199 protein-coding genes, 1 tRNA gene and 4 pseudogenes (2 of these 204 only partly in view) are annotated in these 230,686 nt (G+C 60.2%); 96 read left to right on the forward strand and 108 right to left on the reverse strand.

The window, feature by feature from the left end:
* From LOY52_RS20205 to LOY52_RS20215, 3 genes are all read right to left on the reverse strand, one after another.
* A protein-coding gene (locus LOY52_RS20205) for a GNAT family N-acetyltransferase (RefSeq protein ID WP_225136057.1) crosses the window boundary here: on the reverse strand, positions 1 to 256 show its 5' portion. 233 nt of this gene lie to the left of the window's left edge; 256 of the gene's 489 nt are visible here — the first part of the coding sequence; its start codon is at positions 254 to 256; its stop codon lies beyond the left edge, outside the window.
* 324 nt (positions 257 to 580) lie between these two features.
* Complete coding sequence (locus LOY52_RS20210; RefSeq protein WP_258675749.1) at positions 581 to 1,075, reverse strand: GyrI-like domain-containing protein; 495 nt, start codon at positions 1,073 to 1,075, stop codon at positions 581 to 583.
* 68 nt (positions 1,076 to 1,143) lie between these two features.
* Positions 1,144 to 1,806, reverse strand: coding sequence for a LysE family translocator (locus LOY52_RS20215; protein ID WP_258675751.1), 663 nt, complete (start codon positions 1,804 to 1,806; stop codon positions 1,144 to 1,146).
* A gap of 137 nt (positions 1,807 to 1,943) precedes the next feature.
* Here LOY52_RS20215 and alaC point away from each other — a divergent pair, with 137 nt between their 5' ends.
* Positions 1,944 to 3,161 carry an alanine transaminase gene (gene alaC / locus LOY52_RS20220; protein ID WP_258675752.1) on the forward strand — a complete coding sequence of 406 codons (1,218 nt, stop codon included), beginning with the start codon at positions 1,944 to 1,946 and terminating at the stop codon, positions 3,159 to 3,161.
* Positions 3,162 to 3,321: 160 nt separating this feature from the next.
* On the opposite strand, the gene LOY52_RS20225 is transcribed toward alaC, so the two are convergent.
* Both LOY52_RS20225 and LOY52_RS20230 read right to left on the reverse strand, forming a co-directional pair.
* On the reverse strand, positions 3,322 to 4,677 hold the full coding sequence (locus LOY52_RS20225; RefSeq protein ID WP_097085886.1) for a GntP family permease: 1,356 nt from the start codon (positions 4,675 to 4,677) through the stop codon (positions 3,322 to 3,324).
* 82 nt (positions 4,678 to 4,759) lie between these two features.
* Positions 4,760 to 5,293: a gluconokinase gene (locus LOY52_RS20230; protein ID WP_027612589.1), complete on the reverse strand. Its 534-nt coding sequence runs from the start codon at positions 5,291 to 5,293 to the stop codon at positions 4,760 to 4,762.
* 216 nt (positions 5,294 to 5,509) lie between these two features.
* Between LOY52_RS20230 and LOY52_RS20235 the strand changes: the two genes are divergently transcribed.
* A complete protein-coding gene (locus LOY52_RS20235) occupies positions 5,510 to 6,541 on the forward strand; it encodes a LacI family DNA-binding transcriptional regulator (RefSeq protein ID WP_202368818.1) in 1,032 nt (343 codons plus the stop codon).
* A gap of 54 nt (positions 6,542 to 6,595) precedes the next feature.
* Positions 6,596 to 7,396, forward strand: a complete 801-nt coding sequence (locus LOY52_RS20240; protein ID WP_258675753.1) for a hypothetical protein — start codon at positions 6,596 to 6,598, stop codon at positions 7,394 to 7,396.
* A gap of 6 nt (positions 7,397 to 7,402) precedes the next feature.
* Here LOY52_RS20240 and LOY52_RS20245 read toward each other — a convergent pair whose 3' ends face one another.
* The gene (locus tag LOY52_RS20245) at positions 7,403 to 8,281 is read right to left on the reverse strand and encodes a LysR family transcriptional regulator (RefSeq protein WP_202368820.1); all 879 of its coding nucleotides are present in this window, start codon (positions 8,279 to 8,281) and stop codon (positions 7,403 to 7,405) included.
* A gap of 122 nt (positions 8,282 to 8,403) precedes the next feature.
* Here LOY52_RS20245 and LOY52_RS20250 point away from each other — a divergent pair, with 122 nt between their 5' ends.
* The 3 genes from LOY52_RS20250 (at position 8,404) to LOY52_RS20260 (ending at position 11,110) form a co-directional block, all read left to right on the forward strand.
* Positions 8,404 to 8,844 carry a PACE efflux transporter gene (locus LOY52_RS20250; RefSeq protein ID WP_202368821.1) on the forward strand — a complete coding sequence of 147 codons (441 nt, stop codon included), beginning with the start codon at positions 8,404 to 8,406 and terminating at the stop codon, positions 8,842 to 8,844.
* Positions 8,845 to 8,969: 125 nt separating this feature from the next.
* Positions 8,970 to 10,394 carry an MFS transporter gene (locus tag LOY52_RS20255; protein ID WP_258675754.1) on the forward strand — a complete coding sequence of 475 codons (1,425 nt, stop codon included), beginning with the start codon at positions 8,970 to 8,972 and terminating at the stop codon, positions 10,392 to 10,394.
* A gap of 155 nt (positions 10,395 to 10,549) precedes the next feature.
* Entirely contained in the window at positions 10,550 to 11,110 is a 561-nt protein-coding gene (locus LOY52_RS20260) for a hypothetical protein (RefSeq protein WP_258679951.1), read from the forward strand.
* A gap of 118 nt (positions 11,111 to 11,228) precedes the next feature.
* Here LOY52_RS20260 and LOY52_RS27515 read toward each other — a convergent pair whose 3' ends face one another.
* The 3 genes and pseudogenes from LOY52_RS27515 to LOY52_RS20275 form a co-directional block, all read right to left on the reverse strand.
* Entirely contained in the window at positions 11,229 to 11,768 is a 540-nt protein-coding gene (locus LOY52_RS27515) for a methyl-accepting chemotaxis protein (RefSeq protein WP_256214240.1), read from the reverse strand.
* 51 nt (positions 11,769 to 11,819) lie between these two features.
* A pseudogene (locus LOY52_RS27520) lies at positions 11,820 to 12,605 on the reverse strand (PAS domain-containing protein); the annotation flags it as partial.
* Positions 12,606 to 12,954: 349 nt separating this feature from the next.
* Positions 12,955 to 13,845 carry a LysR family transcriptional regulator gene (locus LOY52_RS20275; RefSeq protein WP_258675756.1) on the reverse strand — a complete coding sequence of 297 codons (891 nt, stop codon included), beginning with the start codon at positions 13,843 to 13,845 and terminating at the stop codon, positions 12,955 to 12,957.
* A gap of 99 nt (positions 13,846 to 13,944) precedes the next feature.
* Here LOY52_RS20275 and gstA point away from each other — a divergent pair, with 99 nt between their 5' ends.
* The gene (gene gstA / locus LOY52_RS20280) at positions 13,945 to 14,538 is read left to right on the forward strand and encodes a glutathione transferase GstA (protein WP_258675757.1); all 594 of its coding nucleotides are present in this window, start codon (positions 13,945 to 13,947) and stop codon (positions 14,536 to 14,538) included.
* Between the two features lie 123 nt (positions 14,539 to 14,661).
* On the opposite strand, the gene LOY52_RS20285 is transcribed toward gstA, so the two are convergent.
* The 4 genes from LOY52_RS20285 to LOY52_RS20300 all read right to left on the reverse strand — a co-directional run bounded on the left by LOY52_RS20285 (position 14,662) and on the right by LOY52_RS20300 (position 18,269).
* On the reverse strand, positions 14,662 to 15,675 hold the full coding sequence (locus tag LOY52_RS20285) for an ABC transporter substrate-binding protein (RefSeq protein WP_258675759.1): 1,014 nt from the start codon (positions 15,673 to 15,675) through the stop codon (positions 14,662 to 14,664).
* Entirely contained in the window at positions 15,672 to 16,199 is a 528-nt protein-coding gene (locus LOY52_RS20290) for a sigma-70 family RNA polymerase sigma factor (RefSeq protein WP_258675760.1), read from the reverse strand. The genes LOY52_RS20285 and LOY52_RS20290 overlap by 4 nt, the downstream gene beginning before the upstream one ends.
* 196 nt (positions 16,200 to 16,395) lie before the next feature.
* Positions 16,396 to 17,187 (reverse strand): phosphate/phosphite/phosphonate ABC transporter substrate-binding protein, encoded by a 792-nt coding sequence (locus LOY52_RS20295; RefSeq protein ID WP_258675761.1) that lies wholly within the window; start codon positions 17,185 to 17,187, stop codon positions 16,396 to 16,398.
* 140 nt (positions 17,188 to 17,327) lie between these two features.
* Positions 17,328 to 18,269, reverse strand: a complete 942-nt coding sequence (locus LOY52_RS20300; protein WP_258675762.1) for a fatty acid desaturase — start codon at positions 18,267 to 18,269, stop codon at positions 17,328 to 17,330.
* A 324-nt stretch (positions 18,270 to 18,593) separates the two neighbouring features.
* Here LOY52_RS20300 and LOY52_RS20305 point away from each other — a divergent pair, with 324 nt between their 5' ends.
* Complete coding sequence (locus LOY52_RS20305; RefSeq protein ID WP_258675763.1) at positions 18,594 to 19,001, forward strand: GNAT family N-acetyltransferase; 408 nt, start codon at positions 18,594 to 18,596, stop codon at positions 18,999 to 19,001.
* A gap of 82 nt (positions 19,002 to 19,083) precedes the next feature.
* Here the strand turns inward: LOY52_RS20305 and def are convergent, their stop codons facing one another.
* From def to LOY52_RS20320, 3 genes are all read right to left on the reverse strand, one after another.
* Entirely contained in the window at positions 19,084 to 19,623 is a 540-nt protein-coding gene (gene def / locus LOY52_RS20310) for a peptide deformylase (RefSeq protein ID WP_258675764.1), read from the reverse strand.
* Positions 19,620 to 20,576 (reverse strand): YihY/virulence factor BrkB family protein, encoded by a 957-nt coding sequence (locus tag LOY52_RS20315; protein WP_096795060.1) that lies wholly within the window; start codon positions 20,574 to 20,576, stop codon positions 19,620 to 19,622. Before LOY52_RS20315 ends, def begins: the two co-directional genes overlap by 4 nt.
* Positions 20,577 to 20,739: 163 nt before the next feature.
* On the reverse strand, positions 20,740 to 20,931 hold the full coding sequence (locus LOY52_RS20320) for a CsbD family protein (RefSeq protein WP_003227408.1): 192 nt from the start codon (positions 20,929 to 20,931) through the stop codon (positions 20,740 to 20,742).
* Between the two features lie 196 nt (positions 20,932 to 21,127).
* Here LOY52_RS20320 and LOY52_RS20325 point away from each other — a divergent pair, with 196 nt between their 5' ends.
* On the forward strand, positions 21,128 to 21,505 hold the full coding sequence (locus LOY52_RS20325) for a hypothetical protein (protein ID WP_041068691.1): 378 nt from the start codon (positions 21,128 to 21,130) through the stop codon (positions 21,503 to 21,505).
* Between the two features lie 75 nt (positions 21,506 to 21,580).
* Here the strand turns inward: LOY52_RS20325 and fadD1 are convergent, their stop codons facing one another.
* Positions 21,581 to 23,278 (reverse strand): long-chain-fatty-acid--CoA ligase FadD1, encoded by a 1,698-nt coding sequence (fadD1, locus tag LOY52_RS20330; protein WP_003227414.1) that lies wholly within the window; start codon positions 23,276 to 23,278, stop codon positions 21,581 to 21,583.
* Between the two features lie 379 nt (positions 23,279 to 23,657).
* Between fadD1 and LOY52_RS20335 the strand changes: the two genes are divergently transcribed.
* Both LOY52_RS20335 and LOY52_RS20340 read left to right on the forward strand, forming a co-directional pair.
* A complete protein-coding gene (locus LOY52_RS20335; RefSeq protein WP_258675765.1) occupies positions 23,658 to 23,954 on the forward strand; it encodes a transposase in 297 nt (98 codons plus the stop codon).
* A gap of 20 nt (positions 23,955 to 23,974) precedes the next feature.
* On the forward strand, positions 23,975 to 24,784 hold the full coding sequence (locus LOY52_RS20340; protein ID WP_256588498.1) for an IS3 family transposase: 810 nt from the start codon (positions 23,975 to 23,977) through the stop codon (positions 24,782 to 24,784).
* 70 nt (positions 24,785 to 24,854) lie between these two features.
* Here LOY52_RS20340 and fadD2 read toward each other — a convergent pair whose 3' ends face one another.
* Positions 24,855 to 26,543: a long-chain-fatty-acid--CoA ligase FadD2 gene (gene fadD2 / locus LOY52_RS20345; RefSeq protein ID WP_258675766.1), complete on the reverse strand. Its 1,689-nt coding sequence runs from the start codon at positions 26,541 to 26,543 to the stop codon at positions 24,855 to 24,857.
* A gap of 241 nt (positions 26,544 to 26,784) precedes the next feature.
* On the opposite strand from fadD2, the gene LOY52_RS20350 reads away from it, so the two are divergent.
* Positions 26,785 to 27,729, forward strand: a complete 945-nt coding sequence (locus tag LOY52_RS20350; protein WP_258675767.1) for an alpha/beta hydrolase — start codon at positions 26,785 to 26,787, stop codon at positions 27,727 to 27,729.
* Positions 27,730 to 27,772: 43 nt separating this feature from the next.
* On the forward strand, positions 27,773 to 28,243 hold the full coding sequence (locus tag LOY52_RS20355; RefSeq protein ID WP_003227420.1) for a MaoC family dehydratase: 471 nt from the start codon (positions 27,773 to 27,775) through the stop codon (positions 28,241 to 28,243).
* Positions 28,244 to 28,383: 140 nt separating this feature from the next.
* On the opposite strand, the gene LOY52_RS20360 is transcribed toward LOY52_RS20355, so the two are convergent.
* Positions 28,384 to 28,851 (reverse strand): PA2169 family four-helix-bundle protein, encoded by a 468-nt coding sequence (locus LOY52_RS20360; protein WP_003227422.1) that lies wholly within the window; start codon positions 28,849 to 28,851, stop codon positions 28,384 to 28,386.
* 205 nt (positions 28,852 to 29,056) lie between these two features.
* Here LOY52_RS20360 and LOY52_RS20365 point away from each other — a divergent pair, with 205 nt between their 5' ends.
* A complete protein-coding gene (locus LOY52_RS20365; RefSeq protein WP_003227425.1) occupies positions 29,057 to 29,293 on the forward strand; it encodes a DUF3820 family protein in 237 nt (78 codons plus the stop codon).
* 27 nt (positions 29,294 to 29,320) lie between these two features.
* Positions 29,321 to 30,502, forward strand: a complete 1,182-nt coding sequence (locus LOY52_RS20370) for an aminotransferase class V-fold PLP-dependent enzyme (protein ID WP_258675769.1) — start codon at positions 29,321 to 29,323, stop codon at positions 30,500 to 30,502.
* Between the two features lie 5 nt (positions 30,503 to 30,507).
* On the opposite strand, the gene LOY52_RS20375 is transcribed toward LOY52_RS20370, so the two are convergent.
* The 4 genes from LOY52_RS20375 to zwf form a co-directional block, all read right to left on the reverse strand.
* Complete coding sequence (locus LOY52_RS20375; protein WP_258675770.1) at positions 30,508 to 31,233, reverse strand: intradiol ring-cleavage dioxygenase; 726 nt, start codon at positions 31,231 to 31,233, stop codon at positions 30,508 to 30,510.
* Positions 31,234 to 31,512: 279 nt separating this feature from the next.
* Positions 31,513 to 32,178: a bifunctional 4-hydroxy-2-oxoglutarate aldolase/2-dehydro-3-deoxy-phosphogluconate aldolase gene (locus LOY52_RS20380; RefSeq protein ID WP_258675771.1), complete on the reverse strand. Its 666-nt coding sequence runs from the start codon at positions 32,176 to 32,178 to the stop codon at positions 31,513 to 31,515.
* A 17-nt stretch (positions 32,179 to 32,195) separates the two neighbouring features.
* Complete coding sequence (pgl, locus tag LOY52_RS20385) at positions 32,196 to 32,909, reverse strand: 6-phosphogluconolactonase (protein WP_027612567.1); 714 nt, start codon at positions 32,907 to 32,909, stop codon at positions 32,196 to 32,198.
* Positions 32,896 to 34,362 (reverse strand): glucose-6-phosphate dehydrogenase, encoded by a 1,467-nt coding sequence (gene zwf / locus LOY52_RS20390; protein WP_258675772.1) that lies wholly within the window; start codon positions 34,360 to 34,362, stop codon positions 32,896 to 32,898. Before zwf ends, pgl begins: the two co-directional genes overlap by 14 nt.
* 226 nt (positions 34,363 to 34,588) lie before the next feature.
* Between zwf and LOY52_RS20395 the strand changes: the two genes are divergently transcribed.
* Entirely contained in the window at positions 34,589 to 35,449 is an 861-nt protein-coding gene (locus tag LOY52_RS20395; protein ID WP_169842436.1) for a MurR/RpiR family transcriptional regulator, read from the forward strand.
* A 96-nt stretch (positions 35,450 to 35,545) separates the two neighbouring features.
* Here LOY52_RS20395 and LOY52_RS20400 read toward each other — a convergent pair whose 3' ends face one another.
* The 11 genes from LOY52_RS20400 to edd all read right to left on the reverse strand — a co-directional run bounded on the left by LOY52_RS20400 (position 35,546) and on the right by edd (position 49,313).
* Positions 35,546 to 36,400 carry a D-hexose-6-phosphate mutarotase gene (locus LOY52_RS20400; protein ID WP_007969321.1) on the reverse strand — a complete coding sequence of 285 codons (855 nt, stop codon included), beginning with the start codon at positions 36,398 to 36,400 and terminating at the stop codon, positions 35,546 to 35,548.
* A 285-nt stretch (positions 36,401 to 36,685) separates the two neighbouring features.
* Positions 36,686 to 38,035: a carbohydrate porin gene (locus LOY52_RS20405; protein ID WP_027612565.1), complete on the reverse strand. Its 1,350-nt coding sequence runs from the start codon at positions 38,033 to 38,035 to the stop codon at positions 36,686 to 36,688.
* A 193-nt stretch (positions 38,036 to 38,228) separates the two neighbouring features.
* On the reverse strand, positions 38,229 to 39,389 hold the full coding sequence (locus LOY52_RS20410) for an ABC transporter ATP-binding protein (RefSeq protein WP_258675774.1): 1,161 nt from the start codon (positions 39,387 to 39,389) through the stop codon (positions 38,229 to 38,231).
* Positions 39,390 to 39,391: 2 nt separating this feature from the next.
* The gene (locus tag LOY52_RS20415; protein WP_007969317.1) at positions 39,392 to 40,237 is read right to left on the reverse strand and encodes a carbohydrate ABC transporter permease; all 846 of its coding nucleotides are present in this window, start codon (positions 40,235 to 40,237) and stop codon (positions 39,392 to 39,394) included.
* Positions 40,230 to 41,138 (reverse strand): carbohydrate ABC transporter permease, encoded by a 909-nt coding sequence (locus LOY52_RS20420; RefSeq protein WP_007917874.1) that lies wholly within the window; start codon positions 41,136 to 41,138, stop codon positions 40,230 to 40,232. Before LOY52_RS20420 ends, LOY52_RS20415 begins: the two co-directional genes overlap by 8 nt.
* Before the next feature lie 153 nt (positions 41,139 to 41,291).
* Complete coding sequence (locus tag LOY52_RS20425) at positions 41,292 to 42,593, reverse strand: ABC transporter substrate-binding protein (RefSeq protein WP_007969316.1); 1,302 nt, start codon at positions 42,591 to 42,593, stop codon at positions 41,292 to 41,294.
* Positions 42,594 to 42,711: 118 nt separating this feature from the next.
* Positions 42,712 to 43,971 carry an AGE family epimerase/isomerase gene (locus LOY52_RS20430; RefSeq protein WP_258675775.1) on the reverse strand — a complete coding sequence of 420 codons (1,260 nt, stop codon included), beginning with the start codon at positions 43,969 to 43,971 and terminating at the stop codon, positions 42,712 to 42,714.
* Positions 43,972 to 44,159: 188 nt separating this feature from the next.
* The gene (locus tag LOY52_RS20435; RefSeq protein ID WP_202368839.1) at positions 44,160 to 45,629 is read right to left on the reverse strand and encodes an ATP-binding protein; all 1,470 of its coding nucleotides are present in this window, start codon (positions 45,627 to 45,629) and stop codon (positions 44,160 to 44,162) included.
* On the reverse strand, positions 45,619 to 46,350 hold the full coding sequence (locus tag LOY52_RS20440) for a response regulator (protein WP_007917879.1): 732 nt from the start codon (positions 46,348 to 46,350) through the stop codon (positions 45,619 to 45,621). Before LOY52_RS20440 ends, LOY52_RS20435 begins: the two co-directional genes overlap by 11 nt.
* Positions 46,351 to 46,530: 180 nt before the next feature.
* Entirely contained in the window at positions 46,531 to 47,490 is a 960-nt protein-coding gene (locus LOY52_RS20445) for a glucokinase (protein ID WP_258675776.1), read from the reverse strand.
* Positions 47,487 to 49,313: a phosphogluconate dehydratase gene (gene edd, locus LOY52_RS20450; protein ID WP_003227464.1), complete on the reverse strand. Its 1,827-nt coding sequence runs from the start codon at positions 49,311 to 49,313 to the stop codon at positions 47,487 to 47,489. The genes LOY52_RS20445 and edd overlap by 4 nt, the downstream gene beginning before the upstream one ends.
* Positions 49,314 to 49,533: 220 nt before the next feature.
* On the opposite strand from edd, the gene gap reads away from it, so the two are divergent.
* The 9 genes and pseudogenes from gap to LOY52_RS20490 all read left to right on the forward strand — a co-directional run bounded on the left by gap (position 49,534) and on the right by LOY52_RS20490 (position 60,338).
* Positions 49,534 to 50,535: a type I glyceraldehyde-3-phosphate dehydrogenase gene (gap, locus tag LOY52_RS20455; RefSeq protein WP_095137054.1), complete on the forward strand. Its 1,002-nt coding sequence runs from the start codon at positions 49,534 to 49,536 to the stop codon at positions 50,533 to 50,535.
* Between the two features lie 180 nt (positions 50,536 to 50,715).
* Positions 50,716 to 51,234 carry an RNA polymerase sigma factor gene (locus tag LOY52_RS20460; RefSeq protein WP_027612557.1) on the forward strand — a complete coding sequence of 173 codons (519 nt, stop codon included), beginning with the start codon at positions 50,716 to 50,718 and terminating at the stop codon, positions 51,232 to 51,234.
* Between the two features lie 124 nt (positions 51,235 to 51,358).
* Complete coding sequence (locus tag LOY52_RS20465; protein ID WP_258675777.1) at positions 51,359 to 52,324, forward strand: FecR domain-containing protein; 966 nt, start codon at positions 51,359 to 51,361, stop codon at positions 52,322 to 52,324.
* A 122-nt stretch (positions 52,325 to 52,446) separates the two neighbouring features.
* Positions 52,447 to 55,032: a TonB-dependent receptor gene (locus tag LOY52_RS20470; RefSeq protein WP_258675778.1), complete on the forward strand. Its 2,586-nt coding sequence runs from the start codon at positions 52,447 to 52,449 to the stop codon at positions 55,030 to 55,032.
* A gap of 112 nt (positions 55,033 to 55,144) precedes the next feature.
* Positions 55,145 to 55,741, forward strand: a complete 597-nt coding sequence (locus LOY52_RS20475; protein ID WP_258675779.1) for a biliverdin-producing heme oxygenase — start codon at positions 55,145 to 55,147, stop codon at positions 55,739 to 55,741.
* Positions 55,742 to 55,904: 163 nt separating this feature from the next.
* Positions 55,905 to 56,297 (forward strand): YbaN family protein, encoded by a 393-nt coding sequence (locus LOY52_RS20480; protein WP_258675780.1) that lies wholly within the window; start codon positions 55,905 to 55,907, stop codon positions 56,295 to 56,297.
* Between the two features lie 630 nt (positions 56,298 to 56,927).
* Positions 56,928 to 57,896: pseudogene (locus LOY52_RS27525) on the forward strand (cache domain-containing protein); the annotation flags it as partial.
* A gap of 378 nt (positions 57,897 to 58,274) precedes the next feature.
* Positions 58,275 to 58,802, forward strand: a pseudogene (locus tag LOY52_RS27530) (methyl-accepting chemotaxis protein); the annotation flags it as partial.
* Between the two features lie 189 nt (positions 58,803 to 58,991).
* Positions 58,992 to 60,338, forward strand: coding sequence for a CoA transferase (locus LOY52_RS20490; protein WP_258675782.1), 1,347 nt, complete (start codon positions 58,992 to 58,994; stop codon positions 60,336 to 60,338).
* A gap of 118 nt (positions 60,339 to 60,456) precedes the next feature.
* Here the strand turns inward: LOY52_RS20490 and arcD (LOY52_RS20495) are convergent, their stop codons facing one another.
* Positions 60,457 to 61,884 (reverse strand): arginine-ornithine antiporter, encoded by a 1,428-nt coding sequence (arcD, locus tag LOY52_RS20495; protein ID WP_258675783.1) that lies wholly within the window; start codon positions 61,882 to 61,884, stop codon positions 60,457 to 60,459.
* A gap of 423 nt (positions 61,885 to 62,307) precedes the next feature.
* On the opposite strand from arcD (LOY52_RS20495), the gene arcD (LOY52_RS20500) reads away from it, so the two are divergent.
* The 12 genes from arcD (LOY52_RS20500) (at position 62,308) to LOY52_RS20555 (ending at position 76,999) form a co-directional block, all read left to right on the forward strand.
* Entirely contained in the window at positions 62,308 to 63,735 is a 1,428-nt protein-coding gene (arcD, locus tag LOY52_RS20500; RefSeq protein ID WP_123588679.1) for an arginine-ornithine antiporter, read from the forward strand.
* Between the two features lie 31 nt (positions 63,736 to 63,766).
* Positions 63,767 to 65,023 carry an arginine deiminase gene (gene arcA / locus LOY52_RS20505; protein ID WP_027612548.1) on the forward strand — a complete coding sequence of 419 codons (1,257 nt, stop codon included), beginning with the start codon at positions 63,767 to 63,769 and terminating at the stop codon, positions 65,021 to 65,023.
* 69 nt (positions 65,024 to 65,092) lie between these two features.
* Positions 65,093 to 66,103 (forward strand): ornithine carbamoyltransferase, encoded by a 1,011-nt coding sequence (locus LOY52_RS20510; protein ID WP_003227481.1) that lies wholly within the window; start codon positions 65,093 to 65,095, stop codon positions 66,101 to 66,103.
* A 154-nt stretch (positions 66,104 to 66,257) separates the two neighbouring features.
* Complete coding sequence (arcC, locus tag LOY52_RS20515; RefSeq protein WP_098965263.1) at positions 66,258 to 67,187, forward strand: carbamate kinase; 930 nt, start codon at positions 66,258 to 66,260, stop codon at positions 67,185 to 67,187.
* A gap of 61 nt (positions 67,188 to 67,248) precedes the next feature.
* Complete coding sequence (locus LOY52_RS20520) at positions 67,249 to 67,611, forward strand: DUF5064 family protein (RefSeq protein WP_108592196.1); 363 nt, start codon at positions 67,249 to 67,251, stop codon at positions 67,609 to 67,611.
* A 158-nt stretch (positions 67,612 to 67,769) separates the two neighbouring features.
* Positions 67,770 to 69,278: a sigma-54-dependent transcriptional regulator gene (locus tag LOY52_RS20525; protein ID WP_258675784.1), complete on the forward strand. Its 1,509-nt coding sequence runs from the start codon at positions 67,770 to 67,772 to the stop codon at positions 69,276 to 69,278.
* Positions 69,279 to 69,715: 437 nt separating this feature from the next.
* On the forward strand, positions 69,716 to 70,099 hold the full coding sequence (gene gcvH / locus LOY52_RS20530) for a glycine cleavage system protein GcvH (RefSeq protein ID WP_027612543.1): 384 nt from the start codon (positions 69,716 to 69,718) through the stop codon (positions 70,097 to 70,099).
* A gap of 11 nt (positions 70,100 to 70,110) precedes the next feature.
* On the forward strand, positions 70,111 to 72,963 hold the full coding sequence (gene gcvP / locus LOY52_RS20535) for an aminomethyl-transferring glycine dehydrogenase (RefSeq protein WP_408980409.1): 2,853 nt from the start codon (positions 70,111 to 70,113) through the stop codon (positions 72,961 to 72,963).
* Positions 72,964 to 73,160: 197 nt separating this feature from the next.
* Positions 73,161 to 74,537, forward strand: coding sequence for an L-serine ammonia-lyase (locus LOY52_RS20540; protein WP_258675785.1), 1,377 nt, complete (start codon positions 73,161 to 73,163; stop codon positions 74,535 to 74,537).
* A gap of 135 nt (positions 74,538 to 74,672) precedes the next feature.
* Positions 74,673 to 75,797: a glycine cleavage system aminomethyltransferase GcvT gene (gene gcvT / locus LOY52_RS20545; RefSeq protein WP_258675786.1), complete on the forward strand. Its 1,125-nt coding sequence runs from the start codon at positions 74,673 to 74,675 to the stop codon at positions 75,795 to 75,797.
* Positions 75,798 to 76,200: 403 nt separating this feature from the next.
* Positions 76,201 to 76,413 (forward strand): cold-shock protein, encoded by a 213-nt coding sequence (locus LOY52_RS20550; protein WP_003175786.1) that lies wholly within the window; start codon positions 76,201 to 76,203, stop codon positions 76,411 to 76,413.
* A gap of 97 nt (positions 76,414 to 76,510) precedes the next feature.
* Positions 76,511 to 76,999 (forward strand): RDD family protein, encoded by a 489-nt coding sequence (locus LOY52_RS20555; RefSeq protein ID WP_098965267.1) that lies wholly within the window; start codon positions 76,511 to 76,513, stop codon positions 76,997 to 76,999.
* A 136-nt stretch (positions 77,000 to 77,135) separates the two neighbouring features.
* Here the strand turns inward: LOY52_RS20555 and nadA are convergent, their stop codons facing one another.
* From nadA to LOY52_RS20650, 19 genes are all read right to left on the reverse strand, one after another.
* Complete coding sequence (gene nadA / locus LOY52_RS20560; protein WP_003227499.1) at positions 77,136 to 78,194, reverse strand: quinolinate synthase NadA; 1,059 nt, start codon at positions 78,192 to 78,194, stop codon at positions 77,136 to 77,138.
* A 271-nt stretch (positions 78,195 to 78,465) separates the two neighbouring features.
* Positions 78,466 to 78,541, reverse strand: a tRNA-Lys gene (locus LOY52_RS20565).
* Between the two features lie 62 nt (positions 78,542 to 78,603).
* Entirely contained in the window at positions 78,604 to 79,296 is a 693-nt protein-coding gene (queC, locus tag LOY52_RS20570; RefSeq protein WP_003227501.1) for a 7-cyano-7-deazaguanine synthase QueC, read from the reverse strand.
* A 1-nt stretch (position 79,297) separates the two neighbouring features.
* The gene (queE, locus tag LOY52_RS20575; protein ID WP_047296033.1) at positions 79,298 to 79,945 is read right to left on the reverse strand and encodes a 7-carboxy-7-deazaguanine synthase QueE; all 648 of its coding nucleotides are present in this window, start codon (positions 79,943 to 79,945) and stop codon (positions 79,298 to 79,300) included.
* 166 nt (positions 79,946 to 80,111) lie between these two features.
* Positions 80,112 to 80,948, reverse strand: a complete 837-nt coding sequence (gene ybgF, locus LOY52_RS20580) for a tol-pal system protein YbgF (protein WP_258675788.1) — start codon at positions 80,946 to 80,948, stop codon at positions 80,112 to 80,114.
* A 6-nt stretch (positions 80,949 to 80,954) separates the two neighbouring features.
* Positions 80,955 to 81,452, reverse strand: coding sequence for a peptidoglycan-associated lipoprotein Pal (gene pal, locus LOY52_RS20585; protein ID WP_003178634.1), 498 nt, complete (start codon positions 81,450 to 81,452; stop codon positions 80,955 to 80,957).
* Positions 81,453 to 81,504: 52 nt separating this feature from the next.
* Positions 81,505 to 82,785 (reverse strand): Tol-Pal system beta propeller repeat protein TolB, encoded by a 1,281-nt coding sequence (gene tolB, locus LOY52_RS20590; protein WP_164747834.1) that lies wholly within the window; start codon positions 82,783 to 82,785, stop codon positions 81,505 to 81,507.
* 17 nt (positions 82,786 to 82,802) lie between these two features.
* The gene (tolA, locus tag LOY52_RS20595) at positions 82,803 to 83,879 is read right to left on the reverse strand and encodes a cell envelope integrity protein TolA (protein WP_041068568.1); all 1,077 of its coding nucleotides are present in this window, start codon (positions 83,877 to 83,879) and stop codon (positions 82,803 to 82,805) included.
* Positions 83,879 to 84,331: a protein TolR gene (gene tolR / locus LOY52_RS20600; protein ID WP_161794900.1), complete on the reverse strand. Its 453-nt coding sequence runs from the start codon at positions 84,329 to 84,331 to the stop codon at positions 83,879 to 83,881. The genes tolA and tolR overlap by 1 nt, the downstream gene beginning before the upstream one ends.
* Positions 84,332 to 84,354: 23 nt before the next feature.
* Positions 84,355 to 85,050, reverse strand: coding sequence for a protein TolQ (gene tolQ / locus LOY52_RS20605; RefSeq protein ID WP_007912733.1), 696 nt, complete (start codon positions 85,048 to 85,050; stop codon positions 84,355 to 84,357).
* Positions 85,040 to 85,507, reverse strand: a complete 468-nt coding sequence (ybgC, locus tag LOY52_RS20610) for a tol-pal system-associated acyl-CoA thioesterase (protein ID WP_027612533.1) — start codon at positions 85,505 to 85,507, stop codon at positions 85,040 to 85,042. Before ybgC ends, tolQ begins: the two co-directional genes overlap by 11 nt.
* 127 nt (positions 85,508 to 85,634) lie before the next feature.
* Complete coding sequence (gene ruvB, locus LOY52_RS20615) at positions 85,635 to 86,696, reverse strand: Holliday junction branch migration DNA helicase RuvB (RefSeq protein WP_007962024.1); 1,062 nt, start codon at positions 86,694 to 86,696, stop codon at positions 85,635 to 85,637.
* Entirely contained in the window at positions 86,697 to 87,305 is a 609-nt protein-coding gene (ruvA, locus tag LOY52_RS20620) for a Holliday junction branch migration protein RuvA (protein WP_003227522.1), read from the reverse strand.
* A gap of 114 nt (positions 87,306 to 87,419) precedes the next feature.
* The gene (gene ruvC, locus LOY52_RS20625) at positions 87,420 to 87,947 is read right to left on the reverse strand and encodes a crossover junction endodeoxyribonuclease RuvC (protein WP_007951206.1); all 528 of its coding nucleotides are present in this window, start codon (positions 87,945 to 87,947) and stop codon (positions 87,420 to 87,422) included.
* A 156-nt stretch (positions 87,948 to 88,103) separates the two neighbouring features.
* The gene (locus LOY52_RS20630) at positions 88,104 to 88,850 is read right to left on the reverse strand and encodes a YebC/PmpR family DNA-binding transcriptional regulator (protein ID WP_003227527.1); all 747 of its coding nucleotides are present in this window, start codon (positions 88,848 to 88,850) and stop codon (positions 88,104 to 88,106) included.
* A gap of 127 nt (positions 88,851 to 88,977) precedes the next feature.
* Entirely contained in the window at positions 88,978 to 90,753 is a 1,776-nt protein-coding gene (aspS, locus tag LOY52_RS20635) for an aspartate--tRNA ligase (protein ID WP_003227530.1), read from the reverse strand.
* 100 nt (positions 90,754 to 90,853) lie between these two features.
* The gene (locus tag LOY52_RS20640; RefSeq protein WP_003227532.1) at positions 90,854 to 91,075 is read right to left on the reverse strand and encodes an FmdB family zinc ribbon protein; all 222 of its coding nucleotides are present in this window, start codon (positions 91,073 to 91,075) and stop codon (positions 90,854 to 90,856) included.
* 133 nt (positions 91,076 to 91,208) lie between these two features.
* Positions 91,209 to 91,544 carry a ribbon-helix-helix domain-containing protein gene (locus LOY52_RS20645; RefSeq protein WP_258675789.1) on the reverse strand — a complete coding sequence of 112 codons (336 nt, stop codon included), beginning with the start codon at positions 91,542 to 91,544 and terminating at the stop codon, positions 91,209 to 91,211.
* Between the two features lie 184 nt (positions 91,545 to 91,728).
* Positions 91,729 to 92,199, reverse strand: a complete 471-nt coding sequence (locus tag LOY52_RS20650) for a Dps family protein (protein WP_007912745.1) — start codon at positions 92,197 to 92,199, stop codon at positions 91,729 to 91,731.
* Positions 92,200 to 92,510: 311 nt separating this feature from the next.
* Here LOY52_RS20650 and LOY52_RS27335 point away from each other — a divergent pair, with 311 nt between their 5' ends.
* Positions 92,511 to 93,113, forward strand: coding sequence for a cold-shock protein (locus LOY52_RS27335; protein WP_003227539.1), 603 nt, complete (start codon positions 92,511 to 92,513; stop codon positions 93,111 to 93,113).
* Positions 93,114 to 93,185: 72 nt separating this feature from the next.
* On the opposite strand, the gene LOY52_RS20660 is transcribed toward LOY52_RS27335, so the two are convergent.
* Together LOY52_RS20660 and LOY52_RS20665 are read right to left on the reverse strand one after the other, a co-directional pair.
* Positions 93,186 to 93,392 carry a SlyX family protein gene (locus tag LOY52_RS20660; RefSeq protein WP_007962092.1) on the reverse strand — a complete coding sequence of 69 codons (207 nt, stop codon included), beginning with the start codon at positions 93,390 to 93,392 and terminating at the stop codon, positions 93,186 to 93,188.
* A gap of 3 nt (positions 93,393 to 93,395) precedes the next feature.
* Complete coding sequence (locus LOY52_RS20665) at positions 93,396 to 93,821, reverse strand: HIT domain-containing protein (RefSeq protein WP_027612530.1); 426 nt, start codon at positions 93,819 to 93,821, stop codon at positions 93,396 to 93,398.
* Positions 93,822 to 94,716: 895 nt separating this feature from the next.
* On the opposite strand from LOY52_RS20665, the gene LOY52_RS20670 reads away from it, so the two are divergent.
* Positions 94,717 to 96,063, forward strand: a complete 1,347-nt coding sequence (locus LOY52_RS20670) for an OprD family porin (RefSeq protein WP_258675790.1) — start codon at positions 94,717 to 94,719, stop codon at positions 96,061 to 96,063.
* Positions 96,064 to 96,180: 117 nt separating this feature from the next.
* Here LOY52_RS20670 and LOY52_RS20675 read toward each other — a convergent pair whose 3' ends face one another.
* Both LOY52_RS20675 and LOY52_RS20680 read right to left on the reverse strand, forming a co-directional pair.
* A complete protein-coding gene (locus LOY52_RS20675; protein ID WP_007912753.1) occupies positions 96,181 to 97,023 on the reverse strand; it encodes a mechanosensitive ion channel family protein in 843 nt (280 codons plus the stop codon).
* Positions 97,024 to 97,207: 184 nt separating this feature from the next.
* On the reverse strand, positions 97,208 to 97,693 hold the full coding sequence (locus tag LOY52_RS20680) for a YajQ family cyclic di-GMP-binding protein (RefSeq protein ID WP_003227548.1): 486 nt from the start codon (positions 97,691 to 97,693) through the stop codon (positions 97,208 to 97,210).
* A gap of 140 nt (positions 97,694 to 97,833) precedes the next feature.
* Between LOY52_RS20680 and LOY52_RS20685 the strand changes: the two genes are divergently transcribed.
* The 3 genes from LOY52_RS20685 to LOY52_RS20695 are packed head-to-tail and all read left to right on the forward strand — an operon-like array spanning position 97,834 to position 101,421.
* Positions 97,834 to 98,751 carry a putative 2-dehydropantoate 2-reductase gene (locus LOY52_RS20685; RefSeq protein WP_258675791.1) on the forward strand — a complete coding sequence of 306 codons (918 nt, stop codon included), beginning with the start codon at positions 97,834 to 97,836 and terminating at the stop codon, positions 98,749 to 98,751.
* A 45-nt stretch (positions 98,752 to 98,796) separates the two neighbouring features.
* Positions 98,797 to 100,833 (forward strand): ATP-binding protein, encoded by a 2,037-nt coding sequence (locus LOY52_RS20690; protein ID WP_258675792.1) that lies wholly within the window; start codon positions 98,797 to 98,799, stop codon positions 100,831 to 100,833.
* 3 nt (positions 100,834 to 100,836) lie between these two features.
* Entirely contained in the window at positions 100,837 to 101,421 is a 585-nt protein-coding gene (locus tag LOY52_RS20695; RefSeq protein WP_258675794.1) for a cob(I)yrinic acid a,c-diamide adenosyltransferase, read from the forward strand.
* 112 nt (positions 101,422 to 101,533) lie between these two features.
* On the opposite strand, the gene LOY52_RS20700 is transcribed toward LOY52_RS20695, so the two are convergent.
* The 4 genes from LOY52_RS20700 to secA all read right to left on the reverse strand — a co-directional run bounded on the left by LOY52_RS20700 (position 101,534) and on the right by secA (position 107,486).
* The gene (locus LOY52_RS20700) at positions 101,534 to 102,481 is read right to left on the reverse strand and encodes a Nudix family hydrolase (RefSeq protein WP_258675795.1); all 948 of its coding nucleotides are present in this window, start codon (positions 102,479 to 102,481) and stop codon (positions 101,534 to 101,536) included.
* Positions 102,478 to 103,110, reverse strand: a complete 633-nt coding sequence (locus tag LOY52_RS20705; RefSeq protein WP_258675797.1) for a glutathione S-transferase family protein — start codon at positions 103,108 to 103,110, stop codon at positions 102,478 to 102,480. Before LOY52_RS20705 ends, LOY52_RS20700 begins: the two co-directional genes overlap by 4 nt.
* Before the next feature lie 286 nt (positions 103,111 to 103,396).
* Positions 103,397 to 104,614, reverse strand: coding sequence for a bifunctional glutamate N-acetyltransferase/amino-acid acetyltransferase ArgJ (gene argJ / locus LOY52_RS20710; RefSeq protein WP_258675798.1), 1,218 nt, complete (start codon positions 104,612 to 104,614; stop codon positions 103,397 to 103,399).
* Positions 104,615 to 104,750: 136 nt separating this feature from the next.
* Positions 104,751 to 107,486, reverse strand: a complete 2,736-nt coding sequence (gene secA / locus LOY52_RS20715) for a preprotein translocase subunit SecA (protein WP_202368859.1) — start codon at positions 107,484 to 107,486, stop codon at positions 104,751 to 104,753.
* Positions 107,487 to 107,793: 307 nt separating this feature from the next.
* Between secA and LOY52_RS20720 the strand changes: the two genes are divergently transcribed.
* Complete coding sequence (locus LOY52_RS20720) at positions 107,794 to 108,249, forward strand: DUF721 domain-containing protein (protein ID WP_045122019.1); 456 nt, start codon at positions 107,794 to 107,796, stop codon at positions 108,247 to 108,249.
* 89 nt (positions 108,250 to 108,338) lie between these two features.
* Here the strand turns inward: LOY52_RS20720 and LOY52_RS20725 are convergent, their stop codons facing one another.
* Positions 108,339 to 109,826, reverse strand: coding sequence for a DUF853 domain-containing protein (locus LOY52_RS20725; protein ID WP_258675799.1), 1,488 nt, complete (start codon positions 109,824 to 109,826; stop codon positions 108,339 to 108,341).
* A 330-nt stretch (positions 109,827 to 110,156) separates the two neighbouring features.
* Here LOY52_RS20725 and LOY52_RS27535 point away from each other — a divergent pair.
* From LOY52_RS27535 to LOY52_RS20745, 5 genes and pseudogenes are all read left to right on the forward strand, one after another.
* Positions 110,157 to 110,996 (forward strand): annotated as a pseudogene (locus LOY52_RS27535) (cache domain-containing protein); the annotation flags it as partial.
* 141 nt (positions 110,997 to 111,137) lie between these two features.
* Positions 111,138 to 111,902 (forward strand): methyl-accepting chemotaxis protein, encoded by a 765-nt coding sequence (locus tag LOY52_RS27540; RefSeq protein ID WP_371859049.1) that lies wholly within the window; start codon positions 111,138 to 111,140, stop codon positions 111,900 to 111,902.
* 195 nt (positions 111,903 to 112,097) lie between these two features.
* Positions 112,098 to 113,189, forward strand: coding sequence for a glycosyltransferase family 1 protein (locus LOY52_RS20735; protein ID WP_258679960.1), 1,092 nt, complete (start codon positions 112,098 to 112,100; stop codon positions 113,187 to 113,189).
* Positions 113,182 to 113,958 (forward strand): polysaccharide deacetylase family protein, encoded by a 777-nt coding sequence (locus LOY52_RS20740; protein ID WP_258675800.1) that lies wholly within the window; start codon positions 113,182 to 113,184, stop codon positions 113,956 to 113,958. The genes LOY52_RS20735 and LOY52_RS20740 overlap by 8 nt, the downstream gene beginning before the upstream one ends.
* Positions 113,955 to 114,950: a lysylphosphatidylglycerol synthase transmembrane domain-containing protein gene (locus tag LOY52_RS20745; RefSeq protein ID WP_258675801.1), complete on the forward strand. Its 996-nt coding sequence runs from the start codon at positions 113,955 to 113,957 to the stop codon at positions 114,948 to 114,950. The genes LOY52_RS20740 and LOY52_RS20745 overlap by 4 nt, the downstream gene beginning before the upstream one ends.
* Before the next feature lie 72 nt (positions 114,951 to 115,022).
* On the opposite strand, the gene LOY52_RS20750 is transcribed toward LOY52_RS20745, so the two are convergent.
* Together LOY52_RS20750 and purU are read right to left on the reverse strand one after the other, a co-directional pair.
* The gene (locus tag LOY52_RS20750) at positions 115,023 to 115,190 is read right to left on the reverse strand and encodes a hypothetical protein (RefSeq protein ID WP_258675802.1); all 168 of its coding nucleotides are present in this window, start codon (positions 115,188 to 115,190) and stop codon (positions 115,023 to 115,025) included.
* Between the two features lie 88 nt (positions 115,191 to 115,278).
* On the reverse strand, positions 115,279 to 116,127 hold the full coding sequence (gene purU / locus LOY52_RS20755; RefSeq protein WP_003227580.1) for a formyltetrahydrofolate deformylase: 849 nt from the start codon (positions 116,125 to 116,127) through the stop codon (positions 115,279 to 115,281).
* Between the two features lie 335 nt (positions 116,128 to 116,462).
* On the opposite strand from purU, the gene mvaT reads away from it, so the two are divergent.
* A complete protein-coding gene (gene mvaT / locus LOY52_RS20760) occupies positions 116,463 to 116,840 on the forward strand; it encodes a histone-like nucleoid-structuring protein MvaT (protein WP_003227581.1) in 378 nt (125 codons plus the stop codon).
* Between the two features lie 103 nt (positions 116,841 to 116,943).
* On the opposite strand, the gene sbcB is transcribed toward mvaT, so the two are convergent.
* A complete protein-coding gene (sbcB, locus tag LOY52_RS20765) occupies positions 116,944 to 118,374 on the reverse strand; it encodes an exodeoxyribonuclease I (RefSeq protein WP_258675803.1) in 1,431 nt (476 codons plus the stop codon).
* Positions 118,375 to 118,555: 181 nt separating this feature from the next.
* Here sbcB and LOY52_RS20770 point away from each other — a divergent pair, with 181 nt between their 5' ends.
* From LOY52_RS20770 to LOY52_RS20795, 6 genes are all read left to right on the forward strand, one after another.
* Positions 118,556 to 119,281 carry an RDD family protein gene (locus LOY52_RS20770; RefSeq protein ID WP_258675804.1) on the forward strand — a complete coding sequence of 242 codons (726 nt, stop codon included), beginning with the start codon at positions 118,556 to 118,558 and terminating at the stop codon, positions 119,279 to 119,281.
* A complete protein-coding gene (locus tag LOY52_RS20775; RefSeq protein ID WP_258675805.1) occupies positions 119,278 to 120,255 on the forward strand; it encodes a stage II sporulation protein M in 978 nt (325 codons plus the stop codon). The genes LOY52_RS20770 and LOY52_RS20775 overlap by 4 nt, the downstream gene beginning before the upstream one ends.
* Complete coding sequence (locus LOY52_RS20780; RefSeq protein ID WP_258675806.1) at positions 120,242 to 121,789, forward strand: DUF4129 domain-containing protein; 1,548 nt, start codon at positions 120,242 to 120,244, stop codon at positions 121,787 to 121,789. The genes LOY52_RS20775 and LOY52_RS20780 overlap by 14 nt, the downstream gene beginning before the upstream one ends.
* The gene (locus tag LOY52_RS20785) at positions 121,786 to 122,949 is read left to right on the forward strand and encodes a DUF4350 domain-containing protein (RefSeq protein ID WP_258675807.1); all 1,164 of its coding nucleotides are present in this window, start codon (positions 121,786 to 121,788) and stop codon (positions 122,947 to 122,949) included. The genes LOY52_RS20780 and LOY52_RS20785 overlap by 4 nt, the downstream gene beginning before the upstream one ends.
* Entirely contained in the window at positions 122,946 to 123,947 is a 1,002-nt protein-coding gene (locus LOY52_RS20790) for a MoxR family ATPase (RefSeq protein WP_007965902.1), read from the forward strand. Before LOY52_RS20785 ends, LOY52_RS20790 begins: the two co-directional genes overlap by 4 nt.
* A 115-nt stretch (positions 123,948 to 124,062) precedes the next feature.
* Positions 124,063 to 125,394: a DUF58 domain-containing protein gene (locus tag LOY52_RS20795; protein WP_258675808.1), complete on the forward strand. Its 1,332-nt coding sequence runs from the start codon at positions 124,063 to 124,065 to the stop codon at positions 125,392 to 125,394.
* Here the strand turns inward: LOY52_RS20795 and LOY52_RS20800 are convergent.
* Genes LOY52_RS20800 through LOY52_RS20815 form a run of 4 tightly spaced genes read right to left on the reverse strand, consistent with a single transcriptional unit; the run spans position 125,391 to position 140,786 of the window.
* On the reverse strand, positions 125,391 to 129,725 hold the full coding sequence (locus tag LOY52_RS20800; RefSeq protein WP_258675809.1) for an Ig-like domain-containing protein: 4,335 nt from the start codon (positions 129,723 to 129,725) through the stop codon (positions 125,391 to 125,393). The genes LOY52_RS20795 and LOY52_RS20800 overlap by 4 nt on opposite strands.
* Complete coding sequence (locus LOY52_RS20805; protein WP_258675810.1) at positions 129,718 to 133,818, reverse strand: neuraminidase-like domain-containing protein; 4,101 nt, start codon at positions 133,816 to 133,818, stop codon at positions 129,718 to 129,720. Before LOY52_RS20805 ends, LOY52_RS20800 begins: the two co-directional genes overlap by 8 nt.
* 48 nt (positions 133,819 to 133,866) lie before the next feature.
* On the reverse strand, positions 133,867 to 137,490 hold the full coding sequence (locus LOY52_RS20810; RefSeq protein WP_258675811.1) for a Tc toxin subunit A: 3,624 nt from the start codon (positions 137,488 to 137,490) through the stop codon (positions 133,867 to 133,869).
* Positions 137,487 to 140,786 carry a hypothetical protein gene (locus LOY52_RS20815; protein WP_258675812.1) on the reverse strand — a complete coding sequence of 1,100 codons (3,300 nt, stop codon included), beginning with the start codon at positions 140,784 to 140,786 and terminating at the stop codon, positions 137,487 to 137,489. Before LOY52_RS20815 ends, LOY52_RS20810 begins: the two co-directional genes overlap by 4 nt.
* Positions 140,787 to 141,256: 470 nt before the next feature.
* Here LOY52_RS20815 and LOY52_RS20820 point away from each other — a divergent pair, with 470 nt between their 5' ends.
* Positions 141,257 to 141,634 carry a DUF6124 family protein gene (locus LOY52_RS20820; RefSeq protein WP_258675813.1) on the forward strand — a complete coding sequence of 126 codons (378 nt, stop codon included), beginning with the start codon at positions 141,257 to 141,259 and terminating at the stop codon, positions 141,632 to 141,634.
* A gap of 163 nt (positions 141,635 to 141,797) precedes the next feature.
* Here LOY52_RS20820 and LOY52_RS20825 read toward each other — a convergent pair whose 3' ends face one another.
* Both LOY52_RS20825 and LOY52_RS20830 read right to left on the reverse strand, forming a co-directional pair.
* On the reverse strand, positions 141,798 to 142,157 hold the full coding sequence (locus LOY52_RS20825; protein ID WP_095137007.1) for a PilZ domain-containing protein: 360 nt from the start codon (positions 142,155 to 142,157) through the stop codon (positions 141,798 to 141,800).
* Positions 142,158 to 142,385: 228 nt separating this feature from the next.
* Positions 142,386 to 142,772, reverse strand: a complete 387-nt coding sequence (locus LOY52_RS20830; RefSeq protein ID WP_115989022.1) for a tol-pal system YbgF family protein — start codon at positions 142,770 to 142,772, stop codon at positions 142,386 to 142,388.
* A 174-nt stretch (positions 142,773 to 142,946) separates the two neighbouring features.
* On the opposite strand from LOY52_RS20830, the gene pyk reads away from it, so the two are divergent.
* Positions 142,947 to 144,398 carry a pyruvate kinase gene (gene pyk, locus LOY52_RS20835; RefSeq protein WP_115984298.1) on the forward strand — a complete coding sequence of 484 codons (1,452 nt, stop codon included), beginning with the start codon at positions 142,947 to 142,949 and terminating at the stop codon, positions 144,396 to 144,398.
* Positions 144,399 to 144,575: 177 nt separating this feature from the next.
* Here the strand turns inward: pyk and LOY52_RS20840 are convergent, their stop codons facing one another.
* From LOY52_RS20840 to LOY52_RS20850, 3 genes are all read right to left on the reverse strand, one after another.
* The gene (locus LOY52_RS20840) at positions 144,576 to 145,325 is read right to left on the reverse strand and encodes an enoyl-CoA hydratase-related protein (RefSeq protein WP_258675815.1); all 750 of its coding nucleotides are present in this window, start codon (positions 145,323 to 145,325) and stop codon (positions 144,576 to 144,578) included.
* A 175-nt stretch (positions 145,326 to 145,500) separates the two neighbouring features.
* Positions 145,501 to 146,436, reverse strand: a complete 936-nt coding sequence (locus tag LOY52_RS20845) for an iron-sulfur-binding ferredoxin reductase (RefSeq protein ID WP_258675816.1) — start codon at positions 146,434 to 146,436, stop codon at positions 145,501 to 145,503.
* On the reverse strand, positions 146,429 to 147,535 hold the full coding sequence (locus LOY52_RS20850) for a GGDEF domain-containing protein (protein ID WP_258675817.1): 1,107 nt from the start codon (positions 147,533 to 147,535) through the stop codon (positions 146,429 to 146,431). The genes LOY52_RS20845 and LOY52_RS20850 overlap by 8 nt, the downstream gene beginning before the upstream one ends.
* A 420-nt stretch (positions 147,536 to 147,955) precedes the next feature.
* Here LOY52_RS20850 and LOY52_RS20855 point away from each other — a divergent pair, with 420 nt between their 5' ends.
* From LOY52_RS20855 to LOY52_RS20880, 6 genes are all read left to right on the forward strand, one after another.
* Positions 147,956 to 149,479 (forward strand): fumarate hydratase, encoded by a 1,524-nt coding sequence (locus LOY52_RS20855; protein ID WP_003227616.1) that lies wholly within the window; start codon positions 147,956 to 147,958, stop codon positions 149,477 to 149,479.
* Between the two features lie 191 nt (positions 149,480 to 149,670).
* Positions 149,671 to 154,185 carry a SpvB/TcaC N-terminal domain-containing protein gene (locus tag LOY52_RS20860; protein ID WP_258675820.1) on the forward strand — a complete coding sequence of 1,505 codons (4,515 nt, stop codon included), beginning with the start codon at positions 149,671 to 149,673 and terminating at the stop codon, positions 154,183 to 154,185.
* A 20-nt stretch (positions 154,186 to 154,205) separates the two neighbouring features.
* Complete coding sequence (locus LOY52_RS20865; protein WP_258675821.1) at positions 154,206 to 156,878, forward strand: RHS repeat domain-containing protein; 2,673 nt, start codon at positions 154,206 to 154,208, stop codon at positions 156,876 to 156,878.
* An 87-nt stretch (positions 156,879 to 156,965) separates the two neighbouring features.
* Entirely contained in the window at positions 156,966 to 158,726 is a 1,761-nt protein-coding gene (locus tag LOY52_RS20870; protein WP_258675822.1) for an ATP-binding protein, read from the forward strand.
* The gene (locus LOY52_RS20875) at positions 158,726 to 160,057 is read left to right on the forward strand and encodes a sigma-54 dependent transcriptional regulator (protein ID WP_258675823.1); all 1,332 of its coding nucleotides are present in this window, start codon (positions 158,726 to 158,728) and stop codon (positions 160,055 to 160,057) included. The genes LOY52_RS20870 and LOY52_RS20875 overlap by 1 nt, the downstream gene beginning before the upstream one ends.
* 304 nt (positions 160,058 to 160,361) lie before the next feature.
* On the forward strand, positions 160,362 to 161,681 hold the full coding sequence (locus LOY52_RS20880) for an MFS transporter (RefSeq protein ID WP_258675824.1): 1,320 nt from the start codon (positions 160,362 to 160,364) through the stop codon (positions 161,679 to 161,681).
* A gap of 132 nt (positions 161,682 to 161,813) precedes the next feature.
* On the opposite strand, the gene LOY52_RS20885 is transcribed toward LOY52_RS20880, so the two are convergent.
* Positions 161,814 to 162,569 (reverse strand): hypothetical protein, encoded by a 756-nt coding sequence (locus LOY52_RS20885; RefSeq protein ID WP_258675825.1) that lies wholly within the window; start codon positions 162,567 to 162,569, stop codon positions 161,814 to 161,816.
* 342 nt (positions 162,570 to 162,911) lie between these two features.
* On the opposite strand from LOY52_RS20885, the gene LOY52_RS20890 reads away from it, so the two are divergent.
* Together LOY52_RS20890 and LOY52_RS20895 are read left to right on the forward strand one after the other, a co-directional pair.
* Positions 162,912 to 163,145 (forward strand): hypothetical protein, encoded by a 234-nt coding sequence (locus tag LOY52_RS20890; RefSeq protein ID WP_258675826.1) that lies wholly within the window; start codon positions 162,912 to 162,914, stop codon positions 163,143 to 163,145.
* Positions 163,146 to 163,397: 252 nt separating this feature from the next.
* Entirely contained in the window at positions 163,398 to 164,027 is a 630-nt protein-coding gene (locus tag LOY52_RS20895; RefSeq protein WP_258675828.1) for a flavin reductase family protein, read from the forward strand.
* A 6-nt stretch (positions 164,028 to 164,033) separates the two neighbouring features.
* On the opposite strand, the gene LOY52_RS20900 is transcribed toward LOY52_RS20895, so the two are convergent.
* Both LOY52_RS20900 and LOY52_RS20905 read right to left on the reverse strand, forming a co-directional pair.
* Positions 164,034 to 164,276, reverse strand: coding sequence for a hypothetical protein (locus LOY52_RS20900; RefSeq protein WP_007965872.1), 243 nt, complete (start codon positions 164,274 to 164,276; stop codon positions 164,034 to 164,036).
* A gap of 43 nt (positions 164,277 to 164,319) precedes the next feature.
* Positions 164,320 to 164,673: an antibiotic biosynthesis monooxygenase family protein gene (locus tag LOY52_RS20905; RefSeq protein WP_027612495.1), complete on the reverse strand. Its 354-nt coding sequence runs from the start codon at positions 164,671 to 164,673 to the stop codon at positions 164,320 to 164,322.
* 430 nt (positions 164,674 to 165,103) lie between these two features.
* Here LOY52_RS20905 and LOY52_RS20910 point away from each other — a divergent pair, with 430 nt between their 5' ends.
* Positions 165,104 to 166,033: an AraC family transcriptional regulator gene (locus tag LOY52_RS20910; RefSeq protein WP_258675829.1), complete on the forward strand. Its 930-nt coding sequence runs from the start codon at positions 165,104 to 165,106 to the stop codon at positions 166,031 to 166,033.
* 126 nt (positions 166,034 to 166,159) lie between these two features.
* Here LOY52_RS20910 and LOY52_RS20915 read toward each other — a convergent pair whose 3' ends face one another.
* The 6 genes from LOY52_RS20915 to LOY52_RS20940 form a co-directional block, all read right to left on the reverse strand.
* On the reverse strand, positions 166,160 to 167,215 hold the full coding sequence (locus tag LOY52_RS20915; RefSeq protein ID WP_258675830.1) for an ABC transporter ATP-binding protein: 1,056 nt from the start codon (positions 167,213 to 167,215) through the stop codon (positions 166,160 to 166,162).
* Positions 167,216 to 167,228: 13 nt separating this feature from the next.
* Positions 167,229 to 168,077, reverse strand: a complete 849-nt coding sequence (locus tag LOY52_RS20920) for an ABC transporter permease (RefSeq protein WP_258675831.1) — start codon at positions 168,075 to 168,077, stop codon at positions 167,229 to 167,231.
* Positions 168,074 to 168,982 carry an ABC transporter permease gene (locus LOY52_RS20925; protein WP_258675832.1) on the reverse strand — a complete coding sequence of 303 codons (909 nt, stop codon included), beginning with the start codon at positions 168,980 to 168,982 and terminating at the stop codon, positions 168,074 to 168,076. The genes LOY52_RS20920 and LOY52_RS20925 overlap by 4 nt, the downstream gene beginning before the upstream one ends.
* Before the next feature lie 201 nt (positions 168,983 to 169,183).
* Positions 169,184 to 170,287, reverse strand: a complete 1,104-nt coding sequence (locus tag LOY52_RS20930) for an ABC transporter substrate-binding protein (RefSeq protein WP_027612490.1) — start codon at positions 170,285 to 170,287, stop codon at positions 169,184 to 169,186.
* A 217-nt stretch (positions 170,288 to 170,504) separates the two neighbouring features.
* On the reverse strand, positions 170,505 to 171,956 hold the full coding sequence (locus LOY52_RS20935) for an aldehyde dehydrogenase family protein (protein ID WP_258675833.1): 1,452 nt from the start codon (positions 171,954 to 171,956) through the stop codon (positions 170,505 to 170,507).
* Positions 171,953 to 173,590 carry a 5-guanidino-2-oxopentanoate decarboxylase gene (locus LOY52_RS20940; RefSeq protein WP_258675834.1) on the reverse strand — a complete coding sequence of 546 codons (1,638 nt, stop codon included), beginning with the start codon at positions 173,588 to 173,590 and terminating at the stop codon, positions 171,953 to 171,955. The genes LOY52_RS20935 and LOY52_RS20940 overlap by 4 nt, the downstream gene beginning before the upstream one ends.
* Before the next feature lie 225 nt (positions 173,591 to 173,815).
* Between LOY52_RS20940 and LOY52_RS20945 the strand changes: the two genes are divergently transcribed.
* Positions 173,816 to 174,697, forward strand: a complete 882-nt coding sequence (locus LOY52_RS20945) for a LysR substrate-binding domain-containing protein (protein WP_258675835.1) — start codon at positions 173,816 to 173,818, stop codon at positions 174,695 to 174,697.
* A 131-nt stretch (positions 174,698 to 174,828) separates the two neighbouring features.
* Here LOY52_RS20945 and LOY52_RS20950 read toward each other — a convergent pair whose 3' ends face one another.
* Together LOY52_RS20950 and LOY52_RS20955 are read right to left on the reverse strand one after the other, a co-directional pair.
* Positions 174,829 to 175,443 (reverse strand): NAD(P)-dependent oxidoreductase, encoded by a 615-nt coding sequence (locus tag LOY52_RS20950; RefSeq protein WP_258675836.1) that lies wholly within the window; start codon positions 175,441 to 175,443, stop codon positions 174,829 to 174,831.
* A gap of 220 nt (positions 175,444 to 175,663) precedes the next feature.
* Positions 175,664 to 176,542 carry an MBL fold metallo-hydrolase gene (locus tag LOY52_RS20955; protein WP_258675837.1) on the reverse strand — a complete coding sequence of 293 codons (879 nt, stop codon included), beginning with the start codon at positions 176,540 to 176,542 and terminating at the stop codon, positions 175,664 to 175,666.
* A gap of 114 nt (positions 176,543 to 176,656) precedes the next feature.
* Between LOY52_RS20955 and LOY52_RS20960 the strand changes: the two genes are divergently transcribed.
* Both LOY52_RS20960 and LOY52_RS20965 read left to right on the forward strand, forming a co-directional pair.
* Entirely contained in the window at positions 176,657 to 177,562 is a 906-nt protein-coding gene (locus LOY52_RS20960; RefSeq protein ID WP_258675838.1) for a LysR family transcriptional regulator, read from the forward strand.
* A gap of 130 nt (positions 177,563 to 177,692) precedes the next feature.
* Entirely contained in the window at positions 177,693 to 177,869 is a 177-nt protein-coding gene (locus LOY52_RS20965; RefSeq protein ID WP_007964044.1) for a hypothetical protein, read from the forward strand.
* 135 nt (positions 177,870 to 178,004) lie between these two features.
* Here LOY52_RS20965 and LOY52_RS20970 read toward each other — a convergent pair whose 3' ends face one another.
* Positions 178,005 to 178,889, reverse strand: a complete 885-nt coding sequence (locus LOY52_RS20970) for a helix-turn-helix domain-containing protein (RefSeq protein WP_258675839.1) — start codon at positions 178,887 to 178,889, stop codon at positions 178,005 to 178,007.
* 177 nt (positions 178,890 to 179,066) lie between these two features.
* Here LOY52_RS20970 and pobA point away from each other — a divergent pair, with 177 nt between their 5' ends.
* Together pobA and LOY52_RS20980 are read left to right on the forward strand one after the other, a co-directional pair.
* The gene (gene pobA / locus LOY52_RS20975) at positions 179,067 to 180,260 is read left to right on the forward strand and encodes a 4-hydroxybenzoate 3-monooxygenase (RefSeq protein WP_258675840.1); all 1,194 of its coding nucleotides are present in this window, start codon (positions 179,067 to 179,069) and stop codon (positions 180,258 to 180,260) included.
* 79 nt (positions 180,261 to 180,339) lie between these two features.
* Entirely contained in the window at positions 180,340 to 181,857 is a 1,518-nt protein-coding gene (locus tag LOY52_RS20980) for an MDR family MFS transporter (protein ID WP_258675841.1), read from the forward strand.
* A 97-nt stretch (positions 181,858 to 181,954) separates the two neighbouring features.
* Here the strand turns inward: LOY52_RS20980 and LOY52_RS20985 are convergent, their stop codons facing one another.
* From LOY52_RS20985 to LOY52_RS21000, 4 genes are all read right to left on the reverse strand, one after another.
* Positions 181,955 to 182,803 (reverse strand): cache domain-containing protein, encoded by an 849-nt coding sequence (locus LOY52_RS20985; RefSeq protein WP_258675842.1) that lies wholly within the window; start codon positions 182,801 to 182,803, stop codon positions 181,955 to 181,957.
* A 234-nt stretch (positions 182,804 to 183,037) separates the two neighbouring features.
* Entirely contained in the window at positions 183,038 to 183,892 is an 855-nt protein-coding gene (locus LOY52_RS20990; RefSeq protein ID WP_258675843.1) for an ATPase, read from the reverse strand.
* A gap of 116 nt (positions 183,893 to 184,008) precedes the next feature.
* Positions 184,009 to 185,001, reverse strand: coding sequence for an NAD(P)-dependent oxidoreductase (locus LOY52_RS20995; RefSeq protein WP_258675844.1), 993 nt, complete (start codon positions 184,999 to 185,001; stop codon positions 184,009 to 184,011).
* A 52-nt stretch (positions 185,002 to 185,053) separates the two neighbouring features.
* Entirely contained in the window at positions 185,054 to 185,947 is an 894-nt protein-coding gene (locus tag LOY52_RS21000) for a LysR family transcriptional regulator ArgP (protein ID WP_103367388.1), read from the reverse strand.
* A 96-nt stretch (positions 185,948 to 186,043) separates the two neighbouring features.
* On the opposite strand from LOY52_RS21000, the gene LOY52_RS21005 reads away from it, so the two are divergent.
* The 10 genes from LOY52_RS21005 (at position 186,044) to LOY52_RS21050 (ending at position 200,243) form a co-directional block, all read left to right on the forward strand.
* On the forward strand, positions 186,044 to 186,445 hold the full coding sequence (locus LOY52_RS21005; protein ID WP_258675845.1) for an ACT domain-containing protein: 402 nt from the start codon (positions 186,044 to 186,046) through the stop codon (positions 186,443 to 186,445).
* 5 nt (positions 186,446 to 186,450) lie between these two features.
* Positions 186,451 to 187,053 carry a LysE/ArgO family amino acid transporter gene (locus LOY52_RS21010; protein ID WP_258675846.1) on the forward strand — a complete coding sequence of 201 codons (603 nt, stop codon included), beginning with the start codon at positions 186,451 to 186,453 and terminating at the stop codon, positions 187,051 to 187,053.
* 176 nt (positions 187,054 to 187,229) lie between these two features.
* Complete coding sequence (locus tag LOY52_RS21015; protein WP_003227660.1) at positions 187,230 to 187,826, forward strand: superoxide dismutase; 597 nt, start codon at positions 187,230 to 187,232, stop codon at positions 187,824 to 187,826.
* A gap of 469 nt (positions 187,827 to 188,295) precedes the next feature.
* A complete protein-coding gene (locus LOY52_RS21020) occupies positions 188,296 to 190,347 on the forward strand; it encodes a bifunctional diguanylate cyclase/phosphodiesterase (protein WP_027612474.1) in 2,052 nt (683 codons plus the stop codon).
* Positions 190,348 to 190,577: 230 nt separating this feature from the next.
* Entirely contained in the window at positions 190,578 to 191,921 is a 1,344-nt protein-coding gene (locus tag LOY52_RS21025) for an imelysin family protein (protein WP_258675847.1), read from the forward strand.
* 317 nt (positions 191,922 to 192,238) lie between these two features.
* Positions 192,239 to 193,666 (forward strand): di-heme oxidoredictase family protein, encoded by a 1,428-nt coding sequence (locus LOY52_RS21030; protein ID WP_258675848.1) that lies wholly within the window; start codon positions 192,239 to 192,241, stop codon positions 193,664 to 193,666.
* 26 nt (positions 193,667 to 193,692) lie between these two features.
* Complete coding sequence (locus tag LOY52_RS21035) at positions 193,693 to 194,757, forward strand: imelysin family protein (protein WP_027612470.1); 1,065 nt, start codon at positions 193,693 to 193,695, stop codon at positions 194,755 to 194,757.
* A gap of 14 nt (positions 194,758 to 194,771) precedes the next feature.
* Positions 194,772 to 195,872: a DUF1513 domain-containing protein gene (locus tag LOY52_RS21040; RefSeq protein WP_258675849.1), complete on the forward strand. Its 1,101-nt coding sequence runs from the start codon at positions 194,772 to 194,774 to the stop codon at positions 195,870 to 195,872.
* A 179-nt stretch (positions 195,873 to 196,051) separates the two neighbouring features.
* A complete protein-coding gene (locus LOY52_RS21045) occupies positions 196,052 to 197,200 on the forward strand; it encodes an efflux RND transporter periplasmic adaptor subunit (RefSeq protein WP_097086027.1) in 1,149 nt (382 codons plus the stop codon).
* A gap of 13 nt (positions 197,201 to 197,213) precedes the next feature.
* A complete protein-coding gene (locus LOY52_RS21050; RefSeq protein WP_258675850.1) occupies positions 197,214 to 200,243 on the forward strand; it encodes a multidrug efflux RND transporter permease subunit in 3,030 nt (1,009 codons plus the stop codon).
* 199 nt (positions 200,244 to 200,442) lie between these two features.
* On the opposite strand, the gene LOY52_RS21055 is transcribed toward LOY52_RS21050, so the two are convergent.
* The 5 genes from LOY52_RS21055 to colR all read right to left on the reverse strand — a co-directional run bounded on the left by LOY52_RS21055 (position 200,443) and on the right by colR (position 204,310).
* A complete protein-coding gene (locus LOY52_RS21055) occupies positions 200,443 to 200,670 on the reverse strand; it encodes a hypothetical protein (RefSeq protein WP_025111684.1) in 228 nt (75 codons plus the stop codon).
* A gap of 2 nt (positions 200,671 to 200,672) precedes the next feature.
* Positions 200,673 to 201,386, reverse strand: a complete 714-nt coding sequence (locus tag LOY52_RS21060) for a lipopolysaccharide kinase InaA family protein (protein ID WP_258675851.1) — start codon at positions 201,384 to 201,386, stop codon at positions 200,673 to 200,675.
* Positions 201,387 to 201,390: 4 nt separating this feature from the next.
* Positions 201,391 to 202,059 carry a class I SAM-dependent methyltransferase gene (locus tag LOY52_RS21065; protein ID WP_258675852.1) on the reverse strand — a complete coding sequence of 223 codons (669 nt, stop codon included), beginning with the start codon at positions 202,057 to 202,059 and terminating at the stop codon, positions 201,391 to 201,393.
* A 303-nt stretch (positions 202,060 to 202,362) separates the two neighbouring features.
* Positions 202,363 to 203,637 carry a HAMP domain-containing sensor histidine kinase gene (locus LOY52_RS21070; protein WP_123588606.1) on the reverse strand — a complete coding sequence of 425 codons (1,275 nt, stop codon included), beginning with the start codon at positions 203,635 to 203,637 and terminating at the stop codon, positions 202,363 to 202,365.
* A complete protein-coding gene (gene colR, locus LOY52_RS21075) occupies positions 203,627 to 204,310 on the reverse strand; it encodes a two-component system response regulator ColR (RefSeq protein ID WP_007964011.1) in 684 nt (227 codons plus the stop codon). Before colR ends, LOY52_RS21070 begins: the two co-directional genes overlap by 11 nt.
* A gap of 203 nt (positions 204,311 to 204,513) precedes the next feature.
* Here colR and LOY52_RS21080 point away from each other — a divergent pair, with 203 nt between their 5' ends.
* Entirely contained in the window at positions 204,514 to 206,463 is a 1,950-nt protein-coding gene (locus LOY52_RS21080; RefSeq protein ID WP_258675853.1) for an LTA synthase family protein, read from the forward strand.
* Between the two features lie 257 nt (positions 206,464 to 206,720).
* Here LOY52_RS21080 and groL read toward each other — a convergent pair whose 3' ends face one another.
* The 4 genes from groL to LOY52_RS21100 all read right to left on the reverse strand — a co-directional run bounded on the left by groL (position 206,721) and on the right by LOY52_RS21100 (position 210,242).
* Complete coding sequence (gene groL / locus LOY52_RS21085; RefSeq protein WP_007964008.1) at positions 206,721 to 208,367, reverse strand: chaperonin GroEL; 1,647 nt, start codon at positions 208,365 to 208,367, stop codon at positions 206,721 to 206,723.
* Between the two features lie 49 nt (positions 208,368 to 208,416).
* Positions 208,417 to 208,710, reverse strand: coding sequence for a co-chaperone GroES (locus tag LOY52_RS21090; protein WP_258675854.1), 294 nt, complete (start codon positions 208,708 to 208,710; stop codon positions 208,417 to 208,419).
* 258 nt (positions 208,711 to 208,968) lie between these two features.
* The gene (locus LOY52_RS21095; RefSeq protein ID WP_003227687.1) at positions 208,969 to 209,445 is read right to left on the reverse strand and encodes an FxsA family protein; all 477 of its coding nucleotides are present in this window, start codon (positions 209,443 to 209,445) and stop codon (positions 208,969 to 208,971) included.
* Between the two features lie 65 nt (positions 209,446 to 209,510).
* A complete protein-coding gene (locus tag LOY52_RS21100) occupies positions 209,511 to 210,242 on the reverse strand; it encodes a HugZ family protein (RefSeq protein ID WP_258675855.1) in 732 nt (243 codons plus the stop codon).
* A 144-nt stretch (positions 210,243 to 210,386) separates the two neighbouring features.
* On the opposite strand from LOY52_RS21100, the gene LOY52_RS21105 reads away from it, so the two are divergent.
* Positions 210,387 to 211,145 (forward strand): SDR family oxidoreductase, encoded by a 759-nt coding sequence (locus LOY52_RS21105; RefSeq protein ID WP_258675856.1) that lies wholly within the window; start codon positions 210,387 to 210,389, stop codon positions 211,143 to 211,145.
* Positions 211,146 to 211,280: 135 nt separating this feature from the next.
* Here LOY52_RS21105 and apbC read toward each other — a convergent pair whose 3' ends face one another.
* On the reverse strand, positions 211,281 to 212,375 hold the full coding sequence (gene apbC / locus LOY52_RS21110) for an iron-sulfur cluster carrier protein ApbC (RefSeq protein WP_258675859.1): 1,095 nt from the start codon (positions 212,373 to 212,375) through the stop codon (positions 211,281 to 211,283).
* A gap of 223 nt (positions 212,376 to 212,598) precedes the next feature.
* Between apbC and metG the strand changes: the two genes are divergently transcribed.
* From metG to LOY52_RS21150, 8 genes are all read left to right on the forward strand, one after another.
* Entirely contained in the window at positions 212,599 to 214,650 is a 2,052-nt protein-coding gene (metG, locus tag LOY52_RS21115) for a methionine--tRNA ligase (protein WP_258675861.1), read from the forward strand.
* Positions 214,651 to 214,782: 132 nt separating this feature from the next.
* Positions 214,783 to 215,352, forward strand: coding sequence for an Rnf-Nqr domain containing protein (locus LOY52_RS21120; protein WP_258675862.1), 570 nt, complete (start codon positions 214,783 to 214,785; stop codon positions 215,350 to 215,352).
* On the forward strand, positions 215,349 to 216,563 hold the full coding sequence (gene rsxB / locus LOY52_RS21125; RefSeq protein WP_258675863.1) for an electron transport complex subunit RsxB: 1,215 nt from the start codon (positions 215,349 to 215,351) through the stop codon (positions 216,561 to 216,563). Before LOY52_RS21120 ends, rsxB begins: the two co-directional genes overlap by 4 nt.
* Entirely contained in the window at positions 216,550 to 217,533 is a 984-nt protein-coding gene (locus tag LOY52_RS21130; protein WP_258675864.1) for an RnfABCDGE type electron transport complex subunit D, read from the forward strand. Before rsxB ends, LOY52_RS21130 begins: the two co-directional genes overlap by 14 nt.
* Complete coding sequence (locus LOY52_RS21135; RefSeq protein WP_258675865.1) at positions 217,530 to 218,135, forward strand: RnfABCDGE type electron transport complex subunit G; 606 nt, start codon at positions 217,530 to 217,532, stop codon at positions 218,133 to 218,135. The genes LOY52_RS21130 and LOY52_RS21135 overlap by 4 nt, the downstream gene beginning before the upstream one ends.
* The gene (locus tag LOY52_RS21140; RefSeq protein ID WP_258675866.1) at positions 218,132 to 218,713 is read left to right on the forward strand and encodes an Rnf-Nqr domain containing protein; all 582 of its coding nucleotides are present in this window, start codon (positions 218,132 to 218,134) and stop codon (positions 218,711 to 218,713) included. Before LOY52_RS21135 ends, LOY52_RS21140 begins: the two co-directional genes overlap by 4 nt.
* Positions 218,710 to 219,348 (forward strand): endonuclease III, encoded by a 639-nt coding sequence (nth, locus tag LOY52_RS21145; protein WP_003227707.1) that lies wholly within the window; start codon positions 218,710 to 218,712, stop codon positions 219,346 to 219,348. The genes LOY52_RS21140 and nth overlap by 4 nt, the downstream gene beginning before the upstream one ends.
* Before the next feature lie 107 nt (positions 219,349 to 219,455).
* A complete protein-coding gene (locus LOY52_RS21150) occupies positions 219,456 to 219,635 on the forward strand; it encodes a PA3496 family putative envelope integrity protein (protein WP_041068377.1) in 180 nt (59 codons plus the stop codon).
* Positions 219,636 to 219,721: 86 nt separating this feature from the next.
* Here the strand turns inward: LOY52_RS21150 and LOY52_RS21155 are convergent, their stop codons facing one another.
* Positions 219,722 to 220,348 carry a response regulator transcription factor gene (locus LOY52_RS21155; protein ID WP_003227711.1) on the reverse strand — a complete coding sequence of 209 codons (627 nt, stop codon included), beginning with the start codon at positions 220,346 to 220,348 and terminating at the stop codon, positions 219,722 to 219,724.
* 501 nt (positions 220,349 to 220,849) lie between these two features.
* Here LOY52_RS21155 and LOY52_RS21160 point away from each other — a divergent pair.
* The gene (locus LOY52_RS21160) at positions 220,850 to 221,554 is read left to right on the forward strand and encodes a hypothetical protein (protein ID WP_258675867.1); all 705 of its coding nucleotides are present in this window, start codon (positions 220,850 to 220,852) and stop codon (positions 221,552 to 221,554) included.
* 152 nt (positions 221,555 to 221,706) lie between these two features.
* Here the strand turns inward: LOY52_RS21160 and LOY52_RS21165 are convergent, their stop codons facing one another.
* On the reverse strand, positions 221,707 to 222,924 hold the full coding sequence (locus LOY52_RS21165) for an argininosuccinate synthase (protein WP_003227714.1): 1,218 nt from the start codon (positions 222,922 to 222,924) through the stop codon (positions 221,707 to 221,709).
* A 129-nt stretch (positions 222,925 to 223,053) separates the two neighbouring features.
* Positions 223,054 to 223,962: an OmpA family protein gene (locus tag LOY52_RS21170; protein ID WP_258675868.1), complete on the reverse strand. Its 909-nt coding sequence runs from the start codon at positions 223,960 to 223,962 to the stop codon at positions 223,054 to 223,056.
* A gap of 160 nt (positions 223,963 to 224,122) precedes the next feature.
* On the opposite strand from LOY52_RS21170, the gene pyrC reads away from it, so the two are divergent.
* On the forward strand, positions 224,123 to 225,169 hold the full coding sequence (gene pyrC, locus LOY52_RS21175; RefSeq protein WP_258675869.1) for a dihydroorotase: 1,047 nt from the start codon (positions 224,123 to 224,125) through the stop codon (positions 225,167 to 225,169).
* Positions 225,166 to 225,843: a ribonuclease T gene (gene rnt, locus LOY52_RS21180; protein WP_007963973.1), complete on the forward strand. Its 678-nt coding sequence runs from the start codon at positions 225,166 to 225,168 to the stop codon at positions 225,841 to 225,843. Before pyrC ends, rnt begins: the two co-directional genes overlap by 4 nt.
* 74 nt (positions 225,844 to 225,917) lie before the next feature.
* On the opposite strand, the gene LOY52_RS21185 is transcribed toward rnt, so the two are convergent.
* Positions 225,918 to 226,520: a peroxiredoxin gene (locus tag LOY52_RS21185; protein WP_007963972.1), complete on the reverse strand. Its 603-nt coding sequence runs from the start codon at positions 226,518 to 226,520 to the stop codon at positions 225,918 to 225,920.
* 313 nt (positions 226,521 to 226,833) lie between these two features.
* Between LOY52_RS21185 and LOY52_RS21190 the strand changes: the two genes are divergently transcribed.
* Positions 226,834 to 227,052 (forward strand): bacterioferritin-associated ferredoxin, encoded by a 219-nt coding sequence (locus LOY52_RS21190; RefSeq protein ID WP_003227725.1) that lies wholly within the window; start codon positions 226,834 to 226,836, stop codon positions 227,050 to 227,052.
* A gap of 201 nt (positions 227,053 to 227,253) precedes the next feature.
* Complete coding sequence (gene bfr, locus LOY52_RS21195) at positions 227,254 to 227,727, forward strand: bacterioferritin (protein ID WP_007963971.1); 474 nt, start codon at positions 227,254 to 227,256, stop codon at positions 227,725 to 227,727.
* A gap of 184 nt (positions 227,728 to 227,911) precedes the next feature.
* On the opposite strand, the gene grxD is transcribed toward bfr, so the two are convergent.
* The 3 genes from grxD to LOY52_RS21210 form a co-directional block, all read right to left on the reverse strand.
* On the reverse strand, positions 227,912 to 228,253 hold the full coding sequence (gene grxD, locus LOY52_RS21200) for a Grx4 family monothiol glutaredoxin (RefSeq protein WP_016773402.1): 342 nt from the start codon (positions 228,251 to 228,253) through the stop codon (positions 227,912 to 227,914).
* A gap of 97 nt (positions 228,254 to 228,350) precedes the next feature.
* Positions 228,351 to 230,456, reverse strand: coding sequence for a molybdopterin oxidoreductase family protein (locus LOY52_RS21205; protein ID WP_258675870.1), 2,106 nt, complete (start codon positions 230,454 to 230,456; stop codon positions 228,351 to 228,353).
* Positions 230,457 to 230,593: 137 nt separating this feature from the next.
* Positions 230,594 to 230,686, reverse strand: partial view of a hypothetical protein gene (locus LOY52_RS21210; protein WP_258675871.1) — the final stretch only. 198 nt of this gene lie beyond the right edge of the window; 93 of the gene's 291 nt are visible here — the last part of the coding sequence; its start codon lies beyond the right edge, outside the window — the gene reads right to left on this strand; its stop codon occupies positions 230,594 to 230,596.

Here is a 230,686-nt window from a genome sequence, read left to right on the forward strand (position 1 = left end):
TCGGCCCTTGCGGGTCGTGGCCGATCAGTTCCTTGAAGGCCTCGTCGGACATCTGCACGTCAAACGCCGCGCCCGAGTTGATGAACCCGGCGACCACACCGTCCACCTCGGCGACGATGAAACCCTCGGGCCAGGTGGCAATGCGCGTGGCGATCTTCTCGCGAGTGGCGGCTTCATCGCCTTCGTAGGCAACGGTTTCGATGGCGTAGCAGCGATCCAGATCGGCGGCGGTGACGTTGCGGATGACGGTGTTCATGGCAGCTCGGAAATCAGCAGAAGAAAGTGCCGAAAGCATAAAGGAATAAGGCGGGCATATCGATCTGCGCGGGGGGCGTAAAGCTTGCGTATAAGCGCTTTTCTTCGGGTTCGGGGCGGGCTATTTCTCAGGGGTATCTCTGATCACCCTTGGGGGAAACCGCTTATGAGCAGCGTTGAAATCGGCTTGTTGATGGTATTGGGCATCAGTACGTTCGGCTTTATCACCTTGGGCATCGACCTGTTGCGGGCGCGACGGCTGGGCAAGGGTAAACGCGGTTGAGCAGCATGAGGCGGATCAGTGATCCGCCTCATCGTCATGGGCTCAGGCTTTGCTGTCGACCGGCACGCAGATTTCCAGTTTGCCGGTGTGCAGTCGTGGATTGAAATCGGCGCTGTAGCGCTCCAGCTCCGGAGCATTCAGTTCCACATAGTGTGAGGTCGGCAGCCAGGTCTTGTAGATGTATTGCAGGGTCTGCGGCAACTGATCGAGCGGGCCCTTGTGCTCGAACACCGCGTACTGCCGGGGCAGCACTTCAACCCACTGGTAGATCTTCTGGTCCAGGTCATCGAGCTTGCTGATTTCCACCCCGGCGATGTAATCAAAGCCACCCTTGCCGTCGAAATTGCTGCAGACGCCGTAGGTCACTTCGTTTTTTTGTCCCTGAATCTTGCCCAGGTGTGGCAAGAACTTTTCCCACAGCGCGGGGATGTCCTTGGCAGTGTCCTGGGTAAATCGACCACGAAATCCTGCGATCAGCAGGAAGTGTCCATGTTCGAAGCGAGGTTCAGCCACTTCGACGCGTTTTTGCTCATCCATGACTCGACTCCTGGCACAAAAGTAGGGGTTCGGCTGCTGAGTATAGAAGCCAAACCCGATTCGCAATGTTACAAGGCGTGCAACTGGTCGGCGGCCCCGGAGCCAACGAACTCGTTATAACCGGATACGATCACGTAAACCGCGAAATAGCAGAAGATCGCCGCCGATGCCATGTAGGAGTAGCGCAGAAGCCTGTCGCCGAGCAACTTGCCGCCGTGGCTCGCGGCAAAGCACAGGCCGGCCGACCACAGCAGACCGGCGCAGAGAAAACCGCCGAGGAACAGCGCCGAACTCAGCGGGCCGCTGCCACCGGAGCGGGCGATCAGGGTACCGCCAACCGCGGCGAACCAGAGGATCGCGCTTGGCGAAGACATGGCGAGGAAAATCCCGCGGAAGAACTCCTTGCGATGCGAGTTCTGCCCCACCTCCGCCGTCGCCGCCAGCTGCGCTTCGTGGTGAATCGCCGAGTAGATCATCTTCGCCGCAAAGTAGATCAGCAGCGCCGACCCGCCGATCCACAACACCCAGCGCACGGTTTCGTATTGCAGCAGCACGGTCATTCCGGCCAGCGCCAGCACAGCGTAGATCAGGTCACCGACGCAGGTGCCGAGGCCTAGCGCGAAGCCCTGAAAGTAACCGCGCTGCATCGCCAGGGTGATCATTGCGATGTTGGCTACGCCGATGTCCAGGCACAGCGAAAGGCTCAGCAAGAAGCCGCTGGTGAATTCCATTAAGCATTTCCTTGGAAAAAATTATTGTCGTGCACGCTGGACAGTCCGCCATCGCTGCCCTTATCTTCCGCCACAGGTCACCGCAGTGACCAGCGTCGCTCGGACGGTTCCGGGCGCTTACGTTATCCGAGGCAACAATGGCTGAACAAGGTTCGCCGCGCCGCTTTGCGCGCATTGATCGACTCCCCCCTTACGTTTTCAACATCACCGCCGAGCTGAAGATGGCCGCGCGGCGTCGTGGTGAAGACATCATCGACTTGAGCATGGGCAACCCCGACGGGGCCACGCCGCCGCACATTGTCGAAAAACTCGTCCAGGTCGCCCAGCGCGAAGACACCCACGGTTACTCCACGTCCAAGGGCATTCCGCGTCTGCGCCGGGCGATTTCCAACTGGTACAAGGAACGCTACGCGGTCGATATCGATCCGGAAAGCGAAGCCATTGTCACCATCGGTTCCAAGGAAGGCCTGGCGCATTTGATGCTGGCGACCCTGGATCAGGGCGACACGGTGCTGGTGCCGAACCCGAGCTACCCGATTCACATCTACGGCGCGGTGATTGCCGGTGCGCAGGTGCGTTCGGTGCCGCTGGTGCCCGGTGTGGACTTCTTCGATGAACTGGAGCGGGCGATTCGCGGTTCGATCCCGAAACCGAAAATGATGATCCTCGGCTTCCCGTCCAACCCCACCGCACAGTGCGTGGAGCTGGATTTCTTCGAACGGGTGATCGCCCTCGCCAAGCAGTACGACGTGCTGGTGGTGCACGACCTGGCTTACGCCGACATCGTCTACGACGGCTGGAAGGCCCCGTCGATCATGCAGGTGCCCGGCGCCAAGGACATCGCGGTGGAGTTTTTCACCCTGTCCAAGAGCTACAACATGGCGGGCTGGCGCATCGGTTTCATGGTCGGCAACCCGGAGCTGGTCAACGCCCTGGCACGGATCAAGAGCTACCACGACTACGGCACCTTCACCCCGTTGCAAGTGGCGGCGATTGCCGCGCTGGAAGGCGACCAACAGTGCGTGCGCGACATCGCCGAGCAGTACCGCCAGCGCCGCAACGTGCTGGTCAAAGGCCTGCATGAGCTGGGCTGGATGGTCGAGAATCCGAAGGCTTCAATGTATGTCTGGGCGAAGATTCCCGAGGCGTACGCGCATCTGGGTTCGCTGGAATTTGCCAAGAAGCTGCTGGCTGAGGCCAAGGTCTGCGTCTCGCCGGGGGTGGGCTTTGGTGAGTATGGCGATGATCACGTGCGCTTCGCGCTGATTGAAAACCTGGACCGGATTCGTCAGGCGGTGCGCGGGATTCGCGGGATGTTCCGGGCGGATGGCCTGGCCCCGAAAACCGCCGGCTGACACATCCCCCTGTAGGAGCTGCCGCAGGCTGCGATCTTTTGATCTTGATCTTTAAAATCAAAAGATCGCAGCCTTCGGCAGCTCCTACAGGGTTAGCACTTTCGCCTGACCCACAAAAAAACCGCATCGCTGCGGTTTTTTTGTGTCTGCAAAGCGCCGCTTACACGAACAGCGACAACAGCAGGATAAAGCCCAGGCCCACCACCGACAGGATGGTTTCCATCGCGGTCCAGGTCTTGAAGGTCTCGGCCACGGTCATGTTGAAGTACTGCTTCACCAGCCAGAAACCGGCGTCGTTCACATGGGACAGGATCAACGACCCGGCACCGGTGGCCAGCACCAGCAGCTCACGGTTGACGCCCGGAATCATCCCCACCACCGGCACCACGATGCCGGCGCCAGTGATGGTCGCCACGGTGGCCGAACCGGTAGCGATACGAATCACCGCCGCCACCAGCCACGCCAGCAGGATCGGCGAGATCTGCGCGCTGACCGCCATGTGGCCGATCACGTCGCCCACGCCGCTGGTCACCAGCATCTGCTTGAAGCCACCACCGGCACCGATGATCAGGATGATCGCGGCGGTTGGCGCCAGGCTCGCGTCCAGCCACTTGAGCATCTGCTGCGAACCGATGCCCTGCTTGTGACCGAAGGTGTACAGCGACAGCAGCAAGGCCAGCAGCAGTGCCGAGATCGGGTGACCGATCATGTCCATCCAGGTGCGGAAGAAGTGACCGTCCGGCAGTGCCACGTCAGCGAAGGTTTTCAGCAGCATCAGGAACACCGGCAGCAGCACGGTGATCAGGGTAATGCTGAAGCTCGGCAATTTGGTTGAGTCGTCGCTTTCACGGGCCAGTTGATCGACCAGCTCCTGATTCGGCGTGCCGGGAATGTGCTTGGCGATGAAGGTACCGAAGATCGGACCGGCGATGATTGCCGTCGGCAGCGCAACGATCAGACCGTAGAGGATGGTCTTGCCAATGTCGGCGCCGAACACCCCGATCGCCAGCAGCGGGCCCGGGTGCGGCGGCACCAGACCGTGTACTGCGGACAGGCCGGCGAGCAGCGGGATACCGATCTTGATGATCGACACACCGGTGCGGCGGGCAACGATGAACACCAGCGGAATCAGCAGCACGAAGCCGATTTCGAAGAACAGCGGGATACCGACCAGGAACGCGGCGAACATCATCGCCCACTGCACTTTGTCCTTGCCGAAGGCGCGGATCAGGGTCTGCGCGATCTGATCGGCACCACCGGATTCGGCCATCATTTTGCCGAGCATGGTGCCCAGCGCGAGGATGATGCCGACGAAACCGAGCACGCCACCGAAGCCGTCCTGGAAGGCCTTGATGATGGTGCCGATCGGCATGCCGGACGTCAGGCCGAGGAACGCGGCCGCGATGGTCAGCGAGATAAAGGGGTGAATCTTGAATTTGGTGATCAGGATAATCAGGCCGATTACCGTGACCACTGCATCGAGCAGCAGGTAGGCGTCGTGGGACATGCCAAACATTGGGGGTGTCTCCTGGCTTGTTGTTGTTATTAAAGCGGGTTAAACAGAATTCGTGAGGACAGCGCTAGCTCTTTCAACACACTCATACCGCCTGTTTCAGACCGTGGGCTTGCCACCAGACGTGCGCCTGGGCAGCCAGCTCTTCAACGCTGTGGATCGAAGCATTCAGCGCCAGGGTCAACGGCTCGCCGACCGGCGATTCGAGGGTGGCGAACTGGCTTTCGATCAACGTCGCCGGCATGAAGTGGCCCGGGCGATGGGAAACGCGGTCGGCAGCCACTTCAGGGGTCAGCTCAAGAAACACGAAGCCCAGGCCCGGCAAGGCACTGCGCAGCACTTCGCGATAACTGTGTTTAAGGGCCGAGCAGGTCAGCACCGGGCGTTTACCCGATGCATCGACGCGACGCAGTTCATCGCACAGGCTGTCGAGCCAGCCGGCACGGTCGTCGTCGTTCAGGGGGATCCCCGCGCTCATCTTTTCGATGTTGGCGGCCGGATGAAAAGTATCGCCTTCAATGGCAGTGGCGCCGCTCAATTGGCACAGGGCCTCGCTGACGCACGTCTTGCCGCAACCGGCAACGCCCATGATGACCAGGGCGGTGATGGGATGACTCATATAACACCTCAGCGCGCAGACAGCGCTACCTTTGCTAGCTATGACTCTAGTGCACAGGCAGAAGTTGCCGACGCCTTCTTGTCGTTTTTTTGGGTTGCAGCAGGTTTGCTCCCAACGCCAAAAAGCGAGGATCAGGCAGGACCTCGCTTACGCATTTGCAGCTGCATCAGGACAGCGCTACCTTAGTGCCTTGATTTTTGTTTGGCAAGCCGCCCGATGACCACCCCTAAAAACGATAAAAACACTCGCACCACCGGCCGTCCCACCCTTAATGAAGTTGCCCGCCTCGCCGGCGTGAGCCCGATTACCGCCTCCCGCGCCCTACGCGGGGTCAGCACCGTGGCCACGGAGCTGGTGGAAAAAGTGCAGAAAGCAGCCAGTGAACTCAACTACGTGGTCAACCCTGCCGCCCGCGCCCTGGCGTCGGCGCAGAGCCATTCGGTGGTGGTGCTGGTGCCGTCGCTATCCAACCTGTTGTTCATCGATACGCTGGAAGCCATTCATCGGGTGCTGACGCCCAAAGGCTTCGAAGTGCTGATCGGCAACTTCCATTATTCGCGCGATGAAGAAGAAAACCTGCTGCGCAACTACATGGCTTATCAGCCGCGTGGTTTGCTGCTGACCGGGTTTGATCGCACGGAAAGTTCGCGGCGGATGATCGAGGCCAGCAATATTCCCTGCGTGTACATGATGGAACTCGACAGCGCTGCCGGAGTGAATTGCGTGGGTTTCTCGCAGCTCAGCGCCGGCGAAACCGCGGCCGAACATTTGCTCTCGCGCGGTCGCAAGCGTCTGGCCTACATCGGTGCGCAACTCGATCAGCGCACCTTGTTGCGCGGTGAAGGTTTCCGCAAAGCCCTGCAGAAGGCCGGGCGCTACGACCCGGATCTGGAAGTGCTGACCCCGCGCTCCTCGTCCGTGGGCCTGGGCGGTGAACTGTTCCTGCAACTGCTGGCGGCGCATCCGGATGTCGATGCGATCTTCTTTGGTAACGACGACCTGGCGCAGGGCGCCCTGCTCGAAGCGCTGCGCAATGGCATCAGGATCCCCGAGCAGGTGGCGATCCTCGGCTTCAATGACTTGCCGATGTCCGAACACATGGTCCCGCGCCTGAGCAGCATCAACACCCCACGCGAGGCGATCGGCCGGCGCGCGGCGGAGCAGATGTTGACGTTAATGGCCGGTAATAGCGTGGCGCGGCCGGTTGAGGATATGGGTTTTGAACTGAAGATTCGCGAAAGTACCTGACCTGTTGCCCCGCAATATTGCGGCCTTTTATATAAAGCTATTAAAGGCCGCCTCTTGTTTGAAACTTCCACAACTTGCCTCTATACAACTTACACACTGCAATCAATTGCGACTTTCGTTAACGCAGCTTGCTCTATAGATTCCTTGCACGCGCTTCCAGATTTCGAAGTCGCGTTTGAACTCATTCAAGGAAGAATTATGTACACCACAATAAAACACCTGATCGCATTGGTTGGCAGCAGCTTGCTGCTCGCCGGATTCTCCACAACCGCACTGGCAGAACCCGCAGGCCTGTGGCGCGCACCAGCCCCCATCGTCAAAGCCGGTAGCAACTACAGCGTGATTCTCGATCGCGGCGAACTGAAGAAAGCCATTGCCGGCAGCAACAATAACTATCTGTTTACCGACACCGGCGCCGGCGTACAGTCATTGGTATTGATCGGCACTTCGACACAACTCATCGAGTTCCTGATCAAACACAAAGACCGTCAGATCGAGAATCGCATCAGTCAACTTCCCGACATTTATATGGGCATCGCGCCCTTTACGCCACAAAGCCGTTTCTCCGGCTTGTTCCCCTTGGGCGATGCTGTGACAGATATCGTCACGCAACTGACCAACTTCATTCCCGGTGGCGGCGCATGGCGCGACATCGCGAGCATTCCCGGCACTCTTACCGGTCTTCAGGCTGGCATCGACAAACTCAGTGAGGTACAGAAAGCGTCCGGCAAGTTGCTCTACGTAAAATTCAGCTACTTGCCCGAAGAGCGCATGGCCAAGCTGGGACGCAATGCGGTCAGCTTCAATCAAGTGCTCAATACGCTGCAGGATAATTACCTGCTGAAAAAGCCTTGATCCGCGCTATTGGTGCTGACTCAGCAGTTGTACAAATGCTGCCGCGCCCTTTTGCAGTGGCTGGCTCTTGAGCCAGACGGCATGCACAGGTAATACCAGGCCGTTCTCGATATTACGGAAACTCAAACGCTTGAGTCTCCCCGTATCGAGCAACGGCTGCACCACCGATAGCGGGAAATTGCCCCAGCCCAGCCCCGCCTCGACCATCTCCAACGCGGTCTCCAGCGTGTCGGTGCGCCAATGCGATTCGGCCACCAGCGGCCGGGTTTCGCTGATCGGCAAGTCGCGGCTGGCAACGAAAATCTGCCGCACATGCACCAGGTCTTCGAGAAACAGATCCTGCCCCTGCAACAACGGACTGTCCGCCGCGAGCGTGGCGATCATCCGTTCGCTGCCGACAAACTGAAAACGCTCCAGCACGTTCATGCTCAACCCGGCAAACGCCAGGCACACGCTGACGCGGCCACTGTGCAGCATCGCCAGCACGTCGTCCTGCGGCGCGGTCAGCACTTCGATGTCGAGCAGCGGATGACGCTCGGCAATCACCTTGATCGCGGCGAGCAAACGCCGACGGTCGATGTCCGCGACCACACCAATCGACAGCTTGCTCTCCAGCCCCAGGGACAACTCCACCGCGTGCACCTGCAGTTGCTTGAGCTGCTCGGCGATCAGCCGCGCGTGGGGCACCAGTGACAGCGCCATGGCCGTCGGCTGCGGTTCGCGGTGGCTGCGATCGAACAAGGCATAGCCAAGCTCCGCCTCAAGGTTGCCGATGCCCATGCTGACCGCCGAAGGCACACGGCCCAAAGCGCGTGCAGCTGCGGAGAACGAGCCACGATCAATCACCGCAAGGAACAGTTCGATGCTGTCGCTGTTGAAATTCACTTCACCTACCTATCAGCAAAACTGAAAGCTACTGACTTTTTCTGTCACGCCTATTGAAGCTATCTTTCGCCGTCTTCGCCAGTCCCGCTGGCCAACACGTTGCAAGAAAGAGGCAAATCCCCATGCAAGGCGTCAAACGCAAACTGGTCTACGTGTCGCTCTACGAAGTGATCGGCATGACCTTCTCCGCCCTCGGCCTGGCGCTGTTGTCCGGCACTTCGCCGGGCAGCACCGGCCCACTGGCGGTGATCATCACCACCATCGCGGTGACCTGGAATTTCATCTACACCTCGCTGTTCGAGCACTGGGAAAGCCGTCAGAAGTCGCGCACGCGCACGGTCAAACGGCGCATCGCCCACGCCGTGGGTTTTCAACTGACGCTGATCGTGTTCCTGATCCCGCTGATCGCCTGGTGGATGAACATCAGTCTGGTGCAGGCGTTCCTGTTGGATCTGGCGCTGATCATCTTCATCCCGTGCTACACGTTTGCCTTCAACTGGCTGTTCGATCGCGTCTTCGGCTTGCCGGCGTCGGCGCTGCCCGATTCGACTGCTGCGGCATAAAACGTTAATTGGTGAGCAGTTATTGCAAAAAATCGGCGGTATTCCCGGGCAAACCGCCGATATTCACAACCCATCAACTCCGATAGCAGGCTAAGCTTTTCCATCAATAAAAAATGGATTCGCCGATGACTGCTCACGCCCCTGCCGCCGCGCAACGCGACGGTATCGACCCGATACGCGCCGCCGAGATTTCCGCCCGCATCGACCGCCTGCCCGCCGTCGCCACGATCTGGCGGCTGGTGGCGTTGTTGTCGATCGGCGGCTTCTTCGAACTCTATGATTTGTTCCAGACCGCCTACATCAGTCCGGGGCTGATCCGTGACGGGATCTTCGCCACCGGTAATCAAGGTGTGTTCGGCTTCTCCGATCAGGCAGCGTTCGCGTCGGCGACCTTCCTCGGCCTGTTCCTCGGCGCCAGCCTGCTCAGCCCGTTGGCCGATCGTTTCGGCCGCCGCGCAATCTTCACCTTTGCGCTGGTCTGGTACACCGTGGCCACGGTGCTGATGGGCATTCAAAGCTCGGCGCTGGGCATTATCTGCATGCGCTTTCTGGTGGGCATCGGCCTCGGTATCGAGTTGGTGACCATCGACGCCTACCTCTCGGAACTGGTGCCCAAACGCATGCGCAGTTCGGCGTTTGCCTTCGCCTTTTTCGTGCAGTTTCTCTCGGTGCCGGCGGTGGCGTTGATGTCGTGGTGGCTGGTGCCGCAGGCGCCGTTCGGCGTGTCCGGCTGGCGTTGGGTGGTGCTGGCGAGCGCGGTGTTTGCGCTGTTCATCTGGTGGTTGCGCAAGCGCCTGCCCGAGTCGCCGCGCTGGCTGGCGCAGCATGGGCGGTTCGATGAGGCTAACAGGATTCTCGACGACATCGAGGTCCGCTGCGAGAAGGATCACCGTCAACCGCTGGACGCTCCGGAAACGGTGCCCGTCGATGTCGAGGGCAAGGGTCGCTTCGCCGATATCTGGCAGCCGCCATATCGGCGCCGGGCATTGATGCTGATCGTGTTTCACGTGTTCCAGGCGATCGGTTTCTTCGGTTTCGGCAACTGGCTGCCGGCGCTGCTGTCCGGCCAGGGCGTGAGCGTCACCCACAGCCTGATGTACGCGTTCATCATCACCCTCGCCTACCCGCTCGGGCCGTTGCTGTTCGTCAAGTTCGCCAACCGTTTCGAGAACAAGTGGCAGATCGTCGGCTCGGCGCTGGGCGCGATGACTTTCGGCACTTTGTTCGCGTTGCAGACCAGCGCCTTCGGCCTGATCTTCTGCGGGGTGATGATCACCTTCTGCAATGCCTGGCTGAGCTTCAGTTATCACTCGTACCAGAGCGAACTGTTCCCGACCAACATCCGTGCCCGAGCGGTGGGTTTCTGCTATTCGTTCAGTCGTTTGTCGACGGTGTTCAGCAGCCTGCTGATCGGGCTGTTCCTCGACAACTTCGGCACGCCCGGGGTGCTCGCGTTCATTGTCAGCAGCATGCTGATCGTGATGCTGACCATCGGCTGGTTCGGCCCGCGCACACTCAATCTGGCGCTGGAAAACATTGCCCATCGCTGAGGCCACACGGTCATCCTCTGCCGCCTGACGGCAAGGGATGACCGCTTTGCTGCGCATGCCACAACAGCAACGCGTTGCAATTGCGGGATTTGCCGCAAAGGCACGCTAATTGCTGCGACAGGCCTGTCAGCAATAACTCAAAGGTCTCCTTCATGATGTTGGTCAGTGCCAAACAGCAGCAGCTCATCCACCTGCCCAAGCGGCTGGCGGATGACGCGACCACGACCGCCGCTGCCGGTCTGCAAAGCGGCCTGCACGGCGCCATGCTGCAATCGCTGCAGAACCAGGCCCAGTCGCAGGCCACCGACGCGACCTCCAGGGTCGAGGATTCGGCCACGCAGATCGCCACCCAGCAAGTGGCTGCCGCTACGCGCATCAGCGATAACGTCGACGAAGCCTTCGCCAAGACCCGCGTGGGTCTGCAAACCACCGATGCCACGGCTGCCGGCAGCACCACCGGCACCTCGGCCACCGACGCGTTCAAGGACTACATGAGCAAGTCGCCGGAACAGCGTCTGCGCGACAGTATCCTTCAGAGCATGGGCATCACCGAAGACGACATCAAAGCCATGCCGCCGGAGAAACAACTGGCCATCGGCAAAGAGATCGCCGAGCGTCTGCAGGACAAGATGAAGCTGGCGCAAGCGGAAAAAGACAACGCCAATGACGTCAAGGACAGCGACAAACTGGCGGACAAGTTTCTCGCGGCGCTGTGATCTGAAAGTTGCGGAGTAACCCTGTAGGAGCTGCGGCACGCTGCGATCTGTTGATCTTGATTTTAAAGATCAACAGATCGCAGCGTGCCGCAACTCCTACAGGTGTTTGGCGTAGTTGCTAGTTCAACTGCAACGTCGCATTGAACTGCCCGATCGCATCCACCACATGACGCGATCCCTGCTGAATCTCCAGAATCACCTCCCCCGCCTCGTTCGCCAGTTCCACACCCAGCCCGGTGCGGCTCAGGCTCGACTGCATGCTCGATACCGCGCTCAGCGACAGGTCATGGTTTTTGCGCACCACCTCGACAATCTCCAGGGTCGCCTGACTGGTCCGCGCCGCGAGGCTGCGCACCTCATCCGCCACTACCGCAAACCCGCGCCCGTGCTCACCGGCCCGGGCCGCTTCGATGGCGGCATTGAGCGCCAGCAGGTTGGTCTGATCGGCGATCCCGCGAATGGTCTGGACGATGGTGCCGATGATGTCCGATTGCTTGCTGACCGCATCGATGCTCAGCGCCGCTTCGTTGAGGTCGCGGGAAATGTCCTGAATGATCTGCACCGTCTGCTGCACGACCTGTGAGCCCTTTTGCGCGCAGGCGTCGTTTTGTACCGAAGTGCTGTGGGCTGATTCCGCGGCGTTCTGCAGCGTAGTCATTTGTTGGGTGATGTCGCTGGCGAACTTCACCACCTTGTACAAACGACCCTTGGTGTCGAACAGCGGGTTGTACGAGGCTTCGAGATAGACCATCTGCCCGGACTTGTTCTTGCGTTCGAAACGGTGCGAGTGATATTCGCCGCGATTGAGCGATGCCCAGAACGCCTTGTACTGCGCCGATTCGGATTCGGAACGGTGACAGAACATGCTGTGGTGATGGCCGACGATTTCGTTGAGCGAGTACTGCATGGTTTTCAGAAAGTTGTCGTTGGCGGTAATCACATTGCCTTCGGGCGTGAACTCGATCACCGCCATCGAACGGCTGATCGCCGCGAGCATGCTTTCTTCTTCGTGTTCTTTGTTGACCCGGGCGGTGATGTCCGACGCCACTTTGATCACACTTTTGACTTGTTTGTCCGGGCCGTACACCGGCATGTAACTGGCTTCAAGCCAGATCTCCTTGCCGGACTTGTTCAAACGCAGAAACGTGCCGCTGATCGCCTCACCCCGGGCCAGGTCGCGCCACAACTTGGCGTACTCCTCGCTGCGGTAAAACGCTTCTTCGCAAAACACCCGGTGATGTTTGCCACGCACTTCCTCGGCGCTGTAACCCATGGTCTTGCAGAAGTTTTCGTTGGCATCCAGAACAATGCCTTCGGGGGTAAATTCGATCATCGCCATGGAACCGCTGATCGCTTCGAGCTTGGCGTTGGCTTCGGTCAAGGCGCAGCTGAAACGCTCGATTTCCTGCAGGTCAGCCTTGTGATGTAGGTTGAACATGGTTGTATCACCTTCCGCGCGGTCTTTTGATTTGATGAAAGTCAGGTCTTTCAGCATCCACCACTACGTTCCACAGAACAGGCACACGCATTCCTCCACGGGAGGAAGTTGTCAGGTGATAAATGATGTTTTAATCCGAGGGTCCATGCAGCAACGCTCTAATCAAGACATCCTTCTCTTGATAGCCCAGCAGCGGGCCAGCCCTAACGTGCAGAAAACTTCCATGTACAACTTGCTCCTTGTTGGTTCAGTGTCCGGTGCCTTGGGTTGCGCACTCTGGCAGCGTTGAAATCACGGCTAACAGATGACGGTCGACATAGTTAGTTACAGCTAGCATAGCCATCGCCATGCCGTGCGCAAGGCCACTAGTCGGCCAGTATCTGGCACTTTTTGCACAAGAAACGGTTCAGCGAGCTGTCGCGACCGCCGTCTCCGCCACCAGATCCAGCAACGCCTGCACCGTCGCTGACGGCGTCTGCCCCGCAGGCAGCACCAGCGAAAACACCCGTTCGATACGTGGCTGCAGGGCAATCACGCGCAAGCCCTGGCGCTCGGCCGGCAAGGTCATTTCCGGCACCAGGGTCACGCCGAGGTTTTCCCGCACCAGAGTGAAGGCGCTGCTCCATTCACGCACTTCGACCCGCACATCCTGCAACTGCAACCCGGCCTCGGCGGAGAGGCTGCGGGCGTTGGTCGAGCAACCGCCGGTGGCCAGCACAAAAGGCAGCGCCGTCAGTTCTTGCAGGCTGACGCCCTGCTCGATCCCCCGCAGCGCCAAAGGGTGCCCTGCCGGCACCACCGCTACCCATTCATCACGGCCCAACGGCCCGGCATTGCGCTCGGGCGCCGGGTTGAGCACCACGCCGACATCCACCAGACCGGCCGCGAGCAGGGTTTCCACCTCGTCATCGCTGACCTCCAGCGCCACCACTTCGATCCCCGGGTACAGCCGATTGAACTGGCGCAACAGCGGCGGCAGAAAACTCGCCAGCACCATGGGGAAACTCGCCAGACGAATCGTCCCGCGCAGCATCGGGCGCACGCTGTCGACGGTCTGGCGAATGGTCTGCAGCGCGCCGAGCATCATCCGCGCCTGCTCGATCACCGGCAGGCCGATGGCGGTGGGCAAGGTCTGTCGGCTCTCGCGGCTGAACAATTGCACGCCGAGGGTTTCTTCCATCAGCGCCAGGGCCTGGCTCGCGCCGGACTGGGTCATGCCGACCCGTTCTGCAGCGCGGGTGATGTTGCCGTGATCGGCGACGGCGACCACCAGCCGCCAATGCATCAGGTTCATCATGGCAGTAGCTGTCCTTATGGCTGCTTTCTGAAAGATTAATTTTACCGAGGGTGCGGCGCACTATGACACTGGCGCCAAATCCTCACCAGAGCACTGCAGATGAAGCTGTATTACGCCCCGCAAGCCTGTTCACTGGCGCCGCACATTGTGTTGCGCGAACTGAAGCTGCCCTTCGTGCTGATCCGCGTCGACAACCGCAGCAAGCGCACGGCCAGCGGCGAAGACTTTCTCGCGATCAACCCCAAGGGCTATGTCGCGGCACTGCAACTGGACAACGGCGCGGTGCTGACCGAAGGCCCGGTGATCCTGCAATATCTGGCGGATCTGCAACCACAGTCAGGGTTGGCCCCGGCAACCGGCAGTTTCGACCGGCTGCGTTTGCAGGAGTGGCTGAATTTCATTTCGAGCGAGATCCACGGCGGCCTTGGTGCACTGTTCGATGAGCGGCTGCCGGCCGAGGTGATCAAGGAGAAGTTGTTCAAGCGTTTTGCGGTGTTGGTCGCGGTGCTGGAACAGCAGGAGTATCTGCTGCCGAGCGGCTTCAGCGTGGCGGATGCGTTGTTGTTTGTGGTGCTGCGCTGGGCCGGGTTGTTCGGGATCGAATTGGCGCAGTGGCCGGCACTGGCGCGGTTTCAGGCGCGGATTGAGCAGCGGCCGACCGTGATAGCGGCGTTGGCGGCGGAAGCGGTGTAAGGCTGCAGATCCTTCGCGAGCAGGCTCGCTCCCACAGGAGGTTGTGCAGGCCAAAATCCCCTATGGGAGCGAGCCTGCTCGCGAAGGCGTCAGTTCAAACAACGCAGATCAACCGGCAGAAACTCACAGCCCCGCCGTCACCTTGCTCGCCACCTCCCCCGGCACCCACGCCCTCCACACCTGCGGCTGATCGCGCAAAAACGCTTCGGCTACCTGCCGTGGCGGCTGGCGTTTTTCGCTCATCCCGGCCAGCGTCTGGTTCAGCAGATCAATCGGCAAATCGACTTTCTCGAAGAACGTCACCAGCTCCGGGTATTGCGCCTTGAACGGCGCCGACACGCCAATCGCCAGGCTGGCCGGCATCGAGCGGGTGCCCTTGGGATTCGGGTTGTTGGCATCGGCCAGGGTTTTCCAGGCTTCGGCATCGAACGGTGGCTCTTCGAGCTTCACCAGTTTGAAGCGACCGAGCAACGGCGTCGGCGACCAGTAGTAGAACAGCACCGGTTTGCCGCGTTTGATCGACGACGCCACCTCGGCATCCAGCGCCGCGCCGGAGCCGGTGCGGAAGTTCACGAAGCTGTCGGTCAGCGCATAAGCCTTGAGCTTCTGGCTGTTGACGATCTCCGAGGTCCAGCCGGTCGGGCTGTTGAGGAAACGCCCACGGCGCGGGTCTTCCGGGTCGCGGAATACGTCCTTGTAGCGCGGCAGGTCGGCCACCGATTTCAGCTCCGGGGCCAACGGTTTGATGCCGCGCTCGGGGTCGCCCTTGATCACGTATTCCGGCACCCACCAGCCCTCGGTCGCGCCTTTCACCGTATCGCCCAGGCCAAACACCTTGCCTTCATTGGCGGCCTTGACCCACGCCGGACTGCGTCCGGCCCATTCCTCGCCGATCACCTGAATATCGTTTTTCGCCAGTGCTGCTTCCAGGCTGACGGTGCTGCCCGGCAGCGTGTCGGTCGGGTAGCCGTAGCCTTTTTCGACGATCAGGCGCAGCACTTCGGTGATGAAACTGCCGCTCTCCCAGGTAATGTCACCGAAGTGGATCGGCGCGGTTTTCTCCGCCGCCGAAACAGCGCCAACGCTCAGGCTCAGCGCCAGCAACGAACGGCCGAGCAGGGTTTTGATCGATCTCATGCGGACCTCTTGTCTGTCAGGATTTGATTGGCGCTGTGGCGATCGCACAGGGCCTGGGAACGGCTCATGTAAGCGCTGACCGAACGCTGGGAAATGCCCAGTTCGGCGGCGATTTGCGGGTAGGTCAGGCCATCGATCCGCGCCAGCAGGAAGGTCGAACGAACCTTGCCGGGCAGGCGTTGCAGGCTGTGGTCGAGGCGTTTGAGGGTCTGGCTCAGTTGCGCGAGTTCTTCAGGCGAAGTGGCAACGTCGACGTCGATCTGCTGCGCATGCCGGCGCTCCAGATCCGCCCGGCGCCAGCGCTGATAGAGCAGGCGCTGGGCAATCGTGGTGAGCATCGCGCGGGGTTCACGGATCGCCGTGACACTGGGTGACTGAAGTAATTGCGCGAAGGTTTCGGCGGCGATGTCTTCCGCGCCTGCGGCGTCGTGCAGATATCGGCGCAAGTAAGTGCACAGCCAGCGGTAGTGGGCGCGGAACAGAGCGTCGAGATGATTGTGGTGAGCGGTGTCGGCGCCGGACATAAGGGCTCCTGGGCAAGGGTCGCTGAATGTCCGGTGATCCGGTGGCGCGATCGTAGCAAGGCGCCTTATGCATTAATAAGATTTATATTTCATTTTTATATTCTTTTTAGAGATATAAGAGCCAAAGATCGCAGCCTTCGGCAGCTCCTACATTGGAATGCATTCAACCTGTAGGAGCTGCCGAAGGCTGCGATCTTTAGCGCAAGCGGCCATAGCCCAACTCTTCAGCCTCACGCTGATAGTCGAGCACAACCTGATAATCGCTTTCACTGGCTGCCAGAACTTCAGGCAATCCAAGGATCTGCGCCACATCCGGCAACTCAAGCAGCGTCAGATTCATCACCTCGCGCAAGTGCTCGATCTGTTTATCCGTAGTAGATACGGCGGTAATAAACGGCAACGTCGGGCTGAACGCACTACGCGCCACAACTCGCAATCCGTTGACCTCCTCAGGTGCGTATTGCGCAAGGCAGGCATAGGTCACGCTGTCGATCGCCGCCAGATCAGCGCGCCCCTCACGCACCCAACGCAGACTCTCGCGGTGCGCGCCACTGATGCCGACCGCGCCGAAGAACTGCCCGTCGCGGTGCAGCGGCGCCAGACAATGGCGCAACAGGTTCATGCCGCTGTTGGAATCTTCACTGTTGATCACCCCGCGACTGCCGCGAAAATCCGCCAGGGTTTTGCGCGCATCGTCTGCACGGCTGAGAATCAGGCTGCAGTGATTGCCGGCAGTGGCATCGGGCAGTTCGTAGCGCGGGCGACCGACGATGCGTACCTGATCGCGCAGCAAGGTCATCAGCGGATAACCACAGGTCTGGGTCAGCAGCAGATCCGGCGACAACCAAAGCTCGGGGAGCGACAGGCTTGCGGCGTTCAGGCGGGAGTGGCCGAGGTGTTCGAGGATGCGGGCGATCCAGCGTTCGTTGGCCGCGCGAATGGGTTCGGGCGCGGTGTACATCAGCAGTTCGAGGTGGTGTTGGGTCATACACTGCCTTTCATAACAATACATAACCTGTGGGAGCCAGCCTGCTGGCGATTGCAGATTATCAGCCGAAGACCATATCGATTAGCCCACCGCTTTCGCTAGCAGGCTAGCTCCCACAGGGGTTATCAGATGGTCCTGAGTCAGTGGAAGGGATGCTGCGGACTGTCGATCGGCCTGAATCCATGCTGCCGCCACAACTGCCCATAACCCTGCACCAGAAACCCGCCACTGCGCGCCACCCACTGCTCGCGGCGCATCCGGTAGGCCGCTGGCAAGTCGTACCACGCCAGCCCCGGCAGGTCGTGATGCACCAGATGAAAATTCAGATTCAGAAAAAGCCAGCGCCACGGCCAACCGGCTTCGTTGATCACGGTGCGCTGCTCCGGCTGTGCGTGCGGGCGGTGTTCATAGTAGGAGCGGATCATCGCGATCGACAGTGCCGGTACACTGATCAGCAGCAGGTAATGCCAGACCGGCAACACGCTGAAGCGCGCGACAAACCACAGCATCAACACGCTGAACGCACCGTGGGTCAGCCACATCAACCAGGCCTGACGCTCGCGGTTTTTCAGGCGTTGCAGTTCTTCGGCGGCCAACGCCAGTAGTCCCAGCGGCGCACCAATCGCAAAACGCCCGAGCACGGTTTTGTTCAGCCAGTGCAGGCCTCGCTCGAACAGCGAACTGCCCTGCCAGTGCGACGTTGTCAGGTAACGGCTTTCCGGATCGATGCCGGGCACGGTCAGGTGTTCATCGCGGTGATGCAGCAGATGGCTGTCGCGATACAAGGTGTACGGGTACCACACCGCAAAGGGTGCATAGCCGAGGATTTTATTGAAAAGCACCGAGCGGGTCGGATGCCCATGCAGCAATTCATGCTGAATCGACAGCCACAGCACCAGCAGCGGAATCAGCAGCAATGTGCTCAAGCCGCGACCGAGCCACTGACTGTTGAGGATGATTGCGAACCAGCCGCCATACACCCCGATCAGCAGCAGCCACGTCGGCCACTCGGTGCGGGCGGTGAAGCGCTGGCGCAGGGTTTCGATCTGCTGGCGATGGTCGGCGTCGAAGTAATTCGGCATGGCGTGGCTCGGAACAGGAATCGTCCCCTTCTGTGCAACGAAGCCGAGCAATCTTGCAGATTATTTTTGCGCTGAAACGGGAGCCCGGGGGACGGGCTCCCGAAGGACGTGATCAATGACCGAAAATATCGACCTTCTTGGCTTTCTTCTCTGCACGTTTTTCAATCGCTGTCTTGGCCGGTTTCTTCTTCGCGGCTTTCTTTGAATCCATACCTTTGGACATGATGCGTACTCCACTCACAGGGATGTAGGCTCAGGTATACACCTATCGCGCGTCGCGCGTTCTTTTATAATCGGCGCTTTGCCCGCCGCCAGTCCGATCCCATGCCCGATACCCGATACAGCCTGCTCGATGAGCCTTTGTGGCCGTTGATGAACAAGTTTTACCGCCGCCACCAATCGTCGATGAAGGCGGTGCGCGATGCGCAGTTGTGGGTGGCGCGGCGCGAGGACATCGTCGCCGCGCTGTGCCTGCGGCCAGTGGCGGGCGGGTATTGGCTGACCGGGCTGTTTGTCGATCCGGATTGCCGTGAGCAAGGGATTGCCGGGCAGTTGATTGCGGCGGCAGTGAAGGATCTGCAGGACCCGGTGTGGCTGTTCTGCCATCCGGATTTGCGCGGGTTTTACGAGCGGCGTGGCTTCAGCTTCGACCCTGCCCTGCCCTACGCGCTGGCCGAACGGTTGAGCAGGTATGCGCGGAGCAAGCCGATGATTGCGATGGGGCTTGTTTGAAGATCAAAAGATCGCAGCCTGCGGCAGCTCCTACAGAGATCGGTGTAGGAGCTGCCGAAGGCTGCGATCTTTTGATTTTTGCTTAATCGCCGGCTGTGGGATCGAGATCCGGGAACATCACCTCGGTAAAGCCGAACTTGCTGAAATCGGTAATCCGCGACGGATACAAGCGGCCGATCAGATGATCGCACTCGTGCTGCACCACCCGCGCATGAAAGCCTGACGCCACACGTACGATCGGCTCGCCCTTGGGATCAAAGCCTTCGTAGCGAATCTGCTGAAACCGATCCACCGCGCCGCGCAGGCCGGGCACCGACAGACAGCCCTCAAAGCCCTCCTCGGTCAGCGGACTCAGCGGCGTGATCAGCGGATTGATCAGGATCGTCTGCGGCACCGCTTCGGCTTCCGGATAACGTTCGCTGTGCTCGAAACCGAAGATCACCAGTTGCAGGTCGACGCCGATCTGCGGCGCAGCCAGGCCCACGCCACCGACACTTTCCATGGTCTGGAACATGTCATCGATCAGTTGCCACAGCTCGGGGCTGTCGAACATTTCCGGCGGCACCGGTGGAGCAATGCGCAGCAGGCGTTCGTCGCCCATTTTGAGGATTTCACGGATCATGGTCGGGCTTCGTCAGTGTCCGGCTTGAGCGAGTGGTCACGCCCCAGGCCAGAGACATGTTGTTTGGGATGTTCATCGAGTTCGCCGGGGACTTTCTCGCCCTCATCCTTGCCCTCGCTGGACATGTGTTCGATCACCGCATTCATCTCCGCACCGAGCAGCAGCACCGCCGAGGAAATGTAGAAATACAGCAACAGCACGATGATCGCCCCGATGCTGCCATACATCGCGTTGTAGTTGGCGAAGGTTTTGACGTAGAAAGCAAAGCCCAGTGAGGCGATGATCCACACCACCACGGCGAGTACCGAGCCGGGGGTGATGAAACGGAATTCCTGTTTGACGTCGGGCATCACGTAATAGATCAGTGCCACGGCGACCATCATCAGGATCACGATCACCGGCCAGCGCGCAATCGTCCACACGGTGACGATGAAGTCTTCCAGGCCCACCTGCGCGGCAATCCAGCCCATCACCTGCGGCCCGAGCACCATCAGCGCGGCTGCCACCAGCAACATGCCGGCAATGCCGACGGTGTAGAACACCGACAGCGGAAAACGCTTCCAGATCGGCCGGCCCTCGACCACGTCGTAAGCGGCGTTCATCGCACTCATCATCAGGCGCACACCGGCAGACGCGGTGTACAGGGCGATGACGATACCGACCGAAAGCAAGCCGCCCTTGGACTGCTGCAACTGATCGATCACCGGGTTGACCTGTTCCAGCGCTTGCGGTGGCAGCACCAGTTCCGACTGCAGGCGCAACCAGGTGAAGAAGTCCGGCAGGTGCAGGAAACCGATCAGGGCAATCAGGAACAGAATGAACGGGAACAGCGAGAACAGCATCTGGTAGGCCAGTGCCGAGGCGTAGGTCGACATCTCGTCGTCGACGAATTCAGTGACCGTGCGCACCATTACCCGGTGCAGTGGCAGACCTTTCATGTCTGGAAAAATCATTCGCGTCTCCTTTCGCCGCATTACAGGTTGAAGTCGTGGCGACTCAGGGGCCGTTTTCTACATCACGGTAGCCTACTTGGCGACCTTCGTGGATGGCTGTCGGGTTTTGACACAAAAACGGCCATCCTTGGATGGCCGCTCATGTGTTTCGTTCAAGGCGGGATTACGCCTTGTCGACACCTTTCTTGATGGCGTCTTTGGCTTTGCCCACTGCTTGTTGAGCTTCGCCTTTTTTCTCTTGAACCTTGCCTTCGGCCTGCAGCTTGGTGTTGTCGGTTGCTTTGCCGACGCCTTGCTTGACGTTGCCGACTGCTTCGTTGGCCATGCCTTTTACTTTATCGCCTGTGCTACTCATGGTGTTTCTCCTTGGTGCATTGAAGGGGAAAAGTCAGTACGTAATGATTGACCGGGCGGGTTTGCCACGAGTTTCATTTATTTTTGCCGTTCATTTCGTCGTGCCATGCAGGTTGGGCTTTATGTTTGCCCCGCAAGCCCCGAGAATGCGCACCTATGGGCGCCGTGCGCCAACGATCAGATCCCGCAGGAATGTTATGAAACTCGATAAAAAGCAGGCCATTGCCCGTCGCAACCAGGAACTGGGCGGCGCTGTGCTCGGCACCAACAACTGCCACTTCGCCGAACTGAACCGCAACCGCAACATCTGGTGGTTCGACCTGCCGGTGTCGCGCCTGGCCGTCGGTCAGTACGAGTGGATTCACTTGCTGATGCACACCCCGGCCACCGACGAACTGCTGCACCTGAAAGTGCCGACCGTATTCCTGCGCGAAAAGCTCGAAGGCCTGGTGATTCGCAACGAAGGCAAGCGCAAGGCGGCGTTGAGCCTGGAATTGAGTGCGGACAAGGATTCGTACCTGCAGGACATGCGTCCGGCGGGCACCAACGTGAATTTCGCGCCGTTCCGGCAGTAACTACCGCATAAAGCAAAAGATCGGACGATCTTTTGATCTTCAATAAAAAGCCCCGCATCTGCGGGGCTTTTGGCTTCAGGCGGCGGACTTGGCCTTGATCTTCTTCAGCTCTTCGTCACGCAATTCGCGGCGCAGGATCTTGCCGACGTTGGTGGTCGGCAACGCATCGCGGAATTCCACCGAACGCGGCACCTTGTAACCGGTGACGTTGGCACGCATGTGTTCCATCACGGTTTCCTTGGTCAGGGTCACGCCCGGCTTGGCCACGATGAAAATCTTGATCGCCTCGCCCGACTTCTCGTCCGGCACGCCGATGGCCGCGCACTGCAACACGCCCGGCAGGGTCGCCAGCACGTCTTCCAGTTCGTTCGGGTAGACGTTGAAACCGGAGACCAGGATCATGTCTTTCTTGCGATCGACAATGCGCATGTAGCCATCGGGCTGGATCAGCGCGATGTCACCGGTCTTCAGCCAGCCTTCGCTGTCGAGGATTTCATCGGTGGCTTCCTGACGCTGCCAGTAGCCCTTCATCACTTGCGGGCCCTTGACGCACAGCTCGCCGATTTCGCCCATAGGCTGCTCGACACCGGCATCGTCGATGACTTTGCACAGGGTCGACGGCACCGGAATGCCGATGGTGCCGATCTGGATGTTCTGGATCGGATTGACCGTGGCCACCGGGCTGGTTTCGGTCATGCCGTAACCTTCGCAGATCGAGCAACCGGTCACCGCTTTCCAGCGCTCGGCGGCCGCCAGTTGCAGGGCCATGCCGCCGGACAGGGTGACTTTCAGGTTGGAGAAGTCCAGCTTGCGGAAACCTTCGTTGTTGCACAGCGCCACGAACAGCGTGTTCAAACCGACAAAGCCGCTGAACTTCCACTTCGACAGTTCCTTGACCATCGCCGGCAGGTCGCGTGGGTTGCTGATCAGGATGTTGTGGTTGCCGATCAGCATCATCGCCATGCAATGAAAGGTGAACGCATAGATGTGGTACAGCGGCAGCGGGGTGATCAGGATCTCGCAACCTTCATTGAGGTTGGAGCCCATCAGCGCCTTGCACTGCAGCATGTTGGCGACGAGGTTGCGATGGGTGAGCATCGCGCCTTTGGCCACGCCGGTGGTGCCGCCGGTGTACTGCAACACCGCGACATCGCTGCTGTGCGGATTGGCTTCGGCCACAGGCTGGCCCTGGCCCTTGCTCAGCACGTCGTTGAACTTGACGGCTTTAGGCAGGTGATAGGCCGGGACCATCTTCTTCACGTACTTGATCACGCTGTTGATCAGCAGGCGCTTGACCGGCGGCAGCAGGTCGGCGACTTCGGTGACGATAACGTGTTTGACCCCGGTTTTCGGCACCACGGCTTCCGCCAGGTGCGCCATGTTGGCCAGGCAGACAAGCGCCTTGGCGCCGGAGTCGTTGAATTGGTGTTCCATTTCCCGCGCGGTGTACAGCGGGTTGGTGTTGACCACGATCAGCCCGGCGCGGATTGCACCAAAGACGGCGACCGGGTACTGCAGAACGTTGGGCAGTTGCACGGCGATTCGATCACCGGGCTGCAAGTCGGTATGCTGTTGCAGATACGCGGCAAACGCACCGGACAATTCGTACAGTTCACCGTAGGTGATTGTCTTGCCCAGGTTGCTGAAAGCCGGCTTGTTGGCGAAGCGTTGGCAGGATTGCTTCAACACTGCCTGAATATTCGGGTACTCGTCTGGATTGATGTCGGCAGCAATTCCAGCCGGGTATTTATCCTTCCAAAAGTCTTCGATCATGGAAGCCCACTCCTCAGCAACGCGAATTCTTCACCGCATTTGATGCGATTATTATTGGTGTGTGTTTTGTATTGGTGAATCTGGCTTTTCTACAGGCCGAGAAGTCACAAAGCGCGCCGAGAGTAGCAGCTTTGCCGAGGGCCGACTAGAGCCAAAAGCGGCCTCCATGGTCACTTTAATGACTCAAGACTTTCTAATAGTCATTTTAGAGCAAAAATCCTATACCGCCCTGAAAGCTCCGGTTTTCCGGGCCTTGAAAGCAAAAGATCGCAGCCTGCGGCAGCTCCTACATTGAATTGAGTACACCCTGTAGGAGCTGCTGTGTTGTGGTCGAATTTTTTTAGACCATGATGTAGGAGCGTCGATTTAAGGAAGCATCATGGGATATCGGGTTGTCACGTCAGAGGAAAAAGCAGAAGCCATTCGCTTGGTCGTGGAGATGAATTACTCCATCCCTAAAGCCTGTGAAGCTACTAATGTGGGCCCTACGGCCCTGCGTCGCTGGGTTTCGCGCTGGCGTCGAGAGCAGGAAGGCATGTCGCAGCCACCGCGATTGCAGGATCAGGAACTGATCGAATCGCTCCAGGCAAAGCTGGCACTGCTTGAAGCCGAGAACCAAGTGCTAAAAAAGCAATTGCCCTCTCATCTAAAGGTTCTGTTCGGTCGAACCAAGTGATTGATGGCGTTCGAGGTGCAATGTCGATTCGGCGCATGTGCTCAGTGCTTGGTGTTGCCCGAAGCAGCTATTACACCAAGCGTAAACCCAAGCGCCTGAAGCCTGAACTGCGCTTGCTGAGGCGTAAACTTCGTGCGATGCATAAAGAACATCGTGAGGCGTTAGGTACTCGTGGGTTTTCCAGAGAGCTAAGAAAAGAGGGGATTTTTATTGGGCGCTGTCGAATGCGCACGCTGATCAACACCTTTGGCCTACACCGACGCAGACCGTGTTATGCCCACTATCGACGCGCTACGAAACCAGCGATTGTTGCACCGAACATACTTGATCGGCGTTTTAATCCGACCCAGCCAGACACCCTTTGGGCCGGCGACATTACCTACATCCGAGTCGGAAATAGCTGGCTTTATCTGGCGGTGGTGATGGATCTGTTTTCACGCAGAATTGTGGGGTGGGCCTGTTCCCGAACTGCCGATGCTGAGCTGTCTGCAAGGGCGCTAAGGTTAGCAGTGTCACTACGCCGTCCGATGCCTGCGTTGCTATTTCACTCAGACCAAGGCTGCCAGTACACCGCTGATCGATTTGTTGGCTGCTTGGCAGAAAACCGGATCGTTCAGAGCATGAGTCGTCGAGGGAACTGCTGGGATAACGCAGTTGTTGAGCGCTATTTCAGGACGTTGAAACACGATTGGATGCCGGAAAACGGCTACCAAAACCATTTCGAAGCGGAGAAGGATGTGATGGATTTTGTTCATCACTACAACCATCGTCGTTGCCACTCTGCCTCGAACCAATTGCCGCCTGCGCTATTTGAGCAGCAGGCGGCCTAATACTCCTACGGAGTGGTTTAATAAAACTGAACCACTACACTGAAGGCTGCGATCTTTTCGCTTCTGCTCTTTAAGCGATGTCGCGCAACTCCCGCCGCAGAATCTTGCCGACCGGCGTCATCGGCAACGACTCGCGCAGCACGATGTGTTTCGGCACCTTGTAAGCGGTGAAATTCTCTTTGCAATAAGCCTTGAGCTCTTCGAGGCTGACCCCGGTTTCCCGCGCCACCACGAACAGCTTCACCGCTTCGCCCGAACGTTCGTCCGGCACGCCGATCACCGCACAGTTGGCGACTTTCGGGTGAGCCATCACCACGTCCTCAATCTCGTTGGGGTACACGTTGAAACCGGAGACGATGATCATGTCCTTCTTGCGATCGACGATGCGCACGAAGCCGTCCGGGTCGATCACCGCGATATCACCGGACTTGAACCAGCCTTCGGCGTCCAGCACTTCGGCGGTGGCTTCGGGTTTGTACCAGTAGCCTTTCATGATCTGCGGGCCCTTGATGCACAACTCGCCGCGCTCGCCCATCGGCTGCTCGACACCCTCGTCATCGATGACCTTCAGCAGCGTACCCGGCACCGGCAGACCGACCGTGCCCAGACGCGACTGGTCGCCATACGGGTTGGTGCAGGCCACCGGCGACGTTTCCGTGAGGCCGTAACCCTCGGTGATGCGGCAACCGGTGATCTGCTCCCAGCGCTCGGCGGTGGCCTTGACCAGCGCGGTACCGCCGGAGTTGGTCAGCTTGAGGCTGGAAAAATCCAGGGTCTTGAAGTCCGGGTGCTCCATCAGCGCGACGAACAACGTATTCAGTCCGAGCAACGCCGAGAAGCGCCAGTTCTTCAGCTCCTTGATGAAGCCTGCGATGTCCCGCGGGTTGGTGATCAGCACGTTGTGGTTGCCGGACACCATCATGCACATGCAATTCGCGGTGAAGGCATAGATGTGGTACAGCGGCAGTGGCGCCACCATCACCTCCTGCCCTTCGCGCAGCAGCGGCTGACCGTCAGGCCCCAATTGCGCAAGACACGCGCGCACCTGCTGCATGTTCGCCACGAGGTTGCCGTGGGTCAGCATCGCGCCCTTGGCCAGGCCGGTGGTGCCGCCGGTGTATTGCAACACGGCGATGTCGTCGAGACCGACTTTCAACGGCTTGATCCCCAGACCACGGCCCAGGCGCAGCGCACTCTTGAACGAGATCGCCTGCGGCAGCGAATAGTCCGGGACCATTTTCTTCACTTTGCTGACCACGGTGTTGATCAGCCAGCCCTTGGCGGTGGGCATCATGTCGCCCATCTTCGCTTCGATCAGGTATTGGATGTCAGTGTCCGGCAGCACTTCCTGGACCTTCTGCCCGAACATGTTCAGGTACACCAGCGCGCGGGCACCGGAGTCCTTGAACTGGTGGCGCATCTCGCGCGCGGTGTACAGCGGGTTGGTGTTGACCACGATCAGCCCGGCGCGCAAGGCACCGAACACGGCAATCGGATATTGCAGCACGTTGGGCATCTGCACCGCGATGCGATCCCCCGGCACCAGATCGGTGTGAGCTTGCAGGTAACCGGCGAACGCCGCGCTGTAGCGTTCGAGTTCAGCGTAGGTCAGGGTCACGCCCATATTGCTGAAGGCCGGACGGTCGGCGAATTTCTTGCAGGAACGCTCAAACACCTCGATCACCGACTTGAACTCGCCCATGTCGATGTCCAGTGGTACGCCGGCGGGGCGTTTGTCATTCCAGAAATCAGGTTGCATTGTTCTTGTCCTCTTTACCTGAATCGATCCGGGAGCCGCTTTTCTGTGGTTTCGCGCTGATCCCTGAGGGCACAAAGCAAAAAGCGGAGCTTCACGGACACTAGCAGTTATGGCCATTGAGGCAAATATGGGCGATGGCGACATTGATCGTATGAATCTTCCTGCCGTGGCGTGAGCTGATCGGACGCGCTATACAATGCTACGACTGCGGGCCGATACCGCTCGATAAAAAGGAATTGCCATGATCCACCGAGGCTTTTGGCTGGACGCGAGTGACCGCAGCCGCCTGTTCGTCAACCAGTGGCTGCCGGCTGCGCCCTTGAAAGCGCTGATCCTGCTGGCCCACGGCATGGCCGAGCACAGCGCTCGCTACGAGCGGCTGGCGAACGCGTTCTGTGCTCAAGGCTACGGTGTGTACGCCCCGGATCTGCGCGGCCATGGCAAAACCGCCGAACACGGGACACTCGGGCATTTCGCCGATGACGACGGCTGGTGCAAGGTGATCGGCGATCTGGCCAATCTCAATCAGCACATCGGCCAGCAGCATCCCGACGTGCCAATCATCCTGCTCGGGCACAGCATGGGCAGCTATCTCGCCCAGGGTTACCTGCTGCATCACAGCGCCAGCCTGCACGGGGCGATTCTCAGCGGTTCGAACTTCCAGCCGGTGGCGCTTTACGGCGCGGCGCGACAAATCGCCCGTTTCGAAAAACTGCGTCAGGGGGGCAAGGGCCGCAGTGCGCTGATCGAGTGGTTGTCGTTCGGCTCGTTCAACAAAAAATTCAAACCGGCGCGCACGCCGTTCGACTGGCTGAGCCGCGACCCGGTCGAGGTCGATCTGTATGCCAACGACCCGTTGTGCGGCTTCCGCTGCACCAATCAATTGTGGATCGACTTGCTCGGCGGCTTGCAGCAGATCAGCAAAGCGTCCAATCTCGCCCAGATCGACCCGGGCCTGCCGCTGCTGGTGATCGGCGGTGAATGTGATCCGGTGAGCGAAGGCAAGCGTCTGACAGATCTGGCCGAGGCGTTGCGCTCGGCCGGCAGCCAGAACCTGCAACTGAAGATCTACCCGCAGGCGCGGCACGAATTGTTCAACGAAACCAATCGCGACGAAGTGATTGCCGATGTGCTGACCTGGATCGACCAGGCGCTGAGCCATCGCCGTCCGCATCGCAGCGAATAATTTTTTGTGGATTCACTTTAATCCGTCACAGGAATCAAGACCGATGACCCAGGTTACCAACATCCCTTACGAAGCCCTCGAAGTCGGCCAGACTGCCAGCTACAGCAAGACTGTCGAAGAGCGCGACATTCAGCTGTTCGCCGCAATGTCGGGCGACCACAACCCGGTGCACCTGGACGCCGAGTTCGCTGCCGCCAGCATGTTCAAGGAACGCATCGCCCACGGCATGTTCAGCGGTGCCCTTATCAGCGCGGCGGTTGCCTGCGAGTTGCCTGGCCCGGGCACCATCTACATCGGTCAGCAGATGAGCTTTCAGAAGCCGGTGAAGATTGGCGACACCCTGACCGTGCGCCTGGAAATCCTCGAAAAGCTGCCGAAGTTTCGCGTGCGCATCGCCACTCGCGTGTTCAACCAGCGCGATGAACTGGTGGTGGATGGCGAGGCTGAGATTCTCGCGCCGCGTAAACAGCAGACCGTAACCTTGCCGACGTTGCCGGCGATCAGCATTGGCTGATTAAAAGATCGCAGCCTTCGGCAGCTCCTACAGGGGAACGCATTCCAATGTAGGAGCTGCGGCAGGCTGCGATCTTTGGCTTTCCCCTCACGCATAAAAAAACGCCAGACCAGCTGGCGTTTTTTTTAACCTGCGAACGCTTACGAACGAGCGCGAGCCTGGTTACGCAGGGCTTTCACCTGGTCGTGGTTGCGTTGTACGCCGTGGTACTGACGCTCAACCAGGTCACGGATGCCGACCAGGCCGTGTTTGTTGATTTTCTCGATGGCTTCACGATAAGCCTTCAGGGCGTGGTCTTCACCGCGCTCGGCTTCGTTCAGCACAGCCTCTTCGTCCTTGCCAGTGAACATGGCTTTGACGTCGACCCAACGACGATGCAGGTCACCGCTGACGCTGGTAGAGGTTTCCGGATCACCGCCCAGTTTACGCACTTCAGCCTGCAGTTCTGCGGCGGCAGTCGCGCAATCGGCAGAACGGGTCACAAACAGAGTCTTGAGTTCCGGGTGCTTGATGTCTTCAGCGCAAGTCTTGAACCCTTCCTGGCCGTCCTTGCAGGTTTCGATCAGGTCGTTGAGTACAGAGATGGCTTCTTTATTCATGTCAGTCATTTTTCAATTCCTTGCGGTTGGTTGAAGATGCAAGGGTTATTGCAGTGTGCGTGCCAGCTTTTCAAAAAGATTATTTTCTTTATTTTTCAATGACTTAAAAATAAATGAACCATCTGTATCACGGTTATTTGCATGATCTGTCATTTGGCCTGCATGCAGAATGCCTGTATTTTCCTGACTGATTGAATCCAGATGATCGCCATTGATGAATCCTGAAAAACTTGAACTGTTGATCACCCGTGAAATGCCCTTCGGCAAGTACAAGGGCCGGATCATTGCCGACCTGCCGGGGCCTTACCTCAACTGGTTTGCTCGCGAAGGCTTTCCTCACGGCGAACTCGGCGGACTGCTGGCGCTGATGCAGGAGATCGACCATAACGGCCTGTCGGACCTGCTCGAACCGCTACGCGCCAAACACGGCAAACCTGCCCCGCGCCACTGAAGCGCCCTCCTCCCTAGAGCCTCGACCATGCCTGACAACACCCGCCGCGCCCGTGACGAAGCTTTCTGGCAAACCTTCGCCGATCGCTACGAAGCGCAAACCGGCCCGCTGAACCTGGAGAACGGTTACTTCGGACGCATGTCGCGCACGGTGATCGAGGACTACCAGCGCAACATCGAGCTGATCAACACCAGCAACTCGGTGTATGTGCGCCAGCGTTTCGAACAGCACGACAGCCTCGACATCCGTGCGCAACTGGCCGAGCTGATCGGCGTGCGCGCGCAGAGCGTGGCGTTCACCCGCAACGCCAGCGATGCGCTGCAGTCGCTGATCCGCAATTACAATCGCCTGCTGCCCGGCGATCAGGTACTGATCAGCGACCTGGAATACGACACGGTCAAGGGCGCGATGCGCTGGCTGTCACGCCATCGCGGCGTCGATGTGATCGAGATCAACCATGCGCATCCGGCCAGTTTCGACAGCCTGCTGGACAGCTATCGCGAAACCTTCATCCGCTATCCGAAACTCAAGCTGATGGCCCTGACCCATGTCACCCACCGTACCGGGCTGGTGATGCCGGTGCAGGCCATCGCCGAACTGGCGAAACAGCATGGCGTGGACATCATCCTCGACGGCGCTCACGCGCTTGGCCAGATCGACTTCAATCTCGAAGCGATGGGCATCGCCTTCGCCGGTTTCAACCTGCACAAGTGGATCGGCGCACCGCTGACCCTGGGCTTTCTGTACATCGCCCCGCAGCGTCTGGCCGACATCGATCCGGACATGGGCGAAATGCACTTCCCCGCCAGCGACATCCGCGCGCGCACGCCGTACAGCACGCCGAACATTCCGGCGCTGATGTCGCTGCCGCTGGTGTTCGAGGAGCACCGTTCGCTCGGTGGTGCCGCAGCCAAAGGTGCACGGCTCAATTACCTGCGCAACCTGTGGGTCAGCGCGGTGCGACACCTGCCAGGAATTGAGGTCATGACTCCGGACGATCCGCGCCTGTATTGCGGGATCACCTCGATGCGTTTCACACGCCACGCCGATCAACAGGCAATGGTCGAGCGCCTGCTCAACGAGTACAACCTGTTCACCGTGGTGCGCAACGGCGCAGCGAGCGGGCCGAGCATCCGCATCACGCCGGGGCTGACCACCACTGCGGCTGACATGCAGTCGCTGACCCGTGCACTCAACGAGCTGCGCTGATCCGCTTACACGGTGAACTTGTCGAAGTCCTCGGGCTTGATCTGTGCCGAGGCGGCGAACGTATCGATGCCGATGGTCAGGTGGCCGAAAAATCCGTCCTCGTGAGAGTCGCGGCCGATCGGCCACACGGTCAGGGTCGAATCTTCGCCGCGCATGTTGCTGTAGTAGCTGTCATCGGCGTTGTTCAACGGTGCCGAGGCACGCCCGCGATAGTCCCGGGCATTGAGCACCGCGCGTGACACCACTTCGGGGAAATACAGCTGACCGACCCAGGCCACATTGCGCTCCTCCAGATATTCACTGCCGCTGACCATGCGCACCGCCACATGAATGTGCAGCGCCCGACCGGCATAGAAACCCGGATAGATCGTGGTGAAGCGCACCCGCCCCTGCTGATCGCAGAACTGGCTGCCGCGCAGGTAAGTGTCATCGTCGGTGCGCGGCACCGAGCCGATGGCATCGGAGTCGACCTCCAGATCCGGATTGATCCGGCTCCACCCCGAATAGGCGCCCCGTGCATTGCAGTGCCAGATGTCCACCAGTGCCCCGCTCACCGGTTGACCGGTCATCGCGTCGACGATGCTCAGGCGCAGCAGCAAGGGCAGCCCCTCGGCGCCATCGCTGATGTTGCGCCGCAGCAATTTGGGATTGCGAAAGTACGGCCCGGCGATCTGCTCGGGGGCCAATTGATAGATCGATGATGAAGGTGCGGTTGAAGTGTCTCGTTCCATGACCCGTTCTCTCTTCCATAAGAGAACGCAGATTAACGGCGCACGAGGTTGTCGGTGCGGTAACTATGTATCGCAGCGTAACGGTGATCCCGCACGCCCCCACTGTAGGAGCTGCCGAAGGCTGCGATCTTTTGATCTTGATTAAAAAACAACATCAAAAGATCGCAGCCTGCGGCAGCTCCTACAGGGGTTTGGTTTTTCTCGGGCAAAAAAAAACGGTGCACCGACCAAGCGCACCGTAAAGCCGTAGAACACACAACGAAGTGTCAGGTAAAACTTTTAGTCGAGCAGCGCCAGGGCCTCGGCGGTGCATTCCTGAATGCGCGCCCAGTCGCCGTTCTTGATCCACTCGGGATCGAGCATCCAGCTGCCGCCCACGCACATGACGTTTTTCAGCGCCATGTAGCTCTTGATGTTGGCCGGGCCGACGCCACCGGTCGGGCAGAATTTCACTTCGCCGAACGGGCCGCCGAGGGCCTTGATCGCTGCCACGCCACCGCTGACTTCCGCCGGGAACAGTTTGAAGCGGCGATAGCCCAGGCCATAGCCTTCCATGATGCCGGAGGCATTGCTGATGCCCGGCAGCAGCGGAATCGGGCTGTCGACACTGGCTTCGAGCAGGTCACGGGTGATGCCCGGGGTGACGATGAATTGCGAACCCGCCGCTTCCGCTGCTGCAAGCATGTTGCGGTCGAGCACGGTGCCGGCACCGGTCACCAGCTCCGGACGCTGCTCACGCAGGATCTGGATCGCCTTGAGACCGAACTGCGAACGCAGGGTCACTTCCAGCGCGGTAAGGCCACCGGCGGCCAGAGCGTCGGCCAGTGGCAGCACGTCCTGTTCACGGGCGATGGTGATCACTGGCAGGATCCGCGCCTTGGCGCAGATGCTGTCGATCAGGGCAACTTTGTCCGCCATGGAAACGGTCGGGGATGGGGTTGTCATAGCGGCTGTTCCTTGGCTCATGGGCACCAGTAAATCTCTAACGTGGGTTGCAGAAACGCGCGCACCGGCATGGCCGCGACGTCGTCGGATGCCAGTGCGGCATTCAGAGTGGTCAGTTTCGACTGACCGGAAATCGACAGAATCTTGTGCTTCGCCGAAGCCAGCAGCGCACGGCTCATGGTCAGGCGTTGACGCGGCACACTCGGCGCCAGCATCGGCCAGCAGCGACGGCTGCCGTCAGCCTGCAAGGCTTCAGTCAGGTTCGGGCTGTCAGGGAACAGCGACGCTGTGTGACCGTCATCGCCCATGCCCAGCACCAGCACGTCAATCGGCGGTAATTCCGCGAGCAGACGGTCGGCCTGTTCCGCAGCCTGCTCGACGTTGGCCGCCGCGCTATAAAGGCTCAGGAACTTTGCTTTCGCCGCCGGCCCTTTGAGCAGGTACTGCTTGAGCAGACCAGCGTTGCTATCGGCGTGTTCGACCGGTACCCAGCGCTCGTCAGCGAGGGTCACGACGACCTTCGACCAATCCAGCTCCTGCTTGGCCAGGTGCTGAAAAAACGCTACCGGGCTGCGACCGCCAGAGACCACCAGCACCGCGTTGCCGCGTGCGGCGATGGCATCGCTCAACTGCTTGGCGACGTTCAGCGCCAGACCTTCGGCCAACAGCACCGGGCTCTTGAATTCGTGGGCATTCACGCCCGCCGGCAGTTTCACATCAGATATCGCCATACCACGACCTCCCGTCCCGCGTGATCAGTGCAATCGAGCTCATCGGCCCCCACGACCCGGCCGCATACGGCTTGGGCGCGTCACCGGACTTCTTCCAGCCGGCGATCAACTGGTCACACCACTTCCACGCGGCTTCGATTTCATCTTTACGGACAAACAGGTTCTGATTGCCGTTCATCACTTCCAGCAACAACCGCTCGTAGGCATCGGGGATCCGCGCGCTGCGCCAGGTGTCGGAGAAATTCAGTTGCAGCGGCCCGCTGCGCAGCTGCATGCCTTTGTCCAGGCCCTGCTCCTTGGTCATCACACGCAAGGAAATGCCTTCGTCGGGTTGCAGACGGATGATCAGTTTGTTGCTGATCTGCAGGCGTTGCTCCGGCGCGAAAATGTAGTGCGACGGTTCCTTGAAGTGGATGACGATCTGCGACAGCTTCTGCGGCATGCGCTTGCCGGTACGCAGGTAGAACGGCACGCCGGCCCAGCGCCAGTTGCGGATGTCGGCACGCAGGGCGACGAAGGTTTCAGTATCGCTCTGGGTGTTGGAATTCGGCTCTTCGAGGTAGCCCGGCACGGACTTGCCTTCGCTGTGCCCTGCGATGTACTGACCGCGCACCACTTGCGTGGTCAGGCCTTCCGGGCTGATCGGTGCCAGCGCCTTGAGCACTTTTACCTTTTCATCACGGATGCTGTCGGCGGACAGGTCGGCTGGCGGGTCCATGGCGATCAGGCACAGCAGCTGCAACAGGTGATTCTGGATCATGTCGCGCAGCTGGCCGGCCTTGTCGAAGTAGCCCCAACGGCCTTCGATGCCGACCTTCTCGGCCACGGTGATTTCCACGTGGGAGATGTAATTCTGGTTCCACTGGGTTTCGAACAGGCTGTTGGCGAAACGCAGGGCGATCAGGTTCTGGACGGTCTCTTTGCCCAGGTAGTGGTCGATGCGGTAGGTGCGGTTCTCCGGGAAGAACTGCGCGACGGCGTCGTTCACTTTGCGCGAGGATTCCAGATCGGAGCCGATCGGCTTTTCCAGGACGACGCGAGTGTTTTCTGCCAAACCGACTTTTGCCAGGTTCTCGCAGATCGCGCCATACACCGCTGCCGGGGTGGCGAAGTAGGCAATCATGCGTTGCGTGCTGCCGGCTGCTTCGGCCAGCGCCACATAATCTTCAGCCTTGAGGAAGTCGACGTGCAGGTAGCTCAGGCGCGCCAGAAAGCGCTCGGCTACGGCCTCGTTCAGCTCTTTGCCGACGTAACGGCGCAGTTCGGCGGCGATGAATGCCAGGTGCTGCTGCTCGGAGCCGGGTTCACGGGCCAGCGCGATGATGCGCGTGTCCTCGTGCAACAGGTCGGCGCCATCGAGGTGATAAAGGGCAGGAAACAGCTTGCGCAGGGCCAGATCGCCCAGAGCGCCGAACAAGGCAAAGGTGCACGGTTCAACCGTAATCGAAGGCATGATGTTTGTTCTTTTATCAAGTTAAGCTACAAATACCTTTTTTCAAGGCATCACTCAAGGGAAAATGTAGTAATAACCACAACATTTTCGCAAAATACAGATTCCGAGTGGTGGTCGGTCGGAGCCACCAGTAGGATAGGCCACCGTTACGGGCCACATCAAAGGCCCAATTTGCATAGCCCGGCGCACCTTTGCGCAGGTGAATTAGGAATTCCATATGGACCGCGTGCGAAATTTACTGGAACAGATCCAGAGTCGCCTTGAAGAGCTGAACAAGGCCGAACGCAAAGTCGCCGAGGTGATCCTGCTCAACCCGCAGCAGGCCACCCGCTTCAGCATCGCCGCCCTCGCCCAGGCCGCATCGGTGAGCGAGCCGACGGTCAACCGCTTCTGCCGTTCGTTCGGCGTCAGCGGCTACCCTGAACTCAAGCTGCAACTGGCGCAGAGCCTGGCCAGCGGCGCGGCGTATGTCAGCCGTGCGGTGGAGGCCGATGACAATCCCGAGGCCTACACGCAGAAGATTTTCGGCAGCGCCATCGCTTCGCTGGACAGTGCTTGTCAGGCGCTGGATCCGAACCTGATCAGCCGCGCCGTCGACCTGTTGATTCAGGCCCGGCAGATCCACTTCTTCGGCCTCGGTGCGTCAGCGCCTGTGGCTTTGGATGCACAGCACAAGTTCTTCCGCTTCAACCTCGCCGTCACCGCGCATGCCGATGTGCTGATGCAGCGGATGATTGCTTCGGTGGCGCACACTGGCGAGCTGTTCGTGATCATTTCCTACACTGGCCGCACCCGCGAGCTGGTGGAAGTGGCGCGCATCGCCCGGGAGAACGGCGCTTCGGTGCTGGGCCTGACCGCCGAGAATTCACCGCTGGCCAAGGCCAGTACACTGAGCCTGAACATTCCGCTGCCGGAAGACACCGACATCTATATGCCGATGACTTCGCGGATCATTCAGTTGACGGTGCTGGATGTGCTGGCGACCGGCATGACGCTGCGTCGCGGAGTGGATTTCCAGCCGCATCTGCGCAAGATCAAAGAGAGCTTGAATGCCAGCCGGTATCCGGTGGGTGATGAGTTCAATTAAGACGCTTCGCGTAAAAGATCGCAGCCTTCGGCAGTTCCTGCAGATGTGTACGCCACCTCAATGTAGGAGCTGCCGGAGGCTGCGATCTTTTGATCTTCAGGCAGCAGCCCACGCCTGCAAACTCAAATGCGCCTTCTCCCCCGGCGCCAGATGCAGGCTGTCGGTGCCCCCCGCCGCCGCTTCGACACAGACAAACTCCGTCACTTCATCCCAGCTCACGCCCAACAGGGGTCGCGAGCCAGGATGCCAGACCACAGTGTCGCCGCTGTCCCCGGTATCGATGCACAACTCGCGCTGCCAGGCGTGATCCTTGAGCTGTAATTCACCGTCGTGCTGGAACACCCGCTGACAACCGCCATCGACCCGCAACTCGCCTTCCTGCTGGCAGGACTGGCGGCTCAACTGGTCGTAACCCTGTGCGCCTTCGAGGCCAGACAGCGCTATCTCACCGACATCGCCAATACGCCAGTAAGCGTGCAAAGCCTGGCTCAACTGGCACGGCATGTCGTCCTGATGCTCGGTGCTCAGGCGTAATTCCATGCGTTCACCGAGGTGCGCATGCAGGTCGACCTGCCAGTCGCACAGCTGCAATTGCCAATGCAGTCGCACGCCATCCTCGGCGCTGCTGCTGTCGAGCAGCTTCCAGTCGAGCAGCCGCGCCCAGCCATGGGACGGCCAGGCGTTTTCGCTCGGATGCCGGCCATACCACGGCCAGCACACCGGCACGCCGCCACGAATGGCGCCAACGTGCGGCCACTTCGCCGCACACCACAACCACGGTTTCTGCCCGCGCGGCTGAAAGTGCAGCAACTGCGCGCCCTGCCGACTGAACACTGCCTGACACAGCGGATGGTCGATCACCAGCACATCGCGCATCTGATAGCGCTCCCAGGCAAACACCGGTCGCTCGCGCAGGGATTTGAAGAAGCGTTGCAGCGGATGCTCATGCATTGGCCACGGTCCTGAAAATCATGGGGGTACTCAACAATCCACATTGCTCTTGTGGCGAGGGAGCTTGCTCCCGCTGGGCTGCGAAGCGGCCCCAAAACCATTCACTGCGGTGTGTCATTTAAACCTCATCATCAGGATTTACGACTGCTGCGCAGCCGAGCGGGAGCGAGCTCCCTCGCCACAAATGGGCACGACACAAACCTTGTATTCAAGTCGCAAAAAAAAGCGGACAGCCTTGGCTGTCCGCAAATATGCGCACATGGAGAGGAGCTTATCGCAACAACGTTAGAACGTAGACTGAATTTTCAGGCCAGCGACCAAAGCGTTGTCCACTTCATCCACACCACCCGGGTGAGTGATGTATTGCAGGTTAGGGCGTACGGTCAGCCAGTTGGTGACGTGGAAGCCGTAGTTGATCTCGTAGTTGTATTCGGTTTCACGAATTGGCGAGAACACCGGGTTGTCGTAGTCCGAAACACCGTTGGAAGCATTCAGGAACTCGGCGTTTTTCTTCACGTCATCGTTGACGTGGATACGCGCCGCACCGATACCCACGTCATCTTTAGGACGCGCGTCGAACGGGCCCTTGTAGACAAACATCACCGACTGATAGTTGTCGATGAAGTTGGTGTCCTTGTCGTGGAACGTGGCGTTGGCCGCGATGTTCAGACCGCGAGAAGCGTCACCGTTGTGGCTGGTGAGTTGCTGCTGTGCGACGAACCAGTAGCCGTGTTTGCTGCTGTGGGTCTTGTACGCGTCACCGGTGGTCGCTGCGTCGAAGCCGTTGACGTCTTCGCGGACGTCATTGGCGTCAGCCGTGCTCTTGTAGTAACCGACGCGGTATTCGCCCGGCAGGCTGTTGACCTTCGGCGACCAGACCAGTTCGACTGGCAGAACGGTGCCCTTGGTGCCACTGCCGCTGAGTTTGAAACCGTTGCCGTGTTCCAGTTGCGACGGGTTCTGGTTATACGCACCGATCTGCGCGTAGAGCTCATCGTTGATGTTGTACTTCACGCGGATCGCGGCCTGGCTGACGGGCCAGTTGTACCAGATGTTGGTTGCCCAGTTACCCACTTGCGAACCGCAGAACGCCAGGTTCTGGAAGTCGCACGGGAAGGTGTTGAAGTCTTCGCCTTCACCGAAGTAACCGGCCTTGACGTCGAGCTTGTTGTCGAAGAACTGGTGCTGAATCCACAACTGGGTCAGACGCACCATGTGGCCACGACCGTAGACTTCCTGCGAGGAAGACAGAGTGCCGGCACGCGGATCGCCAACGCGGTCGTTGGAGATGTTTTGCCCGTTACGGTTGGTCAACTGGATCTTGGCCTGAGTATTGTCCCAGCCCCAGAGTTTTTGCAGATCCAGCGCCACGCCCAGACCGAACTGATCGCTGTAGCGACCGGTCTTGTCGTCGTTGTAGCCGCCATGCAGGTTGGCGCCCATTTCCCCAACGTAGTCAGCCTTGATGTCGATACCCTGCTCGATCAGCTTGGTCCGCTCGCCACCCCAGTCACCGGTCATCCATTTCGAATCGGAGCTGAATGCATCGGCAGCCATTGCATTGCCGGCCAGCACCAATGCCGCCGCAGCTGACACTTGGCAGATCAACCGGGCATTGACGTGTTTCTTTTTCATCCCTACATCCTCGTCTTTATTGTTATTAACTGTTTTTTTCCAGCGCGGTTTACATAAATTGCGCTGGATTACAGGCAATCCAGCGCGTGCTCCTTTGTGGGAGCGAGCCTGCTCGCGAATGCGGTGTATCAGGCGACATCAATGCTGGATGTCAGACCGCTTTCGCGAGCAGGCTCGCTCCCACATTTGTTCCTCAGCGCCCCTTGAACTGGGCGACGTTCGCAGACCGCGCATCGGTCTGTGGTTGGCCGGCAGTGCCCAGACGCTCGCCAGTCTTGGCATCGAACAACAACACTTTCGACGGATCGAATTGCAGGGTCAGGGTCTCGCCCACCTGTGGCGCCACGTCCGGTGCCAGGCGGCAGCAGACCTTGGTTTCATTGAGGTTGACGAACACCAGGGTGTCCGGACCGGTCGGTTCGGTAACCTGCACTTCGGCCTTGATGCTCGGCAGGCCATTGCCATCGCCGTTCGCCAGCACGATCTGTTCCGGGCGCAGGCCGAGGATCACTTCGCGATCTTCCAGCCCTGCATCCTGCATGCTCATCGGCAACTCGCAACGGGCCTGGCCGCTGTCGAGCAGTGCCAGCAGACGACCGTCCTTGCGTTGCAGGCGCAGCGGAATGAAGTTCATCGGCGGCGAACCGATGAAGCTTGCGACAAACAGGTTGGCCGGATCGTTGTAGATCTCTTTCGGCGTGCCGAACTGCTGAATGATCCCGTCCTTCATCACCGCCACCTTGTCGCCCAGGGTCATCGCTTCGATCTGGTCGTGGGTCACGTAAACGGTGGTGGTTTTCAGGCGCTGGTGCATCAGTTTCATTTCGGTGCGCATCTCGACGCGCAGCTTGGCGTCGAGGTTGGACAGCGGTTCGTCGAACAGATAGATCTTCGGCCGACGCGCCAACGCACGGCCCATCGCCACACGCTGTTGCTGACCACCGGAGAGTTGGCCCGGCTTGCGGTTGAGCAGGTGTTCGATCTGCAGCAGCTTGGCCACGCGCGCGACTTCTTCGTCGATCGCCGACTGGCTCATCTTGCGGATCTTCAGACCGAACTCGATGTTCTCGCGCACGCTCATGGTCGGGTACAGCGCGTAGGACTGGAACACCATGGCGATGTCACGATCCTTCGGGCTCATGCCGCTGACGTCCTGATCGCCGATCATGATCGCGCCACCGGTGATGGTTTCAAGGCCGGCGATGCAGTTCATCAGGGTCGATTTGCCGCAGCCCGACGGGCCGACCAGGATCAGGAACTCACCGTCCTTGATCGACAGTTCGATGTTCTTCAGGGTGTCCGGCAGGCCGGCACCGTAGGTCTTGTTGACGTTGCGAAGTTCGAGCGTTGCCATGATTACCCCTTGACTGCGCCGGCCGTCAGCCCGCGCACGAAATACTTGCCTGCGACCACATAGACCAGCAGGGTCGGCAGGCCGGCGATCATCGCCGCTGCCATATCAACGTTGTATTCCTTGGCGCCGGTGCTGGTATTGACCAGGTTGTTCAGCGCCACCGTGATCGGTTGCGAATCACCGCTGGAGAACACCACACCGAACAAAAAGTCGTTCCAGATCTGGGTGAACTGCCAGATCAGGCAGACCATGATGATCGGGGTCGACATCGGCAGAATGATCTGCCGGAAGATCGTGAAGAAACCCGCGCCATCCAGTCGTGCTGCCTTTATCAGCGCATCGGGAATGCTCACGTAGTAGTTACGGAAGAACAGCGTGGTGAACGCCAGACCATAGACCACGTGCACGAACACCAGGCCGGTGGTGGTGCTCGCCAGGCCCATCTTGCCAAGGGTGAACGAGGCCGGCAGCAGCACGGTCTGGAACGGCAGGAAGCAGCCGAACAGCAGCAGACCGAAGAACAGCTGCGAACCGCGGAAGCGCCAGAACGACAACACGTAGCCGTTCAGCGCGCCGATGGCGGTGGAGATGACCACGGCCGGCACGGTGATCTTGATCGAGTTCCAGAAGTAACCGTCAACCGTGGCCCAGGCCTTGACCCAGCCGATGCCGCTGACCACGGTCGGCCAGCTCAGCAGGTTGCCGGTGCTGATGTCTTCCGGGGTCTTGAAACTGGTCAGCAGCATCACCACCAGCGGAATCAGGTACAGCAGGACCGCGAGGATCAGCACCGCGTAGATCGCGACGCGACTCAGGCTGAAAGCGGGTTTGGCAGCGAGACTAGTCATTACGCTTGGTCCTCAGCTCGGAGTACAGGTAAGGCACGATGATCGCGAGAATCGCACCGAGCATCAGAATCGCACTGGCCGAGCCCATGCCCATCTGGCCGCGACTGAACGTGAATGAGTACATGAACATCGCCGGCAGGTCGGAGGAATAACCCGGGCCACCGGCCGTCATCGCCGCGACCAGGTCGAAGCTCTTGATCGCGATGTGCGCCAGGATCATTACCGCACTGAAGAACACCGGACGCAGGCTTGGCAGCACGACTTTCCAGTAGATGGTCGGCATGCTCGCGCCATCGATCTGCGCGGCACGGATGATCGACTGATCGACCCCGCGCAGGCCGGCGAGGAACATCGCCATGATGAAGCCCGAGGCTTGCCACACGGCGGCGATCACCAGGCAGTAGACCACGCGATCCGGGTCGATCAGCCAGTCCAGACGGAAGCCTTCCCAGCCCCAGTCACGCAACAATTTGTCCAGGCCCATGCCCGGGTTGAGCAGCCATTTCCACGCGGTACCGGTGACGATCATCGAGAGCGCCATCGGGTACAGGTAAATGGTGCGGATAAAGCCTTCGCGACGGATGCGCTGGTCGAGGAACACCGCCAGCAGCACGCCGATCACCAGGGTGATGCCGATGAACATGCCACCGAACACCGCGAGGTTCTTGCTCGCCACCCACCAGCGATCGTTGTCGAACAGCCGGGCGTATTGCGCCAGGCCGGCCCACTTGTAGTTGGGCAGGAACGTCGAGGTGGTGAACGACAGCACGAACGTCCACAGGATGTAGCCATAGAAGCCTACCAGCACGATGAACATGCTCGGCGCCAGCACCAGTTTCGGTAGCCAGCGCTGCAGTGCATCGAACGGCGAGGCTTTGCTGAACACAGCAACAGAACTCATGGGGAAATCCAGTACAGGGAATAAAAACTACAGTGAGATCCCTTGTGGGAGCGAGCCTGCTCGCGAAAACGGTGTGTCAGTCGACGGATGTAGCAACTGACATGACGCCTTCGCGAGCAGGCTCGCTCCCACAGGGTTCGAGCCTGCTTTTAGTTATTTGGCCGACTGAACCGCCGCACCCAGTTTCTTGGCCGCATCGGCCGGGTCGGCTTTCGGGTCGTTGATGTAGTTGGTCACGACATCAAAGAACGCGCCCTGCACCGCCAGCGTGGTCGCCATGTTGTGCGCCATGCTCGGCTGCAGGCCACCGGACTTGGCGTCTGCCAGGAAGTCCTTGGCAGCGGTCTGCGCGCAGGAGTCGAAACCGAGTTTGTCCATGTTGTTCAACATGTCGTTACGTACCGGGATCGAGCCTTTGTTGATGCTGAAGACTTTCTGGAAGTTTTCACCCAGCACGACTTTGGCGATGTCCTGCTGACCGGCCGCAGTGCCTTTGTCTTTCTGCTTGAACACCGCGAGGGAGTCGATGTTGTAGGTGAACGCCTTGTCGGTGCCCGGGAACGCTACGCACTCGTAGTCCTTGCCGGCGACTTTCTTGGCGGCGGTCCATTCGGACTTGGCCCAGTCACCCATGATCTGCATGCCGGCCTTGCCGTTGATGACCTTGGCCGCTTCCAGGTTCCAGTCCTGGCCCTTGCCGTCGGCGTCCATGTAGGTCGCGACTTTCTTCAGCTCGGTCAGCGCCTTGACCATTTCCGGGCCGGTCAGCGCCTTGTTGTCCAGATCGACCAGGGCTTTCTTGTAACCATCAACGCCCATGACCGAGAGCACCACGGCTTCGAACACGGTGCTGTCCTGCCAAGGCTGACCGCCGTGAGCCAGCGGGATGAAGCCCGCAGCCTTGAGCTTGTCGCCGGCCGCGTAGAATTCTTCGAGGGTGGTCGGGTTCTTGGTGATACCGGCCTTTTTGAAGACTTCCGGGTTGATCCACAGCCAGTTCACCCGGTGAATGTTCACCGGTACGGCCACGTAATCACCGTCGTACTTCACGGTATCGGAGACTTTCTTGTCGAGCAGGCTGTCCCACTTCTCTTCTTTGGCCACGTCTTTCAGGACGTCGGTGTCGAGCAGACCGGTGGAAGCCCATTCCTGGATGTCCGGGCCCTTGATCTGGGCGACGCCCGGCGGGTTGCCGGCAACGGCGCGGCTTTTCAGCACGGTCATGGCCGTGGCGCCGCCACCGCCGGCGACAGCGCCGTCTTTCCAGGTGAAACCGTCTTTTTCAACTTGCGCCTTGAGCACATCGACAGCGGCTTTTTCGCCACCGGACGTCCACCAGTGCACGACTTCGACCGAACCTTTGGATTCGGCAGCGGAAACACTGAGAGGCAGAATTGCGAGCGGGAACAGGGAGGCGACAGAAATGACAGTAGCGAGGCGAGAAATCGCATTCATCTGAGATGTACCTTTCTTGTTGTTATGCATGCAAGTCTGGTGCTTGCGCTGCACAGGAGTTTAAACAGGGCGATTCCCTTCGCAGGTAACGAAGGGACGCGCAAATGTCACCACATGGTTACACAGGAACAGCCCGGGATATTTGCGCCAGAGCTGTCGCCATACTCGGTGACAAGGGTAGACGAGGGATCAGTACTGCCTGCCAGGCATGATACAGATCGGGTTTGCCCGGCCAGATATCGGCGCTCGGGCGGTTTTGCGGATCGAGTTCGTGATGCCAGCTGCCGTCACAGCGATCGATGAAATGACCTTCACAGAACTCCCAGAACCGCCGGTACCAGGTTTCGTATTGCCCATCACCGGTGCGTTTGAGCAAGGCACTGGCCGCCGCGCTGGCTTCGGCATGGGTCCAATGCAAGCGATGACGCACCACGGCTTTATTGTCCCAGTCGAGGGTGTAAACGATCCCCGGCGCGCCATCGACGTCCCAGCCGTTTCGGCAATTCTGCTCGAAGAGTTTTTGCGCATCGGTCGCCAGCCAACCGGGCGTGAGCATCCCGGCCTGAACCCGCGCGGCTTCGAGGTGCAGCAGCAGCCGCGCCCACTCGAAACCGTGGCCCGGGGTGGTGCCGTAAGGGCGGAAGCCGTCAGCGGGATTGTCGTGGTTGTACTCGCGCAGCGGTTGCCAGTCGCGATCGAAATGCTCGATGACCATGTAGCCGTTGGCGGCGGCGTGACCGTGAATCACCCGCTCGACGATGCGCTGCGCACGCACCAGCCAGCGCGGATCTTCAGTGACATCGGCCAGCGCGAGGAACGCTTCGGTGGCGTGCATGTTGCTGTTGGCGCCGCGATAGGCTTCTTCTTCGCGCCAGTCGCGATTGAAGAATTCGCGCATCGCGCCCTCTTCTTCGCTCCAGAAATACGTGTCGATGATGTCGATCGCATCATCCAGCAGCGCCTGGGCGCCGGGACGTTGCGCGACCACCGCCGAGCTGGCCGCGAGCGCGACGAAGGCATGCAGATAGGCGTTCTTGCCGGTGTTGCCGTCGCGATGTTCGGCGACCGCAAACCAGCCGCCGTGCAGCGCATCCCGCAGCGGCCCGCGCAGCGCCGCGATACCGTGATCGACCAGCTCCGCAAACCCCGGCAGGCCCTGAATATGGGCCATGGCGAAACTGTGGGTCATGCGCGCGGTGTTCATGGTTTCGGCTTGCGCATGCGCCGGCAAACGGCCGCGTTCGTCGAGGTTGCCGAAACCTTCAGGCAGCTTTGCAGCCTTGGCGAATGCCAGCAGGCGCAGACCTTCGTCGGCGAGCCATTGCTGGTGGGCAGGGGCGTTCAGCCAACTGCTGAAGCCTGGGTGGAAGGTGTCCATGAGTGGCCCTTTTTTGTTGTTATGACTGCGGGCAGTCTAAACAACGGGCCGGGGTGGGCTTGTAACGAAGGGGACGGGTTTTGTCACCAAGCAGTGACATTAGAAAAGCAAAGTCAAAAGATCGCAGCCTTCGGCAGCTCCTACAGAGTACGGTGTAGGAGCTGCCGAAGGCTGCGATCTTTTGATCTTCATTCTACTGAACGCGGTAACTGCAACGTCACCCGCAACCCGCCCTCACGCAAATTCTGCAACGTCACCTCACCGCCATGGCTGTGGGCAATGTTGCGCGCAATGCCCAACCCGAGACCATAACCCTGCTGCTGCCCGGCCAAGCGAAAGTGCGGCTCGAACACCTGCTCCAGCCGCTGCTCCGGTACGCCCGGGCCTTCGTCGTCGACGTGCAGGACGAACGCGCGCTCATCGTCGTCGATGTGCAGATGCGCGTTCTGCCCGTACTTCAGCGCATTGTCGATCAGGTTGCCGATGCAGCGCTTCAACGCCAGAGGTTTGCCTGGATACGCCGCCAGCGCCTTGCCTTGCTGGGTCACGCGGCCATTGCCGTTGGGCGCCAGGTACGGCTCCACCAGACAATCGAGCACATGATTGAGATCCACCGGCTCGATGTTCTCGTGGATGTCGGTGTCTTTCACGCACTGCAGCGCGCCTTTGACCAGCAACTCCAGTTCATCCAGATCGCGGCCGAACTTGGCTTGCAGCTTCTCGTCTTCGAGCAGTTCGACGCGCAAGCGCAGACGGGTGATCGGCGTGCGCAGGTCATGGGAAATCGCGCTGAACAACTGGCTGCGTTCGGTCAGGTAACGGCTGATGCGCTCGCGCATGGTGTTGAACGCACGGCCCACTTCCACCACTTCACTGCCGCCGCCCTCGGCCACCGGCTCGACATCGGCACCCAGCGACAGATCCCGCGCCGCCCGCGCCAGACGCTTGAGCGGCCGGCTCTGCCAGTGCACCAGCAGGCCGATGAACAGCAGCAAAAAGCCGCTGGTGAGGACGATGAACCACACCTGCTGCGCCGGCAGGCCTTGCTCTTCGAGACTGGTGTAGGGTTCGGGCAACAACGAGGCGATGTACAGCCATTCGCCCGGCGCCATCTGAATCTGCGTGACCAGCACCGGCGGATTCACCGGTTCCAGGGTCAGCGCGTAATGCGCCCACGAGCGCGGCAGCTCATCGAGTTTCAGCCCCGCATTGAAGATCCGCAGATCCTCGGGGCTGACGAAGGTCACCGAGATATCGGTATCGTGGCCCAGCGACTGGCGCAACACTTCGTCCACCGCCTGAATCACCGCAGCCTTGCGCGGGGTGATCGGCAACACGTCCATACCCAGCGGTTTGTCGTTGAGCGTCACCACGAACCGGGTGCCGCCCATGCTGCGCAACTGGTCGAGCACCAGCGGCCGATACGCCACCGGCAACGAGCGAAAATAACTGACGCTGGCGGTCATCGAATGGGCGAGGCTGCGGGCGCTGGTGACCAGGCCTTCGAGCTGGGTGGCGCGCAGTTGCGAGACCCAGATCACGCTCGACAACGTCTGCGCGAACAGCACCGCCAACAGGGTCAACAGCAGCATCCGCCCGAGCAGCGAACGCGGCACCGGGACTTTGCTGGCGAGCCGGCGCAGCGACTCAGTGAGCATTGCCGGCAACCACATTGGCTGCCAGTTGGTAGCCGCTGCCGCGTACGGTGCGGATCAGGCGCGGCGGTTTTTCCGTGTCGCGCAGGCGCTGGCGCAAGCGGCTGACGGCCATGTCGACAATCCGGTCGAGCGGCATCAGGTCACGGCCCCGGGTGGCGTTGCCGATGGTGTCGCGGTCGAGGATTTCCTGCGGATGATCGAGAAACAACTTCAGCAGCGCGAAGTCCGCACCGGAGAGAATCACTTCTTCGCCGTCGGTGTGGAACAGCCGATGGCTGACCATGTCCAGCCGCCACTCGTCGAAGGCCAGCACATCGCTGCCGCTGCGTTCCTGGCCGAATTGCGCACGGCGCAGCAGCGCCTTGATTCGGGCTTGCAGTTCGCGGGGGCTGAAAGGTTTGCCGAGGTAATCGTCAGCGCCGAGTTCCAGCCCGATCACGCGGTCGGCTTCGTCGGAACTGGCGGTGAGCATGATGATCGGCACCTGCGCCTGACGCGGATGCTGACGCACCCAGCGGCACAGGCTGAAACCGTCTTCATCGGGCAGCATCACATCGAGGATCACCAGATCGCTGGGCGCCTCGTTGAGGGCCTGGCGGAAACTGGCGCCATCGGCCGTGGCCCGCACCTGAAACCCGGCGCGGGTCAGGTAGGTTTCCAGCAACTCGCGTATTTCCTGATCGTCATCGACCAACAATATCGACTTGTTGACTGAGCTCACTTCGAAGGCATCCTTGTTGTTGGAATTGGGGCGGATTATGCCTTAAGCATCGAACTTGCAAACACCACGGAACCACTGTGGGAGCGAGCCTGCTCGCGAATCGGTTTTAACACTCAACAGATCTGTTGATCTGACACACCGCTTTCGCGAGCAGGCTCGCTCCCACAATTGGATTGCATTTCAGGTCGGGATTGCTTGCTCCAGTGCCACACCGGCCCCCACCAGCCCGGAATACGGCGCCGTCACCAGCCACACCGGAATGCCCTTGAAGTAATCGCTCATGCAGCCCTTGTCGGCAAAGCTGCGGGCGAAGCCGCTTTCGACGAAGAAATCGGCAAAGCGCGGAATCACCCCGCCAACGATGTACACGCCGCCACGCCCACCGGTGGTCAGCACGTTGTTGCCGGCCACGCGGCCGAGCCAGCAGCAGAACTGCTCCAGCACTTCCTGGGCGATCGGGTCACCGGCCAGGCCGGCCGCGGTGATCGCTTCCGGCGTATCAAGCTTTGGTTCATGTCCGTCCACCGCACAGATCGCCCGGTACACACGAGGCAAGCCGCCGCCGCTCAACGCAGTCTCGGCGCTGACGTGGCCAATCTCGTTGTGGATGTGCTGCCACAGCTGGGTTTCACGCGGGCTGCTCAGCGGCAGATCGACGTGACCGCCCTCCCCCGGCAGCGCGGCAAACCGGCCTTCGCCGAGATCGAGCAAGGTGCCAACGCCCAAGCCAGTGCCCGGGCCGATCACCACCGCCGGGCGCAAAGGCTCCGGCGTGCCTTCGCAGACCACACGGAATTCGCCGGGCTGCAAACGGGTCATGCCCAGCGCCATCGCCGAGAAGTCGTTGATCAGCAGCAGTTGCTCGACCTGCAAGGTCTTGCAGAACGCCGTGCGGCTCAGGCGCCAGTGGTTGTTGGTGAATTTGAATTCATCACCACTCACCGGCCCCGCCACCGACAGGCATACCGAACCGATCGAACCCGGCGCCAGACCGAGGCCGCTCAGGTACAGGCTGATCGCCTGTTCCGGGCTGGCGTGGTCGGCTGTCGCCAGCACCTGAACCGATTGCAGCTGCTGGTTTTTCCACAACGCGAACCGCGCGTTGGTGCCTCCGATATCACCGACCAAAGCCAGTTTCAATTAAGCGTCTCCAGGGCAGAAGTGAAGGCGCTGGCGCCCTGCTCCGCCGAGCTGAAGGCCAAACGCATGAAGCCAAACAGTTCGCGACCGCTGCCGATGTTGTTGCCCAACAGGCCTTTGGCGGGTTCGCGCGCTGCAAATTCGGCGGCGTCGACCTTGAGTTCCAAAGTGCCTTTGACGCCATCGACGCGGATGATATCGCCCTCTTGCACTCGCGCCAAAGCACCGCCGACATAAGCTTCAGGGCTGACGTGAATCGCCGCCGGGATTTTCCCCGACGCACCGGACATGCGCCCGTCGGTGACCAGCGCGACTTTGAAGCCGCGATCCTGCAGCACGCCGAGGAACGGCGTCATCTTGTGCAGTTCCGGCATGCCATTGGAGCGCGGGCCCTGGAAGCGCATCACCGCGACAAAATCTTTCTCCAGCAAACCGGCCTTGAACGCATCGGCCAGATCCTGCTGATCCTGGAACACCATGGCCGGTGCTTCGACGATCTGGTTTTCCAGCGCCACGGCGGAGACTTTCATCACCCCGCGACCGAGGTTGCCTTCCATCACCCGCAGACCGCCCTCCGGTGAGAATGCACGGGCGACCGGGCGCAGGATGTTTTCGTCGAGGCTTTCGATCGGCCCTTCGCGCCACACCAACTCACCGTTATCGAGGAACGGCTCTTTGGTGTAACGGCTCAAGCCATGGCCGAGTACGGTGTTGACGTCTTCGTGGAGCAGGCCGGCTTCGAGCAGTTCGCGGATCAGGAACGACATACCGCCAGCGGCCTGGAAGTGGTTTATGTCGGCTTTACCGTTCGGGTAGACGTGGCTCAGGGTCGGCACGACTTCGGAGAGGTCGGCCATGTCCTGCCAGGTCAGCTGGATGCCAGCAGCCATGGCGATCGCCGGCATGTGCAGGGTGTGGTTGGTCGAGCCGCCGGTGGCGTGCAGCGCGACGATCGAGTTGACCAGCGCCTTCTCGTCGACGATTTCGCCGATCGGCATGAAGTTGCCGTTCTGCTTGGTCAGGCGCGTCACCTGATGCGCGGCTTCGCGGGTCAGGGCATCACGCAGCGGTGTGTTCGGATTGACGAACGACGCGCCCGGCAAGTGCAGGCCCATGACTTCCATCAGCAACTGGTTGGTGTTGGCGGTGCCGTAGAAGGTGCAGGTGCCCGGGCTGTGGTAGGACTTCATCTCCGATTCCAGCAGCTCTTCGCGGGTCGCCTTGCCTTCGGCGTACTTCTGCCGCACGTCGGCTTTTTCCTTGTTGGAAATCCCCGAGACCATTGGCCCGCCAGGGACGAAGATCGTCGGCAGATGGCCGAAGCGCAGCGAGCCCATCATCAGCCCCGGCACGATCTTGTCGCAGATGCCGAGCATCAGCGCGCCGTCGAACATGTTGTGCGACAGCGCCACCGCCGTGGACATGGCGATCACCTCACGGCTCGGCAGGCTCAGCTCCATGCCCGGCTCGCCCTGGGTCACGCCATCGCACATCGCCGGCGTACCACCGGCGAACTGGCCGACCGAGCCGATTTCGCGCAGGGCGTTTTTGATCTGCTGGGGAAAGACTTCGTACGGCTGGTGCGCCGAGAGCATGTCGTTATACGAAGAAACAATGGCGATGTTCGCCGAGTTCATCATCCGCAAGCTGTGCTTGTCTTCGCTGCCACACCCGGCCACGCCGTGGGCGAAGTTGGCGCATTGCAGCTTGCCGCGCATCGGCCCGTCGGTGGCGGCGCCGCGAATCAGTGCAAGGTAAGCCTGACGCGTGGCGCGGCTGCGGGCGATAAGCCGTTCGGTGACCTCAAGAACGCGGGGATGCATGTGTAGAACTCCAGGCTAACGGATGTGGCGACCTGATTGTCTATGCTGATCAAACGCCGTTGTTGTTGGAATGACAGACGGCTTTTTTGACCATTCGGACCAGTTGATTCAGGTCACTCGTTGTAGATAAAACAAAATATTGCCACTAAAAAGGCTTGTTTTCTATTTTTATGCGAATAATCTTGTAATTCCAACAACAAAACGACGGCGGCGCTGTTCAATGACTCTTCGAATCGCAATCAATGGTTTTGGCCGCATCGGCCGTAATGTCCTGCGCGCACTGTATACCCAAGGCTACCGACAGGATTTGCAGATCGTCGCCATCAACGATCTGGGCGACAGCGCCATCAATGCCCATTTGCTCAAATACGACACCGTTCACGGCACATTCGACGCCGAAGTGGCTCATGACAACGAAAGCCTGACGGTCAATGGCGACCGTATTGCGGTCAGCGCCATTCGCAACCCTGCCGAGCTGCCATGGGCGGCGGAAAAGATCGACGTGGTGTTCGAATGCACCGGTCTGTTCACCGACCGCGCCAAAGCGGCCGCGCATCTTACTGCCGGCGCGCGCAAAGTCATCATCTCGGCCCCGGCCAAAGGCGCCGACGCCACTGTGGTTTACGGCGTGAACCACGACATTCTGCGCCAGTCGCACCAGATCATCTCCAACGCGTCGTGCACCACCAACTGCCTGGCGCCGGTGGCGCAGGTGCTGCACCGCGAGCTGGGCATTGAAAGCGGCCTGATGACCACGATTCATGCCTACACCAACGACCAGAACCTGACCGACGTTTACCACACCGACCCGTACCGCGCGCGTTCGGCCACGCAGAACATGATCCCGAGCAAGACCGGCGCCGCTGAAGCGGTAGGCCTGGTGCTGCCGGAACTGGCGGGCAAACTGACCGGCATGGCCGTGCGCGTGCCGGTGATCAATGTGTCGCTGGTGGATCTGACTGTGCAGTTGAAGAAGGAAGCCACGGCCGACGAGGTCAACGCGCTGATGAAGGCGGCCAGCCAGCACTCGAAAATTTTGGGTTACAACACGTTGCCGCTGGTTTCCAGCGACTTCAACCACAACCCGCTGTCATCGATCTTCGACGCCAACCACACCAAAGCCAGCGGCAAACTGCTGAAGGTACTGGCCTGGTACGACAACGAATGGGGCTTCTCCAACCGCATGCTGGATAACTGCCTGGCGCTCTGCAACGCGGAGTAACCGACAACTCCTTGTAGGAGCTGCCGAAGGCTGCGATCTTTTGATCTTGTTTTAAAAGCAACATCAAAAGATCGCAGCCTTCGGCAGCTCCTACATTTGTCTGCTTCGTTCAAAACAACACTTGACCACTCGACTAGATGATAAGCATTATCATTCGCTCGAAATGGATCAGGTTCCCCCGTGAGTCAATCGCGCTTCAATCATGTCTTCCTCTCTCAGCGCACCTCGCTGCTGCGCACGATCGAGCGGATGGTCAACAACCACAGCACCGCCGAAGACCTGCTGCAGGAGACCTACCTGCGCGTCACGCGGGCGCTGAGCGAGCGCGCCATCGATCACCTTGAACCCTTCGTGTTCCAGACCGCGCGCAACCTGGCGCTGGATCACCTGCGTGCGCGCAAGATCCATTCGCGGACCATGGTCGATGACGTGCCACAGGACGTGGTGCACAGCGTCGCCGCACCCGCCAGCAGCGCCGAAGACGCCGCCCACGCCGAACAATTGCTGGAGCGCCTGAACGTGAGCCTCAGTCAACTCAGCCCGCGTCAGCAGCAGATTTTCATCCTCAGCCGCCTGCACGGGCACAGCTACCAGGAAATCGCCGACGAATTGAATGTGTCCCTCAGCACCGTGCAGAAGGAACTCAAGCTGATCATGTCGATCTGCATCGGTGTCGCCGAGCGCTTGAATGGCGACTGAGGCCAAAGGCGTTTGCTGTCATCCACAGGATCGACTGCACTGATCATCGGGCTTTGCTACCCTTGCCCGACTTTTACGCTTCACTAAAAAAACAGCCGTGCACAGACACTGCCGAGGACACACCGTGACGGACACCCACCGCCCGCCTTCGCCTGCAACGGCGCAGGACGCCGCCCGTGCAATGGACCAGGCTCTGGACTGGCTCATCGTGCTGGGCAGTGCGGACGAAAAGCAGACCCGGCAATTTCACGCATGGCTGGCGGCCGATCCGTTGAATGCCGAGGCGTTCGCCAAGGCTCAGGCGATCTGGGACGGGCCGCAAGTGGTGCAGTGTGCGCAGAGTCTCGCGGCGAAGTCTGCGAAAGTCACGTTGCTCAAACGTCTGCGTCCGCACTGGAAACCGTTGGCGACTGCTGCGGTGCTGGTGCTCGGTCTGTTCAGTTTCAGCAACCTGCCGATGCGCCTTCAGGCCGATCACCTGACCGTGGTCGGCGAGCGTCAGCGCCTGCAACTGGAGGATGGCTCCAAGGTGCTGCTCAACACCAACTCGGCATTCTCCAGCACCATCAATGACCGGCAGCGCGTGGCGCGGCTGTATCAGGGCGAAGCGTTTTTCGAGGTGGCCGCCAACCGTGCTCAGCCGCTGCAAATCGATGCCGGCCCGGTGCAGGCCAGCGTGCGCGACACCGCGTTCGCCGTGCGCTATCTGGACGGCGTTGCGCAGGTCAATGTGCAGCGCGGCGATGTCGATCTGCGTGCCACGCACAACGACGCGCGAGTGCGTTTGAGCGCCGGCGAAAGCATTCGCATCGGCCCCAACGGCTTCGATCATCCGGCCAAACTGGATACCGCCACCGACCTCGCCTGGGTTCAGGGCCGGTTAATCTTCGAGAACTGTCCGCTCGACAAGGTACTGGCCGAACTGCGCCGCTACTACCCGGGCTGGATCATCAATACCAATGAGCAGTTGGCCGACGTCAACGTTACCGGCAACTACCGCCTCGACCAGCCGCTGGACGTGGTGCGCTCCCTCGCTCACATCACCTCGGCGCGACTGCAGGAATTCCCCGCGCTGGTGATCCTCAACTAAATGAGAATTATTTTTACTCGATAGCCAAAGCCCGTTCGTCTCGTTATAGCCAATGCAATTGATTCGCATCTTCGGAGGCGAATCAGCACCTATAAAGATTCGTGCGACACGGAGCGCTATCGATGTCCTCTCGCCTTACCCGCCAGACTGCTTCCCCTTCCCGCGTATTGTCGCTGCTGACGGCCGCCATCCTCATGGTCGGCACTGCACCGCTGATGGCTGCCAGCGAACAACCGGCGCGCAACATGGGTGATTATTCGTTCTCGATCGGCCAGCAACCGCTGGTGTCGGCGCTCAATGCCTTTACCAGTGTCACCGGTTGGCAGGTCGGCTTGCCGGCAGAACTGGGTCAAGGCGTGTCGTCGCCGGGCGTGCACGGTTCGCTGCCGCCGGAGAAGGCCCTGGAGCGTCTGTTGGTGGGGACCAACCTGAGCTTCCGCAAGCTGAGTAACAATAACGTGGTGCTGGAGAAGCGCAGCTCCAGCGGCGCACTCAATCTGGATCAAGTGACCATCAGCGCCACCCGCCAGGAACAGTCGGTCAATAGCGTTCCGGCCACCGTGACTGTGCAGACCCGCCAGGATCTGGATCGCAACAACGTCAACACCATCAAGGATCTGGTGCGTTACGAGCCGGGCGTGTCCGTCGGCGGCGCCGGCCAGCGTGGCGGCATCAGCGGCTATAACATCCGTGGCATCGACGGCGACCGCATCCTGACGCAGGTTGACGGCGTCGAAGTGCCGGACGGTTTCTTCAACGGCCCGTACGCCAAGACCCAGCGCAACTACGTCGACCCGGAAATCGTCAAACGCGTGGAAATCCTCCGGGGTCCGGCCTCGGTGCTGTACGGCAGCAACGCCATCGGCGGCGCCGTCAGCTACTACACCCTCGACCCGGACGATATCATCAAGCCCGGCAAAGACGTCGGCGCTCGCCTCAAAACCGGTTACAGCTCCGCCGATGAGAGCTGGCTGAAATCCGCCACCGTTGCCGGCCGTGCCGAGCAGTTCGATGGCTTGTTGCATTTCAGCCAGCGCGATGGCCACGAAACCGATTCCTACGGCAGCAACAACGGCACTGGCCTGGCGCGCACCGCTGCCAACCCGGAAGACGTCAAGGCCACCAACGTCCTGGCGAAGATCGGCTGGAACTACAACGAAGATTCGCGTCTGGGCCTGACCTACGAGAAGTACAAGGACGATCGCGACACCGATCAGAAAAGCGCTTACGGCGGCCCGTACTTCAACGGCGCCCCGACCATACCGAATAGCGTGCTGCCCGGCGGCATGTACCAGTGGCGCACTGGCAACGACACCATCACCCGTGAGCGTTTCGGCATCGAACACTCGTTCGCTCTCGACAGTCTGCTGGTCGACAACGTGAAGTGGAGCCTTAACCACCAGATCGCCAAGACCGACCAGAGCACAGAAGAGTTTTACTACCCGATGACCCGTAAAGTGCTGCGTACCCGTGACACGATTTACGAAGAGAAGCAGTGGGTATTCGACGCACAACTCGACAAGGCCTTCGCCATCGGTGACACCGATCACGTGCTGACCTACGGCACCACGATCAAACAACAGAAAGTCACCGGCTCGCGCAGTGGCGACGGCAAGTGCCTGGCGGTCGGTCGCGGTTGCACGGCCATTGGTGCGACCAGTGCCGCTGACGTATTGGCCAAAGCCACCGACTTCCCCGACCCGACCATCAACACCTACAGCCTGTTCGCTCAGGATCAGATCAGCTGGAACGACTGGACCTTCCTGCCGGGCCTGCGCTACGACTACACCCAGCTCAAGCCGCACATCACTCAGGAGTTCCTCAACACCGTGGCCGCCGACGGCCAGGGCACCGTCAGCGACGAGAACAAGACCTGGCATAAAGTCTCGCCAAAATTCGGCCTGACCTACGCGCTGAGCGAAAACTACACCTGGTACGGTCAGTACGCTGAAGGCTTCCGCACCCCGACCGCGAAAGCGTTGTATGGCCGATTCGAAAACAACACCACGGGTTACAACGTCGCGCCGAACCCGGATCTGGAACCGGAAAAAAGCAAAAGCTATGAGACCGGTCTGCGCGGCAATTTCGAGCAGGGCTCGTTCGACGTGGCGGTGTTCTATAACAAGTACCGCGACTTCATCAACGAAGACGCTGTCACCCCCGGCTACGATGAGCTGACCTTCCAGTCGAGCAACATCAAGCACGCCACCATCAAAGGTGCGGAAGTCAAAGGTCGCCTGAATCTGGATGCGTTCGGCGCGCCCCAAGGCCTCTATACCCAGGGCTCGATTGCCTACGCCTACGGTCGCAACAACGACACCGGCGAACCACTCAACAGCGTCAACCCGCTGACCGGCGTGTTCGGTCTGGGTTACGACCAGGACAACTACGGCGGCCTGCTGAGCTGGACCGTGGTGAAGAAAAAGGATCGCGTCGACGACAGCAACTTCAAGTCGCCGGACGGCGTCAGCAGCCAGTTCAAAACCCCGGGCTTCGGCATTCTTGACCTGGCCGGCTATTACAAAGTCACCGACGACGTCACCGTCAGCGGCGGCATCTACAACCTGACCGACAAGAAATACTGGCTGTGGGATGACGTGCGCGGTTACGACAGCGTCGGCGAGGCATCGGTCACGCAACCGGCCAACCTCGACCGCCTGACCCAACCGGGTCGCAACTTCGCGATCAACCTGATCTGGGACATCTGATCCGCACGGCCCTGCGGCGCGCACTGCTCAGCGCGTCGCGGGGCTTTTTTTACGGTTTGGCACCTGCCCGTTCGTCTCGTTATCAAGCGCCTCTTTTATCAAGGACACCCCCATGACCACTTCGGAAAAAGCCCTGCGTTCACAACGCCTGAACCAGATCACCCACGAGCCGCACAGCAAGCTCGACGCGCTGGTCAAAGCTCACGCGCCGTTCGATACCCGCGCCAACTTTGCGCGTTTCGTGGTCGCGCAATACCTGTTCCAGTCAGAGCTGGTCGATCTCTATAACAACGCCGAACTGGCTGCCATCGTCCCGGATCTGCCGGCCCGTTGCCGCGCGGAAGCGGCCAAGGCTGACCTGGCGGATCTCGACACCGACATCCCGGCACCGGTGGCCGGTGCGCTGAAAAACCCGAGCAAGGCCCGCGCCCTCGGCTGGATCTTCGTCTCCGAAGGTTCGAAGCTCGGCGCTGCGTTCCTGATCAAACGTGCGGTGGCGCTGGAGCTGAGCGAAACCTTCGGCGCCCGTCACCTGGGCGAACCGGAAGGCGGCCGTGCTGAAGGCTGGAAAAGCTTCGTGCGCACCCTCGACTCCCTGCAGTTCACAGCCGAGGAAGAAGCTGAAGTCGAGCAAGGCGCAATCGACGCGTTCAACCGCTTCACCGTGCTGCTGGAACAGGCTTACGCCACAGAAGCCGAACCGGCCTGACACAAAACCTATTCCTTGTGGGAGCGAGCCTGCTCGCGAAGGCGGCAGCACATTCAAGATTAATGTGACTGATCCACCGCTTTCGCGAGCAGGCTCGCTCCCACATTGGAACTGCAACAACCTGTAAGATCTCCCTTCCGCTTCAAAAGCAACCGCCGAGCCCATGCCACAACCCGCCACCTCAAAACTCGCCCGTCTGCTGTTCGGCCTGTTGGCCTACGTCAGCCTCGGCATTGGCCTGATCGCCATCGTCGTGCCCGGCCTGCCGACCACCGAGTTCATCCTGCTCGCCGCCTGGGCCGCGACTCGCAGCTCGCCGCGCCTGAGTGCCTGGCTGGAAAACCATCGGCTGTTCGGGCCGATCCTGAGCAACTGGCGCAACGGCAAGATCATCGCGCGCAAGGCCAAGGTCAGCGCCACCGTCAGCATGCTGCTGTGCGCGACGTTGATGCTGGTGATGCTCGATCACGGCTGGCCGGTGTACCTGGCGATTGCCGGGATGAGTCTGGGCAACCTGTGGATATGGTCACGCCCGGAAGCGCTCCCCTCCTCCTGACTCACAGACTCCCCTGTGGCGAGGGAGCTTGCTCCCGCTCGGCGGCGAAGCCGTCGCAAAACCTCCGCATGCGGTGAATCGGCAAGCATGCTGGGGAGCGCTGCGCACTCCAGCGGGAGCAAGCTCCCTCACCACAACAGCCTTATCATCACCAGCTCCTCGGCGGTCATCAGGCTGAAACTTCCCTGTAATTAATCGCCTTTTCAGCACATTCCCCTGCGCAAACGTTTAGCGTCGACCGTTCGTCGGCAAGCGCCTCATGCAGTTTCGCCACGCGCCGATGAGCAATGCATGGCGCTGAATGGATTTGGCGAACCGGGTAGTTCATCCCGTGGCCACCTGCTCATTCATTCACGAGATCGCCCCATGTTCGACTCTCTTTCCATTCGCCTGAAAATCGTCCTGCTCTCCGGCCTGTGCCTGCTGGGTGTGGTTGCGCTGATCGTCGGCATGAACATTTACCAGACCAACCAGAACGACGAACTGGTCAGCAACTCCAGCAACCAGTTGCTCACTGCCAGTGTGCAGAACCTGTTGCAGGCCAAAGCCGCTGAACAAGCAGTGCGGGTGCAGAAGACCTTTGGCGAAAGCCTGACGGTGATCACTGCGCTGGCCGATCAGATCAAGGACATGCGCGTGCTGGCCGCCAAGCGTTCGCTGGACGCCGGCGCCCTGCGTGAAGAGTTGAACCAGAGCCTGAAAACCGCGTTCGAGCGCAACGACAAGGTGCTCGGCATCTGGCTCGCCTTCGAACCCAACGGCCTCGACGGCAAGGACAGCGAGTTCGTCAACGACGCCGCGCGTCAATCCAACGAAGCCGGGCGTTTTGCGACCTACTGGAGCCGCGCTGCCGGCTCGGCGCTGAACACGATCATGGTCGAAGAAGACATGACCAAGACCACCCTCAGCGTCAGCGGCACCCCGTACAACAGCTGGTACACCTGCCCTCGCGACAACAAGCGTACTTGCCTGCTCGACCCGTATGCCGACACCGTGGGCAGCAAGGAAATGTTGATGACCACCATTTCCGTGCCGCTGATCGTCGACGGCAAGGCGATCGGTGTGGTCGGCGTCGACATCGCCCTCGATGCCCTGCAAGCGGCAGCCGTGGAGTCGCAGCGCAATCTGTTCAACAACGCCGGGCACATGCTGATCGTCTCCGGCAGCGGCGTGCTCGGCGCCGACAGTTCTGATGCGACCAAGGTCGGTAAAAAGATCAGCGATACCCTCGGCGCCGACGGCAAGGACCTGCTGCAACTGGTCAGCAGCGGCACGCCGAAGATTCTCGAACAGGGCGAGCTGATTCGCGCGGTGTATCCGGTCGATCCGATTGGCAACTCACGGGCCTGGGGTGTGGTCATCGACCTGCCGAAACAGGTGCTGCTGGCCGACTCGGTCAAGCTGCAAGCGGTACTCGACGATGCACAGGAAACCGGTGTGCTCACCGCATTGGCGGTGGCTGCAGTTGCCGGTTTGATTGGCTTGCTACTGATTTGGCTGACCGCCTCCGGTGTCACACGCCCGATCAACAATGTCGCCGAGATGCTGAAGAACATCGCCAGCGGTGAAGGCGATCTGACCCAGCGCCTGAACTACAGCAAGAAAGATGAACTGGGCGAACTGGTGAACTGGTTCAACCGCTTCCTCGACAAGCTGCAACCGACCATCGCCCAGATCAAACAGAGCATCACCGAAGCGCGTGGCACCGCCGATCAGTCTTCGGAAATCGCCCGCCAGACCAGCGAAGGCATGCAGGTGCAGTTCCGCGAAATCGATCAGGTCGCCACCGCCTCCAACGAAATGAGCGCCACCGCACATGACGTCGCCAACAGCGCGTCGAACGCGGCCAACGCCGCCAAAGGCGCCGACCAGTCGGCCAAGGACGGCATGTCGATCATCGAGCGCAGCACCCGCGACATCAATCAACTGGCCGATGAAGTCAGCAAAGCGGTGACCGAAGTCGAAGCGCTGGCGGTCAACAGCGAGCAGATCGGTTCGGTGCTGGAAGTCATCCGCAGCATCGCCGAACAGACCAACCTGCTGGCGCTCAACGCTGCCATCGAAGCGGCCCGCGCCGGGGAAAGCGGTCGTGGTTTCGCGGTGGTGGCCGACGAGGTGCGCAGCCTCGCCAAGCGCACTCAGGATTCGGTGGAAGAAATCCGCATCGTCATTGAGCGCATCCAGACCGGCACCCGTGGCGTGGTCGCGACCATGCATTCAAGCCAGACCCAGGCGCACAACAACGCCGGGCAGATCCGTCAGGCGGTGGATGCGCTGGGCAAGATCAGCGATGCGGTGACGGTGATCAGCGACATGAACCTGCAGATCGCCAGCGCCGCCGAACAGCAGAGCGCCGTGGCCGAAGAGGTCAACCGCAACGTCTCGGCGATTCGCACCGTGACTGAAACCCTGACCGAGCAAGCCACCGAGTCGGCGGCGATCAGCAGCCAGCTCAATGCCCTGGCCAGTCAGCAGATGAAGCTGATGGATCAGTTCCGCGTCTAGCAAACCGCAAAAATCCCTGTAGGAGCGAGCCTGCTCGCGAAGACGGCAGCACTTTCAACATCAAAGTGACTGATCCACCGCTTTCGCGAGCAGGCTCGCTCCCACAGGGGTAAGTGTTCACCTGCCGGGATTTCATCTGGCCCGAGATTTTTTTGCACTATCATCGCCCTCTCTCCCGGAGGGCCTTCGATGACTGATTTACTCACGTCCATTCAAGTCGCACTCGGCTTGCCCCACACGCCGATTCCGTTCACCGCCAGTGGCACCCTGCCCTCGGCGTTTGCCGTCACCGACCTGGCCTGCGCCAGCATCGGCGCTGCCGGTCAGGCCGTCAGCGAACTGCTCCGGCAACAGACCGGGCACTTGCCCGCCGTGGAAGTCGATCGACGTCTGGCCTCGTTCTGGTTTGCCACCTCGTTGCGGCCGATCGGCTGGGAAGTCCCGCCGCTGTGGGATCCGGTCGCCGGCGACTATGCGACAAAGGACGGCTGGATCCGCCTGCACACTAACGCCCCGCATCACCGTGCCGCGGCTGAAAGCGTACTCGGTGCCTGCGCCGATCGCACAACGATGGCGGCGAAAGTCGCGCAATGGCGCAGTGCTGATCTGGAACAGGCGGTGGTCGACGCCAAAGGCTGCGCCGCCGAAATGCGCAGTTGGGCGCAGTGGCAACAACACCCGCAGGGATTGGCCGTGAATGCCGAGCCGCTGGTGCACTTCAGCACTGATCAGGACGAAATTCTCAAACCATGGCAGGGCTCGGTGGCGCAACCGCTGGCCGGGCTCAAAGTGCTGGACCTGACCCGCGTGCTCGCCGGCCCCACCGCCAGCCGTTTTCTCGCCGGTCTCGGCGCCAATGTGCTGCGCATCGATCCGCCGAGCTGGAACGAGCCGGGCGTCATCCCTGACATGACCCTCGGCAAACGCTGTGCGCGGCTGGATTTGCAGCAACCCGCCGATCGTGCGCTGTTCGAAAACCTGTTGAAGGACGCCGACATCCTCGTACATGGCTACCGTGCCGATGCCCTGGAACACCTCGGTTTCGGCGCCGAACGCCGCCGACAACTGGCGCCGGGGCTGATCGACGTCTGCCTCAATGCCTACGGCTGGAGCGGCCCATGGCGCAACCGGCGGGGTTTCGACAGCCTGGTGCAAATGAGCAGCGGCCTCGCCGAGGCCGGGCAGCGCTGGAAGCACGCAGACAAACCAACGCCGCTGCCGGTGCAGGCGCTGGACCATGCAACCGGTTATCTGATGGCGGCGAGTGCGATCCGGCTTTTGACGGAGCGTTTGAAGACCGGACGCGGTGGCTCGGCGCGCTTGTCGCTGGCGCGTACCGCCAAGCTGTTGATCGAGCACGAACCAGGAACGAGCGAAGCGTTACGCATCGAGGATAAACAGGATCAAGACTCGCGAGTGGAGCAGACCCCGTGGGGGCCGGCGCACCGCTTGCTGGCACCGGTGACGATCAGCGGGACGCCGCTGCAATGGGTGTTGCCCGCCACCGAATTGGGTTCACATCGCCCGTTGTGGTGAATTTGAAATCGCTATCGCGAGCAGTCTCACTCCCACATTTGAAACGCGTTCCCCTGTGGGAGCGAGCCTGCTCGCGAAGAGGCCTGCACTGACACCAACGATTCAGGATCAACCTGCCTCACAACGACAAAACCCCGCTGTACAAACCATACGCCGCCAGCCCTGCGCCGATCAGCACGCAGGCGAAAATGCCCTTCTCGACATGCGTGAACAATGGCTCGCCCTGCTCATGCTTGGCCTTGGCGAACAGCACCACCCCCGGCGCATACAGCAGCGCCGACAGCAGCAGATACTTCACCCCGCCGGCATACAACAACCACACCGCATAACACAGAGCAATCCCGCCAATCAGCAGATCCTTGGTGCGTTCGGCCGAGGCATGTTCGTAGGTTTCGCCGCGCCCGCTGAGCAACACCGCGTACGCCGCCGACCACAAATACGGCACCAGAATCATCGACGAGGCGAGGTAGATCAGGCTGGTGTAGGTACCGGCGGAGAACAGCGTGATCAGCAGAAAAATCTGGATCATCACGTTGGTCAGCCACAGCGCATTGACCGGCACATGGTTGGCGTTTTCCTTTTTCAGGAACGCCGGCATGGTTTTGTCCCGGGCCGTGGCAAACAGGATTTCCGCGCACAGCAGCGCCCACGACAACAACGCGCCGAGCAAGGAAACCGCCAGACCGAGGCTGATCAGCAGCGCGCCCCACGGCCCGACAATATGCTCCAGCACCGCCGCCAGCGACGGGTTCTGCAACTTGGCCAGTTCGGGCTGGCTCATGATCCCCAGCGACAGCACGTTGACCAGCACCAGCAGCGCCAGCACGCCGAGGAAACCGATCACCGTTGCGCGCCCGACATCACTGCGTTTCTCCGCGCGCGCCGAATACACGCTGGCGCCCTCGATGCCGATGAACACGAACACCGTGACCAGCATCATGTTGCGCACCTGATCCATCACCCCGCCGAAGCTCGGGTTGCTGCGGCCCCAGATGTCGCGGGTGAAAATGTCGGCCTTGAACGCCACGGCGGCAATCACGATGAACATGATCAGCGGCACGATCTTGGCGACCGTGGTCACCTGATTGATGAACGCCGCCTCCTTGATCCCGCGCATCACCAGAAAATGCACCGCCCACAACAGCACCGACGCGCAGCCGATGGCGATTGCCGTGTTGCCTTGACCGAATACCGGAAAGAAGTAACCGAGGGTGCTGAACAACAGGACGAAATAACCGACGTTGCCCAGCCACGCGCTGATCCAGTAGCCCCAGGCCGAGGAAAACCCCATGTAGTCGCCGAATCCGGCCTTGGCGTAGGCGTAGACCCCGGAGTCCAGCTCGGGCTTGCGGTTGGCCAGGGTCTGGAACACGAACGCCAGGGTTAGCATGCCGATGGCGGTGATCCCCCAGCCGATCAGGATCGCCCCGGCATCGGCGCGGGCCGCCATGTTCTGCGGCAGGGAAAAAATCCCCCCACCAATCATTGAACCCACCACCAGGGCGATCAACGCACCCAGTCGCAGCTTTTGCGTCGGTTGCGACATTCTTGTCTCCCTTCATTCATTTGTAACAACTATTAACTAAACGCCTGATAGCAGATGACGTTTATCAGGTAATGCCGACTAACACCCGTTTATATATAGCGACTGACGCTAACGCCTAGCACGCTAAGACAGTTTTGTGCGCGAATCCTAATAAATCAATTCTGTACTGAAAACAGATGCCCAAAATTTGCCAAAAGCTGAAAAAGAACTAGCGTGATAACTCTAAAGTAATAAGACCAATTCCCAACCACATCAGGCAAAAGCCTCTAGGACGGGCTTTCCAGGCGATAGCGTTATGCCTCCAGTTGTTTCTTAAGTCATTCATTAACAATGGAATGTGGCCATGCACTGATCTATGTCAGCTGATTAAACAGACAACAGATCTACGCTGTGAACTCTTCTCTCCTGCAATGGAGTCATGCAATGTCTGAAGCTCCCGGAAAACTACGACTCGGTGCACTGGTTGCCTTGGTAGTCGGCTCAATGATTGGTGGCGGGATATTCTCTTTGCCACAAAACATGGCCGCCAGCGCCGACGTCGGCGCGGTACTGATTGGCTGGGCCATCACCGCTGTCGGCATGCTCACCCTCGCTTTTGTCTTTCAGACCCTCGCCAATCGCAAGCCTGACCTGGACGGCGGTGTCTACGCCTACGCCAAGGCCGGATTCGGCGATTACATGGGTTTCTCGTCCGCCTGGGGTTACTGGATCAGTGCCTGGCTGGGCAACGTTGGCTACTTTGTTCTGTTGTTCAGCACCCTCGGGTATTTCTTTCCGGTTTTCGGCGAAGGCAACACGGTGGCCGCCGTCATCGGCGCCTCGGTGCTGCTGTGGGCCGTGCACTTTCTGGTACTGCGCGGGATCAAGGAAGCGGCGTTCATCAACCTGGTGACCACCGTCGCCAAGGTCGTGCCGCTGCTGCTGTTCGTGCTGATCGCGATCTTCGCTTTCAAACTGGACATCTTCACCGCCGACATCTGGGGTGTGAAAAACCCGGATCTGGGCAGCGTAATGAACCAGGTGCGCAACATGATGCTGGTCACCGTGTGGGTGTTCATCGGCATCGAGGGCGCGAGCATCTTCTCGGCGCGGGCGGAAAAACGCTCCGACGTCGGCAAGGCCACCGTCATCGGTTTCATCACCGTGCTGCTATTCCTGGTGCTGGTCAACGTGCTGTCGCTGGGCATCATGACTCAGCCGGAACTGGCCAAATTGCAAAACCCGTCGATGGCCGCCGTGCTTGAGCATGTGGTCGGTCACTGGGGCGCGGTGCTGATCAGCGTCGGCTTGATCATCTCGCTGCTGGGCGCGCTGCTGTCGTGGGTGCTGCTGTGTGCGGAGATCATGTTCGCCGCCGCCAAAGACCACACCATGCCGGAGTTCCTGCGCAAGGAAAACGCCAACCACGTACCGGTCAACGCGTTGTGGCTGACCAACGCGATGGTCCAGCTGTTCCTGATCATCACCCTGTTCTCGGCCAGCACTTACCTGTCGCTGATCTACCTCGCCACCTCAATGATTCTGGTGCCGTACCTGTGGTCGGCGGCCTATGCCCTGCTGCTGGCGGTACGCGGCGAAAGCTACGAAGGCTTCGCGGCCGAACGACGCAAGGATCTGATTATCGGCGGCATCGCGCTGATCTACGCGGTGTGGCTGCTGTATGCCGGCGGGGTCAAGTATCTGCTGCTCTCGGCCCTGCTCTACGCACCCGGCGCGATCCTGTTCGCCAAGGCCAAGCTGGAACTCAAACAACCGATTTTCACTAACGTCGAGAAGCTGATTTTCGCCGCAGTGGTCGTGGGTGCCCTGGTGGCTGCCTACGGTCTCTACGACGGCTTCCTGACCTTGTAACCCTTGATTTGTAATCTGGAGGATCACTGCAATGACCACGGAAAAAGTTAAGTACGGCGTCCATTCCGAAGCCGGCAAACTGCGCAAAGTCATGGTTTGCTCCCCAGGTCTGGCCCATCAGCGCCTGACCCCGAACAACTGCGATGAACTGCTGTTCGACGACGTGTTGTGGGTCGCCCAGGCCAAGCGCGACCACTTCGACTTCGTGACCAAGATGCGTGAACGCGGGATCGACGTGCTGGAAATGCACAACCTGCTGACCGACATCGTCGCCATCCCGGAAGCGCTGGACTGGATTCTCGAGCGCAAGGTCACCGCCGACTCGGTGGGCCTGGGCCTGATCAGCGAAGTGAAATCCTGGCTGAAAAGCCTTGAGCCGCGACACATCGCCGAATACCTGATTGGCGGCGTGTCGGCCGATGATCTGCCGGACAGCTTCGGTGGCAAGACCATCCAGATGTTCCGCGACTTCCTCGGCCACTCCAGCTTCATCCTGCCGCCGCTGCCGAACACCCAGTTCACCCGCGACACCACTTGCTGGATCTACGGTGGCGTGACCCTGAATCCGATGTACTGGCCGGCGCGTCGTCAGGAAACCCTGCTGACCACCGCCATCTACAAATTCCACCCGCAGTTCACCAATGCCGATTTCGAAATCTGGTACGGCGATCCGGACAAGGATCACGGCAGCTCGACCCTCGAGGGCGGCGACGTGATGCCGATCGGCAACGGCGTGGTGTTGATCGGCATGGGCGAACGCTCATCGCGTCAGGCCATCGGCCAACTGGCGTTGAACCTGTTCAAGAACAAGGCCGTGGAAAAAGTCATCGTCGCCGGCCTGCCGAAGTCCCGCGCCGCGATGCACCTGGACACCGTGTTCAGCTTCTGCGACCGCGACCTGGTGACGATTTTCCCGGAAGTGGTCAACCAGATCGTCGCCTTCACCCTGCGCCCTGACGAAAGCAAACAGGGCGGCATCGACATCCGCCGTGAAGAAGGCAGCTTCCTCGACACTGTCGCCGCTGCGCTAAATCTGCCGAAGCTGCGCGTGGTGGAAACCGGCGGCAACAGCTTCGCCGCCGAACGCGAGCAATGGGACGACGGCAACAACGTGGTGGCGGTGGAACCGGGCGTGGTCATCGGCTACGACCGCAACACCTACACCAACACCCTGCTGCGTAAGGCGGGCGTGGAGGTCATCACCATCAGCGCCGGCGAACTCGGTCGCGGGCGTGGCGGCGGCCACTGCATGACCTGCCCGATCATCCGCGACCCAATCGATTACTAAACGACCATCTCCCCGGCCGCACTCACCCTGTAGCGGCCGGGCCGATTACCGAATCCAAGGAGAATCATCATGGCGTTCAACATCCACAACCGTAACCTGCTCAGCCTGGAACACCACACCCCACGTGAGCTGCGTTACCTGCTCGACCTGTCCCGCGATCTGAAACGCGCGAAATACACCGGCACCGAGCAGCAACACCTGAAGGGCAACAACATCGCCCTGATCTTTGAAAAAACCTCGACCCGCACCCGCTGCGCGTTCGAAGTGGCGGCGTATGACCAAGGCGCCAACGTCACCTACATCGACCCGAACTCGTCGCAGATCGGCCACAAGGAAAGCATGAAAGATACGGCCCGCGTGCTGGGTCGCATGTACGACGCCATTGAGTACCGTGGCTTCAAACAGGAAATCGTCGAAGAGCTGGCGAAGTTCGCCGGGGTGCCGGTGTTCAACGGTCTGACCGATGAATATCACCCGACGCAAATGATCGCCGACGTGCTGACCATGCGTGAACACGCCGACAAGCCGATCCACGAAATCAGCTACGCCTACCTCGGCGATGCGCGCAACAACATGGGCAACTCGCTGCTGCTGGTCGGCGCCAAGCTCGGCATGGACGTGCGCATCTGCGCGCCGAAAGCCCTGTGGCCGCATGACGATCTGGTCGATCGCTGCAAGAAATACGCGGAAGAATCCGGCGCGCGCATCACCCTGACCGAAGACCCGAAAGCCGCAGTCAAAGGCGTCGATTTCATCCACACCGACGTCTGGGTGTCGATGGGCGAGCCGGTTGAAGCCTGGGCCGAACGTATCCAGCAACTGCTGCCGTACCAGGTCAACAAAGAGCTGATGAAAGCCACCGGCAACCCGCGCACCAAGTTCATGCACTGCCTGCCGGCGTTCCACAACAGCGATACCAAGGTCGGCAAACAGATCGCCGAACAGTATCCGCACCTGGCCAACGGCATCGAAGTGACCGACGACGTGTTCGAGTCGCCCGCCTGCATCGCCTTCGAGCAAGCGGAAAACCGCATGCACACGATCAAGGCGATCCTGGTCTCGACCCTGGCTGATCTGTAACAGCTGATCGGGATTTCCTGATCAACCACTGACCTGTAGGAGCTGCCGAAGGCTGCGATCTTTTGATTTTGTTTTTCAAGATCAAGATCAAGATCAACAGATCGCAGCCTTCGGCAGCTCCTACAGGGTCATCGAATTCTTAAAGGATTGCACCATGCGTATCGTCGTAGCTCTGGGCGGTAACGCCCTGCTCCGTCGTGGCGAGCCGATGACCGCTGACAACCAGCGCGCCAACATCCGCATCGCCACCGAGCAAATCGCCAAGATCCATCCCGGTAACCAACTGGTCATCGCCCACGGCAATGGCCCGCAAGTCGGCCTGCTATCGCTGCAGGCAGCGGCCTACACCTCCGTCACCCCTTACCCGCTGGACGTGCTCGGTGCCGAAACCGAAGGCATGATCGGCTACATCATCGAACAGGAACTGGGCAACCTGCTGGACTTCGAAGTGCCGTTCGCCACCCTGCTGACTCAGGTTGAAGTCGACGCCAAGGACCCGGCCTTCCAGAACCCGAGCAAACCGATCGGCCCGGTCTACGACAAGGCCGAAGCGGAAAAACTCGCCGCCGAGAAAGGTTGGGCCATCGCTCCGGACGGCGACAAGTTCCGCCGCGTGGTGGCCAGTCCACGGCCGAAACGCATCTTCGAGATCCGTCCGATCAAGTGGCTGCTGGACAAGGGCAGCATCGTCATCTGCGCCGGTGGCGGCGGGATTCCGACCATGTACGACGAGCACCGCAACCTCAAGGGCATCGAGGCGGTGATCGACAAGGATCTGTGCTCGTCGCTGCTCGCCGAGCAACTGGAAGCTGACTTGCTGGTGATCGCCACCGACGTCAACGCGGCGTTCGTCGACTATGGCAAGCCGTCGCAGAAAGCCATCGCCGAAGCCCACCCGGATGAACTCGAACGCCTCGGTTTCGCCGCTGGCTCCATGGGGCCGAAGGTCCAGGCAGCCTGCGAATTCGCGCGCCATACTGGCAAGGTCGCGGTGATCGGTTCGCTGGCGGACATCGAAGCGATTGTCCAGGGCACTGCCGGCACACGCGTCAGCACGGCGAAGCCGGGCATCAGCTATAGATAATCAGAAACTCAAGGGCAGGCCCAGGGTCTGCCCTTCTCCCATGCCTTGAAAGGAGAAGCCCATGGCTCAGTTCGAACCCGGTCATTTGCACATCGAGCGGCACGCGTTGAACAAGGACGATGTCAGTTACGACCTGTGCCTCGACTATCAAGTGTTCACCGATCCCAAGGACGGCAAAGGAATGCAGTTCACCCTGCACGGCAGCATTCAGGGCAAGGACATGAAGGAAACGTTTTTCCTGCCCAAGGACCAGGCCTACAACTTCGCCAGCAACGTGACCAAGATTGCCGAAAAGTATGGCATTCCCAAGACTCACAGCAGCATCGGCTCGCAGCACAAGCATTACGACCTGATGTTTGAGGATGTGCGGGTGCAGTTGAATATGAAATCCGGGGACCCGGTGAAACCGGAACACCTCGAATAACCACCAGAATCATAAGATCGCAGCCTTCGGCAGCTCCTACATTGATCGCTTTTCTGTAGGAACTGCCGAAGGCTGCGATCTTTTGATCTGATTTCACCATTGCCCCGCCCCAAGGCATACTTGCCACCCTCCACACCTCAGATCACTGAACCGCCCCCATGCGTATCCACGTCAGCTTCATCGACCGCGTCGGCATCACCCAGGAAGTCCTGGCGATCCTCGGTGGGCGCAACCTCAATCTGGATGCGGTGGAGATGATCCCGCCCAACGTCTATATCGATGCACCGACTTTGAGCCCGCAAGTGCTCGAAGAACTCAAAGATGCGTTGTTCCGTGTGCGCGGCGTGGAGGCCGTGGTGGTGGTCGACATTCTTCCGGGCCAGCGTCGGCACTTGCAGCTGGATGCCTTGCTCGCGGCGATGACCGACCCGGTACTGGCCCTCGACAGCGCGGGGAAAGTGCTGCTGGCGAACCCGGCGCTGATTGCGCTGTACGGCCGCGAACCGGCGGGTGAAAGCGTCGCTGAACTGTTCAACGATCCCGGCCTGCTGGACACCCTGCTCGAACAAGGCTTGCGCCTGTCACTGCGGGAAATAACCGTCAATGGCCAGACCCTGTTGCTCGACGCCACGCCGATCACCGACGCCGGCGCCTTGCTCACGCTGTATCAACCGAACCGCATTGGTGAACAGCTCTCGGCGTTGCACCATGACCATGCCGAAGGTTTCGATGCACTGCTCGGCGAATCCCCGGCAATCCGCACGCTGAAGGCCCGCGCGCAACGAGTCGCAGCCCTTGATGCGCCACTGTTGATTCAAGGCGAAACCGGCACCGGTAAAGAACTGGTGGCCCGCGCCTGCCACGCGATCAGTGCGCGGCACAGTGCGCCGTTTCTCGCCCTGAACTGCGCGGCCCTGCCGGAGAACCTCGCCGAGAGCGAGCTGTTCGGCTACGCCCCCGGCGCCTTTACCGGCGCGCAGCGTGGCGGCAAACCGGGGCTGATGGAACTGGCGAACCAGGGCACGGTGTTTCTCGACGAGATCGGCGAAATGTCGCCGTACTTGCAGGCCAAACTGCTGCGTTTTTTGAACGACGGCAGCTTCCGTCGAGTGGGCGGTGATCGCGAGGTGAAGGTCAACGTGCGGATCCTCAGCGCGACCCACCGCGACCTGGAAAAAATGGTCAGCGAGGGACTGTTCCGCGAAGACCTGTTCTATCGCCTCAACGTACTCAACGTCGAAGTACCGCCGTTGCGTGAGCGAGGTCAGGACATTCTGTTGCTGGCGCGTTACTTCATGCAGCAGGCGTGTGCGCAGATTCAGCGTCCGGTGTGCCGACTGGCTCCAGGGACTTATCCAGCGCTGCTCGGTAATCGTTGGCCGGGTAACGTGCGCCAGTTGCAGAACGTGATCTTCCGCGCGGCGGCGATCTGCGAAAGCAGCCTGGTCGATATTGGTGATCTCGACATCGCCGGCACCTCAGTGGCGCGGCAGACCGACAGCGACGTCGACAGCCTTGAACAAGCCGTCGAGTCCTTCGAAAAATCGCTGCTGGAAAAACTTTACGTCAGCTACCCCTCGACCCGCCAACTGGCCAGCCGCCTGCAGACCTCGCACACCGCGATTGCCCATCGCCTGCGCAAATATGGCATTCCAAGTAAGTCTTAAATTCACCCTAACCCCCCCTGTAGGAGCTGCCGAAGGCTGCGATCTTTTGATCTTGATCTAAAAACAAAATCAAAAGATCGCAGCCTTCGGCAGCTCCTACAGTTGAGCAACAATTTTCAAGATTTACATTTCAGCGTGAAAACCGACCTCCATCTGTACTGAAAGCGCTACAGCGGAACGATATCGCTACACCCACCTCCGATCACCGCTGTACAAGGCTTTGATCCGCTTCAGCTTTTCTCCCCGCCCCAAGCTGTAGCGATTTCGCTACAGCCATTCGATTCCGGCCACTTCAAAAATCATCCAACCGCCTGATTTATATAGATAAATCCAAGATGGCCGCGTTCTTGCTAAGTAACCGCTCATAAAATCAGGGCTTTCTTGCCCAAGCCTTCCACCGCGTCCACCAGACGAGTCTGGCCCCCTTAGGAGTTTCCATGAGCGAGTTGCGTTTTACTGAAGATCACGAATGGCTGCGCACCGAAGCTGACGGCAGCGTTACTGTCGGCATCACCGCTTTCGCGCAGAACGCTTTGGGCGACGTGGTGTTCGTGCAACTGCCTGAGCTGCAGGCTTACGAAAAAGGCGCCGAAGCCGCCACCGTGGAATCGGTGAAAGCCGCCAGCGGCGTGTACATGCCCCTCGACGGTGAAGTTGTGGAAGTGAACCCGGCACTGGATGGCAGCCCGGAACTGGTCAACGAAGATCCGCTGGGCGAAGGCTGGTTCTTCCGCTTCCAGCCAAGTGACGCCGCCGCTGTCGGCAAACTGCTCGATCAAGACGCCTACGACCGCCTGATCAAAGCCCAAGCCGAAGCCTGAGGAGTAACGACATGACCCAAGTAAACCTCGGCACTGCCAACGAATTCATCGCCCGTCACATCGGCCCGCGCGCCGGTGACGAGCAAGCCATGCTCAACAGCCTCGGCTTCGACTCGCTCGAAGCCCTGAGCGCCAGCGTCATCCCGGAAAGCATCAAGGGCACCAGCGTGCTCGGCCTGGACGACGGCCTGAGCGAAGCCGATGCTCTGGCGATGATCAAATCCATCGCCGGCAAAAACCAGCTGTTCAAGACCTACATCGGCCAGGGCTACTACAACTGCCACACGCCGTCGCCGATCCTGCGCAACCTGCTGGAAAACCCGGCCTGGTACACCGCTTACACCCCGTACCAGCCGGAAATTTCCCAGGGCCGTCTCGAAGCGTTGCTGAACTTCCAGACCCTGATCAGCGACCTCACCGGCCTGCCGATCGCCAACGCCTCGTTGCTCGACGAAGCCACCGCCGCTGCCGAAGCCATGACCTTCTGCAAGCGCCTGAGCAAGAACAAGGGCAGCCACCAGTTCTTCGCCTCGATCCACAGCCACCCGCAAACCCTCGACGTGCTGCGCACCCGTGCCGAGCCGCTGGGCATCGAAGTGGTGGTCGGCGATGAGCGTGAACTGAGTGACGTGACGCCATTCTTCGGCGCGCTGCTGCAGTACCCGGCGAGCAATGGTGATGTGTTCGACTACCGCGAACTGACCGAGCGTTTCCACGCCGCCAACGCGCTGGTGGCAGTGGCTGCCGACCTGCTGGCCCTGACCCTGCTGACCGCTCCGGGCGAGTTCGGCGCAGACGTCGCCATCGGTTCGGCGCAACGCTTCGGCGTGCCGCTGGGCTTCGGTGGCCCGCACGCGGCTTACTTCTCCACCAAGGATGCGTTCAAGCGCGACATGCCGGGCCGTCTGGTCGGTGTTTCGGTTGACCGTTTCGGCAAGCCGGCCCTGCGTCTGGCGATGCAGACCCGCGAGCAACACATCCGCCGTGAGAAGGCCACCTCGAACATCTGCACCGCGCAGGTGCTGTTGGCCAACATCGCCAGCATGTACGCCGTGTACCACGGCCCGAAAGGCCTGACCCGGATCGCCAACCGCGTGCATCACCTGACCGCGATTCTCGCCAAGGGCCTGAGCGCACTGGGCCAGACCGTCGAGCAGACAAGCTTCTTCGACACCCTGACTCTCGCCACCGGCGCGCAAACCGCCGCGCTGCACGACAAGGCGCACGCTGCACAGATCAACCTGCGGGTCATCGATGCCGAGCGTCTGGGCCTGTCGGTGGACGAAACCACCACCCAGGCTGACATCGAAACCCTGTGGGGCCTGTTCGCCGACGGCAAGGCCCTGCCGGACTTCGCTGCGCTGGCCGCTTCGGTGCAAAGCACCATCCCGGCGGCGCTGGTCCGTCAGTCGCCGATTCTCAGCCACCCGGTGTTCAACCGTTATCACTCGGAAACCGAGCTGATGCGCTACCTGCGCAAACTGGCGGACAAGGACCTGGCACTGGATCGCACCATGATCCCGCTGGGCTCGTGCACCATGAAACTCAACGCCGCCAGCGAAATGATCCCGGTGACCTGGGCCGAATTCGGCGCCCTGCACCCGTTCGCTCCGGCTGCGCAGAGCGCCGGTTATCAGCAATTGACCGACGAACTGGAAGCGATGCTCTGCGCCGCCACCGGTTACGACGCGATCTCGCTGCAACCGAACGCCGGCTCGCAGGGTGAATACGCAGGCCTGCTGGCGATTCGCGCCTACCATCAGAGCCGTGGCGACGAGCGCCGCGACATCTGCCTGATCCCGTCGTCGGCCCACGGCACCAACCCGGCCACCGCCAACATGGCTGGCATGCGCGTGGTGGTGACCGCGTGCGATGCGCGCGGCAACGTCGATATCGAAGACCTGCGCGCCAAAGCCATCGAGCACCGCGAACACCTCGCGGCGCTGATGATCACCTACCCGTCGACCCACGGCGTGTTCGAAGAAGGCATCCGCGAAATCTGCGGGATCATTCATGACAACGGCGGCCAGGTGTACATCGACGGCGCCAACATGAACGCGATGGTCGGCCTCTGCGCACCAGGCAAGTTCGGCGGCGACGTGTCGCACCTGAACCTGCACAAAACCTTCTGCATTCCCCACGGCGGTGGCGGCCCGGGTGTCGGCCCGATCGGCGTCAAGTCGCACCTGACCCCGTTCCTGCCGGGTCACGGCCAGATGGCACGCAAGGAAGGCGCGGTCTGCGCAGCACCGTTCGGCAGCGCGAGCATTCTGCCGATCACCTGGATGTACATTCGCATGATGGGCGGCGCCGGTCTGAAGCGTGCTTCGCAACTGGCGATCCTCAATGCCAACTACATTTCCCGTCGCCTCGAAGAGCACTATCCAGTGCTGTACACCGGCAGCAACGGGCTGGTGGCGCACGAATGCATCCTCGATCTGCGTCCACTGAAAGACAGCAGCGGCATCAGCGTCGATGACGTCGCCAAGCGTCTGATCGACTTCGGCTTCCACGCCCCGACCATGTCGTTCCCGGTCGCCGGCACGCTGATGATCGAGCCGACCGAAAGCGAATCCAAAGAAGAACTGGACCGCTTCTGCGACGCCATGATCCGCATCCGCGAGGAAATCCGCGCGGTGGAAAACGGCACGCTGGACAAGGACGACAACCCGCTGAAAAACGCCCCGCACACCGCAGCGGAGCTGGTCGGCGAGTGGACCCACCCGTACAGCCGCGAGCAGGCCGTTTATCCGGTAGCGTCGTTGATCGAAGGCAAATACTGGCCGCCGGTCGGTCGTGTTGACAACGTGTTCGGCGACCGCAACCTGGTCTGCGCCTGCCCGTCGATCGAAAGCTACGCTTAACCGAAGAAGGGGCAGGTTTATCTGCCCCGCTCCTTCCCTGTAGGAGCTGCCGAAGGCTGCGATCTTTTGATCTTGATCTTGCTCTTGTTTCTAAAAAACCAGGATCAAAAGATCGCAGCCTTCGGCAGCTCCTACAGGGGGATGTACCCAGCCTGATATTCCGCCAATTCCTATAACAAGAAACCGGAGAACCACTCATGTCGTTAAGCGTGTTCGACCTGTTCAAGATTGGCATCGGCCCTTCCAGCTCCCACACCGTCGGCCCGATGCGTGCCGCTGCGCGCTTCGCCGAAGGCCTGCGCCGGGAAAACCTGTTGACCGCGACCGCCAGCGTCCGGGTCGAGTTGTACGGCTCGCTTGGCGCCACCGGCAAGGGTCACGGCAGCGACAAAGCCGTGCTGCTTGGCCTGGAGGGCGAACACCCGGACACCGTCGACACCGAAACCGTCACCGCGCGCCTGCAGGAGATTCGCGGCAATGGCCGGCTGAACCTGCTCGGCGAACACAGCATTGCCTTCAACGAGAAAGAACACCTGGCAATGATCCGCAAACCGTTGGCCTACCACCCCAACGGCATGATCTTTCGTGCCTTCGATGCGGCGGGATTGCAGATCCGCAGCCGCGAGTACTACTCGGTCGGCGGTGGTTTTGTGGTCGACGAAGACGCGGCCGGAGCCGACCGCATCGTCGAAGACGCCACCCCGCTGACCTTCCCGTTCAAAAGTGCCAAGGACCTGCTCGGCCATTGCGCCACTTACGGGCTGTCGATCAGCCAGGTGATGCTGACCAATGAAAGTGCCTGGCGCCCTGAAGCGGAAACCCGCGCCGGTCTGCTGAAAATCTGGCAAGTGATGCAGGACTGCGTTGCCGCGGGTTGTCGCAACGAAGGCATTCTGCCGGGCGGGCTGAAGGTCAAACGCCGGGCGGCGGCGCTGCATCGACAATTGTGCAAGAACCCGGAATCGGCATTGCGCGATCCGCTGTCGGTGCTGGACTGGGTCAACCTCTACGCCCTCGCCGTCAACGAAGAAAACGCCAACGGCGGCCGCGTGGTCACCGCGCCCACCAACGGCGCGGCCGGGATTATTCCGGCGGTGCTGCATTACTACATGCGGTTTATCCCGGGTGCGAACGATGACGGCGTGGTGCGCTTTCTGCTGACCGCCGCCGCGATCGGCATTCTGTACAAGGAAAACGCCTCGATCTCCGGCGCCGAAGTCGGCTGTCAGGGTGAGGTCGGCGTGGCCTGCTCAATGGCGGCCGGCGCGCTGTGCGAAGTCCTCGGCGGCAGCGTGCAGCAAGTGGAAAACGCGGCGGAAATCGGCATGGAACACAACCTCGGCCTGACTTGCGACCCGATTGGCGGGCTGGTGCAGGTGCCGTGCATCGAGCGCAACGCCATGGGCTCGGTGAAAGCGATCAACGCGGTGCGCATGGCCATGCGCGGCGACGGGCAACACTTCGTCTCCCTCGACAAAGTCATCCGCACCATGCGCCAGACTGGCGCCGACATGAAAAGCAAATACAAAGAGACCGCCCGCGGCGGTCTGGCAGTCAACATCATCGAATGCTGATTTATGTCCTCTCCTTTTGGTAGAGGACCGCACTTAGCCCACTCTCCCTCCGGGAGAGGGCTGGGGTGAGGGGCTTTTGATCTTGATCTAAATCCAGCCCCATACCCCCAAACTCAAACTTTCAAGGAGCCACGCATGTCCACCGAACAACTGTCAAAAACCCCGCTGCACGCTCTGCACCTCGAACTGGGTGCCCGCATGGTGCCGTTCGCCGGCTACGACATGCCGGTGCAATACCCGCTGGGCGTGATGAAAGAACACCAGCACACCCGCGAGCAGGCCGGGCTGTTCGATGTCTCGCACATGGGCCAGATCCGCCTGACCGGCGCCAATGCCGCCAAGGCCCTGGAAACCCTGGTGCCGGTGGATATCATCGACCTGCCGGTGGGCATGCAGCGCTACGCAATGTTCACCAACGACAAAGGTGGCATCCTCGACGACCTGATGGTCGCCAACCTGGGTAACGACGAGCTGTTCCTGGTGGTCAACGCTGCTTGCAAGGATCAGGACCTGGCGCATCTGCAAAAGCACATTGGCGATCAGTGCACCATTACGGAGCTGTTCGAAGCGCGCGCACTGCTGGCGTTGCAGGGTCCGGCGGCGGTCACCGTGCTGGCGCGTCTTGCGCCAGAGGTGGCGAAGATGACGTTCATGCAGTTCAACCGCGTACAACTGCTGGGCGTGGATTGCTTCGTCAGCCGTTCGGGCTACACCGGTGAAGACGGTTTCGAAATCTCGGTGCCCGCCGCCGACGCCGAAAAACTCGCCCGTGCCCTGCTGGCCGAACCGGAAGTTCAGGCCATCGGCCTCGGCGCCCGCGACTCGCTGCGCCTGGAAGCCGGCCTGTGCCTGTATGGCCACGACATGAACACCGAGACCACGCCGATCGAAGCCAGCCTGTTGTGGGCGATCTCCAGGCCACGCCGTGCCGACGGCGCGCGGGCCGGTGGTTTCCCGGGGGCAGAGCAGGTATTTGCTCAGCAGCAGAACGGCGTCGCGCGCAAACGTGTCGGCCTGCTGCCGCAGGAACGTACACCAGTGCGTGAAGGCGCAGAAATCGTCAACGAAGCCGGCGAAATCATCGGCGGTGTGTGCAGCGGCGGCTTCGGTCCGACCCTGGGCGGTCCGTTGGCGATGGGTTATCTCGACAGCGCTTATGTCACCCTGGATACGCCAGTCTGGGCCATCGTTCGTGGGAAAAAGGTGCAAATGCTTGTAAGCAAAATGCCATTTGTTCCACAACGCTACTATCGTGGTTGATTGACTGTTTCTATAAGTAACGCGATTGCGTTATGCGTGCACTAATGTGTAACGCAATCGCCACAAAAAAGTGCATTTTCTAACATCTGATTCGATTATGAACTTTGCTTATAACGTTCGAAAACTTTTGAACAAGCTATTCGTCTAAGCCGCACTATCAGACTGACTAACTGCCAGCAGGGGCAGGAAAACCGGGGCCTTCGCGGGGCTTGTTTTTTCTCCCGTAGTTGGCGTAGAGTTTGTCCACTGTGTTTGCATGGGTCAGCTTGGAATCGTGACCTGGGCAGTAGCCTACAAGTTAGCTACATCCCGCTCGACGTCTTCTTACTCTCCTGCAACCAGCCCCAGTACTCTTTCATGAGAAAGAGACTGTCATCAATTTATGCGTCAAAGGAAATAAGAAATGTCCCAACGTCAGAGCGGTACCGTCAAGTGGTTTAACGACGAGAAAGGTTTTGGTTTTATCACTCCAGAAAGCGGTCCGGATCTGTTCGTGCATTTCCGCGCTATTCAGGGCAACGGCTTCAAGAGCCTGAAAGAAGGCCAGAAAGTGACCTTCGTTGCTGTGCAAGGCCAGAAAGGCATGCAGGCTGATGAAGTACAAGCAGAAGCCTGATCTTCTGTAACGAAAAAGCCCCTGATATTGATATCAGGGGCTTTTTTGTGCGCGCGAATCCGTAAAATGGCGCTTCATTTTGCGTCCAGAGGCTGCCATGTCGAAGAATCTGCTCACTCCCCAGGGCGACTTTCCTGCTGTTGGCCTCGGCCGGCGCCTGGCCGCGATGTTCTATGACTTCCTGTTGTGCACTGCCCTGCTGATCGTCACCGGATTCGTCTACAAGTTGATCCAGGCAGCGATCATCGGTGAAGAGCGCCTGCGCGTGCTGACCGACGCCGGGAAAATGGATGGCGATCCGCTGTATTCAACAGTGCTGCTGTTGGTGCTGTTTGCTTTCTTCGCCAAGTTCTGGACCCACGGCGGGCAGACACTGGGCATGCAGGTGTGGGGCATTCGCGTACAGAACGCCGATGGCAGCGCGATCAGCCTGTGGCAGGCGCTGCTGCGCTTCATGGTGTCGATCGCTTCGTGGCTGTGCGCAGGGCTTGGATTCTTCTGGTCGCTGTACGACAAGCAGAAGCGCACCTGGCACGACATCTATTCCGATACCCGCGTGGTGCGAATTCCGAAGAAGAGCAAATAACTTCCTGACACCGAATACCACTGTGGGAGCGAGCCTGCTCGCGAAAGCGTAGTATCAGCCGACATTTATGTTTGCTGATTCACCGCCTTCGCGAGCAGGCTCGCTCCCACAGGTTTTGCGCTGTTTCTGAAGGACCTCAGGCGTTACCCGCCAGCTTCATCCGCGCCGCCTGGGTGAAATCCAGCATGCGCTTCAACGGCCGGATCGCCTGCGGAATCAGCGCCGGATCGACAAAGATCTCGTTCGTCCCTTCCTTCAGGCTCTTGAGCGTGCGCTCAAGGGTATTCATGGCCATCCACGGGCAATGTGCGCAACTGCGGCACGCTGCACCGTTACCGGCGGTTGGCGCCTCGATGAAGACCTTGTCCGGGCACAGCTGCTGCATCTTGTAGAAGATGCCGCGGTCGGTGGCGACGATCAGGGTCTTGTTCGGCAGGCTTTGCGCGGCAGCGATCAACTGACTGGTGGAACCTACAGCATCCGCCAGTTCGATCACCGAGGTCGGCGACTCCGGGTGCACCAGAATCGCGGCGTCCGGATACAGCGCCTTCATGTCTTCGAGCTGCTTGGATTTGAACTCTTCGTGGACGATGCACGCACCGTCCCACAGCAGCATGTCGGCACCAGTCTTGCGCTGAATGTAAGTGCCCAGATGCTTGTCCGGGCCCCAGATGATGGTCTCGCCGTTGTCCATCAGGCTTTCGACGATCTCCAGCGCGCAGCTCGACGTCACCACCCAGTCAGCGCGGGCTTTGACTGCGGCCGAAGTGTTGGCATATACCACCACCGTGCGCTCCGGGTGCTGATCGCAGAACGCCGAGAACTCGTCTACCGGGCAACCCAGGTCCAGCGAGCAGGTCGCGTCCAGGGTCGGCATCAGCACGCGTTTTTCCGGGTTGAGGATCTTCGCGGTCTCGCCCATGAACTTCACGCCGGCGACCACCACGGTCTTGGCCGGGTGAGCGTTGCCGAAGCGCGCCATTTCGAGGGAGTCGGACACACAGCCGCCGGTTTCTTCGGCCAGGGCCTGAATCACCGGATCGCAATAGAAGTGAGCCACCAGCACCGCGTCCTGAGCCTTGAGCTCGGCGGCGATAGCAGAACGGTAGTAGGCCTCCTCCTCGGCCGTCAGCGGTTTGGGCTGTTTGGCGTCGAGGTGGGCTTGAACCAGAAGGCGTTCGGAAATCTGCGTCATGTTCGCAAGACCTGCAGGCGCTTTCGCGCGAAAGTCGAGTATACACCCGGCTCCGGACCACATGAGGGTACCGCCGGGAGAGTGAGTTTTATCAGGCACGGACAGCGTTGAAGCTGCGCAAGGCTACAGAATATCCCGTTGATACAAAAGATGATTCTGACCTGTGTCAGCACAGGCAACGATGAACAGAGCGGTGCCCGAATCGCAGGCAAAAAAAAACCCGGAAATCCTCACTTTCGTGGGCCTTCCGGATTTTCTAAACCGCCAAATATGGTGGGTCGTGTGGGATTCGAACCTACGACCAATTGGTTAAAAGCCAACTGCTCTACCAACTGAGCTAACGACCCGCTGTGTGGTGGCGCGTATAATACTGATTTTTAAGGACTATTCAACACCTTTTTGAAAAAAATCAAAAATAAGGTGTTGGATCGCTTACACCGGCCGCTGCGAAGCCTTCTGCACGCAGGCGGCAGCTGTCGCATTTGCCGCACGCGCGGCCTTCATCGTCCGCCTGATAGCAGGAAACGGTCAGGCCGTAATCCACGCCCAGCTTAACGCCCGCCTGGACGATCTGCGCCTTGCTCAGGTTCTGCAGGGGTGCCTGGATGCGGAAACCGTTGCCTTCCACGCCCGCCTTGGTCGCCAGATTGGCCATGCGCTCGAACGACTCGATGAACTCCGGACGGCAATCCGGGTAACCGGAATAGTCCACCGCGTTGACACCGATAAAGATGTCACGCGCGCCAAGCACTTCAGCCCAGCCCAGCGCCAGCGACAGGAACACCGTGTTGCGCGCCGGCACGTAGGTCACCGGGATGCCCTCGCCCAGCTCTTCCGGGATGTCGATGCTGGTGTCGGTCAGCGCCGAACCGCCCATACCATTCAGGTTCAGGCCGATCACTTTGTGCTCGACCACACCCAGATCGCGAGCGACGCGCGCTGCGGCATGCAGCTCCGCATGAGAGCGCTGGCCGTAATCGAAACTCATGGTATAGCAGGCGTAGCCTTCAGCCCGGGCCATCGCGACCACAGTGGCCGAATCGAGGCCACCCGACAGCAGGATTACTGCACGTTTTTCGTGAGTGTTCAGTTGTTCAGTCATATCAGCGCCCCGGCTCGTCATTCCATAGATATTTATGCAACTGCAATTGCAATCGCACCGGCAGGTTGTCTGCCACCACCCAGTCCGCCAGATCCCTGGCATTGAGGTCATGATGACTTGGGGAAAACAGCACTTCACCCGCACGGCGATCAAGACCGTACTGGATCAGCTTCGAGACCGCCCAGTCATAGTCGTCCCGCGAACAGATGACAAACTTCACCTGATCGTTGGGCGTCAACAGTTCGATGTTTTCGTAGCGGTTGCGGTGCGCCTCTTTGGAGTCCGGCGTCTTCAAGTCGACCACGCGACTGACGCGCGAATCTACCGCCGAGATATCGAGCGCACCACTGGTTTCCAGTGACACTTCGTAACCGGCATCGCACAACTGCTTGAGTAAAGGGATGGCATTGGGCTGCGCCAGCGGTTCACCGCCGGTCACACAGACGTAGCGCGGGCGAAACCCGGCCACTTGTTCGAGGATATCGTCGAGGGTGCGGATCGTACCGCCGCTGAACGCATAGGCGCTGTCGCAGTATTGGCAACGCAATGGGCAACCGGTCAGGCGCACAAAAACCGTGGGCAGCCCGGCAGTCCGCGTTTCCCCCTGCAGCGAGTAGAAAACTTCGGTAATTCTCAATGTGTCTTGCATAGTCGCCACGGGCGTAACAGCTAAACAGGCTGTCCGCCTCCGTCAGGCACTTCCGGCAACCCCGCCAACGCGTAGATCACCAGAAGCGTGTTTCAGAAAAAGGGCGTGAATTCTAACGAAAAAACCCGCGACAAGCGCGGGTTTCTTCCAAACGGGTCAAACACACTTACATGCGTTGCAGATCGCGTTGGGCCAACTGAGCAGCGGAGGTCCCCGGGTATTGGGAAACCACCTGTTGCAGAATGCCTTTGACCTTGTCGGTGTGACCGAGGCGGCGCTCTACATCAGCCAGCTTGTACAGCGAATCCGGCACTTTGGCGTGCTTGGGATAGAGCTGCGACACCTTGGCGAAAGCCTGACCTGCACCTTGCAGATCGCCCTTGGCCAGGTTCACTTCGCCCAACCAGTACTGGGCATTGCCCGCGTATTGGCTGTTCGGGTATTTGCGCAGGAATGCCGAGAAAGCCTGGCTGGCCTTGTCGAAATCCTTGGCCTTGATCAGGTCGAAAGCGGCATCGTAATACAGCTTTTCCTTGGCCGGATCACCCGGTTCGCTACTCGCAGCAGGTGCCTGGGCGGCAGCAGCCCCGGCGCCAGCGGCAGCGCCGGCAGCAGCACTTGCATCGCCACCGGCAGAAGAATTCTCAGGAGTCGCGGCAGGTGCAACGCCGGATCCTATGCGCCGATCAAGATCCTGGTATCGCTCCAGGGATTCCTGTTTCATGCGCGCAACCTGATTCTGCAGTTCTTCGATCACACCTTGTTGGCGCGATATCTGATCCTGCATCTGTTGCAGTTGGTTGAACAGCATGCCCTGTGCCGAGGCAGGGGCCGAAGCCGCTCCCCCGGCATAGGCGCCGTTCGTACCGTAACCCGCAGGCGGATAACTGCTCCCGCTATTGTTATAACCGGAGTTGTCATCGACCACAGGAACCGCAGCCCACACCGCAAGCGGTGCGAGACTGAGAGCCAGAACAGTTACAGCACGACGGCACGTTCGCATATCGAATTACTTACGCAGTTCGACGCGACGGTTTTGAGCCCAGGACTGCTCGTCGTTGCCGGTAGCAACTGGACGCTCTTCGCCGTAGGAAACCAGTTCCAGCTGAGCTGGGGAAACACCTTGCAGTACCAGGTAGCGCTGAACGGCTTTCGCACGACGCTCGCCCAGTGCCATGTTGTACTCACGAGTACCACGTTCGTCGGTATTGCCTTCCAGAACAACGCGAGCGCCGTTTGCTTTCAGGTCTTTGGCGTGAACGTCCAGAGCGCGCATGGCTTCTGGCTTCAGGTCCGAGCTGTCGTATTCGAAGTAGAAGGTGGTGATTGCGCGCAGAGCAGCTTCTTCGCTCAGGGAACCGTCAACGGCACCAGTGTTTGCGCCGTAACCAGCGTTTGGATCAACAGCGCCTTCACCGGCGTTGTCGCCGCCTTTGGACGAGCAACCTACAGCTACAGCCATGGCCAGAGCCAGCGCAGCAAATTTACCAAACTTCAGCATTTCCATCGTGAAACTCCTAATGAACCCCAGTGTGTTAAGTAAAACGTAAAGCGCCGCGTCAGTTCAGGTAAGGGGACCAGGACGGTTCTCTGACTTCGCCTTGTGCGGTAGGAAGCGGGAGCCTCACGCGTCCATTAATGGACACGAGCATCAAGACTCCCCGGCCCTGCTGGCGGGTGGCGTAGATTACCATGGTGCCGTTGGGCGCAACAGTAGGTGACTCGTCCAGAGTGCTATCAGTGAGGATCTTTACACTACCTCGCTGCAAATCCTGGGCCGCCACCTTGAAATTGGTGAATCCGTCCTGGCGATGGATCATCACCAGCGTCTTTTCATCAGCCGAAAGCTTCGGGTTGGCGTTGTAGTTGCCAATGAAGGTCACACGCTCGGCACCACCGCCGCTGGCGCTGGTTTTGTAGATCTGCGGCTTGCCGCCACGGTCCGAGGTGAAGTAGATGGTCGAACCATCCTTGCCCCAGTACGGTTCGGTGTTGATGCCAGGACCTGCAGTCACGCGAGTGATCTGACGCGAACCCAGGTTCATCACATAGATATCCGGGTTGCCGTCTTTCGACAGTACGAAAGCCAGGCGATTGCCATCCGGCGACCAGGCTGGCGCGCCGTTCAGGCCTTCGAAGTTGGTGATCTGCTCACGGCGACCGGTGTCGATGTTCTGCATGAAGATCCGTGGACGCTTCTGCTCGAACGACACGTAGGCGATGCGCTTGCCATCCGGGGCGAAACGCGGCGACAGGATCGGCTCGCGCGATTGCAGCAGAGTTACTGCACGGGCACCGTCGTAGTCCGAACGCTGCAGGGTGTAGCGAGTGTTCTTCTCGGAGAATCGCTCGGCTGTCACGTACAGCAGACGGGTCGAAAACGCACCTTTGATACCGGTGAGTTTTTCGAACGACTGGTCAGAGATGAAGTGCGCCATGTCACGCAGTTGCTCGGTGGTACCGGAGACACTGCCGTCAGCCACTTTCTGCTCGGTGGCCACGTTGAACAGTGCCCACTGCACCTGCAGACGACCGCCCGCTGGAGCAATGCTGCCGACCATCATGTACTGAGCACCTACCGCCTTCCAGTCACGGAAGATGATTTCGCTCGGCTGGCTTGGCTGACTGATCATGTTTTGCTTTGGAATCGGCGAGTAGTAGCCCGAGTTCCGCAAATCGTTACCAATGATTTCAGCCATATCGTCCGGCAGCACCGCACCGCCCTGCATGCCGAACGGTACGACGGCGATCGGGGTGGCCCGATCGCTGCCGCTGGTGACCAGAATGTTCTTTTCATCAGCCATCGCGATCCCTGCCATGCAGCAGATCACGACCAGCATTCCTCGAAGAAGGTTTCTCACAAGGCTAGATCCTCAGGTGTGAATGTCATCTTGAATGAACGATACGGAGCGAAATCGCTCGGCTTCATTCCCTGCATTTCTGTTAAACGTCCAATATTCTTCACTGCCGCGACTGCCGACGCATCGAACGGACCATCGCCACTGGACTTGGCCACGCTGACCGAAGTCACCGTACCGTCCGGCAACATGCCGATTTGCAGCACGACCGTCATGCCTTTGCGTGCCGAAGGAGGACGCGCCCAACCTTCCGCTGCCCGCGCACGAATCAGGTCATCGAAACTGCCCGCGACTTCGTCACCCTGCTCATCGGCCAAGGCCTGCTGACGCTGTGGCGTGTCGGAAAGCAAATCTGCCAGGGCCTGAGCCTTTTTCTCTTCGGCGGATTTACGTGCCGCTTCCTGCGATTTTTTCTTCGCAGCATCGGCAGCAGCTTTCTTCTTCGCTTCGTCGGCGACTTTCTTCTTCGCCTCTTCAGCTTCAGCTTTTTTCTTGGCGTCTTCGGCGGCTTTCTTCTTCGCGTCTTCGACGATCTTCTTCTTGGCTTCTTCAGCGGCCGCTTTCTTGGCCTCTTCTTCAGCCGCCTTCTTGGCTTCTTCTTCGGCTTTCTTCTTGGCTATATCAGCCAATTGTTTCTCTTCTGCCTTCTTGGCCTCGGCTTTCTTCGCGTCGTCGGCTTTCTTGGCTTCATCAGCCTTTTTCGCCTCGTCCGCTTTCTTCGCCTCGTCGGCCTTCTTGGCTTCCTCGGCCTTTTGAGCCGCTTCTTCTTTCTTTTGTTCCGCAGCCTTCACCGCTTCCTGCTCGACCTTTTTCTGTTCCATCTGCTCGACTTCGGTCTGGCGCGCGGCGGATTTCTTCGCCTCACCCGCAATCTTCTGATTGGTCTGGGTGGTTGCCTGACTTTTCGATTTCAACTGGTACAGGGTCGCCTGGACAATCGGCTTGGCCGGCGGCAACTCGGGTGTGAAGGCAAAACTGACGAACAGCATGCCGAACACCAGCACGTGCAGGACAATCGCCAGAACACTGGGCCAGAAGTAGCTTTCCGAGGCGGACGGCTCTCGCTGTTGCTGCATCAGGGGGCCTCGGTAATCAAACCAACATTACCGACCCCGGCTTTCTGCAACCCGCCCATGGCACCCATGACGGCGCCGTAGTCGACCGACTTGTCGCCTCGGATAAAGACCTGGGTACGCTTGCCGCCTTCGGTGCCGGCGCGAATGATCTTGGTCACCGCGTCAGTCATCTGCGGCAGGGTCATTGCCCTGTCCTGCTGCTTTTCAGTATCGACTTCGCTGCCAAGGTTCCAGTAGTAGGTCTTGTCAGCCTTGATCGAAATGGTCAGCACCTGAGTGTTGTTGTCCTGCGGCAAGGCTTCGCTGGAAACCTTGGGCAGATCCACTTTCACGCCCTGATTGAGCATCGGCGCGGTCACCATGAAGATAACCAGCAGCACCAGCATCACGTCGATGTATGGCACCACGTTCATCTCGGCGACCGGCTTGCGCTTGTTTCGGGCTCGAGCGATTAAAGCCATCGGGAAATACCTGCTTATTCTTCGCTGGTGTGCACTTTGCGGTGCAGGATCGCCTGGAACTCATCGGCGAAGGTGTAGTAGCGGCTCAGCAAGGTTTCGCTGCGGGCAGAGAAACGGTTGTAAGCGATAACGGCCGGGATCGCGGCGAACAGGCCGATCGCGGTAGCGATCAGGGCTTCGGCGATACCCGGGGCCACGGTGGCCAGAGTCGCCTGCTGGGCGCTGGCCAGACCGCGGAAGGAGTTCATGATGCCCCACACGGTACCGAACAGACCGATGTACGGGCTGACCGAACCAACGGTAGCGAGGAATGGCAGGCTCTGCTCCAGCTTCTCTTCCTCACGGGAGATGGCAACGCGCATGGCCCGCGCCACACCTTCCATCACCGCTTCCGGGTCAACACCTGGCTGCTGACGCAGACGGGAGAATTCCTTGAAACCGGCACGGAAGATCTGCTCCACGCCCGAATCCGGATCCGGGTTGCTGCCGGCCTGACGGTACAGCTTGGACAGATCGATACCCGACCAGAAGCGCTCTTCGAAGCTCTCCAGGGCGCGTCGACCGGCACGCAGCAGATTGCTGCGCTGAAAGATCATGATCCATGAGGTCACCGATGCGGCCACCAGGGTCAACATTACCAACTGCACCACGATGCTGGCATTGCTGACCAGGCTCCACATGGAGGAATGGTCGACGACGTTAGCTTCCACGCTTTATCTCCTGCTTTGAGTGTGTACCCGTGCCGCCCGCGTCGGCAAAGGCCGCACGCAAGGATTCGGGCATGGCCCGGGGTTTCAAACTGTCGGTGCGCACACAGGCCACCAGAAACTGCCCTTCACAGAGCAGCACATTATCCGTGGCCCGCCTGACCTGCTGTTTAAAGCGCAGGCTGGCACGGTTCAATTCGATTACATCAGCGCTTACCAGCAGTTCGTCGTCCAGTCGCGCCGGCGCGTGATAGCGCGCTTCGCTGGAATGCACGACAAACAACAGGTCCTCCCCGGCCAGTTCCGACTGGGCAAAGCCCAGCGTCCGGAGCCGCTCGGTTCGAGCCCGTTCCATAAACTTGAGGTAATTAACGTAATACACGATGCCGCCCGCATCGGTGTCCTCGTAATAAACGCGACAACGATGTGCGAACGGCTCAAGCCCGTTTTGCGCGCGCATACTCTAGTGCTTACTCCTCAGGTTGCCAATCCGGCCAGGCAACTGTTTTTTCAGTGTTTAAGGCTTTACCGCAAAAGTACCGTCCTGTGACAGTACAAACGCTGAATAAATCGCCAAAAAATGTGTATCAATCATCCACGGCATCGAGAAACTCGTCTGCCACAGGCATTTCGCCCATTCGTGACGGAATGTTCAGACCGAAATGCAGGTACGCATGCCGCGTCACCACCCTGCCCCGTGGCGTACGCATGATGTAACCCTGTTGAATCAGGTACGGCTCCAGCACATCTTCGATGGTGTGGCGCTCTTCGCTGATCGCCGCCGCGAGGCTGTCGATACCCACCGGGCCGCCATCGAACTTCTCGATCATGGTCAGCAGCAAGCGCCGGTCCTGATGATCGAAGCCATGCTCATCGACATCCAGCAGATTCAACGCCAGATCGGCAACCGACTTGGTGATATGGCCCTTGGCCCGTACTTCGGCAAAATCGCGCACCCGACGCAGCAGTCGGTTGGCGATCCGCGGCGTGCCGCGAGCACGACGAGCGATTTCGAAAGAACCCTCCGGATCCAGTGGCAGACCGAGAATCGCCGCCGACCGACTGACAATCGTCGCCAGATCCGCCGTACTGTAGAACTCAAGACGCTGGACGATACCGAAGCGGTCACGCAACGGGTTGGTCAGCATGCCGGCACGAGTCGTGGCGCCAACGAGGGTGAACGGTGGCAGATCAAGCTTGATCGAGCGCGCTGCCGGCCCTTCACCGATCATGATGTCGAGCTGGAAGTCTTCCATCGCCGGATACAGCACTTCCTCAACGATGGGCGACAGACGATGGATTTCGTCGATGAACAACACGTCGTGCGGCTCAAGATTGGTCAGCAGTGCCGCCAGATCTCCCGGACGCTCAAGCACCGGGCCCGACGTGCTCTTGATCGACACGCCCATTTCCTGGGCAATGATGTTGGCCAGCGTGGTTTTACCCAGACCCGGCGGGCCGAAGATCAACGTGTGATCCAGCGATTCACTGCGACCACGCGCAGCCTGGATGAACAGTTCCATCTGCTCGCGCACGGTCGGCTGGCCAATGTAGTCGGCCAGACTGACCGGGCGAATGGCCCGATCCTGGACTTCTTCGCGCTCGCGCGGGCTGTGCGCGGCGGCGATCAGACGATCAGCTTCAATCACTTAAATCATTCCCTTCAGGGCGCGGCGGATCAGGTCTTCACTGCTCAAATTCTTGTCCTTGATGGCGGTAATCGCCTTGCTCGCTTCCTGCGGCTTGTAGCCCAGGGAAATCAGCGCACTGACCGCATCGTTTTCAGCGGTGTTGACCGGCGCCGGGCCGTCCGGCTGATTCGGCACCAGGGCGAACATGGCCGGCGAGGTTTCCCAGGCCTTGAAGCGATCCTTCAGTTCGACCAGCAGGCGTTCGGCGGTTTTCTTGCCGACCCCCGGGACCTTGGTCAGCGCCGAGGTGTCCTGGGATTGAACGCAGCGAATCAGTTCATCGACTTCCAGGCTCGACATCAAGGCCAGGGCCAGTTTCGGCCCGACACCATTGAGACGGATCAACTCACGAAAAAAGTCTCGCTCACGCTTGCCGGCGAAGCCATAGAGTAACTGCGCGTCTTCGCGTACGACCAAATGGGTGTGCAGCGTCAGCGGTTCACCGACCGACGGCAGACGATAAAGGGTGGTCATGGGCACTTCCAGCTCATACCCGAGGCCGTTTACATCCAGAATCAGGTGCGGCGGCTGTTTCTCAGCCAGGGTGCCGCGCAAGCGTCCAATCACGTTTCAGATCCTTGAGCGTTGGCCAGCCGTGGGCTGGCGACAGATGGAAGGCGGGAATCGGGCCGACGACCCAGGCGCGAAATCCGCATTCCGCAAAAATGATTGCTGATGCTATCAGAGACGCAGGCGCCCGCCACGACTGCGTGCGGTACCCAGGCCATGCGGCAGCAGGCTGGAACGGGTATGCGCATGACAAATCGCAATGGCCAGCGCATCCGAGGCATCGATCTGCGGTTTGCTGGTCAGCTTGAGCATGTGCATGACCATCATCTGCACCTGTTCTTTATTGGCAGCGCCGGTGCCGACCACGGCTTGTTTGACCTGGGTGGCGGTGTATTCGGCAATCTCCAGGCTTTCCTCGGCGCCAGCCACAATCGCCGCACCGCGAGCCTGCCCGAGCTTGAGCGCCGAGTCGGCGTTTTTCGCCATGAACACTTTTTCGATGCCCATGGTCACCGGGCCATAGGTCTGAATGATTTCACGCACGCCGCGATAAACGATTTGCAGCCGCTCATGCAGCTCGCCGGCGCCGGTACGGATGCAGCCCGAGGCCACATAGATGCAGCCGCCGCGTCCGGTATCGCGAACAATCCCGTAACCGGTGATGCGCGAGCCGGGGTCGATACCCAGAATTAAAGTCATAACGCCTGCAGAAATTGATGCGAAAGCTGAGGGTACATGTAGGAGCTGCCGAAGGCTGCGATCTTTTGATCTTTAAAAACACAAAGATCGCAGCCTTCGGCAGCTCCTACAGGTTAATTGTAGAGCCATCAAAAACTGCGACCTTGGTATTTTGCATCAACCGAGCTGTGCGGCCACGTCTTCCGGAATGTCTGCGTTGGAGTAGACGTTCTGTACGTCATCCAGATCCTCGAGCATGTCGATCAGCTTGAGCACCTTCTCCGCGCCTTCCAGATCCAGTTCGGCACTGGTGGTCGGCTGCATGACGATTTCTGCGTCGTCACCCTTGAACCCGGCCGCTTCCAGCGCGTTACGCACCGCGTAGAAGCTGGTGAACGAGGTGAACACGTCGATCGAGCCGTCTTCATGGCTGACCACGTCGTCGGCATCGGCTTCCAGCGCCGCTTCGGTCAGGGCGTCTTCGTCGACGCCCGGGGCGAAGCTGATCTGCCCTTTGCGTTCGAACAGGTACGCGACCGAACCGTCGGTGCCGAGGTTGCCGCCGCATTTGCTGAATGCATGGCGCACGGCAGCTGCGGTACGGTTGCGGTTGTCGGTCATGCATTCGACCATCACCGCCACGCCGCCCGGGCCGTAACCCTCGTAGGTCAGCTCTTCAACGTTGTCCGCTTCGGTCGCACCGGCGCCACGGGCGACGGCGCGATCGATGATGTCGCGGCTCATGTTCGCGCCAAGGGCCTTGTCCAGAGCCAGGCGCAGACGCGGGTTGGAACCCGGATCGCCGCCGCCCTGACGGGCCGCAACGGTCAGTTCACGGATCCACTTGGTGAAGATCTTGCCTCTCTTGGCATCCTGACGTTCTTTGCGGTGCTTGATGTTCGCCCACTTGGAATGACCTGCCATAACTCGCTCCGAATTCTCTTGAAACGTTGCCCGCCCTGCTGATGCAGCAGCCAGCAAACAAAAAATCTCGACCTGCTCTCTATAGAAAGAAAAAAGGCGCATCCGAAGATGCGCCTTCAGGCCCGTCTTACTCAGCCTTTGGCGTTTCGCGCAAACGAATATGCAGCTCGCGCAGTGCCTTGGCATCCACCACACCCGGCGCTTGCGTCATGACGTCCGCAGCACTCTGGGTTTTCGGGAAGGCGATCACTTCACGGATCGACTGGGCGCCGGTCATCAGCATCACCAGACGGTCCAGACCGAAGGCCAGACCACCGTGCGGCGGTGCACCGTACTTCAGTGCGTCGAGCAGGAAGCCGAACTTCTCTTCCTGTTCCGCTTCATTGATACCCAGCAGACGGAACACCGCTTGCTGCATTTCCTTGCGGTGGATACGGATCGAACCGCCACCCAGCTCGGTGCCGTTCAGCACCATGTCGTAGGCGCGGGACAGAGCGCCGGCCGGGTTGGCTTCCAGCTCCTCAGGGGAGCACTTCGGTGCAGTGAACGGGTGGTGCAGCGCAGAGAAGCTGCCGTCGTCATTCTCTTCGAACATCGGGAAGTCGACGACCCACATTGGCGCCCACTTGCAGGTCAGCAGGTCGAGGTCGTGACCGAGTTTGATACGCAGCGCGCCCAGGGCTTCGCTGACGATCTTGGCCTTGTCGGCGCCGAAGAACACGATGTCGCCGTCAACCGCGCCGACGCGATCAAGGATCACGTTGAGGTTGGCTTCAGGGATGTTTTTCACGATCGGCGATTGCAGACCTTCAACACCGGCAGCGCGCTCGTTGACCTTGATGTACGCCAGGCCCTTGGCACCATAGATGCCGACGAACTTGGTGTAGTCGTCGATCTGCTTGCGCGGCATGCTCGCCCCGCCTGGAACGCGCAGTGCAGCGATACGGCATTTCGGATCGTTGGCCGGGCCGCTGAACACCTTGAATTCGACTTCTTTGAGTTGATCGGCAACGTCAACCAGTTCCAGCGGGTTACGCAGGTCCGGCTTGTCGGAACCGTAACGACGCATGGCTTCTTCAAAGGTCATGTGCGGGAATTCACCGAATTCCAGATCCAGCACTTCCTTGAACAGGTTGCGGATCATGCCTTCGGTCAGGCCCATGATGTCTTTTTCGTCGAGGAAGCTGGTCTCGATGTCGATCTGAGTGAACTCAGGTTGACGGTCGGCACGCAGGTCTTCGTCGCGGAAGCATTTGGCGATCTGGTAGTAACGGTCGAAACCGGCAACCATCAGCAGTTGCTTGAACAGCTGAGGCGATTGCGGCAGGGCGAAGAACGAACCGGCGTGAGTACGGCTCGGCACCAGGTAGTCGCGAGCGCCTTCCGGGGTAGCACGGGTGAGGATCGGCGTTTCGACGTCGAGGAAGCCGTTCTCGTCGAGGAAGCGACGGATGCTGGTGGTCATGCGCGAACGCAGACGCAGCTTCTCGGCCATTTCCGGACGACGCAGGTCAAGGAAGCGATAGCGCAGGCGGGTTTCTTCGCCGACGTCGGAGTATTCGTTGAGCGGGAACGGCGGGGTTTCCGACTCGTTCAGCACTTCCAGCTCGTAGCCCAGCACTTCGATCATGCCCGACGCCATGTTGGCGTTGGTCGCACCGGCCGGACGCAGACGCACCTTGCCGGTGATCTTCACGACGTATTCGCTGCGCACGCGATCGGCGGCGGCGAAGCTCTCGGCGCGATCCGGATCGAACACCACCTGAGCCAGACCATCACGATCACGGATATCGAGGAAAATCACCCCGCCGTGGTCGCGACGACGGTGAACCCATCCGCAAAGGGTAATTTCCTGGCCTTCCAGGCTTTCGTTCAGTTGGCCGCAATAATGGCTGCGCATCATGGTAGTGGTTTCGCTTCTCGTAATTCGAAATTCGGTGGAGATCCCGTCGCACTCAAGCACTGCGGAATCTCACGCGTGTCGTTCGACCTGGGCCTGAACCCTAGTCAGATTTGTCGCCACCGGCCAGATTCTTCTTGGCTCCGGTCTTGAAATCGGTTTCGTACCAACCGCTGCCGCTGAGGCGAAAACCCGGCATGGACAGCTGTTTCTTGAGCTCTGGCGCCTGACAGGCAGGGCAGTCGACCAGCGGTGCCTCGCTGATCTTTTGAATGGCTTCCAACTGATGACCACAGGAAGCACATTGATAATCGTACATCGGCATGGGGGTGTCTCGGCGATCAGATTGCCACCGCGCGCAGGGCTTTGCGGCGAAAGAGCGGGATTATATCCATTAAATGCGGGCTGTGCAGCCGTAAGACTGCACAGCCCGCCACGTCATTTCAAGTATTGGTCGTTCAGGGCATGACGGCCGCCGGGGTATCGCGCAGGCCATTCATCACACACACCACCCGTACCAGACCGCTGAAGTTTTTCACCCCGCCATGACGCAGGTGCACCTGGCGGTCCACATGGGACAGCAGCGTACTGACCGAGCAGCCATTGTGCCCAGCCATGTCACCGAGAATGTTCCAGTAAACCTGCTCGAGCCTCAAACACGTGGCAAACCCGTTCAACCGCACTGACCTGGCCAGCGGCCGGATCAGCTCAAAATCGAAATCGCGGACAAACGGATCGACCTTCATACCCTGCTGCGAAGCGCCATGTTCGCTTTGCCTGTCTGCACCCACCATATCGCTGACACTCCTTTGTCATCGCTGCTTTTATAAAGACAACATCCTGTGCCTTCATAAAAACGCAGACGCAGAGCCAGCGCCAGATGACTAGTTGCCCAGCAACGTAGGATAAGCCGACATGTTCAGTAAGATTTGAAACAGCACGCGGACATCCACCACCGGATATCCGCGCACCGGACTATCAGGCCTCGAGCAACGCGCGCAGCATCCAAGCAGTCTTCTCGTGTACTTGCATGCGCTGGGTCAACAGGTCGGCCGTCGGCTCGTCACTGACTTTGTCCAACAACGGGAAGATGCCGCGAGCGGTGCGCGTGACCGCTTCCTGGCCGTCGACCAACTGCTTGATCATGTCCTCGGCACTTGGCACGCCGACTTCTTCTTTAATAGAGGAGAGACGTGCGTAAGTCGCGTAGGCACCCGGTGCCGGGAAACCCAGAGCGCGGATGCGCTCGGCGATCAGATCCACCGCCAGCGCCAGCTCGTTGTATTGCTCTTCGAACATCAGATGCAGGGTCCGGAACATGGGACCTGTGACGTTCCAATGGAAGTTATGGGTTTTCAGATACAGCACGTAGGTGTCCGACAGCAGCCGCGACAGCCCCTCGACGATGGACTTGCGGTCTTCTTCACTGATACCGATATCGATTGCCATGTTTACCCCCTAAGGCGATTGAATTCATCCAACAGGTGCAGACCCCACTCTAGCAAGGCAACCGCCACCACGCAGCCGGCAATCTTCACTCGCCGTGCGACAAATCGACCGGGCCGGTGCCGCTGGCCGGGGTAATTTGAGTAGCTGCAGGCTTTGCTGTTAAATAGGCAGTGTGTCGCTACGCCCCATATTTCGGGGGTGTCGCGCATAGGCTGATGCCGGGCACGTGTCCAACGCCTCTTTATTGTTCCGAAGCGAACCGTGCGCCTTCAGCTCTTCCTTGTGAGCCGTCATAACGTGAGCCAATCAAAATGTTGAAAATCGTCCACCTGCTAATGGGCGCAGCGGCCTTGCTGCTGTCGTTCATACCTAGCTTGAAATCCGAAGCCGTTCCTTACCTGCAACAACCCGATGCACTTTACCTGGCCTTTTTCGGCCTGTTGAACCTGGTCATCGCTCCAGTGATTCCTTACTGGAACAAAGGCCCGCGCCAGCATCTGCAAAATCTGGTCAGCGCTCTTCTCGTGCTGACTGTCGTCCTGCAAACCCTGACCCTGATCGCACCGATGCCTGTCATCGCCGGTCAACCGGCCGTGCTGTTCAGCCTGGTGATCGCCCTGGTTGCCGTGGTTGTGCATCTGGCGGTGAGCTTCTACAAATCTTCACCGGCTGCCGCACCTGTCAGCTATGACATGAGCAACCGCGATACCGGCACCGTCAAATGGTTCAACACCTCCAAAGGCTTCGGCTTCATCTCCCGGGATTCCGGCGATGATATTTTCGTGCACTTTCGTGCAATCCGTGGCGAAGGCCACCGCGTACTGGTCGAAGGCCAGCGTGTGGAGTTCTCGGTGATGAACCGGGACAAAGGCCTGCAAGCCGAGGACGTGATCGCCGCCCTGCCGCGTCGCTGATCCAAGGCAATAAAAAACCGCGAGCAGCCAGGCTGATCGCGGTTTTTTTACGCCTGCACAAACGTGTTGGCATCAGTAATGCGGCGGTGGCGCCTCTTCCTCGAAAGAATCGAACTGCCCGACCATCTCCTCCTGACGCTTGAGCAACGCCGCCATCTGCAGTTGCAGGCGCTCGATCACCCGCTGCTGCGCCACCAGTTCGTCGTTCAACGCCTGAATGGTGTCATCCTGAAAAGCCAGACGGCTTTCCAGATCGGTGACGCGTTCTTCAAGGTTCATGGTTCAACCCTCCAGAAACGTGAAGTGTTCGGTCAGCACCAGACGCAGCCGCTCACGAATGCTCGCGACCTGCTCGGCGCTGTAGGGTTTGGCCGGGTGTTTACCCCAGACCGGCGCCGGCCATGCCGCGTCGTCACGCTTGCGCACGATCACATGCATATGCAACTGGCTGACAACGTTGCCCAGCGTCGCGACGTTCAGCTTGTCGGCATCGAACAAGTCCTTGAGCAACTCGGCCAGCGCCGTGGTTTCCTGCCACAACTGCTGCTGGTCGGCGACATCCAACTGAAACAACTCGCTGATATCGTCGCGACGAGGCACCAGGATGAACCACGGGTAATTGGCATCGTTGGACAGCAGCAGCCGGCAGAGCGGGAAGTCGCCGATGGTCAGGGTGTCCTGTTGAAGTCGTGAATCTAAAGCAAACACTGCGTGCACTCCCGGCTGATCTACACAATTCAGCTTAGCGGCCATCCAGACAGGCATGGCGCCAAGCGACAGGCAGGCAGCATACCTGCGAATGCGCCGGGCTTCACGACGACAGTACTCGGTCCGACCACCACAGCCCCGGCAAGAGACATTTAAAAGATTTGTGCACCATCCCGGAGCCTGGACCGGCATCGAACCCTAGCAACGGCTGGAAATAGCCTTGGACACCCGGTAGCAGGCTCACCGCAAGCTGTATGAATCCGGTACAGCCTGTAATTTTTTTGCACCAAAACCGCACAGTGCGTCTACGCTCAGTGCGTCGGGCATCCGCCAAATACTCACTGACGGGGTGAACCGGTAACGTTTTTGGTTGTCATGGCCCCACGCGAACCTGACAACACGATGCAAAGGTGTGCGTCAAGCCCCTGATACAAAAGGGCTTGAACCCCCGTTTTTATGAGGTTTTTACGGCTACAGGCGGGTGTTCAGAAAAATAAACGCGGCAACCCTGCACTTTGTGCACGCTTGTTGCATTGGGACACACATGGTCTATAAGCGCAGCACGTGAAGTGGCAGCTTGAGACCAACCAAACACGGTGGCAGGGTTGCCCCAATGGAGATTCAAGTGTTTTGCCAGGGACTCTTTTTTACCGATGCAAAAAGGCAAAAAAACAGCGATAAAGTTGTCAGCCCGGCTGCATGGGTACTGTGAATTTGCGACATCAACCCAGCTGTTTGCGACGTCGTCGTAAAGATCATGAAAGGTTGTATGAGCAAGTATCGCCAACATTGTCGGCGTGATATAAGTTTGCGCCGACACAAAAAGAAAGAGCCGCCCAGATAATAAAACAGGTGGGACGGCAGTACTCTTCTAAAACCAAAGGAGCAAATCACGATGCGCGTGATGAAGTGGAGCACAATCGCACTGGCAGTTGCAGCAGCAGCCAGTACTCAGTTGGCTACGGCCGCCCCGTTTGTTAGTGACCAGGCAGAAGCCAAAGGTTTCGTTGAAGACGCAAAACTCACCGAAACGTTGAAGAACTACTACTTCAACCGCGACCGGAAAAACGAAGCCAACGATCAAATAGACTGGACACAGGGTTTCCTGGGCAACTTCAGCTCTGGCTACACCCAAGGTACTGTCGGTGTTGGTGTTGATGCATTCGGTTACCTGGGCATCAAACTGGATGGCGGCGATGGCACCGCCGGTTCGGGCAACACCAGCGTCGACTCCCAGGGCCGCGTCCAGAACAACATGGGCAAAGCCGGTGCAGCAATCAAGGCACGCATCTCCAAAACCGAGCTGAAATTCGGTGAGTTCCAGCCAAGCACCTCTCCAGTATTCGCTGTTGGCGGCTCGCGTCTGATTCCTCAGACCGCTACCGGCTTCCAACTGCAGAGCAGCGAAGTCCAGAACCTGGACCTGGAAGCAGGTCACTTCTACTCGGCCTCCAGCCAGGACGAGATGAACAGCGACGGCGAACTGCACTCGCAATACTCCAGCACCACCAGTAACCCTGTTACCGGCAAGACCATGGACTTCGCCGGCGGCAAGTACGGCATCACCGACAACCTGAGCGTGTCGCTCTACGGTTCGAAGTTCAAGGACATCTGGAACCAGTACTACTCCAACGTGAACCTCACCACCCCGATCAGTGGTGATACTTCGCTGAACACCGACTTCAACATCTACCGCACCACCGACACTGGTAAGTCCAATGCCGGCGACATCAACAACACCACGTTCTCCCTGGCGACTGCGCTCTCGTTCCTGAAAGCTCATACCGTTACCCTGGCCTTCCAGAAGGTTCACGGTGATACGCCATTCGACTACGTCGGTGTGGGTGACAACAACCGCGGTGGCGATTCGATCTTCCTGGCCAACTCCATCCAGTACTCCGACTTCAACGGTCCGAACGAGAAGTCTGCACAGGTTCGTTACGACCTGAAAATGGCCGAGTACGGCGTACCGGGTCTGAGCTTCATGGCACGCTATGTTAAAGGCTGGGATATCGACGGCGACAAAATGGCGATTGACAGCCCATACCGTTCGTACGGTTACGGTGAAGATGGCAAACATCACGAAACCAACCTTGAAGCCAAGTACGTAGTTCAGACCGGCCCAGCCAAAGATCTGTCCTTCCGTATCCGTCAGGCATGGCACCGTGGCAACACCGACCAGGCTGAAGGCAATATCAACGAGTTCCGTCTGATCACCGAGTACCCACTGAACATCCTGTAATTGTCAGTGGTTAGTTTGGAAGCATAAAAAAAGGCCCATCTTCGATGGGCCTTTTTTATTGCCTGTCACTTGTAATAAATGCCTGACCAACAAGTCAGGCATTTAATTAGCAACCTATCATTGTGTTGCCGATTCCTGAACCACACGAATCACACGCTGTGGAAACGGAATATCAATACCGGCAGTCTTTAAACGATCACGCGACTGTTCGTTAAACATGAACATCACATCCCAGTAGTCTGCAGTTTTAACCCAGACGCGCAGGGAAACAGTGATCGAACTGTCACCCAACGTCGAAATGACCGCTTGTGGCGCAGGGTCCTGCAACACACGCTCGTCCTTGGCCAGATCCAGCAGCACCTGACGGGCTTTCTGCAGATCCGCTTCGTAATCCACACCCACGTCGAACACCACTTTGCGGGTTGGCTGACGGTTGGTGTTGGTGATGATGCCGTTCGACAGATTGCCGTTCGGAACGATGATGGTCTTGTTGTCACCGGTACGCAGCACGGTGTGGAAAATCTGGATGCTGTCGACCGTACCCGCCACGCCTTGCGCTTCGATCCAGTCACCGATACGGAACGGACGGAACAGCAGAATCAACACGCCGCCGGCGAAATTCGCCAGGCTACCTTGCAATGCCAGACCGATCGCCAGACCGGCCGCACCGATCGCGGCCACGAACGAGGTGGTTTCCACGCCGATCATCGAGGCCACACTGACAATCAGCAACACCTTGAGGATGATGTTCGCCAGGCTGCTGATGAAGCCTTGCAGCGCCAGGTCGGCATTGCGCAGGGCCAGCAGGCCACCAAGCTTTTGCGTGACCTTGTTGATCAGCCACCAGCCGATGGCCAGGGTAATCACCGCCAGCAGCACGCGGCTGCCGTATTCCATGATCATCGGAATCCACGCCTGGGACGCCTTGACCAGGTTGTCTACCTCAGCATTCAAATCCATCATCCATCTCCTGATTTCCGGCCATTCGGCACGCGAAAGATAAGCGGCAGAAATCCGCCGGGGTGCACATAAATCAAATGTGGGAGCGAGCCTGCTCGCGAAGGCGGTGTGTCATTCAGCAAGGAGGTTGACTGACACGCCACCTTCGCGAGCAGGCTCGCTCCCACAAATCTTCTGACCGGACTTAGTCGCGGAAGTTGTTGAACTGCAGTGGCATGCCGAATTCCTTGGCGCGCAGGGCCGCGATGGCTTCCTGCAGGTCATCACGCTTCTTGCCGGTCACACGCACCTGCTCGCCCTGAATGGCGGCCTGCACCTTGAGCTTGGCGTCCTTGATGTGCGCGACGATTTTCTTCGCCAGCTCCTTGTCGATGCCTTCCTTGAGGATCGCGTCCTGCTTCATCAGCTTGCCCGAGGCGTAAGCGTCTTTGACTTCAAGGCACTGCACATCGATCTTGCGCTTGGTCAGGGCCAGCTTCAGGATCTCGATCATCGCTTCCAGCTGGAACCCGGCTTCAGCGGTCAGGTTGACGGTCAGGTCCTTTTCCTTGAACTCGAAGCTGCCCTTGCCTTTCAGGTCATAGCGACGATCGAGTTCCTTCACGGCGTTCTCGACCGCGTTGGTCAGCTCGTGTTTGTCCAGTTCGGATACCACGTCGAACGACGGCATGTAATCTCTCCAATAAAAAGGCGCGCTCGATGAGGATGGAGCGCGCTTGGCTTGCGGTTAAAATCCGGCTCATTATAACGGGTCTTTTCCCACCGATACGGCGAGCCTTGCATGCCAGTACCTTACCGAGTGAAAAACTGATGTCCACCCCCTGGCACGTTCTCGGCGCCGGCAGCCTCGGCACCCTCTGGGCCACGCGTCTGGCGCGGGCCGGGCTGCCGGTGCGGCTGATCGTGCGGGATGCCGAGCGCTTGCGCAGATATCAGGTGGCCGGCGGCCTGACGCTGGTCGAACACGGCGCAGCCACTACCTATGCCGTCCCCGCGCAAACGGCGGACGACCCGGAGCCGATCCGCCGCCTGCTGGTCGCCTGCAAGGCCTATGACGCCGAAAGCGCCGTCGCCCGCCTCGCCCCGCGCCTGAGCGCAGATGCCGAGCTGATCCTGCTGCAGAACGGCCTCGGCAGTCAGGACGCCGTCGCAGCGGTGGTTCCGCAGGCACGCTGCATCAGCGCCTCCAGCACCGAAGGCGCGTTCCGCGACGGCGACTGGCGCGTGGTGTTTGCCGGCCACGGTTTCACCTGGCTGGGCGATGCCGGCCATCCGGTAGCGCCGATCTGGCTGGACGATCTCGACGCAGCAAAAATCCCCCACGAATGGAGCACCGACATCCTCACCCGGCTGTGGCGCAAACTGGCGCTCAATTGCGCGATCAATCCGCTGACCGTGCTCCATGATTGCCGTAACGGCGGGCTGGAGCAGCATCAATGCGAAGTCGCCACACTGTGTGCGGAACTTGCCGAATTGCTGGAGCGTTGCGGTCAACCGGCAGCCGCAGTCAATCTGCAACAGGAAGTCGAACGGGTGATCCACGCCACGGCGGCCAATTACTCGTCGATGTATCAGGACGTGGCCAACCAGCGCCGCACCGAAATCAGCTATCTGTTGGGCCACGCCTGCAAAGTCGCCAGCCGTCATCAGTTGAACCTGCCGCACCTCAAGCAATTGCAGCAACGGCTGGTCGGCCATCTGCGCAGCCTTGGATTGCCCAGCGACTGAGCAGCGGCTACGCTGCCCACTTGTTCCTTTGCTGCGATAAACCTGATGCCATTGCGCCAGCGCCTTGAAAACCTGCCGGTCGGCCAGAAACTGCTGGCCGCCCTGCTGGTGTTGTTGACCACCGTCCTGCTGGTCGCCAACCTGACCTTTATCAGCGCCGCCTATTACATCTCCCAGGAAAGCATGGCGCCGCAGGCCCTGCAGACCATCGGTCGGCTGATCTCCAACCCGAGCCTGGTCGCACAAGCCCTCGAGTCACCACAAAGCGCCGAACGCCTGCTCAAGGAACTCGACAGCTATTCGCCGCTGCGTGCGGCGGCGTTGTACGACGGCAAGGGTGACCGACTGGCCCAGGTGCAGCGTGGCGACAAGCTCAATCTGCCGGAACGCTATCGGCACATCGAAGCCTGGCAACTCACCGAGTTTCGCAGCAACCAGTTGATCACCCTGCCCCGCCCCGGCACCGCGCCTGGGCACTTGCTGCTGGTCGCCAGCAGTGAACTGCCGATGGCGTTCTACACTGGCACCCTGACTGCCAGTCTCGGCATCCTGATTTTCAGTGTGCTGCTGTGGCTGGTGATTGCGCGGCAGATCAAACGCCTGATCACCCGCCCGATTCATGAGCTGGAAGAGCTGTCGCGGCAGGTCACGCGCGAAGAGAACTACGCCCTGCGCGCCTCACGCGGCAACCACGATGAAATCGGCAGCCTCGCCGAGGCGTTCAACACCATGCTCTCGCGCATCGAAGCCCGCGAACAGCAACTCAAGCGCGCCCGCGATGACTCGCAGGCCGCCTACGATCAGGCCCAGGGCCTGGCCGAAGAAACCCGCCACACCAACCGCAAACTGGAACTGGAAGTCCAGGTTCGGAGCAAGATCGAAAAGAAGCTCACCGGATTCCAGAACTACCTCAACAGCATCATCGACTCCATGCCCTCGGCGCTGATCGCCCTCGACGAGCAGCTCTACGTGACCCAATGGAACCAGGAGGCCAGCGCCCTCTCCGGCACGCGCCTGGATGAAGCGCTGAACCAGCCGATCTTCCTCGCCTTCGAACCGCTCAAGCCGTTTCTGCCGCAACTCAAGCAGACCGTGGAAGAGCACACGGTGGCGAAGATCGAGCGGGTGACCTGGTTCAAGGATGACGAACCCAAGCATTACGCCCTGACCTTTTACCCGCTGATGGGCGGTGCCGGGCGCGGTGTGGTGATCCGCATCGACGACATCACCCAGCGCCTGTCGCTGGAAGAAATGATGGTGCAGTCGGAAAAAATGCTCTCGGTCGGTGGCCTCGCCGCCGGCATGGCCCATGAGATCAACAATCCGCTCGGCGCGATCCTGCACAATGTGCAGAACATTCGTCGACGGCTGTCGGCGGATCTGCCGAAGAACCTCGAAACCGCTGAACAGCTCGGCATCGAACTGGACACGGTCAACCGTTACCTGCAAAGCCGCGAAGTACCGAAACTGCTCGACGGCATCCAGCAGGCCGGCGCCCGCGCGGCAAAAATCGTCACGCACATGCTCAGCTTCAGCCGGCGCAGCACCCGGCAAATGGCCCCGTGCGATCTGCCCGCGCTGATCGATCAAGCGGTGGAGATTGCCGGCAACGACTTCGATCTGGCGATCGGTTTCGACTTCAAGGGCCAGGCGATCATCCGCCAGTTCGACCCGGCGCTCGGCCCGGTGCCGGGCACCGCCAACGAACTGGAACAAGTGCTGCTCAACCTGCTGAAAAACGCCGCGCAAGCCATTCACCAACGCGAAGACGACAATGAGCCGGGGCGAATCATCCTGCGCACAAAGCTCAATCCGCCATGGGCCGAGATCCAGGTCGAGGACAATGGCATCGGCATGAGCGAGAGCGTGCGCAAACGCACCTTCGAGCCGTTCTTCACCACCAAGGAAATCGGCCAGGGCACGGGACTGGGGCTGTCGGTGTCGTACTTCATCATCACCAACAACCACAAAGGCCAGATGGAAGTGCAGTCGGCGCCCGGTCAGGGCACCTGCTTCACCCTGCGCCTGCCGCTGGCACAACCGGCAGCCATCGCCGCCGAAACCAATCAACTACCGAGGTAACCCATGGGCTTTCGCTTGTCGAAGATCTACACCCGCACCGGCGACACCGGCGAAACCGGCCTGGGCGATGGCCGCCGCGTCCCCAAGGATCACCCGCGGATCGAAGCCATTGGTGAAGTCGATACGCTGAACAGTCAGGTCGGCGTGCTGCTGGCCGGGTTGATCGCCGAACGTGAGGCATTCCCGGGTTTGAATGAACTGATCGACGTGCTCGCGCCTTGCCAGCATCGTCTGTTTGACCTCGGCGGTGAGCTGGCGATGCCGGAATATCAGGCGCTGAACACGGCAGAAATCGAGCGCCTGGAAGCGGCGATTGATGTATGGAACGAGGAATTGGGGCCGCTGGAGAATTTCATTCTGCCCGGTGGGTCGATGCTGATTGCCCAGGCCCATGTGTGCCGCAGTCTGGCGCGCAGTGCCGAGCGCCGTTGTCAGCACTTGAACGCGATCGAGCCGTTGGCCGGCGTTGGTTTGGCGTATATCAATCGGTTGTCGGATCTGTTGTTCGTGGCCGCAAGGTTGATTGCGCGGCGGCAGGGGATTGCGGAGATTTTGTGGCAGCCTGCTGCGAAGCCTGCAGAAATCTAGCGCCTGAACGGCGCCTTCGCGAGCAGGCTCGCTCCCACAGTTGATTGGGTTCATCCAGTTGGAATGCAGTCAGATGTGGGAGCGAGCCTGCTCGCGAAGAGGCCAGCAGCCTCTACAGAGAATCCGGCCAGAATGCGCGAATCCCCGCCACACCCTGCGCGCCAACACCCCAGGCCTTCTCACGTTCCGCCGGGCCAACCCCACCCAACAGAAACACCGGCTTACTGAAGCCCTCGATCAACGTCGAAGCCTGCTCCCAGCCCAACGGCTGCGCATCCGGGTGGGTCAAGGTTGGTTGAACCGGCGACAGGGTGACGAAATCCACGCCCATCTGCTCGGCCAGCGCCAGTTCTTCAGCGTTATGGCAGGACGCCGCCAACCAGCGCTCGGCCGGCAACGGTCGCCCTGCTGCGGCGTATTTGCGCAGTTGCGCGGCGGTGATGTGCCAACCGGCCGACGGGAAATCGCCGAGCCATTCGAACGGCCCCTTGATCATCAACTGCGCCTTGCCGGCGCACAGACCGGCTGCATCCACCGCCAGATCGCGGTATTTGGGGTCATAGCCGTTCGGCGCGCGCAGCTGGATCAGTTTGATCCCGCCGGCAATCGCCTTCTGAATGCCGCGCAGCAAGGCCGGAGCTTCCAGATCTTCCGGAGTGATCAGGTATTCAGCAGGCAGGCGCGCTGCGGCCACGATCGGCTGATTGGCCGCCGGGAATTCATAGTTCAGCAGATCCTTGGCGGTCACCCAGGCCAGTGGCTGACCTTCGGCACCGTGGGGTTCACCGCTGAAGCTCGACACTTCCCAGACATCCAGCAACACCTGTTTGTCCGGGTAATCATGGCGAACCTTGATCAGTGGACGAGCGGCGCCAACGACAATGCCCAGCTCTTCCTGAAGCTCGCGAGCCAGCGCGCTTTCGACCGATTCGTCAGCCTCGACCTTGCCGCCGGGAAATTCCCACAAGCCGCCCTGATGCTGGGTATCGGCACGGCGGGCGATGAGGATTTTGCCGCTGTCGTCCCGAATGACGGCAGCCGCGACGTGTACGCGTTTCACGGATTCAATTCCTCCAGTCCAGCCTTTTGCCACGCCTTGAAGGCGGGCCATTGGTAGATGGTTTCAACATAGGCTTGATCAACCGCCGGCAACTGCACCTGGTAAGTCCGCAGGCGCACGGCAATCGGGGCGAAGAACGCGTCAGCCAGACTCACCCGGCCAAACAGATACGGCCCAGGTTCCGTGGCGGCAGCGCGGCATTCAGCCCACAGCGCGAGCATGCGTTCGATGTCGACCTTCACCTCTGGCGGCACCGGGTTGAGCGGTGCATCGTGGCTCAGGTTGAACGGCATGTGATTGCGCATCGCGAAGAAGCCGCTGTGCATCTGCGCGCAGGCGGATCGCGCCTGGGCACGGGCAAACAGGTCGATTGGCCAGAGCTGTTCGGACGGGAACTGCTCGGCCAGGTATTCGGCGATCGCCAGAGAGTCGGCGATGGTGCCGCGAGAAGTTTGCAGCAGCGGCACCTTGGCGGTCGGCGAATGCTTGAGCAACCGCTCGCGGGTGTCGGGCTTGCCGAGCCTGATCAGTTCTTCGCTGTAGGGAGCGCCGGTCAATTCCAGCGCCAGAGCGGCGCGCAAGGACCAGGAGGAAAGCAGTTTGTCGCCGATGATCAGGTGCAGAGACATGGTGTGGCGCCTTTTCGTCAGTGGAAAGCTTCAAGACTTGTAGTGACCGGGCCGACGCTTTCGCGGGCAAGCCCGCTCCCACAGTAGTTTCGGTCGTGCACAAATGTCGTGTACACCACAGAACCCTGTGGGAGCGGGCTTGCTCGCGAAGAGGCCGGCACATTCAACATTGATATTGCCTGACACAACGCCATCGCGAGCAGGCTCGCTCCCACATTGGATCGTGTTGTCACAAATCCCCCTGTGGGAGCGAGCCTTCTCGCGAAAGAAGCGACCCGGTCTTGGATCAGGTGCGGTACTCGGCGTTGATCTTCACGTATTCATGCGACAGGTCGGTGGTCCAGATGGTTTCGCTGCAATCACCGCGACCCAGCTCGATGCGGATGGTGATCTCTTCCTGCTGCATCACCGCCGAGCCTTGCGCTTCAGTGTAGGTCGCTGCGCGCGCGCCACGGCTGGCGATGCACACGTCGCCGAGGAACACGTCGATCTTGCTCACATCAAGATTCGGCACGCCGGCACGGCCGACAGCGGCGAGAATACGGCCCCAGTTCGGGTCGGAAGCAAACAGCGCGGTCTTGATCAGCGGCGAGTGGGCCACGGTGTAACCGACGTCCAGGCATTCCTGATGATTGCCGCCGCCGTTGACTTCAACGGTAACGAACTTGGTCGCGCCTTCGCCGTCACGCACGATGGCCTGGGCCACATCCATGCACACTTCGAACACAGCCTGTTTCAGCTTGTTGAACAGCTCGCCTTCGGCGCGGGTGATTTCCGGCAGTGCAGCCTTGCCGGTGGCAATCAGCATGCAGCAGTCGTTGGTGGAGGTATCGCCGTCGATGGTGATGCGGTTGAACGACTTGTTCGCGCCGTCGAGCATCAGGTTGTGCAGCACGTCGCGGGAGACTTTGGCGTCGGTAGCGATGTAGCCGAGCATGGTCGCCATGTTCGGGCGAATCATGCCTGCACCTTTGCTGATCCCGGTGACGGTAATGGTCACGCCATCATGCTCGAACTGGCGGCTGGCACCCTTGGGCAGGGTGTCGGTGGTCATGATGCCAGTGGCGGCAGCTTCCCAGTTGTTTTCCGACAGATCATCCAGTGCGGCCTGCAGCGCGCCTTCGATCTTCTCGACCGGCAGCGGCTCACCGATCACGCCGGTGGAGTACGGCAGGATCTGGCTGGCATCGACACCGGTCAGCTCGGCCAATTTGGCCGTGGTGCGCTCGGCAGCCGCCAGGCCCGGCTCACCGGTGCCGGCGTTGGCGTTACCGGTGTTGGTCAGCAGGTAACGCACGTCGTTCTGCACACGTTTTTTCGCCAGGATCACCGGCGCGGCGCAAAAGGCGTTCAACGTGAACACACCGGCCACGGTCGAACCTTCGGCACAGCGCATCACTACCACATCCTTGCGCCCCGGGCGCTTGATGCCGGCCGAGGCAATACCGAGTTCAAAACCGGCAACCGGGTGCAACGTTGGCAAAGGACCAAGACCAACAGCCATGAATGCGCTCCTTACTCAATGATGTCAGCACCGCTCTCTTGCCGTTTTCGACAGAAGGGCGGTGGATTGAATGGCAAAACGCCGCGACGGCAGGAGCCGGTCGCGGCGCGGGTATTTCAGCGATTGAAACGGGGGGTTACTGGATCTGCCCGTGGCAATGCTTGAATTTCTTGCCCGAACCGCAGTAGCACAGTTCGTTGCGCCCCAGCTTCTGCTCGTTGCGTACCGGCGCAGTGGCGAGGGCTACATCGACCTCTTCACCCAGCACTTCCGGCTGCTCCAGACCAGGGGCCTCGGCGTGTTCGAACTGCATGCGGGCGGCCAGTGCTTCGGCCTCCTGACGCAGACGTTGCTCTTCGGCTTCCGGATCTTCGCGGCGTACCTGAACGTGCGACAGCACCCGGATCGAATCGCGCTTGATCGAATCCAGCAGCTCGGAGAACAGCGTGAACGACTCGCGCTTGTATTCCTGCTTAGGGTTCTTCTGGGCGTAGCCACGCAGGTGGATGCCGTGACGCAGGTGATCCATGGTCGACAGGTGGTCTTTCCACAGATCGTCCAGCACGCGCAGAACGATCTGCTTCTCGAACGAGCGCAGCGCTTCGGCACCGGCCTGATCTTCTTTCTCGTTGTACGCCGCCATCAGCTCGACCATCAGCTTCTCGCGCAGCGTCTCTTCGTACAGGTGATCGTCTTCGTCGAGCCATTGCTGGATCGGCAGTTTCACCCCGAAGTCGCTTTCCAGCGAAGCTTCCAGACCGGCCACGTCCCACTGCTCTGGCAGCGATTGCGGCGGAATGTGTGCGCTGACGGTGGCGTTGAGCACGTCCTGACGGAAGTCGGCAATGGTTTCACCGATGTTGTCGGCGGCCAGCAACGTGTTACGCATGTGATAGATCACTTTACGCTGTTCGTTGTTGACGTCGTCGAACTCGAGCAGTTGCTTGCGGATGTCGAAGTTGCGACCTTCCACCTTGCGCTGCGCCTTCTCGATCGCGTTGGTCACCATACGGTGCTCGATCGCTTCGCCAGGCTGCATGCCCAGGGCTTTCATGAAGTTCTTCACCCGATCGGAGGCGAAGATGCGCATCAGGCTGTCTTCCAGCGACAGGTAGAAGCGGCTGGAACCGGCATCACCCTGACGACCGGCACGGCCACGCAACTGGTTGTCGATACGACGGGATTCGTGACGCTCGGAGGCGATCACCTGCAGACCGCCGGATTCCAGCACCTGCTGGTGACGCTTCTGCCAGTCGGCCTTGATCTGGGCGATCTGCTCGGGGCTAGGGTTTTCCAGCGCCGCGACTTCCACTTCCCAGTTACCGCCCAACAGGATGTCGGTACCACGACCAGCCATGTTGGTGGCGATGGTCAGGGCGCCCGGACGACCGGCTTGCGCGATGATCTCGGCTTCTTTTTCGTGGAACTTGGCGTTGAGAACCTTGTGCTCGATGCCTTCCTTGTTGAGCAGGCTGGACACGTGCTCGGAAGTTTCGATGGTCGCGGTACCCACCAGGATCGGACGGCCCTGGGCCATGCCTTCCTTGATGTCGTTGATGATCGCCGCATATTTCTCTTCGGCGGTCAGGAACACCAGGTCGTTGAAATCTTTACGCGCCAACGGCTTGTTCGGCGGGATCACCATGACCTGCAGGCCATAGATCTGGTGGAATTCGAACGCTTCGGTGTCAGCAGTACCGGTCATGCCGGACAGCTTGGTGTACAGACGGAAGTAGTTCTGGAACGTGGTCGAGGCCAGGGTCTGGCTCTCGGCCTGAATGTTCAGACCTTCCTTGGCTTCGATGGCCTGGTGCAGGCCTTCGGACAGACGACGACCCGGCATGGTACGACCGGTGTGTTCGTCGACCAGTACGACCTGACCGTCCTGCACGATGTATTCGACGTTGCGGTGGAACAGCTTGTGCGCACGCAGACCCGAATAGACGTGGGTCAGCAGGCCCAGGTTATGCGCCGAGTACAGGCTCTCGCCTTCGGCCAGCAGACCGACGCCGGTGAGCATTTCTTCGATGTACTGGTGACCGGCTTCGTTGAGTTCGACCTGACGGGTCTTCTCGTCGATGGTGTAGTGACCGGCCTTGGTGACCTGGCCTTCGACTTCTTCGACGTGCAGTTCCAGCTGCGGGATCAGTTTGTTGATCTCCATGTACAGCTTGGAACTGTCCTCGGCCTGACCGGAAATGATCAGCGGGGTACGGGCTTCGTCGATAAGGATGGAGTCGACTTCGTCGATCACGGCAAAATTGAGTTCGCGCTGGAATTTCTCTTCCATGCTGAACGCCATGTTGTCGCGCAGGTAGTCGAAACCGAATTCGTTGTTGGTGCCGTAGGTGATGTCGGCAGCATAGGCGGCGCGCTTCTCTTCCGGCGGCTGGAACGGCGTCACGACGCCGACGGTCAGGCCGAGGAATTCATACAGCGGACGCATCCAGTTGGCGTCGCGGCGGGCCAGATAGTCGTTCACGGTCACAACGTGCACGCCCTTGCCGGACAGCGCGTTGAGGTAAACGCCCAGGGTCGCTACGAGGGTTTTACCCTCACCGGTACGCATTTCGGCAATCATGCCTTCATGCAGGGTCATGCCGCCGATCAACTGGACGTCGAAGTGGCGCATGCCCATGACGCGCTTGCCCGCTTCACGTGCGACCGCGAAGGCTTCAGGCAACAGCTTGTCGAGGGATTCCCCTTTGGCGATACGGGCCTTGAACTCGTTGGTCTTGGCGCGCAATTGATCGTCCGAAAGGGCCACCATTTGCTCTTCGAAGGCATTGACGAGCTGCACCGTCTTGAGCATGCGTTTGACTTCACGCTCGTTCTTGCTTCCAAAAAGTTTCTTTAACAAAGGCGCAAACATATCGGCAGGATCTTCCACACTAAAGGGATGGAGGGCGGCCCCGTGAGTCGCCCGTGCAGCCCTCATGGCCGCATGCGAACGAGCATTCTACCCGGAAACGGTGGTGAGGAAAGTGGCGATATTCCACGATGCTGGCACTGCGCTTTGACGGGGCTCACTTAAAATAGGGGCGTTTTGCTCAACTTCAACCCATACGGGAAAGAAGTTAGTCGTTGATTTAATGAACAAAGCAGGGACAAAAGCAATGGGCGAGTGGTTCCGTTGCTTTCTGCTACCATGGCGCCTCTGTTACTTCAGGTGTTCGATCATGGCATTTCGCCCCCTTACAGCCAGAGCGCCCGCCGTTCTGCTACGCGAAGCCAAGCCGCTCAAAGCCATTCTTGGCCATGCCCAACGCCTCGCTCATCTGCAACGCCTGCTTGAAAGCCAACTGCAACCCGCCGCTCGCGCACACTGTCATGTGGCCAAGTGGCGTGAAGGCGAACTGTCACTGGTGGTCACCGACGGCCATTGGGCCACACGCCTGCGCTACCAGCAAAAACGCCTGCAACGGCAACTGCAGCTATTCGAAGAGTTCGCCAACCTGACGCGAATCAAATTCAGCGTGCGACCACCAATCGTCCAGCCTGGGGCTGTCGGGCACACGATGGACCTGTCGAGCGATGCGGCGGCGACCATTCAGTCCACGGCCGACGGGATCAGTGATCCTGGCCTGCGCGCGGCGCTTGAGCGTCTGGCGGCGCACGCTAAAGACAAGGCCTGAAGCAAAAGCAAAAGATCGCAGCCTGCGACAGCTCCTGCATTGGGAATGCGTTCCCCTGCAGGAGCTGCCGCAGGCTGCGATCTTTGCTTTTAGCGGCGTTTACTGCCGCCGAGCAACGAGCCCATCAAACCGCGCACCAGTTGCTTGCCCAGATTGTTGGCCGCCTGGCGCATCGCCGACTTCAAGGCCTGCCCCGCCGCCGTGCCCAGAAACTCTCCGGCACGATCAGCCAGGCTCGGCTCTTCGGCTGCCGGCTTACCCGCTGGCGCATCCGCCTCCGGCGCCAGATCCTTGCGACCCATCAGGATTTCATACGCCGACTCACGATCGATCGGTTTGTCATATCGGCCCTTGAACGGCGACCCGGCAATCAGCATCGTGCGTTCGGTTTCGCTCAACGGCCCGATCCGCGACTGTGGCGGCGCCACCAGCACCCGCTGGACCATCTCCGGCGTGCCTTTTTCCTGCAGCGTCCCCACCAGTGCTTCGCCGATACCCAATTCCGTCAGTACCGACAAAGTGTCGAACGCCGGATTTGGCCGGAAGCCATCGGCTACCGCCCGCAGGGATTTCTGTTCCTTGGCGGTGAATGCACGCAAGCCATGCTGAATCCGCAGGCCAAGTTGCGCCAGCACGTCATCCGGCAGGTCGCCCGGCGACTGGGTGACGAAATACACACCCACGCCTTTCGAGCGAATCAGCCGCACCACCTGCTCCAAACGCTCCTGCAACGCCTTGGGCGTATCGCCGAACAGCAAATGCGCTTCATCAAAGAACAACGCCAGCAACGGTTTGTCGGCATCGCCGCGCTCCGGCAACTGCTCGAACAGCTCGGCCAGCAGCCACAGCAGGAACGTCGCGTAGACCTTCGGCGCCTCGTGTACCAGACGGCTGGCATCGAGCAAATGAATCCGTCCACGGCCATCGGCGGCCGGTTGCAGAATGTCTTCCAGTTGCAGCGCAGGTTCGCCGAACAAGGCTTCAGCGCCCTGCTGTTCCAGGGTCGCCAGCCGACGCAACAGTGCCTGGCTGGAACCGGTGGTCATCAGCGCCGCGTCTTCGCCCAGCAACTGCGGGTTGTCCTTGAGGTGATTGAGCAGCGCCTTGAGGTCTTTCAGATCCAGCAGCAACAGGCCTTCGCGATCGGCCACTTTAAATGCCGCGTACAGCGCCGACTGCTGGCTGTCGGTCAGTTCCAGCAGGCTGCCGATCAGCAACGGGCCCATTTCACTCAAGGTGGTGCGCAACGGATGACCGGATTCCCCGTGAATGTCCCACAGCGTCACCGGATAAGCCTGCGGCTTGTGCTCGAGCCAGGGCATCCCGGCGATGCGCTCGGCAACCTTGCCCTGCGGATTGCCGGCGGCACCGAGGCCGCACAGGTCGCCCTTGATGTCGGCGGCGAACACCGCCACGCCGGCATCACTGAACGCTTCGGCAAGGCGTTGCAAAGTCACGGTTTTGCCGGTCCCGGTCGCTCCGGCGATCAGCCCGTGGCGGTTGGCCAGGCGCATGGCCTGAGCAATCGGTTGCCCCGCCAGATCGGCGCCGATAACGAGTTGCGATGTGTCAGGCATTTTGTCACCTATGGTTAATCTTTCATTCGCTGTGGCCGATAGATAAGGGCGAGAACCTGACTGAAAAGTCGGTCGGACATTTCCCTAAGGAGAGTCGGAAATATCAGTTTGTTTCACCCTTGCCCATTTTGCGCGTCTTTATAAAAGCACGCCCAGGACATTAAGACCTTAGCGGAACCCCAAGCCATGAACAAAAACCTGCGCTTCAGCCATAAAATTTTGCTTGCCGCCGCCCTCATCGTCATCGCCGCTTTCGCCTCGTTTACGCTGTACAACGATTGGCTGCAACGCAACGCGATCCGCGATGACCTGAACAACTATCTCAACGAGATGGGCGAAGTCACCGCCGACAACATCCAGACCTGGCTCAACGGGCGCATTCTGCTGGTCGAGAACGCCGCCCAGAACATCGCCATCAATCCGGAACCGGCCAACGTCGCCAGCCTGCTGGAACAGAAATCCCTGACCTCGACGTTCATGGCCACTTACCTGGGCGATGCCACCGGTCACTTCACCATCCGCCCGGACGTGAAGATGCCGGACGGTTTCGATCCACGGGTGCGCCCTTGGTACAAAGGCGCCGAGAGCAGCAGCGCCTCGACCCTGACCGAACCGTACATCGACGCCGCCACCGGCCAGTTGATCATCTCGATCGCCACCGCCTCGAAAAAGGCCGGCCAGAGCGTCGGCGTGGTGGGCGGCGACCTGAGCCTGCAAACCCTGGTCGACACCCTCACCGCCCGGGACTTCTCCGGCATGGGCTACGCCTTCCTGGTCAGCGCCGACGGCAAGATCCTCGTGCACCCGGACAAGGCACTGGTGATGAAATCACTGAAAGAAGCCTATCCGCAGGACACCCCACGCATCAGCAGCGACTTCAGTGAAATCACCGTCGATGGCAAGACGCGCATCGTCAGCTTCACCCCGATCAAAGGCCTGCCGTCGGTCAACTGGTACATCGGTCTGTCGGTGGACAAGGACAAAGCCTTCTCGATGCTCAGCGAGTTCCGCACCTCGGCGGTGATTGCCACGGTGATTGCGGTGGTGATCATCATCGCGTTGCTGGGCATGCTGATTCGCCTGCTGATCCAGCCGCTGCACGTCATGACCCGCGCCATGGAAGACATCGCCGACGGTGAAGGCGACCTGACCAAGCGCCTGACCATCGTCAACAACGATGAGTTTGGCGTGCTGGGTACCGCATTCAACCGTTTCGTCGAGCGTATTCACGGCTCGATCCGCGAAGTGTCGTCGGCCACCGGGCAGGTCAACGAGGTCGCGCTGCGCGTGGTCGCGGCGTCCAACTCGTCGATGTACAACTCCGACCAGCAAGCCTCGCGCACCAGCAGCGTCGCCGCCGCGATCAATCAACTGGGCGCCGCCGCACAGGAAATCGCCCGCAACGCCGCGCAAGCCTCGAACCAGGCCAGTGATGCCCGCGGCCTCGCCGAAGACGGCCAGCAAGTGGTGGATCGCAGCATCAAGGCGATGAATCAACTGTCGAGCATGCTCAGCGCCTCCAGTACCAACATCGAGTCGCTGAACAGCAAAACCGTGAACATCGGGCAGATCCTCGAAGTGATCACCAGCATCTCCCAGCAGACCAACCTGCTGGCACTCAACGCCGCGATCGAAGCGGCGCGGGCCGGTGAAGCCGGACGCGGTTTTGCCGTGGTCGCCGACGAAGTGCGCAATCTGGCGCACCGCACTCAGGAATCGGCGCAGCAGGTGCAAACCATGATCGAGGAGCTGCAAGTCGGCGCCCGTGAATCGGTGAGCACCATGAGCGACAGCCAGCGCCACAGCCAGGACAGCGTGGAAATCGCCAACCTCGCCGGCGAACGCCTGAACAGCGTGACCCAGCGTATCGGCGAGATCGACGGGATGAACCAGTCGGTGGCAACAGCGACCGAGGAGCAGACCGCAGTGGTGGAATCCATCAACGTCGACATCACCGAGATCAACACGCTGAACCAGGAAGGCGTCGAGAACCTGCAAGCGACCTTGCGCGCCTGTTCGGATCTGGAGCAGCAGGCTTCGCGCCTGAAGCAGCTGGTCGGCAGTTTCCGCATCTAAGATCAAAAGATCGCAGCCTGCGGCAGCTCCTACAGGGTGAACACACATCCTGTGTAGGAGCTGCCGCAGGCTGCGATCTTTTTACCCTTGAGACCCACCGCCAATTCCCGACCGAACATCTATTCTGGATAAAGGTCAACCAAGGGAGTGCAACGCAGCGGAGGGTTGATCACTGTGCATATCGCCGACATCACCATGTTCTACGCCCCGGCCAGCGGCGGCGTACGCACCTATCTGGACGCCAAGCATCGTCGGCTGGGCGTCAAACCCGGGATTCGCCACAGCCTGCTGATCCCCGGCGCGCATTTGAGTGAACACGATGGCGTCTACACGGTTCCGGCCCCCGCCCTGCCCTTTGGCAAGGGTTATCGCTTTCCGTTGCGTCTCGCCCCTTGGCGCAATGTCCTGCAGGATTTGCAGCCCGATCTGATCGAAGTCGGCGATCCGTACCTCACCGCGTGGGCGGCGCTCGACGCACGGCGCCAGCTGGATGTACCGGTGATCGGCTTTTATCACTCGGATCTACCCCTTCTGGTCGGCAATCGCATGGGCCATTGGGTCACGCCGAATGTCGAGGCGTACGTCAGCAAACTGTATGGCAACTTCGACCGGGTGCTGGCGCCGAGTCAGGTGATGGCCGACAAGCTCGGGGGCCTGGGGGTGCGCAACGTTTTCGTCCAGCCGTTGGGGGTGGATCTGCAAACTTTCCGCCCCGATGCCCGCGACAGCGGCCTGCGCGCCGAACTGGGGATTGCCGAAGACACGCGTCTGCTGATCTTCGCCGGACGCGGCTCCAAGGAAAAAAACCTGCCGGTGCTGCTCAAGTGCATGCAACGCCTCGGTCCACGCTATCACCTGCTGCTGGTCGGCTCGTCGATGCCTGCCATGGTCCCGGACAATGTCAGCGTGATCGACGGATTCTGCCCGGCTGCCACCGTGGCCCGGTTGATGGCCAGCGCCGATGCGCTGCTGCATGCCGGCGATCAGGAAACCTTCGGTCTGGTGATCCTAGAAGCCATGGCCTGCGGGATTCCGGTAGTCGCCGTGGCGGCCGGAGCGTTTGAAGAAATCGTCGCCGAAGACTGCGGTTTGCTCTGTGCGCCGAACAACCCGCAAGCCATGGCCAATGCGGTGCGCGAGCTGTTCAGTCGCGGCTGCGTGAAACTCGGCCAACAAGCACGGCAACACGTCGAACGGCGTTATTCCTGGGACAGCGTGGTCGACAGCCTGCTCGGTCACTATCACGCGGTCCTCGGCCATGCGCTGCCTCGGGTGGCCAATGGCTGACTCCCTGAACCGCCGCGCCGTATTGCTGGTGCTGCACGACGTGGCGCCATCGACGTGGGCGGATTATCGGCCGTTTGTCGAGGCGGTCGACGCAATGGGTGGCGTGCCGATGACCTGGCTGGTCGTTCCGGATTTCCATGGTCACGACGCACTTGAGGATCATCCCGCGTTCTGCCGAATGCTCGGCGAGCGGCTGGCCCGTGGCGATGAACTGGCCTTGCACGGCTATTACCATGACGACCGCGAGCCGGCACCGACCACGCCGCGCGACTGGTTCATGCGCCGGATCTACACCCACGAAGGCGAGTTCTATCACCTGTCCCGTGAAGCTGCAATTGCTCGCCTGCGCGAAGGCATCGAACTGTTCCGGCGCAATGACTGGCCATTGCACGGTTTCGTCGCCCCGGCCTGGTTGATGAGCGAGGGCACGCGCCAGGCCCTTCGCGAAACGCCATTGCGCTACACCAGCGACCCGCAACATCTTTATCAATTGCCGGATTTCACCGTCATCAACGCCCCGGGCCTGGTCTGGAGTGCGCGCAGTGCCTGGCGCCGGGGTCTGTCAAAACTCGTCAGCGACCAACGCGAACAGCAATGGCGCGACGCGCCGGTGATTCGTCTAGGCTTGCACCCGGTAGACATGCGCCACGCCTTCGCGCGTGATTACTGGCTACGAACCGTTGAACGACTGCTGGCAGAAGGGCGCACGCCCATGACCAAAATCGACTGGCTCACCGAGCACCGCGGGCGAATGGAGCGCGCTGCATGAGTCGCGGCATTGTGCTGTTGATCGGCCTGCTCGCCGCTGTATTGATCCCGGTGCTGCTCGGCGGTGGCGAGATCGGTGCGCGCCTGCAAAATTTTCCGCTGCAATGGCTGCTGATCATGTTCGGCATGATTCTGCTCTGCTGGGGCATCAACACCCTGCGTTTGCGCCTGCTGCTGGGCGATCAACGCGATCGGGTAACACCGCTGAAAAGCCTCGGCGTGGTGATGGCCGCGGAATTTGCCTACTGCGCCACGCCCGGCGGCAGTGGCGGGCCGCTGACGATCATGGCGTTGCTGGCGCGCAGCGGCGTGCGCCCGGCCCGCGGCAGTGCGGTGTTTGCCATGGATCAGTTGAGTGATCTGTTGTTCTTTCTCTGCGCCCTGAGCGGCATCCTGATTTACGCCTTGTTTCAGCACCTCAGCGATCGCATGGAATGGTTGCTGATCGTCAGCGCCGTGTCGCTGTCAGGCGGGCTGTTGAGTTGCGTGCTGCTGGCGCGTTACCACCGCCGGCTGATCCGTTTGAACGGGCGCCTGCTGGCCGCCCTCAACGTGCAACCGGCCACGCGTCGGCGCTGGGCGCGCAAGCTGCTGCATTTTCTCGACGCGTTTATCGACACCCTCAAGCTGCCGTGGCAGACGCTGGTCAAGGTGTTCGCCCTGACCTGCATGCACTGGTTGCTGCGCTACAGCGTGCTGTACCTGGCCTTGCGCGGGCTGGGTGCAGACCTGCAATGGGCGTGGAGTTTTCTGGTACAGATGCTGTCATTGGGCGCCGGGCAATTGAGCCTGCTGCCCGGCGGCGCGGGCGCGGCGGAACTGACCTCGGCGGCGCTGCTGGCGCCTATGGTCGGCAAATCCACTGCAGCGGCGGCGATCCTGATCTGGCGGGTGGTGACGTTTTATTTCTACCTGGTGGTGGGTGGGCCGGTGTTTCTATTGATGCTCGGGCGGCCATTGCTCAAGAAGTTGCTGAAGATTCGACAAGCCTGAAAAGATCGCAGCCTTCGGCAGCTCCTACATGAAATGCGATCCCTGTAGGAGCTGCCGCAGGCTGCGATCTTTTCAGGCCTCTTCACCCGGTTCGGGCTGCAGCTGCTGCCACAGCTCGGCGGCCCCGGGAAACTCAGTGCCATCCTCCGGGCTCAGGTCATCCGGGTCGTAGCGGCTCAGACAACCTTCGCCCAAAGTGGCAGGCGCTTTGGAAGTGGCTTTGTCCAGTGGATCGCTCACAGGCAGTTCCTCAAGGGCTGAAACGAAAAAAGGGCCTGGGACGATTGAACGCCCAGGCCCTTCTTTATTCAAGTACGCGCAGGTTCGATCAGAACACCACGGTCTTGTTGCCGTGCACCAGCACGCGGTCTTCGAGGTGATAACGCAGGCCACGGGCCAACACCATCTTCTCGACGTCACGGCCGAAACGCACCATGTCTTCGATGCTGTCGCTGTGGCTGACACGCACCACGTCCTGCTCGATGATAGGACCGGCGTCCAGCTCTTCGGTCACGTAATGGCAAGTCGCACCGATCAGCTTCACGCCGCGCAGCGACGCCTGATGGTAAGGTTTGGCGCCAACGAACGACGGCAGGAAGCTGTGGTGAATGTTGATCACCTTGTGCGCGTATTCGCGGCACAGCGCCGGCGGCAGGATCTGCATGTAGCGCGCCAGCACCACTACTTCGGCATCGTGCTGTTTGACCAGACGCGAGACTTCGGCGAACGCCGGCTCCTTGTCCTGCGGATTGACCGGGACATGGTAATAAGGAATGCCGTGCCACTCGACCATGCTGCGCAGGTCGTTGTGGTTGGAAATCACGCAGGAGATTTCGCAATCGAGCTCGTCGCTGTGCCAGCGGTGCAGCAAGTCGGCCAGGCAGTGGGATTCGCGGCTGGCCATCAGCACCACGCGTTTCTTCTGCTCGGTGTCGGTGATGCGCCAGTCCATCGAGAACTCTTCGGCGATCGGCGCAAACTTCTCGCGCAGCACTTCAATACCGAACGGCAGCGAATCGGCGCGGATCTCGTGACGCATGAAGAACCAGCCGTTCTGATTATCCGAGTGGTGGCTCGCTTCGGTGATCCAACCGTTGTGGGAGGCCAGAAAGTTACTGACTTTGGCAACGATGCCAACGCGGTCAGGGCAGGAAATCACCAACCGAAAGGTGCGCATGGGGGGAAAACTCCAGAACTTCGCAAAGGCGGCCATTCTAGCGACTGTGCGCGGAAACTGCAGTATTGATGACCACATGTCCGCACGCAGGCCCGATTCCCGGCACTGACACCACGCGCGGCAAAACGATAGTCCTGCAGTGAAGCTGTTCGGCCAGATAATTGTGAATATTCGTGATGACTGCATCACATTATTTAAATGACCATTCAATTTACCGGTTATTCCACGTAACTAATTCAAATAAAAAACCGGTTAAATGTTTACTTGATGAAACAGCCTGACTATTATTGCGGCACTGTCCCTGCCATTCAACACATCCGCATAAGGTAGTTACCATGTCCTTGATCAACGAATATCGCGCCACCGAAGAAGCAATCAAAGAGCTGCAAGCGCGTTTGAAGAACCTGTCGCAAGACGACAAATTGCAAGCCGAGCTGGAATTCGAAGGCAAACTGCGCACCCTGATGGGCGAATACTCCAAGTCCCTGCGCGACATCATCGCCCTGCTGGATCCGGAATCGAAAACCAAAGGCACCCGTGGCGCCGCAGTCAAAACTACCGGCACCAAGCGCGCGCGCAAAGTTAAACAATACAAAAACCCGCATAACGGCGAAGTCATCGAAACCAAAGGTGGCAACCACAAGACTCTGAAAGAGTGGAAAGCCAAGTGGGGCGGTGACGTGGTTGAAGGCTGGGCTACCCTGCTGGGCTAAGCCGCAACGCCTGTCGCAGACTGATTCTGCGGCCCATGAAAAACGCCAGCGTACGCTGGCGTTTTTTTATGCCCGGCATTTCATGGGCACACTATGTTCGATTTCAAAGATTCAAACGTTTGCGCAATGCCTCGACATAATTCTGCCACTCACTGAGCACTTGATTCTGTTTCGGCGTAGCACTAAGTGCCCATTGCTGCGCGGCCTCGGCAAAAGATTGCAGGGTATTAGGCGCGCCCAATTGCGGCTCGGACAAACGCTGCTGACAGAATATTCTCCAGCGTTCTTGCTCCTCGGAATTCAACGTGTCGGGAAAGTTGCGTGCGCGATATCGAAAGAGTAATTCCGGCAGACGTTCATCATCGAACGGCCAGTGCTCTTGCGCTAATTGCGCCGGATCCGCCGTTCTCACTTGCTCGCATAGACGCCGATCGCGATCACCGATAAATCCATCGTACAACTGCTGTTCCGGATCTTCGCTGGGCGTGAAGTCTTCGCTGGCGTAAATCGCCGCGACTTTATCTTTCCAAACTTGTTGTGCGTCACTTAGCCGCAGTGCACGTGTCTGATACAGCGCCATGTCCAGGCCCAGACGCTGCTGATCGTCGGCACGCAACACCGACAACGGCGCCACCACCGGGCAGCGATTGATGTGAATCAGTTTCAGCGTCACCGGCAGTTCACCCTCGGCGAGGTCGTCGCGGCGGGTGTACAGGCGCTGGCGCAGGGTTTCGGCGTCAAGGTCCAGCAAGCCTTGCGGATCAAGGTGCAGGTCACAGACGATCAGCGCATTGCGATTGCGCGGATGCCAAGCCAATGGCAACACCACACCGACATAGTGGCGCGCCGCCGAAAAGCGTCCGGAGATATGCACCAGCGGTTGCAACAGGCGAATCTGATCCATGACCTTCTGCTTGCTGCGCAGTTGAAACAGCCAGTCATACAACTTCGGCTGTTTCTCGCGGATCAACCGCGCGAGCGCAATGGCGGCGCGCACGTCCGAGAGCGCTTCGTGCGCATGCCCATGGTCGATGTTGTTGGCCGCCGTCAGGCGTTCGAGCTTGAGGGTCACCTTGCCTTGATCGTCGGTCGGCCAGACCAGACCATCGGGACGTAATGCGTAAGCGGCGCGTACCACGTCGATCAAGTCCCAGCGACTGTTGCCACCCTGCCATTCACGGGCGTACGGGTCGAAGAAATTGCGATAGAGACTGTAGCGGGTCATCTCGTCGTCGAAACGCAGCGTGTTGTAACCCGCACCACAAGTGCCGGGCGCCGCCAGTTGCGCGTGCACGCGGGTCATGAAGTCGGCTTCGCTCAAACCCTGTTCGGCAAGACGGCTCGGGGTGATACCGGTAATGGCGCACGCCGCCGGGTGCGGCAGGATGTCTTCGCTGGGCTGGCAGTAGAGGTTGACCGGTTCGTCGATTTCATTGAGGTCATGGTCGGTGCGAATCCCGGCGACCTGCAGCGGACGGTCGTTGCGCGGATTGATGCCGGTGGTCTCGTAGTCGTACCAGAAGATTGAAGTCACGGGCGGTTCCTGAACTGAAGATCGGCAAAGTCTAGGCGTTGAACCGCGGTCGCGGCCAGCGCTGTGTCATTCAACCAGCGTGCGCCACACGCGGTGCAATACATAGTTATGTCGTTTTCCCCCAAGAGGCTGCTAGCATCGGACGGACTTCGCATCCCGATCCGGCCCCATCAGGTAGCCCATGCTCGAGAACACAGCACTGCCACGGAAAGCACCGCTGAACCCGCCACTCGATACCCGCTATCAAGTGGAAACCCCGGAGGGCATCGACCTGCCGTTGCGCCCGGCCGGTCTGATGGTGCGCAGCCTCGCCTTCAGTATCGACCTGGGCATTCGCGGGGCCATCCTCGGCGTGCTGTTCCTGCTGCTGGCGTTTCTCGGTCAGCTCGGCATGGGCCTGGGTTCGCTGCTGCTGTTTGCCGTCAGCTGGTGGTACATGGTGCTGTTCGAAGTGTTGCGTCAGGGCCGTTCGCCGGGCAAGCAATGGATGGGCCTGCGGGTGATCCACGATGACGGCACACCGATCGGCTGGTCGGCCTCGCTGCTGCGTAACCTGCTGCGTTTTGTCGATCTGCTGCCGTTCGGTTATTTCCTCGGCGCCATCAGTTGCCTGCAACACCCGACCTTTAAACGCCTGGGCGACATCGCAGCCGGCACCCTGGTGGTCTACAGCGAACGCGCCCTGCTCCGCCCGCAGTTACCTGACGCCCAGCCACGCAGCTCGCCCGTGCCGCTCAACCTCGGCGAACAACGCGCCTTGCTCGCCTTCGCCGAACGTCAGGCTGAACTGTCGCCGGCGCGGGCCAACGAACTGGCCGCGCTACTCGCCCAACCGCTGCATATTTCGGCGCCCAAGGCGGTCAGCGAACTCAATGGCATCGCCCGTGGCTTGTTGGGTCCGATATGAAGCAGAGTCTTTTCGAAATCCGTCACAAGGCCGAATGGGAGCGTTTCACCCTGGCCCTCGAACGCCTCGAACATGGCAAGGACACCTCTCAGGTAGCCAGTTTCCCCAAGGCTTATCGACGCCTCTGCCAGCATCTGGCGCTGGCACAGGAGCGTGGTTACAGCAGTTTTCTGATCGACTCGCTGCAACAACTGGTGTTGCGCGGCCACCAGCAGCTGTATCGGCACCGCAGTCGCCTCGGCGCCAACCTGCTGGGGTTCATCCTCGCTGACTTTCCTCGACTGGTGCGCGCCGAATGGCCGTTCGTGCTGGCCGCCGGCCTGGTGTTTTTCGGCAGCCTGATCGGCTTTGCCTTGCTGGTGTATGCCTTTCCCGAACGGGTCTACAACCTGATCCCCGCCGAACAGGTGCGCGACATGCAGAGCATGTACGACCCGGTGGCCGGGCACCTCGGGCGCTCGGCCGAACGGGCCGCCAGTGAAGACTGGGTGATGTTCGGTTATTACGTGATGCACAACATCGGCATCGCCTTCCAGACCTTCGCCAGCGGTTTGCTGCTGGGCGTGGGCAGTGCGTTTTTCCTGTTCTACAACGGGCTGATCATCGGCGCAGTGGCCGGGCACCTGACCGAGATCGGTTTTGGCCAGACGTTCTGGTCGTTCGTGATCGGCCACGGCGCCTTCGAGCTGACTGCTATTGCCCTGGCGGGTGCGGCGGGGCTGAAACTGGGCTGGGCAGTGATTGCGCCGGGGCGGCTGACCCGTGGTGAAGCGCTGGTGGAGGCGGCGCGCAAAAGCGTGCTGCTGGTGTGCGGCGTCATGCTGTTCCTGCTGATCGCGGCGTTCATCGAAGCGTATTGGTCGTCGAAGACCGGGGTCACACCGCCGATCAAATATGCGGTCGGTGCCTCGTTGTGGATCGCAGTGGCGACCTATCTGCTGTTCGCCGGAAGGACACGCCATGCGCCTGAGTGACGCCACCGTGGCGATCCGCCCGCGCAGCACCTGGGAAGCCATGGACCTGGGCGTGCTCATGAGCCAGCAGCATCGACGCCTGCTGATGACCAGTTGGGCCATCGTCACCCTGCCGCTGTTCGCGGTGCTGACGTTGTTGCTATGGGATTCGCCGTCGCTGGCGGTGTTGATTTTCTGGTGGCTGAAACCGGCGTACGAACGCCTGCCGCTGTACATCCTGTCCAAGGCCCTGTTCGGCGAAACACCGACACTGAAACAGGCCCTGCGCGAATTTCCTCGACTGCTAAAACCGCAATGGCTGGCCAGTCTGACCTGGCGCCGGCTGAGCCTGAGTCGCAGTTTCCTGTTGCCGGTACTGCAACTCGAAGGCCTCGACGGCACTGCCCGTCAGCAACGCTTGCAGGTGTTGCTGCAACGCAATGCCGGCGCCGCGCAATGGCTGACGATCATCGGCATGCATCTGGAGACCGCACTGTGGATCGGCCTGATGGTGCTGTTCTACATGCTGCTGCCACAGCAGATCGAAACCGACTGGGACTGGCAATCGCTGATCCTCGATGCCGATCACCACTGGCGTTGGCTGGAGCACCTGACCAATGCCTTCTACGCGCTGGTGCTGGTGGTCTGGGAACCGATTTATGTCGCCTGCGGTTTCAGCCTGTATCTGAACCGGCGCACCGCACTGGAGGCGTGGGACATCGAGCTGGTGTTCCGCCGTTTGCGCCAACGCCTGAACAGCAGCGCTTTGGGTTTGTTGTTGGCGCTCTGTCTTTTGCTGCCGGCGATGCCACCCGTATGGGCTGCGGCCGATCCCGCCAGCGCACCGGAGGCACCCCGCCTGCTGCACCAACCGCTGACCAGTCAGGCCGCGCACGACAGCATCAAGGCGCTACTCGAACAACCGCCGTTCAAGAACAAGGAAAGCGTGACCCGCTATCGCTTTGGCGACGACCCGGCAGCCCCGGCCGAAGCCAAACCCGGTGAGGCGCCGCAATGGCTGAAAACCCTGCTCGGCTGGCTCGACGGTCAACGCTTCAATGCTTTGGCGGTGTCGATCGAAGTGCTGCTGTGGGGTGCATTGCTCGCGGCTATCGGCTGGCTGGTCTGGCGCTACCGGGAGTTCCTGAGCACCTTCGTCAGTCGCCGGCCGAAGTTGCCCGCCCGCGTCAGGCCACCTGCACCGCAGAAGGCATTTGGTCTGGATCTGAACCCGCAATCCTTGCCCGACGACATCGCCGCCAGTGCCGAACAACTCTGGCAAACCCAGCCACGCGCCGCGCTGGGTCTGCTCTATCGCGGATTGCTCAGCCGTCTGCTGCACGATTTTGCCCTGACCTTGAAACCTGCCGACACCGAGCATCAGGTGCTGCTGCGGGTCGAGCAACTGCAGCGCCCGGAACTGCTGGCGTTCAGTCGCAGCCTGACACAGCACTGGCAGAACATGGCCTACGGGCACCGCGTACCGGCGGCACACCTGCAACAGGAACTGTGTGACGGCTGGCGTGCCCTGTTCGGCTCGGGAGCGCGCGCTTGAACCGGCGCAACGCGTGGCTGCTCGGCGGGCTGATCGTCGCCCTGCTCGCAGCGTTGAGCGTTTATCTGTACCTCAAGGCCCGGCCCTATCAGGAAGTGATCGATCACGGCCCCTCGCCCCAGGCGCAGGCCAATCCTTATCTGGCGGCAGAAATGTTTTTGCGTGAACGCGGGCTCAACGTCGGCCAAGCCGAAACGCTGGCAGTGCTGCCCGAGATCGATCCGCGTCGACACACTCTGCTGTTATTCGGCGAACGTTCGCGCATGACCCCGCGTCAGGTCGATCAGGTGTTGAACTGGGCACGCGCCGGTGGGCGTCTGGTATTCGTGGCCGAAGCGTTGTGGGACAAGCAGGCCAGACAAAGCGATGATCTGTTGCTGGATCGGGTACAGTTGCACCAGTCACTGAGTAAGGATCTGAAGGAGCCGCCGGCGGAGCTGGCCGATGATCCGTACCCGAACCTGACCAAACTCTACCTGGAAGACGAGGACGCTCCCGCTTACGCCGGTTTCGACACCGCGTTCCATCTGGAGGACCCGATAAATCTCGCCCAGGCCTGGGCCAACAGCGCCAAGGCCACGCACATGATGCAACTGCCGTACGGCGTCGGTTCGATCACCGTGGTCACCGATGCCGAACTGTGGAAAACCCCCGCCATCAGCAAGCATGACAACGCCTGGCTGCTCTGGTACCTGAGCGCCGACACCGACGTCACGCTGATTTTCAACACGGCGCACGATGATCTGCTGACCTTGCTCTGGCGTTACTTCCCGCAAGCCATCGTCGCGCTGCTGGCGCTGATCGGCCTCGGCCTGTGGCACGTAGCTGTGCGCCATGGGCCACTGCAGGCACCCGCTCCGAGTGGCCGGCGTCAGTTGCAGGAACACCTGCGCGCCAGTGCCGATTTCATCCTGCGCCACAACGGTCAGCACACGCTGTTGCAAACCTTGCAACAGGACGTGCTGCGCCGCGCCCGCCGCCGCTATCCCGGCTTCGACCAATTGAACGTGGCCGAGCAATGGCTGGTGCTGTCGCGCCTGACCCGCCAGCCAACCCGCGCCATCAGCCAGGCCCTGAGCCCGGTGCCGAAACAGCGCATGAGCAGCGCTGATTTCAGTCGCCAGGTGGCCCACCTGCAAACCTTGAGGAACACGCTATGAGTGAACAGATCGAGCCCGGCAGCGCCAGCCACGCCGCCCAGCAACGCCAGCGTGCCAGCCAGTTGGCGCAAGCGCTGCGCGGCGAATTGCAGAAGGCCCTGATCGGCCAGAACAGCGTGATCGACGATGTGCTGACCGCGCTGATCGCCGGCGGCCATGTGCTGCTTGAGGGCGTTCCGGGGCTGGGCAAGACCCTGCTGGTGCGGGCGCTGGCGCGGTGCTTCGGCGGCGAGTTCGCGCGCATCCAGTTCACCCCGGACCTGATGCCCAGCGACGTCACCGGCCACGCGGTGTACGACCTGCACACCGAGCAGTTCAAGCTGCGCAAGGGGCCGCTGTTCACCAACCTGCTGCTGGCCGACGAGATCAACCGCGCACCGGCGAAAACCCAGGCGGCGTTGCTCGAAGCGATGCAGGAGCGCCAGGTCACCCTCGAAGGCCGGGCGCTGCCGATCGCCCAGCCGTTCATGGTGCTCGCCACCCAGAATCCGATCGAGCAGGAAGGCACTTATCCATTGCCGGAAGCCGAGCTCGACCGTTTCATGCTCAAAGTGCGCATGGACTACCCGGAGGCCGAGCAAGAGCTGAACATGGTGCGTCAGGTCAGCCGCTCGACCCGTGCCGACATGCTTGATGTGCAGCCGCTGCGCACGGTTCTGCAAGCCAAGGACGTGCAAGCCCTGCAACGCATTGCCAGCGACCTGCCGATCGACGATCAGGTGCTCGATTACGCGGTGCGCCTGGCGCGCAGCACTCGCTCCTGGCCCGGCCTGACCCTCGGCGCCGGGCCGCGTGCCTCGATTGCGCTGGTGCGATGCGCCCGCGCCCGCGCGTTGCTGCGTGGCGGCGAGTTTGTGATCCCCGATGACATCAAGGGTTGCGCGCTCTCGGTGCTGCGCCATCGGGTGCGGGTGGCGCCGGAGCTGGACATCGAAGGTCTGCAGGTCGATCAGGTGTTGCAGCAATTGCTCGACCAAGTACCGGCGCCGCGCTTGTGAACATTTTGAAAAGAGCAAAAGATCGCAGCCTGCGGCAGCTCCTACAGGGAGCGCGATCCCCTGTAGGAGCTGCCGAAGGCTGCGATCTTTTCAGCAGACAACTTGGTACAGCGAGATGAAACCCTCCCGACTGCTATTGATCTGGCTCGCCGTTTTATGCGCGATTGGCATGTTGACGGGTTCCCTGCAAGCCCTCGACATCGACGTGCCCGCCACGCTGTTGTCGATCAACTGGGGCTTGCTCCTGGCCCTGCTGGTGCTGGCGATCGTCGATGCGCTGCGCCTGAACAACCTGCCCTCGCCGCGCATCCAGCGGCAGATGCCCGGCAGTCTGGCTCTCGGCCGTTGGAGCGAGGTGCGGCTGCAGCTGAGCCATGACTTCAACGAGCCGGTCGCGGTGGAGATTTTCGACCATGTGCCACAGGAGCTGAGCTTTGAAAACCTGCCGCTGGCAGTTGAACTGCAACCCGGGCAATTCAGCGAGGTCGGCTACCGTCTGCGCCCGCTCAAGCGCGGGCACTTCAGCTTCGAGCATTGCGAAATCAACCTGCCCAGCCCGTTCGGTCTGTGGACAGGCAAACGCCTGCTCGCCGTGAGCGGCAAGATCCGCGTCTACCCGGACTATGCAAAGCTCTACGGTGGGCAGTTGCTGGCGGTGGACAATTGGCTCAGCCAGCTCGGCGTGCGCCAGCGCCAGCGTCGCGGGCAGGGTCAGGAATTTCATCAGTTGCGCGAATTTCGCGAAGGCGACAGCCTGCGCCAGATCGACTGGAAAGCCACCGCCCGCCAGCGCACACCGATTGCCCGCGAGTACGAGGACGAGCGTGATCAACAGATCATGTTCATGCTCGATTGCGGGCGGCAAATGCGCAGCCAGGATGGCGAGCTGTCGCATTTCGACCATGCGCTGAATGCGTGTCTGCTGCTGAGCCATGTCGCGCTGCGTCAGGGCGATGCCGTAGGGCTGAGCACATTCGCCGTCGCGCAACCGCGTTTTCTGGCGCCGATCAAGGGTTCCAGCCAGCTCAAGGTCCTGCTCAACGCCGTTTATGATCTGGACAGCAGTCAGCGTCCTGCCGACTATTCAACCGCGACCAGCCAGCTGTTGGCCCGGCAGAAGCGCCGGGCGCTGATCGTGCTGTTGACCAACCTGCGTGACGAGGACACCGAAGACCTGCTCGCCAGCGTCAAACGTCTGAGCCAGCAACATCAAGTACTGGTGGTCAGCCTGCGCGAGGAAGCCCTCGACCGCGTGCGCAATGCCCCGGTACAAACTCTGCCCGAAGCACTGGCCTATTGCGGCACGGTGGATTACCTCAATGCCCGGGCCGAGCTGCATGAGCAGTTGAATGCACATGCAGTTCAGGTGCTGGATGTGCGCCCCGACGAATTGAGCATAAGGCTGGTCAATCGTTACCTGGACTGGAAGCGCGCAGGGGTTATTTAGGGTTGCCGGATTACCAGTACAGATGCAGAGGCCTTTTCAGGTTGACCAACGGGATTTCGAACTTCCACTTTAAAGCTGACCACACCCGGCTCATGAGCCCAGTACTCCGCGATGATCTCTCCGGTGGCCCCTGTGTAGCTTAGCTTGAAGGCTTCGCCGTTCATGCTGGTATAGCATTCTCGTCTGGGCAATGGCTGGCCGGAAACACTTGAAACCACGGTGCCTCTGAACTGCGCGACCGAGCCCGCGTTAATCGGACTTTTCAATTCGCGCAAATCCCTGATCGTGGCATGGTCAGGATGCGAAGCAGGATCCAACACTTTGATGTTCAGACTTCGGCTGCTTTCGACTTCCGCCAGGATGCTGGCCGTTAGCGTTATGTCACCGATAACCATGGGTTCGGCCAACAGATACGCTTTGCCATCCACCTGTGTCACGGAAGGCGCAATGATCTGTGAACCAAGTCTCCAGGAAACGGACGCTTGCTCAAACGGCCCTCCGGAATGCCGGCCTTCGACAAGGGCCCATATTGGTAATGTTTCTCCCTGATAGACGCTCGATGCATCCGAGTGTAACTCCACCAATACCGGCTCATCTTCCATGACTTCGACCCACGATTGAGCGGAATCCCAACCGCCCAATCCACCACGCACCATGGCCTCCAGAACACCGCTACGCAATGGCAATTTAAACGTTGTCCGTGCTCTGCCTTGGGCGTCGCTCCGAGCACTGGCAATCGTTGCTCCCGGCAGATTCCACATGACTTCAATGCCTGCGAGAGGCAGGCCGGTCAATGCCGAAATCACTGTAGCCATCGCCTCGACTTCCTCAGTGGGGTATCCCTGCGCAGGCGCCACCACGACGTCGACAATTTCGCGAGGAACACTCAGCGAATACGAGATCGAGATTGACTCCGAATAAACCGCATCCCCCACCGTCGCCGTCAGCACCGCCGCGCCCGGTGTCTGCGGTTTGAAGCGCACAGTGGCGACACCATAAAAGTCGGTCAGACTCGTGACCGTCCCCAGATCCTCATTGCGCCAGGTCACCCATACTCCGGCGATACCTTGACCGGAAATGGACGACACCACTGCCACCTGCTCGACCAGTTCCTGCTCCCATTCCACCACTTGCTGAACGCTACTATTGGAGAGGAGTTTCCACACCTGCGCGCCCTCTCCCAGCGACATTGCGTTGGCCGGTGACAGGCTGGCGAGGCGCTCGGCTCCCAGGCGCAGCGCGAAGCCACCGTCCTTCAGGTCAGCGCAACGCAGGAAATAACGCAAACCGAATGCCAAGGGCCGGCGCGATGCGCCGAGCGCAGGTTCGAAACTCAGACCCAGTTCCGCGGGGCCGGTACCGGTCAAGCCCAAGGTCAGTTCCTGGTCGAGCAACGGGCTGCCCTCCGGGAGCAGTACTTCGATGGTATGTGAGCCATTGCGGCGCGGAAAGTAGGTGTGACTGCCCCATGGATGTTCATCATGCCCATCGAAACGCACCCGCACATCCTCCCAAGGGTTATGGGCAAGCGCCTTAAAGGACAGGGCACGTTGCTCTTCGTAGCCATCGAACGGGCTGTGCACATTGGCCACGACGTTCTGCTGACTGTGACTGCTCGGCACCAGGCCAAACCCGGACCAGCCCAGTTCGTCGCTGACGACGCTGTCTGAACTGTCAGCGGACTTCCACTGCACCGCCACCTGCGCCACCGCTTGCCCGGTGAACGCCGAAACCACCCTGACCCAGCTCCAGGCTTTATCCTTGCCGATGACGGCGTCAACCGCTGACTCACGCCAGTCTTCGATTCGCAGCTTGTTGTGAGCGAGCTGCATCGGATGGGTGCTCATGGAGCGATCCAGGGCAGACAGGAAAAGCCCCACACCAAAGGCGCCGGAGACCTTGCTCGAGGTGAAATCCAGACTCCAGCCAACATCACCGTCACTGATTTTTTGAGCTTGATCGAGTGGCGGTTCAATGCTCGCTTCCAGGTCATCAGCCGGCGTGCCTTGCCACACCAGCGTTGCCTGCAAACCCACCAGCGGACTCAAGGCCTTGGGCAGATAGCGCAAGATGTGTTTGGCGCCAATGCACGGGAACAGTGTCTGACTCGCAGTGGCGGTCACCTGATCCAGCATCAGCGTCAATTCGTCCATCAGTTGCGTGGAAATCAACCGACCAAACAATTCCCGGGGTGATGCAAGCCCCGGGGTCTCCAAGGCCAGACTGAACAGGCTGCTGGTACTCGACTCGATCTGCGAACTGAAGCGCCATTCCAGCCCCAATGGCCCAAGCCTCAACGGCTTGTCGATATCCGAGACGATCAAGCCGATCCCCGGCGGCTCACCACGCCATTTCAGCGTGACCATCTCGCCATTCAGCGAACTGCCGGGCGTGATTTCTAGCCGCAAGGTATGCGGCTCACCGCGCCAGCACAGCAGGCCCAATTCGGACAGGTCAACCTCATTGCCGTCGAACAGGATCTTGATCTTGCCTTTCCAGGGACTGCTCTGCAGCGCCCTCACTGCAAACGGTCGCTCCACCGGCACTGCTTCGTCATGCGCCCGCACGCGGGCGGTCACCTCCAGCTCCCCGGCGCGGCTCGGTTGATACAGCACGCTGGCCCAGCCACCGATACCCGATCGGGTGGCAATCGTGCCTTCGGGTGTCTGCCAGTCCACCCGTGCATTGTTGACCGGATCGCCGTCGCCGCTGGCGACCATATGCACCACTTGCACACGCAGCAGCACGCTCTCGCCTTCGTCCACCACGGGAAACTTGTTGGCCTCCTGAACGTCGCCAATGCGCACCAGATTGCGTGCCAGTGACATCGGTTTCCTGTCTGAACGCAGTAGCAACTTCGAGCACGACAGCAGCAGCTGGAAAAGCCCGTCGAGTTCGTCCCGGCAGATCAGTTCCCAGTTGAGATCCGCGGTACCGACGGGGACGAATGCCTCCAGCTCAGGACGGACCTGTACGCCTAACTGTGCAGCGGAATCTCCTTTCCAGTGCACTGCCAATTCGGTGCCGCGCAACACTTCAGGCACCCGAACACTCAGTTGATAGGTCGAGCCACGGTTGGGATAACCAGTCTTTTGCGCCCAGGGCAAGGCGTTGCCTTCTACCACCGCCAGTACGTCCTTCCATGGATCGGTCTTCAGCACACGAACGTCCAGCGTCGTGGTCTCGACCCCGCTGGCGTAGTAGGGGCTCGACACCGAGGCCTGGATAACAATGTCGCCTTCAGCATTGGGCAGGTAATCGAAAAACGCCCAGCCCTCGGCGTCGGTCAGTGTCGTGCTCAGCACTCCCAGCCCCTCACTCGCCCAAGTCACCGTGCGCCCGGCCAGAAACTGACCGGTGTACCAGGAGGCCACTCGCACCCCCAGACGCACCGATTGCGTCAGCTCCAGCACCGGGAAATACGCAGCCTCCAGCACCTCGCGAAACACCAGCCGGTGATGCCCCAGCGAGACCTGCATCGAGTACGGCTCGGCGGTGTACTGGTTCACCAGTTGCAACGTGAACAGGTAAGGATCCTGATCACCGATCAACGGGCATTGCAGGAGCCACGGTGAATCCAGCGGTTGATCGACCCCCCAGCCGGGCGTCGCAATAACCGCGCCTTGTGGATTGTCATCACTCACCAATGCAGCCTTGGTGTGCAACCAGGGGCTGTCGGGGGCGAACAGGAATTGCAGCCGGTGCTGAAAGCTCTCATCCGCGCCCAGACAGAGGTAAACCAGCTTGCCGGGTGACAACTGCTCCGCGTCTACCTTCACCGTCTGTATCCGCGCTGGCTCAAGTTCCACGTCCAGGCGAATACGAGTGCTCAAAACCTGTAGACGATAGTCCGTGGGATCGGCATTACCCGGAGCGACCACTGTGACGCAAATCTTGTCCTGGCGCTGCAACGGCAGATCGAGCGGAGCGTCGTAGGGCGTCGGCTTGAAAACCAGCGGCTGCCCGCTGTCGATCCGTGCCTGATCCTCTGCAAGGTTGCGCGGAGTGCCCGGCGGCAACGGGATTTCTTTCAAAGGGGTGCCGTCTTCAGCGGTGATGAGCATTCTGCCCGGTTCGGTATGCCGTGTTTCATACAGGAAACTCAGCACATACCTGGCTCCGGCGCTCGGCGTTGCAGGTAAGGTCATTTCCTGAATGGCAGAGCCAAGGTTTGCTACTGAAAGCATCCTGACCTGTGTGCCTTCATACGGCTCGCCCACGACCGTAACCCAGCGGCTGTTAACCGGCCCCTTTTCCCAATGGCTCAAGGCCTCACGGAAATCACCATTGAGCACCAGACTTTCATTAGCCTGAATGACGGGTTCAACCATGATGGCCTGCTCCTTTGACATTGCCTGACTGGCGGGACGTGATCGCCCGGGTGACCAGGTCTTTGACGGCGAGGGTAAACGTCGGCTCGCCGGCCTTGGCCGTGTAGCGGACGCGCACAATGATGTCGGTGAGTGATTCGAGCATCGACGCTTGCCGCTTGCTCTGGGGCCAGGGAAAGTGCAATTGCCAGCGCGAGATCGCACCGGTGTTCTCGAACGGGTTGAGCAAGCCTTCGTCCGGTTTGCCGGCGTTCATGCCGGTGTCGGCGATCCCCACCGATAACCCGATCTGCTGGCCACTGCGCAGATTGAACAGCACCTCGACCGGCGCCACACTGCCCGCCGGCTGATGCAGGTACTCGACCGAGCGTGCCGAGGCCTGGGTAGCGGTCATGCTGCCGACCTGCAGCAGCGTCGCCTGTACATCCTGATAAGGTCCGAGCAGTACGGGCAGATCGACCTCGACCAGATTGAGCAGCCGGCAATACTCCCCCGGGTGATCGCGATCGAATGACAGCTGCGTCAGCTGGAATTCCAGCATGCCCTTGTCGATCAACTCATCCCGTGCCTGGGTCCAGTCGGAGAATCCCGTCTGCGGATCAACCTTGTCATCGAACAGCTGTCGCAACGAAACGGTCTTGACCCGCTCCAGACGGCGCTCGTGACTTTGCAGGTACAGGCGATCCATGCGCAGCAGGTACTCGCGCAAGTGTTCACCGGCGGTCAGCCCGTGACGGTTGTCCAGCCAGACCTGCGGCAACGCCTCAGCGGTTTCGTAATCGCCGGTTTCCGCACTCAACGACGACCGGGCACTCAGGCACAGACTGACCACCGCATCGTAAGCCTGATAGTGCAAGGCCTTGAGCTGGCCCAACAGCCAGCCGAACAATTCTGCGTTGGTCGCGCGTTTCTTCAGGTAGTTGTAGAGCGCCAGTGCCTGACCGTTGGCCAGCAAGGTTTGCTTCAGACTCGTCCTGGCCGCCTCCAGGGCAAATGTCTGCGCAGTGATCTGCCCGGCGATCGCCCCGACCTCGGCCAGTGCCTGATCCCGTTGCAACTCCCACTCCCTGCGGCGCAGGCGGTAGCTTTCGGTGATGGCTTGTTTGTCGGCGTCGATCTGCAACAGCATCGCGCTGATTTCCAGACCAAAGACCACAGCATCCGCAGCTTTTTCCAAACGATGTCCACCGACGGCCGCGCCGCCAATGTTCGGCGCAGTTGCCGCTGCAGCGCCTACAGACTTGATCCCGTGCAACCCGGTGTTGATCCCTTTGACCATCGCCAGTTTGTCCATGATCTGATATTCGGTATCGCTGATGTGTTCGTCGTACCAGGCCTTGTATCGATCGGCCCGTTGCTGGGCCATGGCCTGACTCTGGCCGAGGGCCGTGAGGCTGGCTTCAAGCTGGGCAATGGATTGCTCTTGAACCTTACGGGCGTAGTCGCCCAGTTCTTTCAGATGCTCTTGCTGCAGTTCTTCCTGTTCGGCCCGATCACGCTGTTCCAGCAGACGCAATACCTGGCTGCCATACTCCTGCAGTGTCTGCACGGCGCGCAACGCCGCCTCGTAGCTGACGCGCCAGCGAAAGGCGCCCACCACCAGACGTCCGCCCATCGGCCGCGGCATGCCCAGCCCACCAGCGGCCAGATCGCGCAACAATTGATTGGGATCGGTGGGCGGGCTGAACAGCGGAACGTCCAGTGGTTTACCGTCGAGGGTCAGGTTGTTGCGCAAGTTGCTCAGGCGCTGCCCCGGCAAGTCGAACAGGTCAAGCAATTGCTCATTGATCGGCAGTTTGAACGGCTCGTTCGCCAGCCGGCCCATCAACGGTGACGCTTCGGCAGCTGGAGGAATGTCAGCCAGGGAAAACTGCAGCTCCTGCTCGAACTGCTCAAGCGCCGGGCGGCTCGCGCTCTTGCTCATCAAGGCTTCTACCGTCTGCGCTTGCCAGCGGGTTACTGCCCGGGCAGAAGGCGGCTTGCCCATCAGAAACTGCGCCTGCACGTAACACAGTTTCGCCGCCACCAAGGCATCCCGGGTGAGCTGGCGGTAGTACCAGTCGCCCCACGCGACCAGGTTCTTCACATACTCGGTGAACACCAGAATCTGATAATGCCTGGGTGCGGCATAGGCAATCGCGTCCGGATCGGTCGGCGTCAGGGCTTCGAAGCCCACATTCCCGGCAGCGGCCAAAGGCCGGCAACGCCAATATTTGGGTCTTGGCGGCACGCTTCGCGGTTTTACCGGATTTCGCGGATCCTGCAAATCTTGCGAGTCTTGCGGATCGAACACGTGATGCGACCAGCTTTGCGCTTCCAGATAGCGATCCTCGGCCCGCAGACGGGCCGCCACCAGATGTGGCAGATGAAAATACAGCTCCCAGAAATACAGACCGTTGGCGCCGTCGAACGCCCCGTTCGGCTCGGTGATCGACCCCGCAGCTGGAGGCGGTTCGGTCAGGAACTGGGTGTCCCAGTGCAGTACAGCATCCACGGAAATATTGCTCAGTTGCACCAGCTCAGGGCCGAACAGCGAGTTCAAGCGCGCGCGCTGCAACATTCCGGACTGCCCGAAACCGATGAACTGCGCCGCATCCAGCGCGTTCTTTTCCAGAGTCGGCGGTACGAAACGGGTGATCTTGGTGAGTGAAACTGTAAAGGTCTTGCTGCCTTGGTCCTCGCCGCTCAAGGTGAACTCGACCAACCCGGTGAAACCGCCCTTCGTGCGTTCCATTTGCATCCAGTCGGTGGCCCACCCGCCCGCTATGGATTTACTGGGTTCGAGAGGAGACGGGTCGCCTGCTGCGCCATCGTGGAGCTCCAGCTTGAAATCCTGAGTTTTGTCGCTAGGCACACTCTTTGCGCGGCACAGACCCCTTACCCATAGAAAGTCCTTACCTCCCTCCTCGAAAAAAAGTGCCTGAAGGCCGAAATAAGCCATCAGAGCTCCCTCGGTCCCACCGTTGATCTCGACCACTGGCTGATTTTTCGGCGTCAGCGCATGCTGCAAGGTCAGGACATCGGTGAAGCGATGAATGGCCAGATATTCAAGCCAGCTGCCGTCGTCTTCAGGCAACGGACGAAAGAACACATCACGGGTGGCGCTCACCCTCAGACCCGCCGGGCTGATAAGCAATACTCCCAAGCGCCCCCTGGGATGAATCGCATCGGAAAAAGTTGTTGCAAGCAGCCGGGCATCTGCGCTGATGTCGATGTCTTCGTCAGCACTTTCCTGATCAGCGCCATACAAGCTCAGCGGTGCCGACCATTCTGCATTCTGGCTCATGAACGCCAGGTTGATGTCCAGCCTCGGAGCCAGGTAGCCCTCTTTGTCCTTGATACCCACCTGGTCGCGCCATTCGGCCCACACCAGACACAAGCGTCCGCCCCAGAACAACGGCCGCATATCCAGAACCCGGTTCCCCACCGGAATGTCGACAGGTTGCCATTCACTCCATGCCGCCGGGTTGACCGGATTGCCGGAAGCGGTGAGTTCGATATCAGCCTTGCGCCAGAAATACTGAAACGGCTGCACCCGCTGCCGGCCGACGAAATAGTAAGTGGCACGGCTTGCCGAATCGCCATCCAGACAAGCACTGATGACATCCAGGTTGCAGGTCTGCTCGAATGCCTTGAGGTATCCCTGCAAGGCACGCTGCACCGAATCACCGGTCAGCCGCGTCTGATTCAAGTCATTTTCCAGTGCCTTGAACAGACGGGTCTTGCGCTGCCGCACAAAGGGGTTGATGAAGTTTTCCGGATAGACCGCGATCAACGCCAGCGCTGCCCAGTCGGGGTAATTGCTGTACAGCTCCCAGAGTTTCAGGTGCTCTGTCGGGAAAACAGTTTTTTCGTAACCCGGCTCGAGCTTGCGATAGGCCGCATGAATGAATTGCTGTGCGCAACTGATCGCCTCGGCGACCCACGAACTTTGCACCGGGTAGTTGTCCAGCGGGTCCATGCGCAATAACTCGAACAGATCCTGCGGCGTTTTCACGAAGGAGTAGTTGCGCCTGGCAGCTTTGCCGATGCAGTACTCGACCAAGGCTGCGCGGCGTTTTTCCAACAATGGAGCCAGATTGCGTTGAGTCATGATCTTGTCCTGCATCCTGGGGTGAACGCTGCCCCCCGACCAACACGGTTATTGGTGAGTCAGCAATTCGTTGAAGGTGATAGGGTCAAAAAATGTTTCGTTGTCATTGGCCTCGCAACGCACGCTGAAAATGAATTTGCCGCCGGACGGGCTTGATACGTACACCCGTGTAACGCCCTCGAAGTCGGCATGATTCTGCTCGGGGCGAATCACCACCGAGCCGCTGCTGCCGCTGGCGGGTTCGGCGAACCAGCGCACCAGACGGTTGCGCCCGGGGTTTAGATAGTTGTCGCGCAGCGTGGCGTACAGCTCGACTTCCTGCCCCGCCGGAACCGGCTCCAGCGGTACCTGTGCCGTCAAGGGGCCCGGGAAGAACAGCGTCTCGGCGTCATCGGAGACATGGATGGTCGGGGCCTGTTGCGCGTCGATCAGGTCAAGCCAGAACAGTGGCGTTTCCTGCCCCATGACCTTGCCCGGCAGATACTCGACCGTCACCGTTCCATTGACTTCGGTGGCCTTGGCCACAATCGTGCCGAGGCTTACCTGCCAGTACACATTGACGCCGCTCAATGGCTGGTTGTCGGCGTCCTTGAGGGTCACGGTCAACAGGACTTTCTCGCCAGGCTTGCCGGCCACCACCTCGGTCTTGTCCACAACACAGGCCATGGTGACCAGGGGTTGCGTCACCTCATCGGCGAAGGTAACCACCGACTCGCGGCTGTTTGAAAGGCTGAGCAGCGCGCGCTCGGCGGCGGTTCGATAAGCGGCTTTGTCTACGTCCTCTGGCAGATTTCCCACGAGGAAAATCGTCAGGGCGTCCATGCCGCTGTGCCGGGCCAATACGCGGATACGCATCAGCAAATCGAGCTGGGGCAAAGTCTTGAGAATCTTCAATTCAGGGTCGATGCGGCTGACGCACTCGCGCACCTCCTGCACACTCCAGTCGAAAAACGCCGCCAGCCGTAACGCTGCCGCGTCCTGTGCCAGCCGTAGCGCATGGCCTGTCAAAGGATTGGGCAATGCGTTGACCTGACGCAGGTAATCGAGCAGTTTGTCGGCCGGTTGCTCGCTCAACTCGAAGGCCCGACCCAGCGCACTCAGGTAATACAAGGTGCGGATCGACAGCAGGTGCCGATCATCCTGAGCCATCCAGGCCCTGTGGCCGTATTGCAGAAAGTCTTCGAGCAACACCGCAGACAGTTCCAGCTTGCTCGCCACCGCACTGCGACGTCGCACATCAGCCAGCAAGCTCAGCAGCGGGTCAGGTTGCTCGGCAGTGCGCCTGAGCGCATCAACTGCATCAAGATCGGCACGCTCGCTGACCAGCGACAACAACTGATAAACCGTGGCCTGCGCCCAGGTCAGCACGAGCAATCCGCGTTCGCTGTCAAGGCCGGTGTACACCGCCAGACACTCCCGTGCGACCGAGACCTGCGCTTCCCGCGCCTTCAACAACACGCCGAGCATTCGCTCTACGAGGATGCCCCGCTCACTGGCGTCGCCCTCGCCCAACCCTTCCCTGATTGCCTGGTCGAACGTTTCCCGGGCTTGTTTCAGGTAATCGGCCTCGGGTAATTGCAGGTCGATGACCAGACCCGCAGGGTCGACCAGTACGGTCAACAACCGCAGCCAGTCCAGCCCCTCCAGCGAGGGAACGCCAGCCATCGACAGCCCGGCATTGTTGAACAGCGCGGCAGGCAGCAGGTTGCGGATCTGCTCGAACAACTGCTGCTCAGCCTGTGTGGCAACCGCCAGGGCCTGCAGCGGTGCCACTTGCTGCAGCATCCACAGCACGGGAAGTTCGCGATCCTTGCACCAGGACACACAGGAGTGCAGTGCATCAATCAGATTGAGCACGTCCGGTGTGGTTTCGCTATTGAGCCGTGAGTGCACGCGCGGCAAACCTGCCAGCCCGTTGACCCAGCTCTCGCCGCCCAAGAGGGTCAGCATCAGCACGCCTTCGACCGGGGTGATCCCCAGCAACCGTGGCAACTTCACCAACCGGTAGAAACTCGATATGACTGCCGTGGTGCGCTTCAGCGTGCCGCTGAACCTGTGCGCCCGTTCGATCGCTACTGCCAGGTAGGCATACGTCTGCAGATCGATGCCCAATCCGCTGCACAACTGGCTGATCGTCAGCTCCTGCTCGCCCGGCACCGGCAGCGTCGCAAACGGTGCGTCATCCAGCAGCAGGGGCTGACGATAATTGCCCTGGCCATTGAAAGTGCGATCGAACAGTGACAGCGCATTCGCACGCCCGTAAATCGAGATTTCATCGATGAATGCCGCGAAATCCTCTGCCGAACAGCCATAGCGTTCACGCAGCGACTGAAACAGGCCCAGCGCATGCACCTGATGGGTGGATATCCACCACGGATCTTTCGGTGTCGCGTGACGGGCCTCCGCCCTGATCGCCGCCGTCAACAGCGCATCCACCTGCTCGCCGGGTAGCTCCAGCCATCGATCCAGGCGCAACTTGCGATTCATTCGTTCGTAGCGGTCAATGACAATCGGGTCTTGTGTCAAACGATGCAGAAAGGCTTCGCTGTCTTGCCGGTAATCAATGTCGAGGGCCGGAATGGTTGCCGCGTTGAGATAGACCGAGCCGGATCGCTGGCTCTCGTCAGCGCCCGGTTGCTCGCTCTCATACACCCTGACGTTGGCCGAACGCGTCGGGGCGAATTCGCGAATCGACAGCAACGCCTCGATATCCCGGGTGTCCAGCCCCGTACGCTCGCCAAAGAATTTCACCTGATTGAGATTCACCCATTCCAATCCGATCGCACCGAAGTTGCATTCGTAATAGGCGTCTCTTGACTCCTGATCGTCCCGTTCTATCGGAGCCTCCGTCAGCAATTCACGCTGATAAGGCCCCAGTCGCGATGCATGGGTAAAGGCGCGCCCGGCATCGTTGTCCCACGCCTCGGGCTGCAGGAAGTAGGGATAGGCCAGATCCACCATGTGGGCAATGTTGCCCACTGACAGGCCATGCTCACGGGCGACAAAATCAAGCGTGACCCAATGCTGGTAGTACGGCAGGCCGTTGGGGTAAAGGGTCTTGATCAGCGCATCTTCGAGGTCTGTATCGCCATCGTTTTCCTCGATAAACGCCTCGAGCACTGGAACGATGATGTCCAGCGCAGACACCGCCTGATGCACGGCATTGAAGTCGACCAGCAGCCTTTTCAGATCCTGACGGCGCTTATGCAAATCGAGTTTTCCCTCGCCGCCAACGGTGTGGATTTTGTCCTCGATCCAGCGCAATAACTCGATCAGGTAGGCCACCGGGGACGCGATTGATTCCAGCGCCTGCGGTGGGCACAAGCCATCGAAATCGGTCGAGAACAACCCCTCGTAGCTCGGCCCTGCGACCATCGACAACAAACCACTGTCGGGCCGCGTGACCCGGGCTTGCGAACCGCGCAACGAGTGTTCGATGAACTGGCGCCGGACAAACACAGCCAGGCTATTGGCTCTGCGTAAAAAGGCCTGCGCGTCGTCGGGATTCATCCGGTAATGGCTGACCAGCCCCTGAACGCCTTGCTCGACCAGAGGAAAAATCGAACCACCGTTTTCGAGGTAACTGCAAAAATCGGTATAGGTTTCGCGCTGTTCATCGCTGAACACTTGCCTCAGCAACTGCTGCACTGGGCGGATCACAGGTTCGGTCATGATCTTGCTCCCGATGAAATCGAATTCACCTCGAAACGCTCGCTTTCGACCCAGTCGGAAACGGTCAAGCCATCCGCAGCGTCGGTGATGGTCTGGTTGAATCCGCACCAGTGGCCGCCAGGGAGCAGGGGTTGCATCGCCTGAGCGCTCCAGGATCCGGAGATGACGGCAATGTTTGCGCTCAGGGATATCTCAGGGTTGAACCAGGGCACTACGCGCCCGACGCCCGTACGGCCTTTACCGAGGAAGCCAAGCGGATTTTCTTTCCAGCTGCCCGGCGTCGGCTCATCGATAACAGGCAAGTAAGTGCCCAGTTCTACGGGATGTGGAGCCGAGGGGGCAGACTCGAAACCATCACACGAGGACACCGCCACCAGCTCCGCAGTGCCGCCGGACTGCCCCGTTTCAAGGGTCAGCGACCAGGTACGATCCTCGAGTACCGGAGTGCTTGCGCGCACCGTGCCCTTGCTGCTTGTCAGCCTCACCGCAACCATGTCGCGTGGATGACCGAAGCCGGACACAACAACCCGACGACCGACGTGCACGCCCCGTCCGGGGCTTTCGATAACCGGCGCTGCGGGCACCACTTTGTAAGTGCGCGGGGGGCTTTCCTTCGATTCATGAGTGTCGAAAAATTGCCCCGCCTTCAGGGTGTAGTTACCGACCGGCAGCGTTACTTCGACATGCCAATCGCCCTGGGCGTCGATCGGGACTCTTTCGCGCAGGATTTCGCTCGGATTTTCACGCCAGATCGTCACGTGCCCAAGGGGTTCGCCGGTGCCCGAAAGCGTCGAAGTGCGCGCCAGCGATTGATTCTCCTCCGGCACCTTGATGACCGGCGGTACCAGCACCACAAAATAGCTGCGCACATCACTGCGAGAAGATGGCCTGTCAGCGATGGTTTGCATGGCATCGATCTGGTATTTGCGGAACTCGAGTTTTTCCAGCTCAATGAACCAGGCGCCATGAGCGGTCAGCCGTTTTGGCGCCCCCAGCGGCCGGTCGAATTGCGCATCACGCAACTGCAACGTGGCACCGCTATAGCCGTTGCTGCCGCGCACGGTCATGTCGTAGTGGGTGTCTGCGTTTTCATCCGGCTCGGTAATGACCGGTTTCTCCGGGCGGACCGAGAACGTTTGCGAGGCTGGCGGTGACGGGTGTCCGGCAACTTTCTGGACCAGCGTCACTCTGTGCCCCCTGTCCGGAGCGAACACGGCGTCGCGCCTGAAGGTCCATGTGCCGCTGCTTCCATCAGGTCTGTGCTCGGTCGCACTATCACTGAAGGTCAGGCTCAATATCGCGCCGGGCCAGCAGGTGCCGGAGATTTTCGGTGAGAGTCCGTCGTCTTCGATCGCAGTGATGACGGGGGCCAGCAACGGTACGGTGATGCTCATTTCCACCGGATCGGACGCGAAGGCGTCTTTGGTCTGCACTACCAACACGATTCTGGTTGTATTCGGCTCCCAGGGTGTCGCTGCCTCTGCCGCCCAGCCCTGGCCCGTCACGGGCGCGGGTGGAGCAATGGCAGCGCCGGTCTGCTTGTCCTTCACTTGCACTGTGGCGCCGACTATCCCTCTGCCAGTGATTCGCGGTTTGTAGGCGACCACGGTAAACGCCAGTTCGGTCGGCGGTGGGAAACGGTCGATATTGATGACCAGCTCAACAGCTTCCGACACTGCTGCACCGAGCTTCTGCACCACACGAACGGTGCGGGTCGAACCCGGTGTCCACGCCTCGAAAGCACGGGTCGACCAGCCCTGATTCGTGACCTGCACCGGGGGAGCAAGCGCAGCGCCGGTTGTCCTGTCGGTGACCTCAACAGTTGCCCCTGCAATACCTTCACCGATGACGGTCGGGGTGTAGAGGTCATTGGTGTATCTCACTGCAGAGGGCGGTGGAAGTTTCGATGACGTCTGGAACAGGTAATCCAGCGAGGGAATCCAGCCCCCGGCATTATCGGAAACCCTCTGCACGACCTTCAGTTCGTAGTCGCCGATGGGCCAGTTCTGTGAAGTCGTTCTCCAACTGCCTGCGGTCACGATTACGGCAGGCGGCAGCGTCGCACCTGCCGGACCTCGGACAATCGTGATCTCGACCGTGGCGCCGGTAAAACCTGCGCCGGAAAACTCGATGGTGGTTAGGGATGGGTAGGTGATGTTGACGAGCGTCAATGCTGGAGGGCGGATTTTGAACGTTCGCGGCAGGCTGCGTCCGGATGGCCGACCTTGAAACGTTTGTTCCGCCGCGATCGTACAACTGCCAGGGAGCAACTGCTGCGACGCGTACGTGAGCCACTTTCGATTAGTACCTACCGTTGCCCTGCCAACGACTTCCGTTGTCCCGTCCAGATAAACGACCACGGCAGCCCCAGCTGTCCCGTCTCCTTCGAATAAAGGTGTACGGGTCTCATAATCGCCTGTAGCAGGAGCCAGAATTATCGGAATACCAAACTCTACAACGGTGATCGGCACCTCATTCGACCATTGCAAAAATAGATTGGAAGCCCATGATTCGGCTACCAGAACAATTCTGCGAAGCGGAAGTTCTACGTCCAGTTTCACGTTGAATCGAATGTTTTCAACAGTGGTGCTGCCGTATAGAACCACCCCGCTGCCGGCTTCGTAAATCCGTATTTCCGTGCCACTGTGCCCCTCTCCAGAAATAATCGGCAGACGTTCATTGACCAGCACATCATCGCTGGCCGGCGAAGTGATTTTCACGGCTTTTGCTACGGTGACGGGTACCAGCGCCGATTCGTCGGACCGCAATAAATTGACAATCTGCAGAGCGCCAAACTGATGTGACCCTTCCTCAAGACGATCGACTTGAACCGACCAACTACCGTCCCCCGAAGCAGTTCCTCTCCAGGTTCTATTGTTAGGTACCCGGTATACTTCGATGCTGGCGTTAGAATAGGCACCCCATCCGGAAATAACGGGATTGGGGCCCACCAGTGCCGGAGGGGCATTGACAGTTATGGGCTTGATAACGCGAAACTTCCCAGAAAACCCCCAATCAGACCACACACCCTGTGCATCGAATTGGGTATGTATTTCACAGTCCGGGCCTTGTTCGAATTCATCAAGGGTGAACTCATAGTAATAACCGTCGTGCGTACCCGTGATTTCCCGTTTATAGCCCGGGTTGTAAATATGGACTTTCCATTTGCCATTGCGATTGAATCCGAAATTGCAGCGAACTCGTAATGGCATTTTTTGCATGGTTCCAGATAGCGGGACGGAAAACGTTGGGGCAGCCCATCCGGTTACAACGGGATCATCTGGTTCGTCGCTCATGACACGTGATCTCCTGGACTGTTTGACGGGCTGGTCTTGCTCCGTTTTGTATCGCCGTTGAGGAGTAAGCCACACCTGTAAAATCTGACAGTCCCGACGAACGGCAACCTTCCAGCAACGTGTATTTCCGGGTGTTTCCCCTGTGTGCCGGGAGGCTACAACGCCTTGCGCTTTTGCCTACAGATCCGCCAGAATCCGCCGGCTTGTGCGCTTTGCCGATGCCCCGTAACGTGGTCCGTGCCGCTGCCAATCAGTGGTCGGGTTTAGTCGCCCGGGGGTTTCACCAATGTGCATAAGCGTCATCAAGTCGGGTATTCCCTATCCCCGCACTCGATGGTGGCTGTTCGCAGGGCGCCTTCGGGCGCGCCGGTTCTTGGTGATGCTTTCCCCCGGTCGACTAACCTGCGTTCAGCCGCCACCCTCTCGTTTAGTCGCGAGATCGTGCTGGCATCACTTAAGGGAAAATCACCGTGTTCAAACCAACTCCTAATCCACCCGAAACAAATCCAGCCGATACTTCGCCCTACGAATCCCCCGATTCAAAAAAACTCCACGAAGCCGCCGAGCGCGCCCTCGATCACTACCTCAAGCCCGAACCGCCCTCGCGCAATTCCGTGGATCGTGGCATGCAGATGTTCCGCGTCGCGCCCGACATCAACCCCGAAGCGATCGCCATCCAGACCTACGAAACCTTTTCGTCGGTGAGCATTCTGTTGCTGGATCTGGCGGACAGTCTGGAAGACAAACCACGGCATCTGGCAATGGCGATTTATCAGTTGAGCGAGATGGGGTTGTTGCTGGCGGAGAAGACGCTGGACAGTGAGCGGGCGATTGCCTTGATGGCTTGAAGATCAAAAGATCGCAGCCTGCGGCAGCTCCTACAGGGGATCGATGTTCTCCGCGATGGTGCGGTGAACATCAATCCTTACGTTCATCCGTGTTAACAGCGGCGAACGCGGTCAATGTAGGAGCTGCCGCAGGCTGCGATCTTTTGCTTTGGCTTGTGCTGTATCAGGCCGAAGCCGGCAATGGCTGGAAGCTGAAGTACTGACGCAGCGCCTCGACCAGTTGCGCATATTCCGGGGGGGGACGCTGCAGGCTGAACCCGGCGTCGTAATGCAGGGGCGTCGCGTCTTCGTGGCACCACAGGCAGCACGCCGTGAGGTCGATGACCTGTTGGCAGCCGTCGCTGAATGGCAGTTTGAGACGCAGACTGAAATCGACGCCGATCATCATCGGCAACTGGCTGATGAGCATCAGCCCGTCCTCGGACACGTTGCCCAGAAAACCGATGGGTTTGTCGGTGACGCTGTTGTACACCCGCAGGAAGTACGGCAACTGGTGCCGTTCAATTCGACGATCGGTAAACATGCGCAGTACGCCATGCAAGGCTCAATCAGAGAGCCGCACCTTTGCTTCGGAACGTGTCTGTATCGCAGACGCGCTCTCCCCGCTTCCGGTGGGATGGTCGCCAATACGCCATCACCTCAACAACGACCAGTCGCAGGTGTTGCCCCGGTCCAGAGTCAGGCTCTGAACCGGATCACTGGACTATAGCTCAGCTTGTACAGTCGACCAGCGTTTGTATGACAACCAGCATCAGAATCGTTGCGGACTTGGTGCTGCCGCTGCGCTGCGAGTCGGGTAATGTCCCAGGCTCTGCAGGGTTTCCAGGCGGGCGCGAGCGCGGAAGGCGTATTCGCTGTTGGGGTACGAAGCGATGATGAACTGGTAGGTCTGCGCCGCATCGATGTACATTTTTTGCCGTTCCAGGCACTGGCCGCGCATCATCGACACTTCCGGCCACACATACGGGCGGGCCCGGCTGGCGCGTTCGACCTTGGACAGTTCGAGCATCACCTGCTCGCAATTGCCCCGGTCGTAGGCGCTGTAAGCGTTGTTCAAATGATGGTTCATCGACCAACGGGTGCAGCCCGTGACGGCGAGGACGCTAAGGGCAAGGGCGGCAATGGGCAACAATCGCATGGGGAGGTTCTCCTGTCTTGAGCTCTGTATCGACCCCTGGTCGGAAATCTTCAGGCGCGTTTGTCCCAAAGTTGCCACGTTCAATAAAGAAAACGATAAGTAGTGCATTCGAACAATGACTACACCCCAAGAGCATAGTAGCCTTCGCTGGCGCTTGAACTCAGGAGTCTTTGCATGTCCGTCCGTCGTACCAAAATCGTCGCTACCCTTGGCCCGGCCAGTAACTCGCCGGAAGTTCTCGAACAGCTGATTCTGGCTGGTCTGGACGTCGCCCGTCTGAACTTCTCCCACGGCACCCCCGACGAGCACAAGGCTCGCGCGAAGCTGGTGCGTGACCTGGCGGCCAAGCACGGCCGTTTCGTCGCCCTGCTGGGTGACCTGCAAGGCCCGAAAATCCGTATCGCCAAATTCGCCAACAAGCGCATCGAGCTGAAGATCGGTGACAAGTTCACCTTCTCCACCAGCCATCCGCTGACCGAAGGCAACCAGCAAGTGGTCGGCATCGACTACCCGGATCTGGTGAAAGACTGCGGCGTGGGCGACGAGCTGCTGCTCGACGACGGCCGCGTGGTGATGCGCGTCGAAACCGCCACCGCAACCGAACTGCACTGTGTGGTGACCATCGGCGGCCCGCTGTCCGACCACAAAGGCATCAACCGTCGCGGTGGCGGCCTGACCGCCCCGGCCCTGACTGAAAAAGACAAGGCCGACATCAAGCTCGCCGCCGAAATGGAAGTCGACTACCTCGCGGTGTCCTTCCCGCGTGACGCTGCCGATATGGAATACGCCCGTCAACTGCGCGACGAAGCCGGCGGCACTGCCTGGCTGGTGGCGAAGATCGAACGCGCCGAAGCCGTGGCCGACGACGAAACCCTCGACGGCCTGATCAAGGCTTCCGACGCAGTGATGGTTGCCCGTGGCGACCTCGGTGTGGAAATCGGCGACGCCGAGCTGGTCGGCATTCAGAAGAAGATCATTCTGCACGCACGCCGCCACAACAAGGCGGTGATCGTTGCGACCCAGATGATGGAGTCGATGATCCAGAACCCGATGCCGACCCGCGCCGAAGTGTCCGACGTGGCCAACGCCGTGCTCGACTACACCGACGCCGTGATGCTCTCGGCCGAATCCGCCGCTGGCCAGTACCCGCTGGAAGCCGTGCAGGCAATGGCGCGCATCTGCGTTGGCGCTGAAAAGCACCCGACCGGCAAGACCTCCAGCCACCGTATCGGCAAAGAGTTCGAGCGCTGCGACGAAAGCATCGCCCTCGCGACCATGTACACCGCCAACCACTTCCCGGGCGTGAAAGCGATCATCGCCCTGACTGAAAGCGGCTACACCCCGCTGATCATGTCGCGTATCCGCTCTTCGGTGCCCATCTACGCCTACTCGCCGCACCGCGAGACTCAGGCGCGTGCAGCGATGTTCCGCGGCGTCTACACCATTCCGTTCGACCCGGCTTCGCTGGAACCGCATGAAGTCAGCCAAAAGGCGATCGACGAACTGGTCAAACGCGGCGTTGTGGAAAAAGGCGACTGGGTCATCCTGACCAAGGGCGACAGCTACCACACCACCGGCGGCACCAACGGCATGAAGATCCTGCATGTGGGCGACCCGCAGGTCTGAGTGATTCGCTGAAAAAACAAAGCCCCGGCATGTGAGTGCCGGGGCTTTTTGTTTGCTGCTCTTGAAGATGTGTCAATTGATCCTATCTCTTCGCGAGCAGGCTCGCTCTCACAGGGAACGCATTCCAATGTGGGAGCGAGCCTGCTCGCGAAGGGGCCGGCACAGTCAGCGAAAATCTCAATGCCGTTTGATGAATCCGGTCAACGCCGCCAACGCCTCCGGCGAGCGCAAACGCTGGGTGAACAGCGCGCCCTCCTCCTCGATCACTTTACGGATCAACTCGCGATCCGGCGCTCGCATCAATTGCTTGCTGATACGCACCGCTTCGGCTGGCAGTTCATCGAAACGCAACGCCATCTCCCGCGCCTTGTTCAGCACCGCTTCGCCGCTGCCCAGCGCCTCGGAGGCAATGCCCCATTGCGCCGCCTGTTCACCGCTGAATCCTTCGCCGAGCAGCAACAGTTCTGCCGCTTTCGCATGCCCGAGCAAACGCGGGAGGATCAGGCTGGAGCCAAACTCCGGGCACAGCCCCAGATTGACGAACGGCATGCGCAACCGAGCATCGCGGCTGACGTAGACCAGATCGCAATGCAGCAACAACGTGGTACCGATGCCCACCGCCGCGCCAGCCACGGCGGCGATCACCGGTTTGCGGCACTTGAGCAGATTGAGCATGAAGTGGAACACCGGGCTGTCGAGATCGCTCGGCGGTTGCTGGATGAAGTCGGCGATGTCGTTGCCGGCGGTGAAACACTCGGCGCCGCCGGTGATCAGCACGGCGTTGGTGTCAGGATCGTTGTCGGCCTGCTTCAAGGCCTCGGCAAGGCGACTGTACATCGCGCGGGTCAGGGCGTTTTTCTTGTCCGGTCGATTGAGGCGCAGGGTGAGCAAACCGCGTTCGCGTTCCAGCAGGATGGCTTCGGTCATGGCGTGTCTCAACATGGCTGGTTACAAGGTTAATCTGTGGCGAGGGAGCTTGTCGGATCGCCGCACCGTCCCGCTTGAGTGCGCAGCGCTCACAGGCTTTTGAGGCCGCTGCGCGGCCTAGCGGGAGCAAGCTCCCTCGCCACAGAAGCGCCCTCAACCGATGAAGGATCTGCGCTTAACTGCGGGCCAGAAACACATCGGCCAGCAGTTGATTGCGCGGCAATCCGGCCAGGTACAGACGCTTGGCAAACGCATCGACGCTGGCAGTCGAGCCGCAGACTAAGGCCAGGGTTTGCCGGGAAACAAGGCGCAGTTGCGCCAAAGCGGCGGCTGAGTCGGCCGTCGTCCATAGTTCGACACTGAGGTTTTCGCGCTGCGCGGCAAGCGCCGCCAGGGGTTTGGCCAGATAGTGCTCGCGCGCGTCATGGGCCAAGTGAATGACGCGGATGGCGCCCTGATGATCCTGACGCAAGGCTTCGCGCAGCACGCCGAACAATGGCCCCAGCCCGGTGCCAGCCGCCAGCAGCCACAGCGGGCGCGAGTGCCAGTCCGGATCGTAATGCAGCGCGCCGCCGCGCAGCTCGCCGAGGCGGATCGGGTCGCCGATCTGCAGGCGTCGCGCCGCATCGCTGAATTCGCCAGGCTGGCGGCAGTCGAGGTGGAATTCGAGAAAGCGCTCTTCCTGCGGCAGGCTTGCCAGCGAATAGGGTCTGGCAATCTGATTGATCCACAGCACCAGATGCTGCCCGGCGGCGTAGCGCAGCGGGCGTTGCGGGGTCAGGCGCAAACGCAGGACGCTGTCACTGAGCCAGTCCAGCGCCTCGACCAGCGCCGGGCGCCCATCGGTGACCGGATCGAAAGTGTGCACCTGCAGATCTTCCGTGACCTGACACTGACAGGCCAGCCGCCAGCCTTGCTGGCGCTGTTCGGCGCTCAGGGCATCCGGGCGACTGTCGGCGGGCAAGCCGTTCACGCACTGCACCAGACAGGCATGGCAACTGCCGGCGCGGCAGCTGTAAGGCACCGCGACGCCGTGCTGATTCAGAGCATCCAGCAAATTGCTGCCGGCCGTCACCGACCATTGCCGGTCACCAACGCGAAGTTCAGGCATCCACATTCTCCCAGGCCGCCGCACAGCGATTGCGCCCGTCGCGCTTGGCCCGGTAAAGCGCCTGATCGGCACGCTGCAAGGCATCGTCAAGATCATCGCCCAGTTCCAGCAAGGTCATGCCTGCCGACAGGCTGAGGTTACGCACGTTCAGGCCTACCAGCTCGACGTCGGTGAACGCGATGCGCAGACGTTCACAACAGGCGGTCAGGCGTTCGGCATCGCAGTCGGGCAGCAACACTACGAATTCTTCACCACCGTAACGCGCCAGCACGTCGCCGTCACGCAGGCAGGCCCCCGCCACGCCGGCGAACGCCTGCAACACCTGATCGCCGGCGGCATGGCCGTGCAGGTCGTTGATGCGTTTGAAGTGATCGAGGTCGATCAGCGCCAGACCATGCACCACGCTCGGTTCCATCTCCGCCAGTTCCCGTGAGGCCAGGCGCAGAAAATGCCGGCGATTGAACAGTCCGGTCAACTCATCGGTGGCCACCAGATCTTCGAGCTGGCGCATCATCCCGCGCAGAGTGTCCTGATGCGCCTGCAAGGCAAACCGGCGCTGGCGCATGCGCTGGCGTGAAACCTGGACAAAGCGTGCGTAAATCACCAGCCAGGCCAGGACCATCGCCAGGATGCACACCTGCAACGCCGCCAATGCCGGATCCGGCAAACGGAAGTGGAAGCCGTCCCAAAGGGTGATCGCACAGAAACTGAAGAACACCAGCAGCGCGCAACGAATGAACGCGCGCCGGGTTAAATGGAACAGCCCGAACAGCAGGATCAGCACGTAGAACACCAGAAACGCGCCGCGTGCTTCATCCAGATGGGCGATCAGCCAGGTCTGCCAGCCGAGCCCGAGCAGCACTTGCGCTTCGGTCAGGCTGGGGTCGGAAAAGCGCTGGTTGCGCCCGGACCAGAACAGCGTAAACAACGTCGCCTGACAGATGACCACCAGCGCGCTGCCGATGGCCACGCTGTTCAATGATTGCGGGTAATGCCCGGTGAAAAACGCCAGCCACAGCAGCAGCAAAGCCAATCCATAGGTGGCTGCAGCGAGTGCAAAGCGTTTGAGCAAAAGACGTTGAATAGCGTTATGGGTCAATCGTTGACTCACCGTGCGATAGGAGGCTGACCGAGTGTCCTACTCTACAGACCGGATGCCACTTTAGAGGGGCGGTCGATAAATGACCACCGATTTTCGGGCCTGATAATTGACGTCAAAAACCCTTGTACATTGCCCTGTAGGAGCTGCCGAAGGCTGCGATCTTTTGATCTTGCTTTCAAAAGAAAAAGTCAAAAGATCGCAGCCTTCGGCAGCTCCTACAGAGATTGTGCGCCGACCATGCGACCAACGAATGACTGCCGGCGCGTGTATGCCCCGAAGAGGCGCGGTATACTGCCGCGCCTTTTTAGCGTCGCGCCAGCAGCCCCGGCGTGCCTTGAAAGGTGCTTGCGACCGACCGATGCACCCAAGCCGCAGGCACCTTATTGAATGTTCCCGTCTTTTAGAGGAGCGCGACTCATGACCGTGATCAAGCAAGACGACCTGATTCAGAGCGTTGCCGACGCCCTGCAGTTCATTTCCTATTACCACCCCGTGGATTTCATCCAGGCGATGCACGAAGCCTACCTGCGCGAAGAATCGCCAGCGGCCCGTGATTCGATCGCGCAGATCCTGATCAACTCGCGCATGTGCGCCACCGGCCACCGGCCGATCTGCCAGGACACCGGCATCGTCACCGTGTTCGTGCGGGTGGGCATGGACGTACGTTGGGATGGCGCGACCATGAGCCTGGACGACATGATCAACGAAGGCGTGCGCCGCGCCTACAACCTGCCGGAAAACGTCCTGCGTGCCTCGATCCTCGCCGACCCGGCGGGCGCTCGCAAAAACACCAAGGACAACACTCCGGCGGTCATCCACTACTCCATCGTCCCGGGCAACACCGTGGAAGTGGACGTGGCGGCCAAGGGCGGCGGTTCCGAGAACAAGTCGAAAATGGCCATGCTCAACCCGTCCGACTCGATCGTTGACTGGGTGCTCAAGACCGTTCCGACCATGGGCGCCGGCTGGTGCCCACCGGGCATGCTCGGCATCGGCATCGGCGGCACCGCCGAGAAAGCTGCGGTGATGGCCAAGGAAGTGTTGATGGAATCCATCGACATTCACGAACTGAAAGCCCGTGGCCCGCAGAACCGCATCGAAGAGATCCGTCTGGAGCTGTTCGAGAAGGTCAACCAGCTGGGCATCGGCGCCCAGGGCCTCGGTGGCCTGACCACCGTGCTCGACGTGAAGATCATGGACTACCCGACCCACGCCGCTTCCCTGCCGGTGTGCATGATCCCGAACTGCGCCGCCACCCGTCACGCGCACTTCGTGCTCGACGGCACTGGCCCGGCCTCGCTGGAAGCGCCATCGCTGGACGCTTACCCGGAAATCGTCTGGGAGGCCGGCCCGTCGGCCCGTCGCGTCAACCTCGACACCCTGACCCCGGAAGAAGTGCAGAGCTGGAAGCCGGGCGAAACCGTCCTGCTCAACGGCAAGATGCTCACTGGTCGCGACGCGGCGCACAAGCGCATGGTCGAGATGCTGAACAAGGGTGAAACCCTGCCGGTGGACCTGAAAGGTCGCTTCATCTACTACGTCGGCCCGGTTGATCCGGTCGGTGACGAAGTGGTGGGTCCGGCTGGCCCGACCACCGCGACGCGGATGGACAAATTCACCCGCCAGATCCTTGAGCAGACCGGTCTGTTGGGCATGATCGGCAAATCCGAGCGTGGCCCGACCGCGATCGAAGCGATCAAGGACAACAAAGCCGTGTATCTGATGGCCGTGGGCGGCGCCGCTTACCTGGTGGCCCAGGCCATCAAGAAGTCCAAGGTGCTGGCCTTCGCCGAGCTGGGCATGGAAGCGATCTACGAGTTCGAGGTCAAGGACATGCCGGTCACCGTCGCGGTGGACAGCAACGGTGAGTCGGTACACATCACCGGCCCGGCGATCTGGCAACAGAAGATTGCCGAAAGCTTGGCGGTAGAAGTGCAGTAAGCGTTTCGCAGCTGTAAAAAAGGCCGGCCCGTCAAACGACGGGCCGGCCTTTTTTGTGCCCGCCTGTCCGTGCGGGGCACCCTGCACATTAATGGTTCTTTGGCACCTGTCAGATCTGACAGGTTACGAAATCTCCACTTGTTGGTAGCGTCTGTCCACGCACGTGCTTCGCGTGTGCAATGGATTCGACCATGGCCGATCAAGAGCTGAGCATCATCACCCCGTCCATCGCCAGCAGCGCGTCGATCACCACGATCGGCAAAAGCTGGGGAGCGGTCGGCGCCACTGGCGCGGCGTCTTTTGAATTGCCAGTGCCTCTGTCCACCGGTCGTGGCTGGGATCCGCAACTGGCGCTGACTTACAGCAGTCAGGCCGGCAACGGGCCGTTTGGCATCGGCTGGAGCCTGGGTATTGGACAGATCAGCCGTCGTACCCAAAAAGGCGTGCCGCGGTATAGCGATCTCGATGAAATCATCGGTGATGACGGTGAAGTGTGGCATCCCGAACTGAACAGTGATGGCACAGCGAAGTCGCGTCCCGAAGACAGCTACAACGCAATTTCCGTCGGCGCTCATCACGTGGTGCGCTTCTGGCCACGGGTAGAGAGCGATTTTACCCTGCGCGAACGCTGGCAGCCCGTCACTGCGGACGGTAAACCTGAGGGGCCGCCATTCTGGCTGATCCACGGCGCGGACGGCGCCTTGCAGGTATACGGCAAGACCCGCGCGTCGCGCCGCGCCGATCCGGACGATCCACTGCGCGTCGGCAGCTGGCTGCTGTGCGAGAGTATGAACCCGCACGGCGAGCACATCTGCTTCGCCTACCTGGCCGATGATCAGGACCCCGACCCGACTGACGATTACCGCGCCCAGCGCTACTTGCGCGCAGTGTTCTATGGCAACGTCACTGCCAGCCAACATTTGTATAGCTGGACCGCGGATGATCCGGCCGAACTGGATTGGCATTTCCATCTGCTGTTCGATTACGGCGAGCGCACCTGTTCACTGACAGAGGCTCCGGTGTACGGTGGCGTCAGCCTGGCAGTCTGGGATAAACGCCAGGATCCGTTCTCCACCTTCGGTCAGGGTTTCGAGCTGGGCACACGGCGTCTGTGCCGGCAAATCCTGATGTTCCACAACTTCTCGCGACCTGCCGCAGAGGAGCCGCTGCTGGTGCGGCGCCTGCTGCTCGAGTACCCATCGCCCTCTGATCCGTGGACTTACAACCGGATCATCGCCGCGCATTATCAGGCCTTCGATGCCAGCGGCGCGCTGGAGACGACACCGCCGATGGAGTTTGATTACTCGCCCTTCGAGATCAATAAAACCCCGTCACGGATGTTCGCCGAAGACACCATGCCGGGCCTCGAGGATGGGCAGTTTTATCAGTGCGTCGATCTTTACGGCGAAGGTGTACCGGGTTTTCTCCGCCGCGACAATCAGTGCTGGTATTACCGCGAACCGCTGCGTGGAAAGTCTGGACCAAACGCCATCACCTATGCGACCTGGACTGAACTGGAACAGATCCCGATGGCCAGGCGCGACGCCGCCGCCCGGCAGATCTTGCTCGACCTGATCGGCAACGGGCGGCTGGACTGGATTTTTGCCCAACCGGGCATCAGCGGGTATCGCACGTTGAATGCCGACCGCAGCTGGTCTCCGTTCGTCGAACTTTGCCGCATGCCGCTGGAGTTTTTTCACACCCTTGCGCAACTGGGTGACCTGGAAGGTGATGGCCTCAACTCGCTGGCAATGATCGGTCCGCGTGCGGTGCGCTTGTATGCCAACCAACGGGAACAGGGTTTTTCCAGCGCCAAAGACGTGCTTCGCGAACACGATGAGGACAATTTGCCGCTGTTCGGCAACGCCGCCACAGAGCTGGTGTTTCTGGGCAACATGCTCGGCAGTGACATGAGCGAGCTGTGCCGGATCAGGCACGACGAAATCAAATGCTGGCCCAATCTGGGGCATGGCAAATTCGGCAAAGGTCGGGTCATCAGTGCCCTGCCCTTCCTGTATGACGAATTCGACGTCGCGCAAGTGCGGATCGCCGATATCGACGGCTCTGGTGCGCCGGCCTTGTTTTATCTGAAAACTGCCGGGTTCGAGATCTACCTCAATCGCGGAGGCTATGGCCTGGAACAAACGCCAGTCTTCGTGCCGTGGCCGGAAGGCGTGAGCTACGACCGCCTGTGTCAGGTCAATTTCGCCGACCTGCAAGGCCTGGGTTGTGCCAGCCTGATCCTGACAGTGCCGCACATGTCCCCCGAGCACTGGCGCTACGACTTTGTCGCGGCCAAGCCTTACTTGCTGACCGCTACCAACAACAACATGGGCTGCGCCACGCAGGTGGTCTATCGCAGCTCTGCACAGGAATGGCTGGATGAAAAACAGCAACGGCTTACCGAGCATCCCGAGGAAACGCCGGTGTGCCATCTACCGTTTGCGGTTCAAGTCGTCAGCCGGCAACGCCAGCTGGATGAAATTACCGGTAATTGCCTGACGCAATCATGCCTCTATCGCGAAGGCGTCTACGACAGCATCGAGCGTGAGTTTCGTGGCTTCGGCTACCGGGAACAGACCGACAGCGAACGTGCGACGGGCGATGACGAACTTGGATTCACAGCACCGGTGCGCGTCTGTACCTGGAACCTGACCGGGCAGGCGATGGATCGGCCAAGAAACGGCTACTTCGACGGTGACAGTGATGCCGTTGACTTGCGCCCAACAGTCTTCAGCCGCTATCACCCCAGTGATGAATGCGATGAACCGGTAACGCCAGTCAACGGCGACATACGCTATAAAATCGCACGCGCGCTGGTCGGTGCCGTCGCCCGTATCGAAACCTGGACCGGCACTGACGAGCCAGCCAATGCGCGGCTCTACGCCGTACAAGAATTTCGTTACCTGGTGCGTGATGTCCGGCCCGCCGATCTGCCTGAGCCGGCAGGCGTGCTGCTGGTACAGATCCTGGAAAAGCTCAGCTATCAATACGATGGTTTCATTGACGACCCGTTATGCCGCCATGAAGTCTTGATCAACAGCAGCAAATACGGCCACGCCACTCACAGCCTGACGATCAGCTATGCGCGACGGCGCCTGCCCGGCGATCCCCCGCCCTTCAGCGACCCCGACGAGCAACAGTGGTGGCGGGACGCGCATGACCCCGCGCAGCATTCGTATTATTTAGACGAAACGTGCGCGCGCTCGATCGATCTGGACAAGAACCATCAACAATGGCGCGTGGGCCTGCCCTGGCAGCAGCGCAGCAATGCGCTGGTACTGCCCAAAGGTGATCTGCCATCGGGCCTCAATCCACAAAAGGTGACATGGGATTTACTCAAAGAGCATGTTCGCTCGCCCGAGTGGAACGCTCTCCGGGTGCTGACCGGGCAAACCGTGCAGCGCTATTACAAAACGATAGATGGCAGCTTGTTGCCCGACGGCTCAGCCGACTTCGAAGCGCTGAACGCGCCGACGGAATTGACGCACTTTGACCGGACGGCCCTTGCCGCCTACGACGTTTTACCGCCTCCGTTCGATATCCGGCAGGAGCTGGCGAAAATCGGTTACACACTGATGCCGCTGCTGTTCGAAGACACAGCGGTAAACGCGGACGCAGAAAGCCTCTGGTCCGCGCATTACAACTACGCGAAGTACGCCGCTGCCAAGGATTTCTTCCGGATACTTGAATACCGCGAAACCCTTAGCCACGGCTGGACCAAGGCGCAGTACGACGAGTATCGCCTGCTGGTCATCAGCGTCGAACTGCCGGATGGCTGCATCACCCGCTGCGAATACGATTACCACGCCCTGCAGCCGGTGCGCATCATCGATGCCAACGAGAACATACAGGAAGCGCTTTACGAACCCTCGGGCCAACCGTTGGCGACCAGTTTCCACGGCACCGAAAATGGCATTGCCGCCGGCTTCCGCCCACTCAGCGAATACGTTCGCCCGGCAGATCCACGCCCGGACGCGGCCATCGCCGACCCGCAAGCGGCCGTGCAACAAGCTGCCAGCACCTTGCGCAAGGATTTGTTCAGCTGGATGGGACAATTGCCTGCGGCGGTCAACGCAACGCCGCAGTTGCTTGAACAATGGCTGGCCAGCGGCGATGTGTTGCCGAGCCTGCACATTCGCGCCAGCGCGCGCCGACGGCTGGCGCAATTGACGTCGCCGACTCCCGCCGAACAGGCACTGCGCGAACTCATCAGTACGGTAGCACGCACTCCGGCGCACAGCGTGGAGCTCAGTGCCGACCGTTACCCCAATGATCAGGTGGCGGCACAAGTGCAGATCATCCTCAGCTACGTGGACGGCTTTGGCCGCGCGTTGCAAACCCTGCAACGGGTCGAGCCCGGAATCGCCTATGCGGTCGCTGCCGATGGAACGCTGATCGTCGATCGCGGACAGCTGCGCGAGGAATATGCCGAGTCGCGCTGGCGGGTCAGCGCGCGGGTCGAGTACAACAACAAAGGGCTGGCGGTGCGCCAGTTCCGGCCGTTTTTTGCCGACGCCCATGGCTATGTCAATGATCAATCCCTGCGACGGTATGGTTACTTCGATCAACTGTTCTATGACCCGCTCGGGCGTGTGGTCAAGTTGATCAATGCCAAGGGCTATTTTTCCCGCGAGACCTATCATCCTTGGTATCGCGCCAGTGAGGATCCCAACGACACCGCCATAGAGGTACCTCTACATTGAATATCCACCGGCGTACCCCTTTGCTGGAAGCGACCGACAGTCGTGGACTCGCGGTGCGTCGGATCGCCTATTGGCGCAGCGATGCCGAAGCTCCACCGGTGACACTGGTGACTCGTCTGGAACATGATTTGGCCGGAAGTAATACCGCCCAATGGGATCCACGTCTGCCCATCCCCAGTCTTATGACTGTCTACACGCTGACGGGACAGCCTCTGAAGACCCAAAACGTTGACGCTGGCACCCGCCTGAGCCTGCCAGGGCTGGCAGGACAGACACTGCAACGCTGGGATGGTCGAAATGCAACCTGGCTCATGACGTATGACCACCAATTGCGCCCACTGACCATCAAGAATTCCAGCAGCCCGGCAGACGATGAAACGTTCACTTACGCTGATGCGTCGGCCGATGCCGGATACAACCTGCGCGGGCGAGCGCTGAGACAAGATGATTCTTCAGGTTCTTTGCAAGTGCAAAGCTATAACCTCGTCGGTCAAGCCGTTAGTGAAAAACGTATCTTTTTCGACGAGAAAACCTTTACCAGTCAACGCACCTATAACCCGCAGGGCCTTTTGGTGGAGCAGACGGATGCAGGTCAGCATCGACAGCAGATGCGCTACGATCTGGCCGGTCAACTCAAAGCCACACATCTGACGTTGAAGGGTGGAGTTCAGTCGTGGGAAGTGCTGCTCGACGCTCAATACAACGCCGCCGGACAGCTTGTCCTGCAAAGGTATGGCAACGGCGTGAGCGAGCACTGGCAGTACGATCCGGCCAATGCTCGCCTGTTCAGGCAATGGGCACAAAAAGACAGTGAGCCTCCCATTCAGGACTTCGAATACACCTACGATCCTGTGGGACTGATCACCCGAATCGTCGATGCAGCCTTCAAGCCGGTCTTTTTTGCCAATCAACGCTCCGACGGCACCCGTACGTTCAATTACGACTCCCTCTACCAACTGATTAGTGCCACCGGTTGCAGTGCCGCAGCACACCCGCAAGGCCCGACCTGGCCGCACCCCACCGACCCCAGAGACCTGCGCCAATACCGACAGACCTACGAATATGATCATGGCGGCAATCTGATCAAAATCATTCAGGTGCGCGAGGGTGCGAGCCGTACCCAGCAGATGTTCATCGACCTGCACAGCAATCGCGGCGTATGGCATGAGCCGGGGGATCCGCTCCCGGACCTCTCCCGCCTGTTCGATCCGCACGGCAACCTGATGGAAAGACTGCCTGGGCAACCGCTGCTATGGAATAACCGCGATCAATTGCAGTCAGTGGTGATGGTCTCCCGTCCCGACGCCCCGGACGACGCCGAACACTACCTGTATAGCCAGGGCATGAGGATCTATAAACGTCACGACCGCTTCGGTACAAAAATCAGCCACTTTCACGAAGTGCGCTACCTGCCGGGCCTGGAGATATCCTGTAAGGAAAATGGTGAAGAACTGCATACCATCACCGTCACGACCGGCGCAGGCACTGTTCGTTGCCTGTACTGGGAAAGCGATCCTTCGAATATCGGCAGCACGCAACTGCGCTACGGTCTGAACGATCACCTGAGTTCGTGCCATATCGAACTTGATCAGACAGCACAGTTGATCAGCCACGAACGATTCTTCCCGTTTGGCGCGACTGCCTCGTTCACAACGCCTTCAGATGTCGAGGTCGACTACAAAACCATCCGCTACAACGGCAAAGAGCTGGATCGCAGCGGGTTCTATTACTATGGCGAACGGTATTACGCTCCGTGGCTGGGGCGCTGGACGCAGCCGGACAGGCATGGCGTGGTGGATGGGTTGAATCTGTACTGCATGAGCGGTAACAACCCGATCAACTTTGTCGACCGGCAAGGTGCGATGGCCGCGCCCGCACAAACTGCAATCAATATGCCTTCTCCCGGCCCCACTCGCAGATCGTCAACGCAAAGCACAACGGCACAAGCACCCGCTGTGCCGGCATGGGTGGATAACCCTCAAGATAATCCACCTGGCCACCTTCCCCCAAAACCCGAGCAAACATGGCGCCAGTGGGGCAAGGCGACCGTACTGACAGCCGTCAACTCCAGGGTGGGGCTGGCCCTGCTACCCGTCAGTACATCGTCGCCTGCCAACGCAGTCGTCGTTGCAACAGTTTTGACAGCTGCTGCTCAATTCACACTAGGCGCCACGCTGTTCAATCCAGGCTGGTCCCCACCGGGGACATGGAATCCGGGTGGAGACGGCTCGCTGCCGCCCCCCGATGTTACTCAGCAAATCAACCGGACGTTCAACATGACCACGCTCGGCGTCACGACTACTGCGATGATTGGCGGCATGATACTGGGGCCGATAGTGGGCGGCTATGTCGATGAGTTGAGGGGCACCAAAGACAAGGCGGCGAAAAACGCTCAAGCAGGAAAATGGCTCGACAAGACCGACGAATTGATTGCGGAAGTGCGATTGCAAGAGCGCGTTTCTCACAAGGCACTGGATGCGTTGCGTGACCAGGTACTGGAGTCCGAGGCATTGACCGGGATAAGTTGGCGAAGCATGGACATGCTCGAGAAAATTACCCGAATGCGACCACCCAAGGCCAGCCAATTGTCGCGCAGGAACTCAGCGCCTTCTGTTTTCTCTCTGAACACCGATTTTCAGCGAGGTGATGCTTCTCGTATACCGCGTAGACGTAAACCCGCGACGGCTATGTAGAATGAGCTAACGCTTAGCCGCGCTTATCCTTTCGGGCCGGGGCCATGCTATGGTCTCGGCCCGACTTTCTGACTGTTTGCATCCAGCATGCTGCCGACTTCCCGTACCCTGCGTTTGTCGTTGTACACCCTGCTGATCATTGCCGGTGCGGCCCTCGCTGCGACCCTTGCCATCCGCCACGCTGAACGTCAGGCGCTGGAGGAAGACGCCACTCGCGCCAGCCAGCAGTTGGCGCTGTACGCCAACTCGCTGCACACCCTGATCGACCGCTACCGCGCCCTGCCCGCCGTGCTGGCGCTGGACCCGCAATTGCGCGGGGCGCTGGCCGGGCCGGTGGGTGCCGAACAACAGAACGCGCTGAATCTGAAGCTGGAGCAGATCAACGGCGCGGCGCAGTCCTCGACCCTCGAACTGCTCGATCACAGCGGCCTCGCGGTGGCCGCCAGCAACTGGCGCCTGCCGAGCAGTTACGTCGGTCACAACTACGGTTTTCGTCCGTACTTCAGTCAGACCCGCACTCAGGGCAGCGGACGCTTTTATGCGGTGGGCGTGACCAGCGGCATCCCCGGTTATTTTCTGTCCAGCGCGGTGCTCGGTGACAATGCCGAGTTCCTCGGCGCGATGGTGGTCAAGCTCGAGTTCCCCGAGCTTGAGCGCGAATGGAGCCAGGGCAGCGATACGCTGCTGGTCAGCGATGCGCGCGGGATCATCTTCATCGCCAACCAGCCCGGCTGGCGCTATCGCTCGTTGCGACCGCTCGATAGCCGCGATATGGCCGAGATCAAGCGCACGCGCCAGTACGACAAACAATCGCTGATCCCGCTGACGCATTTGTCGCTGCGTCACTTCGACGACAACAGCGACCTGCGCCGGGTCGAAGGCCCGGACGGAACGGCGGATTACTTGTGGGAATCGCTGCCGCTGACCACCGAAGGCTGGACCCTGCACCTGTTGCGGCGTCCGCAAGTGGCGTTCGAAGACTTGCGCAACGCCGGGCTGGCCGCTGCGGGTGTGTGGCTGGCGTTGGTGTTTTTGCTGTTGTTCCTCAATCAGCGCTGGCGCCTGTCGAAAATCCGCCAGCGCAACCGCGAAGAACTCGAACAACTGGTCGAAGAACGCACCCGTGATCTGCGCACCGCCCAGGACGGTCTGGTGCAATCGGCCAAGCTCGCGGCGCTGGGGCAGATGTCCGCCGCACTGGCCCACGAAATCAATCAACCGTTGACCGCGCAACGCATGCAGCTCGCAACGCTGCGCCTGCTACTTGAGCATGGCCGCGTCGACGATGCGTACAAGGCGCTCAAACCGGTGGACGACATGCTCACGCGCATGGCCTCGCTCACCGGCCACTTGAAAACCTTCGCCCGCAAAAGCCCCAGCGGCTTGCGCGAACGGCTGGATCTGGCGACCGTGGTCGATCAGTCGCTGCAACTGCTCGATGCGCGCCTGCGCGACGAACAGGTCAGCCTGGTGCTGCACCTGACGCGTCCGGCCTGGGTGCGAGGCGATGCGATTCGCCTCGAACAGGTGCTGATCAATCTGTTGCGCAACGCCCTCGATGCGATGCAGGGCAAACCGTGCAAACGCCTGGAAATTCGCCTTGAGACCGATGAACAGCTGTGGCGCCTGAGCGTGATCGACAATGGCGGCGGGATTGCCGAACAGCACTTGAACCAGGTGTTCGACCCGTTCTTCACCACCAAACCGGTGGGTGACGGCCTCGGTCTGGGGCTGGCAGTATCGTTCGCCATCGTGCATGAATCCGGCGGGCGTCTGAGTGTTGAAAATGGCGAGGCCGGCGCAGTGTTCAGCCTGACCCTGCCGATCGATCTGGAGGCACACATCTGATGCTCAACTCAGTGATGGTGGTCGATGACGAAAGCGGCATTCGCAGCGCCGTCGAGCAATGGCTGAGCCTGTCGGGGTTCGAGGTGCAGCTGTTCAGCCGCGCCGAAGATTGTCTGGCGGCACTGCAGGCGCACTTTCCCGGGGTGATTCTCAGCGATGTGCGCATGCCCGGGCTCAGTGGTCTGCAGTTGCTGGCCGAAGTGCAGAAACGTGACGCCGATTTGCCGGTGATTCTGCTGACCGGTCACGGCGATGTGCCGATGGCGGTCGAAGCCATGCGGGACGGTGCCTACGATTTTCTGGAAAAACCGTTCAGCCCGCAAACCCTGCTCGACAGCCTGCGCCGGGCACTCGACAAGCGTCGCCTGGTTCTGGAGAACCGTGCACTGCACGAGCAGGCCGACCACCGCGCCAGACTCGATGCGACGCTGCTCGGCGTGTCCCGTGGCATGCAGACTTTGCGTCGACAGGTGCTGGATCTGGCGGCGCTGCCGGTCAACGTGTTGATCCGTGGCGAAACCGGCAGCGGCAAGGAACTGATCGCGCGCTGCCTGCATGATTTCGGCCCGCGCGCGGACAAGCCTTTCGTGGCGCTGAACTGTGCGGCGATCCCCGAGCAGTTGTTCGAAGCCGAGTTGTTCGGCCATGAAAGTGGCGCGTTCACCGGCGCGTCCGGCAAGCGCATCGGCAAACTGGAATATGCCGATGGCGGCACGTTGTTCCTCGATGAAATCGAAAGCATGCCGCTGGCTCAGCAAGTGAAATTGCTGCGGGTGTTGCAGGAGCAGAAGCTGGAGCGCCTCGGCTCGAACCAGAGCATTCGCGTGGATCTGCGGATCGTCGCCGCGACCAAGCCTGATCTGCTGGATGAGGCCCGGGCCGGACGTTTTCGCGAAGACCTGGCGTATCGCCTGAACGTCGCCGAGCTGCGCCTGCCGCCGCTGCGCGATCGCCGCGAAGACATTCCGCTGCTGTTCGAATCGTTCGCCTTCAGCGCTGCCCAGCGCCTCGGCCGCACGTTCCCGCCGTTGAGCGGCGCGCAATTGAGTCATCTGCTCAGCCATGACTGGCCGGGCAACGTGCGCGAACTGGCAAACGTTGCCGAGCGGCAGGTGCTGGGGCTGGATGAGCCGGTGCAAGGCATCGATCCGGGCCAGTCCCTCGCGGCGCAGCAGGAAGCCTTTGAGGCGCAGTGCCTGCGCGCGGCGCTGACCCGGCACAAGGGCGATGTGAAAGCGGTGCTGGAGGAGTTGCAGCTACCGCGGCGGACCTTCAATGAAAAGCTGCAGCGGCATGGGTTGAGTCGGGAGATGTTTGTTCCGGGCAGCTGATTTATTGATTGTCGCTAGTGGCCCCTTCGCGAGCAGGCTCGCTCCCACATGGGATTTTTGCTCACCGCGTCTTCCTCTGTGGGAGCGAGCCTGCTCGCGAAGGGGCCCGTTGAGCCGCAGCAAATATCCACTCTAATGAGCGATTTTCCGCTCAATCAAATCAGGCAATAAGCGGATTTCCGCTCATAAAATCCTGCCACCCCCTCTAAACCGCCCCTCTCCCCGTTGGCACAGCTCCTGCTATAGCCCAGGCAGGCTGCGTTTCTACGCGCTCCACAAAAACAATTAAACGAAGGATCCTTCAATGGATAACTCCAACGCCCTGCCCCTTGGGTCGGCTGCCGCGCCCACCAAAGAAAGAACCACCGCCAGCCGGATCAAATCGATCTTCAGCGGCTCGGTCGGCAACATGGTCGAGTGGTACGACTGGTACGTCTACGCCGCTTTCTCGCTGTACTTCGCCAAGACCTTCTTCCCCGCCGGCTCCACCACCGCACAACTGATGAACACCGCCGCGATCTTCGCCGTGGGCTTCCTGATGCGCCCGATCGGTGGCTGGCTGATGGGTCTCTACGCCGACAAGGTCGGTCGCAAGAAAGCCCTGATGGCCTCGGTCTACCTGATGTGCTTCGGCTCCTTGCTGATCGCCCTCAGCCCGAACTACGAAACCATCGGCATCGGCGCGCCGATCCTGTTGGTCTTCGCCCGCTTGCTGCAAGGCCTGTCGGTCGGCGGCGAGTACGGCACCTCGGCCACCTACCTGTCGGAGATGGCGACCAGGGAACGTCGCGGCTTCTTCTCCAGCTTCCAGTACGTGACCTTGATCTCCGGCCAGCTCATCGCGCTGGGCGTGCTGATCGTGCTGCAGAACATGCTGACCACCGAACAGCTGTACGCGTGGGGCTGGCGTATTCCGTTCGCCATCGGCGCACTGTGCGCGATCGTCGCGTTGTACCTGCGTCGCGGCATGGAAGAAACCGAATCGTTCACCAAGAAAGAGAAGTCCAAGGAAAGCGCGATGCGCACCTTGATGCGCCACCCGAAAGAACTCCTGACCGTGGTCGGTCTGACCATGGGCGGTACGCTGGCGTTCTACACCTACACCACCTACATGCAGAAATACCTGGTGAACACTGTCGGTATGAGCATCTCCGACTCGACCACCATTTCTGCCGCCACGCTGTTCCTGTTCATGTGCCTGCAACCGATCATTGGTGGTCTGTCCGATAAAATCGGTCGTCGTCCGATCCTGATCGCCTTCGGCGTGCTCGGTACGATCTTCACCGTGCCGATCCTGATGACCCTGCACACCATCCAGACCTGGTGGGGCGCGTTCTTCCTGATCATGGCGGCACTGATCATTGTCAGCGGCTACACCTCGATCAACGCCGTGGTGAAGGCCGAGTTGTTCCCGACCGAAATCCGCGCGCTGGGCGTCGGCCTGCCGTACGCACTGACCGTGTCGATCTTCGGCGGCACCGCCGAATACATCGCGCTGTGGTTCAAGAGCATCGGCATGGAAACCGGTTACTACTGGTACGTGACCGCGTGCATCGCGGTGTCGCTGCTGGTGTACATCACCATGAAAGACACGCAGAAACACTCGCGGATCGTGACTGACTGATCGGGTTTTCACAGCCACTGCAACGGTGATTGTGATGGCCCCTTCGCGAGCAGGCTCGCTCCCACATTGGATCTGTGATCGACACAAATCCCTTGTGGGAGCGAGCCTGCTCGCGAATGCCGCGACTCGGTATCAAGTCAACTCGGCCACCGGCGGCTTGCCATAACGCTTCTGCGCATACGACGCGCCGACAATCATCACCAGCAGAATCCCCGCCAGCACTGCCGACGAGCCGATGGTGCCGAAATCCAGGCCACCCTTTTCATGGGACTTGGTCATCAGGTCGCCCAGGGTCGCACCGAACGGCCGGGTCAGCACAAACGCCACCCAGAACAACAGCACCGACGAAATCTTCGTGAAGTATTTGAGTGCCACGACCACGGCAATGGTCGAGCCGATCAGCAGCGCGCCACCGGCAAACCCCAGGCCCGAATCATCGGCCAGATAGTCGCCGAGCGCCGTGCCCAGGGTGTTGGAAAACAGAATCGCCATCCAGTAGAACATCTCGCCACGGAAGGTCTGCACCTTGCTGACGTTCAGCGAATCGCCGCTCAGGCGCCAGGCCGCGAAGATCGCCAGCAGAATCGCAATCAGGATCATCGACCCGGTGGCATAGCCGAGCCCGAGGGTGCGGTCCATGAAGTCGGACATGGTAGTGCCGGCGGTGCTGGTGGACAGAATCACGATCCAGTACAGCAGCGGCTTGTAGGTCTTGGCCATCAATTGGCTGATCAGGGTCAGCACGAACACGCTGATCAGGATCAGCGAGCTGAGGGCGTAACCAACGTTGAGGGTCATCGACAGCAAATCCCCCGCGGTTTCCCCCAGGGTCGTCGCGCAGATTTTCATGACCCAGAACGCCAGGGTGATTTGAGGCAGTTTGTCCATCGCAAGCAAAGCTCCAGTGTGGGACGGCCGGTTCTTGGTTTTCTGGCCGTGGGCAGACTGGCGTTGCGCCGGTGAAAAAGCGGTCGGCAACAGATGAAAAATCCGTCATATCGCGAAAAACAGCGATTAATCCCCCATTAATGCTGCCCCGGCATCCTGCCAATACCTGATCGATGACCTGCGCGGCGTTCGCTCCCGACAGTGGCAGCCCATTCAATGCGCCGCCCTTAATATCAATTTAATCGATTGTTTTTAGCATTATTTTGCGCTTTTTAATCAATTTAGTTGGCGTAGCATTAAACCCAAGCAAGACACACCGCCAACCCATCCGGAGTCACGAACATGAAAACCAAACTGATCCTCGCCCTGACCCTCTCCGTACTGGCCGCCAATACCTTCGCTGCCGATGGCTCGGACAGAACCAAATCGGCCGACTTCATCTCCGGCGGCACCGCTGCCATCGAAACCAGCCATTCGGGCACTTACGCCGCTGACGGTTTCGATAAAACCAACATCGGCAAAACCGTGGCCGCCGATGGTTTCGACAAGACCGGTACTGCCGCAGCCATCAGCTGAATATCAGCAGTCCTTCCACAGCCCGGCTTAGGCCGGGCTTAGTCATTTCTGAAGCCGCACAATTCTCAAATCCACCAAAATCCCCTGTAGGAGCTGCCGAAGGCTGCGATCTTTTGATTTTGTTTTTAAGAGCAAGATCAAAAGATCGCAGCCTTCGGCAGCTCCTACAGGGGATCAGCGTCTGGCTGGAAATATGCGGGGCGTCCTTGCACTATGGCTGCATCCAAACGCAGCCTCAGGAATTCATTCATCATGTCCGATGACATCCACTACTACGAACCCGCCAACGGCCACGGCCTGCCCCACGATCCGTTCAACGCCATCGTCGGCCCGCGCCCTATCGGCTGGATTTCTTCGCAGGATGCCGACGGCCAGCTGAATCTTGCGCCTTACAGTTTCTTCAACGCGTTCAACTACATTCCGCCGATCATTGGTTTTTCCAGCGTCGGGCGCAAAGACAGCCTGAACAACATCGAGCAGACCGGCGAGTTCGCCTGGAACCTCGCCACCCGGCCGCTGGCCGAGCAGATGAACCAGAGCTGCGCGATGGTCGCGCCTGAGGTCAACGAGTTTGAACTGGCGGGGCTGACGCCGGCGGCGTCGAAGGTGATTGCGGTGCCACGGGTAGCCGAAAGCCCGGTGTCCTTCGAGTGCAAGGTCGCGCAGATCATTCAGTTGCAGCGCGCCGATGGCGAAACCGTGCCGAGCTGGCTGATTCTCGGCGAAGTGGTCGCCGTGCATATCGCCAAGTGGCTGTTGAAGGACGGGATCTACGACACCGCCGCGGCAGAACCGATTCTGCGCGGCGGCGGGCCGGCGGATTATTTCCAGTTGGGGCCTGAAGCCCTGTTCAAGATGTGGCGCCCGGGGGCGGGCAAGTAAGCGCGGTTACCAGATCAGCTCGGCGTCATCGGTGACGCCCTTGAGGCGGTCCAGCTCATTGATGGCAGCCTCATCGGCAGCGATGGCGCCGGGGAATACCTGATCACCCAGCAATTTGTGAAAGCGTGGCGCACCGCCATCGACCAGGGCCTTGACCGCGATTGCCGCGTGATAACCCTTGTTGCCGCCCAGCTCGACGGGGACAACTGCGGAGACTGCTTCGAAGTGTTCAAACTCTTTACGTGCCATGGCACACATCCTGGCTCAGACCAATAAGCCGGACATTAAACCCTCAACCGGCGAGTTTGTGTATCGGTGCCGGGCATTGTCCGAGCGCCTGCGCCGCCGACACCTCTTTGAAGGTGTGGAAATCCAGGCTGTTGACCACCAGGTCCTGGACCAGTTCGGCAAAGATCTGCATCGACGGGCTGTTGAAATACGCGGTCATCGCCTGTTGATGGCTCCAGAAACCGGAAACCAGCCACAGCTCCGGATCGCATTGCGAATGCTGCAGGGCAAAGTTCAGGCAACCGGGGGCGTTGCGTGACGGTTCGATCAATGCACTGAGGCGTACACCCAGTTCGGCGGAGCGTCCGGCGCGCGCTCGAACGAAGGCCATATGACTGACGGGAATCTGCTTGGACATGTTCAACCCTCCCAGGGAGTCGCGTGGCAGCCGGGGGACGGGCTGCGACAGGATCCAAGATTAAGGGCCGCGCGCAAGGTACCGTTAGTCGATTCCTGTCGCTGCGTTGCACAATCCTGCGAGACTGCACAAATGCCCGGCATCGATGGGTAGAAACCTGTCACACCGCTGTCACAACGCTTTTGTGTAGGAGCTGCCGAAGGCTGCGATCTTTTGACTTTTGTTTTTAAAATCAAAAGATCGCAGCCTTCGGCAGCTCCTACAGGGGGATTCGACCCAAGGGGTAAGGTGGCGGTCGCGGGCTGATGGCCGGCACGCAAAAGCAGCCCATGCAGAATCAGGCAAGCATTTGACAGGATGTGTCTACCGCTGGCGCTTGCACAAATATAGGCTCTGCCCCATTCCAGATTCCTTGCCGAGGATGCCGTGCATGACGTCATTCGATCGTTTCCAGTCTCCGCCCGATGCCGACATGGAAAAACAGCGCGCAGAACTCGCGGCGATCATCCGCCGCAACACCACGGACGACGGCAGTTATCAGACCGCCATCGGCTCGCTGTTCATGTCGCGCCACACAATATCCCATGACTTCGCCCCGGTGCTGGCGCAACCGGCGCTGTGCATCATGGCTCAGGGCCGCAAAGAGGTGCGCCTGGCGGATGAGTTCTTCAATTACGACCCGCTGAATTACCTGGTGGTCTCGGTCTCGATGCCGCTCAGTGGGCGGGTGGTGAATGTCTCGCCGGAGGAGCCGATCCTCGCCGTGCGCCTGGACATCGACCCGGCGGAAATCACCGCACTGATCGCCGACGCCGGCCCCATGGGCGTGCCGACCCGACCGACCGGGCGCGGCCTGTATGTGGAAAAGATCGACAGCGCGATGCTCGACGCGGTGCTGCGTCTGGCGCGACTGCTGGACGCGCCGAAAGACATTGCCATGCTCGCGCCGCTGATTCGCCGGGAGATTCTCTATCGCCTGCTGCGCAGTCCGCAGGGTCACCGTTTGTATGAAATCGCGATTGCCAACAGCCAGAGCCATCGCATCAGCCAGGCGATCAAATGGCTCAACGGCAACTTCGAACAGCCGCTGCGCATCGATGATCTGGCGAAAGAAGTGAACCTCAGCGTCTCGACCCTGCATCACCGCTTCAAGGCGATGACCGCGATGAGTCCGCTGCAGTATCAGAAGCAATTGCGCCTGCAAGAGGCGCGGCGCCTGATGCTGGCCGAAGGGCTGGAAGCGTCGGCGGCGGGCTATCGAGTGGGTTACGAAAGCCCGTCGCAGTTCAGCCGCGAGTACAGCCGCTTGTTTGGTGCGCCGCCGTTAAGGGATCTGGCGCGGTTGCGGCAGTCGGTCTGATCCGGACTTGGCGTTGCTGCATCTGGTGCTTTCGCGAGCAGGCTCGCTCCCACAGAGGAACGCATTTGCAAATGTGGGAGCGAGCCTGCTCGCGAAGAGGCCAGCGAGGGCAACATCAAATCCTGATCAAGCCCCCAATACCCGACACGCCTCACTCGGCAACGTCACAGACACCGGATGCCCGATCCCCAAACCGATCCCCTGACACGGCGTGCTCAACGCCGTGAACGTCACCCCGGAACACTCCACCGTGGTCTCGATGGTCGCGCCGATATCGCGCACGAACGTCACCTTGCCGAGCAAGCGATTGCCCGCCGTCGCCTGCGGTGCGGACAGTTGCAGGTCTTCCGGACGAATCAGCATCTTCACCTTCTGCCCCGCCTCGATGCTGCTGCAGATCGGCACTTGCAGCGCGTCACCGCCCGGCAGGCTGACCTTGCCGTCGCCCAGCGCCGTGGCCGGAAAAATGTTGCCCGAACCGATGAAATCGGCGACGAACTCGTTGGCCGGGTGCCGATAGATTTCGATCGGCGTGCCCACCTGCTGCACCTTGTGCTCGCCCAGCACCACGACGATGTCGGCCATGGTCATGGCTTCGCGCTGGTCGTGGGTGACCATGATCGTGGTGATGTTCAAGCGCTGCTGCAACTGGCGGATTTCCACCTGCATCGACTCGCGCAGCTTGGCGTCCAGCGCCGACAACGGTTCGTCGAGCAGGAGAATTTTCGGCCGCGAGGCGATGGCCCGGGCAATCGCCACCCGCTGCCGTTGCCCGCCGGAGAGTTTCGCCACCGGCCGGTCGATCATCGCTTGCAGCTGAATCAGCTCCAGCAACTCCACCACCCGCGCCTGCTGCTCGGCCTTGCTCACGCCGCGCAGTTTCAGCGGATAGGCGATGTTCTCGCCGACAGTCATGTGCGGGAACAGCGCCAGCGACTGGAACACCATGCCGAAGTTGCGCAGGTGCGCGGAGGTGTGGCCGATGTTCTCGCCATCCAGGCGAATCTCGCCGCCGGTGAGGGTTTCCAGCCCGGCGATCATCCGCAGCAAGGTGGTTTTTCCGCAGCCCGAGGGGCCGAGAAAACACACCAGTTTGCCTTCCGGCAAATGCAGATTGACGTCCTGTACCGCGCAAGCCGAGCCGTAGAATTTCTCGACGTTTTCCAGAATCAGACCAGTCATGTTGCACCTCAAATCAAAAGGAAACGCCGCCCTCGCCCACCAGCTTCTCCAGCGCCCAGATCAGGACGAAGTCGATCAGCACGATCAGCACGGCAAACGAGAACACGGTAGGGTCGAGCGATGACACGGTGCGGCTGTACATCCAGATCGGCACGGTCATGACGTCGATGGTGTAGAGGAAATAGGTCACGGTGAATTCGTTGAACGAGACGATGAACGCCAGCAGCATCCCCGCCAGAATCCCCGACTTCATCAACGGCACCACCACATCGACAATCGCCCGCAGCGGTGAAGCGCCGAGCATCCGCGCCGCCTCCTCGACTTCGCTGCCGATGGAGAGCATCGCGGCGGTGCAGTTTTTCACCACGAATGGCAGTGCCAGAATCACGTGGGCAATCACCAGGCGCGAAGTGGTCAAGTGAAACGGCAGGCTGTCGAACACCAACAGCAACGCCAGACCCAACACCACCATCGGAAACACCAGCGGCAGCGACATCAGTTGCAGCGCCACGGCTTTGCCGCGGAACTCGCAGCGGGTCAGCGCATAGGCGGCGGGCACCGCGATCAGCGTGGCAAAAACCATCGTCAGGCACGACACCAACAGGCTGGTGGCCATGGCCTGGCCGAGGCTCAGCACGTCGCTGGCGTCCGGCGAAACGAAGGTGTGCCAGGCCGCCTTGTACCACTGCAGGCTGTAGCTGCTCGGCGGGAAGTCGAGGTTCGACGCACCGCTGAACGACATCACGATCATGGTCAGGATCGGCAACACCGCCAGCAGCAAAATGGACCCGGAAAGGATCCCGGCGAACTTGCCGGTGTCGCCGGGCAGCAGCGCCATGCGCTTCTTGATCAAAGTACTCATTGCGATGCCTCCAGCAGACGCCGACGACGGCCGGTGATGTATTCGGACAGGGTCATGATCGCCAGCGTGGTGACGATCAGCACCACCCCGGCCGCCGATGCCGCGGGCCAGTTCATCAGCGGCGCGATCTGGTCATGCACCATCACCGCGAGCATCGGCACACGGCGGCCACCGAGTAGCAACGGCACGACAAAACTGCTGGCGTTGTAGGCGAACACCAGCGTCGCCCCGGTGATGATCCCCGGCAGACTCATCGGCAACACCACCTGACGGAACACCTGAAAACGGCTGGCGCCCAACGTCGCGGCGGCTTCTTCGTAGGTACGCGCAACACCGCGCATGGCGCTGGCAATCGGCAGCACGGCCAATGGGAACGCGGTCTGCACCAGGCCCATCAGCACGCCGTTCTGGTTGTACAGCAGCATGATCGGGCGTTTGATCAGGCCCAGGCCCATCAGCGTCTGGTTGAGCATCCCGCCCGGGCCGAGAATCACCAGCCAGCCGTAGCTTTGCAGCAGCAGGTTGACCAGCAGCGGCAACAGCACCGCGGCGAGGAAAATCCGCCGCACGAACGGCGAGGTCAGCCGCGACATGGTGTACGCCACCGGGATCGCCAGCAGCACCGCGATCACTGCACTGATCAGCGCCAGACGCAGGGTCAGCAGCAGGGATTTCAGATAGTAGGGTTCGAGCAATTGCGCGTAGCTGGCGAGGCTGAACCCGCTCCACTCCGCGCCTTTAGTGCCGACACTCATGCGCAGCACCAGCAGGCTGGCGGCGATCAGCACACCGAGAAACAGCATCGACGGCGTGAGGAAAATCCACGCCCGGGCGGTCGGCGAAACACCGCGCGGCGGGCGCAAATCAGCGGCGCCAACCGGTTGGGTCAGGGATTGATGTTCCATAGCAATGATCTCGTCAATGGAAAAACAACAGGATTGAAATCCGGGATAAACCCTGTGGCGAGGGAGCTTGCTCCCGCTGGGTCGCGAAGCGGCCCCATGAATGGCTAGACGCATTCGCAAGGTTGCCATTCAGATTGCGGCTGCTTCGCAGCCGAGCGGGAGCAAGCTCCCTCGCCACAAAAGATTTTCAGTCCTCGGAAATCAGGAAGAAAAAATTTCCGTATAGCGACGAATCCATTGGTCATGCACGGTCGCCAGGAAGGCGTTGTCGTGCATGATCGCCTTCTCGGCAATCTGCTCCGGGGTGAGGATGTACGGGCTCTTGCGCGCTTCGGCGGAGATGATCGCCTTGGCGTTGACCGGGCCGTTGAAGATGTCTTCGGCCATCTTGCCCTGCACCAGCGGGTCGAGAGAGTGGTCGATGAAGGCGTAGGCCAGGTCGGTGTCGCCCGGCCGGTTCTTCGGCATCACCGAGAGCATCAGGTCGGTGTAAAAACCTTCCTTCATGCCGAACGTGGCACCGAGGCCGTAGTTCGGATCGCGGATCTGCTTGGGGAAAAATGCCGGGGCGTACAAGCCGCCCATGTCCAGGGACCCGGTGCGGAACAGCTCGGCGATCTGGTTCGGGTTCTCGCCCAACGTCACCACACGATCCTTGAGCTCGGCGAGTTTCTTGAAGCCCGGTTCGATGTTGTGTTCGTCACCGCCGGCGAGTTTCGCGGCGATGATGATCAGGTCCATGGCCTCGGTCCAGTTCGGCGGCGGCAAGAAAATGTTCGGCGCCAGATCGGCATCCCACAGCGCGGCATAACTGTCCGGTGCCTGTTTGAGGGTGCGGGTGCTGTAGACCAGACTGTTGCACCACAGCAAGTAACCGATGCCGTGCCCGTTGGCGCCGGTGCGGTATTTTTCCGGTACGTCGATGAGGTTGGGAATCCGGTTGAGGTCGGGCTTTTCCAGCAGTCCGGCGGCGGCCAGACCTTCGGCGCCGACCCCGGCCAGGGTGATGATGTCGTACTGCGGACGGTCACCGCCGGCCTTGAGTTTGGCGACCATTTCCGAGGTGCTGCCGGTGCGGTCGGCAATGACCTTGGCGCCGGTCTTGGCCTCGAAGGTGGCGGCGATATTGCGCAGTGCGGCGAGGCCGGTGTCATCCGACCAGGTCAGCAAACGCAGAGTCTTGCCGGCGAACCGCGTGTCGCTGGCGCTGGCCCGGATGAAGGGCATGCTCAGGGCCGCCGCCGCTACCGAGGCGACGCCGACGGTTTTAATGAATTGACGCCTGTTCAGATCGTGCTCGCCCATGACGGACTCCCTTTGTTCTTTTAAGTATGAGGTTGGTCGCAACCGTTGCATCCGCGCAGCCGGATCCGCTGCAGGCCTTGTATTAAAAGGCCTGCAGCGCTGCCGACGGGTTCATCCTGAGGTCGTGCAATACACCTGACTATCGATAAAAACTCATCGAAGCCATGACACCGACGCATGCCTCGTTGCGAGGCATGCGCTCACCTTTTTCGGGCGTTCAGAGCGCCTGGATCACGTGTTTGATTTCCTGAAACGCGGCCAGGCCCCACGGCCCCAATTCGCGGCCGATGCTGCTCTGCTTGTAGCCGCCCCACGCCGTCTGCGGGAAGATCACTTGCGGCGCGTTAAGCCACACCAGCCCCGCCTGCAGGGCGTTGGCGACGCGGTCGGCAGTCTCGGCGTTACGCGTCACCACACTGGCGACCAGCCCGAACTGGCTGTCGTTGGCCAAGGCAATCGCCTCGGCTTCGCTGCTGAAACTGCGCACGCAGAGCACCGGGCCGAAAATCTCTTCACACCACAACGCACTGTCGAGGGGCACGTCGGTGAACACCGTCGGCTGCAAAAAATAGCCGCGCGGCAGATGCGCCGGACGATTGCCGCCGCACACCAGCTTCGCCCCGGCGCTCAGGCCACGGTCGATGTGGCCGAGCACGCGTTGGTATTGCGCCTGATTGACCAGCGCGCCCATCTCCACGTCCGGGTCGAACGGATCGGCCACGCGAATCGCTTGCGCGCGCTTTTGCAGACGCTCAAGAAAATCATCGGCCAGCTCATCGGCCACCAGCACGCGACTGGTGGCCGAACACATTTGCCCGGCGTTGAAAAAACCGCCGCCGCAAGCCAGTTCCACCGCCAGTTCCAGATCGGCGTCTTCGAGCACCAGCAACGAAGATTTGCCACCCAGTTCCAGGCTCACGCCCTTCACCGTTTCGGCAGCACGCTGCATCACTTGCACACCGACGGCGTTGCTGCCTGTGAAAGATATCTTGGCGATGCGCGGATCCGCCGACAGCGGCGCACCGACCGCCAGACCAGTGCCGCACACCAGGTTGAATACGCCATTGGGCAGACCGGACTCAGCGATGATCGCCGCCAGTTCCAGCTCCGGCAGCGGCGTGACTTCCGACGGTTTGAGTACCACGCAGCAACCGGCGGCCAGCGCCGGCGCGAGTTTCCATGCGGTGGTGACCATCGGGAAATTCCACGGCACGATCAGCCCGACCACACCGCACGGTTCACGACGCAGACGCGCGCTGAAGTCATCGCTGGGCAGCGCCACGTTGCTGTCGAGTTGTGCGTCGAGGCCTTCGGCCAATTCGGCGTAATACTCGAAAGTGGCGATCACATCATCGACGTCGATCGCCGCTTCGAATTGCGGTTTGCCGTTGTTGCTCGACTGCAATTTCATCAGGTGATCGCGACCGTCGCGCACGCCATTGGCGATGTTGCGCAGGACCGCAGCGCGCTCGGCACCGCTGGTTTTCGACCAGCGCTTGAACGCTTCAGTGGCGGCGCTGACGGCCAGATCTACCGCGCGTTCATCGCCGCCATTGACCGTGGTCAGCAGCGCTTCGGTGGCCGGATTGATCACCCGCAGATGCTCACGCCCGGCCGACCATTGGCCGTTGATGTACAGGCCATCGAGTGTGGTTGGGAAATTGATCATCGGGCCACCGCCTGCATCCATTGGGTCTGGTCGATTTCGATCACGGTCGGGCCTTGGCGATCAGTTGCGGCACGCAGCGCGCCGCGCAATTGCTCAACCGAGCTGATCGCTTCGGCGGCGCAGCCCAGGGCCTTGGCCACACCGATGAAATCCGGGGTGTAGATGTCGACGCCGACCGGTTCGATGGCGCGGTTGACCATGTACTTCTTGATCTCTTCGTAGCCCTGGTTATTCCACAACAGAATGATCACCGGCGTGCGCGCTTCGACCGCGCTGGCCAGTTCCGGCAGGGTGAACTGCAAGCCGCCGTCGCCGATCAGGCACACCACTGGCGGACGAGCACCGTCCTCGACGCTACCGCCGAGCCACGCGCCAATCGCCGCCGGCAGGGCGTAACCGAGGGTGCCGTAACCGGTGGACGAGTTGAACCAGCGCCGTGGACGTTCTGGGTTGAACGTGAGGTTGCCGGTGTACACCGGTTGCGTGGAGTCGCCGACGAATACTGCGTCCGGCAATTCGTGCAGGACGGTTTCGAGGAAGCGTGTCTGGGCCAGGGTTGGCACGTCCCAGGTCGCGGCCAGATCATCACGCAGACGCGCTGCCCGCACCTGGCCCCAATCGTTGCGCCGCTCGGCCAGCGCCTGCTGCGACAGTGCGCCGAGCAGCCCTTGTGCGGCGTTGCGCGAGTCGGCGACCAAGGCCACGTGCGGCGGATAGTTGCGCACGGTCTGGTCGGCGTCGATGTCGATGCGCAACAGCTTGCCGGGAATCTCGAAGCCGCCGGCGAAGGTCACGTCGTAATCGGTTTCGGCCAGTTCGGTGCCGATCGCCAGCACCACGTCGGCATCAGCGACCAGTGCGCGGGTCGCAACCAGGCTTTGCGTTGAGCCGATCAGCAGCGGATGGCTGGAGGGCAGCATGCCTTTGGCGTTGATGGTCAGCGCCACCGGGGCGTCGAGCAGTTCGGCCAGTTCGGTGAGTTCGGCGGCGGCATCGATCGCGCCGCCACCGGCGAGGATCAACGGACGCTGAGCGCCGGCCAGCAACTCAGTCATGCGCCGTACGGCAGCCGGTGCGGCCCCGGCGCGGTCGATGTGCACCGGAATGCTGGCGAGCAGTTCATCGGCTTCTTCCACCAGCACGTCCAGCGGAATCTCGATGTGCACCGGACGTGGACGCCCGGCCTGAAACAGCGCGAAAGCACGGGCCAGCACGCCGGGCAATTCCGCCGCCGACATCAGGGTGTGGGAGAACGCCGCGACGCCGCCGACCAGCGCACTCTGGTTCGGCAGCTCATGCAGCTTGCCGCGACCGCCGCCCAACTGGCTGCGGGTCTGCACGCTGGAGATTACCAGCATCGGGATCGAGTCGGCGTAGGCCTGGCCCATCGCGGTGGTGATGTTGGTCATGCCCGGACCAGTGATGATGAAGCACACACCCGGTTTGCCGCTGGTGCGCGCATAGCCGTCAGCCATGAATCCGGCGCCCTGCTCGTGCCGTGGAGTGACGTGGTTGATGCTCGAACGGGCCAGCCCGCGATACAGCTCCACGGTGTGCACCCCGGGAATGCCGAACACCTGCTCGACCCCGTAATCCTCGAGTAACTTGACCAGTACTTCGCCACACGTCGCCATGTCGATTGCCCTTCTGTCAGCTAAAAACACAGATCCATTGTGGGAGCGAGCCTGCTCGCGAAAGCGCTGGATCAGCCAACATCAATGCTGAATGTGAAACAGCCTTCGCGAGCAGGTTCGCTCCCACATGACCTGAACATGGGCTCATTGAACGGGCGGCAGGTAGCGGCAACAATCGATTAAAAGTCATACTAGCCATGTCCTCACGTCATACCTTGGATCCACATGAAACGACTGCCTCCCCTGCCCGCCCTGCACACGTTTCTGATCACCGCGCAGTGCTGCAACTTCACCCGGGCCGCCGAGCAGTTGCACATCACTCAGGGCGCGGTGAGCCGGCAGATTGCCGGGCTGGAGGATCATCTGGGGTATGAGTTGTTCATCCGTCTGGCGCGAGGCCTGGAGCTGACCGCCGAAGGTCGTGAATGGCTGCCCCGGGTGGAAAAAATCTTCGGTTTGATCAGCGAGGCCACCGAGCAGATCGGTCGCAAGCGCCAGACTCTGCAGCTCAAGGCGCCCAGCTGCGTGATGCGCTGGCTGGTGCCGCGCCTGCTGCAATGGCAAAAGGAACGCCCGGACGTGCCGGTCAAACTGACCACCACGCTGGCCCATGGCGTCGACTTTCAGCGTGAGCAATTCGATGCGGCGGTGATCTACGGCACGCCGCCGGACAACTCCTCGACCGCCCTGCATCTGTTCGATGAGCAACTGACCCCGGTGTGTTCGCCAGCGTTATTGAAAGGCCCGCCGGCGCTGAGCGAACCGGCCGATCTGCAACAGCATCTGCTGTTGCATCCGACCCGCGATACGCAGGACTGGACGGTGTGGCTGACCGCCGCCGAATTGCAGTTGAGCAACGTCAACACCGGGCAGCATTTCGAGACACTGGATCAGGCGATGTCAATGGCGTCGCATGGGACGGGTGTGGCGATTGGCGACTGGTCGCTGATCGGCGATGACCTGCGCGCCGGACGGCTGGTGATGCCGTTTGAGCTGAAGGTGAAGACGGGGCTGGGTTACTACGTGGTGATGCCGCAGGGTGGGGAAGCATCGCCGCAGCTGGAGGAACTGATGATCTGGCTGGTGGAACAAGCCCATACCCGCTGAATCAACGCATTCCCCTGTAGGAGGTGCCGAAGGCTCGGGCCGCGATCGGACGATCTTTTGACTTTGATTTTAAAAAAACAAGATCAAAAGATCGCAGCCTGCGGCAGCTCCTACACGGATTGCGTTGCAGGTCAGTAGCCGACCGTAAACCGCTGACGCGAATGCTTCGGCGTTTCCACTTCGTCAATCAGCGCAATCGCATAGTCGGCGAAGGTGATCCAGCTGCGACCTTCAGCACTGAACAGCAAATGATCCTTGCCAACGCGGAAGGTGCCGGTGCGCTCACCTTCGACGAACTCTGCCGACGGCGAGAGGAAGGTCCAGTCCAGATCCTTCTCCTGACGCAAGGCATCGAGGAACGCTGCGCCAGCGCTGGCCTCGGTTTTGTACTCAGCGGGGAAACCGGCGCTGTCAATCACTCGGGTGTCGTCCGGCAGCAACAGCGAACCGGCACCACCGACCACCAGTAGACGTTTCACGCCCGCCTGCTTCACCGGGCCAACCAGAGCGCTGGCCGGTACGCTGGCGAAATGCGCGGCGCTGATCACCACGTCGTGACCGGCCACTGCCGCTTGCAGCGCCACCGAATCCAGCACATCGACATTCTTGCTGACCACACCGGCACGCGCGCCGATCTTCGAAGTATCGCGGGCGATGGCGGTGACGCTATGGCCGCGACGCAGGGCTTCTTCCAGCAGTTGACTACCGGCACGGCCGGTGGCACCAATGATTGCGATCTTGCTCATGACATTCTCCAGTTGGCTTGAGAGTTTCAACGACGGCATAAATCTAATCTTGAAGCGGTATTCCCTGTGGCGAGGGAGCTTGCTCCCGCTGGAAGGCGAAGCACTCCCCGCCTGTTTCAGATACAACGCATGGGCAGGTTTTACGCCCGCTGCGCAGGCGGGCGGGAGCAAGCTCCCTCGCCACACAAGTTCTCTCGACCTCTGTTTCAGATCAATCGGGTTACCACTTCATCTCGCCCTTGGCGACTTTGGCGCTCAGCTCCAGCGAGCTTTCTTCGCCGAGTTTCAGGTAGCGGTTTTGCATGGCCTTGATCAGTGCGGCGGAATCCTTGGCCTTGGCGGTTTCTTCGTCGAAAGCCTTAATGTAGTCGGCGGTGAATTTCACGCTGGCCAAAGAGCGACTGCTCTCGCCCAGGTAGTGACCGGGCACCACGGTTTTCGGCTTCAGGGTTTCGATCGAGTGCAGGGTTTGCAGCCAGTCGGCGTGGGATTGCGCGGTCTGGGTATCGGCCATCCACACATGAATATTCTCGGCGACCACAACGCCACCGACCACGGCCTTGAGCGACGGAATCCACACGAAGCTGCGATCCGGTTGTTTGCCTTCAAGACCGACCACCTGCAGCTTCTGCCCTTCGAGCATCAGGCTGTCGCCCTTGAGCACGCCCGGCACGATGGTTTTGGCCGGTACGTCAGCGCCCATTTTCGGGCCCCAGAAGGCAAGTTTGCCGGCGACGGTTTTGTTGATGTGATCCACGGTCGGCTGCGAGGCCAGCACTTCGGCGTCGGGGAAGGCCTTGGTCAGGGTGTCGAGGCCGAAGTAGTAATCCGGGTCACCGTGGCTGATGTAAATGGTGGTCAGGTGCTTGCCGCTGGCGCGGATCTTCTCCACCACCTGCTCGGCCTGGGCCTTGCCGAATTGTGCATCGACCAGAATCGCGTCTTTCTCGCCGCTGACCAGCACCGAAGTCACCGGGAAGATTGCCTTGGTGCCAGGGTTGTAGACATCCAGGGTCAGGTTGGCGGCAGCGGCGTGGGCCGCGAAACCGAGGGTGGCGGTGGCCAGCAAAACGCGCTTGAGGGTAGTGAAGCCGATCATCTGTTGCTCCGTGGTCCGAATGCCGTGTTTGGCGATGGGACAGAGCTTAGTTGCCTGACTCGGTACAAAAAATGCGATGCTTGGACATAGTTTGTTTCTGAAAGCGGGCAAATCATGGATCGTCTTCAAGCAATGCGGGTGTTTGTCACAGTGGTGGATCTGGGCAGCCAGTCGGCGGCGGCCGATCATCTGGACCTGTCGCGGCCGGTGGTGTCGCGCTATCTGGCGGAGCTGGAAGACTGGGTCGGCGCGCGCCTGATGCACCGCACCACACGCAAATTGAGCCTGACTGCCGCCGGCAGCGAAATCCTGCCGCGCTGTCGGCAGATGCTCGAACTCTCGACCGACATGCAGGCCGCCGTCAGCGAACCCGACGAGGCACCGCGCGGACTGCTGCGCATCAGTGTCAGTACGTCGTTCGGTCAGGCGCAACTGGCCGATGCAATGGCGGCGTACGTCAAGCGCTACCCCGGGGTCAGCATCGACCTGCAGATGCTCGACCGCACGGTGAATCTGGTGGATGAGCGCATCGATCTGGCGATCCGCACCAGCAATGACCTGGACCCGAACCTGATCGCCCGGCGCCTGACCGTGTGCCGCTCCGTGGTCTGCGCCGCACCGGCTTATTTGCGCGATAACCCGCCACCGCAGCGGGTCGAGGACCTGAGCCGGCACAACTGCCTGACGCACTCGTATTTCGGCAAGAGCCTGTGGCATTTCGAGGAGGACGGTGAGCCGGTGTCGGTGCCGGTGCAGGGCAACATCAGCGCCAACGAGGCCAGCACACTATTGCGCGCCACCCTGGCCGGTGCCGGCGTGGCGATGCTGCCGACCTATCAGGCCGGGGTGCATGTGCATGCCGGTGAACTGGTGCGCCTGCTGCCGGATGCCGAGCCGCGGCAGATGAACATCTACGCGGTGTACGCCTCACGCAAGCATATGCCGGCGGCGCTGCGCAGCATGCTGGACTTTCTGGTGCAGCGGTTTCCCGAGAATCCAGAGTGGGATGTGGGGTTGTAGAAAAGCAAAAGATCGCAGCCTGCGGCAGCTCCTACCCATAACCCTGTAGGAGCTGCCACAGGCTGCGATCTTTTGATCTTGTTCTATGCTGAAAGTAATACCGCAGGGTATGCGTTCAGAGGTCAACGCCATGAACATCAGAACAAGAAGGTACTTCGCGATTTTCATCACCTGCGCCGCCACGCTGGCGCTGTACGGCACCGCGGCCTGGCGGGTCGAGCAACTGCGACAACTGCCGCGCGAATACGCCAGCTGCAATTTCGAGCGCTGCATTCCGCACAATGCGACGCTTAACGCATTGCGCTGAATGATCTGAGCTGGAATGCGATCCTGTGGGAGCGAGCCTGCTCGCGAAAGCGGTGTGTCAGCCAACAATAATGCTGAATGAAAAACCGCCTTCGCGAGCAGGCTCGCTCCCACAGGATTTGCAGCGTTTACAAGATTACTGTTCGGCCTTCAGCCGGTCACGAAAGGCCTTTGGCGAAATCCCCACCCTGCGCCGGAACAGGCGCGTGAAGTTGGTCGGATCGGAAAACCCCAACAACTCCGACATCTCGTAAATGGTCATGCTGGTGTAGGTCAGCAAACGTTTGGCTTCCAGCAACTGGCGTTCGTGCATGATCTGCAGCGCTGGCTGCCCTGCCAGTTCGCGGCAGGTGCCGTTGAGGTGTGACACCGAAATCCCCAGACGATGGGCGAGATCTTCGACCTTCACATGCTGGCGGTACGTCTCCTCCACCAATTGAATGAACCCGTTGAGGTACTCGCGCTGGCGTTGCGGCCGCTGGCTGGCGTTATGGCGCACGAGCGCCTGCCGGCTGACCCAGACCATGATCACGCTGACCAGCGAATGCATGAGCATTTCCCGCGCCGGCTGATGGCCGTTGTATTCGCCCTGCAACGCGGAAAACAGACTGTTCAGGTACTGCGCATCCTTGCCCGCCGGGTAGTGCTCGGCCTGGGCCAGTGCGTGCACCGAATTGCCCAGTTGCGCCTGCAGGTGATTGATCAGCGGATTGGCGAGGGTGACGACGAATCCTTCGACGTCCTCGGAAAAACGAAAGCCATGCACCGACAACGGTGGCAGGACTTGTATGGCGGGTTGGTTGAGCTGCGTGCGTTGACCTTCGATTTCAAGCTCTGCCTGACCTTTGAAGACGAAGAGCAACTGGCACAAATCGGCGTGGCGGTGGGGTTTGATTTCCCATTGATGTTCGCGGCTGCGTTTGGAAATGGTTTCACAGTGCAGCAAGTCAGGGGTCGGCCAGTCCAGGCTTTCACCGTAGAGCTTGAACACCGGAATCGAAGGCAGGGCAGGCTTGTTCATCACTTCAATCCAGGCCTCGAGGTTGCGGGCGATAATCGCACCGATTGGCAGAATGTACAGGTATCGGCTCAGTTTTCACCTTCAATTGACAGACCCGCAAGGGAAAAATGCAAGCACTCGATCCATAAAAATCATTCACCGGCGCCTGTCGCGTGAAGCTTGCGAGTCATAAAAACAATGAAAACGCTGAAAACCCAAGTCGCCATCATTGGCGCCGGTCCGTCCGGATTGCTCATCGGTCAGTTGCTGCACAACGCCGGCATCGACACCCTGATTCTCGAACGCCAGACACCCGACTATGTCCTCGGACGAATTCGCGCCGGCGTGCTTGAACAAGGCATGGTAGAGCTGTTGCGCCAGGCCGGCGTAGGCGCGCGCATGGATGCCGAAGGGCTGGTGCACGCCGGCTTCGATCTGGCACTGGATGGGCGTCTGGCACACATCGATCTGCAGGGTTTGACCGGCGGCAAAACCGTCATGGTTTACGGTCAGACCGAAGTCACGCGCGACCTGATGGCCGCTCGTCGGGAGGCCGGCGCACTGTCGTTTTATGAAGTGAGCCACGTCGTTCCTCACGGCATGAAAAGCGACGAGGCTTTTGTCACCTTCGAAAAGGACGGCGAAACCTGGCGCGTCGATTGCGATTACATTGCCGGTTGCGACGGCTTTCATGGCGTGGCCCGGCAGTCGATTCCCGAGGACTGCCTGAAGATTTTCGAACGGGTCTATCCGTTCGGCTGGCTGGGGATTCTCGCCGACACCCCGCCGGTGCACGAAGAACTGGTCTACGCCCGTCACGAACGCGGCTTCGCTCTGTGCAGCATGCGTTCGGCCACCCGCACCCGTTATTACCTGCAGGTCCCGGCCGAGGAGAACGTCGCCGACTGGTCCGATGAGCGCTTTTGGGCTGAGCTGAAAACACGTCTGCCTGCCGCGCTTGCCGAGAAACTGGTGACTGGCCCGTCGATTGAAAAAAGCATCGCGCCGCTGCGCAGTTTTGTCGTCGAGCCGATGCAGTACGGGAGGATGTTTCTGCTCGGCGATGCTGCGCACATTGTGCCGCCCACCGGCGCCAAGGGCCTGAACCTGGCCGCCAGCGATGTCAGCACGTTGTTCAACATTCTGCTGAAGGTTTATCGCGAAGGGCGCACCGATCTGCTGGAGAAATACTCGGAAATCTGCCTGCGCCGGGTATGGAAAGCCGAACGGTTTTCCTGGTGGATGACCTCGATGCTGCACCGTTTCGACGAGCATGATGATTTCAGCCAGCGCATCAGCGCCTCGGAACTGGACTACTTTGTCAGTTCAGAAGCCGGTCGAAAAACCATTGCAGAAAATTACGTCGGACTTCCGTACGAGGCTATCGAATAGCCTGCTATCGACTTACACTGGCGAGCATCCCCGCTCGCCTGACGAACTGCGGGACTCTCACTGCCCGCAGGTTTCGCCCGTGACCAATCTTCACCAGCCTGAAACACCCAAACCGGCCATTCGCAGCGTGCTGGTCGCGTTGATGATGGCGATTTTTCTCGGCGCGCTGGACCAGACCATCGTCGCCGTCTCGATGCCCGCCATCTCCGCACAGTTCAAGGACGTCAGCCTGCTCGCCTGGGTGATTTCCGGGTACATGGTGGCAATGACCGTGGCGGTGCCGATCTACGGCAAGCTCGGAGATTTGTACGGGCGACGCAAACTGATGCTGTTCGGCATGGGCCTGTTCACCCTCGCCTCGCTGTTCTGCGGCATGGCGCAAAGCATGGAACAACTGGTGCTGGCGCGGATTCTCCAGGGTATCGGCGCCGGCGGAATGATCTCGGTGAGTCAGGCGATCATCGGCGACATCGTCCCGCCGCGCGAACGCGGGCGCTATCAGGGTTACTTCAGCAGCATGTACGCGGTGGCCAGCGTCGCCGGGCCGGTGCTCGGCGGCTACATGACCGAATACCTGTCGTGGCGCTGGGTATTCCTGATCAATCTGCCACTGGGGCTGGGCGCTTGGTGGGTTGCCAATCGCAACCTGCGCGGGCTGCCGATTCCGCAGCGCAAACCGATCATCGACTACCTCGGCACGCTGTTGATGATCATCGGTTTGACCGCCTTGCTGCTGGCCATCACTCAGGTCGGTCAGGGCCATTCGTGGCGCAGCAGCGAAGTGCTCGGTTTGTTCGCCTGTGCGGTGCTGGTGTTGGCGGTATTCGTCTGGCATGAACGTCGGGCGCGCGAGCCGCTGCTGCCGATGCACCTGTTCACCAACCGCAACGCGTTGCTGTGCTGGTGCACGATTTTCTTCACCAGTTTTCAGGCGATCTCGCTGATCGTGTTGATGCCGCTGCGCTTTCAGAGTGTCACCGGCGCCGGGGCCGATAGTGCCGCGCTGCACCTGTTACCGCTGGCCATGGGCTTGCCGATCGGTGCCTATTTCGCCGGCCGGCGCACGTCGATCACCGGGCGCTACAAACCGCAGATTCTGACCGGCGCGATCCTGATGCCGCTGTCGATTCTCGGCATGGCCTTCAGTCCACCGGAAGCGACGTTGCTCAGTGGCGTGTTCATGCTGCTCAGCGGGATTGCCGGCGGCATGCAGTTCCCGACGTCGCTGGTCGGTACGCAGAACTCGGTGGAACAACGCGACATCGGCGTCGCCACCAGCACCACCAACCTGTTCCGTTCACTGGGTGGCGCGGTGGGTGTAGCGTTGATGTCGGCGTTGTTGCTGGCCTTGTTGCAGGATTCAAGTTTTGCCCACTTGGCGAGCAACTCGCTGCTCAGCGAAGGTCATTCGGGCAATGTGCTGCTCGACGGTTTGAACGCCGCACCGGGTGATGCACAGAACGCCTTGCGCGCCGAGCTTTCGGTGACGTTCCGGCATCTGCTGTGGGTGAGTACGGCGGTGTCGCTGCTGGGGCTGGCGGCGGCGATTGCGATGCCGAACAACCTGCTGCGCGGGCGCGAGCATGGCGCCAAATAACAGCAAGAGATCGCAGCCTGCGGCAGCTCCTACAGGGATGCATTCCCATGTAGGAGCTGCCGAAGGCTCGGGCCGCGTTCGGACGATCTTTTGATCTTCAAGGGCTGTAGTAACCCACCGCCACCAGAAAATGCCCGACCTTCTTCAGGTAGGCGTGCTTGTCTTCGACCTTGCCGGTCACCGGGTTTTTCCAGCGGTATTCGTATTCACCGTCATCCTGTTTGGCGATCAGCGCCAGGATCGGCTCGCCCACCGGTTTGCCTTCCGGGTCCTTGATCTTGCTGAAATCGGTATTGATCAGCCGCAGGTTGGTACCGTGGGCAACGTAGCGTTGGGTGTCCAGATCGACCACGAATACATACAGGTCATCCTGCAGATACCCGCCCTTGAGCGAGTTGATGGCTGTCAGCGTGCCCTTTTCGTTTTTCCCCAGATCGGTTGCAGCCTTGTCGCGAAGTGCCTTGGCCTGCTCGGCTGAAGCACGCGGCAGGTAATAACCGACTGCCAGAATGCGCTGACCGATACGCTGGTAATACACATGTTTGCGCTCGACCTTGCCGTCGGCCCAGTTCTGCCAGCGGTATTCGGCTTGCTGGATGCCGTTGCCTTCCGGCACCAGCAGGGCGTCCTTGAAAGCTTTCTGCAAATCCGGCGCAAGCACTTCGCTGACATCACGGCCGATCAAGGCAGAGGAAGGCCCACCGCTGGCGAGCATCACGCCTTTGGTATCGACCACGAACACGTAGCGATCCTTGTCGACGAACTCACCCTGACGGCTGAACGCGGCGAAGGCCTTGTCACCATTGTCGTGGTAATAGGCCAGAGCCTTTTCCAGCAAAGCGATGGCAGCCTTGCTGTCGTCCTTTTGTGTAGTGGCGGCGTTGACCTGCCCTGCCCCCACAAAAAGCATCACCCCGAGCCACGCCACTTTATGCCAAAACCCCATAACGCATCCCTCGTTCTTGTTGGTGTTTCAAGAGCGTAGACGGCTTGGGGTCGGACGGAGGTCGAAGATGAATCCAGAAGTTGCCGCATTCCCTGTGGCGAGGGAGCTTGCTCCCGCTCGGCTGCGAAGCAGTCGCAAAACCTGCAAATGCGCTCTACCTGAACGAAAGCAGGGGAGCGCTTCGCACTCCAGCGGGAGCAAGCTCCCTCGCCACAAAGGTTCCTGAGTCAGGTTCTACGGCCGGGCATTGATCTGCTGCTGCAGGTTCTGGATCTGCGCCTGCAGGGTGTTGATGTTGCGGGTCATCTGTCCCCGGAATGCGTCGAACTCGGCGGTATTGCCGCCACCCTGCGCAGTGGCCGGACGGTTGTCCTGTTCACTCTTGAGAACGACGATTTCCTGCTCCAGACGCTCGATCGCTGCGTTCGAGTTGCCCTGCTTTTTCAGCGCAGCGATATCAGCGCCGAGGCTTTTCAGTTGAGCGTCATAACTCTTGAGCTGCGCATCGACCTTGCCGGTGTCGGCCGGGGCGCTTTTCAGGGTCGCCAGTTCGGCGCTCAAGGCTTTGACCTGAGCCTGCAACTGGGTATTGGCGTTCTGTTGTTCGGTGGTCTGCGCAGTCATCTGCGCCAGACGTTTGTCCAGATCGCTGGCCTGACCGACCACGCCTTGCTGCTGTTTGCTTTGGTCCAGCAACTGGGTTTCCAGCTGTTTGATCTGCAGCTTCAACGCTTCGCTGTCGCTGTTGACGTTGCTCTGGCTGGCGACGACCTTGCCGGAAATGTCCTGCAGGCGCCCCGCCGCTTCCTCGCTGATGCGCGCAAAGCTTTCCTGGGTCGCGACCAACTGCTGCTCCATCAACGAGATCTGCTGGAAGCTCCACCAGGCCAGACCGATGAAGGCAAAGAACAACGCGCCGACCAGTGCCCACAGCGGCCCGGTACTCGCAGCCTTGACCTTGACCACCGGCGGCGTGCGCGAGTGCACCGAGGTGCGGGCGGTGGTCGGAATGTCATCGTCGTCAAAGGTGTCGGCCCGCAGGCTCGGTACATCGTCGAAATCGTCGTTGGCATCGTTACGCATGGACATTGAGGCAACCTTTGTGGAACGCGGTGATGGCTAAATGCTGCGAAGTATAACCGCCGCAGCCGCAGGGATTGACCCTCAAGCGGCAGTGCGGTTCATTGCCGGCCGGGCGACTTGTATCAACGGATGTCCTGAGCTTTCCACCAGCCACAGAACTCGTCGAGGGCCGACCACAGGCTGACTTTCGGATCGTAGTCCAGATAATGCCGGGCGCGGCTGATGTCGAGGGTGAAATTTTTCTTCATGACCTGCATGCCCAGCCGCGACAGGGTCGGCTCCGGGCGGCCCGGCCAGAGTTTGCACACGCCTTCGTTGAGCCCCGCGACGCTGTAGGCCAGGCCGTACGAACGGTATTTGCTGACCTGCGGCACTTCCATCTTGCGCATCACGTAATTGACCACATCCCACAGCGGCACAGGTGCGCCATTGCTGATGTTGTAAGCCTTGCCCAACGCGGAACCGGCCGCCAACAGGCTGCTGAGCAGCGCTTCGTTGAGGTTCTGCACGCTGGTGAAGTCGACCTTGTTCAGACCGTCGCCAATGATCGCCAGACGCCCCTTGCGCTGCATGTTCAGCAGGCGCGGGAAGATGCTCATGTCGCCGGCGCCAGTGACGAAACGCGGGCGCAGGGCGATGGTTTCCAGACCGAATTCCTGTGCGCCAAAGACCTTTTGCTCGGCCAGGTATTTGGTCGCCGCGTAGTGATGTTTGAAGCGCTTGGGCACTTGCTCTTCGGTCAGGCCGAGGTGATCGCGGCCATCGAAGTAGATCGACGGCGACGACAGATGCACCAGCCGCCGCACGCGCTGCTTGAGGCAGGCTTCGACGACGTTTTCGGTGACCTGCACGTTGCCCTGATGAAAGTCCTGATAGCGCCCCCACAAACCGACGGCGCCGGCGCAGTGCACCACGGCTTCGACGTCGGCGCAGAGCTCACGCACCAGATCCGCATCGGTGAGATCGCCCGGGACGAACTCGGCGCCACGGCGCACCAGATGCTCGACGCTTTCGGCCCGGCGACCGTTGACCCGCACGTCCAGGCCCTGCTCCAGGGCGAAACGCGCAAAGCGTCCGCCAATGAAGCCGCTTGCGCCGGTGACCAGAATTTTCATGTAACGCTCCGATGTCTTTCGTTTACCTATACGTCTGTCTTGACGCTGACCATCAACCCAAGGGCACCAGCCAGCGCGGTGAAGAACGTAGCAATTGCTCGGTCAGCAAGGCCAGCAGCTGACCGCCATTGCGCCAATGATGCCAGTACAACGGCACATCGATCGGTTTATCTGGCAACAGTTCGCGCAATACGCCGCGTTGCAGCTGATCACGCACTTGCAGTTCCGGCACCAGACCCCAACCGAACCCGGCTTCGGTCAGGCGCACAAATCCTTCGGAGGACGGGCACAAATGATGCTCGAAACCACCATCGACACCGAGCGATGCGAGGTAGCGATGCTGGAGAAAATCGTCCGGGCCGAACACCAGCGCCGGGGTGCGCGGCAATTGCTCGGCGCGCACGCCGTCGGGGAAATGCCGCTCGATAAACGCCGGACTGGCCAGCGCCCGATAGCGCATCGCCCCGAGCAACACGCTGCGCGCACCGGCCACCGGGCGTTCGCTGGCGCAGACACACGCCGCAACCTCCCCGGCACGCATGCGCTTGAGACCGACGGTCTGATCTTCCACCACCAGATCCAGCAATAAATGCTGTTCGGCGCAGAAATCTCCCACCGCTTCGGCCCACCAGGTGGCGAGGCTGTCGGCGTTGAGGGCGATGCGCAAACGCTCCGGCAGGCCTTCTTCGTCGAGCGCCGGCACCAGGGTCTGCAAGTCACGTTCGAGCAGGCGCACCTGTTGGACATGGTTGAGCAGCCGCCGGCCGATCTCGGTCGGCGATGGCGGCGTGCCGCGTACCAGCACCGGTTGGCCGACCCGCGCTTCCAGCAGTTTGATCCGCTGGGAGATCGCCGACTGCGACAGGCCCAAAACCTGCGCGGCGCGTTCGAACCCAGCCTGCTCGACCACGGCGGCCAGAGCGGAAAGCAATTTGTAGTCGAACATCAGTTTTCCTAATGAGCGATCAGCACTATTGGTTTTTCTTATACCGCTTTCGACCGGAGAATAGCCAGCAAGCACTCTTTATCAAGGAACACGGCAATGGCTGGCGAAACCTCACTCACAACTCTGCTGCGCAGCATGAGCCCGCAGCTCAATGCCGGCGAATATGTGTTCTGCACCCTGCGGGACGCGCAGTTGCCGAGCGGTTTGGAGATTGTCGGCAGTTTCCGCGAGCAGGAAGGCCTGACCGTGATTCTCGAGCGCTCCCAGGCTGAACACGCCGGGTTCGCTTTCGATTATGTCGCGGCGTGGATCACCCTCAACGTGCATTCGGCACTGGAAGCCGTTGGCCTGACCGCTGCGTTCGCCAGCGCACTGGGCAAGGCCGGGATCAGTTGCAACGTGATCGCCGGTTATTACCACGACCATTTGTTTGTCGGTCAGGCCGACGCCGAACGCGCCATGCACGTGCTGCGCGATCTCGCAGCCAACGCGGAGTAAATTTTATGTGGCAAAGCTATGTGAACGGCCTGCTGGTGGCCTTGGGGCTGATCATGGCGATCGGCACCCAGAACGCTTTTGTGCTGGCGCAGAGTCTGCGCCGCGAACATCACCTGCCGGTGGCGGCGCTGTGTGTGGCGTGCGATGCGCTGCTGGTGGCGGCCGGGGTGTTTGGCTTGGCCACCGTGTTGGCGCAGAACCCGACATTGCTCGCGGTGGCACGCTGGGGCGGCGCGGTCTTTCTGATCTGGTATGGCAGTCAGGCGCTGCGCCGGGCGTTCTCGAAACAGAGTCTGGATCAGGATGAAAACCACACCGTACGCTCGTTGCGCGCGGTGATGCTCAGCGCGCTGGCAGTGACGTTGCTCAATCCGCACGTTTATCTGGACACGGTGTTGCTGATCGGCTCGCTCGGTGCGCAACAGTCAGTGCCGGGCGCTTATGTCGTGGGCGCGGCAAGTGCCTCGCTGCTGTGGTTTTTCACCTTGGCACTAGGTGCCGCGTGGCTTGCACCGTGGCTGGCGCGGCCGAGTACCTGGCGGATTCTTGATCTTCTGGTCGCAGTGATGATGTTCACGGTGGCGGGCCAATTGATTATCGCCAACTGATTTATTCCAAAAGGCTCTGGAACCTCTATCCCACACAGTTGTTGCGTGGTTAAGCCTTGACCCCGGTGCTATGATCCGAACCCTGCGCCGCAAAGAGTAAAAACTCGTCGGTGCATTTCTGGCCGCCCGTGATCGGCCTTGCGCTCACCGCAACAGACCTGATTAGGAGAATCATCATGGCTTTCGAATTGCCGCCGCTGCCTTACGCACACGATGCCCTGCAGCCGCACATTTCCAAGGAAACCCTGGAATTTCACCACGACAAGCACCACAACACCTATGTCGTGAACCTGAACAACCTGGTGCCAGGCACCGAGTTCGAAGGCAAGACTCTGGAAGAGATCGTCAAGACTTCCTCGGGCGGCATCTTCAACAACGCCGCTCAGGTCTGGAACCACACTTTCTACTGGAACTGCCTGGCGCCAAACGCCGGCGGTCAACCAACCGGCGCACTGGCTGAAGCGATCAACGCAGCCTTCGGTTCGTTCGACAAGTTCAAGGAAGAGTTCAGCAAAACCTCGATCGGCACCTTCGGTTCCGGCTGGGGCTGGCTGGTGAAAAAGGCTGACGGTTCCCTGGCCCTGGCCAGCACCATCGGCGCCGGCAACCCGCTGACCAGCGGCGACACCCCGCTGCTGACCTGCGACGTCTGGGAACACGCTTACTACATCGACTACCGCAACCTGCGTCCGAAGTACGTTGAAGCGTTCTGGAACCTGGTCAACTGGAAGTTCGTGGCCGAGCAGTTCGAAGGCAAAACCTTCACCGCTTAAGCTGCGCGCCAGATAAAAAACCCGGCTATGGCCGGGTTTTTTTATGCCTTTGATTTCTGTAGGAGCTGCCGCACCGTGCCAGAATTTCTGGCGCCTCTGTTTTCCTGTAGGAGCTGCCGCAGGCTGCGATCTTTTGACTTTGATTTTTTAAAGCAAGATCAAAAGATCGCAGCCTTCGGCAGCTCCTACAGGGAATTGCGTTTTTCTCACGATGAACGTTGTCTCCGGCGGCTTGCCGGGGCAGCACAGCGGACTAACATCAAACAGAGGAAAAATTGTCCCGCACCGCTCAAGTTGAGGGTCGAAACTACCGACACAGTACAAATAGAGCTGACACTCCAGACAGCAGTATTTCGGCCAAGGCCACGGGCAAATGTTCCGAGGCTTGATTGTCCCTTTGACTGCCAACACGGGATTGCCAATACTCATGGCAACTTGACGCTACCCGCACGGAACAAGGAATAACCCTTTGAAGCTGGAACTCAAGAACAGCTTGTCGGTGAAGTTGCTCCGGGTCGTGCTCCTTTCGGCATTGATCGTCGGTGTGGTCTTGAGCTGCGCCCAGATCGTTTTCGATGCCTATAAAACCCGCCAGGCGGTGGCCGGCGACGCCCAGCGTATCCTCGACATGTTCCGTGACCCCTCGACTCAGGCGGTCTACAGCCTCGACCGGGAAATGGGCATGCAGGTGATCGAAGGCCTGTTCCAGGACGACGCGGTGCGCCAAGCCTCCATCGGCCATCCCAACGAAGCGATGCTCGCGCAGAAGTCCCGTGAGTTGCAGCACTCCAACAGCCGCTGGCTGACTGACCTGATTCTCGGTCAGGAACGCACCTTCACCACCCAATTGGTCGGCCGCGGTCCCTACAGCGAGTATTACGGCGACCTGAGCATCACTCTCGACACCGCCACCTATGGCGAAAGTTTCATCGTCAGTTCGGTGATCATTTTCATTTCCGGCGTCTTGCGCGCCCTGGCCATGGGCCTGGTGCTGTATCTGGTTTATCACTGGCTGCTGACCAAGCCGCTGTCGCGGATCATCGAGCACCTGACCGAAATCAATCCCGATCGCCCCAGCGAGCACAAGATTCCGCAGCTCAAGGGCCACGAAAAAAACGAACTCGGTATCTGGATCAACACCGCCAACCAGTTACTCGAATCGATAGAACGCAACACCCACCTGCGCCACGAAGCGGAAAACAGCCTGCTGCGCATGGCCCAGTACGACTTCCTCACCGGCCTGCCGAACCGCCAGCAATTGCAGCAGCAACTGGACAAGATTCTGGTCGACGCCGGCAAGCTGCAACGCCGGGTCGCGGTGTTGTGCGTGGGGCTGGATGATTTCAAAGGGATCAACGAGCAGTTCAGCTACCAGACCGGCGACCAGTTGCTACTGGCGCTGGCCGACCGGCTGCGCGCCCACAGCGGTCGCCTCGGCGCCCTCGCCCGTCTGGGCGGCGACCAGTTCGCACTGGTGCAGGCCGATATCGAACAACCTTACGAAGCGGCAGAACTGGCGCAAAGCATCCTCGATGATCTGGAAGCGGCGTTTGCCCTCGACCATCAGGAAATACGCCTGCGCGCGACCATCGGCATCACCCTGTTCCCCGAGGACGGCGACAGCACCGAGAAGCTGTTGCAAAAGGCTGAACAGACCATGACGCTGGCCAAGACCCGTTCGCGCAATCGCTATCAGTTCTACATCGCCAGCGTCGACAGCGAGATGCGTCGCCGTCGCGAACTGGAAAAAGACCTGCGCGATGCGCTGATTCGCGACCAGTTCTACCTCGTCTATCAGCCGCAGATCAGCTACCGCGATCACCGCGTGGTCGGGGTCGAAGCGCTGATTCGCTGGCAGCACCCGGAACACGGTCTGGTGCCGCCGGACCTGTTCATTCCGCTGGCCGAACAGAACGGCACGATCATCGCCATCGGCGAGTGGGTGCTGGATCAGGCCTGCAAGCAATTGCGCGAATGGCACGATCAGGGCTTCGTCGATCTGCGCATGGCGGTCAACCTGTCCACCGTGCAACTGCACCACGCCGAGTTGCCGCGAGTGGTCAACAACCTGCTGCAGATCTACCGCCTGCCGCCGCGCAGCCTGGAGCTGGAAGTCACCGAAACCGGCCTGATGGAAGACATCAGCACCGCCGCCCAGCATCTGCTGAGCCTGCGCCGCTCCGGGGCGCTGATCGCCATCGACGACTTCGGCACCGGCTATTCATCGTTGAGCTATCTGAAGAGCCTGCCGCTGGACAAGATCAAGATCGACAAGAGCTTCGTCCAGGATCTGCTGGATGACGACGACGATGCGACCATCGTTCGCGCCATCATTCAGTTGGGCAAAAGCCTGGGCATGCAGGTGATCGCCGAAGGTGTGGAAACCGCCGAGCAGGAGTCCTACATCATCTCCGAAGGCTGTCACGAAGGTCAGGGCTACCACTACAGCAAGCCGCTGCCTGCCCGGGAGCTGACTGCGTACCTCAAGCAAGCCCAACGCACCAATGCTGCCATTCTCTAGAAGATCAAAAGATCGCAGCCTGCGGCAGCTCCTACAGGGATCGCGTGCCCCTGTAGGAGCTGTCGAGTGAAACGAGGCTGCGATCTTTTGATCTGCGCCATCACACTGGCGTAAACAAGAAATATTTCCAGCCACAGCCCTTTACACATAATGCGAAAGATTTGCATTATGTCGCAGCTTTGCGCACCCCCGCGCCCTGTCCATTCCATTACCGAAGCAGGATGTTCGCCATGATTCGTATGCCTCTGGCTACCGCCAGTCTGCTGGCCATCGCTATTTCCCTCGCCGGTTGCGGCGAAGGCAAAGACAAGGCTGCCGCCCCGGCCACGCCGACGCCGGCCGCCAGCACCGCTGCCGCGCCAGCACCTGCCGCTGCCGGTAAAGTCGATGAAGCCGCCGCCAAGGCTGTGGTCGCGCACTACGCCGACATGGTCTTCGCCGTTTACAGCGATGCCGAATCCACTGCGAAAACCCTGCAAACAGCCGTCGACGCGTTCCTCGCCAAGCCGAACGCCGACACTCTGAAAGCCGCCAAGGCTGCCTGGGTCGCCGCGCGCGTGCCTTACCTGCAGAGCGAAGTGTTCCGCTTCGGCAACACCATCATCGACGACTGGGAAGGTCAGGTGAACGCGTGGCCGCTGGACGAAGGCCTGATCGACTATGTCGACAAATCCTACGAGCACGCGCTGGGTAACCCGGGTGCCACCGCCAACATCATCGCCAACACTGAAGTGCAGGTCGGCGAAGACAAGGTCGACGTAAAAGACATTACTCCGGAAAAACTCGCCAGCCTCAACGAGCTGGGCGGTTCCGAAGCCAACGTCGCCACCGGCTACCACGCGATCGAATTCCTGCTCTGGGGCCAGGACCTGAACGGCACCGGCCCTGGCGCCGGCAACCGTCCTGCGTCGGACTACCTGGAAGGCGCAGGCGCCACCGGCGGTCACAACGATCGTCGCCGTGCGTACCTCAAAGCCGTGACCCAACTGCTGGTCAGCGACCTGGAAGAAATGGTCGGCAACTGGAAGCCGAACGTGGCTGACAACTACCGCGCCACCCTGGAAGCCGAGCCTGCCGAATCCGGCCTGCGCAAAATGCTCTTCGGCATGGGCAGCCTGTCCCTGGGCGAACTGGCGGGCGAGCGCATGAAGGTTTCGCTGGAAGCCAACTCCCCGGAAGACGAACAGGATTGCTTCAGCGACAACACCCACAATTCGCACTTCTACGATGCCAAAGGCATTCGTAACGTGTACCTGGGTGAATACACCCGCACCGACGGCACCAAGCTGACCGGTGCCAGTCTGTCGTCGCTGGTGGCCAAGGCCGACCCGGCTGCCGACACCGCGCTGAAAGCCGATCTGGCCGCGACCGAAGCGAAGATCCAGGTCATGGTCGATCACGCCAACAAGGGTGAGCACTACGACCAGTTGATCGCTGCGGGCAACACCGCCGGCAACCAGATCGTGCGTGACGCTATCGCAGCTCTGGTCAAGCAGACCGGTTCGATCGAAGCCGCTGCCGGCAAGCTGGGCATCAGCGACCTGAACCCGGACAACGCTGATCACGAGTTCTGATCACGCGCGTTTGACTGAAAAAGGCGACCTTCGGGTCGCCTTTTTCATGCCTGCCGTACACAAAACACTGCTCCATGGTGTGTTCGATATCAGGTACACCACCAAACCCTGTGGGAGCGAGCCTGCTCGCGAAGGCGTCATCGGGTACAACATCGTCAGCGCGGCGGACACCGCTTTCGCGAGCAGGCTCGCTCCCACAGGGTTTGCATGAGTTTCAAGGCTTGCGCCACATCAAGCAAACGATAATTCCTCTTATTCAAACTCATTCGCCCTGTTAGACTTTGCGCCTTTGTTTTCGCCCGTCCGCAGGATGTCTGATGCCCTCGCTGCCGCTTCGCTTGTCCGCACTGTTTCTGGCCCTGGGCCTGAGTGCCTGCGATGACGCCCCGCGCTTTACCAAGGCTGAGCCGGGTGAAGCGCGTTCGGGCGGGGCGGCGACCGTGCGCAAGACCGATCAGAATGCGTTCTCGTTGCCTTCGGCCAATCTGCCGCCGTCGCGTCGGGTCGACTTCAGTGTCGGCAACAGCTTCTTCCGCAGTCCGTGGGTGATCGCCCCGTCGACCACCACCGCGCGCGATGGCCTCGGCCCGCTGTTCAATACCAACGCCTGCCAGAACTGCCACATCAAGGACGGTCGCGGACATCCGCCCACGCCGGATGCGGCGAACGCGGTGTCGATGCTGGTGCGTCTGTCGATCCCCGATTCGCCGGCCTATGCCAAAGTCATCGAGCAACTCGGCGTGGTGCCGGAGCCGGTCTACGGCGGCCAGTTCCAGGACATGGCCGTGCCCGGGGTCACACCCGAAGGCAAGGTGCGCGTCGAGTACACCCCGGTGCCGATCCGTTTCAAGGACGGTACCGAAGTCGAGCTGCGCAAACCGGTTCTGCAATTCACTCAGTTGGGCTACGGCCCGATGCACCCGGACACGCGTTTCTCGGCCCGGGTCGCGCCGCCGATGATCGGCCTCGGCCTGCTCGAAGCGATTCCCGAAGAAGCGATCCTCGCCAACGCTGCCGCGCAAGCCAAAGAAAACAACGGCATCAATGGTCGACCGAATCAGGTCTGGGATGACGCATTGCAGAAGACCGTCATGGGTCGATTCGGCTGGAAAGCCGGGCAACCGAATCTCAATCAGCAGAATGTCCATGCGTTTTCCGGAGACATGGGCCTCACGACCAGTCTGAGGCCGTTCGATGACTGCACCGACGCGCAAACCGCGTGCAAGCAGGCGCCGAACGGCAATGGCCCGGACGGCGAGCCGGAAGTCAGCGACAACATCCTGCGTCTGGTGTTGTTCTACACACGCAACCTCGCAGTGCCGGCGCGCCGTGGCGTCAACGACGAACAAGTGCTGGCCGGCAAGAACCTGTTCTTCCAGGCTGGCTGCCAGTCCTGCCACACGCCGAAATACACCACCGCCGCCAACGCGGCCGAACCTGAACTGGCCAATCAAGTGATTCGCCCGTACAGCGATCTGCTGCTGCACGACATGGGCGACGGTCTGGCCGACAACCGTACGGAATTCCAGGCCTCCGGCCGCGACTGGCGCACTCCGCCATTGTGGGGGATCGGTCTGACGCAGGCAGTCAGTGGTCACACTCAGTTTCTGCATGACGGCCGCGCCCGCAACCTGCTCGAAGCCGTGCTCTGGCATGGCGGCGAAGCGGAGAAGGCGCAGCAACAGGTTTTGTCTTTCAACGCCGAGCAGCGTGCTGCGCTGCTGGCGTTCTTGAACTCACTTTAAACACTTAAAAGAATCGGGAGCCCGACATGTTCCGTCCCAAGTTGTTGTTCACCAGCCTTGCCGCACTCGCCCTCGGCGCCTGCTCGCCGCAGGACCCGCAAGCGGTCACGTCGGCGGCCATCGCCAAATCGGTGATCCTGCCGACCTATACCCGTTGGGTCGAAGCCGACAAGCAACTGGCCGTGAGCGCCCTCGCCTACTGTCAGGGCAAGGAAACCCTGGAAACCGCCCGCGCCGACTTCCTGCATGCGCAGAAAGCCTGGGCCGAGCTGCAACCACTGCTGATCGGCCCATTGGCCGAGGGCAACCGTTCCTGGCAGGTACAGTTCTGGCCGGACAAGAAAAACCTCGTCGGCCGTCAGGTCGAGCAACTGGTGATCGCCCAGCCGCAGATCGACGCCGCCGCACTGGCCAAATCCAGCGTGGTGGTGCAGGGCCTGTCGGCTTACGAGTACATCCTGTTCGATGAAAAGCCTGACGTCGCCAACGCTGAGCAGAAAGCCAAGTATTGCCCACTGCTGATCGCCATCGGCGAGCGCCAGAAACAACTGGCCGAAGAGATTCTGCAGAGCTGGAACAACACCGACGGCATGCTCGCGCAAATGAGCAAATTCCCCAACCAGCGCTATGCCGACTCCCACGAAGCGATCGCCGATCTGCTGCGTGTGCAGGTCACCGCCCTCGACACCCTGAAGAAAAAACTCGGCACACCAATGGGCCGTCAGAGCAAAGGCGTGCCGCAGCCGTTCCAGGCTGATGCATGGCGCAGCCAGTCGTCGCTGACCGCGCTGGAAGCCAGCCTCGCTGCAGCCAAAACCGTCTGGGAAGGCGTCGACAACAAAGGCCTGCGCGGTCTGCTGCCGGCCGAGCAGAAACCGTTGGCGGACAAGATCGACGCCGCCTACGCCGCGTCGCTGAAACTGTTCGACAGCAGCCAGCGCTCGCTGACCGAAATGCTTCAGGACGACGCCGGTCGTCAACAACTCAACGATCTCTACGACAGCCTCAACGTCGTCCATCGCCTGCACGAAGGCGAACTGGCCAAGGCGCTGGGCATTCAATTGGGCTTCAACGCCAACGACGGTGACTGATGAGGGCAAGTGCCATGCTGCGACGCCAGGCTCTGACTTTAGGTAGTTTGCTGCTGGGAGCAGTGACACTGGGCGGCTGGACGCTGTTCAAGCGCAAGGATCAGAGCCCGCTGTTGCTCTCGGCGCGCGACGACACCGACGGCAAGCATTACGCCGTCGGTTATCGGCTGGACGGTACGCGAGTGTTCGCCACCGAAGTCGGCCAGCGCTGCCACGACATCATCAACCACCCGACGCTGCCGATCGCGCTGTTCGTCGCCCGCCGCCCGGGCACCGAGAGCTACCTGATCGACCTGCGCGACGGGACGTTGCTGCAAACCGTGACGTCGCAGCCGAACCGGCATTTCTACGGCCACGCCGTGGTGCACAAGGACGGCGAATACCTGTACGCCACCGAGAACGACACCACTGATCCGGGGCGTGGCCTGCTCGGGGTGTACAAGTTCGAAGGCGAGCGGCTGGTGCACAGCGGCGAGATTTCCACCCATGGCCTCGGCCCGCATCAGGTGTCGTGGATGCCCGATGGCGAAACCCTGGTGGTGGCCAACGGCGGGATCCGCACCGAGGCCGAAAGCCGCGTCGACATGAACCTCAACGCCATGGAACCGAGCCTGGTGCTGATGCAGCGTGACGGCACCCTGCTGAGCAAGGAAACCCTTTCCCAGCAAATGAACAGCGTGCGTCACTTGGGCATTGCCAGCGACGGCACCATCGTCGCCGGCCAGCAATTTATGGGCGCCTCGCATGAGCGCTCCGAGCTGTTGGCGATCAAGCGTCCGGGCCAGCCCTTCGTGGCATTCCCGGTGCCGGAGCATCAGTTGCAGTCGATGGGTCATTACACCGCCAGCGTCGCAGTGCACAGCGATCTGCGGCTGGTGGCGCTGACCGCGCCGCGTGGCAATCGCTTCTTCATCTGGGACCTGGACAGCGGCGAAGTGCGTCTCGACGCGCCGCTGCCCGATTGCGCCGGTGTTGGTGCGGTGCAGGACGGCTTCGTCGTGACCTCGGGTCAGGGCCGTTGCCGCTACTACGATTGCCGCCAGGATGAGCTGCTGGCCAAGCCGCTGGAATTGCCGGCGGGGCTCTGGGATAACCATCTGCATTTGATGGCGTGACCCGCCTTTAAAAGATCGCAGCCTGCGGCAGCTCCTACAGGGATCGCATTCCAATGTAGGAGCTGCCGCAGGCTGCGATCTTTTTGCGCCTCCCTGTAAAAACTGGCAGTTGGAATCCCCACCTGACTCGGAGTAATGTGCCCGCCTGTCTCACCTGATTTATCCAAGGAACTGGAAATATGCTGCGTCGCCGCATGCTGATCATGTTGGGTGTTGTCTTGCTGGTCGTCCTGGTATTGGGCGGGTACAAAGCCTTTTCGATCTACACCATGATCCAGGGCTTCTCCAAACCGAAACCGCCGATCAGTGTCGCCGTGGCCCGCGCCAGCGAACAGCCGTGGCAGATGCGTTTGCCCACCGTCGGCTCGCTGAAGGCCTTGCAAGGCGTCGAGCTGAGTCTGGAAGTCGCCGGCACCGTCACCGAACTCAAATTCGAATCCGGACAGAAGGTCAAGGCCGGGCAGCCACTGCTGCAACTCGACAGCGCGGTCGAGACCGCGCTGCTGGAAACCGCCAAGGCTGACCTGGGACTGGCGCAACTGGATTTTGGTCGCGGCAGCCAACTGGTCGACAGCCGCGCGATCTCCAAAGGCGAGTACGACCGTCTCTCCGCCGTGTTGCAAAAGAACAAGGCCACGGTCAATCAGCTCAACGCCTCGCTGGCGAAAAAACGCATCCTCGCGCCGTTCAGCGGCACCATCGGCATCCGTCAGGTGGATGTCGGCGACTACCTCGCCAGCGGCACCAAAATCGCCACCCTGCAGGATCTGAGCAGCCTCTACGCCGACTTCTATGTGCCGGAGCAATCGGTGCCAAAACTGGCCATCGGGCAACCGGTGCAGATCGGTGTCGCAGCCTATCCCGGGCAGAACTTCCCCGGCGCCATCAGCGCGATCAACCCGATTGTCGAGAGCACCACGCGCAATATTCTGGTGCGCGCGACTTTGGCCAACCCCGACGGCAAGTTGCTGCCGGGCATGTTCGCCAGCCTCAACGTGTTGCTGCCCGATCCGCAGAAACACATCGTGGTCCCGGAAAGCGCGATCACCTACACCCTCTACGGCAACTCGCTGTACGTGGTCGGGCAAAAGAAGGCCGAGGACGGCAGCGTCGAAAAAGATGACAAGGGCCAACCGGTGCTGATCGCCGAACGCCGTTTCATCGAGACCGGCGAACGCCGCGATGGCCTGGTGATGATCAACAAGGGCGTGCAGAGCGGCGAACAAGTGGTGACCGCCGGCCAGATCAAACTGGACAACGGCGCACACATCGCCATCAGCGACGACAAGACCCTCGGCGAGCAGAACAGTCCGCCTCGCGCCGACTGATCAAGGAATCCCCATGGCTTTTACCGATCCGTTCATCCGCCGCCCGGTGCTCGCCACCGTGGTCAGCCTGCTGATTGTGCTGCTGGGTTTCCAGGCCTGGAGCAAACTGCCGCTGCGCCAGTACCCGCAAATGGAAAACGCCCTGATCACGGTGACCACCGCCTACCCCGGGGCCAACGCCGAGACCATTCAGGGTTACATCACCCAGCCGATGCAGCAAAGCCTGGCCAGCGCCGAGGGCATCGACTACATGACCTCGGTCAGTCGCCAGAACTTCTCAGTGATATCGATCTACGCGCGCATCGGTTCCAACACCGACCGTTTGTTCACCGAACTGCTGGCCAAGGCCAATGAGGTGAAGAACAAACTGCCGCAGGACGCCGAAGACCCGGTGCTGAGCAAGGAATCGGCCGACGCCTCGGCGCTGATGTACATCAGCTTCTTCAGCAAGGACTTGAGCAACCCGCAGATCACCGACTACCTGTCGCGGGTGATCCAGCCGAAACTGGCGACCCTGCCGGGCATGGCCGAGGCGGAGATTCTCGGCAATCAGGTATTCGCCATGCGCCTGTGGCTCGACCCGGTGAAGCTCGCCGGTTTCGGCCTCAGCGCCAGCGACGTGACCAACGCCGTGCGCCAGTACAACTTCCTCTCCGCCGCCGGCGAGGTGAAGGGCGAGTACGTGGTCACCAGCATCAACGCCAACACCGAACTGAAGTCCGCCGAAGCCTTCGCGGCGATTCCGCTCAAGGTCAGTGGCGACAGCCGGGTGCTGCTCAGCGATGTCGCCCGGGTCGAGATGGGCGCGGAAAACTACGATTCGATCAGCTCGTTCGGTGGCACGCCGTCGGTGTACATCGGCATCAAGGCCACACCGGGGGCCAACCCGCTGGACGTGATCAAGGAAGTGCGCAAGCTGATGCCGGAGCTGGAAGCGCAATTGCCGCCCAACCTCAAGAGCGAGATTGCCTACGACGCCACCCAGTTCATCCAGGCCTCGATCGACGAAGTGGTGAAAACCCTGTTCGAAGCGGTGCTGATCGTGATTGTGGTGGTGTTCCTGTTCCTCGGCGCGTTGCGCTCGGTGGTGATCCCGGTGGTGACCATCCCGCTGTCGATGATCGGCGTGATGTTCTTCATGCAGATGATGGGCTACTCGATCAACCTCCTGACCCTGCTGGCGATGGTGCTGGCCATCGGTCTGGTGGTGGACGACGCGATTGTGGTGGTGGAGAACATCCACCGGCACATCGAGGAAGGCAAGACGCCGCTTGAGGCCGCACTGGAAGGTGCGCGGGAAATCGCCATGCCGGTGGTGTCGATGACCATCACCCTGGCGGCGGTGTATGCGCCGATCGGCTTCCTCACCGGACTGACCGGGGCCTTGTTCAAGGAGTTCGCCCTGACCCTGGCCGGCGCCGTGGTGATCTCAGGGATCGTCGCCCTGACCCTGTCGCCGATGATGTGCGCCCTGCTGTTACGCCACGAAGAAAACCCCAGTGGTCTGGCACACCGCCTCGACCGCATTTTCGACAGCCTCAAACGCCGCTACCAGAGCGTGCTCCACGGCACATTGAACACGCGGCCGGTGGTGCTGGTATTCGCAGTGATCGTGCTGTGCCTGATCCCGGTGTTTCTCAAGTTCACCAAGTCGGAACTGGCACCGGATGAGGACCAAGGCATCATCTTCATGATGGCCACCGCCCCACAGCCGACCAACCTTGATTACCTGAGCACGTACACCGACGAATTCATCAAGATTTTCAAGGAGTTTCCGGAGTACTACTCCTCGTTCCAGATCAACGGCTACAACGGCGTGCAAGCGGGCATCGGTGGCTTCCTGCTCAAGCCGTGGAACGAGCGCAGTCGCACGCAGATGCAGATCCTGCCCGAGGTGCAGGGCAAACTGGCGAGTATCCCCGGCCTGCAGATTTTCGGTTTCAACCTGCCCTCCTTGCCCGGCACCGGTGAAGGTTTGCCGTTCGAATTCGTCGTCAATACCGCCAACGACTACGAATTGCTGCTGCAAGTGGCGGACCGGATCAAGAAACGTGCGATGGAGTCCGGCAAGTTCGCCTTCGTCGACCTCGACCTGGCGTTCGACAAACCGGAAGTGGTGGTCGATATCGACCGTGCCAAAGCCGCGCAGATGGGCGTGTCGATGCTCGACCTGGGCGGCACCCTGGCGACGCTGCTGGGTGAGGCGGAGATCAACCGTTTCACCATCGAAGGCCGCAGTTACAAAGTGATTGCCCAGGTCGAGCGACCGTACCGCGAAAACCCCGGCTGGCTGAACAACTACTACGTGAAGAACACCCAGGGCGAGCTGCTGCCGCTGTCGACCCTGATCAAGGTCAGCGACCGGGCGCGACCGCGCCAGCTCAACCAGTTCCAGCAACTCAACGCGGCGAAGATTTCCGGATTCCCGCTGGTCAGCATGGGCGAAGCCATCGACACCGTGCTGCAGATCGCCCGCGAAGAAGCGCCAGCCGGGTTTGCCTTCGACTATGGCGGCGCCTCGCGCCAGTACGTGCAGGAAGGTAGCGCTCTGTGGGTAACCTTCGCCCTGGCGCTGGCGATCATTTTCCTGGTGCTGGCGGCGCAGTTCGAAAGCTTCCGCGATCCACTGGTGATTCTGGTGACGGTGCCGCTGTCGATCTGCGGTGCGTTGATTCCGCTGTTCCTTGGCTGGTCGAGCATGAACATCTACACCCAGGTCGGGCTGGTGACCCTGATCGGGCTGATCAGCAAGCACGGGATCCTGATCGTCGAATTCGCCAACCAATTGCGCAAGGACAAAGGCCTGACCGCGCGCGAAGCGGTCGAGGAAGCGGCGGCGATTCGTTTGCGCCCGGTGTTGATGACCACGGCGGCGATGGTGTTCGGCATGGTGCCGTTGATTCTGGCGACCGGCGCGGGCGCCGTGAGCCGGTTCGATATCGGGATGGTGATTGCCACGGGGATGTCGATCGGCACGTTGTTTACGCTGTTCGTGCTGCCATGCATCTACACGCTGCTGGCAAAGCCCGATCCCAAATCATGACCCTGACCATTCCTCTAGCCCTATCCCTGTAGGAGCTGCCGAAGGCTGCGATCTTTTGCTCTTGATCTTGAAAACAGAGAGCAAAAGATCGCAGCCTTCGGCAGCTCCTACAGAGTGAATTTGTATCAAAGGGGATTTTGTATTCATCCATAAAAAAAGGCCTCGCATCTGCGAGGCCTTCATTTTGGCTTCAATCGGTTCAACTCTGTGGCCTCATCCCTTGAGAAAGTCCGAACATGAACAACAACAGATCATGGTCAGGTTTAGTCGCCACGGAGGCTTTCGCCACCCGTGGTACTGCGCAGTGAGCATCGCCTGTGGTAGCACCGATCACCTGCATGCGGGGCTGCTCCCAGGCCGCCACCGCCAATGAAGCAACTGCCAAGGCTCCAACCAAAAACAAACCTCGTGCAATTTCGAGTTTCATCGCTATAAACCTTTGATAGCGCTGCCAAACGCCGTCTCATAAAAGTAGACGAGTTTTTTCCAGTCCGTGTCGCTGAACGACGAATGGCGACGCAATTGCTTCATGTCATGGGAGGCCGCGCGATAAGCGGTCAGACGCTGGCGGCACTTCTCCAGATCGATCAATGCCACTTCGACCTCGGCCGAATCACCTTCGCCGGTCACCCGTACAAAAACGTGTTTGATGTAGATACAGCTGTGCTGCCAACGGCCCTTGTGCATGCGCGCGAGGTTTTCGGCCAGGTCTTTGAGGACGCGCTCGTAAACGGCTTCGCCATATTGGGCACGGCCGCCGGCGGCTTCCCACTTCTCGAGTTCGTCGAAACCGTCCAGCGACTTGGTCACCAGCAGCGCACGCCACTTGTGTTGCGGATCTGGCTGCGCACCGCAGAAGACGATTTGCGGGACGCGTACGCCGAGGCGGCTGACACCGGTCAGGGCATCCAGCTCACGCAAGACTGTCGGCCGGCCGAAAGGATGCAGCCAACTGCGATAGATATGTCCGGTCTGGCGCTTGGCATACAGTAACTGGCCGTCACGGCCCACGACTCGTTGCACACCACTTTCCCCGCCACGGCGCACGTTGGGTTCTTCCACCCATTCACCGCGCTGGTTCCAGTAGTAATCGAAGCGATCCTGGGGAGCGACTTCCGTTTCTGCTGCTATTTGCACCGCCATCCTGTTACCTCTTGCGTAATACGTAGACCCGCCACATGGCATACAGCGGAATAAAATCCAGTTGTTCCTGAATGCGAAAACCTGCCGCTTCAAATTCTTTTTCTACTGTCACAGTCGGTAACACAAACCGGTTCTGGTAACCTTCCTGCCCACGGCGCTGCTCGGCGCGTTTGCGTTTCCAGGCCTTGAAATTACCGTCCACCCACAACGAAATGATCACGCTGTCACGGGTGACACGCTCGAATTCGCGCAAAATCGTCCGTCGATGTTCGGCTTCACCGATGTGATGCAGCAAACGCATACAGAAAATGCTGTCGACGGCGTTATCCGGCAAGGCAATGTCGAACGCTGACGTGTGCAAAGGTTGTACCCGTTTCACCACATCAGCCGGTTGCGCCTGCATCGCGGTCTTGATCATAGACTCGGAATTGTCCGCGCCAATGATCACCCGATTGGGTTTTTCCGCCAGCAACGGCCAGAAGCGTCCTGCACCGCAGGGCAAATCCAGCACCAACCCCGGCTCGCCCGCCAGCGTCAACGCCTTGCGGGCCAATTGCTCATCCCGCCAATGTGACAACCGACGACCGAGACCGTCCTGGTGCTTGCGCAAATATTTTTGTGCATGCTGGTCATCATACTTTTCGGAAAAATCGAGCTTGATCGGACTGCTCATTTCAGGACTCCTGAATAACTGATGCCCCTACCATAGGTAGTGGCATGTCAGCGTCAGGTCGTCCCTTTGTGAAAATTACGTCAGGTAAACCGGCAAACTATTACAGGGTTTTACAGGGAGAAAGCAATAGCGCGGGGCCATCAGCTGAATCCGGCGGCCACTGATGATTCAATACTGCCGTTCAACCCCCTTCGCGAGCAGGCTCGCTCCCACCTTTGTACCGCAGATCTCTGTGGGAGCGAGCCTGCTCGCGAAGGCGTCATCAAATACCAGCACTCAGGGCGCGGCCGCTTGGGTTGGGGTTCAACGCTGACCCAGCGTTACCTCGAAACGGCAGCCATTGGGCTGCATGGTGCTCAACGTCACCTCCCAGCCCTGGTTCTCGCAGATCCGCTGCACCAGCGACAAGCCCAGGCCCAGGCCTTCGCCGCGCTTTTCATTACCGCGCACGAAGGGCTGGAACATGGCCTCACGTTTTTCCTCGGGAATGCCGACACCCGAATCTTCGACGACGAATCCATTGTCGTTGAGCGTCAGGCGGATGAAGCCCTGCTCGGTGTAGTGGCAGGCGTTGCGCAGCAAATTGCCCATGACCGCGCTGAGCAGAGTCGCGTTGAAGCGAGTGTCCGGCGGATTGCCCGGCTCGAACATCAGCCGCAGCCCTTTCGATTCGATCGGTTCACGCCAGATACTCAACAAGCCATCGGCCACCTGGCTGATGTTCTGCTGCGGCGCTGAACCCGCGTCTTCGCGCTGGGCGCGGGCGAGCATCAGGAAAGTCTGCACCAGTTCGCGCATTTCTTCGCTCGCGCGGGCGATGCGCTCGACCTGGGCACGACCGCGCTGATCAAGCCCCGGATTTTCCAGCAGCAGTTCGCAGGAACTGGCCAGCACCATTAACGGCGTGCGCAGTTCGTGGCTGACATCGCTGGTGAACAGCCGCTCGCGAGTCAGCGCCTGACGCAGGCGACCAAGCGTGGCATCGAACGCCACCGCCAGTTCGCCGACTTCGTCAGCCGCATAGTCCGGCGCCAGCGGCGGCGCCAGACCGAGCAACTGATCGCGATGCCGTACTTGCCGAGCCAGGCGCACCACCGGTGCCATGACTTTGCGCGCCAGCACCCAGCCGAGGAATACCGCCAGCGCCAGACTGAGCACAAAGCCCACCAGCACCACGGCAAACAGCACGCGTTCACGTTCTTCGAAATCGCTTTGATCCTGCAGCAGGACATAGCGACGACCGTCGACGATCTCGACCATCGCGTGATACGACAGCTGCTCGCGGAACACTTCGTGGAAACCGGCATCGAGGTGACGCAGATCCTTGGGCAGCTCGAAATCGCCCGGACCACCACTGAAGTAGAACAGTTGATCCGGTTCCGGGCGATGGCTCCAGTCCGAGACGTTGTCCATCAGCAGCAGACGCTGCAGGTCGCCGCCCAGCCCCGCCGAAATCAGTTTCTCCTCCACCAGGTGCACGGTCGCGACGATGCCCATGGCGAAGGCCCCGGCCACCAGCGCACTCATCAGCGCAAAGGCGATGATGATCCGCTGGGAAAGGCTTTGCTTAAACTCCATCACGCCCCTCGGCCAGGCGGTAACCCACGCCGTGCACGGTTTGCAGCAAGGGTTTGGCGAATGGCTTGTCGATCACCTGACGCAATTGGTGGACGTGGCTGCGCAGACTGTCACTGTCCGGGCAGTCATCGCCCCACAGCGCTTCTTCGAGAATTTCCCGGCGCAGGACATGCGGACTCTTCTGCATCAAGACTGCCAGCAGCTTGAGGCCGACCGGGTTGAGCTTGAGCAGCTTGCCCTCGCGGGTCACTTCCAGCGTGTCGAGGTCGTAGGTCAGGTCACCGACCTGCAACGCACGGCGGCCGCCGCCCTGGGTGCGACGCATCACGGCTTCGATGCGTGCCGCCAGTTCCGACAGCGCAAACGGTTTGACCAGATAATCGTCGGCCCCGGACTTGAAGCCCTGCAGGCGGTCGTCCAGTTGATCGCGGGCGGTGAGCATGATCACCGGCGTATCGCGTCGAGCGTCTTCACGCAGGCGCTTGCACAGGGTGTAGCCGTCAATGCCCGGCAGCATGATATCGAGCACGATCAGGTCGTAATGCTCGGTGGCAGCCAGATGCAGGCCCGACAAGCCGTCCTGGGCGCAATCGACGGTATAGCCTTTGAGCCCCAGGTAATCGGCCAGGTTGGCCAGGATATCGCGGTTGTCTTCGACCAATAGAATTCGCATTGGCATCTCCTCCGTACACAGTGACGGCCGTCATGGCCCGCGCAGCTTAAGGCCAACGCCGTTTCAGGGCTAGGGCCGACAGGCGTGCAAATCAATTTGCCCAGGCAAATTAAATGTTTAACAAAGTTTTCACTATCGATTCACAACCTGACTACAGTGACGCCGCGAAACTCGCGCGCCATTGATATAAGGAAAACTAGACAATGGACCCTCTCAAGACCGCGCCCGTGCGCTTTCTGCTGCTCATCACCGGCGCCTGGCTGGTCATCTTTCTTCTGACTCGAGCGGTACTGCTGCTGACTCACCTGGATGAGGCCGGCGGCTTCGCCCTGTCGGTGTTCGGCATCGGCGCGCTGTACGACCTGGGTTTCCTGGCCTATGCGGCATTGCCGATGGGCTTGTACCTGCTGCTCTGCCCGCCGGGGCTGTGGCGGCGTCGTGGACATCGCGGGTTCCTGCGCGCCCTGCTGACCATCAGCCTGTTCGCCATGCTGTTCGTGGCGGTGGCTGAATGGCTGTTCTGGGACGAGTTCGGCGTGCGCTTCAACTTCATCGCCGTCGATTACCTGGTGTATTCCGACGAAGTGCTGAACAACGTCCTCGAGTCGTACCCGATCGGCAAACTGCTGAGCCTTCTCGCGGTACTGGCCGTGGTGATCAGTTTTGCCTTGGGCAAGCCGTTCAATGCCGCCATGAATGCGCCGCTGCCAGCGCTGCGCGGGCGTCTGCTCAGTGCCTTGGGCCTGTTGATCGTCGCGGGCCTGAGCCTGCAACTGCTCAGCCAGGACGCCCCGCGTGCCCAGGGCGGCAACGCCTACCAGAACGAACTGGCCAGCAACGGTCCGTATCAGTTCTTCGCCGCGTTCCGTAACAATGAACTGGACTACACCCAGTTCTACAAGAGCCTGCCGGCAGAAAAAGTCGCCAGCCAGATCCGCGCCGAGCTGAGCGAAAGCGACGCGCGCTTCATCGGCAAGGATCCACAGGACATTCGCCGGGTGATCGACAACCCGGGCACCCCGCGCAAGCCGAACATTGTACTGGTGACCATCGAGAGCCTCAGCGCCAAGTACCTGGGCAGCAATGGCGACGGTCGCAACCTGACGCCAAACCTTGACGCCTTGCGCAAGCAGAGCCTGTACTTCAATAACTTCTACGCCACCGGCACCCGCACCGACCGCGGTCTGGAAGCGATCACCCTGGCCATCCCGCCGACACCTGGCCGCTCGATCGTCAAGCGCATCGGCCGTGAAAGCGGTTTCGCCAGCCTTGGCCAGCAGTTGAGCGCGGTGGGTTACGACAGCGTGTTCGTCTACGGCGGGCGTGGCTACTTCGACAACATGAACGCGTTCTTCAGCGGCAACGGCTATCGCGTCGTCGACCAGAGCAGCGTCGATGAAGCCGAGATCCACTTCAAGAACGCCTGGGGCATGGCCGACGAAGACCTGTATCGCCAGACCCTGAAACTGGCGGATGCCGACTACGCCAAACAGCAACCGTTCCTGCTGCAACTGATGACCACCTCCAACCATCGTCCTTACACCTACCCGGACAACCGGATCGACATCAAGTCCGGTAACGGCCGCGATGGCGCGGTGAAGTACACTGACTACGCCATCGGCCAGTTCCTCGAGCAGGCGCGGCAGAAGCCGTGGTTCGACAATACGATCTTCATCTTCGTCGCCGACCACACCGCAGGCAGCGCCGGCAAAGAAGACTTGCCGATCGCCAACTACCAGATCCCGCTGTTCATCTACGCGCCGAAAATGATCGAAGCTCGCGAGAGCGCGCAACTGGCGAGTCAGATCGATCTGGCGCCGACGCTGCTGGGCTTGCTCAACCTGGATTACACCTCGACGTTCTTCGGTCGCAACCTGCTGCAGGACAACCCGCTGCCACCGCGTGTGGTGGTCGGCAACTATCAGCATCTGGGTCTGTTCGACGGCAAGGATCTGGCGATCCTCAGCCCACGCCAGGGCTTGCGCCGGCATGACGACGCATTGACCGAGAGCCGCGAGTCGCGGGTCAGCAGCGACGATCCGCTGGTCAGCCGGGCGATTGCGTATTACCAGGCGGCCAGTTATGGCTTCAAACAGCAGTTGTTGAGCTGGAAGCCTGTGAAGGACAGCACTGTCCAGGTCAGCGAACAGTAACTGTCAATAGAAACGCCCCGGGCTGATGCACCGGGGCTTTTTTTGCGCAACCGGTTATCACAGGCAATCCAGGTCCCAATGTGGGAGCGAGCCTGCTCGCGAATGCGCTGTATCAGTCACAGATGTAGTGACGGTGTGATTGCTTTCGCGAGCAGGCTCGCTCCCACAGGGGACGGTGTGAAGCTTGAAATCCAGGCAATAAAAAACCCCGCCTGCTCATCGCAGGCGGGGTTTTTCGTCACAGGGGTAAGGCTGGCTTACATCATGCCGCCCATGCCACCCATGCCGCCCATGTCTGGCATACCGCCGCCAGCCGAGCCTTCTTTCTTCGGTGCATCAGCAACAGCCGCTTCGGTGGTCAGGATCAGACCGCCGATCGAGGCTGCAGCTTGCAGAGCGGAACGGGTTACCTTGGTTGGGTCCAGGATGCCCATTTCGATCATGTCGCCGTATTCGCCCGAAGCAGCGTTGTAACCGAAGTTACCTTTGCCGTTCTTCACTTCGTTGACGACTACGCTTGGCTCGTCGCCGGAGTTGGCAGCGATCTGGCGCAGCGGCGCTTCAACAGCGCGACGCAGCACAGCGATACCGACGTTCTGGTCAGCGTTGTCGCCGGTCAGTTCGGTCAGGGCTTCCAGAGCACGGATCAGCGCAACGCCACCGCCAGGTACCACGCCTTCTTCAACGGCTGCACGGGTCGCGTGCAGGGCGTCTTCAACGCGGGCCTTCTTCTCTTTCATTTCAACTTCGGAACCAGCGCCAACCTTGATCACTGCAACGCCGCCGGACAGCTTGGCCAGACGCTCTTGCAGTTTTTCACGGTCGTAGTCCGAGGAAGTTTCGGCAACCTGGGCGCGGATCTGAGCGATACGGGCTTCGATGTCACCTTGTACGCCAGCACCGTCAACGATGATGGTGTTTTCCTTGGACAGGGTCACGCGCTTGGCGTTACCCAGGTGCTCCAAGGTGGTGCTTTCCAGGCTCAGGCCGATCTCTTCGGAGATCACGGTACCGCCGGTCAGAACGGCGATGTCCTGCAGCATGGCCTTGCGACGGTCGCCGAAGCCTGGAGCCTTGACGGCTGCAACCTTGACGATGCCACGCATGTTGTTCACGACCAGAGTCGCCAGGGCTTCGCCTTCAACGTCTTCGGCAACGATCAGCAGTGGACGGCCGGCTTTGGCAACGGCTTCCAGCACTGGCAGCATTTCGCGGATGTTCGAGATCTTTTTGTCGACCAGCAGGATCAGCGGGCCGTCGAGCTCGGCAACCATGGTGTCCGGCTTGTTGACGAAGTACGGGGACAGGTAGCCACGGTCGAACTGCATGCCTTCTACAACCGACAGTTCGTTTTCCAGGCCCGAGCCTTCTTCAACGGTGATCACGCCTTCTTTACCGACTTTTTCCATGGCTTCGGCAATGATGTCGCCGATGGAGTTGTCGGAGTTGGCGGAGATGGTACCTACCTGAGCGATAGCCTTGGTGTCAGCGCATGGCTTGGACAGGGCTTTCAGCTCTTTGACGATCGCGATGGTCGCTTTGTCGATACCGCGCTTCAGGTCCATCGGGTTCATGCCGGCAGCGACGGCTTTCAGGCCTTCGTTGACGATCGATTGAGCCAGAACGGTCGCAGTGGTAGTACCGTCACCAGCGTCATCGTTGGCACGGGAGGCAACGTCTTTGACCAGCTGCGCGCCCATGTTTTCGAAGCGATCTTCGAGTTCGATTTCTTTGGCGACGGAAACGCCGTCCTTGGTGATGGTCGGAGCGCCGAAGCTCTTCTCGAGGATCACGTTACGGCCTTTCGGGCCCAGGGTCGCTTTTACCGCGTCAGCCAGAACGTTGACGCCTTTGAGCATCTTGGAGCGGGCGGCATCGCCGAACTTAACTTCTTTAGCAGCCATGATCGATATTCCTTAAATACTTTGTAGTAACGGGAAAATGAGCGGGAAATCAGCCTTCCAGTACAGCGAGAATCTCGTTCTCAGCCATTACCAGCAGGTCTTCGCCGTCGACTTTCACAGTGTTGCTGCCGGAGTAAGGACCGAACACAACCTTGTCGCCGACTTTAACGGCCAGCTCACGCACTTGTCCGTTTTCCAGAACCTTGCCTGGGCCTGCAGCGACGATCACACCGTGGTTGGCTTTTTCAGCAGCCGAACCTGGCAGGACGATACCGCCAGCGGTTTTCTTTTCTTCTTCGCTGCGACGGATGACGACGCGGTCATGCAGAGGACGAAGCTTCATTGTCGATCTCTCCTAATTGTGGTTTTCATCGGCCGGTGTAGTCCCGGCGGGTTTAACAAATCCGGCCTGCGCCGGTTGCGGTTCGTCGAGCGAACCGCGGAAGTCTGTCCGGCTTGAATGCCGGAAACCTTTCGGTGACCGATACATAAGGGCGCATAAGCTGATTACAAGGGCGGGGGCAGAAAATTTTTCATCATTTGCCCCTTGAATGCCGCGCATAAACAAACGGCACCCGAAGGTGCCGTGTCGATGCAGGGGTTACTTGCTGTCGCGATGTTCGAACTCGCCTTCGATCACATCACCCTCGCGGCCAAGAGGCTGGCGCGGTGCAGGACCGCCACGGGGTTGCAGGTCATCGGCGAAGGCCCGCTGACGCATCGCCTGTTCTTCGGCGCGCTGGCGCATTTTATTGGCCAGCAGACGACGGGTGAATGGCAAAAGCATCACCAGACCGACCACGTCGCTGACGAAGCCCGGCAGGATTAACAGGCCACCGGCCAGTGCCAGCATCAGGCCTTCGAGCATGGTCTGTGCGGGCAACTCACCGCGATTCAGGCTTTCACGGGCACGCAGGGCGGTGGCCAGACCGGCGACGCGCAGTACGAATACACCGAACATCGAGCCGAGAATGATCAGCAGCAGGGCCGGGAAAAACCCGATCGCCCCTGCCACTTTGACGAATACGAACAGCTCCAGCACCGGAAACAGCAGAAAGAGCAACAAAAAAGGGCGCATCAAAGATTCCTCAACGCAAGAAATGCCTTGCAGTAAGCCTTAGATGACGTCGCCCTTTCGTGAATTCAAGCGTCGGCCACCGCATTTTTTGGCCAGACCTCGGCGTGAGCCAGAAAAACCAAGGCTTCGCGCACTTGTATCGGCGTATGACAAGGCGCTGGAAACGGCAGCCAGTACAACGCCTGACCGATGCGCAAGTGCATGCCTTCGCTGTCGATTCCGGCCAGATGCGCCGGTACGGTTTTCGGCAGGCCGGTCAGCTCAACGTAATGGGCGATGGCTTTGGCGTGATCGCTGTTCATGTGCTCGACCATGCTGATTTCCGCCTTGCCGGCGAACGGGTTGGCCAAGGTCAGTTGATCGACCCAGTGAATCGCGCCGAAACCGCCGATGTAGCGGTGACGCACCGGATTGAGCACCCAGAAATCAAAATCGTGGGCCTTGTGGTAGTTCTGCGAGTCGGGGAAATACCGGTAATAACGCTCGGCCGCGGCTTCGATGGCAGCCGGCTCTTCGAGCTTCTGCGCTTCGGCCAGATAGGTCAGACGACCAACGGCCTGCACGTCGTCGGCCTCGCGCTCGCCCACCAGCAGCGAACATTTCGGATCTTTCTGCAGGTTGTGGGTGTGCTGGGCGATGCGGCTGATCAGGATCAGCGGGCGGCCCTGCTCATCCAGGCAATACGGCACCACCGAGCCGAACGGGAAACCGGGCATCGATTTGGAGTGGGTGGACAATACGCCACGGTATTCCTTGAGAAGCAATTCTCGGGCATTCTTGGCCGCTTCAACGCTCAATTTATGACTCCTTAAATAGAATCCGTCGAAAAAACGGACAGGCGCCTGGGGATAAGTCCCGGTCACGCCATCAGGCAATGCTCATGTGCAGATCGAGCGTCGCCAATAACAAAAACCACTCAGACCGGCTATCGGGGCATGCGAATGCAACTCAACGACAAAGTAATCATTATCACCGGCGGTTGCCAGGGTTTGGGCCGTTCCATGGCCGAGTATTTCGCCGGCAAAGGCGCGAAGCTCGCGCTGGTCGACCTCAATCAGGAAAAACTCGACGACGCGGTGGCCGCCTGCAAGGCCAAGGGCGTCGAGGCGCGCAGCTATCTGTGCAACGTTGCCAATGAAGAACAGGTTGAGCACATGGTCGCGCAGGTCGCCGAAGATTTCGGCGCGATCCATGGCCTGATCAACAACGCCGGGATCCTGCGTGACGGCCTGCTGCTCAAGGTCAAGGACGGCGAAATGACCAAGATGAGCCTGGCCCAATGGCAGGCAGTGATCGACGTCAACCTGACCGGCGTGTTCCTGTGCACCCGTGAAGTGGCGGCGAAAATGGTCGAGCTGAAGAACGGCGGCGCGATCATCAACATCTCTTCGATCTCCCGCGCCGGTAACGTCGGCCAGACCAACTACTCTGCCGCCAAGGCTGGCGTGGCCGCAGCCACTGTGACCTGGGCCAAGGAACTGGCGCGCTACGGTATTCGTGTCGCGGGCATTGCACCAGGCTTCATCGAAACCGAGATGACCCTGGGCATGAAGCCGGAAGCGTTGGAGAAGATGACCTCGGGTATCCCGCTCAAACGCATGGGCAAGCCGGAAGAGATCGCCCATTCGGCGGCGTATATCTTCGAGAACGGCTATTACACCGGGCGGATTCTGGAGATGGATGGCGGTTTGCGGATCTGACTGCCAATCAGAAACCAATGTGGGAGCGAGCCTGCTCGCGAAAGCGGTGGATCAGACAACTCATCGGTTGAATGACACGCCGCATTCGCGAGCAGGCTCGCTCCCACAGTGTGTCCTGAGTTTACAAAAAAGACCTCAATCGTCACTGATGCTGATATTAGGCATCGCCGGTGTCGCCGCTTCCTGCAACACAATGCGCGCGCCGACGTGGCGGGCCAGTTCCTGGTAGACCATGGCGATCTGGCTGTCCGGTTCGGCGATCACCGTTGGCTTGCCGCCATCGGCCTGCTCGCGGATCAGCATCGACAGCGGCAGCGAGGCCAGCAGTTCGACGCCATATTGGGTCGCCAGTTTCTCGCCGCCGCCCTCACCGAACAGGTGTTCGGCATATCCGCAGTTCGAGCAGATGTGCACCGCCATGTTTTCCACCACACCCAGCACCGGAATGTTGACCTTGCGGAACATTTCCACGCCTTTGCGCGCGTCCAGCAGCGCCAGATCCTGCGGGGTAGTGACGATCACCGCACCGGCCACCGGGACTTTTTGCGCCAGGGTCAGCTGGATGTCGCCGGTGCCTGGCGGCATGTCGATGACCAGATAATCCAGGTCGCCCCACGCGGTTTGCGTAACCAGTTGCAGCAGTGCGCCGGAGACCATCGGCCCACGCCAGACCATCGGCGTATTGTCGTCGGTCAGGAACGCCATCGACATGACTTCGACACCGTGGGCCTTGAGCGGCACGAACCACTTCTGATCCTTGACCTCGGGGCGGGTGCGCTCGGGGATGCCGAACATGATGCCCTGGCTCGGGCCATAGATGTCGGCGTCGAGAATCCCCACCTTGGCGCCTTCGCGGGCCAGCGCCAGCGCGAGGTTGGCCGCCGTGGTCGATTTGCCCACACCGCCCTTGCCCGAAGCCACGGCGACCACATTCTTGACGTTGGCCAGCCCCGGGATCTGGGCCTGGGCCTTGTGCGCGGCGATCACGCTGTTGACCTCGACCCTGGCGATCGTCACTCCATCGAGGTTTTCGATGGCCAGTTGCAGCAACTGTGCCCAGCCGCTCTTGAACAGACCGGCGGCGTAACCGATTTCCAGCTGCACGTTGACGCGATCACCGACGATCTCGATGTGCTTCACACAACCGGCGCTGACCGGGTCCTGGTTCAGGTAGGGGTCGGTGTATTGGCTGAGGACGGCTTCCACCGCTGCGCGAGTGACGGCACTCATGGGCAACTCCGATAACAAGACTGGGAAAAATGATGAGTATCGTACCTGAAAAGATCGCAGCCTTCGGCAGCTCCTACAGGAGATCGGCGTACAACTGTAGGAGCTGCCGCAGGCTGCGATCTTTTCTGTCTGCTCATCCAATGAAACAGGTGCACAGGGTGAAAAATATGCGCCAGCGCTTTATAGTGGCCGACCTCCGTTTCATCAAGTAGCGAAGCCCCACATGTCCGAACCACGCAAGATCCTCGTCACCAGCGCCCTGCCCTACGCCAACGGTTCGATCCACCTTGGCCACATGCTGGAATACATCCAGACCGATATGTGGGTGCGCTTCCAGAAGCATCGCGGCAATCAATGCATTTATGTCTGCGCCGACGACGCCCACGGTTCGGCGATCATGCTGCGCGCGGAAAAGGAAGGCATCACCCCGGAACAACTGATCGCCAATGTGCAGGCTGAACACAGCGCCGACTTTGCCGAGTTCCTGGTCGATTTCGACAACTTTCACTCCACTCACGCCGAAGAAAACCGTGAGCTGTCGAGCCAGATCTACCTGAAGCTGCGCGACGCAGGGCATATCGCCCAGCGCTCGATCACTCAGTATTTCGACCCGGAAAAGAAAATGTTCCTGGCCGACCGCTTCATCAAGGGCACCTGCCCGAAATGCGGCACTGAAGACCAGTACGGCGACAACTGCGAAAAATGCGGTGCGACCTACGCCCCGACCGATCTGAAAGACCCGAAGTCAGCCATCTCCGGCGCCACTCCGGTGCTCAAGGATTCGCAGCACTTCTTCTTCAAGCTGCCAGACTTCCAGCAGATGCTGCAGACCTGGACCCGCAGCGGCACCCTGCAGGACGCCGTGGCCAACAAGATCGCCGAGTGGCTGGACGCCGGCCTGCAGCAGTGGGACATCTCCCGCGATGCGCCGTACTTCGGCTTCGAGATCCCGGACGAGCCGGGCAAGTATTTCTACGTGTGGCTGGATGCGCCGATCGGCTACATGGCCAGCTTCAAGAACCTGTGCAACCGCACGCCGGAGCTGGACTTCGACGCGTTCTGGGGCAAGGACTCCACCGCCGAGCTGTACCACTTCATCGGCAAGGACATCGTCAACTTCCACGCCCTGTTCTGGCCTGCCATGCTCGAAGGCGCCGGCTTCCGCAAGCCGACCGGGATCAACGTGCACGGCTACCTGACCGTCAACGGCCAGAAGATGTCCAAGTCCCGTGGCACTTTCATCAAGGCCCGTACCTACCTGGATCATCTGTCGCCGGAATACCTGCGTTACTACTACGCGGCCAAACTGGGCCGTGGCGTCGATGACCTCGACCTGAATATCGAAGACTTCGTGCAGAAGGTCAACTCCGACCTGGTCGGCAAAGTGGTCAACATCGCCAGCCGTTGCGCCGGTTTCATCCACAAGGGCAACGGCGGCCTGCTGGTCGACAATAATGCTGCGCCAGAGCTGACCGAGGCCTTCCTCGCCGCAGCACCAGGCATTGCCGACGCCTATGAAGCCCGCGACTTTGCCCGCGCCATGCGTGAAACCATGGCCCTGGCCGACCGCGCCAACGCCTGGATCGCCGACAAGGCCCCATGGTCGCTGAACAAGCAGGAAGGCAAGCAGGATGAAGTCCAGGCGATCTGCGCCACCGGCATCAACCTGTTCCGCCAACTGGTGATCTTCCTCAAACCGGTGCTGCCACTGCTGGCCGCCGACGCCGAGGCATTCCTCAACGTCGCCCCGTTGACCTGGAACGACCACACCACGCTGCTGGCCAACCATCAGCTCAATGAATTCAAGCCGTTGATGACCCGCATCGACCCGGTGAAAGTGCAAGCCATGACCGACGCCTCGAAAGAAGACCTGACCGCCAGCCAGACCGACACCGGTGCCGCCGCGCCTGCGGGCAACGGCGAACTGGCCAAGGATCCGCTGTCGCCGGAAATCGACTTCGACACCTTTGCTGCTGTCGACCTGCGCGTGGCTTTGATCGTCAAGGCTGAACACGTGGAAGGTGCCGACAAGCTGCTGCGCTTGACCCTGGACATCGGTGACGAGCAGCGCAACGTATTCTCCGGGATCAAGAGCGCTTACCCGGATCCGTCGAAACTCGACGGTCGCCTGACCATGATGATTGCCAACCTCAAACCACGGAAAATGAAGTTCGGTATTTCCGAAGGCATGGTGATGGCAGCTGGCCCTGGCGGTGAAGAAATCTACCTGCTGAGCCCGGACAGCGGCGCCAAGCCGGGTCAACGCATCAAGTAAGACCCAGCGCTTAAACGATCCCACAGGCATGTTCTGCAGGCCTGTGGGATTTTTCATATCTGGCCCGCCCATCGCGGGTGCCGGATAATGCCTAACCTTAAGTGACACTCGCCCGTTGCTGCCGGCAGAACCATGACCGAACTTGCACTTACGCTGATCAGTGCCGCCCTGCTCAACAACTTCGTGTTGCACTGGCCGCTGGGCGTCGATCCGTTGCTGGCCGGCAGTCGGCGCCAGGTGCATGCGTTGGGGCTGGCGACGGCGTGCCTGATGCTGAGCGTCGGCTTCATCGGTTATGTGCTGTGGCACTGGCTACTGGTGCCGCTGCAACTGCAGGCCCTGCAGCTGTTTGTGTTCTTGCCGCTCAGCGTGCTGCTGATCGCACCGCTGCTGAAGCTGCTGACTCGCGCGCTGCCTGACTGGCCCTTCGATGGGCTATGGCCGTTGTTGCTGAGCAATGCCGGCGTGCTGGGGCTGGCCTTGGTCAATGCACAAAATGATCGCGGCCTGCTGCAGACAACGGCGTTGAGCGCGGGCGCCGGGCTGGGTTTCTGGCTGGTGCTGAGCCTGTTCAGCGACTTGCGTGAACGCACGGCGGACAATGACATTCCCCTGCCCTTTCGCGGCTTGCCGATCGACCTGATCGGCGCCGGACTGATCGCAGTGATTTTTCTCGGATTCAGTGGACTGATCAAAACATGAGTCTGATTCAACTCATCGATGCCCTCCTGCCGCAGACCCAATGCGGCAAATGCGGCCACCCCGGGTGCAAGCCCTATGCGCAAGGCATCGTCGACGGCGAACCGATCAACAAGTGCCCGCCCGGCGGTGACGAAACCGTCGCCGCCCTGGCTGAACTGTTGAACGTGCCGGTGCTGGAGCTGGACGTCAGCCGTGGTTCGGCACCGCCGCAAGTGGCGTACATCCGCGAGGCCGAGTGTATCGGCTGCACCAAGTGCATCCAGGCCTGCCCGATCGACGCCATCGTCGGCGCGGCGAAACTGATGCACACCGTACTGATCGACGAATGCACCGGTTGCGACCTGTGCGTGGCGCCGTGCCCGGTGGACTGCATCGAGATGCATCCACTGCCGCTCGGCACCTTGCCGGTAGTCGGTGGCCTGGCATCCAGCCTTGAAGAACAGCGCGCGCGCGCGGCCAAGCGCGATCATGCGCGCCAGCGTTTTGAACGCCGCAATGCCCGCCTGCAGCGCGAAGAACAACAGAAACAGGCTGAGCGCGAAGCCCGGGCGCAGCGCGCAGCGCAACCCGCGGTGGCCACTCTCGATCCGGTGCAGGCCGCTCTGGAACGGGTGCGCGCGCAGAAAGCCGCGACCGCCGACGCGGCATTGAAGAAAGCCAAGATCGATGTCGCCATGAGTCGCGCGCAATTGCACAAATCGCTGAAAGCCTTCGGCCATCCACCGACCTTCGAACAGCAATCGCAACTGATCGTGTTGCAACAGCAGTTCGAAGCCGCCGAACAGGCGTTGGCGAAACTCGAAAGCAGCGCCGCCACCGCTCCAGCCGCTGCGGCCCCGGTTCCGGCGAAAGACGCCGACCTGAAGCGGGCGAAAATCCAGCTGGCCATGCGTCGCGCCGAATTGAAAAAGGCCCAGACCGCTGAAGCGCCAGCCGAGCAAATTGTCACGCTGGAACAGGCACTGCGTGACGCCGAGCAAGCCCTTCACGCGGCCGAGGCGGCCAGTGAGCAGCCTGCACCCGACCTGGTGCGAGTGGAAAAGCGCCCGATCGACAACCAGCTCCGCCAGTTGAAAACCGAACTGGCCTACGCCCGCGCCGACCTGAACAAACTTGAACGCCGCGCCGACACTCCGAACGACATCCTCGACAAGGCCCGCGCTCGCCTGCAGGCCGCCGAGCGTCAGGTGCAAGATCATGTCGCCCCTTGAAGCACCGGACGATCGCCTGCAACAGGCGATGAAGCGGGTGCTGCTGGCCACGCTGCCGGGGCTGTTGGCACTCTTCTGGTTTTACGGCTGGGGCGTGTTGATCAACCTGATCCTGGCGGCGAGCACCGCGCTGCTGATCGAGGCTGGCGTCGCCCGCCTGCGCCGACAGCCACTGCAACCAACGCTCAGCGATGGTAGCGCACTGGTCAGCGCGACACTGCTGGCCGCTGCGCTGCCGCCTTATTGCCCATGGTGGCTGACAGTTACGGCGGTGGCTTCAGGTCTGCTGTTCGGCAAGCATTTGTACGGTGGCATCGGCAAGAATCCGTTCAATCCGGCCATGCTCGGTTTCGCCTTGGCGATGCTGCTGTTCCCGCAGCCAATGACCCACTGGCCGGCGCATGGCATGAATCTGCAGGCCGCTTTTGCACAAATATTGAATCTGGGCCAGGCCCCGGACGCTTGGGTGCAGGCCACCGCGCTGGACAGTCTGCGCATCAACAAAAGCCTGACCATGGATGAATTGTTCGCGGCCAACCCGGCGTTCGGCCGTTACGGTGGACGCGGTGTGGAGTGGATCAATCTGGCGTTTCTCGCCGGCGGGCTGCTGCTGTTGCAGCGCCGGGTGATTGCCTGGCAAGCGCCGGTCGGCATGCTGGCCAGCCTGTTTGTCGTCAGCCTGCTCTTCTGGAACGGCTCGGGTTCCGATTCCCACGGCTCACCGCTGTTTCATCTGCTGAGCGGTGCAACCATGCTCGGTGCCTTTTTCATCATTACCGAACCGGTGTCGGGTGCCAAAAGTCCGCTGGCCCGGCTGCTGTTCGGCGTGGGTGTCGGTTTGCTGACCTACCTGATCCGAACTTGGGGCGGCTACCCGGACGGTGTTGCGTTTGGCGTGTTACTGATGAACCTGTGTGTACCGGCCCTGGAACGTTTTGCCGCTGCCCGCCAGACGCAGGTGCAATCATGAACCGCGTGGCTGCAGTCGTGACGCTTGTACTGCTGGCCGGCGCCGGTCTCGGCCTGACTTATGTGGTGCAGCGTGCCAGTGCGCCGCAGATTGCCAGCGAGCAACGGCTGCTCGACAGCCGTAAGTTGCTGGCTCTACTCGCGGCCGATGCCTACGACAACCAGCCGCTGGAACAGCCACTGACGTTGACTGATGCGACGTTGAGCCACAGCACTTTGCTGGCAGGCTACCGCGCGACCAGACTCGGGCAGCCGGTGGCAGTGTTGTTGCGCACGCAGACCGAGGGCTATGCCGGCGTTATCGAACTGCTGATCGCCATCGATGCCAACGGCAGTCTGCTGGGGGTGAAAACTCTGCGGCACAGCGAAACGCCGGCGCTCGGCGGACTCATTGGCGACTGGCCGAACCACTGGCTGGCGACGTTCACCGGCAAGTCACCTCACGCACCCGACGACGCAGGCTGGGCGCTGGAAAAAGATCAGGGACAGTTCGATCAACTGGCGGGAGCCACCATCACGTCCAGGGCCACCGTCAATGCGATCCATGACGCCCTGCGCTACTTTGATGAGCACCGTGCAACCTTGCTCGGGAGCGGATCATGAATCGGTCGACGAACCTGACAAATGCGCTTGTGCTGGTTCTGATACTTGGCACCACTACGACACTGGCGGGCGCACTGGGCATGCTGCTGATGTCGGGCGCAGTGGGGGTGGTTTACGGCGCATGCGCCGGTCCGCTGCGCCCGCGGTTGTCTGGCAACAAACTGATGTTCGCCAGTCTGCTGCTGGCCGCCACTCTGACCAGTTGCGCCAATATCCTCGCGCAGCGCTGGGCGTTGCAGTGGCAACAGTCAGTCGGAATCTATGCCGGGCTGATCGCCTTGCAATGCGTCGTGCTGGAATACAATGGATTCTTTCGTCAGGTGCTTGCCCAGCGCCTGAAGTTTTTTGGCCTGTCGAGCGGGCTGCTACTGGCGCTGGCGGCACTGCGTGAACTGTTCGGTCAGGGCCACATCGGCCGTGGCCTGTCGGAACACTGGCAAGGCCTGATTCTGTTCAACGAAGGGCTGCACTTGCTCACCCTGGTTCCCGGCGCATTCATCGTTCTCGGGCTACTGCTCGCCGCCCGCCAGGCCTGGACCCGCTCGAACGCTCTCTCCAAGGAAACACATCATCCATGAATGCCGCAAAACGTCTGGAAATCTTCCGCAGACTTCATGAAGACAATCCCGAGCCGAAGACCGAACTGGCCTATTCCTCGCCGTTCGAGTTGTTGATCGCGGTCATTCTTTCGGCGCAATCAACCGACGTCGGCGTCAACAAGGCCACAGCCAAACTGTTCCCGGTGGCCAATACCCCGGCGGCGATCCACGCGCTGGGCGTCGAAGGGCTGTCCGAATACATCAAGACCATCGGCCTCTATAACAGCAAAGCGAAAAACGTGATCGAGACCTGTCGCATGCTGGTCGAGTTGCACAATGGCGAAGTTCCGCAGACGCGTGAAGAACTGGAAGCGCTGCCCGGCGTCGGTCGCAAGACGGCCAACGTGGTTCTCAATACCGCTTTTCGCCAACTGACCATGGCGGTCGACACGCACATTTTTCGCGTGAGCAACCGCACCGGCATTGCCCCGGGTAAAAATGTGGTTGAAGTGGAAAAGAAGCTGATGAAGTTTGTGCCAAAAGACTACCTGCTGGATTCTCACCACTGGCTGATTTTGCACGGTCGCTATGTGTGTCTGGCGCGCAAGCCACGCTGTGGCAGCTGCCGGATCGAAGATTTGTGCGAATACAAACACAAAACTTCGGACGATTGATTGGCTATTGGAATAATTGATTCGTCGATTGAAAAAATCTTTTTTACCCGCAGCAGGAATATCGATATAAGGGGCGCCAAAGGCAGTCTTAGCCTGGAGTTCACCTTATGACTGACAGCAAAGAACAACTGGACGTAGATGACGATTTTACCGCTGTGGAAACCGACGACGCCGAACCGGTGGTCGAGGTCGCCAAGACCAATCTGAGCAAACGTCGCACCATCGATAACCTGCTTGAGGAGCGCCGATTGCAAAAGCAATTGGCCGATTACGATTTTGATCTCTGACACTTGAAAGCCTCCCGAACCGGAGGCTTTTTACTGTCTGGAAATCCGACGCTGAGCGGCCCATGACTCCTCTGCAATCAGGAGCATCAGACCAGCCCGTTGCGCTGCGCCAACTCAATCAAGTCAACCAGTGAGCGGGCATTGAGTTTCAATAACAGACGGGTCTTGTACGTGCTGACCGTCTTGTTGCTGAGAAACATGCCGTCGGCGATTTCCTTGTTGGTCTTGCCCCGCGCCAATTGCTGCAGCACCATCATTTCCCGACCGGAAAGGCGATCCACCATATCGGCTTCACTGGCGTTGCCCAGACTGGTTCGCACGGTATGCAGGGCCTGGTTTGGAAAATAGCTGTATCCGGACAGTACGGCTTTGATCGCACTGAGCAATTCAGTCAGATCCTGTTGTTTACAGACATATCCCGCCGCACCTGACTGCATGCAGCGCATCGAAAAATGTCCCGGTGCCTGGGAAGTCAACACCAGAACTTTCAATGGCATCGGTGTCGAGTTCAGACGCGCGATAACTTCCAGTCCATCGAGCTTGGGTATACCTATGTCCAGAATAACAATATCCGGCATCTGTTCACGAGCAAGTTGCAACGCGTCCACGCCATTATCTGTTTCGGCAATAACTTCGTAGCCATGACGTTCCATCAGCATACGCACAGCAAGACGAATGACGGGGTGATCATCCACGATCAGCACTTTATTCATGGGCAAGTCCAGTTTCGCTGTTCGAATTTTTAGAGCACGCACAATAGCGTAGTCATTTCCGACATGGCACAAGAGAGTTCCTTTGCACGCCCAGCCAAAGACATTCCCTACGACAAATAAAGACTATTCCTACAAAAAACCGACTCTGGCAATATTTTCATGGCACGACTGTTTTCCCGGCCTTTGCATCGACCTGAAAAATACTACGCCCTGAAGCCTTGCACATAACCCTTTCAGGGCAGACAGCACATCGAAGAAGACGAGAATGCTGCCATTCAATGAATGCCCATTTCTCGCCTGTAGTCAGTGCCTGGCAAATTACCAATTGTAAAAAACAACATAAAAACCATTCCAAAAGCTTTAACCAATCAACGTCTGAAACAAGATACTTCTACCCAACTGATTTCTTTTAATATAAAAATAGCCTAAACCACAAACTTTAACCCACATACAAAACCACTCAACCATCGTATTGGAATACATACTTAATGAGCACTTCCCATGATAAAAGTCAGAAAAAAGATCACCAACCCCATGACTATAATTGCGATATTTGCATTTATTTCCGAATCATCGGCTGCCATTTCCTTACCTTTTCTTGATAACGACGAAAGGGAGGTCTATGTCTGGTTCCTGATCAGCTTTCCGTTTTACTTGCTGCTGCTGTTTTTTTTGACACTAAACTTCAACTACCGCTCTCTGTATGCCCCCTCTGATTTCGACAAAGACGACAGTTTTCTAAAAGTCTTTGAGGAGTTGAAGGCCTCCGAGAGCAACCCGGGTCTGTCTTCGCCAGACACTTCTGTTGCAACTGGCGGGAGAGCAAATTCGAATACACATGAATGGACGCTACCTGAGCACAGCACTGGCCAGCAGCAATCCCATCGGGCAGCTGACGCATCCTGCCCGGAAGAACCGTGGATCGAGCACAACATTCAGCTGCCCAAACCCATGGGCACGTTGCGTGCAATAGATGTACGTCCGATGAACAGTGCACAGGCGTTCAACAAGCTGGCCGAACACCTTCCGCGTCTAGGCAAGCAATCGGCCAAGGCAGTGGTATTTTTGACTGACTCGGCATCCGACGTTTTGCTCAAGCAAATTACGCTCAGTCTTATCAGACAATCAAAGAAAAGCGGCGGCGCGAAACTCTTCATCGCCTACAACGTGAGTACACAGAGCACCACGGTTCTGAGAGGAATATGAAACGCTGGGCAGATGCCTGAAATGGACATTCAGGAAAATTCTGGAATGGGCCGTAACGATCAACACTTCCGGGGAGCGTCAGACGAGCACAGAAGAAAAAATGGCGGCTTTGTCACAAGGACAAGCCGCCATTTTTTACAGGCCTGCGTGATTTAGAACAGCTTGCGGCCCTTGTTGGCAGCAATGCGCATGCGCAGCGCGTTGAGCTTGATGAAGCCCGCCGCGTCGGCCTGGTTGTAAGCGCCGCCGTCTTCTTCGAAGGTCGCGATGTTGGCGTCGAACAGCGAGTCGTCGGACTTGCGACCGGTAACGATCACGTTGCCTTTGTACAACTTCAGGCGAACCACACCGTTAACGTTGACCTGCGAAGCGTCGATCATCTGTTGCAGCATCAGACGCTCCGGGCTCCACCAGTAACCGGTGTAGATCAGGCTGGCGTATTTCGGCATCAGCTCGTCTTTGAGGTGAGCGACTTCGCGGTCCAGGGTGATCGATTCGATGGCGCGGTGCGCGCGCAGCATGATGGTGCCGCCCGGGGTTTCGTAGCAGCCACGGGACTTCATGCCCACGTAACGGTTTTCAACGATGTCGAGACGACCGATACCGTGAGCGCCACCGATCTTGTTCAGCGTTGCCAGTACGGTGGCCGGAGTCATTTCGACGCCGTCCAGCGCGACGATGTCGCCGTTGCGGTAGGTCAGTTCCAGGTATTGCGGGGTGTCGGGGGCGTTCTCCGGGGAGACGGTCCAGCGCCACATGTCTTCTTCGTGCTCGGTCCAGGTGTCTTCCAGCACGCCGCCTTCATAGGAGATGTGCAGCAGGTTGGCGTCCATCGAGTACGGGGACTTCTTCTTGCCGTGACGCTCGATCGGGATCGCGTGCTTCTCGGCGTAATCCATCAGCTTCTCGCGGGACAGCAGGTCCCACTCGCGCCAAGGGGCAATCACTTTCACGCCTGGCTTGAGCGCGTAGGCACCCAGTTCGAAACGCACCTGGTCGTTGCCCTTGCCGGTGGCGCCATGGGAAATGGCATCGGCGCCGGTTTCGTTGGCGATTTCGATCAGGCGTTTGGCGATCAGCGGACGTGCGATGGAGGTACCCAGCAGGTACTCGCCTTCGTAAACGGTGTTGGCGCGGAACATCGGGAACACGAAGTCACGCACGAATTCTTCGCGCAGGTCGTCGATGTAGATTTCTTTGACGCCCATGGCCTGAGCCTTGGCGCGTGCCGGCTCGACCTCTTCGCCCTGACCCAGGTCAGCAGTGAAGGTCACCACTTCACAGTTATAAGTATCCTGCAGCCACTTGAGGATCACCGAAGTGTCCAGGCCGCCGGAATACGCCAGAACGACCTTGTTTACGTCCGCCATGCCATCACTCCACGGGGTTCTACGGAAAGCCGAGGAGTCTACCGCTCAAATCCGATAATTTACAGAGGCGCGACAGCTTAAGACGACAAAGCGACAGAATCTGTCGACAGCGCGACGATGACCGGCAGGTCAGGAAGTCGCCGCGGCGTTGGCAGGCGTACTGGCTTGTGGCGCTGGCACGGTGGTCGGCGCGACCCGTGCCAGCTTCACGCTGACCCGGCGATTCTTCGCCCGGTTAGCCGCATTGGTGTTCGGCACCAACGGGTATTGCTCGCCGTGGAAACGCACAGTGATCTGCGATTCGGCGATGCCGTTGGCCTTGAAGAAATCGACCACCGCCAGCGCCCGACGCCGCGACAGCTCACGGTTGGTCAAACGGTTGCCGCTGTTGTCGGAGTGGCCGTCGAGTTCGATGTGATTGACCGTCGGATCGGCCTTCATGAACTCGAGCATCACCTGCAGCTTGGCTTTGGCGGCGGCATCCAGATCGGTGCCTTCGCCGGGGAAGCCGATCTGCGACTGTTTCACCTGATCGAAATTCTGCGGCAGCAACTTCGCCACACACGTCTGGTATTCGTTGAACGCCTTGCTGAATTTGACCGGCAATAGACGCACTTCAGAAACCCGGCCATCGCCGGACGCACGGCGCACCACCGGACTGCGACCGTCCAGCAAACCGCTGATCAGCCCGCCGGCCTGCGATTGCGAACTGTTGAACAGCACGTTGCCGGTGCCGATCCTGACGCTGCCCAGATTGATGTCGTTGCGCCCCGGCTGCCATGGCGCCGCCGCCGCAAGCAACGTCGCCGAACCGCCGCCGAGCATGGCGTTGTAGGCATTGAGGCGGAATATCGCCTGCTCGCCGGCCTTGCGCACGAACTGGCCCGAGCCGAAATCGGTGATCGGCTGGGTCAGGCGGCACTCGAACTTGTCGCCCTCGACCGTCCACTCAATGTTCTCCAGACGCGTCTGGTAGGTGAGCGCCATCGCGGGGAGGCTGGCAAACACACTGAGCAAGGCTAAATATCGCTGGCGCACGGGAGGCTCCATTGGCTTCTGTAACACAAAGACCGATTCACACTATGTTTACGGCATACCTACGGGATATCGGAAGGATCCTGCAAAACTTGATAGCGAGTGCCTGCAAGAGTCTTTTCCGGTAGCATTCCCCTCAGTTTGACCCGCCTGGAATCCCCTCATGTCCGACCGCCTGACCCTGCTGCGTCCCGACGACTGGCACATTCATCTTCGCGATGGTGCCGTGTTGACCAATACCGTTGCCGATGTTGCGCGCACCTTTGGCCGCGCCATCATCATGCCCAACCTGGTACCACCGGTGCGCAACGCCGCTGAAGCCGACGGCTATCGCCAGCGGATTCTCGCTGCCCGCCCGGCCGGCAGTCGTTTCGAACCGCTGATGGTGCTGTACCTCACCGACCGCACCCAGCCAGAAGAAATTCGTCAGGCCAAGGCCAGCGGTTTCGTGCACGCCGCCAAACTGTACCCGGCCGGCGCCACTACCAACTCCGATTCCGGAGTGACCAGCATCGACAAGATCTTCCCGGCGCTGGAAGCCATGGCCGAAGTCGGCATGCCGCTGCTGATCCATGGCGAAGTCACCCGTGGCGATGTCGACGTCTTCGACCGCGAAAAGATTTTCATCGATGAGCACATGCGCCGTGTCGTCGAGCGTTTCCCGACGCTCAAAGTGGTGTTCGAACACATCACCACCGGCGACGCCGTGCAGTTCGTCAACGAGGCTTCGGCCAACGTCGGCGCAACCATCACCGCGCATCACCTTTTGTACAACCGCAACCACATGCTGGTGGGCGGGATTCGGCCGCACTTCTACTGCCTGCCGATCCTCAAGCGTAATACCCATCAGGAAGCCCTGCTCGACGCCGCCACCAGCGGCAACGCGAAGTTCTTCCTCGGTACCGACTCGGCGCCGCACGCCCAGCACGCCAAGGAAGCCGCCTGCGGCTGCGCCGGCTGCTACACCGCTTACGCCGCCATCGAGCTGTACGCCGAAGCGTTCGAACAGCGCAACGCGCTGGACAAGCTCGAAGCGTTCGCCAGCCTCAATGGTCCGCGCTTCTACGGCCTGCCGGTCAACAACGGTCGCATCACCCTGGTTCGCGAAGAATGGACCGCCCCGACCAGCCTGCCGTTTGGCGAGCTGAACGTTATCCCGCTGCGCGCCGGTGAAAAACTGCGCTGGCGCCTGCTGGAGGAACACGCGTGAGTGAAGACCATTTCGACGACGAACTGGACGGTCAAGGTGGCGGCGGCGGTTCCCGTCACCCGATGGCAGCACGTTTTCGCGGTTACCTGCCGGTTGTCGTCGACGTAGAGACCGGTGGCTTCAACTCGGCCACCGACGCTCTGCTGGAGATTGCCGCGACCACCATCGCCATGGATGAAAAAGGTTTCGTCTACCCGGATCACACGTACTTCTTCCGCGTCGAACCGTTCGAAGGTGCCAACATCGAAGCGGCAGCGCTGGAGTTCACCGGGATCAAACTCGATCATCCGCTGCGCATGGCGGTCAGTGAAGAAACCGCGCTGACCGACATCTTCCGTGGCATCCGCAAGGCGCTGAAGGCCAACGGCTGCAAACGCGCGATTCTGGTCGGGCATAACAGCAGCTTCGACCTCGGCTTCCTGAATGCCGCGGTTGCGCGCCTGGACATGAAGCGCAACCCGTTCCACCCGTTCTCCAGCTTCGACACTGCGACACTGGCCGGTCTGGCTTACGGTCAAACCGTTCTGGCCAAGGCCTGTCAGGCAGCCGACATCGACTTCGACGGCCGTGAAGCGCATTCGGCGCGCTACGACACCGAGAAGACCGCCGAACTGTTCTGCGGCATCGTCAACCGCTGGAAACAGATGGGCGGCTGGGAAGACTTCGACGACTGATCCTCGTCGGACAAATCACGCGCATAAAAAAACCGGCCACATGGGCCGGTTTTTTTGTACCGCGACGTTGCGCCTTACAGGGCAGCAGCGTTCTCGGTCAGGTAAGCCGCAACGCCTTCTGGCGAAGCGTTCATGCCTTTGTCGCCTTTTTTCCAGTTGGCAGGGCAGACTTCGCCGTGCTCTTCGTGGAATTGCAGCGCATCGACCAGACGGATCAGCTCTTCCATGTTACGGCCCAGCGGCAGGTCGTTGATGATCTGCGAGCGAACAACGCCCTTGTCGTCGATCAGGAACGCGCCACGGAAAGCCACGCCGCCTTCGGACTCAACGTCGTAGGCCTTGGCGATTTCGTGCTTCATGTCGGCAGCCATGGTGTATTTCACCTGGCCGATGCCGCCGTTGTTGACCGGGGTGTTGCGCCAGGCGTTGTGGGTGAAGTGCGAGTCGATCGACACGGCAACCACTTCCACGTTACGCGCTTTGAAGTCAGCCATGCGGTTGTCCAGAGCGATCAGCTCGGACGGGCAGACGAAGGTGAAGTCCAGTGGGTAGAAGAACACCAGGCCGTATTTGCCTTTGATGGCCGAGGACAGGGTGAAGCTGTCAACGATCTCGCCATTGCCGAGTACGGCCGGGACGGTGAAGTCAGGGGCTTGTTTGCCTACGAGTACGCTCATGGATATCTCCTGGTGAATAACTTGAAGTTCAGGGTCCGGGCCAGCCTGCCACCCTGAGGCGACAGCCCTGTGACACGAACCCTCTTCGCAAGGGCCGACCATCATACACTGCGTTTTTCGCCTGTCCTTAACGGTTTTTTGCCCAAGGCGGATAACGGACCAGCATTTTCGGGGCCAGGCAATTCGCCATTAATCACCGTTCGTCAGTGACCCGCCTTTCGATCGAAAACCATTCAGAAAGCACTTTGACAATCATTCTCGTTAACATTAAGATCCATCGCAATTGAGTCACAACCAGCGACGGTTCTCACTTATGTATGTTTGTCTCTGCACTGGCGTCACCGACGGACAAATCCGCGAAGCGATCTATGAAGGTTGCTGCAGCTACAAAGAAGTCCGCCAGGCCACCGGCGTCGCCAGCCAATGCGGCAAATGTGCCTGCCTTGCCAAGGAAGTGGTGCGTGAAACCCTGACCAAGCTGCAAACCGCTCAGGCTGCGATCCCCTACCCTGTAGAATTTACGGCGGCGTAATTACCCCCCATTTCAAAAAACCGGGCATATGTCCGGTTTTTTTATGCCCGCAAATCAAGCGCTTAGACGCTAGACGCGGAACACAAACATTCTTATTCAGATTTAATTTCATTTATTATTCAATAACTTAGGTTTGACACTTATAAATACCAAGCTCAAACTCCGCCTTATATACAGCTAATACAGGGCAGGACTCCCATCATGAAAGGCGACATTACAGTCATCCAGCATCTCAACAAGATCCTTGCCAATGAGCTGGTCGCGATCAATCAGTACTTCCTGCATGCCCGCATGTATGAAGATTGGGGCCTGAACAAGCTGGGCAAGCACGAGTACCACGAATCCATCGACGAGATGAAACACGCGGACAAGCTGATCAAGCGCATCCTGTTCCTCGAAGGCCTGCCGAACGTGCAGGATCTGGGCAAGCTGCACATCGGCGAGCACACCCGGGAAATGCTCGAGTGCGACCTGCGTATCGAGAAGACTGGCCACGCCGATCTGAAAGCCGCCATCGCCCATTGCGAATCGGTTGGCGACTTCGGCAGCCGTGAACTGCTCGAAGACATTCTCGAATCCGAAGAAGAGCATATCGACTGGCTGGAAACCCAACTGGGCCTGATCGATAAAGTCGGTCTTGAGAACTACCTGCAATCGCAGATGGGCGAAGAGTAGGAGTTGCTGCAGGCTGCGATCTTTTCAGATTGCACCGGCAACTCGCGTTAACTTTTCCAGCGCACTAAAAAGCCCCGCCCTCTTACGAGGTGCGGGGCTTTTTATTGGCTGCAGATCCAAAGATCGCAGCCTCGTTTCACTCGACAGCTCCTACAGAAGAAACCAGCGCCGAATGAAGCCGGGATCAGGCTTCGGACTTGTTCGCAGCAGCCGCTTCAACAGCCGCCTTGATGGTGCTTTGCAACGAACCGTCTGCAGCCATCTCGGTCATGATGTCGCTACCGCCGACCAGTTCACCGCCGACCCACAGTTGCGGGAAAGTCGGCCAGTTGGCGTACTTCGGCAGGTTGGCGCGGATTTCCGGGTTCTGCAGGATGTCCACGTACGCAAACTTTTCGCCACACGCCATCACGGCCTGCGCAGCTTTCGCGGAGAAGCCACACTGTGGGGCATTCGGCGAGCCTTTCATGTAAAGCAGAATGGTGTTGTTGGCAATCTGCTCTTTAATCGTTTCGATGATATCCATGGAGCACCTCGGCTGAACTTTCCGACTCATGGGTCGGCACGGTGACGCATTGTAACGGAATCCCGAGCGCCATGCTCGGTCTCCCCGACGGTCTCGTTCAGGCCGCCGCCACCGTCACTGGCACGCCATTGAGCGCGGCGTTGCCCGACAACTCGTCGAGCTGGCATTCATCCGTCAGGTCGTTGGCACTCGACCCCGGCTGGCCACTGGCAATCGTCATTTGCACCCCAGGTCGCGCATGCCCCCAGCCGTGCGGCAGGCTGACCACGCCCTTCATCATGTCCAGACTGCCGAGCACCTCGACCTCGATCTGCCCGACCCGCGAACTGACCCGCACCCACTGCCCATCACTGAGCCCGCGACTGGCGAGGTCATCCGGATGCATCAGCAATTGATGCCGTGGCTTGCCCTTCACCAGACGATGATAATTGTGCATCCAGGAATTGTTGCTACGCACATGCCGACGACCAATCATCAACAACTCATCAGCGGCCGGCGCCTGCAAGGCCGCAAAGCGTGCGAGATCAGCGAGAATTTCCGGCGGCGCAGCCTGCACCCGTTGACCTGGCGTCTTGAGACGAGCTGCAAGATTCGGTTTCAACGCCCCTAGATCAATCCCGTGCGGATGATCGAACAATGTCGCCAATGACAGCTTTTGCTCGGACGCATCGCCATACAGGCCCATGCGCAGGCCCATGTCGATCATCTTCGCCGGCGGCATCGTCGGTTTCAGTTCCTTGCCGGTCTTCTCGGCAAACGCCTTGGCCAGGCCGACGAAGATCTCCCAGTCGTGCAATGCGCCCTCAGGCTTGGCGAGAATCGCGCGGTTGAAGCGAGTGACGTTGCGCACCGCGAACAGGTTGAACGTGGTGTCGTAGTGATCGTTCTCCAGCGCCGAGGTCGATGGCAGGATCAAGTCGGCGTAGCGCGTGGTTTCGTTAATGTACAGATCAATGCTGAGCATGAACTCCAGGCCATCCAGCGCCTGCTCCAGTTGCCGGCCGTTCGGCGTCGACAACACCGGATTGCCGGCGACGGTGATCAGCGCACGAATCTGCCCTTCGCCTTCGGTGAGCATCTCCTCAGCCAGCGCCGATACCGGCAGCTCGCCGCCGTACTCGGGCCGACCGGACACCCGGCTCTGCCACTTGTTGAAATGCCCGCCCGAGGTCGATGCCACCAGATCCACCGCCGGCTCTGTGCACAAGGCACCGCCGACGCGATCGAGATTGCCAGTCACCAGATTGATCAACTGCACCAGCCAATGGCACAGGGTGCCGAACGCCTGAGTCGAAACGCCCATGCGCCCGTAGCACACCGCGCTCGGCGCCGCGGCGAAATCCCGCGCCAGCTGGCGGATCTGCTCGGCCGGCACCGCACACAGCGGACTCATGGCTTCGGCAGTAAACGTTGCAACGGCTGTGCGCACTTCATCAAGGCCATCAACCGGCAAGTGACTGTCACGGCTCAGGCCTTCACTGAACAAGGTGTTGAGCACCCCGAACAGCAAGGCCGCGTCGCCACCCGGCCGCACAAACAAGTGCTGATCGGCGATAGCCGCCGTTTCGCTGCGCCGGGGATCGACCACCACCACTTTGCCGCCGCGCGCCTGAATCGCCTTCAGACGCTTCTCGACATCCGGCACGGTCATGATGCTGCCGTTCGACGCCAGCGGATTACCGCCCAGGATCAGCATGAAATCGGTGTGATCGATGTCCGGGATCGGCAGCAGCAAGCCGTGGCCGTACATCAGGTAACTGCTCAGGTGATGCGGCAACTGGTCGACCGAAGTCGCCGAGAAGCGGTTGCGCGTCTTCAGCAGGCCGAGAAAGTAGTTGCTGTGGGTCATCAGCCCGTAGTTGTGCACGCTGGGGTTGCCTTGATAAACCGCCACCGCGTTTTGCCCGTGACGCTGCTGAATCGCCGCCAGACGCTCGGCCACCAGCGCAAAGGCCTCGTCCCACTCGATCGGCAGCCATTCGCTGCCGACCCGGCGCATCGGCTGGCGCAGGCGATCGGGATCGTTCTGGATGTCTTGCAGGGCTACGGCCTTGGGGCAGATGTGCCCACGACTGAAGGTGTCGAGGGCATCGCCCTTGATCGAGGTGATCGCAACGTTGCCATCGGTTTCGCTGGTCTCGATGGTCAGACCGCAGATGGCTTCGCACAGGTGGCAGGCACGGTGATGGAGAGTCTTGGTCATGGCCAGTCTCTGTGTTGTTCTGGGCAGGCAACGGGCATGCCTGCGGGAACAAAACTATGGCCCGTGTACGGGAGCGACGCCAGCGATGTTCGTCTTGTGAATCGACGGCTATCAGGCGAGCCGATAGCCCGTCAGGCTCAATTGGACGGTAGCTGCGGCGGCGCCTGCAGCTGGATTTCCTGAATGGTTTCGATCTGCTCGTGGGCGACATGTACGCCGGTGAGTTCGCC

Source organism: Pseudomonas sp. B21-051 (genome assembly GCF_024748795.1).
Taxonomy (GTDB): Bacteria; Pseudomonadota; Gammaproteobacteria; order Pseudomonadales; family Pseudomonadaceae; genus Aquipseudomonas; species Aquipseudomonas putida_A.

Coding starts and splice junctions, on each gene's coding strand:
- LOY52_RS20210 (WP_258675749.1), bottom strand. CDS start 1,075: ATGGATGAGCAAAAACGCGTCGAAGTGGCTGAACCTCGCTTCGAACAT.
- LOY52_RS20215 (WP_258675751.1), bottom strand. CDS start 1,806: ATGGAATTCACCAGCGGCTTCTTGCTGAGCCTTTCGCTGTGCCTGGAC.
- alaC (WP_258675752.1), top strand. CDS start 1,944: ATGGCTGAACAAGGTTCGCCGCGCCGCTTTGCGCGCATTGATCGACTC.
- LOY52_RS20225 (WP_097085886.1), bottom strand. CDS start 4,677: ATGTTTGGCATGTCCCACGACGCCTACCTGCTGCTCGATGCAGTGGTC.
- LOY52_RS20230 (WP_027612589.1), bottom strand. CDS start 5,293: ATGAGTCATCCCATCACCGCCCTGGTCATCATGGGCGTTGCCGGTTGC.
- LOY52_RS20235 (WP_202368818.1), top strand. CDS start 5,510: ATGACCACCCCTAAAAACGATAAAAACACTCGCACCACCGGCCGTCCC.
- LOY52_RS20250 (WP_202368821.1), top strand. CDS start 8,404: ATGCAAGGCGTCAAACGCAAACTGGTCTACGTGTCGCTCTACGAAGTG.
- LOY52_RS20255 (WP_258675754.1), top strand. CDS start 8,970: ATGACTGCTCACGCCCCTGCCGCCGCGCAACGCGACGGTATCGACCCG.
- LOY52_RS20260 (WP_258679951.1), top strand. CDS start 10,550: ATGTTGGTCAGTGCCAAACAGCAGCAGCTCATCCACCTGCCCAAGCGG.
- LOY52_RS27515 (WP_256214240.1), bottom strand. CDS start 11,768: ATGACTACGCTGCAGAACGCCGCGGAATCAGCCCACAGCACTTCGGTA.
- LOY52_RS20275 (WP_258675756.1), bottom strand. CDS start 13,845: ATGATGAACCTGATGCATTGGCGGCTGGTGGTCGCCGTCGCCGATCAC.
- gstA (WP_258675757.1), top strand. CDS start 13,945: ATGAAGCTGTATTACGCCCCGCAAGCCTGTTCACTGGCGCCGCACATT.
- LOY52_RS20285 (WP_258675759.1), bottom strand. CDS start 15,675: ATGAGATCGATCAAAACCCTGCTCGGCCGTTCGTTGCTGGCGCTGAGC.
- LOY52_RS20290 (WP_258675760.1), bottom strand. CDS start 16,199: ATGTCCGGCGCCGACACCGCTCACCACAATCATCTCGACGCTCTGTTC.
- LOY52_RS20295 (WP_258675761.1), bottom strand. CDS start 17,187: ATGACCCAACACCACCTCGAACTGCTGATGTACACCGCGCCCGAACCC.
- LOY52_RS20300 (WP_258675762.1), bottom strand. CDS start 18,269: ATGCCGAATTACTTCGACGCCGACCATCGCCAGCAGATCGAAACCCTG.
- LOY52_RS20305 (WP_258675763.1), top strand. CDS start 18,594: ATGCCCGATACCCGATACAGCCTGCTCGATGAGCCTTTGTGGCCGTTG.
- def (WP_258675764.1), bottom strand. CDS start 19,623: ATGATCCGTGAAATCCTCAAAATGGGCGACGAACGCCTGCTGCGCATT.
- LOY52_RS20315 (WP_096795060.1), bottom strand. CDS start 20,576: ATGATTTTTCCAGACATGAAAGGTCTGCCACTGCACCGGGTAATGGTG.
- LOY52_RS20320 (WP_003227408.1), bottom strand. CDS start 20,931: ATGAGTAGCACAGGCGATAAAGTAAAAGGCATGGCCAACGAAGCAGTC.
- LOY52_RS20325 (WP_041068691.1), top strand. CDS start 21,128: ATGAAACTCGATAAAAAGCAGGCCATTGCCCGTCGCAACCAGGAACTG.
- fadD1 (WP_003227414.1), bottom strand. CDS start 23,278: ATGATCGAAGACTTTTGGAAGGATAAATACCCGGCTGGAATTGCTGCC.
- LOY52_RS20335 (WP_258675765.1), top strand. CDS start 23,658: ATGGGATATCGGGTTGTCACGTCAGAGGAAAAAGCAGAAGCCATTCGC.
- LOY52_RS20340 (WP_256588498.1), top strand. CDS start 23,975: ATGTCGATTCGGCGCATGTGCTCAGTGCTTGGTGTTGCCCGAAGCAGC.
- fadD2 (WP_258675766.1), bottom strand. CDS start 26,543: ATGCAACCTGATTTCTGGAATGACAAACGCCCCGCCGGCGTACCACTG.
- LOY52_RS20350 (WP_258675767.1), top strand. CDS start 26,785: ATGATCCACCGAGGCTTTTGGCTGGACGCGAGTGACCGCAGCCGCCTG.
- LOY52_RS20355 (WP_003227420.1), top strand. CDS start 27,773: ATGACCCAGGTTACCAACATCCCTTACGAAGCCCTCGAAGTCGGCCAG.
- LOY52_RS20360 (WP_003227422.1), bottom strand. CDS start 28,851: ATGACTGACATGAATAAAGAAGCCATCTCTGTACTCAACGACCTGATC.
- LOY52_RS20365 (WP_003227425.1), top strand. CDS start 29,057: ATGAATCCTGAAAAACTTGAACTGTTGATCACCCGTGAAATGCCCTTC.
- LOY52_RS20370 (WP_258675769.1), top strand. CDS start 29,321: ATGCCTGACAACACCCGCCGCGCCCGTGACGAAGCTTTCTGGCAAACC.
- LOY52_RS20375 (WP_258675770.1), bottom strand. CDS start 31,233: ATGGAACGAGACACTTCAACCGCACCTTCATCATCGATCTATCAATTG.
- LOY52_RS20380 (WP_258675771.1), bottom strand. CDS start 32,178: ATGACAACCCCATCCCCGACCGTTTCCATGGCGGACAAAGTTGCCCTG.
- pgl (WP_027612567.1), bottom strand. CDS start 32,909: ATGGCGATATCTGATGTGAAACTGCCGGCGGGCGTGAATGCCCACGAA.
- zwf (WP_258675772.1), bottom strand. CDS start 34,362: ATGCCTTCGATTACGGTTGAACCGTGCACCTTTGCCTTGTTCGGCGCT.
- LOY52_RS20400 (WP_007969321.1), bottom strand. CDS start 36,400: ATGCATGAGCATCCGCTGCAACGCTTCTTCAAATCCCTGCGCGAGCGA.
- LOY52_RS20405 (WP_027612565.1), bottom strand. CDS start 38,035: ATGAAAAAGAAACACGTCAATGCCCGGTTGATCTGCCAAGTGTCAGCT.
- LOY52_RS20410 (WP_258675774.1), bottom strand. CDS start 39,389: ATGGCAACGCTCGAACTTCGCAACGTCAACAAGACCTACGGTGCCGGC.
- LOY52_RS20415 (WP_007969317.1), bottom strand. CDS start 40,237: ATGACTAGTCTCGCTGCCAAACCCGCTTTCAGCCTGAGTCGCGTCGCG.
- LOY52_RS20420 (WP_007917874.1), bottom strand. CDS start 41,138: ATGAGTTCTGTTGCTGTGTTCAGCAAAGCCTCGCCGTTCGATGCACTG.
- LOY52_RS20425 (WP_007969316.1), bottom strand. CDS start 42,593: ATGAATGCGATTTCTCGCCTCGCTACTGTCATTTCTGTCGCCTCCCTG.
- LOY52_RS20430 (WP_258675775.1), bottom strand. CDS start 43,971: ATGGACACCTTCCACCCAGGCTTCAGCAGTTGGCTGAACGCCCCTGCC.
- LOY52_RS20435 (WP_202368839.1), bottom strand. CDS start 45,629: ATGCTCACTGAGTCGCTGCGCCGGCTCGCCAGCAAAGTCCCGGTGCCG.
- edd (WP_003227464.1), bottom strand. CDS start 49,313: ATGCATCCCCGCGTTCTTGAGGTCACCGAACGGCTTATCGCCCGCAGC.
- gap (WP_095137054.1), top strand. CDS start 49,534: ATGACTCTTCGAATCGCAATCAATGGTTTTGGCCGCATCGGCCGTAAT.
- LOY52_RS20470 (WP_258675778.1), top strand. CDS start 52,447: ATGTCCTCTCGCCTTACCCGCCAGACTGCTTCCCCTTCCCGCGTATTG.
- LOY52_RS20475 (WP_258675779.1), top strand. CDS start 55,145: ATGACCACTTCGGAAAAAGCCCTGCGTTCACAACGCCTGAACCAGATC.
- LOY52_RS20480 (WP_258675780.1), top strand. CDS start 55,905: ATGCCACAACCCGCCACCTCAAAACTCGCCCGTCTGCTGTTCGGCCTG.
- LOY52_RS20490 (WP_258675782.1), top strand. CDS start 58,992: ATGACTGATTTACTCACGTCCATTCAAGTCGCACTCGGCTTGCCCCAC.
- arcD (WP_258675783.1), bottom strand. CDS start 61,884: ATGTCGCAACCGACGCAAAAGCTGCGACTGGGTGCGTTGATCGCCCTG.
- arcD (WP_123588679.1), top strand. CDS start 62,308: ATGTCTGAAGCTCCCGGAAAACTACGACTCGGTGCACTGGTTGCCTTG.
- arcA (WP_027612548.1), top strand. CDS start 63,767: ATGACCACGGAAAAAGTTAAGTACGGCGTCCATTCCGAAGCCGGCAAA.
- LOY52_RS20510 (WP_003227481.1), top strand. CDS start 65,093: ATGGCGTTCAACATCCACAACCGTAACCTGCTCAGCCTGGAACACCAC.
- arcC (WP_098965263.1), top strand. CDS start 66,258: ATGCGTATCGTCGTAGCTCTGGGCGGTAACGCCCTGCTCCGTCGTGGC.
- LOY52_RS20520 (WP_108592196.1), top strand. CDS start 67,249: ATGGCTCAGTTCGAACCCGGTCATTTGCACATCGAGCGGCACGCGTTG.
- LOY52_RS20525 (WP_258675784.1), top strand. CDS start 67,770: ATGCGTATCCACGTCAGCTTCATCGACCGCGTCGGCATCACCCAGGAA.
- gcvH (WP_027612543.1), top strand. CDS start 69,716: ATGAGCGAGTTGCGTTTTACTGAAGATCACGAATGGCTGCGCACCGAA.
- gcvP (WP_408980409.1), top strand. CDS start 70,111: ATGACCCAAGTAAACCTCGGCACTGCCAACGAATTCATCGCCCGTCAC.
- LOY52_RS20540 (WP_258675785.1), top strand. CDS start 73,161: ATGTCGTTAAGCGTGTTCGACCTGTTCAAGATTGGCATCGGCCCTTCC.
- gcvT (WP_258675786.1), top strand. CDS start 74,673: ATGTCCACCGAACAACTGTCAAAAACCCCGCTGCACGCTCTGCACCTC.
- LOY52_RS20550 (WP_003175786.1), top strand. CDS start 76,201: ATGTCCCAACGTCAGAGCGGTACCGTCAAGTGGTTTAACGACGAGAAA.
- LOY52_RS20555 (WP_098965267.1), top strand. CDS start 76,511: ATGTCGAAGAATCTGCTCACTCCCCAGGGCGACTTTCCTGCTGTTGGC.
- nadA (WP_003227499.1), bottom strand. CDS start 78,194: ATGACGCAGATTTCCGAACGCCTTCTGGTTCAAGCCCACCTCGACGCC.
- queC (WP_003227501.1), bottom strand. CDS start 79,296: ATGACTGAACAACTGAACACTCACGAAAAACGTGCAGTAATCCTGCTG.
- queE (WP_047296033.1), bottom strand. CDS start 79,945: ATGCAAGACACATTGAGAATTACCGAAGTTTTCTACTCGCTGCAGGGG.
- ybgF (WP_258675788.1), bottom strand. CDS start 80,948: ATGCGAACGTGCCGTCGTGCTGTAACTGTTCTGGCTCTCAGTCTCGCA.
- pal (WP_003178634.1), bottom strand. CDS start 81,452: ATGGAAATGCTGAAGTTTGGTAAATTTGCTGCGCTGGCTCTGGCCATG.
- tolB (WP_164747834.1), bottom strand. CDS start 82,785: ATGCTGGTCGTGATCTGCTGCATGGCAGGGATCGCGATGGCTGATGAA.
- tolA (WP_041068568.1), bottom strand. CDS start 83,879: ATGCAGCAACAGCGAGAGCCGTCCGCCTCGGAAAGCTACTTCTGGCCC.
- ybgC (WP_027612533.1), bottom strand. CDS start 85,507: ATGCGCGCGCAAAACGGGCTTGAGCCGTTCGCACATCGTTGTCGCGTT.
- ruvC (WP_007951206.1), bottom strand. CDS start 87,947: ATGACTTTAATTCTGGGTATCGACCCCGGCTCGCGCATCACCGGTTAC.
- LOY52_RS20630 (WP_003227527.1), bottom strand. CDS start 88,850: ATGGCAGGTCATTCCAAGTGGGCGAACATCAAGCACCGCAAAGAACGT.
- aspS (WP_003227530.1), bottom strand. CDS start 90,753: ATGATGCGCAGCCATTATTGCGGCCAACTGAACGAAAGCCTGGAAGGC.
- LOY52_RS20640 (WP_003227532.1), bottom strand. CDS start 91,075: ATGCCGATGTACGATTATCAATGTGCTTCCTGTGGTCATCAGTTGGAA.
- LOY52_RS20645 (WP_258675789.1), bottom strand. CDS start 91,544: ATGGTGGGTGCAGACAGGCAAAGCGAACATGGCGCTTCGCAGCAGGGT.
- LOY52_RS20650 (WP_007912745.1), bottom strand. CDS start 92,199: ATGGCAATCGATATCGGTATCAGTGAAGAAGACCGCAAGTCCATCGTC.
- LOY52_RS27335 (WP_003227539.1), top strand. CDS start 92,511: ATGTTGAAAATCGTCCACCTGCTAATGGGCGCAGCGGCCTTGCTGCTG.
- LOY52_RS20660 (WP_007962092.1), bottom strand. CDS start 93,392: ATGAACCTTGAAGAACGCGTCACCGATCTGGAAAGCCGTCTGGCTTTT.
- LOY52_RS20670 (WP_258675790.1), top strand. CDS start 94,717: ATGCGCGTGATGAAGTGGAGCACAATCGCACTGGCAGTTGCAGCAGCA.
- LOY52_RS20675 (WP_007912753.1), bottom strand. CDS start 97,023: ATGGATTTGAATGCTGAGGTAGACAACCTGGTCAAGGCGTCCCAGGCG.
- LOY52_RS20680 (WP_003227548.1), bottom strand. CDS start 97,693: ATGCCGTCGTTCGACGTGGTATCCGAACTGGACAAACACGAGCTGACC.
- LOY52_RS20685 (WP_258675791.1), top strand. CDS start 97,834: ATGTCCACCCCCTGGCACGTTCTCGGCGCCGGCAGCCTCGGCACCCTC.
- LOY52_RS20690 (WP_258675792.1), top strand. CDS start 98,797: ATGCCATTGCGCCAGCGCCTTGAAAACCTGCCGGTCGGCCAGAAACTG.
- LOY52_RS20695 (WP_258675794.1), top strand. CDS start 100,837: ATGGGCTTTCGCTTGTCGAAGATCTACACCCGCACCGGCGACACCGGC.
- LOY52_RS20705 (WP_258675797.1), bottom strand. CDS start 103,110: ATGTCTCTGCACCTGATCATCGGCGACAAACTGCTTTCCTCCTGGTCC.
- argJ (WP_258675798.1), bottom strand. CDS start 104,614: ATGGCTGTTGGTCTTGGTCCTTTGCCAACGTTGCACCCGGTTGCCGGT.
- secA (WP_202368859.1), bottom strand. CDS start 107,486: ATGTTTGCGCCTTTGTTAAAGAAACTTTTTGGAAGCAAGAACGAGCGT.
- LOY52_RS20720 (WP_045122019.1), top strand. CDS start 107,794: ATGGCATTTCGCCCCCTTACAGCCAGAGCGCCCGCCGTTCTGCTACGC.
- LOY52_RS20725 (WP_258675799.1), bottom strand. CDS start 109,826: ATGCCTGACACATCGCAACTCGTTATCGGCGCCGATCTGGCGGGGCAA.
- LOY52_RS27540 (WP_371859049.1), top strand. CDS start 111,138: ATGTACAACTCCGACCAGCAAGCCTCGCGCACCAGCAGCGTCGCCGCC.
- LOY52_RS20735 (WP_258679960.1), top strand. CDS start 112,098: ATGTTCTACGCCCCGGCCAGCGGCGGCGTACGCACCTATCTGGACGCC.
- LOY52_RS20740 (WP_258675800.1), top strand. CDS start 113,182: ATGGCTGACTCCCTGAACCGCCGCGCCGTATTGCTGGTGCTGCACGAC.
- LOY52_RS20745 (WP_258675801.1), top strand. CDS start 113,955: ATGAGTCGCGGCATTGTGCTGTTGATCGGCCTGCTCGCCGCTGTATTG.
- purU (WP_003227580.1), bottom strand. CDS start 116,127: ATGCGCACCTTTCGGTTGGTGATTTCCTGCCCTGACCGCGTTGGCATC.
- mvaT (WP_003227581.1), top strand. CDS start 116,463: ATGTCCTTGATCAACGAATATCGCGCCACCGAAGAAGCAATCAAAGAG.
- LOY52_RS20770 (WP_258675804.1), top strand. CDS start 118,556: ATGCTCGAGAACACAGCACTGCCACGGAAAGCACCGCTGAACCCGCCA.
- LOY52_RS20775 (WP_258675805.1), top strand. CDS start 119,278: ATGAAGCAGAGTCTTTTCGAAATCCGTCACAAGGCCGAATGGGAGCGT.
- LOY52_RS20780 (WP_258675806.1), top strand. CDS start 120,242: ATGCGCCTGAGTGACGCCACCGTGGCGATCCGCCCGCGCAGCACCTGG.
- LOY52_RS20790 (WP_007965902.1), top strand. CDS start 122,946: ATGAGTGAACAGATCGAGCCCGGCAGCGCCAGCCACGCCGCCCAGCAA.
- LOY52_RS20795 (WP_258675808.1), top strand. CDS start 124,063: ATGAAACCCTCCCGACTGCTATTGATCTGGCTCGCCGTTTTATGCGCG.
- LOY52_RS20800 (WP_258675809.1), bottom strand. CDS start 129,725: ATGGTTGAACCCGTCATTCAGGCTAATGAAAGTCTGGTGCTCAATGGT.
- LOY52_RS20805 (WP_258675810.1), bottom strand. CDS start 133,818: ATGACTCAACGCAATCTGGCTCCATTGTTGGAAAAACGCCGCGCAGCC.
- LOY52_RS20810 (WP_258675811.1), bottom strand. CDS start 137,490: ATGACCGAACCTGTGATCCGCCCAGTGCAGCAGTTGCTGAGGCAAGTG.
- LOY52_RS20815 (WP_258675812.1), bottom strand. CDS start 140,786: ATGAGCGACGAACCAGATGATCCCGTTGTAACCGGATGGGCTGCCCCA.
- LOY52_RS20825 (WP_095137007.1), bottom strand. CDS start 142,157: ATGTTTACCGATCGTCGAATTGAACGGCACCAGTTGCCGTACTTCCTG.
- LOY52_RS20830 (WP_115989022.1), bottom strand. CDS start 142,772: ATGCGATTGTTGCCCATTGCCGCCCTTGCCCTTAGCGTCCTCGCCGTC.
- pyk (WP_115984298.1), top strand. CDS start 142,947: ATGTCCGTCCGTCGTACCAAAATCGTCGCTACCCTTGGCCCGGCCAGT.
- LOY52_RS20840 (WP_258675815.1), bottom strand. CDS start 145,325: ATGACCGAAGCCATCCTGCTGGAACGCGAACGCGGTTTGCTCACCCTG.
- LOY52_RS20845 (WP_258675816.1), bottom strand. CDS start 146,436: ATGCCTGAACTTCGCGTTGGTGACCGGCAATGGTCGGTGACGGCCGGC.
- LOY52_RS20855 (WP_003227616.1), top strand. CDS start 147,956: ATGACCGTGATCAAGCAAGACGACCTGATTCAGAGCGTTGCCGACGCC.
- LOY52_RS20860 (WP_258675820.1), top strand. CDS start 149,671: ATGGCCGATCAAGAGCTGAGCATCATCACCCCGTCCATCGCCAGCAGC.
- LOY52_RS20870 (WP_258675822.1), top strand. CDS start 156,966: ATGCTGCCGACTTCCCGTACCCTGCGTTTGTCGTTGTACACCCTGCTG.
- LOY52_RS20875 (WP_258675823.1), top strand. CDS start 158,726: ATGCTCAACTCAGTGATGGTGGTCGATGACGAAAGCGGCATTCGCAGC.
- LOY52_RS20880 (WP_258675824.1), top strand. CDS start 160,362: ATGGATAACTCCAACGCCCTGCCCCTTGGGTCGGCTGCCGCGCCCACC.
- LOY52_RS20885 (WP_258675825.1), bottom strand. CDS start 162,569: ATGGACAAACTGCCTCAAATCACCCTGGCGTTCTGGGTCATGAAAATC.
- LOY52_RS20890 (WP_258675826.1), top strand. CDS start 162,912: ATGAAAACCAAACTGATCCTCGCCCTGACCCTCTCCGTACTGGCCGCC.
- LOY52_RS20895 (WP_258675828.1), top strand. CDS start 163,398: ATGTCCGATGACATCCACTACTACGAACCCGCCAACGGCCACGGCCTG.
- LOY52_RS20900 (WP_007965872.1), bottom strand. CDS start 164,276: ATGGCACGTAAAGAGTTTGAACACTTCGAAGCAGTCTCCGCAGTTGTC.
- LOY52_RS20905 (WP_027612495.1), bottom strand. CDS start 164,673: ATGTCCAAGCAGATTCCCGTCAGTCATATGGCCTTCGTTCGAGCGCGC.
- LOY52_RS20910 (WP_258675829.1), top strand. CDS start 165,104: ATGACGTCATTCGATCGTTTCCAGTCTCCGCCCGATGCCGACATGGAA.
- LOY52_RS20915 (WP_258675830.1), bottom strand. CDS start 167,215: ATGACTGGTCTGATTCTGGAAAACGTCGAGAAATTCTACGGCTCGGCT.
- LOY52_RS20920 (WP_258675831.1), bottom strand. CDS start 168,077: ATGAGTACTTTGATCAAGAAGCGCATGGCGCTGCTGCCCGGCGACACC.
- LOY52_RS20925 (WP_258675832.1), bottom strand. CDS start 168,982: ATGGAACATCAATCCCTGACCCAACCGGTTGGCGCCGCTGATTTGCGC.
- LOY52_RS20930 (WP_027612490.1), bottom strand. CDS start 170,287: ATGGGCGAGCACGATCTGAACAGGCGTCAATTCATTAAAACCGTCGGC.
- LOY52_RS20935 (WP_258675833.1), bottom strand. CDS start 171,956: ATGATCAATTTCCCAACCACACTCGATGGCCTGTACATCAACGGCCAA.
- LOY52_RS20940 (WP_258675834.1), bottom strand. CDS start 173,590: ATGGCGACGTGTGGCGAAGTACTGGTCAAGTTACTCGAGGATTACGGG.
- LOY52_RS20945 (WP_258675835.1), top strand. CDS start 173,816: ATGAAACGACTGCCTCCCCTGCCCGCCCTGCACACGTTTCTGATCACC.
- LOY52_RS20950 (WP_258675836.1), bottom strand. CDS start 175,443: ATGAGCAAGATCGCAATCATTGGTGCCACCGGCCGTGCCGGTAGTCAA.
- LOY52_RS20955 (WP_258675837.1), bottom strand. CDS start 176,542: ATGATCGGCTTCACTACCCTCAAGCGCGTTTTGCTGGCCACCGCCACC.
- LOY52_RS20960 (WP_258675838.1), top strand. CDS start 176,657: ATGGATCGTCTTCAAGCAATGCGGGTGTTTGTCACAGTGGTGGATCTG.
- LOY52_RS20965 (WP_007964044.1), top strand. CDS start 177,693: ATGAACATCAGAACAAGAAGGTACTTCGCGATTTTCATCACCTGCGCC.
- LOY52_RS20970 (WP_258675839.1), bottom strand. CDS start 178,889: ATGAACAAGCCTGCCCTGCCTTCGATTCCGGTGTTCAAGCTCTACGGT.
- pobA (WP_258675840.1), top strand. CDS start 179,067: ATGAAAACGCTGAAAACCCAAGTCGCCATCATTGGCGCCGGTCCGTCC.
- LOY52_RS20985 (WP_258675842.1), bottom strand. CDS start 182,803: ATGGGGTTTTGGCATAAAGTGGCGTGGCTCGGGGTGATGCTTTTTGTG.
- LOY52_RS20990 (WP_258675843.1), bottom strand. CDS start 183,892: ATGTCCATGCGTAACGATGCCAACGACGATTTCGACGATGTACCGAGC.
- LOY52_RS20995 (WP_258675844.1), bottom strand. CDS start 185,001: ATGAAAATTCTGGTCACCGGCGCAAGCGGCTTCATTGGCGGACGCTTT.
- LOY52_RS21000 (WP_103367388.1), bottom strand. CDS start 185,947: ATGTTCGACTACAAATTGCTTTCCGCTCTGGCCGCCGTGGTCGAGCAG.
- LOY52_RS21005 (WP_258675845.1), top strand. CDS start 186,044: ATGGCTGGCGAAACCTCACTCACAACTCTGCTGCGCAGCATGAGCCCG.
- LOY52_RS21010 (WP_258675846.1), top strand. CDS start 186,451: ATGTGGCAAAGCTATGTGAACGGCCTGCTGGTGGCCTTGGGGCTGATC.
- LOY52_RS21015 (WP_003227660.1), top strand. CDS start 187,230: ATGGCTTTCGAATTGCCGCCGCTGCCTTACGCACACGATGCCCTGCAG.
- LOY52_RS21025 (WP_258675847.1), top strand. CDS start 190,578: ATGATTCGTATGCCTCTGGCTACCGCCAGTCTGCTGGCCATCGCTATT.
- LOY52_RS21030 (WP_258675848.1), top strand. CDS start 192,239: ATGCCCTCGCTGCCGCTTCGCTTGTCCGCACTGTTTCTGGCCCTGGGC.
- LOY52_RS21035 (WP_027612470.1), top strand. CDS start 193,693: ATGTTCCGTCCCAAGTTGTTGTTCACCAGCCTTGCCGCACTCGCCCTC.
- LOY52_RS21040 (WP_258675849.1), top strand. CDS start 194,772: ATGCTGCGACGCCAGGCTCTGACTTTAGGTAGTTTGCTGCTGGGAGCA.
- LOY52_RS21045 (WP_097086027.1), top strand. CDS start 196,052: ATGCTGCGTCGCCGCATGCTGATCATGTTGGGTGTTGTCTTGCTGGTC.
- LOY52_RS21050 (WP_258675850.1), top strand. CDS start 197,214: ATGGCTTTTACCGATCCGTTCATCCGCCGCCCGGTGCTCGCCACCGTG.
- LOY52_RS21055 (WP_025111684.1), bottom strand. CDS start 200,670: ATGAAACTCGAAATTGCACGAGGTTTGTTTTTGGTTGGAGCCTTGGCA.
- LOY52_RS21060 (WP_258675851.1), bottom strand. CDS start 201,386: ATGGCGGTGCAAATAGCAGCAGAAACGGAAGTCGCTCCCCAGGATCGC.
- LOY52_RS21065 (WP_258675852.1), bottom strand. CDS start 202,059: ATGAGCAGTCCGATCAAGCTCGATTTTTCCGAAAAGTATGATGACCAG.
- LOY52_RS21070 (WP_123588606.1), bottom strand. CDS start 203,637: ATGGAGTTTAAGCAAAGCCTTTCCCAGCGGATCATCATCGCCTTTGCG.
- colR (WP_007964011.1), bottom strand. CDS start 204,310: ATGCGAATTCTATTGGTCGAAGACAACCGCGATATCCTGGCCAACCTG.
- LOY52_RS21080 (WP_258675853.1), top strand. CDS start 204,514: ATGGACCCTCTCAAGACCGCGCCCGTGCGCTTTCTGCTGCTCATCACC.
- groL (WP_007964008.1), bottom strand. CDS start 208,367: ATGGCTGCTAAAGAAGTTAAGTTCGGCGATGCCGCCCGCTCCAAGATG.
- LOY52_RS21090 (WP_258675854.1), bottom strand. CDS start 208,710: ATGAAGCTTCGTCCTCTGCATGACCGCGTCGTCATCCGTCGCAGCGAA.
- LOY52_RS21095 (WP_003227687.1), bottom strand. CDS start 209,445: ATGCGCCCTTTTTTGTTGCTCTTTCTGCTGTTTCCGGTGCTGGAGCTG.
- LOY52_RS21105 (WP_258675856.1), top strand. CDS start 210,387: ATGCAACTCAACGACAAAGTAATCATTATCACCGGCGGTTGCCAGGGT.
- apbC (WP_258675859.1), bottom strand. CDS start 212,375: ATGAGTGCCGTCACTCGCGCAGCGGTGGAAGCCGTCCTCAGCCAATAC.
- metG (WP_258675861.1), top strand. CDS start 212,599: ATGTCCGAACCACGCAAGATCCTCGTCACCAGCGCCCTGCCCTACGCC.
- LOY52_RS21120 (WP_258675862.1), top strand. CDS start 214,783: ATGACCGAACTTGCACTTACGCTGATCAGTGCCGCCCTGCTCAACAAC.
- rsxB (WP_258675863.1), top strand. CDS start 215,349: ATGAGTCTGATTCAACTCATCGATGCCCTCCTGCCGCAGACCCAATGC.
- LOY52_RS21130 (WP_258675864.1), top strand. CDS start 216,550: ATGTCGCCCCTTGAAGCACCGGACGATCGCCTGCAACAGGCGATGAAG.
- LOY52_RS21135 (WP_258675865.1), top strand. CDS start 217,530: ATGAACCGCGTGGCTGCAGTCGTGACGCTTGTACTGCTGGCCGGCGCC.
- LOY52_RS21140 (WP_258675866.1), top strand. CDS start 218,132: ATGAATCGGTCGACGAACCTGACAAATGCGCTTGTGCTGGTTCTGATA.
- nth (WP_003227707.1), top strand. CDS start 218,710: ATGAATGCCGCAAAACGTCTGGAAATCTTCCGCAGACTTCATGAAGAC.
- LOY52_RS21150 (WP_041068377.1), top strand. CDS start 219,456: ATGACTGACAGCAAAGAACAACTGGACGTAGATGACGATTTTACCGCT.
- LOY52_RS21155 (WP_003227711.1), bottom strand. CDS start 220,348: ATGAATAAAGTGCTGATCGTGGATGATCACCCCGTCATTCGTCTTGCT.
- LOY52_RS21160 (WP_258675867.1), top strand. CDS start 220,850: ATGATAAAAGTCAGAAAAAAGATCACCAACCCCATGACTATAATTGCG.
- LOY52_RS21165 (WP_003227714.1), bottom strand. CDS start 222,924: ATGGCGGACGTAAACAAGGTCGTTCTGGCGTATTCCGGCGGCCTGGAC.
- pyrC (WP_258675869.1), top strand. CDS start 224,123: ATGTCCGACCGCCTGACCCTGCTGCGTCCCGACGACTGGCACATTCAT.
- LOY52_RS21185 (WP_007963972.1), bottom strand. CDS start 226,520: ATGAGCGTACTCGTAGGCAAACAAGCCCCTGACTTCACCGTCCCGGCC.
- LOY52_RS21190 (WP_003227725.1), top strand. CDS start 226,834: ATGTATGTTTGTCTCTGCACTGGCGTCACCGACGGACAAATCCGCGAA.
- bfr (WP_007963971.1), top strand. CDS start 227,254: ATGAAAGGCGACATTACAGTCATCCAGCATCTCAACAAGATCCTTGCC.
- grxD (WP_016773402.1), bottom strand. CDS start 228,253: ATGGATATCATCGAAACGATTAAAGAGCAGATTGCCAACAACACCATT.
- LOY52_RS21205 (WP_258675870.1), bottom strand. CDS start 230,456: ATGACCAAGACTCTCCATCACCGTGCCTGCCACCTGTGCGAAGCCATC.